The sequence below is a fragment of the Kitasatospora sp. NBC_01246 genome (assembly GCF_036226505.1).
Taxonomy (GTDB): domain Bacteria; phylum Actinomycetota; class Actinomycetes; order Streptomycetales; family Streptomycetaceae; genus Kitasatospora.
On sequence record NZ_CP108484.1, the window covers coordinates 8,323,788 to 8,554,473 of the forward strand.

At 73.4% G+C, this 230,686-nt stretch carries 190 protein-coding genes and 14 pseudogenes (2 of these 204 only partly in view); 111 read left to right on the plus strand and 93 right to left on the minus strand.

Annotation, left to right across the window (positions count from 1 at the left end; genetic code table 11):
* Positions 1-817, plus strand: the 3' portion of a protein-coding gene (locus tag OG618_RS34960; protein ID WP_329491648.1) for a vWA domain-containing protein. It extends 275 nt beyond the left edge of the window; only the last 817 of its 1,092 coding nucleotides appear in the window; its start codon lies off the left edge, out of view; it ends in the stop codon at positions 815-817.
* A 37-nt stretch (positions 818-854) separates the two neighbouring features.
* On the opposite strand, the gene OG618_RS34965 is transcribed toward OG618_RS34960, so the two are convergent.
* Both OG618_RS34965 and OG618_RS34970 read right to left on the minus strand, forming a co-directional pair.
* The gene (locus OG618_RS34965) at positions 855-1,241 is read right to left on the minus strand and encodes a hypothetical protein (RefSeq protein ID WP_329491649.1); all 387 of its coding nucleotides are present in this window, start codon (positions 1,239-1,241) and stop codon (positions 855-857) included.
* 51 nt (positions 1,242-1,292) lie between these two features.
* Positions 1,293-1,646 carry a hypothetical protein gene (locus OG618_RS34970; protein WP_329491650.1) on the minus strand — a complete coding sequence of 118 codons (354 nt, stop codon included), beginning with the start codon at positions 1,644-1,646 and terminating at the stop codon, positions 1,293-1,295.
* 462 nt (positions 1,647-2,108) lie between these two features.
* Between OG618_RS34970 and OG618_RS34975 the strand changes: the two genes are divergently transcribed.
* From OG618_RS34975 to OG618_RS34985, 3 genes are all read left to right on the plus strand, one after another.
* Positions 2,109-3,425 carry a M23 family metallopeptidase gene (locus OG618_RS34975; RefSeq protein ID WP_329491651.1) on the plus strand — a complete coding sequence of 439 codons (1,317 nt, stop codon included), beginning with the start codon at positions 2,109-2,111 and terminating at the stop codon, positions 3,423-3,425.
* Between the two features lie 483 nt (positions 3,426-3,908).
* Positions 3,909-4,220, plus strand: a complete 312-nt coding sequence (locus tag OG618_RS34980) for a hypothetical protein (protein WP_329491652.1) — start codon at positions 3,909-3,911, stop codon at positions 4,218-4,220.
* Positions 4,217-4,807 carry a cytochrome P450 gene (locus OG618_RS34985; protein WP_329491653.1) on the plus strand — a complete coding sequence of 197 codons (591 nt, stop codon included), beginning with the start codon at positions 4,217-4,219 and terminating at the stop codon, positions 4,805-4,807. Before OG618_RS34980 ends, OG618_RS34985 begins: the two co-directional genes overlap by 4 nt.
* A 120-nt stretch (positions 4,808-4,927) precedes the next feature.
* Here OG618_RS34985 and OG618_RS34990 read toward each other — a convergent pair whose 3' ends face one another.
* Complete coding sequence (locus OG618_RS34990; RefSeq protein ID WP_329491654.1) at positions 4,928-5,227, minus strand: DUF4193 domain-containing protein; 300 nt, start codon at positions 5,225-5,227, stop codon at positions 4,928-4,930.
* A 605-nt stretch (positions 5,228-5,832) separates the two neighbouring features.
* Here OG618_RS34990 and OG618_RS34995 point away from each other — a divergent pair.
* The 5 genes from OG618_RS34995 (at position 5,833) to OG618_RS35015 (ending at position 11,922) form a co-directional block, all read left to right on the plus strand.
* Positions 5,833-6,585, plus strand: coding sequence for a (5-formylfuran-3-yl)methyl phosphate synthase (locus OG618_RS34995; protein WP_329491655.1), 753 nt, complete (start codon positions 5,833-5,835; stop codon positions 6,583-6,585).
* Positions 6,586-6,596: 11 nt separating this feature from the next.
* Positions 6,597-8,000 carry an aldehyde dehydrogenase family protein gene (locus tag OG618_RS35000; protein WP_442906970.1) on the plus strand — a complete coding sequence of 468 codons (1,404 nt, stop codon included), beginning with the start codon at positions 6,597-6,599 and terminating at the stop codon, positions 7,998-8,000.
* A complete protein-coding gene (locus OG618_RS35005) occupies positions 7,997-9,091 on the plus strand; it encodes an NAD(P)-dependent alcohol dehydrogenase (protein WP_329491657.1) in 1,095 nt (364 codons plus the stop codon). Before OG618_RS35000 ends, OG618_RS35005 begins: the two co-directional genes overlap by 4 nt.
* Positions 9,092-9,338: 247 nt before the next feature.
* A complete protein-coding gene (locus tag OG618_RS35010; protein ID WP_329491658.1) occupies positions 9,339-10,904 on the plus strand; it encodes a hypothetical protein in 1,566 nt (521 codons plus the stop codon).
* A 259-nt stretch (positions 10,905-11,163) separates the two neighbouring features.
* Positions 11,164-11,922: a DUF4232 domain-containing protein gene (locus OG618_RS35015; protein WP_329491659.1), complete on the plus strand. Its 759-nt coding sequence runs from the start codon at positions 11,164-11,166 to the stop codon at positions 11,920-11,922.
* 140 nt (positions 11,923-12,062) lie between these two features.
* On the opposite strand, the gene OG618_RS35020 is transcribed toward OG618_RS35015, so the two are convergent.
* Positions 12,063-12,917 (minus strand): PRC and DUF2382 domain-containing protein, encoded by an 855-nt coding sequence (locus OG618_RS35020; protein ID WP_329491660.1) that lies wholly within the window; start codon positions 12,915-12,917, stop codon positions 12,063-12,065.
* A gap of 660 nt (positions 12,918-13,577) precedes the next feature.
* Here OG618_RS35020 and OG618_RS35025 point away from each other — a divergent pair.
* On the plus strand, positions 13,578-14,357 hold the full coding sequence (locus tag OG618_RS35025) for an SDR family NAD(P)-dependent oxidoreductase (protein ID WP_329491661.1): 780 nt from the start codon (positions 13,578-13,580) through the stop codon (positions 14,355-14,357).
* A 188-nt stretch (positions 14,358-14,545) separates the two neighbouring features.
* Here the strand turns inward: OG618_RS35025 and gap are convergent, their stop codons facing one another.
* Positions 14,546-15,544: a type I glyceraldehyde-3-phosphate dehydrogenase gene (gap, locus tag OG618_RS35030; RefSeq protein WP_329491662.1), complete on the minus strand. Its 999-nt coding sequence runs from the start codon at positions 15,542-15,544 to the stop codon at positions 14,546-14,548.
* 161 nt (positions 15,545-15,705) lie between these two features.
* Between gap and OG618_RS35035 the strand changes: the two genes are divergently transcribed.
* Entirely contained in the window at positions 15,706-15,957 is a 252-nt protein-coding gene (locus tag OG618_RS35035) for a hypothetical protein (RefSeq protein WP_442906909.1), read from the plus strand.
* A gap of 37 nt (positions 15,958-15,994) precedes the next feature.
* On the opposite strand, the gene OG618_RS35040 is transcribed toward OG618_RS35035, so the two are convergent.
* Together OG618_RS35040 and OG618_RS35045 are read right to left on the minus strand one after the other, a co-directional pair.
* Positions 15,995-16,954, minus strand: coding sequence for a GlxA family transcriptional regulator (locus OG618_RS35040; RefSeq protein WP_329491663.1), 960 nt, complete (start codon positions 16,952-16,954; stop codon positions 15,995-15,997).
* 89 nt (positions 16,955-17,043) lie between these two features.
* Positions 17,044-17,205 (minus strand): annotated as a pseudogene (locus OG618_RS35045) (DUF4232 domain-containing protein); the annotation flags it as partial.
* Positions 17,206-17,267: 62 nt separating this feature from the next.
* On the opposite strand from OG618_RS35045, the gene thpR reads away from it, so the two are divergent.
* On the plus strand, positions 17,268-17,882 hold the full coding sequence (gene thpR, locus OG618_RS35050; protein ID WP_329491664.1) for an RNA 2',3'-cyclic phosphodiesterase: 615 nt from the start codon (positions 17,268-17,270) through the stop codon (positions 17,880-17,882).
* A gap of 242 nt (positions 17,883-18,124) precedes the next feature.
* A complete protein-coding gene (locus tag OG618_RS35055) occupies positions 18,125-19,075 on the plus strand; it encodes an SDR family NAD(P)-dependent oxidoreductase (protein ID WP_329491665.1) in 951 nt (316 codons plus the stop codon).
* A 94-nt stretch (positions 19,076-19,169) separates the two neighbouring features.
* Here OG618_RS35055 and OG618_RS35060 read toward each other — a convergent pair whose 3' ends face one another.
* Entirely contained in the window at positions 19,170-19,790 is a 621-nt protein-coding gene (locus tag OG618_RS35060; RefSeq protein ID WP_329491666.1) for a YbhB/YbcL family Raf kinase inhibitor-like protein, read from the minus strand.
* A 150-nt stretch (positions 19,791-19,940) separates the two neighbouring features.
* On the opposite strand from OG618_RS35060, the gene OG618_RS35065 reads away from it, so the two are divergent.
* Positions 19,941-20,825, plus strand: a complete 885-nt coding sequence (locus tag OG618_RS35065; protein ID WP_329491667.1) for a helix-turn-helix domain-containing protein — start codon at positions 19,941-19,943, stop codon at positions 20,823-20,825.
* A gap of 73 nt (positions 20,826-20,898) precedes the next feature.
* Here OG618_RS35065 and OG618_RS35070 read toward each other — a convergent pair whose 3' ends face one another.
* From OG618_RS35070 to OG618_RS35080, 3 genes are all read right to left on the minus strand, one after another.
* Complete coding sequence (locus OG618_RS35070; protein WP_329491668.1) at positions 20,899-21,339, minus strand: hypothetical protein; 441 nt, start codon at positions 21,337-21,339, stop codon at positions 20,899-20,901.
* Positions 21,340-21,540: 201 nt separating this feature from the next.
* The gene (locus OG618_RS35075; RefSeq protein WP_329491669.1) at positions 21,541-22,278 is read right to left on the minus strand and encodes a VOC family protein; all 738 of its coding nucleotides are present in this window, start codon (positions 22,276-22,278) and stop codon (positions 21,541-21,543) included.
* 70 nt (positions 22,279-22,348) lie between these two features.
* Positions 22,349-22,537, minus strand: a complete 189-nt coding sequence (locus OG618_RS35080) for a hypothetical protein (protein WP_329491671.1) — start codon at positions 22,535-22,537, stop codon at positions 22,349-22,351.
* 204 nt (positions 22,538-22,741) lie between these two features.
* Here OG618_RS35080 and OG618_RS35085 point away from each other — a divergent pair, with 204 nt between their 5' ends.
* From OG618_RS35085 to OG618_RS35095, 3 genes are all read left to right on the plus strand, one after another.
* The gene (locus OG618_RS35085) at positions 22,742-23,347 is read left to right on the plus strand and encodes a DUF6461 domain-containing protein (protein ID WP_329491672.1); all 606 of its coding nucleotides are present in this window, start codon (positions 22,742-22,744) and stop codon (positions 23,345-23,347) included.
* Between the two features lie 108 nt (positions 23,348-23,455).
* Positions 23,456-24,349, plus strand: a complete 894-nt coding sequence (locus tag OG618_RS35090; RefSeq protein WP_329491673.1) for an RNA polymerase sigma-70 factor — start codon at positions 23,456-23,458, stop codon at positions 24,347-24,349.
* A 48-nt stretch (positions 24,350-24,397) separates the two neighbouring features.
* Positions 24,398-25,201: an SDR family oxidoreductase gene (locus tag OG618_RS35095; RefSeq protein ID WP_329491674.1), complete on the plus strand. Its 804-nt coding sequence runs from the start codon at positions 24,398-24,400 to the stop codon at positions 25,199-25,201.
* Between the two features lie 489 nt (positions 25,202-25,690).
* Here OG618_RS35095 and OG618_RS35100 read toward each other — a convergent pair whose 3' ends face one another.
* Entirely contained in the window at positions 25,691-26,530 is an 840-nt protein-coding gene (locus OG618_RS35100) for an SDR family oxidoreductase (protein ID WP_329491675.1), read from the minus strand.
* Positions 26,531-26,622: 92 nt separating this feature from the next.
* On the opposite strand from OG618_RS35100, the gene OG618_RS35105 reads away from it, so the two are divergent.
* On the plus strand, positions 26,623-26,994 hold the full coding sequence (locus OG618_RS35105) for a winged helix-turn-helix transcriptional regulator (RefSeq protein ID WP_329491676.1): 372 nt from the start codon (positions 26,623-26,625) through the stop codon (positions 26,992-26,994).
* A gap of 162 nt (positions 26,995-27,156) precedes the next feature.
* Positions 27,157-27,429: a hypothetical protein gene (locus OG618_RS35110; RefSeq protein WP_329491677.1), complete on the plus strand. Its 273-nt coding sequence runs from the start codon at positions 27,157-27,159 to the stop codon at positions 27,427-27,429.
* Between the two features lie 158 nt (positions 27,430-27,587).
* On the opposite strand, the gene OG618_RS35115 is transcribed toward OG618_RS35110, so the two are convergent.
* Positions 27,588-28,553, minus strand: a complete 966-nt coding sequence (locus OG618_RS35115; RefSeq protein ID WP_329491678.1) for a sensor histidine kinase — start codon at positions 28,551-28,553, stop codon at positions 27,588-27,590.
* Positions 28,550-29,332: an MEDS domain-containing protein gene (locus OG618_RS35120; RefSeq protein WP_329491679.1), complete on the minus strand. Its 783-nt coding sequence runs from the start codon at positions 29,330-29,332 to the stop codon at positions 28,550-28,552. The genes OG618_RS35115 and OG618_RS35120 overlap by 4 nt, the downstream gene beginning before the upstream one ends.
* A 389-nt stretch (positions 29,333-29,721) precedes the next feature.
* On the opposite strand from OG618_RS35120, the gene OG618_RS35125 reads away from it, so the two are divergent.
* Positions 29,722-30,459 carry an alpha/beta hydrolase gene (locus OG618_RS35125; RefSeq protein WP_329491680.1) on the plus strand — a complete coding sequence of 246 codons (738 nt, stop codon included), beginning with the start codon at positions 29,722-29,724 and terminating at the stop codon, positions 30,457-30,459.
* A 153-nt stretch (positions 30,460-30,612) separates the two neighbouring features.
* Here OG618_RS35125 and OG618_RS35130 read toward each other — a convergent pair whose 3' ends face one another.
* From OG618_RS35130 to OG618_RS35160, 7 genes are all read right to left on the minus strand, one after another.
* On the minus strand, positions 30,613-31,656 hold the full coding sequence (locus OG618_RS35130; protein WP_329491681.1) for an alpha/beta fold hydrolase: 1,044 nt from the start codon (positions 31,654-31,656) through the stop codon (positions 30,613-30,615).
* 439 nt (positions 31,657-32,095) lie between these two features.
* A complete protein-coding gene (locus OG618_RS35135) occupies positions 32,096-32,404 on the minus strand; it encodes a hypothetical protein (protein WP_329491682.1) in 309 nt (102 codons plus the stop codon).
* Between the two features lie 532 nt (positions 32,405-32,936).
* Positions 32,937-33,545, minus strand: a complete 609-nt coding sequence (locus OG618_RS35140) for a hypothetical protein (protein ID WP_329491683.1) — start codon at positions 33,543-33,545, stop codon at positions 32,937-32,939.
* Positions 33,546-33,761: 216 nt separating this feature from the next.
* Positions 33,762-34,004 carry a hypothetical protein gene (locus OG618_RS35145; protein WP_329491684.1) on the minus strand — a complete coding sequence of 81 codons (243 nt, stop codon included), beginning with the start codon at positions 34,002-34,004 and terminating at the stop codon, positions 33,762-33,764.
* A 376-nt stretch (positions 34,005-34,380) separates the two neighbouring features.
* On the minus strand, positions 34,381-35,127 hold the full coding sequence (locus tag OG618_RS35150) for an FAD:protein FMN transferase (protein ID WP_329491685.1): 747 nt from the start codon (positions 35,125-35,127) through the stop codon (positions 34,381-34,383).
* Positions 35,127-35,630: an FMN-binding protein gene (locus OG618_RS35155; protein ID WP_329491686.1), complete on the minus strand. Its 504-nt coding sequence runs from the start codon at positions 35,628-35,630 to the stop codon at positions 35,127-35,129. Before OG618_RS35155 ends, OG618_RS35150 begins: the two co-directional genes overlap by 1 nt.
* Before the next feature lie 11 nt (positions 35,631-35,641).
* Entirely contained in the window at positions 35,642-37,036 is a 1,395-nt protein-coding gene (locus tag OG618_RS35160; protein ID WP_329491687.1) for a ferredoxin reductase family protein, read from the minus strand.
* Between the two features lie 275 nt (positions 37,037-37,311).
* Between OG618_RS35160 and OG618_RS35165 the strand changes: the two genes are divergently transcribed.
* Both OG618_RS35165 and OG618_RS35170 read left to right on the plus strand, forming a co-directional pair.
* Positions 37,312-38,022 (plus strand): response regulator transcription factor, encoded by a 711-nt coding sequence (locus OG618_RS35165; protein ID WP_442906910.1) that lies wholly within the window; start codon positions 37,312-37,314, stop codon positions 38,020-38,022.
* Positions 38,023-38,093: 71 nt separating this feature from the next.
* Positions 38,094-39,599: a sensor histidine kinase gene (locus OG618_RS35170; RefSeq protein WP_442906971.1), complete on the plus strand. Its 1,506-nt coding sequence runs from the start codon at positions 38,094-38,096 to the stop codon at positions 39,597-39,599.
* 73 nt (positions 39,600-39,672) lie between these two features.
* On the opposite strand, the gene OG618_RS35175 is transcribed toward OG618_RS35170, so the two are convergent.
* The 5 genes and pseudogenes from OG618_RS35175 to OG618_RS35195 all read right to left on the minus strand — a co-directional run bounded on the left by OG618_RS35175 (position 39,673) and on the right by OG618_RS35195 (position 42,809).
* Positions 39,673-40,938: an APC family permease gene (locus tag OG618_RS35175; RefSeq protein WP_329492394.1), complete on the minus strand. Its 1,266-nt coding sequence runs from the start codon at positions 40,936-40,938 to the stop codon at positions 39,673-39,675.
* A 210-nt stretch (positions 40,939-41,148) separates the two neighbouring features.
* A pseudogene (locus OG618_RS35180) lies at positions 41,149-41,295 on the minus strand (hypothetical protein); the annotation flags it as partial.
* 62 nt (positions 41,296-41,357) lie between these two features.
* Positions 41,358-41,435: pseudogene (locus OG618_RS35185) on the minus strand (hypothetical protein); the annotation flags it as partial.
* A complete protein-coding gene (locus OG618_RS35190) occupies positions 41,419-41,952 on the minus strand; it encodes a flavodoxin family protein (RefSeq protein WP_329491690.1) in 534 nt (177 codons plus the stop codon). The pseudogene OG618_RS35185 and the gene OG618_RS35190, both read right to left, overlap by 17 nt.
* 95 nt (positions 41,953-42,047) lie before the next feature.
* Positions 42,048-42,809, minus strand: coding sequence for a universal stress protein (locus tag OG618_RS35195; protein WP_329491691.1), 762 nt, complete (start codon positions 42,807-42,809; stop codon positions 42,048-42,050).
* A 34-nt stretch (positions 42,810-42,843) separates the two neighbouring features.
* Between OG618_RS35195 and OG618_RS38090 the strand changes: the two are divergent.
* The 4 genes and pseudogenes from OG618_RS38090 to OG618_RS38095 form a co-directional block, all read left to right on the plus strand.
* Positions 42,844-43,307, plus strand: a pseudogene (locus OG618_RS38090) (ABC transporter ATP-binding protein); the annotation flags it as partial.
* A gap of 157 nt (positions 43,308-43,464) precedes the next feature.
* Positions 43,465-43,602, plus strand: coding sequence for a hypothetical protein (locus OG618_RS35205; RefSeq protein ID WP_329491694.1), 138 nt, complete (start codon positions 43,465-43,467; stop codon positions 43,600-43,602).
* Positions 43,599-44,432, plus strand: coding sequence for an ABC transporter permease subunit (locus OG618_RS35210; protein ID WP_329491695.1), 834 nt, complete (start codon positions 43,599-43,601; stop codon positions 44,430-44,432). Before OG618_RS35205 ends, OG618_RS35210 begins: the two co-directional genes overlap by 4 nt.
* A gap of 82 nt (positions 44,433-44,514) precedes the next feature.
* Positions 44,515-44,670 (plus strand): annotated as a pseudogene (locus tag OG618_RS38095) (hypothetical protein); the annotation flags it as partial.
* A gap of 357 nt (positions 44,671-45,027) precedes the next feature.
* Here the strand turns inward: OG618_RS38095 and OG618_RS35220 are convergent.
* Positions 45,028-46,017, minus strand: a complete 990-nt coding sequence (locus OG618_RS35220; RefSeq protein WP_329491696.1) for a LacI family DNA-binding transcriptional regulator — start codon at positions 46,015-46,017, stop codon at positions 45,028-45,030.
* A 124-nt stretch (positions 46,018-46,141) separates the two neighbouring features.
* On the opposite strand from OG618_RS35220, the gene OG618_RS35225 reads away from it, so the two are divergent.
* The 4 genes from OG618_RS35225 (at position 46,142) to OG618_RS35240 (ending at position 49,569) form a co-directional block, all read left to right on the plus strand.
* Positions 46,142-47,023 carry a ribokinase gene (locus tag OG618_RS35225; RefSeq protein ID WP_329492395.1) on the plus strand — a complete coding sequence of 294 codons (882 nt, stop codon included), beginning with the start codon at positions 46,142-46,144 and terminating at the stop codon, positions 47,021-47,023.
* A 38-nt stretch (positions 47,024-47,061) separates the two neighbouring features.
* Positions 47,062-48,015 (plus strand): nucleoside hydrolase, encoded by a 954-nt coding sequence (locus OG618_RS35230; RefSeq protein ID WP_329491697.1) that lies wholly within the window; start codon positions 47,062-47,064, stop codon positions 48,013-48,015.
* A gap of 83 nt (positions 48,016-48,098) precedes the next feature.
* A complete protein-coding gene (gene add, locus OG618_RS35235; protein WP_329491698.1) occupies positions 48,099-49,055 on the plus strand; it encodes an adenosine deaminase in 957 nt (318 codons plus the stop codon).
* 67 nt (positions 49,056-49,122) lie between these two features.
* Entirely contained in the window at positions 49,123-49,569 is a 447-nt protein-coding gene (locus tag OG618_RS35240; RefSeq protein WP_329491699.1) for a YkvA family protein, read from the plus strand.
* 623 nt (positions 49,570-50,192) lie between these two features.
* Here the strand turns inward: OG618_RS35240 and OG618_RS35245 are convergent.
* The 3 genes from OG618_RS35245 to OG618_RS35255 form a co-directional block, all read right to left on the minus strand.
* On the minus strand, positions 50,193-51,884 hold the full coding sequence (locus OG618_RS35245; protein ID WP_329491700.1) for an RICIN domain-containing protein: 1,692 nt from the start codon (positions 51,882-51,884) through the stop codon (positions 50,193-50,195).
* A gap of 323 nt (positions 51,885-52,207) precedes the next feature.
* On the minus strand, positions 52,208-53,023 hold the full coding sequence (locus OG618_RS35250) for a class I SAM-dependent methyltransferase (RefSeq protein ID WP_329492396.1): 816 nt from the start codon (positions 53,021-53,023) through the stop codon (positions 52,208-52,210).
* A gap of 122 nt (positions 53,024-53,145) precedes the next feature.
* On the minus strand, positions 53,146-54,051 hold the full coding sequence (locus OG618_RS35255; RefSeq protein ID WP_329491701.1) for a LysR family transcriptional regulator: 906 nt from the start codon (positions 54,049-54,051) through the stop codon (positions 53,146-53,148).
* A gap of 139 nt (positions 54,052-54,190) precedes the next feature.
* Here OG618_RS35255 and OG618_RS35260 point away from each other — a divergent pair, with 139 nt between their 5' ends.
* The 5 genes from OG618_RS35260 (at position 54,191) to OG618_RS35280 (ending at position 58,877) form a co-directional block, all read left to right on the plus strand.
* Positions 54,191-55,012, plus strand: coding sequence for an inositol monophosphatase family protein (locus tag OG618_RS35260; RefSeq protein WP_329491702.1), 822 nt, complete (start codon positions 54,191-54,193; stop codon positions 55,010-55,012).
* Between the two features lie 102 nt (positions 55,013-55,114).
* Complete coding sequence (locus OG618_RS35265; RefSeq protein ID WP_329491703.1) at positions 55,115-55,711, plus strand: NADPH-dependent F420 reductase; 597 nt, start codon at positions 55,115-55,117, stop codon at positions 55,709-55,711.
* 231 nt (positions 55,712-55,942) lie between these two features.
* Positions 55,943-56,485: a hypothetical protein gene (locus tag OG618_RS35270; RefSeq protein WP_329491704.1), complete on the plus strand. Its 543-nt coding sequence runs from the start codon at positions 55,943-55,945 to the stop codon at positions 56,483-56,485.
* 569 nt (positions 56,486-57,054) lie between these two features.
* A complete protein-coding gene (locus OG618_RS35275) occupies positions 57,055-57,594 on the plus strand; it encodes an ArsR/SmtB family transcription factor (RefSeq protein WP_329491705.1) in 540 nt (179 codons plus the stop codon).
* Positions 57,591-58,877: an MFS transporter gene (locus OG618_RS35280; protein WP_329491706.1), complete on the plus strand. Its 1,287-nt coding sequence runs from the start codon at positions 57,591-57,593 to the stop codon at positions 58,875-58,877. Before OG618_RS35275 ends, OG618_RS35280 begins: the two co-directional genes overlap by 4 nt.
* A gap of 86 nt (positions 58,878-58,963) precedes the next feature.
* Here OG618_RS35280 and OG618_RS35285 read toward each other — a convergent pair whose 3' ends face one another.
* From OG618_RS35285 to OG618_RS35300, 4 genes are all read right to left on the minus strand, one after another.
* The gene (locus tag OG618_RS35285; RefSeq protein WP_329491707.1) at positions 58,964-60,142 is read right to left on the minus strand and encodes an ARPP-2 domain-containing protein; all 1,179 of its coding nucleotides are present in this window, start codon (positions 60,140-60,142) and stop codon (positions 58,964-58,966) included.
* Positions 60,139-61,617: a hypothetical protein gene (locus tag OG618_RS35290; protein ID WP_329491708.1), complete on the minus strand. Its 1,479-nt coding sequence runs from the start codon at positions 61,615-61,617 to the stop codon at positions 60,139-60,141. The genes OG618_RS35285 and OG618_RS35290 overlap by 4 nt, the downstream gene beginning before the upstream one ends.
* Before the next feature lie 383 nt (positions 61,618-62,000).
* Complete coding sequence (locus OG618_RS35295; protein ID WP_329491709.1) at positions 62,001-62,558, minus strand: hypothetical protein; 558 nt, start codon at positions 62,556-62,558, stop codon at positions 62,001-62,003.
* 272 nt (positions 62,559-62,830) lie between these two features.
* Positions 62,831-63,538 (minus strand): TetR/AcrR family transcriptional regulator, encoded by a 708-nt coding sequence (locus tag OG618_RS35300; protein WP_442906911.1) that lies wholly within the window; start codon positions 63,536-63,538, stop codon positions 62,831-62,833.
* A gap of 78 nt (positions 63,539-63,616) precedes the next feature.
* On the opposite strand from OG618_RS35300, the gene OG618_RS35305 reads away from it, so the two are divergent.
* The 4 genes from OG618_RS35305 (at position 63,617) to OG618_RS35320 (ending at position 66,553) form a co-directional block, all read left to right on the plus strand.
* Entirely contained in the window at positions 63,617-64,534 is a 918-nt protein-coding gene (locus OG618_RS35305) for an alpha/beta fold hydrolase (RefSeq protein ID WP_329491711.1), read from the plus strand.
* 84 nt (positions 64,535-64,618) lie between these two features.
* Positions 64,619-64,837, plus strand: coding sequence for a MazG-like family protein (locus OG618_RS35310; RefSeq protein ID WP_329491712.1), 219 nt, complete (start codon positions 64,619-64,621; stop codon positions 64,835-64,837).
* A gap of 37 nt (positions 64,838-64,874) precedes the next feature.
* Entirely contained in the window at positions 64,875-65,405 is a 531-nt protein-coding gene (locus OG618_RS35315; RefSeq protein ID WP_329491713.1) for an HAD domain-containing protein, read from the plus strand.
* Positions 65,406-65,617: 212 nt separating this feature from the next.
* Positions 65,618-66,553, plus strand: a complete 936-nt coding sequence (locus OG618_RS35320; protein WP_329491714.1) for an ADP-ribosylglycohydrolase family protein — start codon at positions 65,618-65,620, stop codon at positions 66,551-66,553.
* Between the two features lie 243 nt (positions 66,554-66,796).
* On the opposite strand, the gene OG618_RS35325 is transcribed toward OG618_RS35320, so the two are convergent.
* Both OG618_RS35325 and OG618_RS35330 read right to left on the minus strand, forming a co-directional pair.
* Positions 66,797-68,242, minus strand: a complete 1,446-nt coding sequence (locus OG618_RS35325; RefSeq protein WP_329491715.1) for an RICIN domain-containing protein — start codon at positions 68,240-68,242, stop codon at positions 66,797-66,799.
* Positions 68,243-69,248: 1,006 nt separating this feature from the next.
* Positions 69,249-70,367, minus strand: a complete 1,119-nt coding sequence (locus OG618_RS35330) for an ROK family protein (RefSeq protein WP_329491716.1) — start codon at positions 70,365-70,367, stop codon at positions 69,249-69,251.
* Between the two features lie 68 nt (positions 70,368-70,435).
* Here OG618_RS35330 and OG618_RS35335 point away from each other — a divergent pair, with 68 nt between their 5' ends.
* Both OG618_RS35335 and OG618_RS35340 read left to right on the plus strand, forming a co-directional pair.
* Complete coding sequence (locus OG618_RS35335; protein ID WP_329491717.1) at positions 70,436-71,551, plus strand: Gfo/Idh/MocA family protein; 1,116 nt, start codon at positions 70,436-70,438, stop codon at positions 71,549-71,551.
* Complete coding sequence (locus tag OG618_RS35340) at positions 71,551-72,042, plus strand: heme-degrading domain-containing protein (protein ID WP_329491718.1); 492 nt, start codon at positions 71,551-71,553, stop codon at positions 72,040-72,042. Before OG618_RS35335 ends, OG618_RS35340 begins: the two co-directional genes overlap by 1 nt.
* 216 nt (positions 72,043-72,258) lie before the next feature.
* Here OG618_RS35340 and OG618_RS35345 read toward each other — a convergent pair whose 3' ends face one another.
* Together OG618_RS35345 and OG618_RS35350 are read right to left on the minus strand one after the other, a co-directional pair.
* A complete protein-coding gene (locus tag OG618_RS35345) occupies positions 72,259-72,720 on the minus strand; it encodes a hypothetical protein (protein WP_329491719.1) in 462 nt (153 codons plus the stop codon).
* Between the two features lie 119 nt (positions 72,721-72,839).
* Positions 72,840-80,891 carry a DNRLRE domain-containing protein gene (locus OG618_RS35350; protein WP_329491720.1) on the minus strand — a complete coding sequence of 2,684 codons (8,052 nt, stop codon included), beginning with the start codon at positions 80,889-80,891 and terminating at the stop codon, positions 72,840-72,842.
* A gap of 398 nt (positions 80,892-81,289) precedes the next feature.
* On the opposite strand from OG618_RS35350, the gene OG618_RS35355 reads away from it, so the two are divergent.
* The gene (locus tag OG618_RS35355) at positions 81,290-81,910 is read left to right on the plus strand and encodes a hypothetical protein (protein WP_329491721.1); all 621 of its coding nucleotides are present in this window, start codon (positions 81,290-81,292) and stop codon (positions 81,908-81,910) included.
* A 202-nt stretch (positions 81,911-82,112) separates the two neighbouring features.
* Entirely contained in the window at positions 82,113-83,273 is a 1,161-nt protein-coding gene (locus OG618_RS35360; RefSeq protein ID WP_329492397.1) for a GDSL-type esterase/lipase family protein, read from the plus strand.
* Between the two features lie 150 nt (positions 83,274-83,423).
* On the opposite strand, the gene OG618_RS35365 is transcribed toward OG618_RS35360, so the two are convergent.
* The 4 genes from OG618_RS35365 to OG618_RS35380 all read right to left on the minus strand — a co-directional run bounded on the left by OG618_RS35365 (position 83,424) and on the right by OG618_RS35380 (position 86,900).
* Positions 83,424-84,335: an alpha/beta fold hydrolase gene (locus tag OG618_RS35365; protein WP_329491722.1), complete on the minus strand. Its 912-nt coding sequence runs from the start codon at positions 84,333-84,335 to the stop codon at positions 83,424-83,426.
* Positions 84,336-84,339: 4 nt separating this feature from the next.
* Positions 84,340-84,981 (minus strand): dihydrofolate reductase family protein, encoded by a 642-nt coding sequence (locus tag OG618_RS35370; protein ID WP_329491723.1) that lies wholly within the window; start codon positions 84,979-84,981, stop codon positions 84,340-84,342.
* Positions 84,982-85,428: 447 nt separating this feature from the next.
* Positions 85,429-85,839, minus strand: a complete 411-nt coding sequence (locus OG618_RS35375) for a (R)-mandelonitrile lyase (protein WP_329491724.1) — start codon at positions 85,837-85,839, stop codon at positions 85,429-85,431.
* A gap of 44 nt (positions 85,840-85,883) precedes the next feature.
* Positions 85,884-86,900, minus strand: a complete 1,017-nt coding sequence (locus tag OG618_RS35380; protein WP_329491725.1) for a zinc-dependent alcohol dehydrogenase family protein — start codon at positions 86,898-86,900, stop codon at positions 85,884-85,886.
* A gap of 252 nt (positions 86,901-87,152) precedes the next feature.
* Between OG618_RS35380 and OG618_RS35385 the strand changes: the two genes are divergently transcribed.
* The 3 genes from OG618_RS35385 to OG618_RS35395 all read left to right on the plus strand — a co-directional run bounded on the left by OG618_RS35385 (position 87,153) and on the right by OG618_RS35395 (position 89,932).
* On the plus strand, positions 87,153-88,112 hold the full coding sequence (locus OG618_RS35385; RefSeq protein WP_329491726.1) for a helix-turn-helix transcriptional regulator: 960 nt from the start codon (positions 87,153-87,155) through the stop codon (positions 88,110-88,112).
* Positions 88,113-88,142: 30 nt separating this feature from the next.
* Complete coding sequence (locus tag OG618_RS35390) at positions 88,143-89,111, plus strand: LLM class F420-dependent oxidoreductase (protein WP_329491727.1); 969 nt, start codon at positions 88,143-88,145, stop codon at positions 89,109-89,111.
* 401 nt (positions 89,112-89,512) lie between these two features.
* Complete coding sequence (locus OG618_RS35395) at positions 89,513-89,932, plus strand: hypothetical protein (protein ID WP_329491728.1); 420 nt, start codon at positions 89,513-89,515, stop codon at positions 89,930-89,932.
* Here the strand turns inward: OG618_RS35395 and OG618_RS38100 are convergent.
* The 3 genes and pseudogenes from OG618_RS38100 to OG618_RS35405 all read right to left on the minus strand — a co-directional run.
* Positions 89,893-90,020 (minus strand): annotated as a pseudogene (locus OG618_RS38100) (DUF2267 domain-containing protein); the annotation flags it as partial. The gene OG618_RS35395 and the pseudogene OG618_RS38100 sit on opposite strands and share 40 nt — an antisense overlap.
* A 76-nt stretch (positions 90,021-90,096) precedes the next feature.
* Complete coding sequence (locus tag OG618_RS35400; protein ID WP_329491729.1) at positions 90,097-90,390, minus strand: STAS domain-containing protein; 294 nt, start codon at positions 90,388-90,390, stop codon at positions 90,097-90,099.
* Between the two features lie 125 nt (positions 90,391-90,515).
* A complete protein-coding gene (locus tag OG618_RS35405) occupies positions 90,516-90,950 on the minus strand; it encodes an Hsp20/alpha crystallin family protein (protein ID WP_329491730.1) in 435 nt (144 codons plus the stop codon).
* Positions 90,951-91,059: 109 nt separating this feature from the next.
* Between OG618_RS35405 and OG618_RS35410 the strand changes: the two genes are divergently transcribed.
* From OG618_RS35410 to OG618_RS35420, 3 genes are all read left to right on the plus strand, one after another.
* The gene (locus OG618_RS35410; protein ID WP_329491731.1) at positions 91,060-91,749 is read left to right on the plus strand and encodes a type III effector protein; all 690 of its coding nucleotides are present in this window, start codon (positions 91,060-91,062) and stop codon (positions 91,747-91,749) included.
* Positions 91,724-91,969 (plus strand): hypothetical protein, encoded by a 246-nt coding sequence (locus OG618_RS35415; RefSeq protein WP_329491732.1) that lies wholly within the window; start codon positions 91,724-91,726, stop codon positions 91,967-91,969. The genes OG618_RS35410 and OG618_RS35415 overlap by 26 nt, the downstream gene beginning before the upstream one ends.
* A gap of 113 nt (positions 91,970-92,082) precedes the next feature.
* Positions 92,083-93,354: an IS256 family transposase gene (locus OG618_RS35420; protein ID WP_329491733.1), complete on the plus strand. Its 1,272-nt coding sequence runs from the start codon at positions 92,083-92,085 to the stop codon at positions 93,352-93,354.
* Between the two features lie 128 nt (positions 93,355-93,482).
* On the opposite strand, the gene OG618_RS35425 is transcribed toward OG618_RS35420, so the two are convergent.
* Positions 93,483-93,737 (minus strand): hypothetical protein, encoded by a 255-nt coding sequence (locus OG618_RS35425; RefSeq protein ID WP_329491734.1) that lies wholly within the window; start codon positions 93,735-93,737, stop codon positions 93,483-93,485.
* A gap of 478 nt (positions 93,738-94,215) precedes the next feature.
* Positions 94,216-94,776 (minus strand): hemerythrin domain-containing protein, encoded by a 561-nt coding sequence (locus tag OG618_RS35430; RefSeq protein ID WP_329491735.1) that lies wholly within the window; start codon positions 94,774-94,776, stop codon positions 94,216-94,218.
* Positions 94,777-95,076: 300 nt separating this feature from the next.
* Here OG618_RS35430 and OG618_RS35435 point away from each other — a divergent pair, with 300 nt between their 5' ends.
* From OG618_RS35435 to OG618_RS35465, 7 genes and pseudogenes are all read left to right on the plus strand, one after another.
* Positions 95,077-95,400, plus strand: a complete 324-nt coding sequence (locus OG618_RS35435; RefSeq protein ID WP_329491736.1) for a plasmid stabilization protein — start codon at positions 95,077-95,079, stop codon at positions 95,398-95,400.
* 280 nt (positions 95,401-95,680) lie between these two features.
* Positions 95,681-96,712: pseudogene (locus tag OG618_RS35440) on the plus strand (molybdopterin oxidoreductase family protein); the annotation flags it as partial.
* Between the two features lie 335 nt (positions 96,713-97,047).
* On the plus strand, positions 97,048-99,324 hold the full coding sequence (locus OG618_RS35445) for a catalase (protein WP_329491738.1): 2,277 nt from the start codon (positions 97,048-97,050) through the stop codon (positions 99,322-99,324).
* A gap of 213 nt (positions 99,325-99,537) precedes the next feature.
* Positions 99,538-99,717, plus strand: a complete 180-nt coding sequence (locus OG618_RS35450; protein ID WP_329491739.1) for a hypothetical protein — start codon at positions 99,538-99,540, stop codon at positions 99,715-99,717.
* Positions 99,718-99,887: 170 nt separating this feature from the next.
* Positions 99,888-100,817: an ABC transporter substrate-binding protein gene (locus tag OG618_RS35455; RefSeq protein WP_329491740.1), complete on the plus strand. Its 930-nt coding sequence runs from the start codon at positions 99,888-99,890 to the stop codon at positions 100,815-100,817.
* A gap of 70 nt (positions 100,818-100,887) precedes the next feature.
* Positions 100,888-101,370, plus strand: a pseudogene (locus OG618_RS35460) (LysR substrate-binding domain-containing protein); the annotation flags it as partial.
* A 74-nt stretch (positions 101,371-101,444) separates the two neighbouring features.
* Positions 101,445-101,624: a hypothetical protein gene (locus OG618_RS35465; protein ID WP_329492416.1), complete on the plus strand. Its 180-nt coding sequence runs from the start codon at positions 101,445-101,447 to the stop codon at positions 101,622-101,624.
* Between the two features lie 1,496 nt (positions 101,625-103,120).
* On the opposite strand, the gene OG618_RS35475 is transcribed toward OG618_RS35465, so the two are convergent.
* Complete coding sequence (locus tag OG618_RS35475) at positions 103,121-104,095, minus strand: polysaccharide lyase (RefSeq protein ID WP_329491741.1); 975 nt, start codon at positions 104,093-104,095, stop codon at positions 103,121-103,123.
* Between the two features lie 691 nt (positions 104,096-104,786).
* Between OG618_RS35475 and OG618_RS35480 the strand changes: the two genes are divergently transcribed.
* The gene (locus tag OG618_RS35480) at positions 104,787-105,014 is read left to right on the plus strand and encodes a hypothetical protein (protein ID WP_329491742.1); all 228 of its coding nucleotides are present in this window, start codon (positions 104,787-104,789) and stop codon (positions 105,012-105,014) included.
* 229 nt (positions 105,015-105,243) lie between these two features.
* Here OG618_RS35480 and OG618_RS35485 read toward each other — a convergent pair whose 3' ends face one another.
* Positions 105,244-105,399, minus strand: a complete 156-nt coding sequence (locus OG618_RS35485; RefSeq protein ID WP_329491743.1) for a DUF6131 family protein — start codon at positions 105,397-105,399, stop codon at positions 105,244-105,246.
* A 169-nt stretch (positions 105,400-105,568) separates the two neighbouring features.
* Here OG618_RS35485 and OG618_RS35490 point away from each other — a divergent pair, with 169 nt between their 5' ends.
* From OG618_RS35490 to OG618_RS35505, 4 genes are all read left to right on the plus strand, one after another.
* Positions 105,569-105,913 (plus strand): DUF6286 domain-containing protein, encoded by a 345-nt coding sequence (locus OG618_RS35490; protein WP_329491744.1) that lies wholly within the window; start codon positions 105,569-105,571, stop codon positions 105,911-105,913.
* Between the two features lie 54 nt (positions 105,914-105,967).
* Positions 105,968-106,567 (plus strand): alkaline shock response membrane anchor protein AmaP, encoded by a 600-nt coding sequence (locus tag OG618_RS35495; protein ID WP_329491745.1) that lies wholly within the window; start codon positions 105,968-105,970, stop codon positions 106,565-106,567.
* A 275-nt stretch (positions 106,568-106,842) separates the two neighbouring features.
* A complete protein-coding gene (locus OG618_RS35500) occupies positions 106,843-107,133 on the plus strand; it encodes a UBP-type zinc finger domain-containing protein (RefSeq protein ID WP_442906972.1) in 291 nt (96 codons plus the stop codon).
* A gap of 653 nt (positions 107,134-107,786) precedes the next feature.
* Positions 107,787-108,002, plus strand: a complete 216-nt coding sequence (locus OG618_RS35505; protein ID WP_329491746.1) for a hypothetical protein — start codon at positions 107,787-107,789, stop codon at positions 108,000-108,002.
* Positions 108,003-108,638: 636 nt separating this feature from the next.
* Here the strand turns inward: OG618_RS35505 and OG618_RS35510 are convergent.
* Both OG618_RS35510 and OG618_RS35515 read right to left on the minus strand, forming a co-directional pair.
* On the minus strand, positions 108,639-108,839 hold the full coding sequence (locus tag OG618_RS35510; protein WP_329491747.1) for a hypothetical protein: 201 nt from the start codon (positions 108,837-108,839) through the stop codon (positions 108,639-108,641).
* 127 nt (positions 108,840-108,966) lie between these two features.
* Positions 108,967-109,158: a hypothetical protein gene (locus tag OG618_RS35515; protein ID WP_329491748.1), complete on the minus strand. Its 192-nt coding sequence runs from the start codon at positions 109,156-109,158 to the stop codon at positions 108,967-108,969.
* A gap of 194 nt (positions 109,159-109,352) precedes the next feature.
* Between OG618_RS35515 and OG618_RS35520 the strand changes: the two genes are divergently transcribed.
* Entirely contained in the window at positions 109,353-109,748 is a 396-nt protein-coding gene (locus OG618_RS35520; protein ID WP_329491749.1) for a hypothetical protein, read from the plus strand.
* A 377-nt stretch (positions 109,749-110,125) separates the two neighbouring features.
* On the opposite strand, the pseudogene OG618_RS35525 reads toward OG618_RS35520, so the two are convergent.
* Together OG618_RS35525 and OG618_RS35530 are read right to left on the minus strand one after the other, a co-directional pair.
* Positions 110,126-110,524: pseudogene (locus tag OG618_RS35525) on the minus strand (DUF2267 domain-containing protein); the annotation flags it as partial.
* A gap of 492 nt (positions 110,525-111,016) precedes the next feature.
* On the minus strand, positions 111,017-111,454 hold the full coding sequence (locus OG618_RS35530; RefSeq protein WP_329491750.1) for an Hsp20/alpha crystallin family protein: 438 nt from the start codon (positions 111,452-111,454) through the stop codon (positions 111,017-111,019).
* A gap of 1,084 nt (positions 111,455-112,538) precedes the next feature.
* On the opposite strand from OG618_RS35530, the gene OG618_RS35535 reads away from it, so the two are divergent.
* Together OG618_RS35535 and OG618_RS35540 are read left to right on the plus strand one after the other, a co-directional pair.
* Positions 112,539-112,820, plus strand: coding sequence for a helix-turn-helix domain-containing protein (locus OG618_RS35535; protein WP_329492399.1), 282 nt, complete (start codon positions 112,539-112,541; stop codon positions 112,818-112,820).
* Positions 112,821-113,305: 485 nt separating this feature from the next.
* The gene (locus tag OG618_RS35540) at positions 113,306-113,695 is read left to right on the plus strand and encodes an STAS domain-containing protein (RefSeq protein WP_329491751.1); all 390 of its coding nucleotides are present in this window, start codon (positions 113,306-113,308) and stop codon (positions 113,693-113,695) included.
* Positions 113,696-114,106: 411 nt separating this feature from the next.
* Here OG618_RS35540 and OG618_RS35545 read toward each other — a convergent pair whose 3' ends face one another.
* Together OG618_RS35545 and OG618_RS35550 are read right to left on the minus strand one after the other, a co-directional pair.
* Positions 114,107-115,645 carry a DEAD/DEAH box helicase gene (locus OG618_RS35545; protein WP_329491752.1) on the minus strand — a complete coding sequence of 513 codons (1,539 nt, stop codon included), beginning with the start codon at positions 115,643-115,645 and terminating at the stop codon, positions 114,107-114,109.
* Between the two features lie 369 nt (positions 115,646-116,014).
* The gene (locus OG618_RS35550) at positions 116,015-116,218 is read right to left on the minus strand and encodes a cold-shock protein (protein ID WP_030918248.1); all 204 of its coding nucleotides are present in this window, start codon (positions 116,216-116,218) and stop codon (positions 116,015-116,017) included.
* Positions 116,219-117,049: 831 nt separating this feature from the next.
* Here OG618_RS35550 and OG618_RS35555 point away from each other — a divergent pair.
* Together OG618_RS35555 and OG618_RS35560 are read left to right on the plus strand one after the other, a co-directional pair.
* Positions 117,050-117,724, plus strand: a complete 675-nt coding sequence (locus tag OG618_RS35555; RefSeq protein ID WP_329491753.1) for a hypothetical protein — start codon at positions 117,050-117,052, stop codon at positions 117,722-117,724.
* A 335-nt stretch (positions 117,725-118,059) separates the two neighbouring features.
* A complete protein-coding gene (locus OG618_RS35560) occupies positions 118,060-118,557 on the plus strand; it encodes a hypothetical protein (protein ID WP_329491754.1) in 498 nt (165 codons plus the stop codon).
* Positions 118,558-118,798: 241 nt separating this feature from the next.
* On the opposite strand, the gene OG618_RS35565 is transcribed toward OG618_RS35560, so the two are convergent.
* Complete coding sequence (locus tag OG618_RS35565) at positions 118,799-119,338, minus strand: CinA family protein (RefSeq protein ID WP_329491755.1); 540 nt, start codon at positions 119,336-119,338, stop codon at positions 118,799-118,801.
* Positions 119,339-119,358: 20 nt separating this feature from the next.
* Positions 119,359-119,563, minus strand: a pseudogene (locus OG618_RS35570) (ornithine decarboxylase); the annotation flags it as partial.
* 493 nt (positions 119,564-120,056) lie between these two features.
* Between OG618_RS35570 and OG618_RS35575 the strand changes: the two are divergent.
* Positions 120,057-120,389: a hypothetical protein gene (locus OG618_RS35575; RefSeq protein WP_329491756.1), complete on the plus strand. Its 333-nt coding sequence runs from the start codon at positions 120,057-120,059 to the stop codon at positions 120,387-120,389.
* Between the two features lie 73 nt (positions 120,390-120,462).
* On the opposite strand, the gene OG618_RS35580 is transcribed toward OG618_RS35575, so the two are convergent.
* A complete protein-coding gene (locus tag OG618_RS35580) occupies positions 120,463-120,633 on the minus strand; it encodes a hydrophobic protein (protein WP_329485246.1) in 171 nt (56 codons plus the stop codon).
* 209 nt (positions 120,634-120,842) lie between these two features.
* Here OG618_RS35580 and OG618_RS35585 point away from each other — a divergent pair, with 209 nt between their 5' ends.
* From OG618_RS35585 to OG618_RS35595, 3 genes and pseudogenes are all read left to right on the plus strand, one after another.
* On the plus strand, positions 120,843-121,082 hold the full coding sequence (locus OG618_RS35585; protein WP_329491757.1) for a hypothetical protein: 240 nt from the start codon (positions 120,843-120,845) through the stop codon (positions 121,080-121,082).
* Between the two features lie 58 nt (positions 121,083-121,140).
* Positions 121,141-121,260, plus strand: a pseudogene (locus OG618_RS35590) (glutathione-dependent formaldehyde dehydrogenase); the annotation flags it as partial.
* Between the two features lie 114 nt (positions 121,261-121,374).
* Positions 121,375-121,848 carry an MSMEG_6728 family protein gene (locus OG618_RS35595; RefSeq protein ID WP_329491758.1) on the plus strand — a complete coding sequence of 158 codons (474 nt, stop codon included), beginning with the start codon at positions 121,375-121,377 and terminating at the stop codon, positions 121,846-121,848.
* A gap of 175 nt (positions 121,849-122,023) precedes the next feature.
* Here the strand turns inward: OG618_RS35595 and OG618_RS35600 are convergent, their stop codons facing one another.
* Complete coding sequence (locus tag OG618_RS35600; protein WP_329491759.1) at positions 122,024-122,584, minus strand: TetR/AcrR family transcriptional regulator; 561 nt, start codon at positions 122,582-122,584, stop codon at positions 122,024-122,026.
* Between the two features lie 116 nt (positions 122,585-122,700).
* Between OG618_RS35600 and OG618_RS35605 the strand changes: the two genes are divergently transcribed.
* Complete coding sequence (locus tag OG618_RS35605; protein ID WP_329491760.1) at positions 122,701-123,387, plus strand: SDR family oxidoreductase; 687 nt, start codon at positions 122,701-122,703, stop codon at positions 123,385-123,387.
* Positions 123,388-123,847: 460 nt separating this feature from the next.
* Here OG618_RS35605 and OG618_RS35610 read toward each other — a convergent pair whose 3' ends face one another.
* Positions 123,848-124,174 carry a nuclear transport factor 2 family protein gene (locus OG618_RS35610; protein ID WP_329491761.1) on the minus strand — a complete coding sequence of 109 codons (327 nt, stop codon included), beginning with the start codon at positions 124,172-124,174 and terminating at the stop codon, positions 123,848-123,850.
* Between the two features lie 31 nt (positions 124,175-124,205).
* A complete protein-coding gene (locus OG618_RS35615; protein ID WP_329491762.1) occupies positions 124,206-125,390 on the minus strand; it encodes a M20 metallopeptidase family protein in 1,185 nt (394 codons plus the stop codon).
* 179 nt (positions 125,391-125,569) lie between these two features.
* On the opposite strand from OG618_RS35615, the gene OG618_RS35620 reads away from it, so the two are divergent.
* Positions 125,570-126,586, plus strand: coding sequence for an Lrp/AsnC family transcriptional regulator (locus OG618_RS35620; protein WP_329491763.1), 1,017 nt, complete (start codon positions 125,570-125,572; stop codon positions 126,584-126,586).
* A 293-nt stretch (positions 126,587-126,879) separates the two neighbouring features.
* Here OG618_RS35620 and OG618_RS35625 read toward each other — a convergent pair whose 3' ends face one another.
* Positions 126,880-127,257, minus strand: a complete 378-nt coding sequence (locus OG618_RS35625) for a hypothetical protein (RefSeq protein WP_329491764.1) — start codon at positions 127,255-127,257, stop codon at positions 126,880-126,882.
* A gap of 280 nt (positions 127,258-127,537) precedes the next feature.
* On the opposite strand from OG618_RS35625, the gene OG618_RS35630 reads away from it, so the two are divergent.
* From OG618_RS35630 to OG618_RS35645, 4 genes are all read left to right on the plus strand, one after another.
* Positions 127,538-128,539: a helix-turn-helix domain-containing protein gene (locus tag OG618_RS35630; RefSeq protein ID WP_329491765.1), complete on the plus strand. Its 1,002-nt coding sequence runs from the start codon at positions 127,538-127,540 to the stop codon at positions 128,537-128,539.
* A 16-nt stretch (positions 128,540-128,555) separates the two neighbouring features.
* Positions 128,556-128,711 (plus strand): hypothetical protein, encoded by a 156-nt coding sequence (locus OG618_RS35635; protein WP_329491766.1) that lies wholly within the window; start codon positions 128,556-128,558, stop codon positions 128,709-128,711.
* Positions 128,712-129,136: 425 nt separating this feature from the next.
* Entirely contained in the window at positions 129,137-129,991 is an 855-nt protein-coding gene (locus OG618_RS35640) for a methyltransferase domain-containing protein (RefSeq protein ID WP_329492400.1), read from the plus strand.
* 380 nt (positions 129,992-130,371) lie between these two features.
* Positions 130,372-130,593 (plus strand): hypothetical protein, encoded by a 222-nt coding sequence (locus OG618_RS35645; RefSeq protein ID WP_329491767.1) that lies wholly within the window; start codon positions 130,372-130,374, stop codon positions 130,591-130,593.
* Between the two features lie 420 nt (positions 130,594-131,013).
* On the opposite strand, the gene OG618_RS35650 is transcribed toward OG618_RS35645, so the two are convergent.
* Positions 131,014-132,033 (minus strand): LysR family transcriptional regulator, encoded by a 1,020-nt coding sequence (locus tag OG618_RS35650; RefSeq protein ID WP_329491768.1) that lies wholly within the window; start codon positions 132,031-132,033, stop codon positions 131,014-131,016.
* Positions 132,034-132,482: 449 nt separating this feature from the next.
* On the opposite strand from OG618_RS35650, the gene nadC reads away from it, so the two are divergent.
* From nadC to OG618_RS35670, 4 genes are all read left to right on the plus strand, one after another.
* Positions 132,483-133,376, plus strand: a complete 894-nt coding sequence (gene nadC / locus OG618_RS35655) for a carboxylating nicotinate-nucleotide diphosphorylase (RefSeq protein ID WP_329491769.1) — start codon at positions 132,483-132,485, stop codon at positions 133,374-133,376.
* Positions 133,364-134,236 (plus strand): PhzF family phenazine biosynthesis protein, encoded by an 873-nt coding sequence (locus OG618_RS35660; protein WP_329491770.1) that lies wholly within the window; start codon positions 133,364-133,366, stop codon positions 134,234-134,236. Before nadC ends, OG618_RS35660 begins: the two co-directional genes overlap by 13 nt.
* Before the next feature lie 106 nt (positions 134,237-134,342).
* Positions 134,343-134,636, plus strand: a complete 294-nt coding sequence (locus tag OG618_RS35665) for a DUF1330 domain-containing protein (protein WP_329491771.1) — start codon at positions 134,343-134,345, stop codon at positions 134,634-134,636.
* Positions 134,637-135,029: 393 nt separating this feature from the next.
* Positions 135,030-136,412, plus strand: a complete 1,383-nt coding sequence (locus OG618_RS35670; protein ID WP_329491772.1) for a hypothetical protein — start codon at positions 135,030-135,032, stop codon at positions 136,410-136,412.
* 448 nt (positions 136,413-136,860) lie between these two features.
* On the opposite strand, the gene OG618_RS35675 is transcribed toward OG618_RS35670, so the two are convergent.
* The gene (locus tag OG618_RS35675) at positions 136,861-137,385 is read right to left on the minus strand and encodes a GNAT family N-acetyltransferase (protein WP_329491773.1); all 525 of its coding nucleotides are present in this window, start codon (positions 137,383-137,385) and stop codon (positions 136,861-136,863) included.
* 756 nt (positions 137,386-138,141) lie between these two features.
* Here OG618_RS35675 and OG618_RS35680 point away from each other — a divergent pair.
* Complete coding sequence (locus OG618_RS35680) at positions 138,142-138,591, plus strand: SRPBCC family protein (protein WP_329491774.1); 450 nt, start codon at positions 138,142-138,144, stop codon at positions 138,589-138,591.
* Positions 138,592-138,741: 150 nt separating this feature from the next.
* Here the strand turns inward: OG618_RS35680 and OG618_RS35685 are convergent, their stop codons facing one another.
* A complete protein-coding gene (locus OG618_RS35685; protein WP_329491775.1) occupies positions 138,742-139,500 on the minus strand; it encodes a DeoR/GlpR family DNA-binding transcription regulator in 759 nt (252 codons plus the stop codon).
* A 49-nt stretch (positions 139,501-139,549) separates the two neighbouring features.
* Here OG618_RS35685 and OG618_RS35690 point away from each other — a divergent pair, with 49 nt between their 5' ends.
* From OG618_RS35690 to OG618_RS35700, 3 genes are all read left to right on the plus strand, one after another.
* Positions 139,550-139,933 carry a DUF4406 domain-containing protein gene (locus OG618_RS35690; protein ID WP_329491776.1) on the plus strand — a complete coding sequence of 128 codons (384 nt, stop codon included), beginning with the start codon at positions 139,550-139,552 and terminating at the stop codon, positions 139,931-139,933.
* Entirely contained in the window at positions 139,930-140,607 is a 678-nt protein-coding gene (locus tag OG618_RS35695; RefSeq protein ID WP_329491777.1) for an NUDIX domain-containing protein, read from the plus strand. The genes OG618_RS35690 and OG618_RS35695 overlap by 4 nt, the downstream gene beginning before the upstream one ends.
* Before the next feature lie 570 nt (positions 140,608-141,177).
* Positions 141,178-142,893, plus strand: coding sequence for a sensor histidine kinase (locus tag OG618_RS35700; protein WP_329491778.1), 1,716 nt, complete (start codon positions 141,178-141,180; stop codon positions 142,891-142,893).
* A 46-nt stretch (positions 142,894-142,939) separates the two neighbouring features.
* On the opposite strand, the gene OG618_RS35705 is transcribed toward OG618_RS35700, so the two are convergent.
* The 4 genes from OG618_RS35705 to OG618_RS35720 form a co-directional block, all read right to left on the minus strand.
* On the minus strand, positions 142,940-143,353 hold the full coding sequence (locus tag OG618_RS35705; protein WP_329491779.1) for a pyridoxamine 5'-phosphate oxidase family protein: 414 nt from the start codon (positions 143,351-143,353) through the stop codon (positions 142,940-142,942).
* A 112-nt stretch (positions 143,354-143,465) separates the two neighbouring features.
* A complete protein-coding gene (locus tag OG618_RS35710; RefSeq protein ID WP_329491780.1) occupies positions 143,466-144,164 on the minus strand; it encodes a response regulator transcription factor in 699 nt (232 codons plus the stop codon).
* Positions 144,165-144,605: 441 nt separating this feature from the next.
* A complete protein-coding gene (locus tag OG618_RS35715; protein ID WP_329491781.1) occupies positions 144,606-144,893 on the minus strand; it encodes a hypothetical protein in 288 nt (95 codons plus the stop codon).
* Between the two features lie 80 nt (positions 144,894-144,973).
* Positions 144,974-145,420, minus strand: coding sequence for a MarR family winged helix-turn-helix transcriptional regulator (locus OG618_RS35720; RefSeq protein ID WP_329491782.1), 447 nt, complete (start codon positions 145,418-145,420; stop codon positions 144,974-144,976).
* Positions 145,421-145,548: 128 nt separating this feature from the next.
* On the opposite strand from OG618_RS35720, the gene OG618_RS35725 reads away from it, so the two are divergent.
* On the plus strand, positions 145,549-146,799 hold the full coding sequence (locus OG618_RS35725; protein ID WP_329491783.1) for an alpha/beta hydrolase: 1,251 nt from the start codon (positions 145,549-145,551) through the stop codon (positions 146,797-146,799).
* Positions 146,800-147,093: 294 nt separating this feature from the next.
* Here the strand turns inward: OG618_RS35725 and OG618_RS35730 are convergent, their stop codons facing one another.
* The 3 genes from OG618_RS35730 to OG618_RS35740 form a co-directional block, all read right to left on the minus strand.
* Positions 147,094-147,570 (minus strand): universal stress protein, encoded by a 477-nt coding sequence (locus OG618_RS35730; protein WP_329491784.1) that lies wholly within the window; start codon positions 147,568-147,570, stop codon positions 147,094-147,096.
* On the minus strand, positions 147,501-147,968 hold the full coding sequence (locus OG618_RS35735; RefSeq protein WP_329491785.1) for a universal stress protein: 468 nt from the start codon (positions 147,966-147,968) through the stop codon (positions 147,501-147,503). Before OG618_RS35735 ends, OG618_RS35730 begins: the two co-directional genes overlap by 70 nt.
* Before the next feature lie 136 nt (positions 147,969-148,104).
* Positions 148,105-148,266 carry a hypothetical protein gene (locus OG618_RS35740; RefSeq protein ID WP_329491786.1) on the minus strand — a complete coding sequence of 54 codons (162 nt, stop codon included), beginning with the start codon at positions 148,264-148,266 and terminating at the stop codon, positions 148,105-148,107.
* Between the two features lie 130 nt (positions 148,267-148,396).
* Here OG618_RS35740 and OG618_RS35745 point away from each other — a divergent pair.
* Positions 148,397-148,815 (plus strand): annotated as a pseudogene (locus tag OG618_RS35745) (phosphoketolase); the annotation flags it as partial.
* Here the strand turns inward: OG618_RS35745 and OG618_RS35750 are convergent.
* Positions 148,798-149,316, minus strand: a complete 519-nt coding sequence (locus tag OG618_RS35750; protein ID WP_329491787.1) for a DUF4383 domain-containing protein — start codon at positions 149,314-149,316, stop codon at positions 148,798-148,800. The pseudogene OG618_RS35745 and the gene OG618_RS35750 overlap by 18 nt on opposite strands.
* A 488-nt stretch (positions 149,317-149,804) precedes the next feature.
* Between OG618_RS35750 and OG618_RS38105 the strand changes: the two are divergent.
* Positions 149,805-149,933, plus strand: a pseudogene (locus OG618_RS38105) (transposase); the annotation flags it as partial.
* A gap of 109 nt (positions 149,934-150,042) precedes the next feature.
* Here OG618_RS38105 and OG618_RS35755 read toward each other — a convergent pair.
* The 4 genes from OG618_RS35755 to OG618_RS35770 all read right to left on the minus strand — a co-directional run bounded on the left by OG618_RS35755 (position 150,043) and on the right by OG618_RS35770 (position 154,040).
* On the minus strand, positions 150,043-150,399 hold the full coding sequence (locus OG618_RS35755; RefSeq protein ID WP_329491788.1) for a restriction endonuclease: 357 nt from the start codon (positions 150,397-150,399) through the stop codon (positions 150,043-150,045).
* A 104-nt stretch (positions 150,400-150,503) separates the two neighbouring features.
* Positions 150,504-152,291, minus strand: coding sequence for an Ig-like domain-containing protein (locus OG618_RS35760; protein ID WP_329491789.1), 1,788 nt, complete (start codon positions 152,289-152,291; stop codon positions 150,504-150,506).
* 58 nt (positions 152,292-152,349) lie between these two features.
* On the minus strand, positions 152,350-153,429 hold the full coding sequence (locus tag OG618_RS35765) for a hypothetical protein (RefSeq protein WP_329491790.1): 1,080 nt from the start codon (positions 153,427-153,429) through the stop codon (positions 152,350-152,352).
* Between the two features lie 146 nt (positions 153,430-153,575).
* A complete protein-coding gene (locus tag OG618_RS35770) occupies positions 153,576-154,040 on the minus strand; it encodes a molybdopterin-dependent oxidoreductase (protein ID WP_329491791.1) in 465 nt (154 codons plus the stop codon).
* Positions 154,041-154,292: 252 nt separating this feature from the next.
* On the opposite strand from OG618_RS35770, the gene OG618_RS35775 reads away from it, so the two are divergent.
* The 3 genes from OG618_RS35775 to OG618_RS35785 all read left to right on the plus strand — a co-directional run bounded on the left by OG618_RS35775 (position 154,293) and on the right by OG618_RS35785 (position 159,859).
* The gene (locus OG618_RS35775; RefSeq protein WP_329491792.1) at positions 154,293-155,117 is read left to right on the plus strand and encodes an FAD binding domain-containing protein; all 825 of its coding nucleotides are present in this window, start codon (positions 154,293-154,295) and stop codon (positions 155,115-155,117) included.
* Positions 155,114-157,879: a molybdopterin-dependent oxidoreductase gene (locus tag OG618_RS35780; protein ID WP_329491793.1), complete on the plus strand. Its 2,766-nt coding sequence runs from the start codon at positions 155,114-155,116 to the stop codon at positions 157,877-157,879. Before OG618_RS35775 ends, OG618_RS35780 begins: the two co-directional genes overlap by 4 nt.
* 477 nt (positions 157,880-158,356) lie before the next feature.
* Entirely contained in the window at positions 158,357-159,859 is a 1,503-nt protein-coding gene (locus tag OG618_RS35785) for a PucR family transcriptional regulator (protein WP_329491794.1), read from the plus strand.
* A gap of 299 nt (positions 159,860-160,158) precedes the next feature.
* Here OG618_RS35785 and OG618_RS35790 read toward each other — a convergent pair whose 3' ends face one another.
* On the minus strand, positions 160,159-160,731 hold the full coding sequence (locus OG618_RS35790) for a hypothetical protein (protein ID WP_329491795.1): 573 nt from the start codon (positions 160,729-160,731) through the stop codon (positions 160,159-160,161).
* A gap of 155 nt (positions 160,732-160,886) precedes the next feature.
* Here OG618_RS35790 and OG618_RS35795 point away from each other — a divergent pair, with 155 nt between their 5' ends.
* The 3 genes from OG618_RS35795 to OG618_RS35805 all read left to right on the plus strand — a co-directional run bounded on the left by OG618_RS35795 (position 160,887) and on the right by OG618_RS35805 (position 163,007).
* Positions 160,887-161,129: an antitoxin gene (locus tag OG618_RS35795; RefSeq protein ID WP_329491796.1), complete on the plus strand. Its 243-nt coding sequence runs from the start codon at positions 160,887-160,889 to the stop codon at positions 161,127-161,129.
* A gap of 288 nt (positions 161,130-161,417) precedes the next feature.
* Positions 161,418-161,813 carry an ML domain-containing protein gene (locus OG618_RS35800; RefSeq protein ID WP_329491797.1) on the plus strand — a complete coding sequence of 132 codons (396 nt, stop codon included), beginning with the start codon at positions 161,418-161,420 and terminating at the stop codon, positions 161,811-161,813.
* 309 nt (positions 161,814-162,122) lie between these two features.
* Positions 162,123-163,007: a terpene synthase family protein gene (locus OG618_RS35805; protein ID WP_329491798.1), complete on the plus strand. Its 885-nt coding sequence runs from the start codon at positions 162,123-162,125 to the stop codon at positions 163,005-163,007.
* Here OG618_RS35805 and OG618_RS35810 read toward each other — a convergent pair.
* The 3 genes from OG618_RS35810 to OG618_RS35820 all read right to left on the minus strand — a co-directional run bounded on the left by OG618_RS35810 (position 162,949) and on the right by OG618_RS35820 (position 166,270).
* The gene (locus tag OG618_RS35810) at positions 162,949-163,629 is read right to left on the minus strand and encodes a hypothetical protein (RefSeq protein ID WP_329491799.1); all 681 of its coding nucleotides are present in this window, start codon (positions 163,627-163,629) and stop codon (positions 162,949-162,951) included. The two genes, OG618_RS35805 and OG618_RS35810, sit on opposite strands and share 59 nt — an antisense overlap.
* A 220-nt stretch (positions 163,630-163,849) precedes the next feature.
* Positions 163,850-164,500: a fasciclin domain-containing protein gene (locus OG618_RS35815; RefSeq protein ID WP_329491800.1), complete on the minus strand. Its 651-nt coding sequence runs from the start codon at positions 164,498-164,500 to the stop codon at positions 163,850-163,852.
* A gap of 129 nt (positions 164,501-164,629) precedes the next feature.
* Positions 164,630-166,270: a molybdopterin-dependent oxidoreductase gene (locus OG618_RS35820; RefSeq protein WP_329491801.1), complete on the minus strand. Its 1,641-nt coding sequence runs from the start codon at positions 166,268-166,270 to the stop codon at positions 164,630-164,632.
* Between the two features lie 304 nt (positions 166,271-166,574).
* On the opposite strand from OG618_RS35820, the gene OG618_RS35825 reads away from it, so the two are divergent.
* From OG618_RS35825 to OG618_RS35840, 4 genes are all read left to right on the plus strand, one after another.
* Positions 166,575-167,159: a sigma-70 family RNA polymerase sigma factor gene (locus tag OG618_RS35825; RefSeq protein WP_329491802.1), complete on the plus strand. Its 585-nt coding sequence runs from the start codon at positions 166,575-166,577 to the stop codon at positions 167,157-167,159.
* Positions 167,156-167,902 carry an anti-sigma factor gene (locus OG618_RS35830; RefSeq protein ID WP_329491803.1) on the plus strand — a complete coding sequence of 249 codons (747 nt, stop codon included), beginning with the start codon at positions 167,156-167,158 and terminating at the stop codon, positions 167,900-167,902. Before OG618_RS35825 ends, OG618_RS35830 begins: the two co-directional genes overlap by 4 nt.
* 72 nt (positions 167,903-167,974) lie before the next feature.
* Positions 167,975-168,604 (plus strand): PAS domain-containing protein, encoded by a 630-nt coding sequence (locus OG618_RS35835; RefSeq protein WP_329491804.1) that lies wholly within the window; start codon positions 167,975-167,977, stop codon positions 168,602-168,604.
* Positions 168,605-168,698: 94 nt separating this feature from the next.
* Complete coding sequence (locus tag OG618_RS35840; protein WP_329492401.1) at positions 168,699-169,049, plus strand: PRC-barrel domain containing protein; 351 nt, start codon at positions 168,699-168,701, stop codon at positions 169,047-169,049.
* Positions 169,050-169,964: 915 nt separating this feature from the next.
* Here the strand turns inward: OG618_RS35840 and OG618_RS35845 are convergent.
* Genes OG618_RS35845 through OG618_RS35855 form a run of 3 tightly spaced genes read right to left on the minus strand, consistent with a single transcriptional unit; the run spans position 169,965 to position 172,570 of the window.
* Positions 169,965-170,978, minus strand: coding sequence for an NAD(P)/FAD-dependent oxidoreductase (locus OG618_RS35845; protein WP_329491805.1), 1,014 nt, complete (start codon positions 170,976-170,978; stop codon positions 169,965-169,967).
* The gene (locus OG618_RS35850; RefSeq protein ID WP_329491806.1) at positions 170,975-171,496 is read right to left on the minus strand and encodes an isoprenylcysteine carboxyl methyltransferase family protein; all 522 of its coding nucleotides are present in this window, start codon (positions 171,494-171,496) and stop codon (positions 170,975-170,977) included. The genes OG618_RS35845 and OG618_RS35850 overlap by 4 nt, the downstream gene beginning before the upstream one ends.
* A gap of 6 nt (positions 171,497-171,502) precedes the next feature.
* Positions 171,503-172,570: a type III polyketide synthase gene (locus tag OG618_RS35855; protein WP_329491807.1), complete on the minus strand. Its 1,068-nt coding sequence runs from the start codon at positions 172,568-172,570 to the stop codon at positions 171,503-171,505.
* Positions 172,571-172,649: 79 nt separating this feature from the next.
* On the opposite strand from OG618_RS35855, the gene OG618_RS35860 reads away from it, so the two are divergent.
* A complete protein-coding gene (locus OG618_RS35860) occupies positions 172,650-173,534 on the plus strand; it encodes a UbiA family prenyltransferase (RefSeq protein ID WP_329491808.1) in 885 nt (294 codons plus the stop codon).
* Positions 173,535-174,613: 1,079 nt separating this feature from the next.
* Here OG618_RS35860 and OG618_RS35865 read toward each other — a convergent pair.
* On the minus strand, positions 174,614-175,327 hold the full coding sequence (locus tag OG618_RS35865; RefSeq protein ID WP_329491809.1) for a hypothetical protein: 714 nt from the start codon (positions 175,325-175,327) through the stop codon (positions 174,614-174,616).
* Positions 175,328-175,717: 390 nt separating this feature from the next.
* Between OG618_RS35865 and OG618_RS35870 the strand changes: the two genes are divergently transcribed.
* A complete protein-coding gene (locus OG618_RS35870; protein WP_329491810.1) occupies positions 175,718-176,107 on the plus strand; it encodes a hypothetical protein in 390 nt (129 codons plus the stop codon).
* 490 nt (positions 176,108-176,597) lie between these two features.
* Here OG618_RS35870 and OG618_RS35875 read toward each other — a convergent pair whose 3' ends face one another.
* A complete protein-coding gene (locus OG618_RS35875) occupies positions 176,598-178,583 on the minus strand; it encodes an amino acid transporter (RefSeq protein WP_329491811.1) in 1,986 nt (661 codons plus the stop codon).
* Between the two features lie 451 nt (positions 178,584-179,034).
* Here OG618_RS35875 and OG618_RS35880 point away from each other — a divergent pair, with 451 nt between their 5' ends.
* On the plus strand, positions 179,035-179,295 hold the full coding sequence (locus OG618_RS35880; RefSeq protein ID WP_329491812.1) for a GlsB/YeaQ/YmgE family stress response membrane protein: 261 nt from the start codon (positions 179,035-179,037) through the stop codon (positions 179,293-179,295).
* A 326-nt stretch (positions 179,296-179,621) separates the two neighbouring features.
* On the opposite strand, the gene OG618_RS35885 is transcribed toward OG618_RS35880, so the two are convergent.
* Together OG618_RS35885 and OG618_RS35890 are read right to left on the minus strand one after the other, a co-directional pair.
* Positions 179,622-180,170, minus strand: coding sequence for an NIPSNAP family protein (locus OG618_RS35885; RefSeq protein WP_329491813.1), 549 nt, complete (start codon positions 180,168-180,170; stop codon positions 179,622-179,624).
* Complete coding sequence (locus OG618_RS35890; RefSeq protein WP_329491814.1) at positions 180,167-180,643, minus strand: hypothetical protein; 477 nt, start codon at positions 180,641-180,643, stop codon at positions 180,167-180,169. The genes OG618_RS35885 and OG618_RS35890 overlap by 4 nt, the downstream gene beginning before the upstream one ends.
* Before the next feature lie 56 nt (positions 180,644-180,699).
* Between OG618_RS35890 and OG618_RS35895 the strand changes: the two genes are divergently transcribed.
* Positions 180,700-181,629: a helix-turn-helix transcriptional regulator gene (locus tag OG618_RS35895; protein WP_329491815.1), complete on the plus strand. Its 930-nt coding sequence runs from the start codon at positions 180,700-180,702 to the stop codon at positions 181,627-181,629.
* 21 nt (positions 181,630-181,650) lie between these two features.
* A pseudogene (locus OG618_RS38110) lies at positions 181,651-181,859 on the plus strand (ZIP family zinc transporter); the annotation flags it as partial.
* A 43-nt stretch (positions 181,860-181,902) separates the two neighbouring features.
* On the opposite strand, the gene OG618_RS35900 reads toward OG618_RS38110, so the two are convergent.
* Positions 181,903-182,598, minus strand: a complete 696-nt coding sequence (locus OG618_RS35900; RefSeq protein WP_329491816.1) for a hypothetical protein — start codon at positions 182,596-182,598, stop codon at positions 181,903-181,905.
* A 1,506-nt stretch (positions 182,599-184,104) separates the two neighbouring features.
* Here OG618_RS35900 and OG618_RS35905 point away from each other — a divergent pair.
* The 6 genes from OG618_RS35905 (at position 184,105) to OG618_RS35930 (ending at position 225,053) form a co-directional block, all read left to right on the plus strand.
* Complete coding sequence (locus tag OG618_RS35905; RefSeq protein ID WP_329491817.1) at positions 184,105-185,313, plus strand: cytochrome P450; 1,209 nt, start codon at positions 184,105-184,107, stop codon at positions 185,311-185,313.
* A gap of 104 nt (positions 185,314-185,417) precedes the next feature.
* A complete protein-coding gene (locus tag OG618_RS35910) occupies positions 185,418-186,764 on the plus strand; it encodes a serine hydrolase domain-containing protein (protein ID WP_329491818.1) in 1,347 nt (448 codons plus the stop codon).
* A 148-nt stretch (positions 186,765-186,912) separates the two neighbouring features.
* Positions 186,913-204,108 carry a non-ribosomal peptide synthetase gene (locus OG618_RS35915; RefSeq protein WP_329491820.1) on the plus strand — a complete coding sequence of 5,732 codons (17,196 nt, stop codon included), beginning with the start codon at positions 186,913-186,915 and terminating at the stop codon, positions 204,106-204,108.
* Positions 204,109-204,121: 13 nt separating this feature from the next.
* A complete protein-coding gene (locus OG618_RS35920) occupies positions 204,122-224,131 on the plus strand; it encodes a non-ribosomal peptide synthase/polyketide synthase (RefSeq protein WP_329491821.1) in 20,010 nt (6,669 codons plus the stop codon).
* Between the two features lie 92 nt (positions 224,132-224,223).
* Positions 224,224-224,427, plus strand: coding sequence for an MbtH family protein (locus tag OG618_RS35925; protein WP_329491822.1), 204 nt, complete (start codon positions 224,224-224,226; stop codon positions 224,425-224,427).
* Between the two features lie 113 nt (positions 224,428-224,540).
* The gene (locus OG618_RS35930) at positions 224,541-225,053 is read left to right on the plus strand and encodes a GNAT family N-acetyltransferase (protein ID WP_329491823.1); all 513 of its coding nucleotides are present in this window, start codon (positions 224,541-224,543) and stop codon (positions 225,051-225,053) included.
* 125 nt (positions 225,054-225,178) lie between these two features.
* Here the strand turns inward: OG618_RS35930 and OG618_RS35935 are convergent, their stop codons facing one another.
* Genes OG618_RS35935 through OG618_RS35950 form a run of 4 tightly spaced genes read right to left on the minus strand, consistent with a single transcriptional unit; the run spans position 225,179 to position 227,270 of the window.
* On the minus strand, positions 225,179-225,679 hold the full coding sequence (locus OG618_RS35935; RefSeq protein WP_329491824.1) for a GNAT family N-acetyltransferase: 501 nt from the start codon (positions 225,677-225,679) through the stop codon (positions 225,179-225,181).
* On the minus strand, positions 225,676-226,095 hold the full coding sequence (locus OG618_RS35940) for an arsenate reductase ArsC (protein WP_329491825.1): 420 nt from the start codon (positions 226,093-226,095) through the stop codon (positions 225,676-225,678). Before OG618_RS35940 ends, OG618_RS35935 begins: the two co-directional genes overlap by 4 nt.
* Positions 226,096-226,131: 36 nt before the next feature.
* Positions 226,132-226,881, minus strand: coding sequence for an MIP/aquaporin family protein (locus tag OG618_RS35945; protein WP_329491826.1), 750 nt, complete (start codon positions 226,879-226,881; stop codon positions 226,132-226,134).
* Positions 226,878-227,270, minus strand: a complete 393-nt coding sequence (locus tag OG618_RS35950) for an ArsR/SmtB family transcription factor (protein ID WP_329491827.1) — start codon at positions 227,268-227,270, stop codon at positions 226,878-226,880. The genes OG618_RS35945 and OG618_RS35950 overlap by 4 nt, the downstream gene beginning before the upstream one ends.
* 87 nt (positions 227,271-227,357) lie before the next feature.
* Between OG618_RS35950 and OG618_RS35955 the strand changes: the two genes are divergently transcribed.
* The 3 genes from OG618_RS35955 to OG618_RS35965 form a co-directional block, all read left to right on the plus strand.
* Entirely contained in the window at positions 227,358-227,852 is a 495-nt protein-coding gene (locus OG618_RS35955) for an ArsI/CadI family heavy metal resistance metalloenzyme (RefSeq protein ID WP_329491828.1), read from the plus strand.
* A gap of 1,413 nt (positions 227,853-229,265) precedes the next feature.
* Positions 229,266-230,222, plus strand: coding sequence for a TauD/TfdA dioxygenase family protein (locus tag OG618_RS35960; RefSeq protein ID WP_329491829.1), 957 nt, complete (start codon positions 229,266-229,268; stop codon positions 230,220-230,222).
* A gap of 100 nt (positions 230,223-230,322) precedes the next feature.
* Positions 230,323-230,686, plus strand: partial view of an ROK family transcriptional regulator gene (locus OG618_RS35965; RefSeq protein WP_329491830.1) — the 5' end (the start) only. Its footprint extends 911 nt past the window's final position; the window shows 364 of its 1,275 coding nt (coding positions 1-364); its start codon is at positions 230,323-230,325; its stop codon lies off the right edge, out of view.

The following is a 230,686-nucleotide window of genomic DNA, read 5'->3' on the forward strand; positions in this document are numbered from 1 at the left end:
CGAGGCGGCCGTGAAGTCCGTCGACGACCTGAAGAACATCTGGGAGGGGTACGGGGAGCACTCCTTCCTCCAGGTCGTCGTCACCGACGGTGAGGAGAACGCCTCCGGGTTCTCGCAGAACGGCCGGATGCACACCCAGATGAACGGCGGCCGGGGCAGCACGGTGCTGAGCACGTGGCTGAGCCGCATCCAGAAGGCCATGGACGACCTCCCCGACCACTGGACGTCGGCGATCCTGGTCCCGAACTCGCTGGCCAAGCGCACCGCTCAGGAGTACGGCTTCCCCGCGGGCAACATCGCGATCTGGGACGCGGACTCCAGCAAGGGTGTCGAGGAGGCGATCGGCACCGTCAAGTCGGCCGCCACGAGCTTCCTGCGGGGCCGCGAGCAGGGTGTGCGCGGCACCAGGAACCTGTTCGCGATGGGCCAGGACTTGAGCACCGCCGACGTGACGGCCAATCTCGACGCCCTGGACGCCGGCAAGTACATCCTGGTCCCGGTCGACGAGGCGATGCCGATCCGCGACTTCGTCACCGGCGCCGGGCACCCCTACAAGACGGGCTGCGCCTACTACGAGTTGTCCAAGCGGGAGAAGATCCAGGGCTCGAAGCAGCTCGCGGTGGCCGAGAAGGACCCGGCCACCGGCCGGATGACGGGCAGGGTGTTCTCCGGTCCGGCGGCCCGCCGGCTCCTGGGCCTGCCGTCGGCGGAGGCCACGGTGAAGCCGGGTGACAACCCGTCGTACACCGTGTTCGTCCAGTCGACCTCGGTGAACCGCAAGTTGGTGACGGGCACCAAGCTGCTCGTCATGCTGTGACGGGCACCCGCGGTCCGGCCGGCCCCCTCCGCCACGGTCAGCGCGACGGCGAGGGCGGCAGCGGCTCGAGGGGGAGGACGCGGTCCGCTCGCCCGGCCGCACGGGCCCCGCGGCTCGGGTAGACGCACAAGGTGTCGCCGTCCCGGCCCAGTTCGGGATCGGTCCACGCCTCGGTGGCTCCGGGCACGAGGATCCGCGTGGTGGCCAGCTCGGCGTCGTGGACGACCAGGGACAGGACGGTGCAGCCGAGGTGTCCCATCGTGTGGCCCTGCTCGGGGTGGTCCTGCGGGCCCTCGGCCTGGACCACGTAGTACCGTCCGTCCACCCAGTAGCCCGAGCTGTCCAGCGTGATCCCGTCCGCCACCCGGACGCCGTCCACCCAGACGTCCGTCCTGGAGTGGTCCGACGGGTCCTGGAGGTGCACGGCGCGGTGCCGGTCGTCGGCGGTGAACTCGACGTCGATCCCGTACGCGCTTCAGCAGTCCTTGAACCCGCTGCAGGCGCCCGGAACCGGACCCGTGCGGTGCCGGGGTGCGGCGGTCGGGTCGTCGTCGGCCCGGTCCTGGCCGCACGTCCCCGGATCGCGGCACGGCCGGTCGATGCGGCGGGTGCACCCGATCCCCAGGGCCGCCACGTCCCGCGGTGAGGCGCGGGACAGCAGCTCGGCCAGCCGCTGGAGGTAGCGCTGCGGCCCGACGAGGGCGAGCAGGTCGCCCCCCTCGTCCCGCCACCACACCAGCAGGTCGACCCCGACGGGGGAGCGGCGCAGCCAGTCCTGCCACTGCTCGGCCCAGGGCCCCCAGCGATGGCTCCACTGATGTGCCGCCACCGCCGCGGGACGCTCCTCGGGGAGCGGGACGGCCTCGGCCGTCGCCACGGGCTCGGGGCCCGTGCCGGTCCTCGTGCGCCGTCGCCACCTCACCAAGGCACCCCCGTTCTGCCTCGACCACGGTCCGGCGGCCCCGGACCCATGGCGTACCGGCCGGCGGACCCGACGATCGTAGAGGGTGCTCCCGGGCAGGCGCGCGCGGATTCCTCCGCGCGCGCCTGCCGTCCTCAGGCCATGGCGGTCGCACCGTCGCACCGTGGCCGCTCCCGCGAGCGGCAGGCGGCGACCCGGAACCGGCCCCTCGGCTCCGGGTCGACCGGACGGGTGGTCTTCGCCAGGGGTCGGCACCGGCGTCGGGCGGAGCCGGACCGGCATCGCCTTACATGGGCATGCGCCCCAGCCGATGGGGCGCGCCGCCGTCCGTCTCGGACGGACCGGCTCCGACGACGAACCGGGAACACCATGACCGACCCGGACCCAGCAGCCGGCGGCCGCATCGGCGGCCGTCCCCTCCTGCGCCGCCTCGCCGCCGTCCTGGGAGCCGTCGTGCTGGCCGCGGCGGGCACGCCCGGCCACGCGGCCGGACGGCCCGCCCTCGCACCGGGCACGCAGTTCACCCCCTTGACCGCGGCGGTGATGACCGAGCCCGCGCCGTTCGACGCCTCGGACGGGAAGGTCCACCTCTCCTACGAACTGCTCACCACCAACGCGCTGTCCACCAGCCTCGCGGTGCGGCTGGACCGCGTGGACGTCCAGGACGCCGCCACCAAGCGCGTCGTCGGCTCGCTGAGGGGGTCGGCGCTGGGTGCGGCGGCCAATCCCGTCGGTGACCCGCTGCCGGGCGCGGTCGTCGACCGCCCGCGCGACCCGGCGGCCGACGGCGGCCGCGGTGCCGCGCCGCCGCCCGAGCCACCGGCGGAGACGGTGATCCCGGGCTCGCAGCAGTGGGTGCTCTGGATCGACCTGGCGCTCGCCCCGGGCGAGCCGGTCCCCGAGGTGGTGGAGCACCACCTGGTGGGGGCCGTCCTGTCCGCGTCGGGCTCCTCGCCCTTCGAGGAGACGGTGCAGCCCACCCGGACCGCCCGTACGGCGCTGCCGGACCTGCTGCCGCCGGTCCGCCCGGGCAGCTGGTACGCCAGCGAGTCGTGCTGTGACAACACCCACCACCGGCGCGGACTCGCCCCGATCAACGGCGCGTTCTACGTTCCGCAGCGCTTCGCGATCGACTGGTACCGGGTCGGCGGCGACGGGCAGACCTGGGAGGGCGATCCGGGGCAGCTCACCAGCTATCTGACCTATCGTCAGCCGGTCCTCGCCGCTGCCGGCGGCCGGGTGGTGGAGGTCCAGGACGGCGTCCCGGACAACCCGCCGCCGTACCCGCCCGCGGTACCGCCGATCGAGGACACCGTGGGCAACCACATCACCCTGGAGGTCGCCCCCGGCCGGTACCTGCTCTACGCACACCTCCAGCCGGGATCGCTCCGGGTCCGGGCGGGCGACTGCGTCGAACCCGGGCAGGTCCTCGGGCTGATCGGCAACAGCGGCAACTCCACCACCCCGCACCTGCACTTCCAGGTGATGACCACGGCGGAGTTCTTCCCGACCGACAGCCCGCCGTTCACCTTCCGGGAGTTCCGGGTGCTCGGCCATGTCGCGCCCCGGCTCTGGGACGACAACCTGGGGCTGCAGCCGACCGGCGTGCTGCCGATCGACCCTTCGCCCTACGACGGCCCGCACCGCTCCGCGTACCCGCTCGACCGCCAGGTGCTCGACTTCTGACCGCCGGCCCGTGGCCCGCCACCCCGTACCCGGGGTGGCGGGCCACGGCGGCGTCCGGAGCGCCGCGGCGAAGGGGTGGGGCGACGTCCGCGGGCCGGTGCCCGGTAGGCCTCGCGCGGGGTACGGACGGGACCGTCCGCCGGGCGAACGGGGCCGGCTCCGTGCGGACGTCCAGGGCAGGTCATGCCGCTGCGGCGGGCGGCCCGCTCCCGGGCACCCGGGCCACGGGAACCCGGGAGCGGCCGGGGCCGGGGGCGGACCGGCGCGCCCCGGGAGGAAGGCCCAGGTGGACCCGGGCGGCGCGGGCCGACCGGGCCGCCCGGCCTGGTCGGAGCCGCCGCGACCCCCGGAGAGCGGGCGGCGAAGGCCGTTGACGGCCGTGCGCCCCCGCCCTACAACGAACACGTGGGCCCTCGGCGCGGCAGGCCGGGGCCGGTGACGCCGCCCCGCCCGGGCGCCGCACGAACCCCGAGGAGCAGGCCCGTGACTCCCGAAGACAGTGGCTGCCCCGTACTCGACATGGCCGCCCGGGCCCCGCACGCGCAGAACGCGCTGCTCCGCTCCGCCGGGCCCGCGGTGCGGGTCGAACTCCCCGGCGGCGTCATCGCCTGGTCCGTCACCCGGAGCGAGGTGATCCGCGCACTGGCCGGCGACCCCCGGGTCTCCCGGGACCCGCGCAAGCACTGGCCGGGGCTGGCCGACGTGCCCGAGGGGTGGCCACTGGCACCGCTGGCCCTGCAACAGACCTTCCCAACCTCTACGGGGGCGAACACCGCGCGGCACGGCGGCGGATGACCCCCTCGTTCGCCGGCGGAGACGACCGACCGACCGAGGAACAGTCCCGCGACACCCTCTTCCTGATGATCGGCGCCGGCTACGAGACCGCCGTCAACCTGATCACCAGCGCCGTCCACGCCCTGCTGACCCACCGCCGGTTCCTCGCCCTGGTCCACGAGGGAACCCTCGGATGGGAGGACGTCATCGAGGAGACGCTGCGTCACGAGGGCCCGGTGATGCACCTTCCGCTGCGGTACGCGCTGGAGGACATCGACCTCGGCGAGGGCGTCGTCGTCCGACGGGGTGAGCCGATCCTGCTGGCCTTCGGCGCGGCCGGCCGCGACCCGGAGGTCCACCTGGACCGGCCGGACGACTTCGACCCGACCCGCCCGGCCAAGGACCACCTGGCCTTCGGCCACGGCCCGCACTTCTGCCTCGGCGCCCCGCTGGCACGCCTGGAGGCCGAAGTGGCCCTGTCCGGGTTCTTCGGCTCCTACCCGGACGCCGTCCTGGCTCCGGAGGGCCCGCCGCCCGTGCGCCTGCGGTCCGCCGTGGTCAACGGCCCGGCCGAGCTCTGGATCGTGCCGGCCCCGGTACCCGCGTGACGGCCGGTCCGGCAGTCGCCTGCCGGAGCCGGACCGGGGCGGCGGTACCGCGGCCCCGGTCCCCGGTCGCCGTCGTCGGCCGGTCGCGGTCGTCGTTCAGCCGCGGTCGCGGGCCGGCGGTCAGTCGCAGTCGACGCAGAGGGGGCGGCCGTTCTTCATGCGCGAGAGACGGCTGCGGTGGTGCACCAGGAAGCAGTTCACGCAGGTGAACTCGTCGGACAGCATCGGCTGCACGGTGACGGTGAGTTCCTCGCCCGAGAGGTCCGCGCCGGGCAGCTGGACACCGTCCGTCGATTCGAGCTGGTCGACGGCGTCGATGGCGCCGGAGGAGGTGTCGGTGCGGCGGGTCTTCAGCTCCTCGATGCTGTCGTGCGACCCGTCGTCGTCGGTCTTGCGGGGGGCGTCGTAGTCGGTTGCCACAGATGGTCCCTTGTCGTCGTGGTTGAAGTTTACGCCGTGTGCGACGTGCCTGGTGGCGGCCGCGGTGGTCCGCTGGGCAGGGCTGGCGGCCCGGCCCTCGGGTGGTCGGAGGCCTGGTGGGGGCGGCGGTGCGTGCGGCCGGTCGGGGCGGTCGGGGGCGGGGCGGGGATGGCAGGCGTTCACTCGCGTCCGACGCGGGTGTTGATCATGCCATGAAGTCCGCCGGGATCCGCCGTCCGCACCCCCGACCGCGATCGCGTGCCACCAGGACGGTGACGAAGCTGCGGGTCGTCCCGGTACTGTACGGCGGCCGCGCCCCCGACCACGACCGCCGGGCCCGCGCCGCCCCGGCCGGCGCACCCCGGCGGCCCGGCCGGACGGCCTGGCCCGTTCACGCGGTACGGCCGGCTCGCGTCGGCGCGGAGGGCGCGGAGGGCGCGGACGGCGCACGGTGCGCCGGGCGCGCCGTCCCCACGACCCGTTCGCACTCCGTGCGCTCTACCGACGTCCGCGGGCCGCCGCGATGATGAGCGGACCGCACGTGATCCGGGCGACTCCGCCCACCTGCCCCCGGGCAGGCGGACCTGCGGCGGAAGGGGCCCACCGTGTTGCTTCTCATCTCCCCGGACAGCGTCGAGGAGGCCCTCGACTGCGCGAAGGCCGCGGAGCACCTCGACATCGTCGACGTCAAGAAGCCTGACGAGGGCTCGCTCGGCGCGAACTTCCCGTGGGTGATCCGGGAGATCCGCGACGCCGTCCCGGCGGACAAGCCGGTCTCCGCCACCGTCGGCGACGTCCCGTACAAGCCGGGGACGGTCGCGCAGGCGGCGCTCGGAGCGGCGGTCTCCGGAGCCACGTACATCAAGGTCGGCCTCTACGGGTGCACGACCCCGGACCAGGCCGTCGAGGTCATGAGCGGTGTGGTCCGGGCGGTGAAGGACTACCGGCCGGACGCCTTCGTCGTCGCCTCGGGCTACGCGGACGCCCACCGGATCGGTTGCGTCAACCCGCTCGCCCTGCCCGACATCGCCCTCCGCTCCGGCTCCGACGCGGCCATGCTCGACACCGCGATCAAGGACGGGAGCCGGCTGTTCGACCACGTCCCGCCGGACGCGTGCGCGGAGTTCGTCCGCCTCGCCCACGGGGCCGGGCTGCTCGCGGCCCTCGCGGGCAGCGTCCGACTCGGCGACCTCGGCGAGCTGACCCGGATCGGGACCGACATCGTCGGGGTGCGCGGGGCGGTCTGCGAGGGCGGCGACCGCACGGTGGGCAGGATCCGGCCGCACCTGGTGGCCGCCTTCCGGGCCGAGATGGACCGGCACGCCCGCGAGCACGCGGCCGCCGTCGCGCAGAGCTGACTGCCGGCATGCTGCCGACACCCGTGCCCCGGCGCTCGCCGGGCCCACGCGGCGAGCACTTCGCCGTCCTCGACCCGGCGACGGGCGAGGCCTTCGACGAGGCTCCCGACCAGCGGCCCGAGGAACTCGACACCGTCGTCGGCCGGGCCCACCAGGCCTGGCGCGGCTGGCGGGCCGACCCGGCCGCCCGCACCCGCGCGCTGCTCGCGGCGGCCGACGCGGTGGAGGCGGCCGGCGCCGAGCTGGCCCCGCTGCTCACCCGTGAACAGGGCAAACCCCTCGCCGAGTCGTCCGCCGAGGTCGCCCGCACGGCGGCCCGACTGCGCTACTTCGCCGGGCTCGCCCCCGTGCCCCGGCCGATCGACGACGGCCGGCCGGTCCGCAGCGAGGTCCGCTGGCGGTCGCTCGGGCCGGTGGCGGCGATCGTGCCGTGGAACTTCCCCCTCCAGCTCGCGGCGGCGAAGTTCGCGCCCGCGCTCGCGGCGGGCAACACGGTGGTCCTCAAGCCCTCCCCGTTCACTCCCCTCGCCACCCGGCTGCTGGGGTCCGTCCTCGCCGGCGCGCTCCCCGAGGGCGTCCTGACGATCGTCACCGGGCTCGAACCGCTCGGTGCCCGGCTCGTCTCCCACCCGGGGATCCGGCACGTGAGCTTCACCGGGTCGATCCCGACCGGCCGGGCCGTCGCGGCGGGCGCGGCGCCCTCGCTGGCCCGGATCACCCTGGAGCTGGGCGGCAACGACGCCGCGATCCTGCTGGAGGACGTGGATGTCGAGCGGATCGCGGACCGGCTGTTCTGGGCGGCGTTCCGCAACTGCGGGCAGGTGTGCATGGCGGTCAAGCGCGTCTACGCCCCGGCCCGGCTCCGCGACCAGGTGGTCGAGGCCCTCGCGCAGCGCGCCAGGGCCGCCGTCGTCGGCCCCGGGCTCGACCCGGGCACCCAGCTGGGGCCGCTCAACAACGCCCCCCAACTGGCCCGCGTCGAGAGCTACACGGCCCGGGCCCTGGCGGACGGCGCCCGGGCCGCCGCCGGCGGCCACCGGCTGGACCGGCCGGGCCACTTCTTCGCCCCGACGGTCCTCGCCGATGTCCCGCCGGACAGCCCGGTGGTGACGCAGGAGCAGTTCGGGCCGGTCCTGCCGGTGCTGGCCTACCGGAGCGTCGACGAGGCCGTCGCGGCGGCCAACGACACCGGCTTCGGTCTGGGCGGTTCGGTCTGGGGGACGGACCTCGACCGCGCCGAGGCGGTGGCCGACCGGCTGGAGTGCGGGACGGCCTGGATCAACCACCACGCCGAGCTCTCCCTCGCCCAGCCCTTCGCGGGCATCAAGGAGAGCGGGGTCGGCGTCGCGGGCGGGCCGTGGGGGCTCTACGGGAACCTCAGGCCGTTCGTCGTGCACCGCCCGGAGGAGGGGTGAGGTTCCGCGCGGCGGTCCTGCGCTCCCACCAGGGGCCGTTCACGGTCGAGGAGGTGGCCCTGGGGACGGGGCCGGCCGACGGCGAGGTCCTGGTGAGGATCGCGGGCTGCGGGATGTGCCGGACGGACCTCGCCGTCCGGCGTTCGGCGGGCCGCTCACCGCTGCCGGCCGTCCTCGGCCACGAGGGGGCGGGAGTCGTGGTGGAGACGGCCGGCCCGGACACCGGCCTGCACGTCGGGGACCACGTCGTGCTGAGCTTCGACTCCTGCGGCCACTGCCGGAGCTGCCGGGGCGCGGCCCCCGCCTACTGCGACTCCTTCGCCGCGCTCAACCTCTTCGGCGGGCGCACGGAGCACGCCGCGCGGTTCACCGACGCGGCCGGGGGAGGACTGGCCCCCCGGTGGTTCGGCCAGTCCTCGTTCGCCGAGTACGCGGTGGTCCTGGCCCGCAACGCCGTCCGGGTCGACCCCGCACTGCCGGTCGAACTGCTCGGACCGCTCGGCTGCGGCTTCCTCACCGGCGCCGGAGCGGTCCTGAACACCTTCGCGGCCGGTCCGGGCGACACCGTCGCGGTCTTCGGCGCCGGAGCGGTGGGCCTGGCCGCGGTGATGGCGGCCACCGCCGCCGGCGCCGTCACCGTGGCCGTCGACCGGTACACCGAACGGCTCGCCCTCGCCGAACGGTTCGGCGCCGTCCCGCTGCCCGCCACCTCGGCCGACCTGCCCGGCCGCATCCGGCGCCTGACCGACGGCGGCGCCCGGTACGCGCTGGACACCACCGGCTCCGTCCGGCTGATCAACGACGCGCTCCTGGCGCTGCGCCCGACCGGACACCTCGGACTGGTGGCCCGGCTGAGCGGCGCGCTGGCGATCGAACCGGGGGCACTGGACCGGGGCCGGCGGATCTCCCACCTCTGCGAAGGTGACGCGGTGCCGGGGCTGCTGGTGCCGAGGCTGACCGCACTGTGGCAGGCCGGGCGGTTCCCCTTCGACCAGCTGATCCGGACGTATCCGCTCGCCGCGGTCAACGAGGCCGAGCGCGACTGTGACGAGGGGCGCGTGGTCAAGCCCGTGCTGATCCCGGCCGGGTGAGCCGCCGAGCGGGTGCCTCCGCACCGGCTCGCCGCCCCGCGGGGGATGCGAGCCCGCGCGGGGGAGAGGTGCCGCCGCGCGGAGTACGTACCGCTTCGCGCCCCCGCGCGGGATACGTTCGTTGGCGTATCTTCCGCCGGGATCCCCCGGGACCGTTGACCGCCGTGCCTCCCGACGATTGGCTCGTCGGGAGCCCGCTGCCGGGAGGGAGCCCGGCCGGGCGATCACCAGGGGAAGGGACAGACCCATGGCACGCACCACCCGCACCACCAGCAACCGGTGGCTGGCCGGCGGCGGCAGCGTCCTCGCGGCGGCTGCCGTACTCGCCGTGACCGTCGTGCCCGCCCAGGCCCGTCCGGCGGCGCGCGGCACCGTCCAGGTCAGCGTCGGGGTGAACGGCGCCAGGCCGGACGACCAGTCCTGGAACCGGCAGATCAGTGCCGACGGCCGCTACGCGCTCTTCACCTCGTGGGCGACCAACCTGGTCTCCCAGCCCGCGAAGAGCGGACGCGACGCCTACGTCCGCGACCTGGCGACCGGCCGCACCGAGCGGGTCAACCTGTCCGACGACGACAACGCGCTGGACGGCTTCACGGACTACGCCGCGATCAACGCCGACGGCCGCTACGTCGCCTTCGAGAGCGACGCGGTGAACGTGGTCCCCGGCCTGCCGGTCCCGGGACGCACCGAGGTGTACGTCCGGGACCGCCGCACCGGCCGCACCGAACTGGTCAGCGGCGGACCGGTCAGCACCGACACCGACCGGTTCCACGCCTCGTACGCGCCCTCCGTCAGCGCGAACGGCCGCTACGTGGCGTTCGTCTCCAGCCGGACCGACCTCGTCCCGGCCCCCCAGGGCGACGGCGCCTCGCTGGCCAGGCCCTACACCTGGGACTACAACATCTACGTCACCGACCGCTGGACGGGGAAGACCCGCCTGGTGACCCGCGGCGTGGACGGCAAGCCGGGCGACAGCATGTCCCTCAACCCGACGATCAGCGCGGACGGCCGCACCGTCGGCTTCACCTCGCTGGCAGGCAACCTGCTGCCCGCCGACCAGACCCCCGCCGACCGAACCCCCGCGCCCGCGGCCGGCGCCGCCGGTCCCGCCGCCGACGTGGAACTCGCCCCGGGTAGCGGCGCGGACCTCCCCCGCAGCGCCCGGCCCGGTCTGGCCCGGCCGACGACCGGCGTCTACTACACGTACGACGTGGCGTCCGGCCGGATCTCCGCCGCCAGCCTCGCCCCCGACGGCACGCTCGGCTACGCGAGCTTCGACGCGACGATCAGCCCCGACGGGCGGCGCGCGATCTACGCCCTGCCCGAGCCCGGCGGGTCGACCAACGGCCACCGGTACCACACCGTGCTGTACGTCCGGGACCTCGGGGAGGGCACCGTCACGAAGATCAGCGGGGGCCTGCCCGGCACCGCCTCGGTCGGCTCCTCCGACCACGGCCGGATCACCGCCGACAACCGCTGGGTGTACTACTCCTCCGCCGCCGACAACCTGGTGGCGGGCCCGCAGCACGCGGCCTGGGACGTCTACCGCCACGACCTGCGCACCGGCCGCACCGAGCGGGTCTCCACCGCACCGGACGGCTCGCTCGGCAACGGATCGTCGGTCGACCCGGCCGTGGACGCCCGCGGCGACACGGTGGTGTTCGGCTCGACCAGCGGCAATCTGCTGACCGGCCCCGGCGGCCCGGAACACACCGACTACCAGGTCTACGCCCGCATCACCGGGCACCACGGCGACGGCGACGACCAGGGACAGGGCCGGGGACAGGGGCAGGGGCAGGGCCGGGAGGACTGACCGGCGCCACCGCTCGGACCTCGGAGCGCGGACGGCGGTGGGCCGTGCGGTGGGGGCGGGCCGATCCGCCCCCACCGGAAGGATGGGTTACCGAGAGGTGGCGCCCTGTCAACTGCGTTGTACCCGACCGAATGTCACGGTTCCGTCGCCGTCCTGTCCTCATGATTGTGACGCTGTGCATGCCACCATTCGCGGTCGGCCGGTCGTCCTGTGGTGTGTCCGAACACAGTTCAGTACGCGCCACCATCGGGGAGCCACCATGTTCGTCCGCCGCCGCCGTCCGCTGCTCGTCTCCGTCGTGCTCGTCGCCGGGGCGGGTCTCGCGTTGACCGCCTGCGGGCCCGACAACACCGACGCGGCCGGCGGCTCGACGGCGCCCGCGACCACCGCGGTGGCCGTGACGCCCTCCGCGACGGGCGCGCCGGCCACCGGTGCCCCCTCGGCGCCGGCCGGTGCCACCGGTGCGCCCAGGACGAGCGCGCCGGCCACCGGAGCGGCGTCGCACACGCCGTCCGGGGTGAGCCCGTCGAGCGGCACCCGGCCCGACGGCGGGAGTGCCGGCGCCGCCGCCCGCCCGTGCGCCATCGACAGCCTGGCGATCCACGCGACGGCCCGGGCGGGGGCCCCGACCCAGTGGGTGATCGAGGTACGCAACAGCGGTACGGCCGCCTGCAGCCTGAGCTCCACCCCGGGGGTCGACCTGGGCAACTCCACCGCCGCCGACCGGAGCAAGAACATCAAGCCGGTGCTCGCGAGTGGCACAGCGCGGTTCGCCGTCCCGGCGGGCCAGAGCGCCTACGCGGTGATCGACCTCGACCCGAGCGGTGCCACCACGGGTACCGTCCCCGGCATCAACGAGCTCAACGTGCTGGTCGACGACGACGACACCAACATGCCGCTCGCCAACACCCGGAACTTCCCGCTCGGCAGCGGCGCACGGGTCCTGAACCCGCAGATGGGCATCTACCGGTCCAGCGTGGCGGAGGCGGTCACCTCGATGGCCGCCGCCCCCAACTAGCCGACCCGCCCGGCTCGGCCCGGCCCGGGGGAGGGCCGGCGGGCACGGCCGGGGTCCTGGCGACCCCGGCCGTGCCCGCCCGCGCGTTCTGCTCCCGTGCCCGTCCGGACATCGGTACCGCGCTCGGCGGCGCCGGTGGCTCAGCGGCGCCGGTCCTTGCCCGTCGCGGGCGGGTCCTCGGGCAGCTCCGCCTCGATCCGCTCCTTGCGGACCGTGCCGGTCACGGTCTCCTGCTCGACGAGCTCCTCGGTGGTCAGCCGCACCCGTTCCACCGGCACGGCCTCGGTCCGGACCACCGGCCGTTCCTCGTGCAGCACGACCTCGTGCTCGGCCTCGCCGATGGGCTCACCGGCGAGTGCGGCGTCCCGGTCGGCCTCGGTGATCGGCTCGCGTTCGACGCGGACCTCCTCGTGGCGCACCGGTACGGTCCGCTGCTGCTCCTCCTCCACGACGTACTTGCGCAGGCGGGCGCGGCCGGCCTCGTGGCGTTCGGTCCCGACGGTCATCCGTTCCTCGGAGCGGGTCATCGCGTCGTCCTGGTCGGCCGCGGTACCCGCCCGGGCGCCCGTACCCGCGGTGGCGGCGGCAGCGCCTGCCGCGCCGGTGGCCGCGGTCCGGTCCCCGGAGTGGGCCCACCCGCCGTCGCCGGGCTGGTTGGCCTCGTGCCAGGCGTTGTCCCAGGCGATGCCGTAGTGGTCGTACAGACGGTGCTCCTCCTGGGCGGAGAGGTGGTTGCCGCCGTCGACGTCGACGTTGGGCGCGTCCTTGACGGTGGCCTTCGGGTAGGGCACTTCGAGGTGGTCGTCGACGATCCGGGCATCGCGGATCGGGACGAACGACTCGCTCGTCCCGAACCATCCGGTCTTGACGCTCACCCACTCCGGCTTGCCCGTCATGTCGTCGAGGAACAGGTGGTCGGCCTTGCCGATGCGGTGGCCGTCGGCATCGTGGACCGGGTGGTCGAGGACGGTACGGATCTGCTGTTCGGTGATCATCAGTTACGCCTCCTCCATGGGTCTGAGGAGCGCCTTGCCATCGGGGCCGGGCCGAAACGGCCTCCCGCATGACGTTCGCTCAGCGTCACCGGTGTCGTGAACCCGCTTGCGCCACCGCCTGGATGGGGCTGCGGCCGGGGTGGCGACGGAGCGTTGCCGGTCTCGGCGAGCGGAGCCCGTCAACGGGGGGTACTCGCGGTGGCGGCGACACGGTGGGTGGCAGCTGGTCGGCGGCGGGAGAGCCTGCGGTTCACCCGTTCGGCCCACCGTCGGGGTCGGTACCGGTCACCCTCCGGAGCCGGTGGGGAGGACCTGGTCGTGGATTCGGGACCGGCCGCCCGAAGGTCTCCGGCCTGCGGCTTCGGCCCGTGACTCCGGCCCGTGACTCCGGCCCGTGACTGCGGCCGACCCGTGGGGCACCATCACCGGTGCGTCCGGAGCCACCGCTGCGGACAGCCCGCCCCCGCCGCCGGGTGGCCCGGCCTCCGCGTTTCCCGGACTTCGTCCTCGAACCTCCCGTACAGTGCGGTCCAGAGGGTGGGCCCATCGGTCGGCACGAGCCGATCCCGGACATCTTCGCCCCTTCGACGGGGGCGGAACTCCGGACCTTGCTACGAGACCGGCCCCGGTTCCGGCCGGGACGCCGACGGGGGAGACGACGTGGGGGAACTGGACGGCAAGGCCGCCCTGGTGACGGGCGGCTCGCGCGGGATCGGGCGCGCCGTCGCCCGACGGCTCGCCGCCGAGGGGGCGTTGGTCGCGGTCCACTACGGTGCGAACCGAGCGGCCGCCGCCGAGACGGTGGCGCTCATCGCCGAGGCCGGCGGTGTGGCGTTCGCGGTGCGGGCCGGGTTCGGCGAAAGCGGCGCGGTGGACCGGCTGTTCGAGGAACTGACCGCGGGGCTGGCCGAGCACGGCGCCGACGGTCTGGACATCCTGGTCAACAACGCGGGTGTCCACTCGGCCAGTTCGATCGGGCAGCTCACCGAGGAGGAGCTGGAACGGCTGCTCGCGGTCAACGTGCGCACGCCGATCTTCGTGATCCAGCGGGCGCTGCCCCTGCTGCGGGACGGCGGCCGGATCGTCAACGTGGGCTCCGCGGCCACCCGGATCGCGAGCCCCCTCCAGATCGGCTACACCGTGACCAAGGCGGCGCTGGCCGCTCTCGGCCCGTCGCTCGCCAACGAGTTCGGCCGGCGCGGGATCACCGTGAACACGGTCGAACCCGGGGTGGTACTGACCGACATGACCGCCGGGTGGACGGGCGCTCCCGAGGCGGTGGCCGGACTGGAGTCGATCACCGCGCTCGGACGGATCGGCGAACCGGAGGACGTCGCCGATGTGGTGGGCTTCCTGGCGGGGCCGCGGGGCCGCTGGGTGACCGGCCAGACCCTCGACGTCTCCGGCGGCACCTACCTCGGCCCGATCCCTGCGGGGTGAGCCGCAACCCCCGACGACCACCGACGGGTTGACACCGTACCGGCCGGGCGGAACGTCCACTGGGCACTCGACCCACTTCACCTACTGAGCGGGGCCCGGCCGGTTCGTCCGCTGCTTGTCGGGTGCGCGCGTGCGGAACGCTCGACCGGGAGATCCCGGTCGAGCGTTCCGCAGGAGATGACTTCCCGTCAGTTGGCGGCGAGGAGCTGGAGCGTATCGATCACGCGGTTGGAGAAGCCCCACTCGTTGTCGTACCAGGCGACCACCTTGACGTGTCGGCCGTCGACGCGGGTCAGGGCCGAGTCGAAGATGGACGAGGCCGGATTGCCCGTGATGTCGGAGGACACGAGCGGGTCGTCCGAGTACTCGAGGATGCCGGCGAGCGGCCCCTGCGCCGCGGCGCGGTACGCGGCGAGGACCTCGTCGCGCGTCACGTCGCGGGTGACGGTGGTGTTGAGTTCGACGATCGAGCCCACCGGCACCGGCACGCGGATCGAGTCGCCCGACAGCTTGCCGTCGAGGTTCGGCAGCACGAGGCCGATCGCCTTGGCGGCGCCGGTCGTGGTCGGCACGATGTTGACGGCGGCGGCACGGGCCCGGCGGGCGTCGCGGTGCGGGCCGTCCTGCAGGTTCTGCTCCTGCGTGTAGGCGTGCACCGTCGTCATGAAGCCGTGCTCGATGCCGGCGAGGTCGTCGAGCACCGCGGCCAGTGGCGCGAGGGCGTTGGTCGTGCAGGAGGCGTTCGAGACGATCGTGTGCGCGGCCGGGTCGTAGGCGTCGGTGTTGACCCCGTACGCCAGCGTCACGTCGGCACCGTCCGACGGTGCGCTGACCAGGACCTTCTTCGCGCCGGCGGCGAGGTGGGCGCGGGCGGCCCCGGCCGAGGTGAAGCGACCGGTCGCCTCCAGCACGATGTCCACGCCGAGTTCGGCCCACGGCAGCTGCGCGGGTTCACGCTCGGCGAGCACCGTGATGCGACGGCCGTCGACGACGAGGGCGTTTCCGTCGACGGTCACCGGGCGGCCGAGCCGGCCGGCCGTCGTGTCGTAGGCGAGCAGCCGCGCGAGGATGGCGGGCTCCGTGAGGTCGTTGACCGCGATGATTTCCAGGTCGCTGTCACGTTCCAGCAGCGCACGCAGCACATTGCGTCCGATGCGGCCGAATCCGTTGATGGCGATGCGCGTCATGAGTGGTGTCCCTTCGGTTCACCACCAAATCTCGCGTACGGCGCCCGCTCACGACAGCGGCGTGATTGCCACGGTTCAAAAGGATCACGCCAGCTCACCCGTCCTCGAAGGTGATCCGAGCGGGCCCCGGCCGTCGTCCAGGAAGGCGAGGAGGCGAGGTCGTGCTCGGCCTCCCCGCCCCCACCGTCGCCGGCTTCGCCCGGAACGGGATCGTCGAAGCGCTCGGCCCCGACCGCTGCCGACTCGTCCTCGGATCCTGGTCCTGGACCGGCCTGGCCGCCGCCCCGGGCAGCTTCGACGCCGACATCGAGGTCGTCGGCCCGCCCGAACTCGGGAGCGCGTTCGCGCACCTCGCCACGCGTTGCGCCAAGGCCGTCGGAGCCTCCGGCCCGCCCCCGGCCGGGACGCCGTAGACCCGGAACACCCCGCGTGGAACGGCCCGGGCTGCTCCTAGGACTGCTGGGCCGTGAAGGTGCGCCGGTACTCGCTCGGCGTCGTGCCGAGGATGCGACGGAAGTGCAGCCGCAGATTGGCACCGGTGCCCAGACCGACGTCGGCGGCGATCTGCTCGATGTGCCGCTCGGAGCGTTCCAGCAGCTCACGGGCCCGGTCCAGGCGGGCCCGCATGACCCACTCCATCGGCGTGTACCCCGTGTCGTCGACGAAGCGCCGCGAGAAGGTGCGCGGCGACACCGCGGCGTGCCGGGCGAGCAGTTCGAGGGTGAGGGGCTCGCCGAGCCGGTGCAGCGCCCACTCGCGGGTGGCGGCGAACCGCTCGCCGAGTGGCTCGGGCACACTGCGCGGCACGTACTGCGCCTGGCCGCCGCTGCGGTAGGGGGCGGCGACCAGGCGACGGGCGGCGTGGTTCGACGCGGCCACCCCGAGGTCGCCGCGCAGGATGTGCAGGCACAGGTCGATGCCCGAGGCCGCGCCGGCGGACGTCAGGACGCTGCCCTCGTCGACGAACAGGACGTTCTCGTCGACCTGGACGAGCGGGTGCTTCGCCGCGAGCGCCCGCGCGTAGTGCCAGTGCGTCGTGGCGCGCTTGCCGTCGAGCAGGCCCGTGGCGGCGAGCGCGAAGGCGCCCGTCGAGATGGCGGCGAGCCGCGCGCCCCGGTGGTGGGCGGCGATCAGCGCGTCCACGACGGCCCGCGGCGGGTCGTCGCGGCCCGGGAACCGGTACCCGGGGACGAAGACGATGTCGGCCCACGCCAGCGCGTCGAGGCCGTGGGCGACGAGGTACGACAGGCCGTCGCCGCCGGTCACCGGACCTGGCGCGGCCCCGCACACCCGCACCTCGTACGGCATGCTCGCGCGGGTCGTGAAGACCTGGGCGGGAATGCCGACATCGAGCGGTTTCGCGCCCTCCAGGACGAGGACGGCGACGCGAAGCAGGCGGGAGTCGGGCACAGGAAGAGGTTACGTGGAGCCGTGACCCCGGTCGGCCCCGGACGCGGGCCGGCCGGACGGCCTTCGGCGGTGCGCCCGGTGGGTGCGTTGCCCTGGCCGGCGCTTCCGATCGGGCCGACCTTCACCGGGGAGCCGCCGCCGTCCGTGACGGGCAGGGCGCCGGTGCCCGGCCAGGTGAGGTGGACCGGCTTCGTCTCGTCCGGCGGGGTCACGACCAGCCCGGTGACGCGAACGCCCGAGCCGCGCCCGTCCCGCCACGCACCCTCGCCCCCGGCGCGCGCGGGCGGACCGGCCTCGGCTAGCCTGCCCCCTCGTGGACGATCGACCCGAGCCCTCGACCCTGCGCGTCTTCGTGGCGCTAGCCCCGCCCGACGATGCCAAGGACGAACTGGCCCGGGCCCTGCGACCCGCCTATGCCGGGTACCCGCGGCTGCGGTGGAACCGGATCGAGGACTGGCACATCACCCTCGCCTTCCTCGGCGAACTGCCTGCCACGGCGGTGCCGCTGCTGCGGTCGGCGCTGGCCGGCCAGGCCGCGTCGCGCCCGGCTCTGCGCCTGGGCCTGCGGGGCGGCGGCCACTTCGACCAGCGCCTGCTGTGGAGCGGGATCGACGGCGACCTGGACGGACTGCACCTGCTCGCCACCGACGTCCGGAGCGTGATCAGGTCCTGCGGGATCGCGTTCACGGATCGCCCCCTGCGCCCCCATCTGACGCTGGCACGGTCCCGGCGCGACGACCCCACCAGCGTGCCGCAGGCCGCGGCCGGACTCGCCGGGTTCGTGGGCCGGTCCTGGCGGACCGAACGCCTCCACCTCGTCGGCAGCAACATCGGCCGCGGCCCCGGGCCGATCCGCTACCGCGACATCGAGGCATGGCGATTCGCCGCCGCCCGCACCGGCGGCGAGGACGTTCCCAGCGAGCCGTGACCGAGGCCTTGCGGCCTTGCGGCCTCGCGGCCGCAGTGGGGGGCGGCCGGGGGATCAGCCGCCTCCGAGCGGTGCTCGACCGCCGGCCGAGGCGCCGTGCCCGGCGGTGCGTTCGGGGAGGTGACGGGGGGCTGTCGGTGATGACGGCGATCTATCAGTGATCGGTGAGTCGGCCGCTGTGTGATGGGTCAGGTCGGCGCCGCCGTCCTGCACACCTCCCCCAGTCGAAGGAGCCACTCGTCATGACCCCCGCACCCCTGAGCCCGCCGTGGGACGTCCACCGGTTGCCGTCCGCCGCCGGCAAGTCCTTCCTGGTCACCGGAGGCAACGCCGGGATCGGCTACTTCGTCGCGGAGCAGCTCGCCGCGACCGGGGCCGTCGTGGTGCTCGGCTGCCGGGACCGGGGGAGGGCGGGTGCCGCCATGGCGGCGATCCGGTCGCGTGTTCCCGCCGCCCGGCTGCGCCACCTTCCGCTGGACCTCGCCGACCTGGCATCCGTGCGCGGCGTGGCGGACGGCCTCGGGCTCGACCGCCTCGACGCGGTGGTCCACAACGCGGGCGTCGCGCTCGACGACCCGCCGCGGCGGACGACGGAGGACGGTCACGAGCTGATGTTCGGGGTCAACCACCTCGGCCACGTCGCGCTGACCCGGGCACTGGCGCCCCTGCTGTCCGCGGCGCCGGCCGCCCGGATCGTCACGGTGGGGAGCTTCGCGGCGCGCTCCGAACGGCTGGACCCGGACGACCTCCAGTCGCTTCGGGACTACCGCCCCAGTCGTACCTACGGCCGGTCGAAGCTGGCGCAGATGTCCTTCGCCTTCGAGCTGGACCGCCGCCTGCGCGCCCGGGGCAGCACCCTGCTCAGCGTGGTGGCCCACCCCGGCGGCGCCCTGGACTCCCTGACCCCGCCCCGCCCGGGGGTGCACGCGGCGTCCCGGGGCACCCGGCTGCGCGCGCTGCCCGCCGGGCTGCTGCTCCAGGGCAAGGACGCCGGGGCGTGGCCGATCGTCCGGGCGGTCCTGGACCCGCGGGTGCGGGGAGGGCAGCTGTGGGGGCCCAGGGCCTTCGGCCTGCGCGGCGCGCCGCGGCTGGAGCCCGCGCGGGCCCACATGACCGATCCGGCCGTCGCCGGGCACCTGTGGGACGCCAGCTGCGACGGGGCCGGCGTCGAGGCCCACCTGGGCCTCCTCTAGACGCGGCTCCCGGTGTAGAAGCGGCTCCCGGTGCTCCGTGCCACCGTCGTGGTCGGCGCCGCCCCGGGAGCCGGGACGGTCAGCGGCGGGCAGGTCAGCGCCGGGCGGTGGCGGTCAGCTCCGCGGTGGCGAGGATGTGTCCGCTCATCGCCATCGAGAAGGAGGCCACGGCGGGGGTGCTGGTCGCGGCCAGGCCCAGGCCGGGCACGTCCAGCGCCACCACCCGGAGCACGTAGTGGTGCGCGCGGTCGCCGGCCGGCGGGCAGGGGCCCAGGTAGCCGGTGGCGCCGGTGTCGTTGGGCCCCGCGACCGCGCCGGCCGGTGTGGCGCCGGTGAGGGTCGTGACGGTGGCCGGGATGTCCCAGGTCATCGCGTGCCAGAAGCCGCTGCCGGTCGGCGCGTCCGGGTCGAAGAGCGAGACGGCGTAGCTGCGGGTGCCGGCGGGGGCGCCGGACCAGTGGACGGTCGGTGCCTGGTTGGCGCCGGAGCAGCCGAAGGCGTTCGCGTAGCCGGCCGCCGGGACCGTCCCGTTCCGCCAGTCGGGGCTGGTCACGGTGAACCGGGGCGTGTGCCGGGGGACGCCCGCGCGCACCTCGGTGTGCCCGAAGCGGTCCGATTGGGTGGCGGAGTGGGCCGCCGTCGAGGCGGCGCCGGCGAGGGCGACGGTGGCGGCCGTGGTGGCGGCGAGGGCGGTCACGCGGGTCGAGCGCTTCATGGGTGGTTCCGTTCCGGGTCGCACGGTGGTGTTCGGTCGGGACCAGCCTTCCGGCGCCCGGCGCCCCGGGGGAGGCCGCGCGCATCCTGGTACGCGGCGTGCCACCCTCCGGCGTGGACCGCGCGGCGCCCGACCGGCGACGATGTCGCTGTGAACGATCGACAGAACGGGCCCCGCGCCGAACTGGGCGCGTTCCTGCGGGCGACGCGCGAGCGGACCCTGCCGGGCGACGTCGGCCTGCGGGCGGGCGCGCGCCGCCGCACCCCGGGCCTGCGCCGCCAGGAGGTGGCCGAGCTCGCGGCGGTGAGCGTCGACTGGTACATCCGGCTGGAGCAGGGCCGCGCCGGGACCCCCGGCTCGGCGGTGCTGGAGGGGATCGCCGACGCGCTGCGGCTGACCCCCGCGGAGCGCGAGTACGTGCACCTCACCGCGCGCGGCGAGGTGCCCCCGCGCCGGCACGTCGCCACCGCGCCGGCGGCGTCCCTGCGGGCGGTACTGGACGGCATGCCGCTGCTGCCCGCCTACGTCATCGACCACCGCCTCGACGTCCTGGCGTGGAACAGCGCGGCCCGCGCGCTGTTCGGCGACGGGTTCGGCACCGGTACGGCCGCCAACACGGCGTGCCTGACCTTCCTGGACCCGGAGAACCGCCGGACCCAGCCGTCCTGGGAGCAGTTCGCGCGGGAGACGGTCGGTGCGCTGCGCTCGGCCTCCGCACGGCATCGAGGCGACCCGCGGCTGCACGCGGTCGTGGCGCAACTCCTGGACGGCAGCCCGGAGTTCGCCCTCTGGTGGGAGGACAGGACGGTGCGCGAGCGGTCCCACGGCAGCAAGCGGATGCGACACCCGGTGGGCGGGGAGCTGGCCCTCTGCTACGACCAGCTCGCCGCCACGGACGGCTCCGACCAGCGGCTGATGGTGCTCACCCCGGCGGACGGGGCGACCGAGCGGGCGCTGCGCCTGTTGATCGCCGGCTACTCGCAGGGCGCCGTGGGCACGTCGGCCCAGGTGCTCAAGGCGGCCCGGACGGCCTGAGTCGCCGGACCGTCCGGGCGGGTCCCGCCCGGGTGCTGGTTCGGCCTGTGACGCTCGTGCCGGTGATCCCCGGTCAGCGGCGGCCGGTGGCCAGGGTGACGAGGAACTGGCCGCCGCCCGGCTCGATGTGGGCGGTCACCGGCAGGTCCGGTACCAGCCGGGAGAACCGGTCCACCAGCCAGTCCGCGGCTTCCTGGGCGTCCTGCCTGGTCGGGCAGCGGCCCACCATCTCGCGGCCGCCCTTGCGCTCCAGCCTCGCGGCCACGGCGATCAGCGGCGCGGGCTCGACCACGTACAGGCGGTCCGGCCAGGCGATGACCACCTTGACCGCGCCCTTGCGGGAGTTGCACCCGCGGTGCGCGAGCCGCTCGGCGACCTTGGCCTTCCGGTCGGCGGTCCGGCTGTCAACGCTGGGCCCGCGCGGGTCGTTCACCGACTTGTCGGGGTCGACCGGTTCGTCGCACACCCAGCATCGCCAGCTGTCGTGCTCGGCCACATCATCGAGGAGACTCACCCGGGTAACCTAGCCTGCCCCGCCGCCGCCCCGTGCAGCAGGGCCTCGGCGATCGGGTGGAGCGGCGCCCGCCCCTCGCGCGGGCGAGGTCGCGCCGGCCCGGCGCCGGCCGGTCCCCGGTCCTACCGGCGTCCGCCACCCGGGTGCGGCGGACGCCCGCGCTCTCCGGGCCGGTCGGAGCCGGTCGGGCCTCGGCCGGAGTCAGCCGGGGCTGAGGAGACAGAACTCGTTGCCTTCCGGGTCGACCAGGATCGTCCAGTGGATCTCGGACTGGTCGACACCGGGGTCGGTGGCGCCCAGGGCGCGCAGCCGGTCCGCCTCCGCCGCGTGGTCGTCACCGCGGTAGGGGCGGAGGTCGAGGTGGACGCGGTTCCACCCGCTCTTGGTGTCGGGGGTGCGGATGAACTCCAGGTAGGGGCCGACGCCTGCGGCGGAGCGCATGGTCGCGTAGTCGTCGGTGACCTCGTGCAGCGTCCAGTCCATCGCCTCGCCCCAGAACCGGGCCATCGCCCGTGGGTCGGCGCAGTCGACCACCACCGCGGCGATCGGCCCGGTGTCCCGGTAGACCGGGCGGGGCTCCAGGACGCAGAACTCGTTGCCCTCCGGGTCGGCCATGACGGTCCAGGGGACGTCGCCCTGACCGACGTCGGCGAGCGTCGCGCCGAGGCCCCGCAGCCGTGCGACCAGCTCCGTCTGATGGGCCGTCGAGGTGGTGGCCAGGTCGAGGTGCACCCGATTCTTGACCGTTTTGGGTTCCGGCCGGGCAATGAGATCGATGCAGACGGCCGTGGGATCGGGGTAGCTGAAGCCGACGGGTTCGAGGTTGGTCACGCCAGGCCCCTCGCTGTCGAGGCCCCAACCGAGCGCCTCCGCCCAGAACCGGCCGAGCGCGGAGTCGTCGCGGGCCTTCATGTTGATCTGCACAAGTCGGGTTGCCATGCCGAAGATCATAGAAGCTGTCGCGGGCCCGCACCCGAGTGCGCGCGGAAGACCCGTCTCCCCGGCAACCTCACCGGCCCGCGGCGTGGAGCCCGGCGGTGGCGACGACCGGCCGGACCTTGGTGAGCATCAGGTGCAGGAACTGGTCGGGGTGGCGGAAGGACGCGAAGTGGCCGGCGTCCCTGATCAGGGCGAACTCCTTGACCGGCGCCTGCACGTCGTCGAGGAAGCACCGGGCCCGGTCGGTCGGGTTGAGCACGTCCTGGTCGCCCTGGAAGACGTGGGTGCCGCTGTCCGTTGTCCGTTGTCCGTGGGAGGGCCGACGAGAGTGGGAACGAAGGGGGCCGGGCGGTACCCGGACGACACGGCGTGCGGCCCGTGCCCCGACCCGGCAGGGGCCGGACTGTCGTACCCGCCGTCTAGCCTCGCGGGGAGAGCCGACCGCTGCACGGAGGGACTACGGATGAGTGGCCTGAGCTGGATGTACGGGACGGACCTGCCGCTGCTGAGCGTCACCTTCGCCCGTGATCTCACTGCGCGCGGGCTCCTGGAGCGGATGGGCGCGGACCCCGACACGCTGGCCGAGCGCACCCAGGAGGAGTTCAGGGACGAGTTCGACGACCTCCTCTACGAGGACGACGCCTATGTGGTGACCGCCGGCCGGTACGGGGCGTGGGCGTGGGTCTGGGAGCACGGCAGTTGGCTGTGCGTCGAGGACGAGGAACTGCTCGGTGAGCTCTCGACGGGGACGGCGGCGCTGTCCCTGCACGCCAACGAGAAGCCCCTGGTGGACTTCCGCTACGCCGAGGACGGGCAGCTGGTCACCGGTCTGCACACCCTCCTCGGCATCGAGCCCCGGCACCGCACCGGCCGGGACCCCCACCGCTTCGACGCCGAACTGCGGGCGCTGGGCGCCTGCCCGGACACCGGGGAGACCGGACCGCTGGGCATGCGCGGCCTCTTCTACCGTCTCGCCGAGGGGCTCGGCGCGGGTGTCGACCCCGCCGATCTCTCCGGTGGGGCTGTTCTCAGCGCCCAGCTCCGGCCGCGTCCCGACCGGGTCGGGTGATCCGCCCGGTCCGGTCGCCCGGCACGCGCTTCTCCGCCGCTCCCGGCGCGCGGGCGATCCGCCGCCGAGGTACCGGTTCCCGAGAGTGATCATTTAGCGTGTGCTCCCATGGAGAAGGCTCAGGAGTTCGAGGCGCACCGGCCTCGCTTGTTCTCGTTGGCGTACCGGATGCTCGGATCGGCGGCGGAGGCCGAGGACGCCGTGCAGGACGCCTACCTGAGGTGGCACGGGGCCGAGCGGGAGCGGATCGCCGCGCCGGGGCCGTGGCTGGCCAAGGTGACCACCAACCTGTGCCTGAACCGGCTGACGTCGGCGCGGGCCCGACGCGAGGAGTACGTCGGACCGTGGCTGCCGGAGCCGGTCCGGACCGACGGCGGGGCGCTCGGGCCGATGGAGACGGCGGAGCAGCGGGACGCGGTGTCGCTGGCCGTCCTGGTGATGATGGAGCGGTTGACCCCGCCCGAGCGGGCGGCGATGGTGCTCCGCGACGCCTTCGACTACAGCCACCGGGACGTCGCAGACGTGCTCGACTGCTCGGAGGCGAACGCACGGCAGCTGTACCGCAGGGCCAAGCAGCATCTGGGCGACGAGCGGCCGAGGTTCGTCTCCTCCCAGGGGGAGAGCCGCGAGTTGGTGCTGCGGTTCCTGGAGGCCGCGGCGCACGGCGAGCTGGCGCAGCTGGAGGAACTGCTCGCCGGACAGGTGGTCGCCTGGTCGGACGGCGGCGGCAAGGTGGGCGCGGCGCGTCGGCCGGTCGTCGGCCGGGAGAACGTGGCCCGGTTCCTGGCGGGTCTGTTCGCCCGGCGGGCGAACGGGGTGCGGATCGAGGTCGTCGAGGCGAACGGCACCGCGATGGTGTTGGGCTGGGAGGGTGGCGCACTGACGTCCTGCGGTGCGCTGGAGCTCGGTGGTGCCGGAATCACCGGCGTGCGGCTCATCAGGAACCCGGACAAACTGGCCTTCCTGGCGCATCAGTGCTCCGGGTTGTCACAGAACACGTGAGTCGTCGGTTCCTCATCGGTGACGGCAGAACGAGAAGGGCTGTGGCTGATGAAGAACGACGCGATCATGGTGACCGGCGCAACGGGCGTGCTCGGCCGGGAGGTACTGGACCGGGCGCGCCGCACCGGGCTGCCGGTGCGGGCCCTCACCCGCAGGTCAGTGCTCCCGGACGACCCGGGGGTGGCCTGGTTCACCGGTGACCTGGCCACCGGCGCCGGGCTGGACGAGGCGTTCGCCGGGGTCCGCACGGTCATCCACTGCGCGACCGACATCCGGCACTTCAAGAACGACATTCCGGCCTTCGAGCACCTGCTGGAGGCCGCGGCGCGCGCCGGAGTCGAGCACATCGTCAACATCTCGATCATCGGTGTCGACCGGATCCCGTACCCCTACTACCGGATCAAGCGGGAGGGCGAGCGGTTGCTCGCGGCCTCCGGGATCGGCTGGACCAATCTGCGCGCCAGTCAGTTCCCCGAGCTGCTGAACACGGCCTTCCGGTTCCTGTCCAGGCTGCCGGTGGTCGTCGTGCCGTCCGGCACCCGCTGCCAGCCCGTCGACCAGGGCGAGGTGGCGGACCGCCTGGTCGAGCTGGCCCTGGGTGATCCGGCCACCGGTGCGCCCCCGGCCGAGGGCTGGGGACGGGTGCCGGACCTGGCCGGCCCCACCGTGTACCCGGCCGACCGCCTGGCCAGGGACTGGCTGCGAGCGGCGGGCAAGCGCCGTCCCGTCCTGCCGGTCTTCATCCCGGGGAGGATCGGCGCCGCCTTCCGCTCCGGCGCCCTGACCGCGCCCGACCGACCGGCGGGCAGGCGGACCTGGGAGGCGTACCTGGCCGAGAAGGTCGCCCGCTGACTCCGGCGCGACCGTACGCGGCGACGCCGGTCGGGGCGGGCCGGCCGTGCGGACGGCCCGCCCCGTCGGTGCGCGCTGCGGTCGTCGTGGGCGCGTGGGACGTGGGCGCCTGCCGACCACCCGCTACGCGGACGATCCGGCCGGCGCCCCGGACCTCGCGGCACTGGTCACCGTGCTGGTCCGCGCCACCCGGTGTCGGGCGACCGTGCGGCGGGAGACGTCGTCGCTTCTCCGGGCGGGTGAACGTCCGGTAGTGGGCGGCCGAGGGCTGTGCGGCCCGGCGTGATCGCCGTCGTCGGACCCGGCCGTCCGGCTCGTCCCGGTCTCTCCGTCGTCGGAGCGGGGTCCGGGTGGCCGGTGTGCGGCTTCCTCAGGTGAGCCGTCGGCGGTGGCGCTGTGGCGGTGACCTGCGGAAGTGGCCGGCGGAGGCGAGCGCCTCGTGCGGTCGCTGCCGCGCGAGGCGCCCGGGTGGTGCGGGTGGGTCGTGCCTCAGCGGAACGCGGCGATGTTGCGGGTGACCCACTCGGTGAAGGGGTGCGGGGCGCGGCCGAGGACTCGTTCCACGTCCGGGCTGATCCGCAGTTCGGCCGGGTTCGGGGCGGAGATGATGTCCAGGGTGTCGTCGGCGAGTTCCACCGGCACGAACCGGGTCATCGTGGCCCTGGCCTCCTCGCGGGTGAGTTCGTGGAACCGCAGGGGGGAGCCGAGCACGGCGGCGAGCGCCTCCGCCTGCCGTCGGGGCGTGATCACCTCCGGTCCGGTCAGCTCGTACACCCGGCCGGTGTGCCGGTCGTCCAGCAGGCAGGCCGCCGCGACCCCGGCGATGTCCACCGGGTCGACGACCGGCACCCCCACATCGCCGAAGGGCGCGGCGACCGTCCCCTCCGTGCGGACGGACTGCGCCCAGGCCAGGGCGTTCGAGGCGAAGCCGCCCGGACGCAGGACGGCCCAGTCCAGGCCGGACTCCCGCAAGGCGTCCTCCACCGCGCGCATCGCCACCCGTGACGGATCGAGCGGCCTGGTCGCCACGCCCTGCGAGGAGAGCAGGACGACCCGGCGGACCCCGGCGGCCGCGGCCAGGCCGATGAGGTCGGCCGGCCTGGCCCCGGCGGCGTGCAGGTCGCCGGACAGCAGGAGGAAGAGCGCCTTCGCCCCGTCCAGCACGGGTACGAGGCTCGTCGGCTCGGCCAGGTCGGCCACCACGTGCCGGACACCGTCCGGCACCGCCGCCGCACGCCGCGACACCGCCGTCACCTGCTCGCCCACCTCGGCCAGCGCCTGCGTCAGAGGACGGCCCACGTTCCCGGTAGCCCCGGTCACCACGATCATGTTCAGCTCCTGGTTCGTTGTGTACTGCGGCAACTGACGTTAGGAGAGGGGCTTACTTCTCGTAAGGACGTACCCGGAGGTAAGCTCCGGACATGAGGGAAGGTGCGCAGCTGAGGCAAGCCGGGGCGGGCCGTCGGTATGAGGTGTTTCACACCGACTGCCCCGCGCGAGACGTGGTCGACCACGTGACCAGCCGGTGGGGCGTCTGGGTGCTGATCTCCCTGCGGAGCAATGACCTTCGGTTCTACGAGCTGCGCGACAGCATCCAGGGCATCAGCGAGAAGATGCTCGCCCAGACCCTGCGCGCCCTGGTCCAGGACGGCCTGGTCTGGCGGGAGGTGGAGCCGACGACGCCGCCTCAGGTCACCTACGGGCTCACCGAGTTCGGCCGGGACGTCAGCGAGCCGCTGACGGACCTGTTCGACCGGATCACCGAACGGCTGCCGCCGCGCGGCGCGCAATAGCGCCCGGCCCCGCGTCACCTGCCCTACCCCGTCGCCGCGCTGCGGTGACCGTTGCCGTGGACGGGTGACCGTTGCCGTGGACGGGTGACCGTCTCGTCGCGCCTGACGGTTCGTGGGGCCACCGTCCGGCCCGGTGTCGGTGCCGGCTGGGATGCTGGCGGCATGGACGACGAGGCACTGCTGCGCGGCCGCGTGTACGGGGCCGACCACGACGACCCGGACCCCGGGCCGCGCCCCGGGCACGAGTACCGGGAACTGGTCGGCGGCCCGCTCGACGGCCTGCTCCTGGACGTCACCGGCTGGGACGCCGAGCGGCTCGACCACGGCGCGGCGCTGGCCACCGAGCTCGGCGCGTTCGGTGCCGGCGGCCGCGCCCACTACCGACAGCGACCCTCGGACCGGCGCCGCTGGGACTGGCAGGGCGACAGCCCCTGACGGCGCCGGACCGGTGCGTCCGCCGGGCTGTCCGCCGTCCTTTGAATTCCGGCGAGAACCATTCCGGACAGCGGCGGAAGGGCCCGGTCAGCGCTTGCCGGGCGGTGGCGTCGGCGAAGCGGCGCCCCTCACGCCGCCCGCAGGACTCCGGCGGTCCACTACTGCTGCCGGGGCGCGTCCATGTGCAGGCGGATGGTGGTTCCCCCGGCGCGGCTGGAGCGGATCTCGACGAGGTCGCAGAGCTGGTGGGCGAGCCACAGGCCGCGGCCGCCGATCTGATCCGCGGTGGGGCGGCTGCGGCCGGCCATCACGTCGGAGATGTAGCCGGAGTCACGGAACTCGCAGAGGAACGTCGCGTCCTGGGCCCAGGTGCGCAGGGTGCCGTGGCCGCCCCCGTGGCGGATGCTGTTCGTCGCGATCTCCGTGACGGCGACGGCCAGTTTCGGCAACCGGTCCCGCAGGACACCCGCGTCGGTCGCGCACTGCGTCACCTTCGCGCGGATCGCGGCCATATCACCCTCTGTGTAGCTCAGTTCCTGGAAGGGATCGCACGGGCCGGCCAGCTCCTCGAAGGGGTACTCCTCGGCGCTCAGATACTCCTCGTTGGCCGCATCCCGGTCGGCCCGGCGGATCAGCGGATGGCAGCGCGACAGCGATCGCAGGGCGTCCTCGTCGTCGTCGGCGGCGTCGTAGGGGCACAGCATCGACCAGGTGGCGCTGCGCGCGAAGGCCCGGTTCAGCAGCCACTCGTGGTACCGCAGCTCCGAGAGGTGCGCTGTACTGCGCGCATGGCGCCAGGCGGTCTCACCGATGGCCCGTACCGGCCTGCCGCCTTCACCCCGCTCGGTCATCCAGGCCGACCAGGCCGCGATGTGCCGACCGGGATTGGGCCCGGCCGTCGTCGTGTCGACGAAGGTGACGGCGGGCTCGTCGACGAGTTCGCCGCGCAGCAGCGAGGTCTTGTCCGAGGGGACCGCGACGACCACCGCCTCGTCGGCCTCCAGGGCCTCGTGGATGAATCCCAGGGTCCCGGACAGGAACTGCGCGTCCCCGCGATAGGGGTACAGCTCGTGGCGGAACGGGCTCTCGCCCCGGTCGGACGTCGGGGGTACGGTCGCGGTCATGTCGCCATCACCACCGGCAGGTCGGCGGCCGCGTAACCCGCCAGCTCCCAGCAGAGGAGCACGGTCTCGTTGGCGCCCTCCACGACGACCCGGTGGCCCGGCAGGTGGCGGGCCGCGTCGACCAGAGCCTGCATGCCGGCAGCGTCGATGAGCTCAAGATCGTGGAACCCCAGCTTCACCATCGACGACTTCCTGACCGCGGCGCGGACGACGGCGTTGAACGCGGCCGCGCCCTCAAAGTCGACCACTCCGTCCACGCTCCACCTGTTGGCGCCCGTGCTGAACATCCGAAAGGACGGACGCGCAGCACGTGTGCCCACCTCGTGAGGATGCATGCACGCCACACCGTCCAGGGTAGTCCGGTCCCACCGCGACGGCCGGAACGCGCACACCACCATGGCGCCGCTCTCCGAAGCGAACTCGTCGAGTTTGAGCTCCCCGGCCAGCAGCTCCTCGGCCTCGGAGGCTGCCGTCGGGGGCATCCGCTCGGTGAGGACCCGTACGGACCGGAAGCCCTCCCGGGTCGCGGTGTGGACTTCCCTGCGCACCGCAGCAAGCATCATGTCCATGTCCAGTGCGTCCGGCAGATCGAGGACCACCGAGGTGGAGGGATGTCCGTCGCGTTCGATCTCGGCGGTGCCGAGGGAACCGATGACCACGACCTTGTCCCCGTACAGGGCTCCGTCCGCCAGAAAGGCCCGCGCATCGGCGAACGTGGCAGCGGGGCCCATCCGCCAGCAGACGTGGTCACCGAGACCGACCTCGTCCAGGGTCGCCAAAGCCCGCGCCGCTCTCACCCCGCCCCCTTCCCAGGTCACCCCCGCCAGCAGTGATAGGAGAATAACGGTTCCGGCAGATGCCCGGCTGTTTCGGGCGGCCGGAGTGCGGTCTACGCCTGCCCACCATGGGGAACGCCAACCCTCCCACGTCGGGGCCCGGCGTGAACGAGGCCGCTGCTCGGCCCGGAGAAGCTGTTCGCGGGGGCCGTGGGAAAACCCGTTTGGTGGACGAGGGGTGCGCTGCTACATTCCCGGTGACCGTGCGAGAGATCGAGGAGGTGGTACCCGTGGACGCAGTATCGACATGGGTGCTCCCCTCCGGGGTCACGGTCGGGCGATAGGCAGGTCGTCCGGGAGCGCCGTTCAGTGCACTCCCGAAAGGCACGACCATGCGCTTCACCTCCGAGCGGCGCCTCGACGAAGGCGTCCTCGAACGCGAATTCACCCTCGGTGAGATTCCGGGCATCCTGTGGACGCCCGCAGCCGTATCCTCACCGCTGCCGCTGATCCTGCTGGGCCACCCGCCCCTCGGACTGCGGAAGATGTACCCCCGGCTGGTGGACCGGGCCCGGCACTCCGCCGCAGAGGGCTTCGCCACGGCCACGATCGAACTCCCCGGAAGCGGTGACCGGCCCCGTTGGGCCGCCGTCGATCAGGCCCGCGCAGACCTGCGCCGGGCGATGGAGGCGGGCGAGCCGGTCAGCGACGAGATCGTCGACGCCCTCGTCCTCCCGCTGGTCGAAAAGGCGGTCCCGGAGTGGCAGGCCGCCCTGGACGCCCTCCTCGCGCTGCCCGGGATCGGCGGCCCGGTCGGGTACTCGGGGGGTGTGATCTCGATCGGCATCCGGCTCGCTGTGGTCGAGCCGCGCATCGTGGCCGCCGGGCTCTTCGCCGGGAGTCTCGTGCCTCGCGCCATGTTCGAGGAGGCCCGGCAGGTCACCATCCCGCTGCACGTCCTGCTGCAGTGGGACGACGAAGGGAACGACCGGCAGGCTGCTCTGGACCTCTTCGACGCCTTCGGCTCCCAGGAGAAGTCCCTGCACGCCAACATGGGCGGACACACCGGCGTCCCGCGGTTCGCGGGAGACGTCGCGGCCCAGTTCTTCGCCCGTCACCTGAGGAAGTGAGGTCGGCACCGGGCCGGTGACAGGCGGTCGCTGAGGTCGGCCGGTGTGCCGCTCGGACCGAGGCCGGCCCTCCACGGCGGTCCAGACCGTGGGCCCCTGCTGAACTCCGGCAGGGGCCCACGGCGGCGCCACGCCTCCTCGATCTCCTCGTCATCACAGCGGGCTGCCCCAGGCGCCGGTGACGGCGATGACGTCTCGGGCCAACGCCACGGGTCGCTCCCGGGCGATGAGGTGTCCGGCGCCGTGGACGGAACGGACGGTGGTGTGCGGGGCCAGGCGCAGCAACTGGTCGATGTCCTCGGCGGTGACGGATGAACCGGTGTCGCCGTGGACGAGCAGGAGGGGAAGGTCGAGTGCGCCGGTGATCTGCCGTAGCCGGGGGACCTGGGCGAGGATGTCCTCGACGAGCTCGGTGTGGGTGCCGGCCAGGCCGCCGGCGGCGAGGAAGCGGCGGACTCGGGCAGGTTCGAGGCAGGGGACGACGTCGACCAGTACCAGCCCTGCCACCCTTGCCCGCGCCGCCGGATCGCCGAGGGCGGCGACGGCGGCGAGCCCGCCCAGTGAGGCACCGACGACCACGCACCCCGGCGGCTCGGCGAACAGCATCGCGGCGACGTCCGCCGCGCACGCGGACAGCGTCCGAGCACGGCCGTCGCTGTCGCCGTGGCCCCGCTGGTCGAAGGCCACGCAGCGGAACCCGGCTTCGACGAGCAACTCGCTGACCGGTGCCCACACCTGACGGCGTTCGCCACCGGCATGCAACAGGAGACAGGTCGGTCCGGCACCGATTTCCTCCCCCCGCAGGATCGCATCGGGGCGAGTGATCCGCCGCGCCCGCGGAACGGTCGGGTCGATCATGTGACTCACGTCTTCCCCTCTCCCACGCGCGCCCGCGGAGGTCGGCTCGTCGGTGGACCGGTCGGTCCCCGAGCCGAACGCGATGCCTCCCACCGCCCGAAGGGGCGCTCCGGGAACCGAAGCTACACCGACCCGGATGCCGCCGGGAGGTACGACCGTCCTGTCACATCGCGCTCCGCAGGCCGGCGGCAGCGGGTTCCTGGGTACGGAGTCGGGCCGCCGGGCGGCGTCGGCCGGACAGCTGGTCGCCGCGACGTTCGCCACCATGCCCGGCGACGCTGCGGGGATCTGGCGGCATGCTGTCGACCTGCGGGATGCGGGCCGCATCGAGCCGGCCATGAACGGCGAGCGCTTCGTCGGTGGGAGCAGGCACCACCAACCGATGGGGGCATGCCGTGTTTCCTGACCGTCATGACGTCGTCGAGGGCACCTCGGCCGAGGAGCGGGCGTACCGGCGGTAGGCGGCAAGGCTGCACGATCCCCTTCCTCCGCGGGTGGGACGGGCCGGTCTGCCCGAGTTCGGTGCGAGGATGCGGCGGCGCTCTCAGGGCTGACCGATGCCGGTCACGCGACCGCCGGCGTGGTGGGAGACAGTGCTCCGGGGCGGGCTCGCCCTTGGCGGGCGCACTCTCGGCTCCCCCGGGTGATCCTGGATCGGATCACCGTCCGGCGCCGCCACCACCGCGCGGGCAGGGTGGTCGTGACCTCCCGCGCCGCTGTGCTCCGGTCCGTCGATGTGGTCGGGGACTCCCGAGCGGTGCTCGGGCCCGTCGGCCCGTCAACCGGTGGGTGTGCCGCTCCGGTCGCCTTCAACGACGGAACGCAGGTCCGCGAGAGCCTGCGCGGCGGCCGGGGGCGGGGACGCCCTGAGCGCGTCCGGGATCAGCTCGGCCAACCGTTCCGGCCGGTGGGGTGCGGCCCACAGGCGCCGGGCGGCGGCGACCTCCGAGCGCCGGACGGCCGGTCTCCGGCTGCGCGTCCAGGAGCCCCACCAGTCGGGGGCGAGCGGCAGGGCGGCGCGGGCGGTCGGCTGGTCCGGGTGCAGACCCAGCGGGCGTAGCGCACCGGCTCGGACCGACACGGTCACGAAGCCCCGCCATCGGCCCGACTCGCGGTCGGGCCCGCAGGTCAGGTCGCGGCGGATGTCCTGCTCGTCGACCGGCGACCAGTCGATGCCGTGGTCGCGCAGTCACACCGCGAGGGCCAGCCCGGGCTGCGGCATGCCGGTCGCGTTCTCGACGGTGAAGATCCTCACCCAGTCCTCGTCAGCCATCCGTTCAGACTGTCACACGGGCTGCCGCGCCGTCGCCTCGGTTTCGCGGCGCCGGCCCGCAGGTACCGTCGCCCGGATCGCCGCGCCGGCCGGGTCGTGCTCTGCGGAAGGACGTAGGACACCGCGCTGAGATCGCCTGGGGAACGTCTGTCGGGAGACGAATCACTGGGCAAGCGACGGTCCTCACCCGTCAATCGGCGGGGGCGGCGCTGCCGCTGTGCTGGATGCGCCGAGCACGACGACGACGCTTTGGGGCGTCTGCGCTGAGGCTGAACTCAGGTCGTCGGCCGGGGACGTGCCGGACCGGCCGGTCGGTGTTGCGACCGACCGGCCGGTCCGGAGGGGGTCAGCCCATCGTGCAGGCGAGCTGGGCCTTCACAGCGTCGCGGAGGTTCTCCTGGGCGCTGCAGTCGGCGCTGAAGACGTCCTGCCACTGGGGGCTGATGAAGTGGACGTTCACGATCTCGGTGACGATGTCGACGTTCTGGGCCTTGATGGTGTTCTTGGCGATCAGCACCTGCGGTGTCGGAGCCGTCTGGGCGCCGATGACGCCGCCTTCACCGTAGAACAGGTTGGTGATCTTGGTGTAGACGGTGACCCTCTTCCCCTTGATGTCGTTGCCGACGATGGCGACCGTCCAGTCCTTGTAGTTGCGCTGCCAGCCGAAGCTGGTCGCCCGGTTCAGGGCGGACACGGTGCCGTACTGGGCCTTGATGATCCAGTGGTGCCTGAGCAGCGGGCGACCGCTCGGGTGGTCCCGGGGGTGCGCCGGTTCCCCCGCCTGCACGGCGTCGCGCAGGTCCTGGTTCCCGGCGACCGGACCGTCCGCCGCCGAAGCCGCTGGGAGCGTCGCCGCGCCGGCCGGTGCGGCGACGCCGCCGGCGACGGCGAGGGCCGCTGCCCCGGTGACCACGACCGTCCTCCACCGTGCGCCGGACCGCTGACTGGTTGCCATCCTGGTACTCCTCGTTCACGTGCGTCGACGGGCCTCGCGGCACGCCCGCGCGCCCGCCACCGGGAAGTACCCGGTGCCCTCGACCCTGGCGGACCCGAGCGCGGTGCACATCAGTCGTTTGACTGACGGAGCAGAAGACCCGTCAGTGACCGACGACGGCGGTCACTGGGGAGGCCGCTCGGAGGGCAGCGGGTGGCGGAGCGCCGGACGCCCCGCTCAGTGCCAGCCGGAGTTCCAGTCCTGGTTCGCCGGTCCGGCGTCACCGCCCAAGGAGGAGAGGAGGCCGACCAAGAAGAGGACCACCACGATCAGCCCGAGCAGTACCAACCAGAAGGTGTCCTCAAATCCGGCCTGGTACGGGCCTTTTGGTCGATCCGGTCGATCCGGCTGGTCACCGCCGCCCTCGTCGCTCCGGCCCTCGTCGCTTCGGCCCTCGGCATCGCTGCCCTCGTCGGCCACCGTGTGCCCCCTCCGTCGGGACTCATGGCACCGCGTCGCACGGTCGGCGTCAAGTCTTTCGGCGGTGGCGCAGCCGGGTGGGCCCGCTCAGCTCCCGGCCTTGCGGGGGCCACACCAGCCAGTGGTGGCCACCATCGCCCAGGCGCGCGCCATCGGACGGCGACGTCCCCGGTACGCGAGCCGATGGCGTCGGCCCCGTAGAGCGCCCACGCCATCGGGACGGCGGTGATCGCCGCAACGGTGAGTTGCGTCCGGTCCGTGGGAACAGAGCTCCCGGGTCGGCGGAGTTCACGGCGCCCGGCCGCGCGCACCGGAGGCACCCGCGTGACGAACACCCGACGCCGAAGGGCCGGGTCGGTGCGGCCGTGGTCCCGGGTCAGGGCGCGGCGAGGAGGGCGGTCAGGCCGGAGGTGCCCCGGCGGGTGCCGTCGGACAGGATCACGAGGGCCTCGATGCCGCTGCGTCGCTCGGCCCAGTGCAGGGCGGCGGCTGGCCCCATGGCGAAGGCGGCCGTCGCCAACGCGTCGGTGAGCGCGATGTCCTGGCCGATCAGGGTGACCGATAGCGCGCCGTGCGGCGGGCGCCCGGTGTGTGGATCCAGGATGTGCTGGCCGCGTTCGGCCGTACCGGATCCGGCGACCGCGAGGCGGTCGCGCGCCTCGACGACGGCGGCCAGCCGGCCGGGGGCCGCCGGGTCGGCGATGCCGACGCGCCACGAGCGGCCGGGCGCCGGGGCTCCGGCCGTCTGGACGTCTCCGCCACCGGTCAGGCTGTGGTGCGGGAACCCGGCAGCCGTGAGCAGGTGGGAGGCGCGTTCGATCGCCCAGCCCTTGACCCAGCCCGACGGGTCGAGGGAGCCGCCGGCCCGTACGGAGAAGTAGCCGGCGGTCTCCCGTGCCACGGCGGCGCAGTGGTCGAGGGCCTCGGTCACCAGCGGATCGCACTGGGCGAGGGTCAGTTCGCCGCGGGCGAGACGGCTGATCTGACTCAGTGGACGGTAGGTGGAGAAGAGCCGGTCGAGCCGGTGGAGTTCGGCGAGGGCCGGGGCGAGGTCGGCGGGCGCGGCGTCGCGGACGGCGAAGGAGAAGACCGTCCCCATGGCGTGCTCGGTGTGTCCGAGCATCAGACGCCTGCCTGGTCGAGGGCGCTCTGCAACGACCGCCGGTAGCCCTCGCTGGTGTAGGTGGCGCCGGCGACGGCGTCGACGCGCGCGCTCTGCGCGGAGACGGCCTCCTGGTTGAGCCGGGGCAGCGCGAACTGGTTGATCTCCAGGTCGCGCCTGCTCTCCGACGGGTACCGCACCACCTCGGCCTTGGTGATCCGGCCGCCGCTGAGGGTGATCCGCACCTGGACCGGTCCGTAGCGGGTGTCGACGGCGTTGCCGGTGACGACCCGGGCGCCGGAAGCGTTACCCGCTCCTGCGGCGGCCGAGAGCGACGAATCCCCGGACGACGGCTCCCCGGACGACGACCCCCCGGGCGTCGCCGGGGCGGCGGACGCGGTGCCGCCCGGATCGGAACCGATGACGGGGGCGGCCCCGGGGGAGGCGGAGCCGTGCGGCTTGAGGGAGAGCAGCAGGACGACGCCGGCTGCGGTGACGGTGCTGGCCAGAACGGCGCGGCGCATGGCGGGCTCCTTCAGAGGTCGAACGACTCGTGGTGGATGCGGTGGGCGGGGACGCCGGCGGCACGCAGCTCGTGCGTGACCGCCCCGGTCATGGCCGCCGGCCCGCACAGGAACACGTCGTGCTGCGCCAGGCCCGGCACCAGCCGGCCGAGCGCGGCGGCGGAGAGCGGGTCGCCCGTCTCGTCGCGACGGCCGACGAGGTAGGACAGACGGGCCGAGCGCGTCCCGGCGATCCGCTCCAGTTCCCGCCGGAACAGCAGGTCCTCGCCGTCCCGGGCCCGGTAGAGCAGGGTCAGCTCACCGGGCCCGGCCGGCAGGGTCTCGAACAGGGTCCGCAGCGGGGTGATGCCGACGCCGCCGGCGATCAGGAGGACGCGCCGCTGGGTCCGCCGGCGGGCGGTGAAGGCCCCGTACGGGCCCTCGGCGCGCACCCGGGTCCCCGGGTGGAGGCCGGCGAGGGCGGCGCTGTGGCCGCCGAGTCCCTTGACGGTGAAGCGCAGGAACCGGTCGGTGGGCGGTGCGGAGAGCGAGTACGGGTTGGCGGCCCACCGCAACCCGGGGGCGAGGAACTGGAGCCGGAAGAACTGGCCCGGTTCGGCGCGCAGTTCGCCCAGCCGCTCACCGGACAGGAAGACGGACACCACCCCGGGGCCCTCGGGACGGACCTCCGCGACGTGCAGCCGGTGGCGGCGGTCGCGGAGGAACGGGACGGCGAGCCGGTACCAGCCCAGCACGGCGAAGGTGCCGAGGTAGAGCACGTACCAGCCGGCGCGGGCGGGCCCCCGGCCGAGGTCGGCGCCGTTGGTGAGCTGGTGGGCGAAGCCGAGGGCGACCGCGAGATAGGTCGCCAGGTGCAGGTAGTACCAGGTCTCGTAACCCAGCCTGCGGCGGGCCACCCGGGCCGAGACGGCGCCGGTGCCGAGGAGGAGCAGCGTGGCCGCGGTGGCCTTGAGCATGTCCGGGTCGTGGAGCACCATCCGCACGGTTTCGCGGAGGACGGCCCGGTGCGCGGTGAGCGCGGACCCCCAGACGACGGTGAGGACGTGGACGGTGACCAGACCGACCAGGTAGCGCCCGCCGATCGCGTGCCAGCGCGCCAGCCGGTCCGCGCCGACGTCCCGCTCCAGGGCGGGTATCCGGGCCATCAGCAGGAGCAGCACCGGCGCGGCGTACCCGGCGAGCAGGCCGGTGATCCGGCCCGCGCCGGTGAGCCACTGGTCGGCACCGGTCACCGCGTAGGTGTCCTGCCACCACAGGGCGAGCACGGTGCCCGCTCCGGTGGCCACGGCCGGCGGGACGAGCCGGGCGAGCAGCCACGGCGGGAGCACCGGCCGCTGCGAGGTGCGCTGGTGCCGACGGTGGCCGGCAGGCGCGGCGCGACGCGGTCGCTGGACTGCGGTACCCATGGTCCTGTTCCTCTCTGCGCGGCTCCGACGTCCTGCGCGCGGCCCGGGCAGGGTGCGCGGACGACCGTGATCCGGAGACCGGCCACCGTGTCAGCCGTACCTCTCAGTTCCCTCTGAGTTCCGCCGCCACCGACCCTCCTGCAGAGAGTTCTGCCAGCTCAGGGCCATGATCGACGGTTTGCGGTCTCAGCGGATTCTCACCCTGGCACGGCACAATGGCGCGGAGAGCTACCGCACGCCCCCTGCGACCGGGAGCGCCGACCGGATTGGATGCCATGCCCGTGCCCACCCCGCGTGTCCTGGTCGTCGACGACGAACCCGACCTGGTCGAGGTTCTGTGCGCCGCCCTGCGCCACGAGGGCTGGGAGTCGCGCGGGGCGGCCTCGGGGGAGGAGGCGGTGCTGGAGTGCCGCGGCTGGGAGCCCGACGCCGTCGTGCTGGACATGATGCTCCCCGGCCTGGACGGCATGGCGGTGCTGGCACGCATCCACGCCGAGCAGCCCCAGGTACGGGTGCTGTTCCTGACCGCCCGGGACGCCGTCGAGGACCGGATCGCCGGGATCGAAGCCGGCGGCGACGACTACGTCACCAAGCCCTTCAGCCTGCAGGAGGTCGTGGTCAGGCTGCGGCGGCTGCTGCGGCGGGCCCAGGCGGCGGACACCTCCGCGGCCGCAGTGCCGGCGGGCGCCCTCGTGCTGGGTGACCTCGTCCTGGTGGAGCAGTCCAGGGAGGTGCTCCGGGGCGGCACCCCGGTCGAGCTGTCCCCGACCGAGTTCCAGCTGCTCCGCTACCTGATGCAGCACCCGCGCCAGGTGCTGAGCAAGGCCCAGATCCTGGATGCCGTCTGGTCCTACGACTTCGGCGGGCAGGCCCACGTCGTGGAGCTCTACATCAGCTACCTGCGCAAGAAGGTCGACGCGGGCCGGCCGGCGATGATCCACACCGTCCGGGGCGCCGGCTACCTGATCAAAGCACCCGTCGCGTGAAGGGCCGCTCGGTGAAGGGCCGGCTGGTGGACAGCCGCTCCGTGAAGGCCCGCTCGGTGAAGGGCCGCTCGGTGAAGAGCCGGCTGGTGGACAGCCGCCTCGTGCCGCGCACCATCAGCAGCAGGCTGGTCGCAGGCCTGCTGGCCCTGCTGGCCGTCACCTTCGCCGGTGTCGGCCTCGCCGTCACCACCGCGCTCGACCACTACCTGGTGAACCAGCTCGACCAGCGCCTCGCCGACGCGGGCGGACGGTACGCCGCCAGCCTGGAACACGGCGGCGCCGGCCCGGGACCACGCGGCGACACCCGCGCCCAGAGCCCCGGCACCTTCGGCGCCCGCCTGGTGAACGGCCAGGTCACCAACGCGGGCGTGGTCGACGGCGACGCCGACGACGACGGGGTCGCCGAGGGCACCCTCCCGGCCGACACCGACGACACCGTCGCCCTCACCCAGCGGGACCGGCAGAACCTCGCCCGGCTCCCGGTGGGCGGAACACCCGGCTCGGTGCGCCTCTCCGGCCTGGGCCCCTACCGCCTCCGCGCCGTCGCCGGGCGCGACGGCGACATCCTGATCACCGGCCTCCCCCTGCACCAGGTCCACGAGACCGAGAACCGCGTCGTCGCACTGGAGCTGGTCTCCTTCGCGATCGCCCTCGGCATCACCGGCGTGGCCGGCGCCCTCTGGGTGAGGCTCTCGCTGCGCCCGATGAACCGCATCGCCGACACCGCGGAACGGATCGGCGCCCTCCCGCTCGCGGAGGGCGAGGTCGTCCTCGACGACCGGGTACCGGGGGCGGACCCGAGGACCGAGACCGGCCGGGTCGCCCTCGCCTTCAACCGGATGCTGGGCCACGTCGAGCACTCCCTCGCCCAGCGCCACGCGTCCGAGAACCGGCTGCGCGCTTTCGCCGCCGACGCGGGCCACGAACTGCGGACGCCGCTCGCCACCATCCGGGGCCACGCCGAACTCGCCCTCGGTCACCCGGGAGGCACCCCGGCCGAGGTGACGCACTCCCTGCGCCGCATCGATGCCGAGTCCGTCCGGATGGGAGCCATCGTCGAGGACCTGCTGCTGCTCGCCCGGCTCGACGCGGGGCGGCCGCTCGCCCGCGAGGAGGTCGACCTCACCCGCATCGCCCTCGACTGCACCCAGGACGCGCGGGTCGCGGCGCCCGGCCACCACTGGCGGCTCGAACTGCCGCCCGAGCCGGTCGTCGTGACGGGGGACGAGCACCGGCTGCGCCAGGTCGTCACGAACCTGCTCTCGAACGCCCACCGCCACACCCCCGACGGCACGACCGTCGTCCTGCGGGTCGAAGCCCGCCGCGTGATGGTCTCCGACGACGGCCCGGGGATCCCTCCCGAGCTCGCCCCGCACGTCTTCGAACGGTTCGTCCGGGGCGACAGCTCGCGCTCGCGCACGAGCGGCGGCACCGGGCTCGGCCTCGCGATCGTCGAGGCAGTCGCCACCGCCCACGGCGGCACGGTGACCCTGGCCCCGCGCCCGGGCGGCGGCACCGACGTCACGGTGACTCTCGGCTGCCCCGATGCCCGGGCGGCGGCACCGTCGTCACCATGACTCCCGGCCGGCCGGCGCCCGGCCGGCCCGCGCGTCACGGCCGTCGGTGCAGCAGTCGGCCACCGAGGCGTGCTCAGCCCCGGCGAAGCAGCCTGCGCGCGCCGTAGACGGTGGCGCCCAGCGCGAGCACGGCGGCGCCCCACAGCACCGAGGCGGCCGGCAGGGCGGCGGCCAGGACGAGGCAGCCCGCCGCGCCGACCACCGGCACGACCCGGGGTGGGCGTCCCTCCGCGGGCGTGAGGGTCCAGGCGCAGGCGTTGGCGACGGCGTAGTAGGCGAGTACGCCGAAGGAGGAGAAGCCGATCGCGCCGCGCACGTCCGCGGTGGCCGCCAGGACGGCGACCACCGCGCCGACGGCCAGCTCCGCGCGGTGCGGCACGCCGAAACGCGGGTGGACGGCGGACAGCCGGTGCGGCAGGTGGTGGTCGCGGGCCATCGCCAGGGTGGTGCGCGAGACCCCGAGGATCAGTGCGAGCAGCGAGCCGAGCGCCGCCACGGCCGCACCCGCGCGCACCACCGGGGCCAGGCCCGGGGCGCCGGCGGCCCGGACGGCGTCGACCAGCGGCGCCGCCGAGTGGGCCAGAGCGGCCGGGCCGAGTACGGCGAGGACGGCGAGCGCGACGAGGGCGTACACCACCAGGGTGATGCCGAGGGCGAGCGAGACCGCCCGGGGGATGGTCCGTCGCGGATCGCGCACCTCCTCCCCGAGCGTGGCGATCCTCGCGTACCCGGCGAACGCGAAGAACAGCAGGCCGCCCGCCTGCAGGACGCCGTGGAAGCCGGCGTCCGCGCCGACCGCCCAATGGCCGGCGTCGGCCGTCGAGCCGGTCAGGCAGGCGGTGACCACCGCGGCCAGCACGGCCAGGACGGCGGCGACGATTCCGCGTGTCAGCCAGGCGGCTTTCTGGACCCCGACGTAGTTGACGGCGGTCAGCACCACCACTGCCGCGACCGCGACGGCGTGCGCCTGGGCGGGCCACACGTAGGAGCCCACGGTGAGTGCCATCGCCGCGCACGAGGCCGTCTTGCCGACCACGAAGCCCCATCCGGCCAGGTAGCCCCAGAAGTCGCCGAGGCGCTCGCGGCCGTAGACGTAGGTGCCCCCGGACCTCGGGTAGCGCGCGGCCAGCCGGGCCGACGAGGTGGCGTTGCAGTACGCCACCACGGCCGCCAGGGCCAGCCCGACCAGCAGCCCGGAGCCGGCTGCCGAAGCGGCGGGCGCGAGCGCCGCGAAGACTCCCGCGCCGATCATCGACCCGAGCCCGATCACCACGGCGTCGAACAGGCCCAGATGCCGTCCCAACGCCCCCGGAGCGGCTGGTGACGCCGACGTGTTCATGGACTGCCCTTCGCGGATTCCGATGTCGGCGCACGATACGCGAACGAGGTGGCGGGTACCTGAACGGGCCCGCCGGCCGGCTGCGGCGGTCCTCGGTAGTCTCGGCCGGATCCTTCGGGAGCCGGGGCCGCGCCGGTCCGGGTGTCCGGCGCGGCGGCGGTCTACGGCACAGCGGGCAGCGTGACACCGGCCGCTGACCACCGTCACGTCCGGTCCCCAGGCGGCGCCCAGCACCATCACCCCGGGGAAACCGGTGTCGGTATCGGGGGCGAACGCCATCCCGGCTCCCGCGAGGTCGGGGCGGACCGTCGGCTGGGCGCCGGCCGACAGTGCCAGGAAGGGGCGGTCGACGCCCATCCGCTCGCGCGGAAGTCGATCGCCTGGTCCGTGAACAGCGACGCGAGGCAGCGCCGGCAGGCGTCGATCACCGCGTCCGCGCCCCGCACATCGAGAGACGTCTCCCGCTGGCCCGCAGCCGACTCAGACCAGCCCGGCACCCCAGACCCGTGCCCGCTCGATCCCGCCCTGCCGCAGGGGACCGTCGGTCTCCTCGACGACGAAGCCCTCGGGGTCGGTGACGACGTCGTAGCGGTGGCGGGCGAGCCGTTGGGCGATGCCGTCCGCGGCTCCGCCGCTCATCCGCGTGTCGGCGCGGGTGTCGAAGGCCGCGGCGTGAGTGCCGGGTTCGGTCTTGGGGAGCGAGTGGAACCAGGAGCGCAGACCCGGACCCCCGGCGGTCTCGTGCGCCTCGTGGGCGGCGTCCTCGTGGCCCTCCTTCTTCGCCTCGGCCATGGCGGCCATCCGGCGGCTGACGCCGGAGGACATCCCGTGCATGTGGGTGGGGCCGCCGACGACCAGCAGGTCCGCCGTGCGGGTCACCTCGGCGTCGGCCCGCGACACCGGGAGGCAGTCGACGGATGCCTCCGGGTCGGCCCGGTGAACGCCCTCGGTGATGGCTTCGGCGATCTCGCGGGTGTTGCCGTACATGCTCTCGTACACGACGACCGTGCGCATCGTTCTCACCTCTCGGCACCAGCCTGCGTCGTCACCCGGGCTGTCAGCGGGGGCCGTTCGGCCCCGATGGGCGAGCCGGACGGCCTTCCGCGGGTTCAGCCGTAGGAGACGACCGCGACCGGGCAGTGGACGTGGTGGATCGCGGCGTGCGCCACCGGCCCGAGGTGCGCACCGAGCGTCGCGCGCCTGACCCGGCGGCCGACCACGAGGAGCCCGGCATCCGCGGCGGCCTCGACGAGGCCGACCGCCGCGTGGCCGCGGACCAGGTCCGTCGCGACGGTCACCGTGGGGAAGCGGGAACGCCAGGGACCCAGCACGTCCGAGAGCTGCTGCCGCTCGGAGGCCGACAGTTCCGCGTCCATGGCACCGATGGCGGCGAACGCCATGTACTCGCTGCCGGCGGGAGGGTCCCAGGTGTGGACGACCCGAAGCGGCACGGAACGCAGCCGGGCCGCTTCGAAGGCGAAGGCGATCACGTCGTCGCAGGGCCGGCGGAGATCCAGGCCCAGGAGGACCTCGCCGTCCGCCGCCGCGTCGTCGGCGGCGTCTTGCGCCTGAGCCGGCTTCCCGTCGGCTTCCTCCGCCCGGACCAGGACCACCGGGCAGGCCGCCCTGCGCAGGACCTCCTGGCTCACCGAACCGACGAGGAAGCCCCGCAGGGTGCTCAGGCCCCGTGAGCCGAGCACCAGCATGGTGGCGCCCCGGCCGGCCGCCTCCAGGGCCTCCGCCGGGTCCTCGGGGACGTGGGCCGAGGTGACCTCGGCGCCGGAGGCGAGGACGGCCCGGAGCTCCGCCTCCTTGGCGGCCAGCCGCTGTCGGCTACAGGCGATCGCCTGGTCGGTGCGGACCGTCGGCATCGACGGGCTGGACATCGAGGTCGGAACGGGCGAGGTGTTCGGGCTGCTCGGTCCGAACGGCGCGGGGAAGACCACGACGCTGCGCTGCCTGGTCGGGCTGCTGCGGCCGACCACCAGGGAGGTCCGGGTGCTCGGTCTTGACCCCGTCGCCGACCACCGCTCCTGGCGCCCGCGATCGGTTACCTCCCCGGCGAACTCCGGCTCTACCCCGAACTGACCGGGCGCCAGACCCTCGACCTGCTGGCCGCCCTCCAGGGGACCCCGGTGCCACGGCAGGCCGAACTCTGTGCCCGGCTGAACCTGTCGATGGGTGACCTCCATCGGGCGGTGGGGGAGTACTCGCGAGGAATGAAGCAGAAGCTCGGTCTGGTCCAGGCGTTCCAGCACCGCCCCGCCCTCACGGTGTTGGACGAACCGACCGAGGGGCTGGACCCGCTGGTCCAGGAGGCCTTCTTCGAGATCCTCGCCGAGGAGACGGCGGCCGGCCGGACCGTACTGCTCTCCAGCCATGTGCTGCCCGAGGTGCAGCGGGCCTGCGGGCGGGTCGCGATCGTCCGCGGCGGCCGGGTGGTCACCGTCGAGTCGGTGGCGGGCCTGCGCCGGGCCCGGGCCCGACGGATCACGTTGCTCCTCACCGACGCCTCCGGACGAGGTGGTGACAGCCGTTCGCGGGCTGCTCGCCGACCTGCCGGTGGGCGACCTCACAGTCGAGGAGGCGGGCCTGGACGAGGCGTTCCTCGACCTCTACCGCGCATCCGGGCAGACCGCCGACGGCACGGGGGAGGGGGTATGAACCGCGGTACCGTCAGCCGTCGACTGCCGCTGGTCTGGCTTGCCCTGCACCGTCGCCGCCGGATGCTGGCGGCGCTCCTGCTCGGCATGGTCGTCTTCGAGGCTCTGATCGTGGTGATCACCAGTACCGTTCCGCCCTCCGATCTGTTCGGCGGTGGCCGGACCCCGCCCGGTGCCTTCAAGGCGTTCAGCGGCTCGAACGGGGACGTGTCCCTCGCCAGCTACGCCGGGCTGCTCGGCGCGGGCCTGACCCATCCGTTCTGGATCGCCCTCCAGCTCACCGCCATCGGCTCGCTGGGCGCGGCCGCGGTCGCCGCCGACGTCGAATCCGGCACCATCGAGCTCCTGATGACCCGGCCGCTCGCCCGCCGCCGGCTGCTCGCCGAGCGTACGGCCGCCCTGGCCGCCGTCTCGTTCCTGCTCAACGCGGCCGCCACCGCCACCATCGCGGCGGGGGTCGCCCTCTCACCGGACCTGCGCGACGCCGTCCCCGTCGGCGGGGTCTTCGCCGCCGGCCTTCTGGGCTGCGCCTTCACGCTCTGCCTGACCGGCCCGGTGCTCGCCGTCTCGGCGGTCAGCCGACGCCGGGCGCACGTGGTCGGCGCGACCGTGGCGTTCGGCGCGGTCGGCTTCGCACTGAACTTCGTCGCCCTGGCCTGGTCCCCGGCCGCCCCCCTGCGCTACCTCAGTCCCTTCCACTACTACACACCCGGCGACGCCCTCGCCCACGGCACCGTTCCCTGGACCTCGCTGGCGGTCCTGTCCGCCGTAGGCCTGGCCGGCCTGACAGCGGCCTTCCGGCTGCTGAACCGCCGGGACCTCGCGATCTGACGGGCTGGCGGCCACGGCCGCAGGCCGGAGCAGTTGTCGAGCGCGGAGCAGTGGGTGTGGCGAGCTGATTCGTCGTCCTGAGGTGCTGAGGCTGGACGACCTCGCGGCGCATCCGGCCTCCTACGGCTGCCCGGCGCATCACCCAGTGATGCGGACCTTCCTCGGAGTTCCGGTTCGGGTGCGGGAAGAGGCGTTCGGCAACCTCTACCCGACCGACAAGAGGAACGGGGATCAGTTCGACGCCGACGACGAGTCGGTGATCGCGACCCTGGCGGTCGCTGCCGGGGTGGCGATCGACAACGCCCGGCTCTACGAGGAAGCACAGAGTCAGCAGCGTTGGTTGAGCACGAGCGCGGAGATCACCCGGGGCCTGCTGTCGGGCGCCGCACGCGGCGAGGTGACGCAGCTGAGCGCGGCGGGCGCTGGAGATCACCGGAGCCGAGCTGGTCGACCTGTCCGTGCGCGAGGGCGAGGGCGGGGGCCTGCGGGTCGAACTCGCCCTGGGAGGCGATCCGTCCTCGCGACTCGGGGTCCACTGGCCACCGCCGGCCCCAGGCCGGCGAAGCGGCGAGGGCCGCCGGTCAGCACCATGGCCCTACCGTCCGGCCGGGCAGCCGCAGCTGCCGCGCACGACGAGGTCGGCGCCCGGGGTGTGCGGGTGCGCGGCGTTGCCGAGCAGGAGGGCGACGGCGCGTTCGGCCATGGCCTTGAGGGGCTGGCTGGTGACGGTGAGGGACGGGGCGGTGTAGGCGCTCTCGGGCGCGCCGTCGAGGCTGATGACGGCGAGGTCCTCGGGTACGCGCACCCCGGCGGTGAAGGCCGCGGCCAGGACGCCGATAGCCTGTTCGTCCGTCGCCGCGACGAGTGCGCGCGGCAGGCTACCCTCCGCCGCCAGGCCGGCGATCAGGTCGGCGGCCGCGGCGCGGGCGTAGTCGCAGCGCAGCAGCAGCGGTTCGCCGTCGAGGTCGGCCATGCTGCGGCGCCAGGCCTCCTGGCGCAGGCCCACCGGCCCGGCGTCCCGGGGGCCGGCGAGGAAGGCGATCTCCCGCAGCCCGTGGGTGTCGCGCAGGTGGGCGACGGCCGCGCGGACGGCGTCGTCGTTGTCGGCGGCCACGGCGGGGGTCCGCGCTCCGGCGGGGGCGTTGTGCACGTATACGGACGGGACGCCGGCGGCGGAGGCCTCGGCGGCGACATCGCTCCCGCCGTCGCCGGAGACGATGATCAGGCCGTCGACCTGTGCGGCGAGGAATCGTTCGACCAGGTGCTCCTGGCGGTCGGCCGCGTAGCCCGCGTTGCCGGTCAGGGTGAGCTTGTCGTGCTCCTCCAGCACCCGTTCGACATGGCGGGCGAGGGCGCCGAAGTAGGGGTTGGAGGCGTCGGCGAGAACGAGGCCGACCACCCCGCTGGTGCGCGAGCGCAGGGCCCGGGCGATGCGGTTGGGCCGGTAGCCGAGTTCGGCCGCGGCCTTGAGGACCCTCTCGCGGGTGGCCGGGGCCACCGGCCGGGGGCCGTTGTTCATCACGTAGCTGACCACCGCCGTCGAGGTTCCGGACCTGCGGGCGACGTCCGCCAGTGTGACTGCCATGCGTGTGCTCCCTGGGTGTCGGCCCGGGCGCCGTCCTCGTGTGCCCCGGGATCGCTTGCATTCTCTCATCTAAACGATTAGACATGTCGTATGAGCATGTTTCCCTCCCCCCCGCGTACTGGTCATCGGGTCGGTGAACATCGACCGCGTCCTGCGCTGCCCCGTCCTCCCCGCCCCGGGGGAGACGGTGCTCGCCACCGCCGCGACCACCGGATTCGGCGGCAAGGGCGCCAACCAGGCGGTCGCCGCGGCGACCATCGGTGCCGTCACCCACCTCGTCGCCAGGATCGGCGGTGACGCCGAGGGCCTGCGGGCCCTGGCCGATCTGCGCAATAACCGGGTGATGACCGACACCGCCATCACCGACCTGTCCGCCCCCACCGGCCAGGCCGTCGTCCTCGTCGACACGGACGGTGAGAACAGCATCGTCGTGGCGCCGGGAGCCAACGCCCTGCTGTCCGCCGACGACGTCACCGACGCCCTCACCGTCCTGCGCCCCCGCGCCGGCGACCTGATCCTCACCAGCGGCGAGGTCCCCCAGCCCGCCGTCACCGCCGCCGCGTCCTTCCTGACGGCCGGAGCCCGGTGGATCCACAACATCGCACCCGCCACCACCCTGCCGCCCCACCCGGACGGCGCCCACCCCCTGCTGGTCGCCAACGCCGTCGAAGCCCGCCAGATCACCGGACTGCGCCGGCTCACCGAAGCCGCCGCGGCCCTCGCCGCCCGGGGCAGCGCCGCCGTCGTCACCCTCGGCGCGGACGGCGCCCTGATCGCCGACGACCAGGGCGTCACCTGCCTCCCCGCACCCGCGGTCACCGCCGTGGACACCACCGGCGCCGGCGACGTGTTCTGCGGAACCCTCGCCGCCGAGATCGTCCGCGGCAGGCCCCTGCCGCAGGCCGTGGCCACCGCCGTCGCCGCCGGCGCGTTCGCCGTCACCGGCCGCGGCGCCCGCGGCGCCCTGCCCCGGCCCAGCGACCTCAAGCGCCTCACTCGCCACTGAGTCCCCACCCCCCCTGCCCTCCGAGAGGCCCGCCCGTCATGACCCCGCTGCCCCTGATCATCGACACCGACACCGGCTCCGACGACGCCGTCGCCCTCCTGCTGGCCGCCGCCAGCGGCCTCGGCGACATCCGCGCCGTCACCACCGTCGCCGGCAACGTTCCGGTCGCCACCGCCACCCGCAACGCCCTCATCTCCCTCGAAGTCGCCGGCGCCACCCACGTCCCCGTGCACCCCGGCTGCGAGCGCCCGATGACGCGTGACCTGTCCAGCGCCCAGCACGTCCACGGCGAGGACGGCATGGGCGACACCGGCCTGCCCGACCCCGTGCGCGGCCCCGAACCCGGCCACGCCGTCGACGCGCTCCTCGACTGGCCCCGCCGCCACCCCGGCGAGCTCACCCTGGTGACCCTCGCCCCGCTCACCAACATCGCCGCCGCCCTCCTGCGCGACCGCGACCTCTTCACCCGCTACCGCCACGTCTACTGCATGGCCGGTGCCGCCGACACCCGCGGCAACATCTCCGCCACCGCCGAGTTCAACGTCTGGGCCGACCCCGAGGCCGCCCGCATCGTCCTGCAGGCCGCCACCCCCGACAAGGTCACCTGGATCGGCTGGGACGTCTCCCGCCAGGACGCCGTCATGACCCCCGCGGACCAGCGGCACCTCGAGCAGCTCGGCACCCCCATGGCCCACTTCGCCCACACCATCAACCGCACCGTCTCCGACTGGGTCCGCGACGTCACCGGCCTGGCCGGCTACGACCTGCCCGACCCCGTAGCGATGGCCGTCGCCCTCGACCCCGCCCTGATCACCGAACAGGAACAGGCCCACGTCGACATCGCCATCGGCGACGAAGCACGCGGCCAGATGCTCATCGACCGGCGCGTCAACGCCCCCGCCTCCAACGTCACCCTGGTCCGCCGCGCCAGCGAGACCGGCTTCAAGAAGCTCCTGTTCGACACCTGCGCCACCACCCCGAAGCCCGCCTGAACCATCCCCCACCCCAGCCGTCCGCCCCGGGCCACCTCCCGCTTCCGCCCGGGGCGGACACCCCCGACCCGCAAGGACACCCCGTGACCGCCCCCGCCGCCCGCCCGCCCCGCTACGAACTCCACTGCCACCTCGACGGCTCCGTCCGCCCGGCCACCATCGCCGACCTCGCCCGCCGGCAGGGACTCACCCTCACGGCCCCCGTCGAACACCTGACCGTCGCACCCCCCGACTGCGGCAGCCTCACCCGCTACCTCACCTACATCGACCTGCCCCTCCAGGTCCTCCAGCACCCCGACGCCCTCACCCGCGCCGCCCGCGAACTCGTCGAGGACTGGCACCGCGACGGCGTCGTCCACGGCGAGGTCCGGTTCGCCCCGCAACTGCACACCCGCCACGGCATGACCACCGACGACGCCGTACGCGCCGTCGCCACCGGCCTCGCCCAAGGCCGGGCCGCCACCGCGGTGCGCACTGCCCTACTGCTGTGCTGCCTGCGCCACCAGAACCCCGACGAGAGCCTCGCCGTCGCCGAAACCGCCCTGCGCCACCGGGACCTCGTCGCAGGACTCGACCTCGCCGGCGACGAACGCCTCCACCCCGGCAGCCCCCACCGCCCTGCCTTCGACCTCGCCCACAGCGCCGACCTGCCCTGCACCGTCCACGCCGGCGAAGCCGCCGGACCCGACAGCATGTGGGAGGCCATCGACGTCCTCGGCGCCCGCCGCATCGGCCACGGCGTCCGCTGCACCACCGACCCCGCGCTCCTGCACCGGCTGCGACAGGACCGCATCGCCCTGGAGATGTGCCCCACCAGCAACGTCCAGACCGCCGCCGTCCCCACCCTCACCGACCACCCCGCCACGCGCCTGCTCACCGCCGGCCTGCCCGTCACCATCAGCACCGACACCCGCACCACCTCCGACACCACCCTCGAACACGAATTCACCCGACTCCGCCACAGCGCAGGGTGGACCGACGACATGGAGGTACAGGCCCAGCGCAACGCCGCCGACGCCGCCTTCCACACGCAGTCCTGAACCGCACCGTCCAGGCACACCGGCGGACCCGCGCGCCCCACCGCGCACCCGGCACAAGGACACTCCCATGACATGGCTGCTCTGGCCGCTCGCCATCAGCGCCGTCGGCGCGATCACCACCCGCCTGATCGGACACAGGATCACCGCGATCCTGCCCGAACGGCTCGCCCCCGCCGCCCGACGACTGCTCCTGGCCGCAGCCGTCGGCCCCCGACTCCTCCGGGACCGACGCGTACCCCGCGACGCCCGCGCGGCGATCGCCCTCGCCCTCGCCTACTCCCTGTCCCCGATCCAGCTCGTCCCCGCGTTCATCCCGGTCCTGGGCCAGGCCGACGACCTCCTCGTCCTGGCCCTGTGCACCCGTTACGCCGTCAAACGCATCCCACCCCACGTCCTGAACGAACACCTCGCCGCCCACCACGCCGGCAGCCGCCACGAGGACGATGCCCCGGCCCCGTCTGACAGGCCACGCCCTCGAAGCACGAGACGCACGAGACGCACAGCTCCCCGCTGAGCTCACGCTCCGAACCCGCTCCGAACCCGCTCCGGAGACGGCGTCGGAGCCCTCGATCGGGGCCGGCCTGGCTGACGCGCACGCTGACGCCGCCGACCGGGCGAGTGCCCGTCTCCGCCGGAGGCGGAGGTCCGGCAGGCCGCGACGGCGCCGGACCCTGGGTGGCTGGTGCCGCGGCAGGCAGCGTTTCGCCCTGGTGTGACATGACGCGTCGCCCGAGTGCGACCCGGGCCGGCCGGGAGAGCCGGCCGTTCGGCCCCGGTCCCAGCGCGCATCGACATCCGGCAGTCCACTCGCGACCGTGGGCGCCTCGCCGCTCCGGCCCCGCAGCTCGGACAAGCACCGCCGGGATCGCGCCCCGGCCGCGCCGGGGTCCGTTCGGCGTACCGGCGGTTCGGTTCGCGAAGTCCCCTTCGGCCAGCTGTGGCTGAAGGGGACTTCGACGGGTCGACCCGTGGCGGCGGGTCGACCTGGCACGCGGTACGCCGCACTACTCGGGCGGCTGCGCCTCCACGGCGGCGGGCGACACAGGTCGTCTCCGAGAGCCGCCCGGTGTCGGCCCGCCCGCCGCTCGCCGACTCGATCGGTCGGTGGGTGGCACCCGCGTGCGGTGTGCGTGCGGATCAGCCCGGGTCGGTACCGCAGACGTAGTACGCCTTGCCCAGCCCGGTGACGGTGCCGGTCAGCATCCCCAGGGCGGCGCCCGCCGCCGCTCCCTCGGGGCCGGCGGCGGCGCCGAGCTGGCCGCCTCGCAGGGCACCCAGCAGGGCGGCCTTGGCTGCGCCTTCCACCATGCTCTTGCCCAGCTCCTTGGCCATGCACTTGTTCCACTCGTCCGAGTTCTTCGGGTGCTCGCGGTCGGGAATCGGCCAGAACGCGGGGTTCACGGTCGACTTCGCGGAGGTGGTCGTGAGCGCGGCGGTCGTGGCACCGCCGGTCGCGAGGCCGCCGGTCTTGGCAGCCGGAGCGGTGGTGGTGGTGTTGTAGCTGACGGACGGCATGGTCATGGAGCCGTCGATGGTGTCGCCGGGAGCGTTCTCGATGGTCTGCGTGATGACGTTGCCGGAGACCGTCAGACTGACCGGGTGAGTGGTCCCTTTGGTGTCCACGACGGCACTCGGCTTGATCGTGCCGATCCTGGCCCCGGTGGCGGTGTCGACGAGCTTCACCGTGTTCGGGCCGTCCTGCGACGCCGTGGTGCCGTCGGGGAGGTCCGGGGTGAAGGACGCCTTGGCGGCCATGGTCAGCGTCGGCGCGTCAGCGCTCGTCACGCTCGTGGTGCCCGGCTGGTCCGGGCTGGTGTGGGCGACGTACATCGTGGAGCCGGCCGTGGAGTTGATGACCGGGACGGTCACGGTCGCGTCGGTCGTCCACGGCTGGTTGTCGGTGTCGAAGGTCCACGTTCCCGTGACCTTCTTGCCCACGGCCGCGAAGTCGACCCATCCGTAGTTCTTGGCGGGGACGGTCACCGCGATGCCGTTGATGGTCGACTGGTCGGACTCGTAGGTCGTGGTCGTCTGGAGCTGGGTGGAGACCATGGCCTGGACCGGGACGGACACGCCGACCGAGGAGGACAGACCCACACCGAACGACTGCGACCAGCCCGAGTGGTAGATGGTGGTGAAGACCTGCGTCACCTTGTCGGCGGTGTCGTTGTACCAGACCGACGAGGCGGGCTGGCGGGGCAGGACCTCGGGCTGCCCCTCGGACTTCTCCGTCCACGAGCAGGTGGCGGTCTTCCTGGCACACAGGTCGGCGTAGTAGTCCAGCGCCAGGCTCCTGGCTTCGGCCGCCTTCGCCGCGGGGACCTTCCACTCCTGGGCCGCGCTGCCGTTGCAGACGTTGGGCTGCGCCAGGATCCCCCACAGGTGCAGGCCGCCCCGGTTGTCCATGCACCACTCGGCGCCGCTGGCGTCGTCGCGGCGGACGATCCCGAAGGAGGTGGGCTTGCCGTCCACCGGGCGGAAGTGCCACTGTTCGCCGTCCTGGCCGCAGGACTTCTGGGTGGCCGGCTGGGTGGCGTAGACGCACTTCCCGGACGACGTACTGGCGATGTTGAACTGGCCGGGGGTCCCCAGCTTGATGAGGCGGAAGTTCTGGTAGTTGGTGCCGTCCGGCGTGACGGAGATCTGGTTCCCGTCGTTGTTGCCCGTGGCGTTGAGGGTGCCGTCGCCGTTGGTGAACGTGTAGGCGTCCGTCGCGGTGGCTGTCGCCGCGGCCGGGGTCGCGGCGAGGGCGAGGGCCGGGCCCAGCAGGGCGGTGACGGTGAACGGGACGGACAGGAGTCGTCCGACGCGCCTGAAAGAGAGCTTCATCTCGGCCTTCCTATGAGGTGTCCATGCCATGCTCACTCACCGGGCGCGCCGGGCCAGGCGGAATGTGACCTTCCCTCATGTGATCCGCGTCTCGTACACGTTCAAGACTTATCCATGAACGGTTCTCCGTGCCCGTACTTCGCGCACCGCGAGTCGCGAACCCCCGCTGAGCATTGACGCATCAGGACGTGAGCGGCGCACATCCGGTGACGCTCTCGCCGGATGTGCGCCTCATCGGCATCCGCCGGGCCTGTCGCCCGGCAAGCCGAAGCACTCGTTCGACCGCAGCAGCGATTCGGCGGCGATGAAGGACCCGAGGCGCCCTACCGGCGGACCGCCGAGATCAGTCCGCCGGGTCGTTCCTCGCGCCGCGGCGGGGTGCTGATCGGGCGGCCGTAGGCGGTACCGCACTCGCGCAGCGTGTGGCAGTCGGCCTCCCAGCCGTGCCCGGCCAGCCAGCGCACCGGGTCGTCGGGCATCTCCGAAACCCACAGGGACGCCGCCGACCCCGGCACGGCGTCCGCGCCGAAGCGCCCGATCACGCCACGCGAGCCCGAGGTCAGCCCCATCCGGCTGCCCGCCGCCGACCGTGCGCCGATCCGGGCCAGCAACAGCTCCACCGCGCCCTCGGGCAGGTAGATCAGCAGTCCTTCGGCGATCCACACCGTCGGCGCGGCCGGGTCGTGCCCTGCGGCGGCCAACGCGCCCGGCCAGTCCTCGCGCAGATCCACCGCGACGGTGATCCGATCGCAGCGTGCGACGGCCCGCTCCTGGCGCAGCACCGAAGCCTTGAAGTCCAGTGGCGCGGCGGTGTCGACCTCGAACAGCCGGGTGCCCTCGGGCCAGTCCATCCGGAAGGCCCGGCTGTCCATGCCGGCACCGAGCAGCACGACCTGCCGGATCCCGGACGCGCAGGCCTGCCGCAGCAGGTCGTCGAGGAACTTCGTCCTGATGACGATGGAGTACGACACGGCCAGCCGGCGGCGCCGCGCGGCCTCGTCGTCGGGCAGCGGCGGCGAGGGGGGCCACAGGCCGCCGGCGGCGGCGAAGGCCTGGGCCAGTGGGTCGCGGAACAGCGCGTTCTCCCGCGCGGTCTCCAGCGCTCGCACCCTGGCCACCCCCACCGCCGTGGCCCGCACTCCCGACGGCTGCGCCCGCCCCCGCTCATCGGTCACCGCGCCAGCCTAGATGACCGGCTCCAAGGGGCCGGGTGGAGGGAACCACGTAGCTCACGCGGGTGGAGCGGCCCGGACGGTGCCGGCTACGGCGCTGCGCAGGCGGCCAGCGCGGTCCGTGCCAGCCCGCGCAGCCAGGCGTGGGCGTGGTCGTTGTCGTGGCGCTGATGCCACGACAGGTAGACCGGTGCCGACGGCAGTTCGAGCGGCAGGGGTAGGGCGACCAGGCCGAGGTCGGTGACCGCGGTGCGTGTGGTGGCTTCCGGGACGCTGACCAGGACGTCGGAGCCGCGGGCGAACTCCAGCGCGGCCGCTTCCGTCGGCGCGCTCGCCACGACGCGGCGGCTGAGGCCGAGCCGGGCGAGGGCGTCGTCGAGGGTGTTGGCGAGGTTTCCGCGTCGCGAGACGGTGATGTGTTCGGCGGCGGCGTAGTGCTGCGCGGTGACGGCTACGACGCGGGTGAGGGGGTGTCCGTGCCGCACGATGATGACGAGGGGGGTCTCGCCCACGTTCTCGGCACGGATGTCCGGTGCGGCCGGGCGGTTGGCGTTCGCCTCCAGGTCGACCTCGCCGCGTCGCAGCCCGGGGGTGTCGCCGCTCGATTCGGCGAGGAAGCGCAGGCGCACGCCCGGCGCCTGCGCGCGGACGGCGGCGAGCAGGGCGGGGCCGCTCGCGGCGACCAGGGAGTCGTGCCAGCGGAGGGTGAAGGTGCGCTCCAGTGTCGTGAGGTCGAGTTCACGGCTCGGCGCCAGCACCCCCTGGACTTGGTGCAACAGCTCGTGCACCTGTTCCCGGACGGCGATCGCGTACGGGGTCGGGGTCATCGTGCGGCCGGTGCGTACCAGGATCTGGTCCCCGGTCGTACGGCGGATCCGGCCCAGACTGCGGCTCATCGCGGGGGCGGTGACGTGCAGGCGCGCGGCCGCCCCGGCCACGCTGCCCTCCTCCAGCAGCGCGTCGAGCGCGGCGAGCAGATTCAGATCCAGTTGCATGGGAGTAATCCTAGCCGTGCTTGACATGCAGTTGTGGTTAATGGCCGGGCTGTCTACCTTCGAGATGTGAGCGCGGGACGCAACGGACCGCTCGGCCCGACCGGCCCTCATCACCTCTGCTGGGAAAGGAAGTTCCGCCATGTCCGCGATGCTTCAGGACACCACCGCCGTCGCCGCCTCCGACGCCGACCTGCTCGCCCAGGTCGCGATCGCCGTGCGCGAGGCCGGCTCCGCGCTGCTCCCACGCTTCGGTGACGTGGTCCACTACCGGACCCGCGAGGAGCTGATGCACGCGCTCGCCGCCAACGACGACACGGCCCTCGACGTCCTGCGCCCCCGCCTCACGCAGCTGCGCCCGGAGGCCGGGTGGGTGGAGGACGAGCTGGACGGCGGAGCGCTGCCGCCCGGCGAGTGGTGGGTCGTCGACCCGGCCGAGGGCAACGTCAACCACCTGCACGCCCTGCCGGATTGGGCGGTGACCGCCACCCTGGTACGCGATAACCGGCCGGTGCTCACCGTGGTCCACCTGCCGTTGACCGGCGAGACCTACACCGCGCTCGCCGGCGCCGGCGCCCACCTCGACGGCCGGCCGCTGCACGTGTCCCCGACCGCGGACCTCGGCCTGGGCATCGTGGCCACCAGCCAGGCCCGGCCGGACGAGAACGAGGAGGTCGTGCGGCGCGTCGGCTCCTCCATCACCGCGATGCTCTTCGACGCGCTGGTCGTCCGCACCGCCGTGCCCGCGACCCTGCACCTGGTGAACGTGGCCGCCGGCCGGATCGACGCCTTCTGGCAGTTCGCCGGCGCCCGGGCGGACCTGCTGCCCGGGGCGCTGCTCGTCACCGAGGCCGGCGGCCGGATCTCCGACGCCCAGGGGCGCCCCTGGACCCCGCTGAGCGAGAGCTTCCTGGCCGCCGCGCCCGGCGTCCACGCCCAGGCCGTCGCCACGCTCTCGCGCTGAGCGCGCCCCCGCACCACGAGCAACCGCGCCACGACCACCCGCGACACGACCACCCGCACCTCGACCACCACGATCCCGTACGAACGGAAGGACCCCCTCCCCATGACCACGATCGCAGTTCTCGGCAACGGCCGCGTCGGCGGCAACCTGGCCGCCGCCCTCACCCGGGCCGGACACGAGGTGACCGTGGCGGACCGCACGCCGGGCGCCGCCGCCGACGCGGCCCGCACGGCCCGGATCGTCATCAACGCCACCCCGGGCGACGGCTCGTTGGAGCGGCTCACCGCCCTGCGCGAGGAACTCCGGGGCAAGATCCTCGTCGACGTCTCCAACGCCACCGCGGACGGACCGGACGGACTGCCGGGCGAACTGCTCCACCCGGGGTCGAGCCTCGCCGAGCAACTCCAGGAAGCGCTCCCCGGAACGCATGTCGTCAAGACCCTCAACACCATGCTCTTCCCGGTGATGACCGCACCGGCCATGCTCACCCGGGCACCCGACGCCTTCCTCTCCGGCGAGGACCCGCAAGCCAAGCAGACCGTCCGCGAACTGCTCAACGACCTCGGCTGGCACGACGAGTGGATCACCGATCTCGGCGGGATCCGGACCGCCCGCGCCACGGAGGCCGCGATCCTGTTCGTACCGCACGTGATCCGCGCCAACGGCTTCTCGCCCTTCGCGATCTCGATAGCCCGCTGAGCCGGGCACAGCGCACCGCCCAAGCACGGCATACCGCACCGCGCCACACCGCACCGTGTCCCGGTGCGGTGCTGGCCGACCCGCTCGGTCGGCGTCCCCGCGCTCCGTGTCCTGGACGTCGTGATTCGCCCGGTCCGGCCCCGCAGTGGGTTGGGCTTGCGGTGGCGGGGGAAGCGTCTGTTGCACGGCGGGGATGTCCTCGCGGTGCGGTACGGGGGACGGGGGAGAGCAGTGAGCGAGGAGTTGCGCGCCGAGGAGAGACTGCAGCTCGCCCAGTGGCACCTGACGCGGGCGGACGGACTGCGTCTCGGTCTGGTGAATCGGGCCGGCACGCTCCTGAGCGCGGACGCGCTCGTGATCACGGGTGTGGTGTTCGCCTCCGGCGCGACGTCGTCGGACGTGTCGCCGGTGATCGGGGCTGCCGCGCTCCTCGCGCTGGTGGTGAGCGCGGGTTCGGCGGCGCTGGCGGCCTCGGTGCTCACCGGGTTCCGTAGGCTCCCGGGCATGTCGCGGCCGGCCGGCTTCCCGGTTCCGATCGCCTTCGGCTACGGCGACACCGTAGGTGCGTTCGGCTCACCGGAGGAGTTCCGGTCCGGCTTCTCCGCTCAGAGCGTGGAGGCGGCGGCCGACTCCGCGGTCCTGGAGCTGTGGCGCTGCATCAGCGTCCACCAGCTCAGGGCGAGAAGGATGCAGCGCGCGACACAGTGCCTGCTGGCCGGCGCGGCCCTCCTGGTCGTCATGGCCGCGGCGCGACTGGTCACCGCCCTGGCCTGAGGCCCCGCGGCGACCGCTCGGCAACCTGGTCAGGGCGCGAAGTACCAGCAGCACAGGTCGAGATGCCGGTCCGCACGACTGCCGGCCAGGGCTGACACGCGTTCAAGGAAGGCCACCGCGCTGTCCGGCGAGGTCTCGTCGTCCGGCGGCCTGGCTTCGGTGAGGGCATCGAGCCGGCGGTCGAGCTTCTGTCTGCCGGTGAGGACACTCGCGCGTTCCGACGCGGATCGCGTTCCGCATCGGCGGATCGGCGACCTGGAGTCCGAACGTTTTGAGGTCAAGTTCCCTTCTCGCAACCGGAGTTGTGACAGAGGGGGATGATCGGGGGTTCGTTGAACCACCCAGGTTGTTGAAGGTGCACGTGAAGGCCACCGAGGCCTTTTCGATCTGGGGCCGACGGTCGTCGACGGCGAGGGCTGGTTGAGCGCTCGCGACGGGGCCGAAGGAGCCCGAGCGCCGCGGCGGCGAGGGGAGGGCGGGAGCGAAGGCCCCGCGTGCTGAACGGCCGATCCCGGGCGCCCGTGCGAAATCCCTTGACCAATGGTCAAGAAACGTTGACCATTGGACCCATGCCTACCGATGATCTTCCCGAGACGTTCCACGTCACCACGGACGAGCAGCTACGCGCCGTCTCCAACCTCACGCGCCACCGGATCATGGCCGTGCTCCGCTTCGAGCCCGCGACGATCACGCAGATCGCCGAGCGGGTGGGCCTTGCGAAGGGGAGCTCCAGCTACCACGTGCGGCTGCTGGAGCGGGCCGGCCTGGTGAAGGTGGTACGGACGCGGAAGGTCCGGGGGGTCACCGAGCGGTACTACGCCATGGCCGCGCGGTCGATCGTGCTGCCAGACCCGGGAGAGGGAGGGCCGGACCTGCTGATGCGGCATGCGGTGGCGGACCTGGAGGCGGCGCCGGTCGATGGCGAGCGGCACGTGCGGATGGCGCACCTTCGGCTCACCGAGGAGCAGTTCACGGAGCTGGGGGCGCGGCTGCAAGCGCTGGCGGACGAGTACCGGGAGCTGTCCGATCCGTCCCTGCCGGACGCGTCGCTCGTCTTCGCGCTGTTCCACCCGGCAACCCGTGTGCAGGCCGAAGGAGACGCCAAGTGACCTCAGATCTTCGGAAGTTGCCGGCCGGGTTCGGACGACTGTGGACCGCGCAGACGGTGTCCTCGCTCGGTGACGGCGTGACGCATGCCGCGTTGCCACTGCTCGCGTTGACGCTGACGCGGGATCCGATGGCGCTCGCCGTCGTCACTGCCGCCGGAACGCTGCCGTGGCTGCTGTTCGGGGTGCTCGGCGGTGCGCTGGTGGACCGCTGGGACCGTCGGCGCACGATGTGGGTGACGGACGCGGGGCGTGCGGTGCTCCTTACGATACCGGCGGCGGCGGCCGCGCTCGACCTGCTGAGCGTTCCCCTGCTCGCGGCGGTCGCCTTCCTGCTCGGCCTCGGCGGACTCTTCTTCGACACGGCCGCCACCGCCTATCTGCCGGATCTGCTCGGCCGCGACCCCGCGCTCCTGGAGCGCGCCAACTCCCGCCTGCGCGGCGCCCAGACCGCCGCGTCCGGCTTCGCGGGACCGCCCGCGGGCAGCGCCCTGCTCGCGCTCGGACGGGCGGTCCCGCTGCTCGCCGACGCGGTGTCGTTCGCGTTCTCCGCACTGCTCGTACGCTCGCTGCCCGCCGCGCCGCGGCCCCTGCCACAGGCCCGCGAGTCGCTGCTGCGGCAGGCACGGGACGGCGCCTCGTACGTCTTCCGGAACCAGCTGCTGCTCGGGCTCGCGCTGCGTCCGGCGGTCGGGAACATCGCCTTCCTCGCCGTGGAGACCGTGCTCGCCCTCTTCGCGCACGACCGCCTCGGCATCGGCGCCTTCGGCTTCGGCCTGCTCCTCACCGCGGAGGCCACCGGCGGTCTGCTCGGCGCGGGCATCGCCTCCTTCCTCGGCCGACGGCTCGGCACCGGCACTGCGCTGACCTGCACGGCCGCCCTCGAAGGGCTTGCCGTCCTGGTCCTCGCCGCCGCCCCGAACCCGTACGTCGCCGGTCTCGCGCTCGCCGTCTGCGGTGCGGGCATGGGCGCCACGATGGTGCTCGCTCCCTCCCTCCGACAGACGATCGTCCCCGCCCACCTGATGGGCCGGGTCGCCTCGACCTCCCGCATGCTCTCCATGTGCGCCGCCCCGTTCGGCGCCTTCCTCGGCGGCTGGCTGGCCACCACCTACGACGTACGCACCCCGCTCTACACCGCCGCCGGTCTCCTCCTCACCATGACCGCCGTCACCGCGACCATGACCAGCAACCGCCAGGTCGAGGCGGCACTGCGCGCCGCCGCCCCGGCCGAGGATCCGGCCCACCCGGGATCCCGGCAGCTCGTTCACGAGGGTGCCGTGTAGGACTCCCCGGAGGCCGTCGAGCCGGTCGGGCGCACGACGGCGACAGCGACCGCGACCACGGCGCCCGGCCGGCCCCGCAGACCGCGCTACCGGCGGGCCGCGCGGCGGTAGTGGTCGAGGATGTCCTGGCGCAGCAGCCCGGCGAAGCCCGCGCCCTCGATGCGCAGGCCGAGCTGGGGCTCGGTGAGGCCGAGGGAGGCGGCGGCGCTCGGCAGGTGCCACTCGTGGGCGGCCAGCCGGTCCAGCAGGTGGCCGCGCCGGACCTGGGACTCGGACAGGCGGAAGGTCTTGAGGTAGGCGAGCCGGCCGTCCTCGTCGGTGATCGCCTCGCCGATGTGGTTCTCCTGCTTGGGACGGAACTCCGGTAGGAACCGGGCGAGCCTGAAGCGGCCCAGCCGACGCACCTCCCGGGCCCGGTAGTCGGGGTCGAGCAGGCCGCCCGCCATCGTGTCGTCGTGGAAGTCCGCCCAGGCGCGCTCCTGCCCGGCGACGGCCGTGCGCAGCTCGGCCACCGAGTTGACCGGGCCGGCCGTGCGCAGGTCGGCGCGGAATTCCGGGACGGCGGCGGACAGGAGGGCGTAGTGGTGGATCAGCTCGCCGTAGAGGTCGAGGAGCAGCGTCCGGTGCAGCGCCCGGTAGTCGTCCGGGTGCGGGACGACGAACGCCGCGGCGAGGGCGTCGGCGACGTACACGAGCAGCCCGCACTGGCCGGGGTGGATCTCGAAGACCCGCAGCGCGTCGGCGAGGCCGCGGACCCGGTCGCCCGCGTACGCCTCCTCGGCGCGCGGCGACAGCCCGTGCCGCACGGCGCGGTCGGACCATTCCTCCCAGGTGATGGTCGGGCCGCCGAAGTGCAGCGCGAGGTAGCCCTCCAGGGCAAGGTGCAACGGCAGGAAACGCAGCCGGGTCCGGCTCTCTCGCTTGGCGAGCCGGCGCGGCGCCCGCACCCGGATGCGCTCGGGCGGGGCGGTCGCGCCGATGGCGGAGGGCGCGTCGAGCCGGGTGCCGTAGGCGGCCGCCGGGGTGCCGTCCCGGGTCCAGTCGGCGACGAAGCCGTGCGGGACGTAGGCGAGGTAGTCGGTGCGCCGGCCGGCCGGGACGGCGGCGTACTCCGGCTCGTACAGCTCCTGGTGGAGGCGGAGGTCCTCGATCGGCTCGGCGCGGACCAGCGGGACGAGGCGCACGCCGCCCCACACTTGGGCGGGCCGGGTGGCGAGACCGGCGAGGTCGATCCGGAAGGCCGGCCCGGACGGGGTCGTGGTCATCGGACGGTCTCCTCGGCGGTGGGGCGGCGCCCGGTCGCGCCGGCCGTCAGGAAGCTCTCGGTGCGGGCCGCCAGGTGCGCCGTCAGCTCCGCGAGGTCGGTGCGGCCCTCGGCGAAGCGCGCGAACTCGACCAGCGCCGGAAGGTCCTCGGCGTCGCGCAGCCCGGCCGTCGGCACCGTCGGGGCGAGCCGCCGGACGTCGAAACCCTCCGCGTCGTACACCGGATTGAGGTGCACGACGCTGGTCCGGTGCTCCGGGTCCAGGCGGGTGCGCCACACCCGCAGCACCTCCGCGGCCAGGCCCGGCGGGGCGTTGTCCCAGCCGTCGGAGACGATCACCAGCCGCTGCGGCGCGGTGTCCAGGGCGTCCAGGATGCGGCGCCCGAGCGGGGTCGGGCCGGACGGGCGGGCGAGCAGGGCGTCGGTGCGCCCCGAGGTCCAGAGCGCCGTGTACTCGCCCGCCAGCGCCGCCAGCAGGAAGTGGCAGGCGAGCGCGGCGGCGAGCGGCCGACGGCGCTTCACGCCCGAGCCGTACGCGGACCAACTGTCGTCGAGGACGGCCGCGACCCGGCCCCAGCCACCCTCCTCGGCGCCGGCCGCGCGCACCGCCCTGCGCGCCGCGCCGCGCAGGGCGCCGGTCAGCTCCGCGCGGCGGGCGACCCGGTCGGCGGGCGGCAGGCCCAGCACGTACGAGGCGAGCCGGGTGAGCGGCATCCGGGCGAGCGCCGCGCCGTCGGCGGTGACGGCGGTGGCGCCGGCGGCGCGCGCGGACTCCTGGAGGCGCAGCCGCTCCAGGCCGGTCAGCCGGGGTTCGATGCGCTCCAGGAACGCGGCCCGGGGGATGCCGTGGCGCCGGGCGAAGCCCTCCGCGACGGTGTACGGCAGCTCGTAGAGGGCGGATTGCTGGTGGTGGGCGCGGCGCCAGGCGTCCAGCAGCGGTGCCTGGTACGCGCTGCGGCGTCGCGGGGCGTACAGGAAGTCGCCGGTCTCCGCGGCGGCGGGCCGCAGGTGGGTGTGGCGCAGCGCGCGCTTGAGTCCGGCGCGGTACTTGACGGCGTCGAGGGTCTGGTCGGGACGGGCGGCGAGCCAGTCGCGCACGATCGCACGGGTCCGACGGTTGTTGACCTTGGCACGGCGCAGCTCGCCGATCAGCCGGTAGACCCGCTGCGGCGGGAGCAGCTCCAGCCGGCGGGCGATCAGCCGCCCCTCGGTGTGCCGCTGCTCCGCGGTGGCGTCGCGGGAGGACTCCAGCAGCCGTCGGACGATCAGGGCGGCGTTGTGGTCGTTGATGTCGAGGGCGAGCGCGGCGGCGTACGGGCCGCGGTAGTTGACGAGCATGTACTCGTGCAGGAACTCCAGCGAGAGCTGCTGCTCGGCGGCTCCGCCGTGGAACTCGCGCTGGCCGGTGCCGGTGATCGCGGCGTTGACGAACAGCAGCACGTCCTCGGCGGCGACGAGGTCGCCGTACGACTCCACTGCGCGCCCCCGGTGGTCGTGTGGGAAAGGCCGGCCGGGGAATGGGGGCACGAGCTGCGAATCATTGCGGTAAAGGCACATTCCGGAAGTCGCACCGGAGTCCCGCGGCCGGCCGGTCGACCCTAACACCGGGCGGCGGCGGGGGCCCAGCCGTTATCCGCCCGCCGACCCGCGGACGCAGCGCTGCCGGCCGGGCCGACGACGCGGCGTCGCACCGCGCGACCCCCACGGCCGCCGGGGCCGGCCCGACCAGCGGTCCGGACCCGGCCGCCGACGCGGCGGGCACGAGCTGCGTCGGCGGCCGAGCCCGGTCACCGCGGGGTCGAGCAGGACCGGATGCAGACCCGGCGTTCTGCCGGCCCTGGCGGCGGGTTGGTCCCCGGTCAGCCGAGCGTCGTGCCGCGCTCGTGGGCCAGCGCCTCCAGGCCGTACCGTGCCACGTGCTCGGCGTTGCCCAGGTCGATCGTCCGGGTGCCCTCGGCGACCAGCCGCGCGTTGATCTCGTCCAGGTGCTGCTGGACGAGCTGCTTCTCGGCGTCGGTGGTGCGGCCCTTGTGCGGCCTACCGGCGTGCTCCAGGCTGGCGTAGTTGACCCGCTCCCTGGCGCCCGTCGGCACCGCGGCCTGGCTCGGGACGGTCCGGGCCACCCGCTTGGCACCGCGCAGCACGTCGGCCATCGGAGCGGCCGAGGCAAGCCGGTCGAACGCTTCGGCCTCCAGGACCACCGTCTCCGGCTCCTCGGCGTCCGGGAAGTGCAGCTCGATCGTCACCAGGTCGAGCGCCAGCTCTTCCACCGGGGCCAGCTCTTCCGCCAGCGCCTCGATCTCGACCGGTCCGCCCTCCAGGTCGGGGTGCTGGCGCACCACGACGCGCACCAGGTCGCCGTCGTTCTCGACGTGCTTGCCGGTCAGGTCCGAGAACCGAATGATCTTCTGGCCCATGTCCACCTCTCGTGACTGCTGTGATCATCGGAGAGCCTACGCCGGGACCGATCCGTGGCGTCGCCGAACGTTCGGAAGCGCGGGGCAGGCGGGGCGACGGCTCTGCAAGCGGCCCGTGCGCTCGAACGCCGTGGCTTCATGGGCTCCTGGCTGCCCGAAGGGGTCCCCAAGCGGACCGAGCCCGCCGCGGAGTGCCCCACGGGTCAGGCCTCGGTGTCTACCGCTGGGTCGTTGAGCGCGTGGAAGGTAGGACAAGCTCAGGAGTCGGCCCCCTACGTGATGAGGCCGGTGAGTACCCGCCGCATGATGCGCTCGAACCGCAGTTGCCCGTCCTCCGCCGGGTCCGCTTCCGACTGCTGAGCCAGGGCCGCTGCGAGGTGCGGGTGCCCGCCGCGGGCCGCCGTCTCGCCGATGTACGCGGCCTGCGCCCCCTGGCGGCATGTGAGTCCGCGGTCGGTCTGCAACTCGGCGCGGGAGAACTGCTCGGTCAGGGCGTTCAGTACGGCGACGATCTCCATACTGGTCCGGCCGGGCAGCCCGGCGGGGGCGAGCGCCTGGAGCGCGTACTCCAGGAAGTCCATCCCGTTCGGGCCGATCCGGAGTGGCTCCGGGGGGACGTCGACGAGCCAGGGGTGCCGCAGCCGCGCGTCCTTCGCCCGGACCGCGAGGGCGACCAGGTCCTCGACCGGGTCACCGGTCAGCGGGACGTCCAGGCCGATCTCGCCCGCGACCGCGTCCGTCATCAGGTCGAGGAGGTCGTCGCGGGAGCCGACGTAGCGGTACAGCGACGCCTGGCCGGTGCCCAGTTCCGCGCCGACCTGGCGCATGGACACGGCCGCGAGGCCGCCGCGGTCCGCCAGTCGGACGGCAACCTCGGCCAACTCCGCACGGGTGTGCACGGCGGCGGGCCCGCGTGTGCCGCGCTCCGGCCGGGTCCAGACGATGACGGGCTCCTGGGCCACTCGTGCACCTGCTCTCATCCGTTGTCGTGCTGCTGCCTGCGAGCGCCCCCTATACTAAAACTGCGAACATCGATCGCACTTTATTGGGAGGCCGCCATGTCCGAGTCCACCGCGCACCCGTGGACCCCGGTCCGCTTCGCCGAGAACGGGCCGGTCAAGCTCGCGTACGACCGGCTCACCGAGGGGACCGGCGGGGAGCCGCTGCTGCTGATGACCGGTCTCGGCGTCAACCGGCTCTGGATCCCGGACGGCCTGTGCCACCTGCTCGCCGACGCGGGCTTCGCCGTCGCCCGCTACGACCAGCGCGACGGCGGCGAATCCACCCACCTGCCGCCCGCCGCCACCAGGAACCCCGTCTCCGCGCTGTTCCGCAAGCGCGGCGAGGCCTATACGGCCGAGGACATGGCGGACGACGCGATCGCCGTCATGGACGCGCTGGGCTGGGAATCCGCGCATCTGCTGGGCGTCTCCCTCGGGGGTGCCATCGCCCAGCGCGTGGCCCTGCGGCACCCGGACCGGGTGCGGACCGTGACGACCATGTCCGCGGTTCCCGGCGATGTCGCGGGCCTGAAGACCATGCGGTTCATCCGGATGGGCACCCTCGCGAAGTTCGCCAAGCTGAAGTTCCCCGCTACCCGGGAGGGCGCGATCGCCGCCAGTGTCGAGGTCTCCCGGCTGCTCGCTTCGCCGGCCCGCCCCTTCGACGAGCACGCCGCGAGGGAAGCCGCCGAGCGCACCGCCGACGCGGGCGTCCACGACCAGCAGGCGCAGAGCCGCCAGGTCGGCGCCCAGTGGCACGGCGGGCCGATCAGTGGCATTCGGCGGCCGACACTGGTCGTGCACGGCGCGGACGACCCCCTGATCAAGCCCGCCGCCGCGACGGCGATCGCGTCCCGGATCCCGAACGCTCGCAAGCTGCTGCTGCTGGAGGTCGGTCACGAACTGCCCGAATCGGTCTGGCGCACCATCGCCGGCGAGATCCGCGCCCTGGCCAACCGGGCGGCGCGCAGCTGAGGGGGGCTTCGACGAAGGTCCGGCCATCGGCCTTCGCCGAAGGCCTCGAACAGTCGGCCCGTCGGGTCGCCGCCTGCTGAGCCGGTGCCGGGGGAGGTCGCCGAGGCCGTGATCGGCGCGCTCGGTGCCGACCCCCGCAAGAGCTTCTCGCACGACTGGGACGACGTACGCAGGGAGGCGTGCGACGTGGCGCTCACCGCCTTGGTGACGCTCGCCCCTATGGGCGGCGACCCCCGCCGCTTCTTCGACGAGCACCTGCGCCGGGTCGCCGCCCGCGACACCACCGGGGGCGCCCCGGACTGACCACCGGGTCGCTGCGCCACAGGGCTACCGTGCAGCGATGACCAGTTCTGCACAGCGTCCGCTGCTCTTCCTCGACGTCGACGGACCGCTGATCCCGTTCGGGGCCACCGCGCAGGAGCTTCCGGACGGTTATCCGACGTTTCGGACGGCTACCGGACTGCGGGTGGCCGACGCGAATCCGCTCCTGGCCAGGATCGATCCCGCGCATGGGCGCCGCTTGGCGGCGCTGCCGTGCGAACTGGTGTGGGCCACGACCTGGATGGCCGAGGCGAACGAGTACGTCGCACCGCTGATCGGCCTGCCGGAACTGCCGGTGGTGACCTGGCCCGAGCCGACAGGCCAGGACGAGCAGGACGAGCTGGACGGCCTGCACTGGAAGACCCGCGCCCTGCTCGACTGGGCGGCCGGCCGCCCCTTCGCCTGGGTCGACGACGAGATCACGGACATCGATCGGGCCTGGATGTCGGCGCACCACGGCGACCGGGCCCTCCTCCATCGCGTCGACCCCCGTTGGGGCCTGGCCGACGCGGACTACGCCGCGCTCGACCACTGGCTGCGCGAGGTCTGAGGCGGCTGCTGGGCTACGGGCGGTGAGGTGGCCGGTCCCGTCGACCGCCAGGAGGCGGGACCGGCGTGATCGGCGAGGCTCAGCCCGGGGCGGTCGCGTATCGGGCCGGCTCCGTCCGCCGGCAGGGTGCGACCAAGTGGCCTGACCGGCCAGTGGCGCCACGGCTCGGAAACCGGCTGCGGCAGGACCGAAGGGGCTGTCAGGATGCCGGGATGACGACCATCTCCGCTGCTCGCGACTCGTTGGAAGGTTTGGCTCTGGGGGACGGATTCGGGGAGCGCTGGTTCCCCCTCTTCCGCTCGCCCAAGGAGGCGTTCGAACAGATCCGGGCCCGGCGCACCCCGGAGGAAGGGCCCTGGCACTGGACCGACGACACCGCGATGGCGCTGTCGGTCTACGGGATCCTGACCGCCTTCGACGCGGTCCACCAGGAGCGGCTCGCCCAGGCCTTCGCGGCCACCTACCGGGCGGACCAGGGGCGCGGTTACGGGTACGGTATGCACCTGCTGCTGCCCGAACTCGGCGCGGACCCGGCGAGTTGGCGCACCGCCGCACGGGCGCTGTTCGACGGCCAGGGCAGCCTCGGCAACGGCGCGGCGATGCGGGTGGCTCCGCTGGGCGCCTGGTTCTGCGCCGACCTGGACGAGGCGGCCGAGCAGGCGGCGCTGTCCGCCGAGGTCACCCACGCGCATCCGGAGGGCGTGGCCGGCGCGGTGGCCGTGGCCCTGGGAGCGGCCCTCGCCACGCGCGGGCGCTCCGGGCCGGCGCTGGCCGGCGCGGACCTGCTGGCCGAGGTCGCGGACCGCACCCCGGCCGGTGCCGTCCGCGACGGGCTGCGCCGGGCCGCAGAGCTGCCCGCCGCCACCGAGCCCTGGCGCGCTGCCGACCTGCTCGGCAACGGGCAGCGGGTCCGGGCGAGCGACACCGTCCCGTTCGCCCTGTGGTCCGCCGCGCATCACCTGGACAGCCTGGCCGACGCCCTCTGGACCACGGCAGAGGGCCTGGGCGACGTGGACACCACCTGCGCCATCACCGGCGGCGTCGTCGCCGCCCGCACCGGTCTGGCGGACGTGCCGCAGGCCTGGCTGGCCTGCCGCGAGCCGCTGCCCGCCTGGGTCGCCGAGTCGGAGGCGGAGGAACCGGCCTGACACTCCGTTGCCCCGGAGGGCCGGAGGGCGAGTAGCACCGTCGTCGAACCCGTCGAACGTCGGTACCGCCTCGCGCCCGGGGTGATGTCGTCCGGAGGGTCCTGGTGCCTTCGCGCACCAGGACCCTCCGGCCTCCGGGCGGCGGCGCCCGCCGAACCAGGTCGACGGGCGGCCCGCCGGATCGCGTTGTCGCGTCCGCCGGTCACGGTGTGTCCGGCGGGCGGCGCCGACCGGGGCAGGCGGTCAGACGGTGGTGCGCTGCCACTGCTGGTTGTAGCCGGTGTTGCAGGTCCACTGCTCCAGCGAAGTACCGTCCGCCGTCGACTGGTTGGTCACGTCGAGGCACTTGCCGCTGTGCCGTGCGACCAGCTTCACCGACGTGGTGCCGGTGACCTTCTGGGTCTTCCACTGCTGCGAGGTCGCGGCGCTGCAGGTGTTCTGGACGATGGCCGCACCGTCGGCGGTCGACGCTCCGGCGACGTCGAGGCACTTGCCGCTGTGCCGCGCGATGATCTGGGAGTAGCCGGTGCCGAGGTCCTTGAACCAGAAGTTCTGGTTGGCTCCGGCGCCGCACGACCACTGGATGACCGGCGACGACTGGGAGAAGTCGTAGTTCGCGACATCGGCGCACTTGCCGCTGTTGCGGGCGGCGAGCCGCTCCCACGGGCCGCCCACGCTCGCGACCGTGCCGGCGGCGGCGTCGATCGAGACCTGCGGGGAGTAGTCCATGGCCATGGTGGTCGTGGTCGGGAACCGGAGGGACGCCCACACGTACTGCGAGTCGTTCACCGTTCCGCCCATGGAGTTGCCCCACCGGTCGCCCATGTACAGGTAGTTGGTCCCCTGAGTGCCCTGCACCGGCAGCACGAACGCGGTCTGGCTGCGGTACGTGGTCGGGTCGCCGACGTCCTGGAGGCCGCTCCACGAGCCCGTGAGGCTGGTCGTCGTCTGGTACCGCTGCTGGTTGGGGGACCAGCCGGTGGCGCTGGAGGTGAGCAGGAAGTACACGCCGTCGCGCTTGAACAGGGCGGGGGCCTCGCGCCACTGCCCGGGGGAGGGGTTGGCGACCAGGGCCTCCGCCGTGAGGTAGTCGGCGCTCAGGCGGTAGATGTGCAGGTCGGCGTTGCCGCTGGAGGACGAGATCAGGTAGGCCGTGCCGTCGTCGTCCTTGTACAGCGTCATGTCGCGCGAGTCGTAGCCGAGCGGGCGGAAGCTGCCCTGGTAGCTGTAGTCGCCGTCCACGGTGCCGGACGTCGCGACCGCCACCTCGCCCTCGCTGTAGTCGGTGCTGCTCCCCTCCTTGTGCATCCACATCACGAACTGGTTCGTGCTGCTGTTGAAGATCACCTTGGGCCGCTCGATGCTGGCGCCGTTGGCGAGTTCGGTCCCGCTGGCCTGGGTCAGGACGTGGTTGCGGAACTCCCAGGTCTTGAGGTCGGTCGAGCGGTACGCGGAGACGTAGTGGAAGGTGTTGTCCGGGTTTCGGTCCTCGCCGAACCAGTAGTAGTACTGGCCGACCTTGATGACGCCACCGCCGTGGGCCTGCACGGGGTTGCCGGCGGTGTCGGCGAACTGGGTCCCGCTGGTAACGGTCACCGGCGCCGCGTGGGCGGTGCCGGCGGCCGCGAAGAGGCTGAGGGGGAGGGTGGCAACGGCGGCGAGGAGGACGGACGATCTCTTGCGCGACATGGTCGGCTACCTTCGCTTCTTCGTGCCGGTCGGAGGGCTGAGCGACCTGGCGGCGTCACCGCGCCAGGCGGGGTGGCGGAGCCTCGGACCGAGTGTGTCCCGATCGACATCGCCGACGGTCGGCGGTGGGTGGCCGCCGGGCCGGGGGGCGATCGGTCGTTCACGTGCACGTGGGGGTGGGGGGTGGGGGCCTGCTCACCTGGGCGGCACACCGGCTTCGCCCTGCTGGGGCTGGGGCGGCGCTCACGCACTCGGGTGGCGAGGGCGTGAGGGCGCGGCGGTGGGGTCTGTCCGCCCGGGGCCGCCTTCTCCTTCCCGTGGAGTCGGCGGGCCCGGTGGTTCTTGCGCACCTTCGGCGATGAGCAATGTTGGCGCAAACAAGCGGCTGGGTCAGATTCTGGGAGCGCGGTCCCGGGCTTGTCAAGGACTTCGCCGGGTCGCCGTGCCCGGGCTCGCAGTGGGCATGGCGAGGCCTCCGGCCTGGGCGGTTCCTCCGTTGGGGCCGTGCGTCCGGTGTTGCGCGTTCGGTGGTACGCGTCCGGCGCCCTGTGTACTTGGCCTGTGCTCGGGGCCCGCGTTCGGCCGGACGCACAGGCCCTGCGTCCCGGGGGCGGCCTCGGTGGCGCGGGAGCCGGGTTCAGTCGGCCGGGGAGCCGGATCGGCTCCCGATGACGACGATCTCGGCGGCGGAGCTCCACGGTCCGCCGCCGCCCGCCTCCTTCAGGGCCCGCAGCCGGACGTACCGGCCGTTGAGCGGGGGAAGGACACGACCTTGGGCGTGTGCGCGGTGGTCGTTTAGGCTGTTTGCGCAAACATGTCATTCGTACCCGGGTGATCAGCAGCCTGTTTCCTGCCGCCCCCGGCCGGGCTCCATCAGCCTTCCGTCGCAGCGGCCGACCTCCCGCCAATCCGGCCGCAGGGTTGCATCTTCGGGGCTGGGTGAGTCAACACGCAGCGGAAGCGGGCCGTCACACCACTGCGCTGCCGGGTTTGCGGGACCCTGCGGTCAGGTCCGGCGGCCGAAGAGCGGGCCGAGGACGAGTTCGGCGGCGCCGGCGGCGACGGCCAGCCGGCCGGCGGCGCTGACGGAGACCGGGACGGGCTGCCAGTCGGGGTCCGGGATCCGGGCCTCGATCTGTGCGGCGACGCCGGCGAGGTAGACGTCGGGGGCGGACAGGACGGCCCGCCCGCCGAGCACCACCCGGTCGATGTCGAGCAGCCGGACGAGGTTGGCGACGCCGACGCCGAGCAGCCGGGCCGCGGCGGCGTGGTCGCCGCGGCGCAGCTCGGCGAGGCAGAGCACCTCCAGGCAGCCGTGGTTGCCGCAGTCGCAGGGCGGTCCGTCGAGCTGGACGGTCTGGTGGCCGAACTCGCCGGCGTTGGTCCGGGTGCCGCGGTGCAGGGCCCCGTCGAGGAGCAGGCCCGCGCCGAGGCCGGCGGCGAGGTGGACGTAGGCGAGGCCGCCACCGGGTCGCGGGGTGGTCGGGGCCTCGGCCAGCGCGGCGGTGTTGGTGTCCTTGTCGACGACGACGGGCAGGCCGTCCAGCCGGGCGGCGAGTTCGTCGCGCAGCGGGTAGCGGTCCCAGCCCGGTGAGTCCCGGGCGTCGAGCGGGGTGAACCAGTGCAGGACGCCGGCGGCGTGGTCGAGCGGTCCGCGGCAGCCGATGCCGGCCCCGAGCAGGCGGGCGCCGGGTGGCAGGTCGGCGGCGGCCCGGTTGATCCGCGTGGTGACGAGGCGGACGGCGTCGACGGGGGCGAGACCGCGCTCGACGGGTTCGGTGCGGACGTGGTGGTGGCGGCCCGCGAGGTCGACCAGCAGGACGGTGAGCTCGTCGCGCTCCAGGTGGACGCCGACGGCGCAGGCGGCTTCGGCGCGCAGCCGGAGCAGGGTGCGGGGCTTGCCGCCGGTGGAGGCCGCCTGGCCGGCTTCGACGATCATGCCTTCGGCGAGCAGCCTGGCGGTGATCTTGCCGATGGCCTGCGGGGTGAGTCCGGTCCCGGCGGCGAGCTCGACGCGGCTGCTGCCCTGGGGTGCGGCCCGGAGCAGGCCGAGGACGAGGGCGGCGTTGTGGTCTCGCAGTCCGGCCAGGTTGGTGCCGGACGAGCCGGGGTGCGACGTCGTCATGGGGTCATTGTGCCTGGAGCCGACGTCCGGGCTTGCACTTAAGAAACACTGTTGCTTAACTATCGGGCATGACTTCCGAGAGCACCCCCGACACCGGTCGCCCCGTCCGCGTCGCAGTGGTGGGCTACGGCCTCGCCGGAGCGGCCTTCCACGCCCCCCTCATCGCCACCACCCCGGGCATGCGCCTGGACGCCGTGGTCACCACCGACCCCGGGCGGCGCGAGCAGCTCCGCAAGGACCACCCGCAGGCCCGCGCCGTCGACACCACCGAGCAGCTGCTCACCGCCCCGGACGCACTCGACCTGCTGGTCATCGCCTCCCCCAACCGCACCCATGTGCCGCTCGCCCGCGCCGCACTGGAGGCCGGAGTGTCCGTCGTGGTGGACAAGCCGGTGGCCGGCTCCGCCGCCGAGGCGGCCGCGCTGGTCGAGCTGGCCGAGGCCCGCGGCCTGATGCTGACGGTCTTCCAGAACCGCCGCTGGGACGCCGACTTCCTCACCGTCCGGCGCCTGATCGCCGACGGCACGCTCGGCCGGGTGCACCGCTTCGAGTCCCGCTTCGAGCGCTGGTGGCCGGAGCTCTTCGGGGTCTGGCAGGAGTCCGCCGACCCGGTCGAGGTCGGCGGCATCCTCCCCGACCTGGGCAGCCACCTGGTCGACCAGGCGCTCACCCTGTTCGGCCCGGCCGTCCAGGTGTACGCCGAGCTGGACACCCGCCGCGACGGCGCCGTCATCGACGACGACGTCTTCCTCGCGCTCACCCACGTCGGCGGCGTCCGCTCGCACCTGTGGATGAGCGCCCTCTCCGGCCAGTTCGGGCCGCGCATGCGCGTCCTGGGCGACCGCTCCGCGTACACCGTGCACGGCCTGGACCCGCAGGAGCACGCGCTGCGCGCCGGGCGGCGCCCGGGCCCCGGCTGGGGCGAGGTCCCCGAGGCGGACCGCGGCCTGCTCGGCACCGGGGACGGTGCCGCCGCGCACCCCTCGGTCCCCGGCGACTACCCCTCCTTCTACGCCGGGGTGGTCCGCGCCCTGAACGAGAGTGCGCCCGCGCCGGTCGACCCGCGCGACGCCGTCGCCGCGCTGGTCGTCATGGAGGCAGCCCGCCGCTCGGCCGCCGAGGGCCGCACCATCACCCTGGCCGACGACGGCCGCACCGGCACCCTGACCGAGGCGACCCCCTGATGACCCCCGACGAGGCCGCGGCCCTGATCCAGCGGGTCGAGGACGAGGAACGCCGTCTGCGCCTGCCGCACTTCGACAACGACGACGCCTGGCTGCTCGGCACCCTGCTGGTCGGCCTGGCGCGCGCCGAGGAGGCGCCCGTGGTGGTGGACATCCGGCGCAACGGCCAGCAGCTCTTCCACTACGCGCTGCCGGGCAGTTCGGCCGACAACGACGCCTGGATCCTGCGCAAGGCCCGCACGGTGGACCGCTACGGCTGCTCCTCCTACCTGGTCGGCCTGCGCTTCGCGGCCAAGGGCCGGACCTTCGAGGAGGACTCCCGGCTCGACGCGGACACCTACGCCGCCCACGGCGGCGCCTTCCCGATCCACGTGGAGGGCGTCGGGGTGGTCGGCACGGTGGCCGTCTCCGGCCTCCCCCAGGCCGAGGACCACCGCCTGGTCGTCGCCGCCCTCGAACGGCACCTGGACCGGCGCCTCGAAACCGTCTGACCCGCCGTCGGCCCCCGCCGCCCCGGCGAGGCGGCGGGCGGCGGGGGCCTGGACCTGGAGGGGGTCCGGCCCCCGCCGGCCTGCTCACCCGGCGACCGAGTCCGAGGCCTGAGGCCGTTGATCGTGGCGCCGCGCGGGGAGGACCCGCCGTCCCGGTGGCGGTTGCCGGCGATCGTCGCGGCACCACGGCCCGTAAGGCCCCCGGCCGACGTCCCGTCACCCGCCGGCGGCGGCCTCCCGGAGGCGGCGGATCTCGGGGTTGCGGCGCAGGTCGGGGAAGCGGTCGCAGAGGCCGCGCACCACCTCGCCGAGGAAGGCCCGGGTGGCGGACTCGAACTCGGCGTACTCCGCGCTGCCCTTGCCGTCGCGCTCCCGGTGGATCCGGACGGTCTCCTTGCCGCCCCGGCGTTCGAAGCGGTACTCACCGGCGCCCCCGGCGGCCGAGTAGCGGGCGCGCCCGGCGCCCGCCAGCTCCCCGGCCGCGGTGAACAGGCCGAGCGCGAGGTCCAGGACCGGCCCGGTACCGCTGAAGTCGGCGCCCTCGACCCGGAACGTGTAGGGGCCCCAAAACGCCTCGCAGGTGAGGTCGTAGAGGTCCGTAGACGCGAAGTCCATGGTGCCGCGGGGCCCGCGGTCGGCGCCGCCGGTGTCGGCGGCGGAGAAGGACAGTTCGATCATGATGCTCGCATTCTCGCATTCTCGCAGGTGGGCGGGACGGCGGATCGCCGGGGGCTGATGCTCCAGCCCCCGGCGATCCGGGTCTCACGGTCGGGACCGTTCGGTCGGTGCGACCCCGGTCAGTACGGGTGCGCCGTCCTGGCCGTCCTCCGTCCCTTGTGCTGCTTCACGACGACGCGCAGCCGCGTGGTGTGCCGGCCGTTGCCGTCCCGGCCGATGATCCGGCCGAAGTCGTGCTCGTAGATCCGGCCGTCGCGGCCACCGGTGTTGGCCCGGCTCTTGCCCTTCTTGATCGTGGTGTGGATCAGGTACTTGACCTCGCGGACGTTGCGCGAGCGGAACCGGCTCTTGCCCGCCACGCGGGACTTCGCGCCGTGCCCGCCGAGGATGTGCGGCAGGTCGATGTGGCACGCGTTCTTGTTGTGCGCGACGACCCAGTCGTCACCGACCCGCACGCTGTAGGTGTGCTGGTCGCCGATGGTGAGGTTGACGACCAGCTGGTCGGCGATCTCGCCCCGGTCGGTGACCCGGGTGACCGGGACCGGGGTGCCGGCCGGCGTCACCAGGGAGTCGCCGACCCGCACCTGCGCGGCGTCGGTCCAGCCCTTGCCGCTCACCCAGACCGGGTGCTCGGCGGTGACCCGCAGCGCGGCCGCGGTGTCCGGGTCCCCGGTCGCGCTCGCCGTCGCGGTCGCCGTCGCCGGATCCGCCGTCGCGGTCTCGATGTCGACCAGGTGCTTGGTGCCGTACCCGTAGATCACCGACAGCACCGGCTCCGGCCGGGTCTGACCGGTCGCCGGGTCGGTGGAGAGCACCAGGTCGCCGACCTGGACCTCACCGATCGGCAGCTGCCCGCCGTCGCCCATCAGCACCGGGGTGCCCGGGTCGAAGGAGTTGCAGCCGGTCCGCCGGAACACCGAGCGGACCCGGGAGGAGACGCGCCGTACGCGCGCCGCGCCCCGCGAGTAGCGGGCGGCCGCGAAGCCGGCCCGGACCGCCGTGTTGCCGCCGACCAGGCCGGCCGCCGCGGTGATGCTCATCTCGGCGGCCTTGCGCCAGTTGCCGGTCGCCGCGTACGAGACGGCGGAGACGGCGGCCGCGGCGGAGCCGATCGGGCCCGGGATGTACGACGCGACCTCGGCGACCTTGGCCACCACGTGCACGGTCTTCTTCAGCCACTTGGGCATGCCCCAGTGGCCGTCGAGGTCCGTGCAGTTGACCGGGTCGCCGGTGCAGTAGTCGTACGCGCCGGCGTTGCCGCCGGGCTCCGGGTCGACCTGGAGGAAGCGGCCGAGCGCCGGGCTGTAGAGGCGGGCACCCATGAGGATGTCGCCGTCCTGGGCCTCGGCGGAGCGCTGCTTGCCGCCCAGCCAGCCGTACCGCGCGGCGGCCTGGCCGTCCTGCGGGATGCCGAACTCGTCGAAGTCCAGCACGACCGGCTTGGTGAGCGCCGGGTCGGTCGTCAGCACGACGGAGCCGAACAGGTCGGTCAGCTGGAGCTGGACGTCACCGGTCCGGCTCGTGGTGGCCACCAGGTCGGTGTCCGGGCCCGAGACGTTGCGGGTCACGGTGCCCTGGGTGGTGTCCTCGACGACCCAGCGGACCTCGTCGGAGTCGTCGCCGTAGTGGTTGAGCTTCGACGTGGCGTTGGCCCACGAGCCGTCGGTCTGCTTCTTGGCCGTGGTGAACGCGGTGAGGCGGTGGGCGGCGTCCTGGGCCCACTGCTGCCTGGTGTCCCCCTTCTCCTGGGCGGCGACCTTGTCGTTGGCCCAGTAGGTGTTGGTCGCGCCGGTCGCGGTCCGCACCGTCCGCCCGAAGGCGTCGTAGCCGAAGCCGGGGTCGGTGAGCCGGTCGGCGGAGTCGTAGCCGTGGTTCTCGACGGTGGCCCCGGTCGTGCCGCAGGTGCCGTCGAGGGCCGAGGGCAGGGTGGTCTTCGACAGCCGGTTGGAGTGGGCGTCGAAGGCGTACTGCCGGGTCACGCAGCCGGTCGTGGTGGTCGACTGCTGGGCCTTCACCAGTCGGCCGAGCCGGTCGTAGCGGTAGGTGCGGGTGGCGGTGGAGCTGGTGTCCCTGGCCACCTGGCCCTGGGTGGAGACGTCGCTGGTCTGGGCCCAGACCACGGCGTTGTCGGAGGTGCGGGTGTAGGTGCGGCCGGTGGCCTCGCCGACCGCGTTGAAGGTGTCCCTGCGGACGATCCCGCCGGGGTAGGTCTGCTCGACCAGCTGGCCGTCCGGACCGTAGGCGGCGGTGAACTCGCCGGCCGTGCTGTCGTTGACCGAGGTGACCAGGCCGCGCGGCTCCTTCGCGCGGTCGTAGGTGTAGGTGGTGGACCCGGTCGGGTCGGCGACCTTCACCGGCTTGCCGAAGGCGTCGAACTCCGTGGTGGTGGTGCCGCCGTCGGCGTCCGTGTAGGAGACCAGTCGGCCCAGCTGGTCCATGACCCGGGTCAGCGACTTGCCGTCGGCCGTGGTCCGCACCGCGTCACCCGTGGCCGGGTCGTACTCGGTGGTGACCTTCGGCATCGCCACGCCCTCGTCCGAGGTGATCTCGGTCGAGGTGATCCGGTCGGCGCCGTCGTAACCGACGACCGTCCTGCGCGACTTGCCCGCGTTGGTCTCGGTGGTCTCCTCGGGCTCGCCGAACGGCGAGTACCGGGTGACCCGCTTGACGGGCAGGGTGGTCGGCATCCGGGTGCCGTCGGCATCGGTGACCGCGCCGCCGGGCAGCGTGGCGCACGGGCTGCCCGCCCACTCGGGGCGGTTGGCGCAGGCGGGGTCCTCCGGGTTGGCCCCGGCGGTGTAGAACACCGACCTGACCGTCCCGGCGTCGCCGCCCGTCGAACCCGGCTTGCGCGACTCCACGGCTCGGCCGGCGGCGTCGTACCGGATGGTCGCCGTCAGCTTGGCGCCGAGCGCGTCGGTGGTCACCGAGGTGGCCGCCTTCAGCGTCCAGCCGGCGGTGCCGCCGATCGGGGCGTCGTAGCCCGTCCTGGTGACCCGCAGCTCGACGTCGTCGGCGTAGCCGTCGATCCGGGCACCGTCGGTGCTGGTGGTGACCAGGTGGTAGGCCTTGCCGTCGGGCTTGCCCTCGTCGTAGGTGTTGGTGTTGTGGTCCCGCGCCACGACCGGCGTGCCGGCGGCGAGCGTGGGGTTGAGCGTGGTCTTGGTCAGGGTGACCCGGTCCAGACCCGCCTGGTAGGAGGGCGCGACGGCCGCCGGGTTCTTCCCGGTGACGGTGAGCCGCAGCTCGTGGTCGCCGCGGGCGAGTCGGCCGGTCGGGCCGGCGGCGAACGGGGTGGTGGTGACCGCCGCGCTGTAGCCGTCGAAGGGGGCACCGACGTTCTGGCCGTCGACCGACAGCTGGACGATGCCGTAGTCGGCCGCCTTGGTCAGCAGCGCGCCGAGCTGGTACGTGCCCTCCTCGGGGACCGAGATCCGGAAGGAGGCGTTGTCCCCGACCGCGTCGGCGGCGAGGAACACCTGGCCGCCGCCGGACCAGCCGGCCCCGGCGCAGCAGGTGGCCAGGGTCTGGACGCGCACCGGGTCGGTGGCGCCCAGCTGGACCAGGCTCTCGCCCTCGGCCGTGACGGTGACGGGTACGGTCTGGCCGTCGACCTGCTCGGCGAGCGAAGCGCGGTAGACCGGTCCGAGCGTCTCGGTGACGTCGAGGCCGTCCGGCGTGTAGAGGGTCCGGGAGTCCAGCAGACGGGCCCGGGACGCGGAGTCGGCGGGCAGGTTCAGTTCGGCCGCGAGGCGTTCGGTGTCCGGGTGGGTGCCGAGCGCGATGGCGCGGTTGGTGGCCTCCAGGGTGCGGACGGCGTGACCGTAGCGGTCGTACTCGGTGGTGTCGATGTCGCCGCCGGGGGTGGTCGACGGCGTCGCCGTGTTGACCTCGTTGCCGGAGGCGTTCAGGTAGTGGACGACGGCCGGCCGGTAGCCGTCCGGTCCGGGCCTGGCCGCGGTGGCGGTGCCGGTGCCCGGGTCGTCCTCGGGGCCGTAGACGGCGGTGGCGTCGGTCGGCGCGTCGGTCTGGGCCCAGGCGGCCACGTCCGGGCCGCCCAGGTCGTACGGACCGCCCGTGGCGCGCGTCAGCGGCACGTCGTAGACGACCTTGCTCGCGGTCTCACCGCTGACCTGGTCCTTGCTGCCCCTGGCCAGGGCCGCGCGACGGACCTTCAGCAGGCGTCCCGGGTCCTGGTCCGCGGCGGCCCTGCCGTAGTCGAGGTTCCACGGCAGCTCGCCCGCGGGGGTGATCCGGGTGACCCGCCCCGCGTCGTCGTAGTCGTAGGCGGTCTTCAGCGGCTGGGCCAGGCGCGGGTCCCAGACCTGGGCCAGGCGGCCGCGCTCGTCGTAGACGTAGTGCGCGACCTCGACCGCCTCCTGCTTGGCGGTCACCGGGTTCCAGGACCAGACCTTCACGGACCGGATCCGGTCGGTGAAGTCGCCCGGGGCCGCGGCCGTCGCGGTGGTGGCGGACGCGTAGTCGTAGTCGGTGACCTCGCAGCCGCGCGGCAGCGGGTCGACGGTGCAGCCGTTCGCGTCGTCGACACCGGGCTCGACCGGGGCGATCACCCGCTTGACGAGCGAGCGCCGGTCGGTGGAGTCGTAGACGTAGCGGGCGGTGGACCCGGCGTCCGGCCCGGTGGAGGACTGGACGCTGTACACGTCCGAGCCGGCCTGGCGGGCGAACACCGTGGCGGACCCGTCCAGTTCGGACAGCGTGTAGGTGTCGCCGGTCGCCTTCAGGACGAGGTGCTCGGCGCCCGGCTCGGGGAAGAGCGTGCCGTCCTGCGCCCGCGCGAAGGTGAGCGAGGTGTCGTCGACGCCCTTGAGGACGGCGGCGTCCGCGCTCGGGAAGGCCAGCGACACGTAGTCGGCGGACTCGCCGTGCGCCCCGCCGGCCCACTGCGGGCCGAACGGCGCGACCAGTTCGCGCACCGACATGCCGTCGAAGTAGACCGGCTTGTCGGCGTTGTCCGAGTGCCCGTTGTAGAGCCGGATCTGCGCCTCGGTGGCGTCCGCGGCGAGCGTGACGTCGGTGGTCAGCTCGGCCCAGGCGTCGGTGTACGGCGCCTTGCGGGACACGGTCGTGGTCAGCGCGCCGGCCTTGCCGTGGACGGCCACGATCCGCATGCCGCGGTCGTCGAGGCCCGCGGTCAGCCCGGTCGAGGAGGGCACGTACACCCAGGCCTTGACCCGGTAGGTGTGGCCGGGCTTCATGCCCAGCTGGAGGCCGCCCGAGCCGCCGAGCAGCGCGTAGGTGTCACCGCTGCGGTTGGCGTCCGGCAGGACCTTCAGCGAGTCGGTCGAGCCGCCCTGGCCCCGGTCGGTGACCCGCAGGGCGGTGCCCGGGGTGGCCAGGAAGCCGGTGGTGTCGGTGGAGACCTGCTGCTGGTTGGCGGTCAGCCGCTCGCCCTGTTCCTGCCAGCCGCGGGTTGCGCCGCGGGAGGAGGAGGAACGCGTGGTGGTCATGCCGAACTCGTCGGTGTCGGTGACGTCCACCGAGTAGTCACCGGTGAGCAGGTTGACCGAGCCGGGGCCGACCTCGACGCCGGTGGCGCCGTCGGCGTTGGCGTCGGCGGTGAAGGTGGACCAGGCCGTCGGGTAGGCCGGGTCGCTGTCCTTGTCCGTGTAGAGCAGCGCGCGGACCTGAACGACGCCGCCGATCTGCCCCAGCGACTCCAGCACCGACCAGTTGGCGTGACCGCCGAGTTCGGCGAGCCGCGGCCGGGTGCCGGAGGTGGGGGTGTTGTCGGCCTTGGTGAGGTGGGCCGCCGGGATGTCGTACTCGGTGGCGCCGGGGCCGCGGCGGTACTGCCAGGTGACCCGGGTGTACTGGGTCTGGGCGTCGACCGCGAGCTTGACGCGCTTGGCGGTCTCGGAGCCGTCGACCGGGGAGCTGACCCCGGCCCGGCCGACCCGGAAGGTGTGGACGGCCGGGTCGGAGAGGTTGTCCGCCCGGTCCTTGGTCTGCACCTTGAGGGTGTGCGTGCCGTCGGTGGGCGGGGTGATCGACGCGGTGGTCGCACCGGTCGCGTCGACCGTCACCGGTGCCTTGCCGTCCAGGGTGTAGACGTAGCCGACCACGTCGTCGGTGCCGGCCGGCGGGGTGAGGGTGAACCGTCCGGTCTGGCCGGCGCCGCCGTGCCACACCTCGTCGGCGGGGTAGTCGGCGGAGGTGACGAACGGCGCGCCCGGCCGGGTGGTGTCGGCGACGACGACCACGTCCTGCGGGGCCCACGGCGAGTTGTCGGTGCCGTCCCAGAGTCGGGCGCCCATCGAGTACTGCACGCCCTCGTCGAGCTTGGCGAGGCCGAAGTCGGCCGGCTTCACCTGGGCGTAGCTGCCGTTCGGGACCTCCTTGTAGACGCGCTTGACGAGGACGCCGGCGCGGTAGAGGTCGAAGTCGGCGCCGACCTTGCCGCCGCTGTCCGGGTCACTGGCCAGGACCTGGAAGGTCGGGGTGGCCGAGGAGGTGAAGCGGGGGTTGCCCTGGCGGGCCGGGAACACGTCGACCGCCGGCGGCGCCGCGGGGACGGTGTTGTAGGTCACCGACAGGAACGGCGGGTGGCCGCCCTGGGAGGAGTCGAAGCGCTTCCACGAGTACGGGCTGGTCTCGGTGGAGGCGCGCAGGCCGAGGGCGTTGTTGGCGTAGCCGTTGTCGGACCAGGCGGTGACCAGCGAGGTGACGTCCTGGGCGACCCAGGCGTCGCCGCAGCCGGCGTTCTCGTTGCCCTTGGTGGCGTTGCTGACCGCCCACTGCTTGTTCCAGTTGGGCTGGTTGGTCCACCGGGAGCCGGTGGAGGCGAGGCCGGTGTCCCAGACCTCCCAGGACCAGGGCTCGCAGGACCACGAGTGGGTGTTGTACAGGTTCAGCTTCGCCGAGAGGATGTGCTTGCCGTGGTACGGCCCCTCGGGGAAGTGCAGGAAGGAGCGGGCGACCTGGCCGCTGCCGTTGTTGCCGAGCTTCAGCTCGGTGGCGGACGACTGGTCGGTGGTCCAGCCCTGCTGGACGAAGGTGTCGAAGGAGGCGCCGACGGTGAGCGCCGGGTCGATCGTCACCGGGTAGCTGGTCGCCGGGTCGCCGAGGAAGCCGGCGTCCGGGGTGAAGACCAGCTCGGCCTTCGCGCCGGCACCGCGCAGCTCCATCGCGACGGGCGCGCGGCGGTTGTGCTCCAGCGACTGCGGGTCGACCGCCGCGTCCCACATCACGGGGGCGGGGATCTTCGCCTGCACCTTGCCGGACGGACGCTCGGTCAGCTCGATCGAGCCGTCGTCCTTGCGGTCGACGTCCAGGCCGCTGGTGTCGATCGGCAGCACGACGGTGCCGGCCTGGGAGACGGCCGAGCGGTCCTTGACGATCAGGTACTGCTCGAAGCCGGTCCGGGTGGCCTCCAGGACGAGGTCCACTCCGGGGCGGGCGTCGACGTAGGTGGCCCGGCTGCCGTCGAGCCTGGGCTTGGGCAGGCGGCCGAGCCAGCCGAGCTGCACCTGCTGCTCGCCGGCGCCGATCTTGACCAGCTCGCGCTCGGCGGGCTTCTCGGCGGCGGGGTCGGGTGCGGCGGCGGCAGCGGCGGGGGCCGAGTCGGCGGGCTTGGCGAAGGCGGAGCCCGAGCCGGAGCCGGGTGTGGTGGGCAGCTGCGGCCGGGCCTCGTCGCGGCCGGCCCGGGCGTCGGCCGCGTGCGCGGGGGCTTCGACGGCGGGGGTGCCGGTGGCGGGTATACCGGTCCCGGCCGGGGCGGCGGGCGGGGCGACGGCGTCACCGGTGCGCACGCCGGGGTCGCCACCGGTGAAGGTCAGGCCCTCCGGGTGGACCTTCGGCGCGACCTTGCCGTCCGGGGTCTCCACCAGCGTGGTGTCGACCGGGACCCAGGCGTCGCCGACCTTGACCCGGACCGGTCCGGTCGCGGTGTCCTGGGTCAGCGTCCCCGCGGGGTCGGCCCAGAGCGTGGTGGTGGCGGTCCGGGCGCCGGTCACCTCGACCCGGTGACCGTTCAGCCGGGCGGCGAGCAGGGCGGAGGCCGCGTCGGGGGCCTCGTTGACGGGTGCGGTGGCGGTGGCCTTGGGGTCGGTCGGGGGTGCGGCGTAGGCGGAGTCGGCGGTCAGCGCATCGAGCGCGACCCCCGTCTCCACCAGTAGCGCGAGCGCCGCCAGAACGGCTGTCCGCCGCATCCGGCGCGTAGTGAAGGCCCCGCCCCCAAAAACGGGCGGGGCCTGCTTCCTCGATGGCAAGAGAGTTTTCTCCACGAATAGTGCTGGCAAAGAAGTCGTGCCACACCAAGATCGCAGAGCGGCTGACCGGGAATCCCCGGATCCGGATATCGAATCGGCAAAGATTGGCCGACCGGTGCCCACTTTGCCCCGATATTACGTGAAATGCTGACTGTATGTCAGTTGGCCGGGAAAGGAGACGCTTTGCTCGCCGACGCCCGACCCGCACCCCCGCAGATCGGCGGGGGTCGGCGATCATGATTTGACGGCAGACGATCATGTTGTGGATAGTCGTTTCCGGGCCGACCGGGGGTGATGCCGACTCCCGCTCGGACGCGACGAGCACGGGGGTGGGATGCGTGTCCGAAGGCCCTGGGGATGGCGCCTTCGGCGGCACCGCGGTCGTCCCGGCGACGGCCACCTGCGCCGAAGGCGGGCAGACCGCGGCCGGCGGGACGTCCTTCCCGCAGGTCGTCGCGCACCGGGTCGCGTTGCGGGGCGGCGACGTCCTCTCGCCCCCGCGTCCGTTCGATCCGGCCGACACCGTGGACCACCTCGGCGGCGCACGATTCGCCGGGAAACCCGCGTCCGGTTATCACGGGTCGGCCGGGAGCGGTCGGGTCATGCTCCGGAATCATCGCGACTACGACATCCGGATTGATCCACCGAATATCCCGCCCGCTACGGCGGCGGAGAAACGCACGGCATTCCTCGACGACCCCGGATCGAATCGCCGGGCGGCCGGCTGGTCAATTCCGGCGGGTACGATCCGCAACCGGATCCGGACGAGTTCAACTTCCTTTCTTCTCCGCGGAGCTTCCGGTCCGGCAGTCCCGCGCCGGTCGAACGGCACGCCTTGGACGGCCCAGGACGGCACCGGCACGCCGAACGCCTTCCCGGTGCTGGAACACTCCGGGCTGCCCTCCGCGGCGAGCGTCTCCCGCCCGCCCTCGGCGTGGCACGGGACGCCGCCGGGCTGATCCCCCGTCGCAGCCCCGCCCCGTCCTCGGCGCCGATTCAGGTACGCACCCCCTCGGGATCCGACCGGCGGACCGGCACGACCCGCACCCGGCCGACACCACATCACCGTCGCGGTGACTAGGTTCGTGGTGGGGCCCGATGCCTCCGGCCGGGCACCCGCCCGGCCGGACGGGCCGGAGTCGAGGAGCGGTGACAGTGACGATGCGGGAGTATCCGCTGGTGGGCGGTCCGGTCGAGGTACGGGGGGCGCTGGATCTGGAACGGACGCCGGCCGGGGTGATGCCGCGCCGGCTGCCAGCGTGGACCAAGGAGCAGTACCAGAACCCGACGGTCTACGGGGGAACGGTGATGCCCTCGGGTGTGCGGCTGGTGTTCCGCACCGAGGCGCGGGTGCTCGAGTTCGAGGTGCTCACGTCCACGGGACAGCTCGACGGCGACCCGGAGCCCCGGCCGACCGGGATGCTGGACCTGACGGTGGACGGCGTCCTGGTCGGGCGGCAGCGGGCGCCCTTGGGCAACGTCATGCGGATGGCGGGCCCCGGGGCCGAGCAGCGGCTGATACCGGGGAAGCCGGGGACGGCGCGCTTCGCCGGACTGCCGGCCGGGATGAAGGACGTCGAGCTGTGGCTGCCGCAGCAGACCCCCACGGAACTGGTGGCGCTCCGCGCCGACGGCGAGGTCCTGGCACCCCTTCCCGACGGCCGGCCCCGGTGGGTGCACCACGGCAGTTCCATCAGCCACTGCCTCGAAGCCGACGGTCCCACCGGCACCTGGCCCGTGGTCGCGGCGTCCATCGGGGGCGTGGAGGTGACCAACCTCAGCGAGCCGGGCAACGCCATGCTGGACCCCTACGTCGCCCGGACGATCCGTGACCTGCCCGCCGACCTGATCAGCCTCAAGACAGGCGTCAACATCGTGGGCCTGGCCACCTTCCGCCTGCGGACCTTCGGCCCGGCGGTGCACGGATTCCTGGACACCATCCGGGACGGCCATCCCGACACCCCGCTGCTGGTGATCTCCCCGGTGAGCTGCCCCGCGCTGGAGGATCGTCCCGGCCCGACCACGGTGGGCCCGGACGGAAGGATCACCGCGCTCGGGGACCCGGCCGACCTGGCCCAGGGAGCGTTGTCGCTGCAGGTGGTCCGTGACGAGCTGGCGAGGATCGTCGCGGCCCGGCAGGCCCACGACCCTCACCTGCACCACCTCGACGGACGCGACCTCCTCGGCCCGGCCGACGTGGACGACCTCCCCGACGGGCTGCACCCGTCCGCCGCCGCCTACCGCCGCATGGGCGAACGCTTCGCCGCCCACGCCTTCGCCGCCGCCGGCCCGTTCCGCGCCCGCCCCCGGCCGACGGAGTGAGGCGGCCGGGGGTGCGGCGCCCGAGGAGCCGTTCCCGTGGAGCCCGCGGCCGTCCGAGACGTTCCCGGGCAGCGGGCAGCCGCCGACCCCGGTGGCGCCGGGGCCGCCGAGGCTGGCGGGTGCGCGGTGGACCGGTGGCGGGTGGGGCGTTCACCGTGGACGGCCGCCGCGCGGCGCGGACCCGTCCGGAGGCGGGAGCCGCGCAGCACCCGCCGTCCACGGTCCGAGCGCGAGCATCGCCTCGCTGACCTCGCCGAGGGCCGCGTCCGGCATCGCGGTGGCGGCGTCTTCGAGAACGAGCAGTCGTGCCCGGGGGATCGCGCGCGCGATCGCCTCGCCGTTGCCGACGGGGAAGAACGGGTCGCGGCGGCCGTGGACGACGAGGGTGGGGATCCTGATCTCGGGCAGGCGCTCGCGCCAGCGGGGCCGGCAGTCGAGCTTGGAGAACGTCATCCGCAGCTGGTTGGCCGTCTGGACCGGGGGCGCGGTGCCGGGGGTGCGGTCCCAGATGCGCGCGGCGGTCGCGCGGGCGGCGGCGGGGTCGTCGCCGAGGATCTCGGCGCCGGTGGCGGCGAACTCGGCGACGGCCCGGCGGTCGGTCCAGTCGGGCATCGGGCGTGCGAACAGCCGGCGCATGGTCGCGGGGTCGTGGTCGGGGAGGTCGTCGTCGGGCGGGCCGGGGGCGACGGGGCGGGTGCCGACGAGCGTGAGCGCCGAGAAGCTGTCCGGGTGGTCGAGCACGGCGACCTGGGCGACCATGCCGCTGACGCCGATGCCCGCGAGGTGGGCGGGGCCCCCGCCGAGCGTCTCGGCGAGGGCCGCCGCGTCGGCGGCGAGGTCGCGCAGGGTGTAGCCGGGTGCCTGCGGATCCGCGGTCGTCGACTCCCCGCTGTCGCGCAGGTCGTAGCGCACCACGCGGCGTCCGCCGGCGGCGAGGCGTTCGCACAGGGCGTCGGGCCAGGAGAGCATCGTCGTTCCGCCCGCGAGCAGGACGAGTGGCGCGTCCTCGCGACCGAACGACTCGATGCCCAGGGCGATCCCGTTGGTATGGACGATGGTCATCGGGTCACCGGGACTCGTCGCGGCCGAGACCGCGGTCGGGCGCGCTCATGTCGCCCGTCGCGGGCGTGCCGTCGGCGAGCCCGTAGCGCAGGTAGACGGTGCCCTCCGGACCGGCGACCGGCGGTTCGAGGAGGGTGAGGTTCGTGGGCACCGCGCCGCCGTCGAACACCTTCTTCCCGACGCCGAGCGTGATCGGGTGCACCCAGAGGTCGAGACGGTCGAAGAGCTTCTCCCGCAGGAGGGTCTGCACCAGGTCCAGGCTCCCGACGACCTTCACGTGCTCGTGCCGCTCGCGGATCTCGCGCACCGCGCCGGCCAGGTCCGGGCCGAGCCGGGTGGACCCGGCCCACGGGAGGTCGGGCGTGCCCCGGGAGGCCACGTACTTCGGGACGCGGTTGAAGAGCTCGGCGATCTCGCCGTCCTTCTGGTGCGGCCAGTAGGCGGCGAAGATGTCGTACGTGCGCCGGCCGAGCAGGAGGGCGTCGGTGCCCTCGTACGCGGCGACGATCTGCGCGCCGGTGGCCTCGTTCAGCAGGGGCGCCTGCCAGCCGCCGAACGGGAACCCCACCGGGTCCTCGTCGGGTCCGCCGGGCGCCTGCGCGACGAGGTCGAGGGTCGCGAACAGCTCGATGTGGATGAGTCCCATGTCTGTACTCCCGATGAGTCGGTGATCCCGGTCGAGATATAGACCTGCCGGGGCCGGAAAACTCATCGCCGCGCCGGAACCCGGTTTCCGTATCCGCCGGTCCGCCGGTCCGCCGTCCGGGCCGTCCGTGGTGCCGGCCGCGCTGGGGGAGTCGCTGTCGGCGCCGTCCTGGATCGAGTCGCTGCTGTCGAAGCTCCGTATGGCGACCATGATCGTACTGGCCGGTCACTACCGTGTCGTCTCCCCGGGTGATCGCGACCTGGCGACGAGTCGGTCGGGGAAGCGGGCAGGGAGCGGTGGTTTGCCGGACGGCCGCTCCCGGGGCCGCGGTGCGCGACGAGTCGGTCGGGGGCGATCGGGACGCGAGGGTGGAACGCGGCGGTCAGTCCCGAGACGGTGAAGTCGACGACGTCGCCGCCGCAACCGGTGACCGCGATGACGCCCGCGTCAGTGGGTGGCCGGAGCCGCGGTGTACTCCTCGTCGGTGACGGGGCTCAGCCACTGCACGACGTCGTGGTCGTCGTCGCCCTCGTTGATCGCGAGGTGGACCATGAGCCGGTTCGACGCCGCGCCGTGCCAGTGCTCCTCGTCGGCTTCGAACAGGACGCGGTCGCCGGGCCGGATGACCTCGACGGGTCCGCCGCGGCGCTGGCACAGGCCGATGCCCTCCGTGACGAAGACGGTCTGGCCCAGCGGGTGGCGGTGCCAGTGGGTGCGGGCGCCGGGCATGAAGTGCACCAGGTTGGCGGTGACCCGGGAGGGCGTGGGCGCGGCGGCGACGGCATCGATGTAGACGTCGCCGGTGAACCAGTCCGCTGGGCCCTTGGCGGTGTCGATCGAGCTTCGGGTGATCTGCACGAGTGCTCCTTGTACGGGGGTGGCGGGGGTGGGGGCGGGGGCTGTCAGGGCGTGAGGAGGGTCTTGATCGCGCGGCGCTCGTCCATCGCCTTGTAGCCCTCGGCGACCTGGTCGAGGGGCAGGGTGAGGTCGAAGACCTTGCCGGGGTCAATGCGGCGAGACAGGACGCGTTCGATCAGGTCGGGCAGGTAGCGGCGCACCGGGGCGGGGCCGCCGCGCAGGCCGACGTGGGAGAAGAACAGTTCCTGCCCGTCGAGGGCGACCTCGTGCGGGACGCCGACGAAGCCGACGTTTCCGCCGGGGCGGGCGGAGTGCAGGGCCTGCTGCATGGACTGGGCGGTGCCGACGCACTCCAGGACGCTGTCGGCGCCGATGCCGCCGGTCAGTTCCTTGATCCGGGCGATGCCGTCCTCGCCGCGTTCGGTGACGATGTCGGTGGCGCCGAAGGCGCGGGCGAGGTTCTGCCGGGAGGCGTGGCGGGACATGGCGATGATCCGCTCCGCACCGAGCTCCTTCGCGGCGATCACCGCGCACAGGCCGACCGCGCCGTCACCGACCACCACCGCCGTGGAGCCGGGGCGGACGTGGGCGGCGTCGGCGGCCCACCAGCCGGTGCCCATCACGTCCGAGTTCGCCAGCAGACCCGGCCAGAACTCCTCGCCGGGGACCTCGTCCAGGGCGACCAGGGTCCCGGCGGCGTTCGGGATGCGCACGTACTCGGCCTGGCAGGTGGACATGAACTCCCGGTGCAGGCAGTTCGACTGGAAGCCGTTCACGCAGTTCGGACAGGTGTTGTCGGAGGTCGCGAACGAGCCCACCACGAACTGGCCCGGCCGCAGAACGGTCACCTCGGAGCCGACCTCCTCCACGAAGCCGACGTACTCGTGGCCCATCGGGTGCGGATCGCCGATCGGCTCCGCGCCCCGGTAGGGCCACAGGTCGGAGCCGCACACGCAGGTGACGGCCGTGCGGATGACCGCGTCGGTGGGGTGGAGGATCTTCGGGTCGTCCAGCGTCTCGAAGCGGACGTCACCGGGGGCGTGGATCACTGCGCCGCGCATGGGGATCTTCCTTCGCGTTCCGGGGCGCGGCGGCCGGGCGAGCCGGCCGCCGCCGAGTACGGGTCGGGCGCACACTCCGCTCGGTCCTGTCGGTCCTGTCGGTCCTGTCGGTCCTGTCGGTCCTGTCGGCCCCGAGGCGGAGAGCGCCACGTGATCCAGGAAACCCGGTGCCGGCGGGCGCAGCGAGTCACCGTCGAGGGGTGTACCGGCAGTACACCCCTCGACCGCCCGGATCGCCGTACCGTCGAAGGCGTGGACAACAGCCAGGAGGTCCGCGAGTTCCTCACCTCGCGGCGCGCGAAGATCACCCCCGAACGGGCGGGCATGCCCGCGGGCTCCCGCCGCCGGGTGCCCGGCCTGCGGCGCAGCGAGGTCGCCGCCCTCGCCGACCTGAGCGTCGAGTACTACGCCAAGCTGGAACGCGGCAGCCTCGCCGGTGCCTCGCCCGCCGTCCTGGAGGCCGTCGCCCGCGCCCTGCAGCTCGACGACGCCGAGCGCGCCCACCTGCTGCGCCTCGCCCAGGCCGCCGACGGCTCCGACGCTCTCGCCCGCCCCCGCCGTCGCACCGGCGGCCGCCCGTGGACGCCGCGCCCCAGCCTGCAGTGGATGCTCGACGCCGTCACCGCCGGGCCGGCGTTCGTTCGCAACGGCCGCATGGATCTGCTCGCCGCCAACCAGTTGGCCCGCGCGTTCTACGCCGAGGTCTACGACACATCCGGCAACCGGAACAACCTGGCCCGGTTCAACTTCCTCGACCCCGCCTCCCGCCGCTTCTACCCCGACTGGGACCAGGCCGCCGACATCGCCGTCGCCCTCCTGCGCACCGAGGCCGGCCGCGACCCCCACGACAAGGAGCTCCACGACCTGGTCGGTGAGCTCTCCACCCGTAGCGACGAGTTCCGGACCCGCTGGGGCGCCCACGACGTCCGCCACCACGGCACCGGCACCAAACGCTTCCACCACCACGCGGTCGGCGACCTCACCCTCGCGTACGAAGGCCTGGAGCTGGCCGCCGAACCCGGCCTCACCCTCACCGTCTACTCCGCCGAACCCGGCTCCGCCTCCGACGAGGGCCTGCGTCTGCTCGCCTCCTGGGCCGCCACCCGCGAAGCCGGGAGTGGCTTCCGGCAGACCGAACAGTCGGCATCGACTGCGGTCGCTGCTGCTGCCGGCATCCGTGGGCCCCGGACCGGACGGGGTCGCTCGGTGTGAGGGCCGCGGTGATCGGGCAGGCGCGGGGCCATGGTGAGAATCGGATACACGATGATGACCGAGCAGCGCGGCCCGCGTGACCTGGTCGCGGACGTGGTGCGCGCCGAGCAGTGCGGGTTCGACTTCTCGGTGATCTCGGACCACTCCTTCCCCTGGCTGGACGAGCAGGGTCACGCCCCGTACGCGTGGGCGGTGCTCGGTGCCGCCGCGCAGGCCACCTCCCGGATCCCGCTCATGACCTACGTGACGTGCCCGACGTTCCGCTACCACCCCGTGGTGGTGGCGCAGAAGGCCGCCACGCTGCAGTTGCTGTCCGAGGGCCGCTTCCGGCTCGGGCTGGGCAGCGGCGAGAACCTCAACGAGCACGTGATCGGCCGGGGCTGGCCGGCGGTGCCGGTGCGCCAGGCGATGCTCGACGAGGCGGTGCAGATCATCCGGGCGCTGTTCGACGGCGGTTACGTCACCCGGCGAGGCCGGTACTTCGACGTCGAGGGCGCCAGGCTGTGGGATCTGCCCGACCGGCCGCCGCCGATCGGGGTGGCGGTATCAGGGCCGGACTCCTGCGAGCTTGCCGGCCGGTTGGCCGATCTGGTGATCGCCGTGGAGCCGGACCAGGCGCTGATCACCGGGTTCGCCGAGCACGGCGGGGCCGGAAAGCCGGCCGTGGGTCAGCTTCCGGTGTGCTGGGACGCCGACCGGGACACCGCTGTCCGGCGGGCCCACGAGCAGTTCCGCTGGTTCGGCGGCGGTTGGAAGGTCAACGCCGAGCTGCCCGGGACGGCGGGGTTCGCCGCCGCGAGCCGCTTCGTCCGCCCCGAGGACGTGGCCGAATCCATTCCGTGCGGTGACCGGGTCGACGACTTCGTCGAGGCGGTGCGGCCGTTCGTCGACGCCGGGTTCGACGAGGTGGCCCTCGTACAGGTCGGCGGCGACAGCCAGCCCGCGTTCCTCGACTGGGCCGAGGGCACCCTGCTGCCGGCCTTGCGCGAGGCGTTCTGAAACCTGGTCGGCTCGGCCACGCCGGGGCTCCGCCGGGTACAGGACGGTCGGGGCGTGCTCGACGACGCCCTCGGGAAGGCAGTCGCGGACCGCCTTCCCAGGCTGATCGTCGATCCGACGGGCGTGACCTGCTCAGGGGGAGGAGGCGGCCACGGACGCCCCTTCGCGCCATGCGGTGATCCTGCCGGGCGTGCCCGGCAGGATCACCGCTACGGCCCGCCGGAGGTCGTCGTCGTCCGCGCCACCGGCCCGGTTACCGCCGACGGGGTGCCGGTGCACACGGACACGGCCGACGCTCGCAGCACCGGACGGACCAGGCCGGCACCGCTGCCCGCCCGCCCAGCCCGGCCCCGCTGACACCGCCGACCGGCGCGCTGGGCCCAGCCGATAGACTGCCCGTCATGAGCATGGTCACGGCGGTCGAGAGCGTCATCCACGAGGCGGAACTCCAGCTCACCGACGGGACGTGGGAACTCACCGCGACCGACTCCGCTCTGGCCCGCGAGACCGCCGCAGCCCTCGATGCCGCGATCGGCCCCGCCGACACCCACCAGGCGCTGTCGAGGATCGAGCGGCTCGCCGCACTGCGCGAAGCTCTCGCGGCCCTGGCAGTGACCATCGCCCGCACTCATGGCCACCTCGCCTGGTTCCTCGCCGACGCCAGCAGCCACCTCGCACCGGTCCTTCACTGGCGCGCCCTGGACGCCCCCGGCAACCGCACCTTCGGCGCCGTCCTCCCCACCGGCGACGAACTCGCCGACGCCGAGGCCGCCACCCGCCTCCTCGCCGCCATGCTCAGCCGCGGCAGCCGTACGACCTGACCGGCCAGGTGGGCGCCGAGCAGGGTCAGGACGATCCGGGCGGCCCGCTCGGCCTCCTGGGGATGTCGTAGTCACCGCGTTCCCGGATCCCGCCAGGAACGCCAGGAACGCCTCCTAGGGAAGAGTCACCGCGATTCTCCTCCACCCCAAAAGCCGGTGCGCGGTCAGGGAAGCACGGCCAGGCGCCGGTGCAGACCGGTGAGCTTCAGCAGGCGGATGACGCAGCGCCCGGCTCCGCGCACGATCAGGCGCCTGCCGTTGCGGTCGGCCTGGTTGCAAGCCTGGACGAGGGCACCCAGGCCCGCGCAGTCCATGAACGTCACCTCGGACAGGTCGAGGACCACCTCCCGGTGCGACTCGAGCGCGGTGGCCAGGGCATGGCGCAGGGCCGGGGCGGTGTCGAGGTCGATCTCGCCGTTCGCCCGCACGATGAAGGGTTCGCTGCTCTGGCTGTTCATGGCGTTTCCGCGTCGCTGCGGGCGGGCCGGTCCGGGCGGGGCCGGCCCGCGGGCGGGGGTGTTCCGGCCGCCCCTTCGATCGAGGGGGGAGAGATCGGGGGCGGCCGGAACGGCATCGGGGCGGGTCAGGCCTGGATCTGCGTGCGGCTTCCGCTGTGGCTGATCGCAACCTTGCGGGGCTTGACCCTCTCGGCGACCGGGATCTTCAGGGTCAGCACGCCGGCGTCGTAGTCGGCGGTGATCCCGGCGGGGTCGAGGGTGTCGGACAGCATGACCTGGCGGGAGAACACCCCGAGCGGGCGCTCGGACAGCTCCCACTTCACGCCCTCGCTCTCTCGGCGGGGGCGACGCTCGGCCTTGACGGTCACCATGTTCCGTTCGACGTCGATGTCGATGGCTTCCGGGTCCACCCCGGGCAGGTCGAAGCAGATCACGTACTCGTCCCCGGCCCGGTAGGCGTCCAACGGCATCGATGCCGGCCGCGACCAGGTACCCGTGTTGCCCAGGAACTGCTGGGTCAGCCGGTCCAGCTCGCGAAACGGATCAGTGCGCAGCAGCATCGCGAAACACCTCCACTGATCGAACGGGTGCCAGTGCGCTTCGTCTGAGACCGTTGTAGCGCGTCATCCATCCGATGACAAGTCACCGCGTCGCCTATAGAGTGACCTCATGAACGATAAGCCCCGCAGACCCGCCCCCGACGGCCCCCGGCCGGTCGAACCCGCCTCGTTCCTGGCGGCCGCGGCGGCGCTGGCCGCCATCGACGACGCCGTCCGCACCGCCCGCGACCCCGGTACGCAGCCCCCGGGCGCCCTTGACGCGCAGCACGGCCCCGAGCCCGCTCTGGCCGCACTCGTCCTGCTGCGGGAGCTGCGTACCGAGCTCGCCGGCTGGGAGGCCGGGCTGGTGCGGACCGCCCGGGAGGCCGGTGCCACCTGGGCCGACCTCGCCCACCCCATGGGCGTCGCCAGCCGCCAGGCGGCCGAGAACCGCTACCTGCGCCTCAAGCCCGCCGCGGGCCGCACGACGCGGGCCGGTACCGGCGCGGAACGCGTCAAGGCCGTCCGTGACCGCCGAGCCGCCGACCGCACCGTCACCGCCTGGGCCCGCGACAACGCCGCCGAGCTGCGGGTCCTCGCCGCCCAGATCACCACGACCGCACTCGCCCCCGGCGCTCGCCCCGCCCAGGCCGCCCTGACCGCCGCCCTCGGCGCCACCGACCCCGCCGACCTCATCGAGCCCCTCGCCGCCGTCCGCCCCCACCTCGGCGCCGGCCAGGACGACCTCGCCACCCGCCTCGACGCCCTCACCCACCACACCACCCAGCTCCGCGATGACAGCGACCAACGCCGCGCCTGATCCCGTCACCGCCGAGGAGCGCTGGCAGGAGCTCCTGGACCGGATTCACGACCTCGAAGCACGAGTGGCCGCCACCACGGTCGCCGTCACCACCGCCCTCGACTCCCACCTGGCCCGGCTCGACACCCTGCGCCACCAGCTCGCCCGACCCGACTGGTCACTGCCCGCCCCCGATGCAGGCGGCCCCCGAGCCACGCCGGCGGACCACCAGCACGCCTGACCCGGCCGGCCAGCAGGCCTGACGGGGCGTGTCAGAAAGTTCGTGTAAGTCCGTGATCTGGGAGGCTGGCCGGGGCCCGGCTGAGGGCTCTGGCCGGCCGGAACGGACAGGACATGGGCGAGAAGGAAGGGCCGGTCGTCGAGCCGGTCGATGAGCGGTTGGTGGACGAGGTCGTCGAGCGGTTGATGGACCGCGCGGACGCCTCAGGGGCGGCTCTGCTGGGCGAGGGCGGGCTGCTGACCCAGGTCACCCGGGTGGTGCTGGAGCGGGCCCTGGACGCGGAGATGACCGAGCACCTGGGCTACGAGAAGCACGATCCGGCGGGCCGGGGCTCGGGCAACAGCCGCAACGGGACCTCGTCGAAGACCGTGCTGACCGATGTCGGGGCGGTGACGGTCGCGGTGCCCAGGGATCGCAACGGTGACTTCGAGCCGCGGCTGATCCCGAAGAACGCGCGGCGCCTGGCGGGATTCAACGAGCGGATCCTGTCGCTGTACGCACGCGGCATGTCGGTGCGCGACATCCGCTCCCACCTCGCACAGATCTACGGTGTCGAGGTCAGCGCCGACCTGATCAGCAAGGTCACCGACGCCGTCACCGACGAGCTGGCCGCCTGGCAGAACCGGCCGCTGGACGCGGTGTGGCCGATCATCTACATCGACGCCCTGTGGGTGAAGATCCGCTCAGGATCGGTGAGTTCGAAGCCGGTCTACCTCGCGGTCGGGGTGGACATGGACGGCCGCAAGGACGTGCTGGGCCTGTGGGTCGGCGCTGAGGGCGAGGGCGCCACCACCTGGATGGCGGTGCTGTCCGAACTGCGCAACCGCGGCGTCGAGGACGTGTGCATCGTCTGCTGCGACGGGTTGAAAGGCCTGCCGGAGGCGGTGACCGCCACCTGGCCCCGCGCGACCGTGCAGACGTGCGTGATCCACCTGATCCGGGCCTCGCTGCGGCTGTCCTCCGGCAAGGACCGCTCCACGCTGGTGCCGGCCCTGCGGGCGATCTACAGTGCGCCGACCGAGCAGGCCGCCGAACTGGCTCTGGACGAGCTGGCCGCCTCCGAGCTGGGCGAACGCTACCCGGCCGTGGTCCGCACCTGGCGGGCGGCCTGGAGCGAGTTCACGCCCTACCTCGCGTTCCCGCCCGCGATAAGGACGGTCGTCTACTCGACGAACATGGTCGAGTCGATCAACTCCCGCTTGCGCAAGGCCACCCGCAACCGTGGCCACTTCCCCTCCGAACAGGCCGCGTTGAAGGTGCTCTACCTCGCGGTGCGGGAGCAGATCGCCCCCAGGGCACACGACATCAACCACGTCGCCGCACACTGGAAGGAGGCGCTGAACCAGTTCTCACTATTCTTCGAGGACCGGCTCAGCATCCGATAACCACAAAGGACTTACACAAGATCGCTTACACGCCCCGGCGCGCCCCGGCGGTGGTCAGCGCCAGTGGCCTCCAGCGGTCTACCAGCTCCAGGTGGCCCCGATGTCGGACGCTCGGCCGGCCGGCGGCATCACGCCGTCGGGGCGCCCTCGACGTTCAGCCGCTCCCCGAGCCGGCTCCGGTGCAGGGCGGCGACGGGCTCCAGGAGGTCGGGGTGGCGCAGCAGGACGGCCGCCTCGGTGTCGCGGATGCCGGGCTCGGTGAGGCGTCGCAGGGCTCCCGCCCCGGTGTGGTGCTCGGTCGTGGCGAGGCTCTGGTGGGCGTGCGAGGCGAGGGCGGGGTCGGCGAGGAAGCAGGCGGCCCAGCTGACCACGGTCTCGTCCACCCAGGTCCGCCACGCGGCGTCGTCCGGACGGGGGTCGTGGCCGGCGAGCCGGTCGAGCCGGTCGGCGCCGCCGGGGCCGACAGGTCCAGGAGCTGGACGTCCATCGGGGTGGGGTAGCACAGGGCGGCTGCCAGGGCGGTCGCCTGCCGGGCCTGGCTCTCGGCGAGCGCGCGGCTGAAGGCGCCGGCCGGGGGAGGGTAGGCGTTCAGGAGCCAGCGGGTGCAGGAGGCTATGACGGGTGACAGGTCGGGCACGGGGATCGGTCCCTCGGGGAGGTGCTCGCCTGGTCCGGTGCCGGTGGTGCGAGCCATCCGGTGCGGAGCCGCGCTGCCCCGCTCGTGGCCGCCCAGTGTAGGCCGCTTCCTTGAGGGGGCGGCGTGACGGGCATCACGCCGGCCCGATCCCGGCGTCGGGGCGGTGCGGGCCGTGCGACGGCCCCGCCCCGACGCCAGGACCGTCGGCCGGTCGCGGGGGTGGATCAGGACTTGCCGCGGCCGGTGACGAAGTCGCGGGCCCGGTCGACCAGGCCGACACCGGGAGCGAGCAGCTTGCTGGCCGCGGGGCTGTCGGGTGCGGCGGGGTGGGGGCGGGTCGGCGCCATGGACTTGGCCCGGCGGATCTTGTCACCGAGGTCGTTCAGCTGCTCCGGCGTACACGCTTGGCGCAGCATGGGGAAGAGGTTGTGCTCCTCGTCCTGGACGTGTGCCGCGACCTCGTCCATGAGCCGCCGGAGCAGGGGGCTCATCTGCGGGTCGTCCGTCTTCGTGTTCTCCAGCTTCTTGAGGAGTTCCTCGACCCGGCCGTGGTCGGCGATCTCCTTGTCCGCGAGCCGGTCGCCGCCCTGGACGTGCTCGCGCACCGCCGGGTAGAGGTACTGCTCCTCGGCGACGGAGTGCCGCACCAGCTCGATGGTGACCTCGTCGACCACGTCCCGCAGCTGCTGGCCGCCGCCCGTCATCGCCTGGATCCGGGCGAACATCTCCTCCACCTCCCGGTGGTCGGCCATCAGTTCGTCGATCACGTTTCCGCCGTGTCCCATGAAACGCCTGCCTCTCGTTCGTTCCGTCCGAGCCGGGCTGGTCCCGGCCACCGGGCAGTCGTTCCCCGGCGGGCGCGTGCGGTGGGCGACGGCGACGCCACCTCACCCGAACGGAGGCCGACCGCAGCCAGGTCCCCGGTCCCGGCCCGCGAGGCCGGAGACGGGCCCCGGCACGTGGCCGGGCCCGGCGCGGGGGCAGTGCGGCACGGCGCACCGCCGGGACGGGCACGGGCGGGCCCGCGAGTCGGCCCTTACGTTCGGGGTAGACGCCGCTGCGGAGCACCGTCAGAAGGAGGAGTCATGCCTGCCGGATCGAGCAAGAAGCGTGAACGCCAGTACGAGCACATCAAGGACAGTGCCCTGGACCGCGGGGAGAGCAAGAAGCGGGCCGAGGAGATCGCGGCCCGGACCGTGAACAAGGAACGGGCCCGGCACGGCGAGTCGAAGACGGCCAGCCGCTCCTCCACCCACGACACCTCCTCCTCCCGGCGCGGCGGCCAGCGTTCGCACTCCGGCTCCCAGGGGCCGACGAAGGAACAGCTGTACAACGAGGCCAAGCAGCGCAACATCCACGGCCGCTCGACGATGACCAAGAAGGAACTCGCCAGCGCTCTAGGCCACTGACCGACCGCCGCCCGCGCCCCCTGAGGGCCCCCGGCGCCACCGCGCAGAAGTTGCCTCCCGACCGCCGGGGTCGGTGATGGAAGGAGCACGACCGCGGACCGGACCGCCGATCCCTGGGGGCCCCGCACCCCGTACGCCCCCGGCACGCCGTGGCCCGCCCGGGTCGACCTCCACCTGGGCCCCGGGCTCAGCGAGGCCGACGTGCAGCGCTGGGTGCCTTCCGCGTCGCTTCTGCACTCCAACGGCGACGCCATGGACATCGCGGTCCGTGACGGGAGGATCGTCGGTGTCCGCGGCGGTGTCCCTGCCCGACCTCGCCAGGATCCGCCGGATCCTCGCCCGGCCCGACCTGTTCGTCGTCGTGCAGGACATCTTCCCCACCGAGACCGGCGAGTTCGCCGACGTGGTCCTGCCGGCCGCGACCTGGGGCGAGAAGACCGGCACCTTCACCAACGCCGACCGCACCGTCCACCTCTCGGAGAAGGCCGTCGACCCACCGGGCCTCGCCAGGTCCGACCTCGACATCTTCCTCGGCTTCGCCCACCGAATGGACCTGCGCACCCGCACCGGCCGTCCACTGATCACCTGGCAGGACGCCCCGTCGGCGTTCGCCGCATGGCAGCAGTGCAGCAAGGGCCGCCCCTGCGACTACACCGGGCTCAGCTACCAACTGCTGCGCGAACACGGCGGCACCCAGTGGCCCGCGACACCCGCTCTCCCCTTCGGCACGCCGAGGCTCTACGCCGAGGGCCGCTTCTGGGCCCATCCGGAGACCTGTGAGACCTACGGCCGCGACCTCGACACCGGCGAGCCCGCGACCGAGGCCGAGTACCAGGCCCTGAACCCGCACGGCAAAGCACTCCTCCGGGCTGCCGACTACGAGCCGCCCCCGGGACCGCCCGACGACGCCTACCCGCTGTGGCTGACCACCGGCCGCACCATCTACCACTTCCACACCCGCACCAAGACCGGCCATGTTCCCGAACTCCAGCGCGCCGCACCCGAGGTATGGGTCGATTGCTCCCGGGCCGACGCCTGCCGACACGGCCTCACCGACGGGGACAGGGCCGTCCTGACCACCGCCCGTGGCTCCGTCACCGCCCGGGTCCGGATCACCGGGATCCGCGAGGGGCTGCTCTTCCTGCCGTTCCACTACGGCTACTGGGACCACGGCCCCGACCACGCCGACAGTCCGCCGCGCCGCGACCGCGCCGCGAACGAGCTCATCGCCACCCGCCTCGACCCCTCGTCGAAGCAGCCGGTCTTCAAGACGGCCACCGCCCGCCTTGCCCGCTCCGAACACCACCGCTGACCCTGCACCCCGAACGCCCCCGGGCTCCGGGAAGTCAGGGTGACGGGCGCCTACCGGAAGGCCGAGAGCCCGGCGCATCTCCAGGACGAGGTCGACGGGAGGAAACGAGCGCCGGCCGCACAGCCCGCTACCGCCCGGGAGACCGCTGACCGGCGTGAGGAGGAGCGACAGGGGAGGCGGCGGGGTGGCCGTTCCTCGGGGGAGCGGGTGTGTCGTGCCGGGCGGGTCGCCGCCGATCGGGATAGTCGTTCGTACAGCACTCGTGGGCGTGGCGCCGGTCCGGCGATCGTGCCCGCGGGTGCCGGACCTGACCCGACCCGATGCCGGAGGACATGATGGACGACAAGCCGGGGCCCGTGAAGAGGATCGTCGACGCCGTAGCCGAGGCCGTGCGCGAGGACGGCCGGCCGCCGGGCGGTGTGCCCGGAGCGCCGGGCAGCACACCGCCTCAGCTGGCGGAGCCGCTCGAACCGAGGGCTCCGCTGCCCGCGAAGCGGGACCAGCAGGGACCCCTGCCGGTGTCGCCCACCGGCCGCGACACCGGCCTGCCGGCAGGCGCCCTGTCGCAGAACGGCGGGTACCTGACGACCGCGCAGGGGGTGCGACTGCCGGACGGCGACCATTCGCTGAAGGCCGGGCCGCGCGGCCCGGTGCTGCTGCAGGACCATCACCTGCGCGAGAAGATCATGCACTTCGACCACGAGCGGATCCCCGAGCGGGTGGTGCACGCCCGCGGCGCCGCAGCCCACGGCACCTTCCGGGGCTACGGGACAGCGGCCGCGGTCACCAGGGCCGCGTTCCTGGCGGAAGGCGTGGAGACGCCGGTGTTCGTACGGTTCTCCACCGTGCTGGGCTCGCGCGGGTCGGCGGACACCGTGCGCGACACCCGCGGCTTCGCGACCAAGTTCTACACCGGCCAGGGCGTCTTCGACCTGGTCGGCAACAACATCCCCGTCTTCTTCATCCAGGACGCCATCAAGTTCCCGGACGTGGTGCACGCCGCCAAGCCGCACCCGGACCGGGAGATCCCGCAGGCACAGAGCGCCCACGACACGTTCTGGGACTTCGTCTCGCTGCACACCGAGGCCACCCACCACACCATCTGGAACATGTCCGACCGCGGCATCCCGCGCTCCTACCGGACGATGGAGGGCTTCGGAGTCCACACCTTCCGCCTCGTCAACGCCGAGGGCGCCAGCACCCTGGTGAAGTTCCACTGGAAGCCCATGGCCGGCGTGCACTCCCTGGTCTGGGAGGAGGCCCAGCTGATCGGCGGCATGGACCCGGACTTCCACCGCCGCGACCTCGCCGACGCCATCGAGTCCGGCAACCACCCGCAGTGGGAGCTCGGCATCCAGACCTTCCCCGACACCCCCGAGCAGACGTTCGCCGGCATCGACCTGCTCGACCCCACCAAGATCGTCCCGGAGGAACTCGCCCCGGTGCAGGCGATCGGGCTGCTCACCCTCAACGCGAACCCGACGAACTTCTTCGCCGAGACCGAGCAGGTCGCCTTCCACCCCGGGCACCTGGTGCCCGGCATCGACCTCACCGACGATGCGCTGCTCGCCGGCCGCCTCTTCTCCTACCTCGACACGCAGATCACCCGCCTCGGCGGACCGAACTTCGCGCAGATCCCGGTCAACCGCACCCACGCCCCGGTCAACGACATGCTGCGCGACGGCTTCCACCAGGACGCGGTGCACAGCGGCGTCGCACCGTACAAGCCGAACTCGCTCGACGGCGGCTGCCCGTTCTTCGCCGGCGCGGGCGAGCACGCGTTCGTCGAGTACCCGACCCCGATCGCCGCCGCGGCCAAGGTGCGTGAGGCGCCCGCGTCGTTCGCCGACCACTTCAGCCAGCCCCGGCTGTTCTGGCTCAGCCTGAGCCCGGTGGAGCGCGAGCACGTGATCGCGGCCTACACCTTCGAACTGTCGAAGGTGTACGAGCAGGCGATCAAGGAACGGGTCCTGACCGTCCTGGCACGGATCGACGAGCAGCTCTGCCGGGAGGTGGCCGCCGGCCTCGGCCTGCCCGTGCCGCCGACCGCCGGTACGGCCCACGACGAGATCGCCCCCAGCCCGGCCCTGTCCCAGCTGGGGCGGCGCTGGCCGGCGACCGGCCGCGTGCTCGGGATCGTCACCGGCTCCGGCAGTGACCCCGGCGTGGTGCGGCGGCTCAGGGACGACACGATCGCCGCGGGACTGCTGCCGCTGGTCATCGCCCCGACCGGAGCGCCACTGGCCGACGACCTCCCCGTGCAGCGGACCTTCGGCGCCGCCCGGTCCGTCGAGTTCGACGCGCTCCTGATCGCGGACGCACCCCCGCCCGGCGCCGACGACCGCGGGGCACGTGACGCCAAGTCCGGCGCCGTGGCGGGCGGGCAGCCGGCGATCGACTCCCGCATCGTCCTGCTGGTCAACGAGGCCTACCGGCACGCCAAGCCGATCGCCGGCCTCGCGGACGCGCGCGCCCTGTGGGCGGCGGCGGGCATCGACCCGCAGGCGCCGGGCGTGTTCAGCGAGACCGACGCCGGGCAGGCGGTCTCGGCCCTGGCGGAGCAACTCGAAACGCACCGGGTCTGGGAACGCTTCCCGGCCTCCGCCCACTGAGCCAGCCCCGCACGTGGCCCCCGGCCGCGGTCGGCCGGAGCGATCACTCCGGCCGACCGCGGCCTGTGGACTTCGGGGGCGCCGTTCCCGCGCCCCGCCACGAGGAGCGACCGCGTCCGTTCCGCGAACAGGGAGGCGGACGAGCGCCGAAGAGGTTGGCACCGGTGCGTCCCCCGAAACTCGACGTGATCTTCTGGCGAGAGGAGCGAGGACATGACGGATCCGACGACGGGGGCGGCCGGGCCGGCAACCGTGAAGGCCGGGATCTTCGACCTGCGCCTGATCCTCGCGCTGCTGTTCGGCGTCTACGGCACCGTCACCAGCTTCCCGGGCCTCGCCGTACGGCCCTGGGCCGGGAAACTCCGGCGCGGGCCTGCCCCTGGGCGAGGTTAGTGGCTTAGTGGCTGGGCCTGGAGGGACCGCAAGGTGGAACTCCGGGACACGGTTCAACCCGATAGCAGATCGTGACACACCTGCCGCCCATCACATCAGGGCCGGATGCGAGGATTCCGTTCCTTCACGGATGCCGGTCGCACCACCTCACCCCACAGAGGAGCGCCACCTTGCGCCATCTCTCCTGCCTGCCTCCCTGCCGCCGGGCCCTGCCGGCCGCGGCCCTCACCACCGCCTCGGCCCTGCTGCTCACCGCCTGCGGCGGCTCGGACGCCCCGAAGAGCGCTGCAGACGCGATCAAGGCAGCCGTCCCCAAGGCGCAGCGCGCCGCCGGGGTGCTGCGGGTCGGCTCCGACCTGAACTACGCGCCGGTGGATTTCCGCGGCGCGGACGGCGACCCGGACGGCCTGGACCCGGATCTGGCCAACGCGCTGGGGAAGGTCCTCGGTCTGCGGATCGAGATCGTTGACACGACGTTCGACAAGCTGATACCGGGCCTCAACAGCGGGCAGTTCGACGTGGCGATGTCGGCGATCAGCGACACGGCCCAGCGCCGTGACGCGCTCGGCGAGGACGGCAGGCCCACCGGTCAGCCGGGCGTGGACTTCGTGGACTACTTCATCGCCGGAACCGCGATCATCGTGCAGAAGGGCAACCCGAAGGGGATCCGGACGCTGGACGACATCTGCGGTCGCACGGTCGCGGTGCAGCGTGGCAGCACCCAGGACGAGATCATCGGCCGTCAGGTCGCCGCCTGTGGACGGCAGGGCAAGCCGCTTGAGGTACACCGCTTCGACAATGACAGCCAGGCCCTCGCCGAGGTGGCGGCCGGCAGGGCGGTGGCCGATTTCAACGACTTCCCTGTGGCGGCGTACGCGGCCAGGACCACCGACGGCGGGAACCGCTTCGAGGTGACGGGCGCGCAGTCGCAGTCCAGCCCGTACGGGATCGCGGTGAACAAGAGCGCCACGGCCCTGCGCGACGCCGTGGCGAAGGGGCTGGACCAGCTGATCCGCAGCGGAGAGTACGACAAGATCCTCGCGAAGTGGAACGTGAGCGCGGGGGCCGCCCAGGCGGCGGCGATCAACGGCGGGCTGTGACCCGGGGGCATTGTCAGGTTGAGCATCAGACAACACGTGCCGTGGGCCGACGTGACGCAGGCGGATCCCGATGACCAGGGCCTCGTCGTATGCGCGAGCGGCGTTGGCGGCTGCGGACGCGGTGCGGCACGCGGTGGACGAGCACGCCGGACTGCTGCGCGGCCGGGTCACGCTCGGACTGGTCCCCGGCGCCACCGAGCACGCCTTCGGCGTCGCCTCGTTCCTCGCGGCCTTCCACGACGCCCATCCTGGCCTGGAGATCGCGCTGACCGAGGACACCTCGGAGCGGATGCAGACCGCGCTTCTGGCGGGTGAGATCGACATCGCTCTCCTCGGCCCTCCTGGCGAAGAACCTCCGCCCGGCCTGTCCTACCGGACGGTCATCGACGCTCCGCTCGGCGTCGCCGTCGCAGCCGGCGATCCGCTCCTCGCCGACGCCGACCGTACCGATGTCCCCCTGACGGATCTACGGGACCGTCCGCTGATCTGCCTGCCGCAGGGCACCGGAGCCCGGGCAGCACTCGAACGCGCTTGCGCGCAGGCCGGGTTCGGGCCCCGGATCGCCTTCGAGGCGGCGGCCCCCCACGTGCTCGCCCAGCTCGCCGTCCGGGGCTGGGTGTCGCCGTCATGCCCATCGACGAGGAGACGCCGGGCATGGCCGCCCCCCTGCGCACCCTGCCGATCGTCCGGTCCCGGATCCGTGCCCGTATCGTCCTCGCCTGGCCGGCAGCCGGGCCCGCAAGCCCGGCGGCCCGGGCGCTCCTCGACCGGCTGCACGACGCCCTGCCGAAGGCACCCGCGCCGTAGGGCAGGACGTCTCTTCCGGATCCTGCCTGCCTCGTACGTCCGGCAGAATCCGAATGAGACGACCTTCCCCGACACGCCGGAGGGGCGCTCCGAGAGGACGGTATGTCCATTCTGGATGACCTGGTGGCGCCCGTTCGTGGTAACGGAGTCGTTTGAACTGACTCCAGTGTCGTGTGGGTGAGGAGCTCGGGGTGTGGAACGGATGCCGTACTCGACGGACTTGTCCGACGGGCAGTGGGCTTTGACCGAGCCGCTGGTCACCGCCTGGAAGTAGGGGCGGGTGCCGCGGTCGGCGGCCGGGGACCCGGGCTCCTGCGACCTGCGCGAGGTGCTGAACGCGCTGCTGTACCAGAAACGGACGGCCCGTCAGCGGCGGCTTCTGCCGCATCACCTACCGAACCGCCCGGGTTCGGTAGAGATCTCAGGGTGTAGTTGTGACCTGGGGTTTTGCGGCTGTGAGGTAGTAGGCGGTCTCGAATTCGGCAGGTGGGACGTGGCCTATCCCACCGTGGAGGCGCCGGTGGCAGTACCAGTCGGCCCACCCGGCTGTGGCGAGCTCGACCTGGGAGAGGGTCTTCCAGGGCCCGTGGCACGGCGGCGCGCGTCCAGGAGCGCGGTCGGGCATCGGCTTGTGCACAGTTGGAGCAGCCGACCACAGCCCGGTCCCGAGGCTTCGTCGGACCGTGACCGTGCAAGCCGTCCATCTGGCGATGGGTCGCCCGTTGCAAGCACACGGGCGCCGCACGCCGCAAACCCTGCGCACGCGGCAAGTACCTTCCTGCCGTCGACACCGCCGGCACGAGTGAGCTCTGGACGGCCCTCGCCGTCGTAGCTGCTCAGAAAGGCACCTCCGCTCTTCCGATCACGATCGGGGCGCGACCTCGGACGAACCGATCCGGTCAGGGCGCCTTCCGGTGAGCCCGGCGGGTGACGGCCCTCGCGCGACTGCGGAAGCAGAGGAGGAGAAGTCCGATGGCGAGCAGGGCGCTACCGGTGGCAAGAATGAGCGGTGTGCGGCTGGGCGCGCCGGTCTCGGCCAGGGGGCGGCCGTTGTTGTCCGTGTCCGTGTCCGTATCCGGCAGGATGTCCTCCACGGGTCCGGACGTGGATCCGGGCGCCGCCTGCCCGGTCGCGGTGGCCGGGGCGGAGGCCTTCGCTGAGGCCGACTCATGCGCCGTCTCCAAGGCGGAGGGCCGAGCTGACGGGGATGATGTCGCGGGCCTCGGGGATGTTGCGGAGGTCGACACCGCAGGGGCCGGCACTACAGAGGTCGGCGCGGCCGTTGGGCCTCCGGGGGCGGTGGAGGCAGGCGTGATGGAGATATCGACGTAGTAGATGACCACGGACGGAGTCCCGGCGTTCACGTATCCCTTCGAAGTCTTCCAGTTCGGTCGGTACACCGCCGCCCCACCTGCGGGTGCACCTGACCCGGTTGCCACACGCGAGTTCTACCAGCCGCACCCGGCATGCCGCGCAACTTCAACTTCAAACAGTTCCTAGGGGCGGTTGGGTGCGACGTCCTGGTAGGTCGCGGGTCCCTGGACGATGCGTACCGCGTCGTCGTAGACAGTGATGGGTCCGGTGGTGAGGGTGTCCTGGGCGTACTGGGTGGCGTTCTTCGTCTTCCACCCGGGGCGGTAGATACCGATCTTGAAGTAGGGGCCCTGCTTGTTGTTGTACTCCGTCGGCCCGGTGTAGTTGACCGCCTGCTGGTCGTCCTGCCACAGCTGGATCAGCCCGTTGCCGGTCGGTGACCAGGTGGCATGCGGCACGAAATCGCACCAGGCGCCCGTCCGGATCGCCCCGAGTGTGTATGCATGTGTGCCGGATCCGGGCCCGGTCGCGGTGGCGCCCTGGCTGTTCCAATGGAGCTCGAGTATCCAGTGGTCGCCCTTGACACTCACCGCGACGGGCGGATTGTTCTTGACGTCGTCGTCCTGGTTCTTGGCGTCCTCACCAATCTGTGCGTGCCATTGGGCAAGGATGGTGCTCTGCTGGTCAACCTGCCAGGTCTGCGGCAAGTAGATGCTGAAGCCGTACCAGTTCTCGGAGCCCATCGGCACGGGCGGGCGGGCGACCTCGGAGCGGAAGCTGCCTAGCGCGTGCGGCACTGTGGCCTGCAGTGCGTGTTGGCCGTCCCGCACCGGTGAGGTGGCCTGCCGCAGCGCACTGCCGGGCCTCTGGGACAGCTGCGACAGGGGCTGCTGGCGGTCCCCGTCGGAGAGGTCGTTGACGCCGACCTTCCAACCGTTGTCGGCGACCTGCTCGAACCCGTCGTAGAACACGCCCGCCGCCGGGGCCGAGGCGGCCGACGAAGAGCCTTCGGGAGCGGGTGACGCGACGGGGGGCCCTGCGGGCGTCGCGGCTTCATGATCACGGTGTCCCTTGCCCTGGCACGCCGAGACGGTCGGCCCCACCCCCAACGCCAGCGCCAGCGCCGCCGAACAGACCCGATTCCTCGCCAAGCCCATCGCCCGGCCCCTCCCTCTCTCGGAACACCCAGTGACATCCCTGCCTCGCATGCCCACCGTCACCCCGATCGGACGGCGACGGCAGCTTGAGGCCTAGCCAACCCCAACCGAGCACCGGTCGAACACGGATGACCGACGGTCGCCACTGAGCCGGTTGCCAGTGAAGAAGCGCCGTACCGCTTCCCCGTCCTGCGTCGTTATCAATGTGTTATCGATGATCTTCGAGGGGCCCATCGGTTGCGAGGCGGGAGCCGGTGGCCTTCAGCCCCCATGCGTACCTGACCGTGAACCGCCCCGGACGTGGAAGACGCAGCCGGAGTGGAATCCCATCAGTACCGTCATGCTCGCGCTGCGCGATCTGTGGGACAACGCGCCGGCTGGCCGGGGCCGGCCCGTGGCGCTGGGATGCCCATGAGCATCCCGCGCCGGTAAGGACACCGCGGGCATGGAGACGCTCTCCTGCCGGCCGGACGGGCCGGACTCCTCCTGGTACCCGCAGAACCTGTCGCGGTGGGTGTGCCGGGCCTGCGACACCGCGCTGCGCACGGGCTGACCAGCGCTGGCCGTTGCTCACCGGTCCAGTCCAACCCGGCCGGCGGTCCGCAAGCGCGTTCCCAGCCTTGAGCAGGACACCCTGGAGTCCTACGAGGAGCACCACGTCGCCGACCTCCTGTGCGCCGAGCTCGACGCGATGACGCCCGACGACGAGCGGTTCGACGCGAAAACCACCGTGCTCATCGAGACCGTCGGTCACCACGTCCAGGAGGAGGAGACCGACTGGTTCCCCAAGGTGCGCGACGCCCTGGGCCGCAAGGAACTCCAGGAGATCGGGGCCCGAATGCGGGACGTCCGCGCGACGGCACCCCACCGGCCCGAGCACCCGGGCTCGCTCAGGGCCGCCGACGCGCTCCTGGGGTGACGCACAGGCGGGCCGCCCCGCTCTGCTGCCCGTCATATTCGCCGTTGGCGGCGACCGCCCACGGTGGGTGGCTGCCGACGGTGGGACGGGGGGCGCTGCCGCACTCCGAACCGCTGCCCTGCCACGCCGGTCCGGAGAGATCGGAACTGAGCGCCCGGGCGGCACGGTCGGAACCCGCTGGGCGGACTCGCGACCGTGCCGCCGGGTCCGGGACGGCCTTGGGTGCGTCTCAGTAGTAGTGGCGGCGGCCGCCGACCTGGTGGCCGACGGCGCCCATGATCCAGAGGATCAGGAGGATGACGACCAGGGCGATACCGATGGTCCACAGGATGGAAATGCTGGTGAGGAATCCGATGACGAGGAGGATGACTCCCAGGATGATCACGATGACCTCCGTTGTGCGTTCCCACCTGCCGATGTGGGTTCTCCGCCGGTGCGGAGGTGATGCTTCGCCTTTCCTGTGGTCCGGCGCTTTCGTAGGCGGCCAGGGCGGTGACGAAATCGATTCGAGGACCGGACCGATCAACGACCCGTGGGTCATCACCGGCGCGGCAGTGGCCGCCGCCCTCGGCCTGTGGCTGGTCATCCTGGCGCTCACCCCTGGCCGCCGACACCTCCTGCCCATGGCCGCCACCGACAACCCGGACGCACCACAGGCCGCCCTCGACCGAGACGGCGCCGCACGACTGCTGCGCGACACGGCCCTGCGCGTGCCGGGCGTCTCCCACGCCGACGTGCGAGTACGCCGACGCCGGATCAACGCCCGCGTCCAGGTCGCCTTCCGCGACCTGGACACCGTGCGCACCGAGGTCACCGAAGCATTGACGGCGCAGCTCGACGCCCTCGCCCTGGCCCGGGTCCCCCGGCTCACGGTCCGGGCCCGCCGGCGCGGCCCGTGACCGCGCCGCGGCAGCGACACAACCGCCGGCCCCATCGCCACGGGAGACGAGACGATGAACTCTCACTCCGTCCTCAACCGGACCCTGCTGGCCGTCGCGGGCCTGGTCATGCTCGGCGGCGGCCTGCGCGTGCTGGTCGGCGCGCTGGACCTCTACCGGCGCTGGAGCCTCGGCCCGCCCGCCGACTGGCCACTCACCGGCCCGCACGACACCCTCGTGCCGGCTGCAGACCGCACCCGCTGGACCGGCGAGGACTGGTGGTGGCCGACGGTCATCGCCGCCCTGGCCGTCATCGTCGCCCTCGCCCTGTGGTGGTTCCTGGCACAGCTGCGCCACCGGCACCCCGGACGCCTGCCGGTCGGCAACCCGCCCTGCGACGGCGTCGAACTGCACGACGGCGCCCTCGCCGACGCCATGGCCGCCGACGCCGCCCGACTCCCCGGCGTCCACAGAGCGCACGTGAACCTGACCGGTCACCCTGACCACCCCCACGCGACCTTCGACCTCACCCTCGATCCGGACGCCCACCCCCGCGACGTTCTCCACGCCCTGGAAGGCACCCTGCACCGCGCCCGCCGCAGCACCGGATGGGGCCAACTCCCCGCCCGGGCCACGCTGCGCGTCGCCTCGCACCGGCCCCACCGCGCCGAATGATCCACGATGACCAGGTCACGGCAACACCGAGCGGACCAGAGCGAGAGCGTCCCGTCGAAGTTCGTCACGACCCCAGACCCCCCGATACCCGCCCACCCACCGGCACAACGGCACTACGGAGTTCCCGGCGCCTGCCTGTTTGCCGCCGCGGCCGAACGCCCGGCCGCTTCCTCCGGGAGACGCACGGTCCGATGCCGAGACGCTTCGGGCCGCGCCGCCGCGGCCGGCCTCGTACCCTGGGCGCTGTGAACGATCGGCATGAATGGCGCGTCGCGCTGGACCCGGGCCTTGTCGTCCAACCGCGCTGCGGCCACTTGGACGCGCTCCGGGAGGTGCCCGCGAATCCGACCCCAGGCTGCGAGGACTGCCTGCGGGCCGGCAGCACCTGGGTCCACCTGCGGGCCTGCCTGAGCTGCGGACACGTCGGCTGCTGCGACAGCTCGCCCAAACAGCACGCCTTCCGGCACGCCCGCGTCAACCCCGGACACCACATCGCCCGTTCGCTGGAGCCCGGCGAGGGCTGGGCCTGGTGCTACACGGACGAGGTCTTCCTGCGCCCCGCCTGAGCGGGGGACCGAAGCGGCGGTCGGCGACGGGGCCGGGGATCGCCCGCCCGCCCGCCGTTCGCCCGCCGTTCGCCCGCCGTTCGCCGGCCATCACTGACCGTGCTGGTGGTGGGTGCCGTTCGCCCGGCCTGAGCCCGGGCGGTGGCCGTGGTCCTCCCAGGAGACCTCTCACCGCCCGGACGAGTCGTCATCGACGCACCGTCGGCGATGGCTCGTCCCCACCACCGTCGCGCCTCGGCACGGCCGACGCACCTCGCAGCTACGGGCCCGCCTTCTGTGTGAGCGGTCCACGAGGCAGCCCCCGCACTGGGCGACGCCCGCCCTGCGCAGATGTAGCCTCCATGGGCCGCCCGCTGTCTTCTGCCTCCGCCCAGGTCGTCTCCGTACGTTGTGGTCCGGCCCGGGAGGGCCGCGTGTGGCTCAGGTCGCCTTGGCCTCGGTGGCTCGGGAGGAGTGAACGCCCGGCTCTTCGAGACGCCCTGGCTGCTGATTGAGATGTGCACGCTTCGTGTGGTCGCTGATTACGGAGCTGACAGCGGGGTGTTCCTCGGGTCGGCGGATGCTCTGCCGGCTGAGGAGGACCGAAGTGAGCGAACGACGGGGCCAGGCGTGGGCCGGGATCGACGCTGGCAAGGGACACCACTGGGCAAACGGTGGCCGACGCGACCGGTGAGACGCTGGGGTCGAAGAAGATCGACAACGACGGTGAGTTCGACGTCGTCGAGGCTGCTCAGGAAGCCCGGCGTGGTAACCGGGATTTCCGCGGCGTAGCCCATTGTGGGGGTCGGGTAGTCGTCGTCGAGCTCGGCCTCGGCGCTCCTGTGGTCCGCCGTGTTCCGGTCGGTGGCGAGGGCGGCCTGTTCGACTAGCCCTTGCCTTCTCGGAAACGGGTTGAGGGCCCCGGCGCTGTGTGCGCCGGGGCCCAGGGACGTGTGGATTCACTGCTCCATCTACTGCACTACTGCTGCCGACTGTCGGGCCGGCTTGCGGTGTCCGCGTTGCCCGGGGGAGGGGCAGTGCGCGGGGATCGCGTATGCGTGACCGAAGACCACCTCTTCCATGACGTTCCATGACGAGGGCTACTGCGGTGACCGCCTGGCTCCGATTGCGTGCCGTGGCGGGCGATCCGACGGGGTGAACCCTTCCCTTCTCCTCTGGTGTACATCGTGCGTACTGCCGGTACTGCGAACTGCTGGATGTTGCGTCCTGCGCGTGCGCGACCGCCACCGCCGCGGGCCCCACGCACAACCGGGCCCGTGACGCCTGGCAGGTCACCCGCCTTCCGCCGCGAACCCCTTGTGTCATGACCGGGTCCCGCGTACTGACGACCTGCACGCCTCCTGCATCACCGCTTGTACTGCTGGTACTGCGAACTGCGGTACTGCCCGGGCAGTTCGTGTCTGCCCGTTCTGCTGTCCTGCTCTCCTAACGCCAGGAACACTACACAGACTGCCGTGCAATGTCTACTCTCATCAGCGCAGGTTTCCGTGTCTGGATGGCGGACCTTATTGCGGCCGCGTCCGGCCGGGGACGGGGTCGTCGGAGCTCGGGTCGAGGGCGTCTCGCAGGGCGTAGAGGTCGGCGGCGGTCGCCTGCTCGGCCAGGCGCGCCAGCAGTCGGCGCAGGACCCGGTCGTCGCCGTCGCGGACCGCCTCCACGATTCCGCTCAGGACGGAACCGTCCACGGTCGGTGCGGGCTGCTGCATTTCCACCCTCCTTCGCGCCCCTCAGGGGCGTAGGCCCTCGCCGGGGCCTGGGACATCTCGGACAGGGCGGGAGGCTACCGGCCGCACGGCGGCCCGGAGCTGCGGGGTACCGGGTTGAGCGGCTTGTTCAGCCGGCGGGCGCGAGTGCGGTGAGCGCGGCGGCCAGGGCGCCGTGTACGGCGGGCGCGGCCGAGCTGGAGGCGAGCAGGAACCCGAAGGCGACGGCGACGCACGCCGCGGCCGGGGTCGCGCGGCGCTGACGGATCAGCACGGCGAGGACCGCGCCGAAGAACACGACGGCCGACAAGTTGAGGATCATGCTTCTCCCTCCGTAGTCCGGCGGAGGCGCCAGGCCGCCGCCGATATCTGCCCTGGCTGCACCACATTTTTCCACGCTTCGATCACAGGCAGTGGAATCTCCCTGCACCCGGCGCGCCCGGTGGAGGTGCCGGCGGACGACGGGCCGGGGGTGCCCGCGCGGCCGCGCTGCGGCGGGCACTATCCTCTGGTGGCATGTCGAACCCTGATGGGCTGCTCGTCGACATCGCCGCGATGGTGGAGTCCGAGCACAGCAACCAAATGCCCCTGACCGTCGTCGTGCCCGGGGCGGTCATCACCGGCCGGCTCGCGCCGCAGAGCCTGTGGAACGAGCGAGTGGCGGAAGTCCTCGCCGGCTCGGAGCACCTCAAGCCATTCGCCGCACTCTTCGCGGCGCCCGCGGCCGGCGCTGGTGACGCGGCCGGCGAAGGCACGGCGGTGCCGGCGGTGCGGCCGACGCATCTGCACCTGCACGTCGCCCGCATCCTGCAGGGCAGCTACGGGCTGCCGCACACCGGCGGCATGTACCGCATCGCCATCGCCGACATCAGCAGTTGGACGGTGGGAGACCTCAGCTACTCCGACCAGTGACACCAGGGCCGGCCATGGCCGTGCCCCGGGCCCGCGAGCCCGGGGCACGGCCATGGCCGGTGTTGGATGGTCGGCTTCGGCGCGGCGCGGTGATGGTGCGGGGCGTCAGGCCGCGGTGGCCGGTCGCGCGTTGCCGAACAGGAGCGCTGACGACGACAAGGGCCACCAGCGGCCGGGGGAGGGGGAGCCCGCCGGTCGTCGCGGTGCAGGCCTCGACGGGGAGGGCGTCGGCGAGGTCGCACCGCTCCTCGCCGACGAGTCGTGCGCCGAGGACGCCCTGGCCGTGGTCAGGGCGCGTTCGGCCCTCGGGCTGTTCTGGGGGCGGCCGAGGATGCGGTCGCGGTCGGGGCGGGTGTGGCGGGTCGTGGCCGGGGTGGCCCTGCTGCGGGGTCGGGGCGGCCGAAGAGGAGGTCGTAACCCGGGGGGAGTTGGAGCAGGAGGCGGTGGGTGAGGTCGTCGCCTGCGGCGTCGGCGACGACGCTGAGGACGGCGCTGACGTCCCAGGCGGCGGTCGCCTCGCTCGCGCCGGGGATCCAGGCGGCGGTGGCCCGTACGAACCGTTCCGCGTCCAGGGGCTGGGCGGCCTGCAGGGGGTTGAGGAGGACCAGGGCGAAGGTCTCCGGGAGCCGGGCCGCCAGCTCGGCCCGGTCGCGGCCGGCGACGTGGGCACCGAGCAGGGCCAGGACCACGCGGGCGGCCTGATCGGCCTCGCGGGGTGTGGGGTACTCGCCGCGTTCTCGGACCTGGGCCAGGAACGCCTCGGGTCGAAGAGTCATCGTGGTTGCCTCTCCGGATGCGTGGGTGGGCGGTTGGGCCTGGGCGCGGGTTGCTGCCGTTCGCGGGCCCGGCGGCGGTGAGGTCGGGGTCCGCCGGTCAGGCGCCGTCCCAGGCCGGTGGGCCGCAGGATCCGGGTGACCGGGTACTGCGGCCGCGTAGCGCCGGGTGGTGGCCGGTGGTGTCGGCACGGTTGCGGGCGGCGACGTGGGCGGCGAGCCCCGAGCAGTTCCTGAACGTCACTCGGGACACGTCGGCGACGACCCGGGGCCGGCCCTGCACGACGGTGAGGAGCCTGCGTCGACGGGGTGCGGCGCTCGCGAGGTTCGACGTCACCGCTGGCCGTCACCACGAGGGGGTGCCCGCAGCGCCGGCGGCGGCGTTGCTTCCTCGGCACCGGTCGAGCCTTCCCCGCTGACGCCCGGGCGGGCGCCGGAGGGGTGCCGCCCTGCGCGGCCCGGGGGTGCAGGGCGCAGGGCGGCAGGCTCAGGAGGTCAGGCGCGGATCTGCCTGGGGGCCGGCCCCTGGGCGGTGACGGAGATCTTGCGGGGCTTGGCCTTCTCCGCGACCGGGATGCGCAGGGTCAGCACGCCCGCGTCGTAGTCGGCGCTGATGCCCTCCGGGTCGAGGGTGTCGGAGAGCATCACCTGGCGGGAGAACACGCCCAGCGGCCGCTCCGAGAGCTCCATGCGCGCGCCCTCGACCTCCGGGCGCGGGCGCCGCTCCGCCTTGACGGTCAGCATGTTCCGCTCCACGTCGATGTCGATCGCCGCCGGGTCCACCCCGGGAAGGTCGAACGCGATCACGTACTCGTCGTCGGCCCGGTAGGCGTCCAGCGGCATCGGGGCGGGCCTGCTCCAGGTCCCGCTCTGGGTGACGAGCTGCTGGGTCAGACGGTCCAGCTCGCGGAAGGGGTCGGTGCGCATCAACATCGCGAAACACCTCCAGTGGTCCAGGCAACCAAGTGCCAATGCGCTTCACCTGACACCGTTGTAGCATGTCATCCATCCGATGACAATGGCTGATGTCTCCGAAAGAGTGACGTCAGGAGAGATCGGTCGCGCCCGGTGCCGGGCCGCCACCGACCCCGGCCGGCGTGGGCTCCGGGTGTGGGCAGCCGAGCCCGTCCCTCGCGCAGGGAGAAGACTGCCTCCTCGGTACGCACCGGAAAATCTATGCCCGCTGAAGTAGACATTGCCTGGCGGCGTGGTTACTGTTTCTCTCGTAGACGCGGTCAAGCAGTACCCGCCAGACACGAACTGGCGGGCAGCAGTACGCAAGTTCGCAGGTCGGCGCGGTTGCAGGGTCCTGAAGCCAGGGATGTGCAGTAAGGCGACAGGACCGGTGGCCGCTCCGGGCGGCCCGCAGGTATCAGGGGCCGCCACCCGGCGTTACCGCAGTTCATCACGTGCATGGCCCAGCAAGTGCATGACCCGAAGGTGAAGTTGAGTCGGGCAGTACCAGCAGTCGTAGGACGCGGTATCCCAGTAAAGGCGCCAGGACTGCGGGCGCGCGTGCTGGGAGGTCCGGGCAGTGGGGTTCCAAGCCGAGCAGGTGAGCACGACGGGCGACGGGGCTGGCTGCCGGACCGGGCGGACCATCAGGACCGCCGCAGCAGTAGTTGGCAGTACAGCAGTAACCGCAGTTCGCAGGGACAGAACCCGGGTAGTGCAGAGGATGAACGGAGGGACGTAGCGCCATCAGGATCGCCCGGCCCGTGAGGCAATGCACCGGGCGGAATCCGAGGACCCCGAGGCAAGGACGGTGGTTTCCGGTCACGCATACGCGATCCCCGCACGCCCCCTCACCCGGGGCGAGGCGGACTCAAGGAACCCGGTCATAGGGCCGGAAGATGGTGTAAAACCCTTCGGGGCCCCGGGAGCCGCAACGGCCCCGGGGCCCCTCAGCGCGTCCCCGGACACAACAAGAAGAGGTGCAGTGACCACGGCAACCATCCGACCGCACACCCCCGACACCCCCGACCGTCTCGACGACGACGACTACCCCGCCTACACGATGGGCCGCGCCGCCGAGATGACCGGTACCACACCCGGCTTCCTACGCTCCCTCGGCGACCAGGGCCTCATCACCCCCCTGCGCTCCGAAGGCGGCCACCGGCGCTACTCCCGCTACCAGCTGCGCATCGCGATGCGCGCGCGTGACCTCGTCGACCAGGGCACCGCCATCGACGCAGCCTGCCGCATCGTCATCCTGGAAGACCAGCTCGAAGAGGCCCTGCGCATCAATGACGAGCTCCGCCGCTCCCAGCAGGGCCAGGCCCCCGACGCCGATACCTGACCGTCTGCCCCGCCCGGCCGACGAGACCGGCCCGCGGTGGGCGACAAGCGCTCACCGCAGGCCGCCCGGCCGCCCGTCCGAGGGCAACGCCGCCGGCCGCCGAGCCTGGATCGTGGAGCGTCCTCTCCTGGGCGGGCGGGCCGCAGACCCCGCCTCACCAGCGCGAGCTGTCCGTGACCACCGGGTACGACGGCTTCGTCGTCACTCCCGAGCCCACGCCCCGACACGCTCATCCATCACCGTCGCGCCAGGGTCAGGACGCCTGCCCGGCGGCGATGGCCGGCCGACTTCCGCCGACCGGACCGCGCCTGCCTCCCGGCCGGCTCTGCCCGGGACCCGCCAGTAGGCGGTTCGCCCACGCGGGTGGTCCGCCGGGCCCCCGGCCACTACGGTGTGGTGTGCCCCCGCACGCGGGCCGTCAGGTCAGATTCCCGCTTCGCGGGCGCACCCCGGGCCGCCGAGATCGGGGCCGCAAGGAGTGAACGGTGACCGTCTCCGAGGAGAGTCGACCTCCTGCCCTCGATGTCTCCCTGAGGCCGGGCGCGGGCGACGTGGTGCTCGACGCGGCGGGCGACCTCGACCAGACCACCGGTCCACTGCTGAGCGCCGCCGTGGAGAGTGTCCTGGACACGCCGGCCGTTCCCGGGAAGCTGGTGGTCGACATGTCCCGGGTCGCGTTCTGCGACTCCGGTGGCCTCAATGCCCTCATCCGCGCCCACCTGCGCGCCCGCGAAGCGGGGTCGGAGCTTCACCTGCTGCGTCCGACCGCACCCGTCGCGGCTCTGCTGCGCCGTACCGGCGTGGACCAGGTCCTGCTCGTGGGCCCGGACCCTGCGGCGGCCTTCACCCAGGAGGGCATGCCCGGGTTCGCGTGAGGTCGCACCGCCGCGGAGCAGCGCCCCGCGGGGAGAAGCTCGCCGGTGGCCGGGGTGCCACGGGCGGCCTGGAGGCCCCTGAGCCCCGTGGGACTTCGTGTCGGCGGGCATGTCCGGCGTGGCGAACGGGGCGCGGTCGAGAACGATGTCGCGTACGGGGGGAGTGCTCGGTGTACCAGGACCGGGCCGGAACGGCGCCAGGTGCAGGCCGGTCGGCGGACCGGCGCAGCGGCCGTCCTCACCGTCTTTCGCCCGGCGGGTCCGGCGGGCGATCGTGGGACGGGCCGGCGGGTCCGCCGGGGCGGGGTGCTGCCGGCGGCCCGCGCGTGCGGGGCGTCGCGGGAAGCCGGTATTGCCGAGGCGGCGAACCGCGCGGGCCCGGTGCGCTGTGAGCACCGGGCCCGGCGGGTGCTACGCGGCGAGGGCCACGCGCGCGGGCGCGCGGCGGCGGCCGGAGGTGCCCCGGTTGTCGCGGCCGGCGGCAGACCGGGTGTCGCCGGAGCCGCTTGCAGGGCGGCCACGGCGGCCACGGCTGGTGGACGCGCTGCGGCGGGGGCGTTCGGCGACGGGGTCGGCGATCACGGTGGGGATGCCGGTGGGCACGCGGGCGCCGGTGATGCGGGACAGTTCCTCGTCGCCGGCGGTGACCCGGGTGGTGACGGGGGTGATGGCGGCGGTGGTCATCATCCGGGTCATCTCGCGGCGCTGGTTGGGCAGCACCAGCGTGACGACGGTGCCGGACTCGCCGGCGCGGGCGGTGCGCCCGCCCCGGTGGAGGTAGTCCTTGTGGTCGTTCGGCGGGTCCAGGTTGACGACCAGGTCCAGGCCGTCGACGTGGATGCCCCGGGCGGCCACGTTGGTCGCGATCAGGGCGGTGACCTGGCCGGTGCGGAACTGCTCCAGGGTGCGGGTGCGCTGGGGCTGGGACTTGCCGCCGTGCAGGGCCGCGGCCTTCACGCCGTTGGCGAGCAGCTCGTCGACCAGGCGGTCCGCGCCGTGCTTGGTGTCGATGAACATGATCACCCCGCCGTCGCGCGACGCGATGTGGGCGATCGTGGCGTTCTTGTCGAAGCTCTGGACGTGCAGCACGTGGTGCTCCATGGTGCTGACCGCTCCGGCGGACGGGTCCACCGAGTGGGTGACCGGGTCCTTGAGGAAGCGCCGCACCAGCCGGTCGACGTTGCGGTCCAGGGTGGCGGAGAAGAGCATCGTCTGGCAGCCCTCGGCGACCTGCTCAAGGAGCTCGGTGACCTGCGGCAGGAAGCCCATGTCGGCCATCTGGTCGGCCTCGTCGAGCACCGTGATGCCGACGCCGTCGAGCTGGCAGTCGCCGCGCTGGATCAGGTCCTTGAGCCGCCCGGGGGTGGCTACCACGACCTCGGCACCGCGGTTCAGTGTCTGGGCCTGGCGGCCGATCGACATCCCGCCGACCACGGTCGCCATCCGCAGGCGCACCGCGTGGGCGTAGGGGGTGAGGGCATCGGTGACCTGCTGGGCGAGTTCGCGGGTGGGGACCAGGACCAGGGCCAGCGGGCGGCGCGGCTCGGCTTTGCGTCCGGCGGTGCGGGCCAGGACGGCGAGGCCGAAGGCGATGGTCTTGCCGGAGCCGGTGCGGCCTCGTCCGAGGACGTCGCGGCCGGCCAGCGAGTTCGGGAGCGTCGCGGCCTGGATCGGGAACGGCGCGGTGACGCCCTGGCGGGTGAGCACCGACAGCAGCGCCTTCGGCATGTCCAGCTCGTCGAACGCTTCGACGGCCGGCAGGGCCGGGGTGGTGCTGACCGGCATCGCGAACTCGCCCTGCGGGGACGAGCCCTGACGGGAGCCCCGGCTGCCGGAGGAGTACCGGCCGCCGGCGGGCCGGTCGCCGTAGAAGGAGCTGCCGCCGGAGCGGGAGCCCGTGGAGGAGCGGGAGTTGGCGTTCTGGTACGACGAGTGACTGGAGCGGTTCATGTGGGACCTTCCTCAGGGCGGCACGTCACGAGGAAGGCTCCGTGGCGCGGAGGCGCCGGCGGAGACCGCAAGGGAACGGGCCGAAAGAGTGACGGGCGGAGCGTGGACGGTGGAACCGTGCGGCACGTCACCTACGGTCGGCGCTCACCGCGAAGGGGCGGGAGCGAAGAACCTCGAACCGTGAGCTGTCACGGCAGGGCGCCGATCCGGACGCGGCGCTGGGCGTCTCGCGTGGGGATGGCCGCCGGTGGCGGAGCCAGGGGCCTGAACGGCCGGGGATGCGCGTGTGGCGCAATGCCGAGGGGCCCGCACCGGGCATCAAATACGCGGTGCGGGCCCCTCGCTACCAGGCGGGTGCCGTGGCAGAAACTACAGCGGACGAATGTTCTCGGCCTGCGGGCCCTTCTGGCCCTGCGTGACGTCGAACTCGACCTTCTGGCCCTCGAGCAGCTCGCGGAAGCCGTTGGCGTTGATGTTCGAGTAGTGGGCGAAGACGTCGGGGCCGCCACCCTCCTGCTCGATGAAGCCGAAGCCCTTTTCCGCGTTGAACCACTTCACAGTGCCATTAGCCATAAAGAAATCTCCTTCAAGGGGCTGTCCGAAGCACGCACCGTGCGTGCTTCGAGTCGCCGCGATGAGCACCCACCCGGGGAAGAGCCGGGAAACAAAAAATGCGCCTGCGATACATCAGCAGGCGCACACAAAGTTCATGGGAACCACTACTGCAACTAAGAGCCACTCTAGCAGGCCACGGCCTCTCGTGGTGGATTTCTTCACCTCCGGTTGTGCGGCAGCCCTCCTCGGGGCCCGCCGGACCCGAGCCGACCCGATCACCAGCGCCCCTCTATGGAAGGCCAGTTGACAGAGAATCCGCACCCCCGTCGGCACCGGTGTCTCCCCGGGAGAATGTGTCCCGCCACCGGGGGCACCCTGGCTCCTCCGGCAGTGCCGTAAACGTGACGTACCACGCCCACCTTGCAATCCAAGGCGCCGGGCGGCGTACACGGCATTCCGTCCCCCGAAATCGAATGAGCCGGAAAAGCCTCGTGCCCGCGCTTTCCGGCGCGCACCGCTGAACGCGGACCCCTCCGGTGCGCTCGCCACCGGAGGGGCGGCTGGTCGACGCCGCACGGCGTCCACGGCGTCCACGGCTTCGACTGCGACGAGCCGACGGAGGAATTCCTGCGGGGCCGTTGAGCGGGCGGGGGCGTGACCGGGCATCGGGGGGCTGAGGTCGCCGGGGCCTCTCCCGGCGCGTTGCACCGTGCCGATCGGCACGGTGCAACGCGCCGGGAGAGGCCCCGTTCATGCCGATCGGCACATGTGCGGGAGGGGGTGGGGAGGCGAGGGTTAGGGGCATCAGGACGGCGGCCGACGGGGCCGCCTGGAGGAGGGAAGCCCACCATGTTCCGTATTCGCAGCCGTGCCCGCGTCAGCGCCCGTGTCGTCCGGGGTGCCGCTGCTGCCGGGCTGGCCCTTGCCGGGCTCGCGGGGATCGCTCCGGCGTCGGCCACCGGTACCGCCGGCCCCGCTGCGGGCCCGTCCGTGCCGCAGGACGGGCGGCCCGGTCGTCCTGCGAGCGTCATTGGTACGGCCCGTATCTGGTACGCGATCACTCCGGACGACGAGATCCGGTTCACCCTCGACGCCTGGGCGGAGCCGTACACCCGCCCCTTGCCGGGTACCCAGGCGTCCGAGGGGCTGCCCACCGACGCCCGGGGCACCATCCGCTACTCGCACCGGAAGGCCGCCACCGGGGAGGTCTACAGCGCCGAGGCGGAGGTGGACTGCCTGAGCACCGGCGGCCCGGTCGCCACGCTGACGGCTGTCGTCACCAGGTCGGACGTGGGCAACACCGGCGAGCGGATAGGCCTGAGCGTCTACCAGGGCACCGGGCACGGCGACGGTCGGCTCGGGTTCTCCTGGGGCGTGGCGAACATGGACATGGGGGCCGACGGGAAGCCGTACCAGCCGGTGGTCGGCACCTGTATGGCGCCGGCGCCGTTCGCCCCGGTCCTGCGGGGTGGCTTCACCGTCCACCACACCGAGTTGGAGGCACCGAAGACGGCCGGACGGTAGCCGGGCGGCCCGCCCGGGAGATGGTCAGGCGGACCAGACGAGGAGCCCGTGCCGGTAGCGGGCGGGGGCGGTGATCGGGGCACGGGATCCAGGCCGAGCGTCCCAGACAGGGCGTAGCGGGCGCCGCGTGTCCCGTGATCGAGTGCGTCGGCGGGAGACGCGCCAGGGCCACCGTGACCTCGCGGGCGGTAGGGGTGCCGAGCGGCGCCTCGGGTGGGCAAGGAGGCCTGCTCGGGCGAGACGGCGCCGCGGCCCCTTCGACGTCCGGGGCGCGGCTCACCTGGACGGGTGCGCTGGGCTGGCCACGGCGTGTGACTCGGCAGCAGCCTGCGGTTATGGAGTACGCAACGGCACAGCGAACCGATTCCCCCGGCCGCCCAGACGGCGGGGAGCCCGGGAAGGGGCGGCGGCGAGCGGCCCTACGGGTCGACGAAGGCCTCCTGGTCCTGGCGGCGGCCGTCCTCGACCACGGGGTGGCGCTCTTCGATCGGCGGTCCGGCGATGCGGCCGCGGAGGTGGCGCGTCGTCTGCGGTCCGCAGTCGGCCGGCCGTCGCAGACGCCGGACCGCCAGCACCTGGCCGTGGCTGTCGAGAACGCGCTGCGCGACCGGTCCGGCAGGGCGCGGTGTGTCGTGGAGGCGGCGACGGTGGAGGATGCGGTCGCGTATCTGCGGCGTGTGGAATCAGCGCTGGCGGGCGAGGCGCTCGGTCGGGCCTGCCGACGTCTGTGGGAGGCCCTGTACCTGTGCATTCCCTTGACGACGATCCTCTCCCGGCCCGCGTGGCCGCCCGCCGCGGGCTTCTCGCTGGCTGACGCGCCTCCGCTCGGGTGAGACACGCCCGCCGGCCCGAGCACGGTCCGGGCACGGCGGGAAGCGCTCCACGGGCAGAGGGTGAGCGGCCGGTCCGTCCCCCCGGCCGAGGGGGAAGACAGCCCTCGCCGACGCGGAGATCGAGGACCGCTCCCCAGAGGAGAAGCTCGTCAAGCAGCTGGAGAGGGCGCACAACGGCCATCCGCGGATGACTCTTCCCCGACTGCGCCACGCCTGCACTCCCGAACTGTGTCCGTGCTGATCAGTCGGGTCGCAGCAGGTCGTGGAGGAGCTGCAGGGCGGCGAGGACTGCGTCGTTCTGGATGTCGTTGCGGTGCCCGGAGCGCGGCTCGGGCTGGGTGGCGATCGTGGCGTGCGGGGCGGCGACGGCCACGAAGACCGTGCCCACCGGTTGGCCGTCCTGCGGGGCGGGGCCGGCGACGCCGGTGGTGGCCAGGCCGTAGGTGGCCTGGGTGAGGGCGCGCACGCCCTGGGCCATCTGGGCGGCCACCTCGGGGTGGACGGCTCCGACCTCGCCGACCAGGGCGGCATCGACGTGCAGCAGCCCGGTCTTGAGGTCGGTGGCGTAGGCGACGACTCCGCCGAGGAACGTCGCGCCGGAGCCGGGCGCGTCCGACAGCGCCACGGCGAGGCGGCCGCCGGTGAGGGATTCGGCCGCCGCGACGCTGTGGCCGGCGGCGGCCAGCGCGGAGGTGATCTGCCGGACCAGGACGCCGGCCGGGTCGAGCCCGCGGGAGCCGTCCTGGCCGCCGTGTCCAGTGCGGCCTGTGTCGGGGGGCATGGGGGTCTCTCAGGCAAGGATCAGGTCTCGACCACGACGCGCAGGGACGCGAGTTCGGGGTCGGCGCTGTCGGGGACGAGCATGCCCGCGTCGACGCCGCTGCGCAGGTAGTCGGTCACGTCGTCGTTGAGGCGTTCGCCCGGGAGGGCGGCGGGGATGCCCGGCGGGTAGGGGGGTGAGCATCTCGGCGGTGATTCGGCCGGACGCCTTCTCGATGGGCACCTGTATGCCGCGAGGGCTTCGAGTACCGGTGCCTGGGACTGGTCCATGCCGCGCGTCTTCCCACCGGTCGGGGCAGGAAACGGGGCGGTGCCGGCTCGGAGCCGCCCCGCCCCGAGGCTGCTCTGAGCTGCCGGGGCTGACGCGGCCGCGCCCGACGTGCCGACCTGGGTGCCGGGTCGCGAAGGGATCGGGGTTCAGCCGGTGGGCTGGGGTGGCAGGGGGGTGAGCGGGCCGGGTGGCCGACGGTGTTGGCGCCCGGCACGGTGACCGCGGTCGGCCGGTACGAGGTGGTGGGGGAGTGGGTGGGGCCGGCGCGTCTGCCGCGCTGGGTGGCGCCGGAGCCGGCGCAGGTCCACGGGACGGACGCGGGCCGGGCGGCGTCCGCACCCGGGTGCCGGAGGCGCGCGCACCCTCCGCTCCCCCCACCGGGCGACGGAGCTGGTCCGGATGCCACCGTGGGGGTGCGACGGACCGTTCCTGCGGCCAGGTTGAGGAGATGGACATCGTCACCGTGCTGGAGCCGGACACCCCGACCAACATTCGGCTCCTGGAAGCGGACTTCGCCCCGGCCGATCCGCAGGGCCCGGTGCGCCGCGCACACGCCGCCCCGGCGGAGGCCTCGGGCGTCTGCGGCCCCCTCACCCTGTGCGGCCTGGACACCGGCGAGATGACCCTCGCCCCGCACCGACCCACCGACCCCGACCAGCCCTGGCGCCAGGCGCGCTGGAACACCTGCTACACGTGCCGGACAGCCGAGCAGAACGCAGGGCCGGCCGCTCAGGACCGCCGGGACGACGGCTCCCGTCCGGCGGGAACGACGGCCGGCTGACGGGGCCGCACGCACGGCGGCGGGGCGCCCGCTTCACGCGTGCGCCCCGCCGAGCCTGATCTGCGGATGTGACCTACCAGCGGTACCAGCGGTGGCGCCGGCCCGAGGAGTGCGTGCCACGGGCCACGAAACCCACCAGCCACAGCACGAGTACGGCAATCGCCACCCACCAGAGAATCTTGAGTGCGAACCCGGCGCCGAAGAGCAGCAGGGCCAGCAGCAGAACGAGAAGAAGGGGAACCATCGGAACCTCCGCAGTCGGTGTCGAGCAACCGGTTGCCCCGGGGGCGCACGCATATTCGCCCGAATCCTTCCGGCAACCCGGGGTAGAGGGGCCCGTTTGGCGCAGGGGCCCCCACCGCTTCGGCGCATCCCGGGCCCGGCGGGCTGCCGCGGTGCCCGTTTGGCGCAGGACCGCCCGGGCAGGCGCGCGGTACCGGAAGAGGAGGAGCCATGGACGACATTCCCCAGGGCGGCTCCGGCGGAGTGCCCGGTCACCACCACGACGACCCCGGCCACCCCGGGACTCCCGACAGCCCCGCGACCCCGGACGGTCCGTCGGACGGCCGCGGCCGGGAGGCGAAGACCGTCCGCGCCGGACAGCCGGTCGCCGAACAGCGGACCGACCGGATGGCCGATCGGCAGGAGAGCGGCGGTCGGGAGCAGTCCACGAGCGACCGACCCGACGAGTGAATGCACCCCTGGCAAGGGGAACGGTGAAGGCTGTCAGCCGGCGCACGGCCAGCGGGACATGAGGACCGAAGAGGTACCCGATCGCGTGAGCAAGGACCCGACCGACGTCATCGTCAGGGTCACCACCAGCGGACTGTGCGGATCCGACCTGCACCCGTACGAGGTGCTCAGGCCATTTTCCGGCGACCGGGCCGCCCGGCGCTTCGGCGGGCCCGAACCGGGCCACTGACCCGGCCGGTCGGCCCGGCCGCCGTGCCGCGCGCGCCCCGGAGGGGCCCGGCACGATGGAGGGGTGCAGACCTTCCTGCCCTACCCGGACTTCGCTGAGTCCGCCGCGGTGCTGGACCCGAGGCGGCTCGGCAAGCAACGGGTGGAGGCCCTCCAGGTGCTTCGCGGGCTGACCGTCCCCGGGTACGGCTGGCGCCACCATCCGGCCGTAGGGATGTGGGCCGGCTACGAGGAGGCGCTCGTCCGGTACGGACTGGAGATGTGCCGGGCCTGGACCGCCGAGGGGCGCCGGGACACCTGCGCGGACAGCCTCCGGGACGGCCTGCCGGAGCGCGCCGGGGCGCCCGCCGTGCGCTCCCAGGCGGAGCTGGCGGGTGCGGGAGAACTCCCTCCGTGGCTGGGAGCCGCGGAGTTCCACGCCAGCCACCGGTCCGCGCTGCTCCGCAAGGACCCGGCCTTCTACCGGTCCCGTTTCCCGGACGAACCGGACGACCTGTCCTACGTGTGGCCCGCATCCGACCGAGCGCGCCGGGTATGAGGCGGGGCCACGGCCCGTCGCGCGGCGGCCGGCCGGGCGTTTCGCGCCGAGACATGGCCGCGTCGGCGTCGCGTCACGAGCTGGTGCCGTCCGTTCGGGGTGGTTCTCGGTCGCGTCGCCTGGGCCGCGAGTGCTGCGTTTTCGAGCACCGCGCCGACCGGCCTGGCTGTGCGGATCAGCTGGTTGCCGTCAGGGCTGCGCGCGCGGTGGTGAGGATCTGCTCGGAGAGCGGGGAGCCCTTGGTGGCGCGGGCCAGGACGAGTGCGCCGACCATCGTGCAGAGCTGGGCGATGCCGTCCTGGTCCTCGGTGGCGAGCCACTCGGCGAAGTCGCTCACTCCTTCGGTGTAGGCGCGGTGGGCGTCGCGGGCGCCGGGTTCGCGCGCCATGTCGGCGGCCAGTGCGGCGGTGGGGCAGCCCTCTGCCACGTCGTCGCGGTGCTCCGTGGAGAGGTAGATGTCGACGAGGGCTCGCCGGGCGGCCTCACGTTGCCCGGCGTGCTGCTCGAGTCCGGCATCGCGGCGCCGGGTGATCGCCTCGAACGCGTGGGTGGTGGCTTCGTCGATGAGGGCCTCCTTGGAGGCGAACTGCTTGTAGAAGGCGCCATGGGTCAATCCGGCCGCCTTCATGAGGTCGGCGACGCTGACGTGCGTGCCCTGCTCGCGGAAGAGCCGTGAGGCGGTCTCCACGACCCGCTTGCGGTTCTCCTGCGCCTGCGCCTGCGATACGCGGCCCATCGGGCACCTCCATTGGATGTCGACTGGCATCTATCCTAGTCCGCAGGTTAGATTGGATGCGTAATCTAATTGGGGGTGGCCCGAACGGTCGGGCCGCCGCGACGCTGGGAGCGCACATGGAACTGAAGGACGCGGTTGCCGTGGTCACCGGAGCCAATCGGGGGCTGGGCCGCCATCTGGCCGCGCAGCTCGTGGAGCGCGGAGCGAAGGTGTACGCGGCGGCCCGCCGCCCCGAGACGGTGGACCTGCCGGGTGTCATCCCGCTGCGGCTGGACGTGACGGACGAGGAGTCGATCCGGGCCGCTGCCCGCGTCGCGTCCGACGCGACGCTGCTGGTGAACAACGCGGGCATCTCCACCGCCACGCCGCTGATCGCGGGCGGCCTGGACGCGGTGCGTCTGGAGATGGAGACGAACTACTTCGGCCCGCTCGCGGTGACACGGGCTTTCGCCCCGGTCATCGAGGCCAACGGCGGCGGCGCCGTGCTCAACGTCCTGTCCGTGCTGTCGTGGCTGCATCCGGCGGCCCTGGGGTCCTACGCGGCGGCGAAGGCCGCGGCATGGGCACTGACCGGCGCGGCACGGGAGGAACTGGCCCCGCACGGCATCACCGTCTCCGCGCTGCACGTCGGATACATGGACACCGACATGGCCGCAGGGATTCCCGCCGACCAGAAGGCCGACCCCGCCGACGTCGCCGCCCAGGCCCTGCACGGCATCGAGACGGGCCTGCCCGAGATCCTCGCCGACGAGAGCACCCGGTACGTCAAGCAGGGCCTGGCCGCCTCGCCGAACGCGGCGTGAAGCGCAGCCGCCGGACCCTCCCTTCCTCCCCGGTGACCTGCTGACACGCCTGCCGCCACCGCGCTTCGAGAAGCGGATCGTGCCGGCTGCCTCCTTCATCGCGGCCCTGTCGCCGGGCCGTCGGGCAGGTCTGCCGCGCCTCCACGCTGCGGGCGCCTTCCACGCCCGGAGCCCGGGGTACCCCCTGTCCAGGGTTCCGGCCGCTGTCGGGCGGAGCCGTCCGCTGGCAGGACGGCGGGTGCTTCGACGAAGCCGTCCGGGCCTGGCTGCCAGCTGGTGAAGGGAGCCGGCCCGCCCCGGCTCCGCCGTGACCGCCGACCGTGGGCCGCCGTCACCGAACAGGTAGCGGCCTTCCTTTCGGCGGCGCCACCGGGCTCCTGGTCCGTTCGGCCAACCCGGCCGCTCAGCGGGGCTCAGGGGAAGTCAAGCGACGTCGCACATCACCGCACGCCCAGGCGGCTCAGCCGAGGAACTCGACGCGGTCGATGAGGCCTTCGCGGACCCGGTAGGCCACCAGGACGCGGACCGGTTCGTCGGACAGGCCGTGGGCGACTTCGTGGTCGACCACCCAGTCGCCCTCGGTGAGCCGCCCCACGATCTCCGCCCGGCAGCGGCCCGCGGCGAACTGCCGGGTGTAGGTGTCGCGCAGGGCCTGACGGCCCTCCAGCCGGCTGCCGTCCCGCCGGAGAACGAGGACGTCCTCGGCGTAGGTAACGACGAAGGCGTCGATGTCGTGGTTGTTGTAGGCGGTGAGCTGCTGCTCGACCACGTCGCGCGGTTCGGTCATGTGCTTGATCGTTTCTTCCTTGGGCAGGGGTTCAGGCCGCGAGACGGCGGGTGGCGAGTTCGGCGTAGAGCGCCGCTCCGTCGGGGAGCACCGCGTCGTCGAACTCGGCGTAGGGAGAGTGGTTGAGCGGCAGGGTGTCGGGATCGCTCCCCTTCGGGGCGGCGCCGAGCCACGCGAACGATCCCGGAACGGCGTCGAGTACCCGGGAGAAGTCTTCCGACCCGGTCATCGGGTTGGCCATCGTCCGGAAGCGTTCCTCGCCGAAGGCCTCCCGGACGGTGTCCATGAGGAAATCGGTCTCGGCCCCGTCGTTCACCGTCACCGGGTACCCGGGAAGGTACTCGATCTCGGCCCGCAGGCCGTGGGCGGCCGCGACGGCCCGCACCAGCTCCACCACGGTGTCGGTGACCTTGGCCCGCGTCTCGGCGGAGAAGGTGCGCACGGTCGCCTCGAAGTAGGCGGTCTCGGGGATGATGTTGCGCTGGGTACCGGCCCGGAGGAGTCCGACGGTGATCACCACCGGATCGAACACGTCGAAGCGGCGGGTCACCATGGTCTGCAGGGCGGTGACCGTCTCGCAGGCCGCCGGGACGGGGTCCTTGGCCCGGTGAGGTACCGAGCCGTGCCCGCCCGCACCGTGGAGGGTGACGTTCAGCGCATCGGAGGCGGCAAGGATCGGCCCGCGCCGGGAGCTGAACTCCCCGTGCGGCATGGTCGACGCCACGTGCAGGGCGTATGCGGCGACCGGGCGCGTGCCCGCCGCGTCCAGAACGCCCTCGGCCAGCATGGCTCCGGCGCCGTCCCAGCCCTCCTCGCCGGGCTGGAACATGAAGACCACGTCGCCGTGGAGCCGCTCCCGCCGTGCGGCGAGCAGGTGTGCGGCGCCCGTGAGCATGGCGGTGTGCAGATCGTGTCCGCAGGCGTGCATGGCACCGTTGTCGGACGCGAACGGCAGCGGGGCCTTCTCGATGACCGGCAGTCCGTCCATGTCGGCGCGCAGGAGCACCGCCGGCCCCGGTAGCCCGCCGCGCAGCACCGCGGTGACCGAACTCAGCGCGGAGCCCTGACGTACTTCCAGCGGCAGCCCCTCGAGAGCCCGCAGCACCCGCTCCTGGGTGCGCGGGAGATCAAGGCCCAGCTCGGGGACCCGGTGGAGGTCATGGCGGAGCCGGACCAGGTCGGGAGCCAGAGCCAGGGCGTCGTCGTGTATGGACACAGGTACCTCCATCGGGCCCGCGGGGGCGGGAACTTGTGCGGAGCGATCTTGTTCCGCGATTCTGGAGCCCGCAGCGGGGGATTCCCGCGATTTCGCAGGATCACGCCACGAAGAGGCCCTTCGATGAACGAACCAACCGGCAGTCGACGGTGACCGGCCCCGATGTGACAGTGGACGAGTTGGATCTCGCTCTGGTGAACGCGATGCAGCTGCGGCCCCGGGCACCCTGGTCGCTGCTCGGCCAGACTCTCGGGATCAGCCCGGTCACCGCCGCGCGCCGCTGGCGACGGCTCTCGGAGGCCGGGATCGCCTGGGTGACCGCCTACGGCCTGCCCCACCCCGAGGACCCTGGCTGCGTCGCGTACCTCGACGTCGACTGCGCTCCCGACCGGATTCGGCAGATCGCCGACGAGCTGGCCGAGGACCCGCACGTGATGAGCGTCGAACACCTCTCCCAGGGCTGCGACCTCGTCATCGCCGCGGCCTTCACCGACCTGGCGACGGTCTCCCGGTACACCGCCGAACGGTTGGGCAGGCTCCCGGGGATCACCGCCGTCCGCACCCACCTGGCGACCGGCTTCTACGCCGAGGGGATCCGCTGGCGACTGGACTCACTGGACCCCGCCCAGCGCCTGGAACTCCACGACGACCACCCGACGGGCTACGGGACGTCCTCCCCAGTACGGGCCGAAATCCGCCACGAAGACCGGGAGTTGCTCATCAGGCTGGGCACCGACGGCCGGCTCGGCCAAGCCGAGCTGGCCGCCGCCACCGGACTCAGCCCGTCCACGCTGCGCCGCCGCCTCGACCGGCTGGCCGCCTCCGACGCGATCCGCTTCCGCTGCGAGATCGCCGCCGGAGACGCCGGCCGACCGGTCCTGGCGACCTTCCGGGCCGACATCCCTCCGGACCGGCTCGACGAGGTCGGCCCCCAACTCGCCAGGCTCCCCGAGATCCGGCTGTGCGTAGCCGTCACCGGCCGGCACAACCTCATCCTCTCCGTCTGGCAGCGCTCCCTCGCCGACGTCCAGCGACTGGAGGCCGCACTCGCCCGCAGGTTCCCCGACCTGCGAGTGGCCGAGCGCCGCGTGTCACTGCGCACCGTGAAGAGGATGGGACGGATCCTGGGCTCGGACGGCCGCGCGGTCCGCGCCGTCCCGATGGACATCTGGCGAGACCCGATCCCGGTCTCCTAGCGGTGGTCCACCCGGAGGTGCCGACCCCGCGAGACGGTCGCGGAGGCCTCGCCGCCACCGGCTGGCCGACCCGCCTGCGGGTCCCGCGGTACGCAGTCGGGTGGGAGACCAACAGAGGTGTTCGCCCGACGTACCCGCCGGACGGAAGGGTTCCACTGCGGCCAAGCAGGGGCCCGGCTGGCGCGGGCGGCCGACCGGCAGCCGATCCACGCCCGGGAGGGCGCCCGCGGGCGCGTGACCGGCCCCGCACCTCCGGTGCCCCCGCCCGGGCCGGCTGCTGCGTTCGGTCTGGGTCAGCAGCGAACGGTGGAGCCGCCGTTGCTCAGGTTGGCGTCGTAGATCCAGCCGCTGCCGGCCGGGCCCCGGACGTAGGTCCAGGTGTTTCCGTAGTCGTTGACGGAGTAGCAGTCGTAGTCCACCCGGACGCCCTGGGAGTACGAGCCGACCAGGGTGCACGCTCCGTACGGGCCGGTCCGCACCGGAGCACTGCTCGCCGAGATCGTGCCCGAACCCGGGTCCAGGTTGCTGTGCGGCCAGTTCGCGTTGCCGCAGGTGACGGCGGCGAGGTCGGACGACGACGGCGCCGCGGCCGCCGACACGGCCGGGAACGAGAGCGAGGCCACGGCCGTCAGCCCGACGGCGAGCGCGGTCTTTCGGAGACGGGATGTCATGAAGCGAACTCCTCGTGAGCGGGTCGCCGAGCCGACCGGCCCGGCGAGCCCTCACCCTTGCCGCCGCGGTCACGGCCGGGCAAGGTTCCCGAGGTGTCCGGGACTGTCCTGGACAGTCCCGGACGGTCCGGGGAACGGTCGGACACGCCGGACTCGGTCTGACCAGCCGAACCTTCCGGACTGCTGGACAACGGCGCCGGCCGCACCGCTGCCCTCGTCCTGGCCAACAACGTCTTGAATCAACGTGGTTGGCCGCGGACTGCTCCGCCAGGATCGGGGCATGAGTTCCCAACCCTTGCCACCGAATCCCTCCCTGGCGCGGGATACGGCCGAGTTCGTCGCGTATCTTCGACAGCTTCGGCAACGGTCCGGGCTGACCTACAGGGCGCTGGAACGCCGCGCTGCCGAGGTCGGGGCCGTGCTCCCGCGCAGCACGATCGCCGAGGCGCTCCGCCACGACCTGCTGCCGCGACCGGAACTGCTCGACGCCTTCGTCCGGGCGTGCGGAGTCGGCGAGGACCCGGCCGTGTGGCTCGCGGCACGCGAGCGGCTGGCCCACGAGGCCACCCACCCGGGGCCCGGCGTCCCCGCCGAGGCCGGCCCACCCGCCCCGCAGACGCTGCCCGGCGCCCCGCGGACCGCACCGCCCGCGCCCTCCCGCCGGCGGCTGCGCAGCGCTACTCCGATCGTGGTGGTCCTGGCGCTGGCGGCCGCCGTGGCGGGCGGGGCGGCCTTCCTCCACGACCGTGCGCACCGCCCCGCCGCGCCCGCTCCCCCCTCCGGCGCCCAGGAACGGGCACTGGTCGCGGCGGGCGCGTATCTGATCCGGCCGGTGGGCTCCGGACTCTGCCTGGGGGAGTCGACCACGCACGAAAGCGGTGGGGAGGTAGGGCAGTTCGCGTGCCCGGGCAACGTGCCCACCTACGTCTTCGAGCCGGCCGGCGGCGGCCAGTACACGATCCGCTCCCTCCATCCGGTGATGGGTCACGGCTGCCTGGGAGTGGAGGCCGCACTCCTCGCCGACGGCGCCCGTCTGATGAACGACTACTGCGGCCGGCGGGGTACCGCGGAACGGTTCCGGCTGAGAGCGTCGCCGGGAGGCGCCGGTACCTACCTCATCCAGCTGGTCCACAGCAACGCCTGCGTGACCATCCCGGGCGATATCGGCACCCCGGGCGTCCTCGCACGCCAGCTCCCCTGCGCAGACCCTCCCGCCGGGCAGAGCTTCACCCTGGAGCCCGTGCCGGCCCCGACCGCCATCCCGGACATCAGAACCAACTGATCACTCGCGTCGGCCGGTGCAGCCGGCCTGGTCCGCCGCCTTCGGTGATCGCGGCCGGCCCCGCACCCACCGCGAATGGGGCGAGGCACTCGACGCCCTCCGCAGCGCCCGCGCCGTGGCGCCGGTGACCGCCGAGCGGATGTCCGATGCCGCCCGGCCGGCGGCGCACTGAAAGGCGCGCCTGTCCGAGACATCCCCTTTGCCGCTTCTACGCCGACATCACCTGGGGTGGGCGGCGGCTGCGGGTTTCGGCGTTGTGCGAGGAGCGGTGATGTTCAGCGACTGCGGGTTCCACCACCAGAGGTCGTCATGGGTGAACACCGGCAAACTGGCGATCATCGTGAACGGCTACGGCGGTGGCGGGTAGTGGAGTCTGCTGTGGACGGAGCCACCCGCCTCGGTGTCGGCGAGCCCGCGGGGCGGGGTCACGGCACGGCGGTTCTTGGCGCACGGTGGACCATCGGACGGCACCGAGCGCGTGTTTCCGCCCTGCTCGGACTGCGGCATCACGGGATGTCCAGGAAATCGGAGGCGGCGCTGCCCACGAGTCCCATAGCATCGGCCCGCACCGACCCGTCGAGTATCACCAAGGACTTTGTGAATCACTCCGATCTCCGCGCCAAGGCCCCCTCGCTCGCGGCCGGCATGGCCGCGGCCGATCACAGCCCGGACATCCAGCTGTCCCAGACTCGCCACCGCGCCGCGCTCGTGGCGAGCTGGCAGATCGCGCCCGGCTCGACGGTCCTCGAACTGGGCTGCGGCCAGGGCGACATGACCGTCGTCCTCGCGGAGGCGGTGGGGCCCGAGGGGCGCGTGACAGCCCTCGACGTGGCCGACCCCTCCTACGGGGCGCCGGTCACGCTCGGAGAATCGGCGGCCCGGATCGCGGCGGGTCCTCTCGGGCCGCGCATCGACTTCCGCTTCGGCACGGACGTCCTCGACCCGTCGGTCGACTTCCCCGGAAGTACCTTCGACTTCGTGGTGCTCGCGCATTGCTCCTGGTACTTCGCATCGCTCGGACAGTTGCGGGACACACTGGCCCGGGTGCGGCCGTGGGCGCGGCGACTGTGTTTCGCCGAGTGGGACTTGACGCCTGCGTCCGGCGACCAGCTGGCGCACCTCCTCGCCGTGCTGATCCAGGGGCAGACCGAGGCCGCGGGGTCGCATGGCCAGGGCAACGTTCGCACGCCGTTCTCCCGTGAGGCGCTGCTGAGGCTCCTGCACGAGGCCGGCTGGACGGCCGACGGCAGCGGCCCGGTCGATACCGGAGAGCTTCAGGACGGCGACTGGGAGATAGCCGCCTGCCTCGACCTGGCCGCAACGGAGGAGCGTCTGGTCGCGCTGCCCGAGCCGGTGCGCCAGCTCGTCCTGAGTCAGGCCGACGTTCTCCGGGCCATCGCCAAGCCGCGCGGGAACCGCGCGCTCGCCGCGTACTCAGTCACCGCGCGCTGACCTACGACCCCGGCAACCGGCCGGTCAGCGGTCGGTGAGATCGCTCAACTGCCGCCCTTCTTCGCTTCCAGGCCCGGGGATGCGGAGGATGTCTGCCGAGCCCTCGGAGGGGCCGAGTTGTCCTGGACCTTCGCCGTGATGGCCGCCGGCTCGCCCGCCACGGTCCGCCAGGACGTCGCGGCCCAGGTCAACGAAGTCGCGCGGGTGCTCCACGCGAACCTCCACCCGGTGAAGGAACGCGGCGTGCGACCCCTGCGGCCACGCCCTACCCTCGCGCGGGTGACGGCTACGAGACGTGGCATGCTGCCTCCCGTGATCGACACCGCCGATAGCCTCGCCTCGGGCGGGACCTGGTCGTTCGCCACCGCGCGCGGATCGCGATGTGGATCACCGGCCCGGCGAAGGATCTCACCCGATTCCATTCACGGATCGACCGGATGACGCAGGAGGCCGGCCCGGCCGCCGAGGCACTCGCGGCGGCGGGCACCTCCATCACCCTGGCCCGTGTCGAGGACGCCGACCACCAGTATCTCGTGGTCCTGCCGCCCGGTGGCCGCGCTCGCATCGCGCGCGGGAAGGCGGCTGCCTCTCCCGAGGCCTGACCCTCCCTGGCCCCACCGGCTCCTCGCCACACCGCTTCTTCGCCCGGCACACGCGGCCACCGCCGCGCTGCGCCCGTGCTGGACGTGCCTGGGATCGATCAGAGGGATGCCGGGGTCACCGCTGGAGCTGACGGAGAAGGCCGGCCGAGGCTGGCTGGAGTGCCCACAGTGCGTCAGCGACCGGGATGAGGAGCAGCTCGGCCCCGTGACGCTGCCCGTTCCGACCAGGTGGGAGCGTCGGCGGACTCGTTCCTGGGGGCACCGCGGACGGACCGGAACTGAGTGCTCGTGATGCGGAGCCCCAGAAGCCGGTGGAGGGCAGCGAGGGCATCTGGGCGGCAAGATCAATCGGTGCTGCCTTCCGGCCGACCCCGGGTGGGAGGCCGATCGTTCGAAGCCGGGCGCCGAGGCGGCAAGCGGTCAGCGGTCGTGCCGGCCGCCGGCTCGGGAGAGGCCAGGGCGCGCCGTATTCGTTGCCGGCGACCGGACGGGCCCGGCACTGGTCGACGGGGTGGCGATCGGGGAGTTCGTCGCGTGCCGGCCGGCTCCGCCGGTGCCGTCGTCGGGTGGCCGGCTGTCCGAGCGTGCCAGCAGGTCCGCCCAGGGGCTGTCGTCGGGGGTGGCCAGGAGGAAGCGTTCGCGTGGCGGGTCGGACGCGAAGGGGCGCCAGGTGATCCCGGTGTCCTTCGTGACGGCGGTCCGGGTTCGTAGGGTGATCAGGTTCTGGTTGTTGCGCAGGTGGTGGCGGTACAGGGCCCGGCTGTGCGCGTCGACGGTACGTAGTCGTGGTGACCAGCCGTGGCCGGCGAGGTGGGCCAGGACGTCCTCGGTGAAGTGCGGGTTGCGTTCGGCGGGGAACCAGAGCAGGTCCTGGCCCGCGAGGTCGGCCCAGGACAGGGCCGTGTGGTGGGCCAGCGGGTGGTCGGGGCGCAGGAGCACGCCGAGTGGTTCGTCGGCCAGGGTGAGCGTGGCCAGGTCGTCGATGTCGTGGAAGGCGCGCATCACCCCGAGGGCGAGGGTGCCGGTCCGTAGCAGGTCGAGTTGCTTCGGGGAGTCGGTCTCGGTGAACTCGACGTCCGGGGATCCGTCTTCGGCCAGGACCTGCTCGACCCGTGCCAGCAGGTGGTCCGGGACGGTGCCGCAGACCCCTACGCGTACCGGAGAGCGGGCGTCGCGTGCCTGCGCCAGCGACGACTCGATCTCGGCCAGGGTGAGTGTGGCGCTCGTGTACAGGATCCGGCCGCCCTCGGTGAGCTCCATCCCTTTGGGTCTGCGGTGGAACAGTTTGGCCCCGACCCGGCGTTCCAGGGCGCTGATCTGCTGGCTGAGGCTGGGCTGGGCGATCCGCAGCACCCGTGCGGCCTCCGTCATCGTGCCTTCCTCGGCGACGGTGACGAAGTAGCGGAGATGACGAAGTTCGACGCCTTGGTGGTCGTGCATGTCCGCTCCTTGCTCCCGGGATAGGTCCGAGCCTATGGGGTGGCCTCGTGGGGCTATTGGCGGGAAGCGGATCGCGGGGGTTCTGATGGGGGCGAACCATCGATCCGGCGGTCCTGTTGAACGGAGCAACACGTCATGCGCGATGACTTTCCCCGCGCCGGCGTCGGGTTCGCCGCCGCCGCTGCTCACGGTGGCGTCGTCGTCCTCGGTGCTGGTCCCGGCCACTGCGCCGCAGCCATCCGCGCGGCGCGGCCGGGGCCGCGCACCGCGGTGGTCGGGGCCGAGTACGGGGGCGGCGGGTGTATCGGCGCCGGTGGTGTTCCGTCCGGATGCGGGATCTCACTCGCCAGGCACATCCATGCCCACCCGACGCCCGGGAAAGCCGTCGAGGAAGCCGTCCAGGGCCTCGTCGGTCCGATGATCGATCTCCGAGAGGCGAGGAACCACCTATGAGGATCGCGGATTTCCCCGTGTCGGCGGCGCGGGCCAGTGTGGCCGCCGCCTTGACGGAGGACAGGGCCGACGACGACGTCACCACCTTGTGGAGCGTCCCGGCCGATCTGGTCGCCACCGCCGAGATCAGCACCCGCCGGCCCGGCGTCGTCGCCGGAATGCCCGTGGTCCGCGAAGTCTTCGCCCAGAGCGCCCCGGAGGTCGGGGTCGAGGCTCTGGTCGCGGACGGCGAACGGGTGCGGGCCGGGGACGTCCTGGTGCGGCTGACCGGGTCGGCCCGCAGCCTGATCACCGCCGAGCGCACGGTGCTGAACTTCCTGCAGCGCCTGTGCGGCATCGCCACTGGCACCGACGCCTTCGTCCAGGCCGTGGCCGGAACTCCGGCGCGGATCCTGGACACCCGCAAGACCGCCCCGGGGCTGCGGGCGCTGGACAAGTACGCCGTCACCGCCGGCGGCGGCGGCAATCACCGGCTCACCCTGGCGGCGATGGTCCTGCTGAAGGAGAACCACATCACCGCGGCGGGCGGGGTGACCGCGGCGATCGACGCGGTCCGAAAGGGTATGGCCGAATGCGGGAGGAGCCTGCCGATCGACGTCGAAGTGCAGACCGTCGCGCAGGCCCGCGAGGCCATGGAAGCGGGAGCGGGCTGGCTCATGCTCGACAACATGGAAATGGCCGACATCGAAGAAGTGACGCGGATGAGGTCCCGCCGCCGCGGCGGTTCGAAGATCCTCCTGGAGGACTCCGGCAACGTCGCCCTGGACCGGGTTCGCGCCATCGCCGAAGCCGGCGTCGACCTCATCTCGATCGGCGCCCTGACGCACAGCGCGCCCGCGCTCGACCTGACGATGCTGATCACGACGGACGCGGCGCCGTGCCCGAGGTGACGATCGTCGACGCGTGCCGGCGACAGGGCCGGGGCGGCAGCGCGACCGCCGTGCTCGACGACGCGCCCTTCACCGATGCCGAGCGACGGCGCGTCCCCGCCGCGACAGGCACCTCGCACGCGGTCTTCATCACCGCGCTGGACGGCGAGGACCGGGCCCGAGCGTCGTATCGGCTCCGATTCTTCACCGGCGAAGGCGAGTTGCCCGCCTGCGGTCACGGCACGGTCGCCGCACTGGCGCTGCTCGCGCTGCGCCATGGCGGCGACGCCGACTACCGGGCCACGCTGCACACCACGACCCGCGTATTCGAAGGCCGGGCGACGCGGGAACACGACGACCTGACGGCCACGTTCGACCCGGGCCCGCTCAGCCCGCGAGAGGCCGGGGGACCCGGACTCCGGGCGATCGCGACCGCCCTCGGCCTGAACGGCGAAACCCTTCCCGACGCTGCCCACGTGGCCTCACCCGGTCGGCCACGGCTCCTGTTGCCCGTACGATCGCGCACCGCGCTGGCCGAACTCCGCCCGGACTTCACGGCTCTGCGCGATGCCTGTGACCGCTACGGACTGCTGGGCTGCTACGCCTACTCGGTCCCCGACGCGGACGGCCGGGGGGCGGCCCGGATGTTCGCCCCGTCGATCGGCGTCCCCGAGGACGTCGCCAACGCCAACAGCACCGCGTGTCTGGTCGCATATCTCGCGGATCAGGGCGTCACCGCCATCGCGGTCGACATGGGCGATCACCTCGGCCATCCGTCCACGATCATCGCCGACGCGCGGCGCGGCGCGTCCGGCACCCTGATCCGTGTGGGCGGCGCCGCGCAGATCGCGCGCGCCGTCCGCCTTCCCCGGCTCGGCTGACACGAAAGCGACTCGCGGTGGCCGGCAGGCCGACCGGGCCGGCCGCCGACGCTCGTCCGAGACCAACCCGTCCATCGAATGCACTCATCCCCACACTGGAGGTTCCATGCCCAAGGGCTACTGGGTCAGCGTCTACCGCACCATTTCGGACCCTGCGAAGCTGGCTGCCTACAACGAGCTGGCCGGTCCGGCCGTACGGGCCGGGGGCGGACGGGTCCTCGCCCGTGACGGTCGGGTCGTGGCACACGAGGCCGGACTCGCCGCGCGCACCATCCTGATCGAGTTCGACAGCTTCGAGCAGGCCGTCGCGGCCCGCGAGAGCGCGGCCTACCAGGAGGCGCTGGCCGCCCTCGGCGACGGCGTCGAGCGCGACTTCCGCATCGTCGAAGGCATCGACTGACCGACCGTGGTCCGGTCGGATCCTCACCGGTACAGCGGGTTTCCGGGGTATACCGGCCCGTTCCCGTGAACGGTGTCACCAGCTGGTTCCGACACGGCCCTTGCCGCCTGGCCGGGACCGGCGGCAAGGGCGTGGCGGCGCGGGATGTCACGGTCGGCGCGGGGGTTCCAGCGACTCCCGCTCGCCACTGGCCTTCTCCGGCGACGCGGGCAAGCCGGGACACGACAGTCGGAACCAGGGTGGTGTGTTGACCTGGCGGTTCTGACCTGGTGGGACACGCTTGTCCGTCGCGCCGCGTCGCATCCGCGTCGACGCCCCACGAGTGTCGGAGCCGGCTGGAACAATGCGGCCGTGATCGACAGAACAGCCGCCAGCTCTTCCAGCGTTCCCGCAGTGTCCCTGCCGTCACCCGCCTCGGCCAAGCTCACGGGCACCGCGTGGGGTGAGCTGCCACACTTCTGCAGCGGGCTGCACAACGTGCCCGACACACCGGACATCCTCATCGGGCTGCTCAACGACGACCACACCTGCCGGGCGCGGGCGGTCTGGAACCTGTACCGGCTGCTCCTCAACCAGGAGCGGGTGTTCCCGGCGACCGCCCCGGCGGCTCTGGTCGTCGCCGCCCTCCTCGGCGATCCGCGCATGCTCGCCGGGGGCCGGTGGGAGCGGAGAGCCGGCAGGCGACCGGTGCGCGTGGATCTGCTGAACTGGCTGGCCTCGTTCGCCGATGTCGCTCGCCTGGGCGCCGAGGACGGGGCCGGCGCACCGCAGGATCTCGCCGCCGCCCGCGCCGCGAGGCCCACGCTCCACACCCACGTCGCAGCCTTTTGCGAGGACGACGATCCGCAGGTGAGGGAGGCCGCCGTCGCGGCCACCGCCCTTCTGCTGGCAGATCCCGCCCTCGCCTCGTCGACCCCGCGCTACGTGCCCGTCGTTCGCGAGGTGCTGGCCCGGAGTGCGGACTCGTACTACCGGTGGATCGCGCGGGAGCGGCTGGAGAGCTGGGGCGAGGACACCACAGTCCTCATCACCGCGGAAGGGAAGTACCGCGCGGCCGTGGACCGGGCGCACGCGCTGGCGGGGGACCCGTTCGACGAGAGCCAGGGGCAGGCGATCCGATGGCTGGCCGAGCAGCCGGAGGACACCGCCGCCCTGGACCCTCCGGGCCGATGGCACCCGGACTGGGCGGCACCGCAGCGTGCGGCCCCCCACGAGCCGGCACCCGAACCGCCCACGGCTGTCCCGGCAAGCGCGCCGGGGTATCGGGGCCCGTGGCTGATCGCCGGAGGCGAGGGACGCGATGAGTGGACGTTCACTCCGTACGTCGGGGTGGGACCGCTGCACTTCGGAATGACCCTGGAGGAGATCACCGCCGCTCTCGGCGAAGAGGGGTCTGTCTCGTCCTCCTACGCCCCTGGCAGCGACGAACGCCGGCTCGACTACGCCGACTTCCGCACCGCCGGAGTCAGGGCCCTCTTCCGGACGGACCGTCTGGAGTGCGTGGCCGTGGACGCGCTCACCGGTCCTCAGGTGCGGCTGGGCGGCGTTCCGCTGACCGGCTGCGTACCGTCCCGGCTGGAGGACCGGCTCCTTCACCGCGCAGCACACGGCCGCCTGATGTACAGCCCTGCCGCCGACCCGCTCTTCCCCGACCTCGGCCTCGCCATCCGTTCCCAACGCGCGGGCGACGTCAATCTGACCCGACCGCTCTTCCTGCTGCACGACTGGCTCGACCTCTGGCACTCACTGCCGAGCGAGGAGTGGAACTCCCGGTAGAAGTCGCCCAGGTGCGACCTCGCGACACCGGCCGACGCTGCTCGCCCGGTAGGCGGTCCTCTCCGGGCCGCTGCACCCCTGACGGACCCTGAGAGGGTCTGGTCTTCCCCCCGTGACGGCCGGGGGGTGGCTCCATGTCCCGGCGCAGCGGCCAAGCGGCAGGATTCCCGGGCACCACCTCGCCGGCGAGCCTGGCCGGCGGAACCTCGCCCCCCGGGGGAGGCGGCAGGTCGGGCAGGAGGGGTGCCGGCCGCTGCGGCGGCCGCGCCACGCATCGGGCCGTGACCCGTCGCGCCTACGGCTGCGCCGGGGCGCCGCCGCTGTATCCGGTGGGCCTGTCGCCGTACAGGCCCACCGGAGGTCGGGATGGGGGGACGAGCCAGTTCGCGGGGTGAGCGGAGGGGGCCGACGCGGGGCGCTTCGCCGGCCCGTCCGGCTGAAGGTTTGGCTACCGGGGGTCGCTGCGGAAGCCCGGGTAGCCCAGGATGAGGACCTTCTCGCTCGGGTTTCGGACGTAGGGGATCACCTTTCCGGTGTCCTCGAAGCCGAGTCGTCGGTAGAAGGCCAGGGCGCGTGCGTTGCTCTCGTTGACGCCGAGGGTCAGCCACCGTGCGTCGGTGTGGCCCTGTGCGTGGCGGATGGTGGCCCGCACGAGATCGGCGGCGGGGCCGGTGGCGCCGCGGTGGGCCGGGGTGACGTAGACGGAGCGGACGCACACGGTGTCCGGGACGTCGGGGACGGGCTCGATGCCGGCCGTTCCCACCCAGTTCCCGCTCGCGTCACGGGCCGTGAGGGTGGCACGTTGCCCGGCAGCCTCCGCGGCGGCCTGTTGCTGCCAGTAGGCGTCGGGGTGGGCGGCGGTGTCGGCGTAGGAGAGGTTGAAGGCGCCGGGGGAGTCCCGCAGCGCCTCCAGTGTGATCTCGCGGAGCTCCCGCCATTCCTCGACGGCTATCCGGTGTACGACGTAGTGCATGCGGTGAGCCTGGCACGGCCGCGGCGTAGCGGGATCACACGCGAGGATGATCTTCGTCCGGCGGCTCCCCCGCAGGGGGACCTCCGGGGAGAGGGAGGCCGGCCGCAGCCGGCGGAACCGAGCCTTCGGGGCGCTTGTGTCAGGTGGGTGGGGGGAGCACCGCCGAGATATCGGGAGGCTCGTGACGGCCGAGATCGTGGGAACGCCGGCGCCACGCGAGCTACGACCGCTGTCCGGGCGAGCCTGCCGTCGGGACCGTCGCGAGCTGGACCTCGACCAGATCCCCCGACTGGACGCAGCCCTCCGCAACACCCTCGCGATGCGGCCGGCGCCTCGCCGGCGAGGGGGAGCATCGTCATCCGTGCCAACAGGTCGAGCAAGAGTCGGACGATCTCCAGCCAGGTCGGGTGGTGCGCGGCGCTGCGACCTTCATGAACCCCGCCGGCTCGACGCCCTGCCCCGGTGCCTGGATCGAAGCCGGATGCCGGGGCGTCGTGGTGCACCTCGCCCGGCCCTCGGCCCGGGTCGCCCGCGTCGTGGAGGTCACCGGCGCCGACCAGGTCTTCCTCGGTCGATCCGCGTGCGCCGGGTGGTGGGCGGAGAGCGGTGGCCTGGGGGGATCGGTCCTCGAATGGGTGGTGGCTGTTGCCGGTTCGTCCGGAGTGCGGCGGAATCGGTAGGGGCCGGGCATACCGGCCGGCGGTCGGGGCAGGCGCTTGTCCGACCGCGAAGCGATGCGAAGGCGAGTGAGCAGCGATGAGCAAGGTGCAGGAGCAGATCGACGTCGATGTGCCGGTCAGCACGGCGTACAACCAGTGGACGCAGTTCGAGCAGTTCCCGATGTTCATGGAGGGCGTCGAGGAGATCACCCAGCTCGACGAGCGGCACAACCACTGGAAGACGAAGATCGCCGGTGTGTCCCGGGAGTTCGACACCGAGATCGTCGACCAGGTCCCGGACGACCACGTGGCGTGGCGTACCACCAGTGGTGACGTGCGGCAGACGGGCATGGTGCGCTTCGAGCCGATCGACGCGACCCATACCCGGGTGATGATGGAGATGGACTTCCAGCCCGGCGGTATGGCGGAGAAGGCCGCCGACATGACCGGCATGCTCGACCGGCAGGTCAAGGGCGACCTCAAGCGGTTCAAGCACTTCATCGAGAAGCGCGGCACCGCCTCCGGCGGCTACCGCGACACGCTCTGACCCACCACGGCGCTGCTCCTCCCGCCGCTCTCGCGGCGGGAGGAGCAGCGCCGTGTACCGGCGGAGCGGCTGGACAGCTCCCCGTCACCTCGGCCGGCCCGTCCGCCCCCGGGTGCTTGCTCCCGTGTGGTACCGCGTTCGCTGTTGCTGTCAGCCGGCTGCCAGGATCTCCACGCCGTGCGCCGCGAGTTGTTCGAGGACCGGGTGGCTGGGGTCGGCGTCGGTGATCAGTCCGCTGACGGCCTCCCAAGGAAGGACGCGGAACCGGGAGGCCGTGCCGATCTTCTCGGCGGAGGCCAGGATGTAGGTGTCCGCGCCTCGTGCGGCCAGGGCGCGCTTCATCGCCGCCTCCTCCGCATCACCCGTGGTCAGTCCGGCTTCGGGGTGGACGCCGGTGACGCCGAGAAGGCACAGCTCGGCGGAGACGTTCTGGGCGGCCTCGACCGCCGCGGCGCCGCAGGTGACCGCCGAGTGCTTGAAGAGGCGGCCGCCGAGGAGGAACACGTCGGCCTGGGGGTGGTCGAGCAGTGCGGCCGCGATGGTCGGGCTGTGGGTGATCACAGTGCAGGCCAGGTCCGGTGGGAGGGCGTGGGCGACGGCGAGGGCGGTGGTACCGCCGTCCAGGATCAGGGCGCTGCCAGGCTGCACGAGTGCGGCGGCGACTGCGGCGATCTGCCGCTTCCCATCGGGGGAGAGGGTCCGGCGGACGGCGTAGTCCGCGACGGCGGGGGAGACGGGCAGAGCCCCGCCGTAGACGCGCTGGCACAGTCCTTCGGCGGCGAGGTCCCTCAGATCGCGGCGGACGCTGTCCTCGGAGATGCCCAAACCGGCGGCGACCTCCTTGGCGACGATCTTGCCGTCGCGGGCGAGCAGGTCCAACAGGTGATCGCGTCTCTCGGCAGCCAGCATCCGTATTCTCTCCTGTTCTTGCACGTTTCTGCGTGTATCGTACCGTGCCATGACCGAAAAGCCGATGCTCATCCTCATCGCCGGTCCGTACCGCTCCGGAACGGACGGCGGCCCCCAGGCCATGGCGGCGAACCTCGCCCGCCTCGAAGAGGCGGCGTGGCCGGTCTTCGCCGCCGGCCACGTCCCGGTGATCGGGGAATGGATCGCCCTGCCCGTGCTGCGCTCCGCGGGTGCGGGCCTCACCGATCCCCTCGCCGACCAGGTCCTCTACCCGACCGCCGAGCGCCTGCTCACCCACTGCGACGCCGTACTCCGCCTCCCCGGCGACTCCACCGGAGCCGACCAGGACGTCGCCGTCGCCCGCCGCCGCGGCCTGCCCGTCTACCACCACGTGGACGAGATCCCGCACCGCACCCCGCGGGAGACCGCGTGACCCCCGGCCCCGGGACCGACACTCCCGACCACCGCGGCCGCACCGGCCTGGACCGCGCCGGCCGGGACCTGGACCGCAATCCCGACGTCGTGGTCCGCGACGTAGAGCTCACCTCCCAGGGCTGGCACGTCCTGCGCCGCACCACCTTCGACTACCGGCGCCGCGACGGCCGCTGGAGCACCCAGCAGCGGGAGACCTACGACCGCGGCAACGGCGCGGTCGTCCTGCCCTACGACGCCGGCCGCGGCCGGGTGCTGCTCACCCGCCAGTTCCGCTACCCGGCCTACGTCAACGACCATCCGGACGGCATGCTCGTCGAGGCCGCGGCCGGGCTGCTCGATGGCGACGACCCGCTCGCCGCCATCCGGCGCGAGAGCGCGGAGGAGCTCGGCATCACGCTCGGACCGATCACCCACATCCTCGACGCCTACATGAGCCCCGGCTCCGTCACCGAGCGCCTGCACTTCTTCGTCGCCCCCTACACCCCTGCCGACCGCACGACGGAAGGCGGTGGACTCGAGGAGGACGGCGAGGACATCGAAGTGCTCGAACTGCCTTTCACCGAAGCCCTCGCCATGGTCCGCGACGGGCGCATCACCGATGGCAAGACCATCCTGCTCCTGCAGTGGGCCGCCCTGGACGGGCCCTTCGCCGCCACGGTGGCCGTCCGCTGAGATGCCGACCTCGATCCCGAGCGCCCGCCGAGACCCCACGGCGAGAGGCGTTCCGGCTCGGGCCCGAGGGCGACGCCACCGAAGTCACGGCCGCCCGGCCGGGGGAGGTCATCGGGCGCCTGACCGAAGCCGGCACCGGGCCACCGGTGCCCCGGGCATCCTGCTCGTCAGGACGCCGCCGACGGTGTCACCCGGCCGGGACCTCGCGCCCAGGGGGCTGCGAGGCTCCGTGGTCACGGGTGAGCGCCCTTGAGCGGGCCAGGTCCCGTCTGTAGGTCGTGGTGGGCGCGGCCGAGGTCTTCGAAGGCGGGCAGCCGGCCTTCCGGCGGCCACCAGCCTCAGCGGTGCTGGAACCCCGGCGTTGCGCAGGACTCTGTCGAGGTGCTGCACTCGTCGGTCGACGCGCCCTCCGACGAGAAAGGCGGGCAGGTGCCGGCAGGCGTCGGCTCGATGATCGAGTGTGGTCCCGTTGCGAGCCGTCCTCGTGGGCCTCACCGTCCTTCGTCGCGGCTGCGAGAATCGCTCGCGGGTACCGCTGCCGGGCGCGTACCGGGACCAGAGGAGGCCGGCGTGGGCGGGGACGATGTGGCGCGCTCGCGGATTCCGCAGCTGCGGCTCGATGAACTGCTGGAGGAGCTGCAGGCGCGGATCGATGCGGCCCGGGGGACGCGGGACCGGGTGCACAGCCTTCTGGAAGCCGTGCTGTCGGTCGGGCGGGAACTGGATCTGACGCAGGTGCTGCGGCGGATCGTGGAGGCTGCCGCCGTGCTGGTGGATGCCCGTTACGCGGCGTTGGGGGTGATCGGTCCGGATGGGGAGTCGCTGTCGCAGTTTCTGACGGTCGGGATGGCGGAGGAGGAAATCGCCGGGATCGGTCCCTACCCGACCGGCAAGGGCCTGCTGGGCGAGCTGATCAGCCACCCTGAGGCGCTGCGGCTTGGCGACCTCTCGCAGCACGCCGCGTCGTACGGGTTCCCGGCCAACCATCCGCCGATGCGGACATTCCTAGGGGTGCCGGTGCGGGTGCGTGAGGAGGTGTTCGGGAATCTGTACCTGACTGACAAGCACGGTGGTGAGGATTTCGACGCCGACGACGAGTCGGTGATCGCGACGCTGGCGGTGGCGGCCGGGGTAGCGATCGACAACGCACGGCTGTACGAGGAGGCGCAGCGTCAGCAGCGGTGGTTGAGTGCGAGTGCGGAGGTCACCCGCAGCCTCCTGTCGGGCAGTTCGCATTCCCAGGTGGTGGAGTTGATCGCGCAGAGGGCGCGGGAGATCACGGGCGCCGAGCTGGCGGACATCGTCGTGCCGCTGGCCGGCGGTGAGACGCTGAGGGTGGAGTTCGCGTGTGGGGGCAGCGCGCCCAAGCGGATGGGCCTGGTGGTGCCGCGGGAGGGCACACTCTCCGGGGCGGCCTGGACGGAGGGTGCCCGGGTCAGCACTGCGGATCTGGCCACCGATCCGCGTCTGGCGGGTGATCCGCGGCGGTCTGAGGGACTGGGGCCGGCGGTGGCGGTGCCGCTGGGGCGGGCCGAGGGCCACATCGACGCGGTCCTGCTGCTGGCTCGTGGGGTGGGGGAGGCCGTGTTCACCGAGCGGGAGGTCGGTCCGCTGCTCGGGTTCGCCGACCAGGCCGCGCTGGGCCTGGAGCTGGCGAACCGGCGCCGTGACGCTGAGCAGCTGGCGATGCTGGAGGACCGGGACCGGATCGCCCGGGACCTGCACGACCTGGCGATCCAGCGGCTGTTCGCGACCGGGATGACGTTGCAGAGCGCGGCCCGCTTCATCGAGCACCCCGGGGCCTCGGACCGGGTGCTGCGTGCGGTGGGAGACCTGGACGAGACGATCAAGATCATCCGGTCGACGATCTTCGGACTACGGGCCCGGGACGAGGCGTCGGGCAACGGCTTGCGGGCCAGGGTGGTGAAGGCGGTGGAGGAGGCGCAGGCGGCGCTGGGCTTCGCGCCGAGGCTGAGCATGGAGGGCCTGTTGGACACCGACGTCCCCGCCGCGGTGGCCGACCACGTGGTCGCGGTGCTGGGCGAGGCGTTGAGCAACGCAGCCCGGCACGCACAGGCGGGACGGGTCGAGGTGCTGCTGCAGGCGACGGGGGTCAAGGTCGTTCTGACGGTGCAGGACGACGGCGTGGGCATCCCGGAGCAGGGGCGGCGCAGCGGCCTGCGCAACCTCGCGGAGCGAGCCGATGGCCTCGGGGGTGAGCTGGAGCTGGCGAGCCCGCCGGACGGCGGGACGCGGCTGGTCTGGTCGGCACCGCTCGGGCCCTGAGTACGATCGCCCGTCGGCGCGGATCGTGTCGGCGTGGCACCGGTGGTCAGATCCGGCCGGTCGGGGCGGCTGGCAGCACGCGGCCGGTGACGAGCTCCGGGCGGATCCGGATGGACACCTGGCCGGGTCCTCTGAGCCAGGTGTCGTGCTGCCGCGGAACCGCTGCGACCTCTGCCTGGCCCAGGACAGTGACACTCCAGCCACTGCCGTCCGACCCGCTGACCTCGCCTGCCTCGAAGGCCACCAGCGCGCCGGACACGGCGCGCACCAGTTCGGACTTCGCGGCGGCGCGCAGCAGCACGCTTCCGTCCTCGCCGAGGTGGTAGCGGGCCGGCATCACGGCGGGCAGCGCGCGCACGGTGTAGACGATGCGGCCGACCGGCACTGTGGCCAGCAGCTTCATGCACTGCTGCTCGTCCAGTGCCGTGTGATCGGTCGGTGGGATCTGATCTGGCTTCATGGGATTGATGGTCGCCTTGGATCCGTGCCCGGGTGAGGGGTCGAACGTCCCTGAAGGCCGTCAGGTGGTCCCGGAGCGGGGCGGTCATCGCGCCCACCGCGGGCCCTGGGGCTCACCGCCCGGGACGGCCGGGTGCGTGGTCGTGGGCGGCCAGGGCCTGGGTGGCGATGACGGCTGCCTGCACGCGCCGCTCGACACCGAGCTTGGCCAGCAGTCGGGAGATGTGGTTCTTCACGGTCTTCTCCGCGAGATAGAGCCGTTCGCCGATCTGGCGGTTGGTCAGGCCCTCGCCGATCAGGGCGAGGATCTCCCTTTCACGGTCGGTGAGTTCGGGAAAGGCCGGAGCGTGCGGACTCGCGTCGCCGCGCAGCCGTGCCATCAACCGGGTGGCGGCGCCCGGGTCGAGCATGGACTGCCCGGAGGCGACCGTGCGCACGGCGGAGACCAGGTCGGTGCCGCTGATCTGCTTGAGGACGTATCCGGCGGCACCGGCCATGATGGAGTCGAGCAGGGCTTCCTCGTCGTCGAAGGACGTGAGCATCAGGCAGGCCAGGTCGGGCATCCGCGAGCGCAGTTCCCGGCAGACGCTCACACCGTCGCCGTCGGGCAGCCGCATGTCCAGGATCGCGACGTCCGGACGAAGCGCCGGAACACGGGCAATCGCCTGCTCGGCGGTCGCGGCCTCGCCGACCACGGTCAGGTCGGGCTCGGCGTCCAGGAGGTCGTGGACGCCCCGGCGGACCACCTCGTGGTCGTCAAGGAGGAACACCTTCACCGGGCTGCTCACACCGGTCACCGAGCTGTCCGCCATCACCGCTCCGTATCCAAGGGCCCGCCCTGCGGCGGTCGGGTCGAACCTGAGCGCAGTTTGCCAGCTGCCTTGGGGGCGGCATAGGGCCGAACGGCCCCTTGCCATCCCCCGGACGGGATTGTCGGGCCGGTGGAGCCGGTTGAAGTCGGCGGAGCCAGGCGTGGTCGCGGAGGTCAGCGTCGGCGCATGGTCTGCAGGGCCTGGGCCAGGACGTACGGGTCGTGGTGGCCCGGGTGCACGGTGGGAGGCTGGTGTCCTGGTTGTAGCGGGTGCGGTGGATGAAGAGGTTGGGGCAGCGGCGGAACTCGACCGCGCTGTGCCAGGCCTCGACGTCCTCCGAAGTTCGCCGGGTGAGCCGACGGTGGCAGGTCGGACGCACCTGCGCCTGGCAGAACGCGTTTCAGCGTGTCGCCCGTTGACGTCGCTCACCGACCGGTGGGGTCAGACATGTTCCTGTTCGCTCGTCTCCTCGACGGCTGCGGCTCGGGCGCGGCGGCGGCCCAGCAAGGCGCAGCCCACGGTCACCAGGCCGATGGCGATGACCCTGGCGGCCTGGTAGTAGCCGGATGCCAGTTCCTCCGGGGTGCCGGGCAGCCTGAAAGAGACCCATGCTGCCGCGACACCTCCGAAGGCGATCAGTGCGATGGCCCCCCACGTCCCGAGCCCCGCCCCCCGGGGCTCCGGGACGTGGCGCCGCTCGTTGGTCCGCTCGACGTCCTCGTCGGCCATGGTTCGTTCTCCTGCGGTGTGGTGGGGTCGAGAGGGAGGACGCGGGCCCGGACGGAAGGTCCACCGGACCAGGCGCCCGCTCAGAGCTGGTCGTAGATGGCGACGAGTTGCCGCAGGACGTCGGTCGCGGTGTCCAGGGCGGTGGTTTCGTGGCGTGCGAGTGCGGCGTCGAGTGCCTGGGCCAGGGCGGTCTGGCGTTCGTGGTGGCGGCGTCGGCCGGTGTCGGTGAGGGTGACCAGGACGGACCTCTTGTCGTCCGCGGGGCGTTCACGGGTGACGTAGCCAGCCGCGGCGAGGCCGTTGACCAGTTGGGTGGTGGCCGCGCCGGTGGTCTCGGTGGCGGCGGCCAGCCGGCCGATCGGCAGCGGGCCGGTGTCGGCCAGGACGCGTAGCGCTCGCGCGTGGGTGAGGGAGAGGGCGCCCGGGGTGCGGGTGGCGCGTCCGCGCAGGCGGGAGTCGGCGGCGCTGAGGCTGTAGGCGGCGCGGGCGAGCCGGTCGAGGGCCGCCTCGCGGGTTGGATCGGGCATCGGAGGGTCTCCGGGTCGCTGATCGGTGGGCGGGTTGACATCCAGCTTAGCCTAAGTACTTATTGATTAAGTACTTAGGTGTTGCCGAACGGAACACCTGGCACCCCCTTCACGTGAGGACGTCTGTCATGACCGTACGATCCACCGGCCAGAGCTGGGCCCTGGACATCGCCCTCGCCCAGGGCGGCTTCGACGCCCTGCACCCCCAGGCGAAGGGCACCCTGGAGCAGCTCGGCCACGACCACACCGACTTCGACAAGGTCTTCGACTTGGTGCGGAGCGGCGTGATGCTCCCCAAGGCCTGGGCCACCATCGCTGGGCAGGCCGAGGAGCGCGCCGCCCACCACGAGCGCGGCGGCTTCGCCCAGACCGCCGCCGACCTCTACGTGCGCGCCGCGGTGATGTGGGGCCGCGCCCAGTACTCGATCTTCGACGCCAACGACCCGCGCAAGCTCGCCTTCCGCGAGCACGCCAACCACTGCGTCGAGCACTTGGGCGCACTGCGTGACAATCGGGTACGACGCGTCGTCCTCGACTTCGAGGGCAAGCAGATCTTCGCCCTCCTCCACCTGCCGGCCGGAGACGTCAGGAACGCCCCCGCGGTGATCCTCGGCCCGGGGATGGACATGATCAAGGAGGACTACATCTACGCGGCGGAGCGGTACTACACCTCTCGCGGCATCGTGGCACTGTCCATCGAGGGCCCCGGCCAGGGCGAGAGCCGGGCCAACGGGCTGACCGTCGACCTCACCAACTACGAGCGCGCCATCAGCCGCTACATCGACCACCTGGCCTCGCTGCCGGAGGTCGACGCGGCCCGGATCGGCATGTTCGGCATCTCGATGAGCGGCTACTGGGGCTCCCGCGCCGCCGCCACCGACCACCGCCTCGCCGCGCTGGCCGCCTTCGAAGCCGTCACCGGCGACTTCACCACCATCTTCGAGCGTGCCCAGCCCACCTTCAAGAACAACTACATGTTCATGGCCGGCTACACCGACGAGGACGCCTTCGACAGCGAGTTGGTCGCCCGGATGCCGCTGGGCGACCTGGTCCGGGAGATTACCTGCCCGGTCGTGTACGGCATCGGCGAGTTCGACGAACTCACCGTGCTGGAGCAGGCGCTGGCCAACTACGAGCGGGTCCGTGCCCCCAAGGAGATGCGCGTCTACGAGAACGAGTTCCACCCGCTGGGCGGCATCGCCGCCGAGGTCTTCCGGTTCGGCGCCGAATGGGTCGAGCGCGCCCTGAACGGCGAGTACGCCGAGCCGGGCCGCGACGTGCGGCACTACGTCCACAGTGACGGCCGCACCACCGACGGCACCGCCAACCCCACCTGGTGGCTCGGTGCCACCCCGGCAGTGATCGCCGACGCCCGCTAGTACTCCAGCAGGCAGCTCAGCCGGTGTCCGCCGGACGCCGGCACGGAAGGCGACAGTTCGATCGGGTGGCGCGGCAGCCGTCCTACCGGACGACGGACCACCTGTCCGGAGTCCCAGCCGCAGTGAGCGCCGATGCCGGGTGTCCGCCCACGATCGGCGCCGATCCGGGCAGCTCGCGCCAGGCGCCGGGTCCGGCGAACTCGGCCGGAGGTTCGACGCGTGAGCCGGGGTGCGCGAAGAGGGTGGTGGACGCCGGGCGTGCCGGGGTCCACCACCCTCGACGCGGTGGGTGGGTCAGTCGTGCGGGACGACGGCGACCGGTGCCTGTGCGTGGTGGAGGACGGCGTGGGCGGTCGGCCCGAGCCGCAGGCCGGCGTGGTGGTGCGGGCGGCGTCGGCGGCCCACCACGACGAGGTCCGCGCCAGCGCCGACGTCGACGAGCGCCGCGGCGCCGCTGCCGGTCCGACTGTCCTGGATCACCGTGACACCGGGGTACTTCTCCTGCCAGCCGGTCATCGCCAGCGTGAGGAGTTCGTCCTCGATCGCCCGGAACTGCTCGGCCTCGGGCTGTGGAGCCGCCCAGCCGGCATAGCCCCAGACCGGCGGCGGCGTCCAGCCGTGCACAGCGCGCAGCACCGCCCCGCGCCGCGCGGCCGCACGGAACGCGAAGTCGATGACGTCTGCGGCGGCCTCGCGGGTGTCTACGCCGAGGACGACCTCGGGTCCGTCGGGCCCTGGGCGGCAGTCGGTCCCGCCGGAGCGGACCAGCACGGTCGGGACCTCGCTGCGGGCGGTGACGGCCAGGCCGATGGAGCCGACCATGAGTCCGCCGAAGCCGCCGAGCCCCGGGAACCGAGGGCCAGCATGCGGGCGCCGGAGGCCGCGTCGACCAGCACCTCGACGGGCTCGCCGCCCCCGATCGACTCGGCGCGGATCTCCAGGCCAGGATGCGTGTCCTCCACCGCTCGCTTGGCGTCGGCGAGCATGCGCGTGGTGAGGGCGCGGACGTCGGTGGGCTGGCCCGAGTCGGCGTGGAGGCCGTCGAGCCAGGTCTGGGCGTGGACCAGGCGCAGCGGCAGGCCGTAGCGGGTGGCTTCGTCGGCTGCCCAGCGGGCGGCGGCGATGCCTTCCACCGAGCCGTCGACGGCGGCGAGCAGGTGATCGGCCATGAGATGTCCTCTCCGGGATGAGCCGGGGTTCGGTGATCGTGTCGGGCAAGTCTTCGCGGGCCCGGGTTTCCCGGCCGACCGCCGCCCGGTGAACGGCCCGAAGGTCCCGCACCGGGCGCCGGCTGTGCCCTGGCCTTCAGCCGAAGGCGGTTCGCAGGGCCCGCAGGGCTGTGGCGGGTTCGGCAAGGGCGTGGTGGACCGGGCGGGACGGGCAGGTCGAGGCCGAGCCGCTGTAGACGGCGTGCATGGCGCCGCGTACGGAGTACTCGACGGTAAGGACGACGTCCTCCTGAGTCACGGGTCCCGGTGCCGTGCAGCGCGGTGTGGTCCGATCGGCCCTGTACCCGGACGGCTGCGAAGCGTGACTATGGGCACAGCCTGCCACCAGCGGCTGGACCAGCCGACCGATCCCCGAGGAGACCGCAGTCATGTCCGTGACCGCCGCTTCGACGCCCGTAGATCTGTCCGAGGACGAGCTGGGGGCACTCGATGCCCACTGGCGTGCCGCCAACTACCTGGCGGCCGGTCAGATCTACTTGATGGGAAACCCGCTGCTGCGCGAGCCGCTGCGTTCCGAGCACAGCAAGCCGCGCCTGCTCGGCCACTGGGGCACTTCGCCCGGGCTGAACCTTGTGCACACCCATCTGAACCGGGTGATCCGGCAGCGCGACCTGGAGGCCGTTTGTGTCTGGGGTCCGGGCCACGGCGGCCCGGCGGTGCTGGCCAACTCCTGGCTGGAGGGCAGCTACACCGAGACCTACCCGGACATCACCCGGACGCCGAAGGCATGGCGAAGCTGTTCCGGCAGGGGCGCTCCCGGCCAGGTCGGTCACCGTGCGAACTGTCCCGGCTTCTCGGGGAGGGCCGCATTCCCGTCGCCGGCGGCCGGCCGCTGATGGCGGTGGCGCCAGTAGGGGTTGTCGAGCGGCAGTTTGCCGCTCACCCGCCCGTACATGCCGAACGTGGCGATCAGCAGACCCATGACGAAGCTGAAGAGCACGTTCGGGAGTCGAAAGGCCAGAATATTGGCCGACGACTCGAGCAGTGCCAGATTGGCGAAGCCGCTGAGGACGAACAGCGTGCCTACGGTGATGTTGACCGTGGAGGCGATGTTGCCGCCGATCAGCGCTCCGACGACGAGCACGACGGCCGTCATGACCGACACGAGGCTGAGCAGCCCGTTGCTGGACAAGCCGGCGATCGTCTCCCCGGCAGTACTGAAGAAGGACAGCCCGTCCGCGAGGCCGAGGCAGCCGAACACGAACAGGGCCGCGCCGCACAGACCGGCGCCGGCGCGGTAGACCTGGGAGAGCCGGTGGTCGACCGGCAGTTCATCGTGCAGTTTCATGGTCCGCTCCGCTTCTCGAGGATCGGGTGCGCGCGCAGAGTGCGGGCTCTTCCGCAGGTTCGGCCGGTGCGGTCGGCGGGCCCAGTCGCAGCGGTGCCGCATCGTTTTCGGTCCGGCTCTCCTCCGGGAAGCGCCGGCTGTCGGCCGACAGCCGGCGCGTGCGGGGCCTCGCGGTGCCGAAGGGAGCTGGGCGGAGCTTTCGCGGCTGCGCCGCTGGTGCGCCTCGGCCTTCTTCGTCGTCCCAGCTCTCGGGCGTGGCCGAGGTCTTCGTCGGTGTCGAGGTCGTCGTGCTCGCTGTAGAGGAGCCGGCAGCCGTGGGCGCCGTTGTGACGCCAGTCAGGCAGCTCGGCGACGGCCGCCGTGCGTTTGTCGCGGATCGTGTGCGCGGCGTGGGTCAGGTCGGCCCGGGGCCTTGACCCCGGATGTTGGACACCAGAGACACTCGGACCTTGATGGTCTGGGTGGACAGGAGTCCTGCACCGATGGTGATGAAGGACTACCCGCCGGAGTTCAAGGCGGACGCGGTCGCGCTGTGCGAGTCGCAGCAGGGCTCGATGATCAAGTCGGTCGCCGACGACCTCGGGATCAACCCGGAGACCCTGCGGAACTGGATCCGGGCGGCCGGCAGGCCGACACCCCGGGCCACCCCGTCGGCTGCCGCCCCCGTGGCCGCGTCATCGCCGGAGGGGGGAACGAGGCCCTGCGCCGCAGGGTCCACGTTCGCGGTCAGCGGGGCCGGGGGGTCCGCCAGGTCTCGTACCCCATGGCCTCGAACAGCTCACGCACGAGCCGTTCGAACGCGTACGGGTCCATCGTCAGCAGGTCCGTCCGGCTGTCCAGACCGGCCACCGCGCCCACGTCCTTGGCGAGCTTGAAACGCTGCGGGTCGAACTCGACGATCGGCGGGACCGGCTCCAGGTCGTGCGGGTGCTGGGAGACCACCGCCCCCAGGGCACGCAGGCACAACTGCGGATCCAACGTCGGCTCGTCCAGCACCAGTTCGGCGAAGTCCTCACGCCGCGCCACCACGCTCACCACGCACGGCCGCACCGCCCGCCCGGTGGACCGATCGGTCGTCGCCACGAAACACGCGTGGAGACTCTGGCGCCAGTGTGTCGGCGGCCCGTGACGTTGTGCGCTGTCGATGCGCCGACGTGGCCCGCGCTCGCGCGGGCCACGCGTGCGGCCTATCGGCACTGGCCGTAGCGCGGTGCGTTCACGGTGTTGTCGGCCTGGCGCAGTTCCGGTTCGTTGCCTTCGCACCGGAGTGGGCCGGTGATCGTGTTGGCTTCGAGAGCGGGGACGGCGTTGTCGGCGAGCAGGCCGCTGCCGCTGTTGTCGGTGATCCTCACGGGCGCCGTGACCGTGTTGCCGAAGACTCCGAGGCCTCCGGTGTTGACGGTCAGCGTCAGGGGGCCGTGGATCTCGTTGCCGGCGCAGCTGCCGGTGTGGGCAGGGTCCGATCCTAGGCGGACGTAGCCGCTGGTTCCGTGAACCGTGACGGCTCCCTGGAGCATGGAGCGGCAGATGGTGAGGGCGAGAGCGCCGTCGGCAGTCAGGGGGCCGTGGATGGCCGAGTCGAGGACGGCCAGCGCCCCGCCGGGGTCGACGGCGACGGGTCCGTCCTGGGTGCCGCCGGACGCGACGCACAGCGAGCGGTCGGCCTTGACGGTCAGGGGGCCGTGGTGGGCGGTGGTGATGCACGGTTCGCTGAAGCCGACCGTGGCGTCGGTTGCATGGGCTGTGGTGCTCGGGGTGAGGCTCGGGTCGCCGCTGTAGGTGGCGGTGATCGAGTGGGTGCCGGGCTGGAACTTGCCAGTGGTGAAGCTGGCCTGATTGCCGTTCATCCGTACGGTGGCCAGGGGTGTCGTGCCGTCGGAGAAGGTGACCGTTCCGGTGGGGCCGGGGGCTACAGGATTGGCCGGGTCGACCGTCGCGGTGAGGGTGACGGGGTGCCCGAAGAGCGGTGTCTGCGTGTCGGCGGTGAGCGTGGTGGTAGTCCCGTAGCGGAAGGAGACGATGGCGCGGCCGTTGCCGTGGTTGACGCCCGGGAGGAGCTGGCTGGCTGTGGCTTCGGGTGTTGCGTAGCTGCTGCCGCCGCCTCCGCCGGCGCCGTAGAGGTTGCCCGGGTTGCCGCCGCCGGAGCCGCCTGCGCCTCCGACGAAGCCGCCTCCGCCGCCGCCTCCGCCGTTGCCGCCGCGCGCGCCGTTACCGCCGGTGCCGCCGCTGCCCGGGTTGTACAGGCCGGTCCACATGTCGAACTCCCCGCCGGAGGCGCCAGGGCCGCCGAGGGCGGAGTTGGGGCTGCCGGTGCCGGGGGCGGTCTGGGTACCTCCGCCGCCGGCCACGCCGGAGCCGGCCGGCCCCCCGCCCTGGCCACCAGCCTCCCCAACCGGGCCGCCGCCTGCGCCGCCGTGCAGCAGGGGACCGCCGTTGCCCGCCCCGCCACCGCCGCCCGCGTCCAGCACCCGGTCGGCCGCGCCGAAGGCGCCGATGCGCACGTCGGAGCCACCGCCGCCGGAGCCGCCGCCACCGTGCGCGCCGCCGCCACCCGTTCCGTGACCGTATCCGCCCGGGCGGGCGAACTCGCCGTGCCGGGAGCTACCAGGGATGCCAGCCGCCCCCAGGGTGATCTGCAAGGTCTGGCCGGGATTGACGGGCAGCGTCGCCCGAGACTCGCCGCCGAGGCCCCCGGGTGCACCTGTGTTGGGCGGGTTGGGGGCGACGTAGCCGGCTGCGCTGCCGCCCTCGGCTCCGAACAGGTCGATGCTGACGGTGGTGACGCCGTCCGGGACGGTGAAGGTGTCCGTGCCGGGGGCGGTGTAGGTGCAGGCGGGTGTGGCGGTGGTGAGGACTCCTCCGGCGCCGCAGGGTGAGGTGTCGGCGGCCGAGGCGGGGGACGCGGTGGCGGGCACCAGGGCGGCGGCGAGCAGGCCGGCGGTGCCGGCGAGTGCCGTCAGAGTGGATCTGTTCATGGGGCTGTTGCTGCCTCTCCGGGCCGGCCGGTTCCGGCCCGTGCGGTATGGCGGTGGGTCAGATGCCGTCGTTGGCGCACAGCGCCCAGGCGTCGGAGTAGTTGCCGGTGGAGCCTGCGCCGCCGGTGTGGGCGTAGGCGGTCCAGTACGACGCGGTGGTGCTGCCGTCGGCGATCGGGTTGCCGCCCGAGTCGCTGGGGTAGCTGCCGTTGAGGTGGTCGCCGCCGGAACCCGGGCCGGTGAAGTCGGTGCCGGTCAGATTGCCGCTGCTGATGGCCGCGCCGCCGCTGATCAGCTTGCCGTCGTTGCCGCCGCAGCCGACCGTCGTCTTCTGCCCGGTGGTCGCCGTGTTCGGTCCGCTCGCCTCGGTGTTGCGGACCGTGACGGTTGCCCCCGTGACGTTGATGTTGTTGCCGCTGCAGATGGCGTAGGCGTAGGTCTCGTTGGTGCTGCCGCCGCCACCGCCGTTCCAGCCGACCGCGGCCCAGGAGTCGGGGTTGGTCTCGCCGTTGGCCGCGGCCTTCTGGCCGTAGTCGTGGGCGGAGTTGTTGAAGGTCGGATAGCTCGCGATCGGCTTGAGGCTGCCGACGTCGGCCGGGGTGGTGCGGGCGCCGCCGCCGAGCAGCCGGGTGCCGGACGGGCAGGTCGCCACGGTCAGGGCCACGGTTGAGGCCGTGCTGGGACCTGCGACCTTGTTCATCACCACCTGGGTGTGGTTGATCAGGTTGCTGGTGAAGCAGACCGCGTACGGAGTGGTGGAGAACGAGGTGTTGACGGCGCCGCCGCTGCCGCCGATGGCCAGCCAGTGCGTCACGTCGGTGCCGACCACGCCGGTGGAGCCGAGGTACTCGGTGGAGCCGTCGGAGCTGGGTTCGGTGCCGTTGACATGGTTGCCGTTGGACGAAGTCCCGGTGCCGATCGCCTGGTTGATCCCGCCGCCGGAGATCAGGCCGCTCGCACAGTCCGCGTGGGTGGAGATCTCGGCGAACGTCGAGGCGGGGCCCGCGGTGGCGCCGGGGGTCTTCACCGTGACGCTCACGGTGTTGGCGTAGGCGCTGCCCGGCACCGCAAGCGCCACGACGGCGCCGATCACGAGCGCCTTCCCCAGGGTGACGCGGCGCAGAAAGCCCTTGGACATCGAGCAGTCCTTTCTCGTGCCGACGCTGCAAGGACGGCGTCAGCGGTCTGGGGGACGGGGAGGAGAGGAGCGCTGAAAGCCTGGCGGACGACCCGCAGGTAGACCATTGGTGATCCACACGGTGTGCTGCCGCTCCGCCCGGGTGATCACCCATGCGGGGGCTCACCGTCGGACGGGGCCCCCCACACCTCGGTGATCCCGCTGATGTACCGGGCCCCGCAGTAGTCCGCGGGCACCACGAGTTGCGGCCCAGCGGTGTCGAGCGGTGCTCCGTCGATGCTCGTGGCCAGGAGGATCTGCTGACCGCCGAAGTCAGGGTCGATCTCCGCCCAGGACACGACCGCGCAGTGTCCGTCCGCACCGGTGACGGTCAACAGGAACCGCAGCCGCTCCCTGCGCCCTTGGAGATCCACCCGGGGGCGAGCCGCACGCACGACATCCCACAGCCGGGGACCGTCGAAGCCGTGCCGCTGGTCTCCGTTTCCGAGGCAGTTGAACCGCGCCTCGACATGGTGGGAGGGCAGGTCTCGCAACTGGGCGACGGTCAGCTCGGCCGGCTCGTCCAGCAGCCCGTGGAGACGGATGGAGACGGGTGCTTCGGGTCTGCTCACTGGTTACTCCCTGCGGCCGGTTTCCAGGTCGCCGTAGTGTTACCCACAGCCTGCGCAGATACCCGGCTAACTGGGGTCAGAGAGTCGCAGATGCCGGGTTAGCCGATAGCTATAGCTAGCAGGTGCGGCAAGCCACTGTGTTGGTCGATCACCCAGCCCCGGCGGCCGGGGCTGGTGCGCCCGCCCACTCGTTTCGGCTGGTGAGGCGCTGCTTCAATCGCCGTGTCGATCTGTCGAGGATGGTGGTTGCACGTGGATCTGAACACGGTGGTGGAGCTGCGTGACGCGCGCAGTCGCGGGACCTGGCGGCCCGGCGACGCCTGGCTGGGTGGCGGGACCTATCTGTTCTCGGAGCCGCAGCCGCACATCCGCCGCCTGATCGATCTCAGCCGGATGGGCTGGGAGCCGGTCCGAATGACGTCCGACGGTGACCTGGAGATCGCCGCGACCTGCACCATCGCCCAGCTCTCCCGCTTCGCCCAGGGCGCGGACTGGCCGGTGGCACCGCTGGTGGAGCAGTGTTGCCGGGCCTTCCTGGCCTCGTGGAAGGTCTGGAACATGGCCACCGTCGGCGGCAACCTGTGCAACGGGCTGCCTGCCGGGCCGATGATCTCGCTGACCGCGGCGCTGGACGGAGTGTGCACTCTGCTCTCCCAGACGGGTGAGGTGCGCGAGGTGCCGGTGAAGGACTTTGTGATCGGCGCCGGAGTGAAGATCCTGCGACCCGGCGAGCTGCTGCGCTCAATCACCGTTCCCGCCCGGGCGCTGGCGAGCCGTACGGCCTTCCGGCAGGCGTCGCTCTACGGGCTCGGCAGATCCGGCGCCTTGCTGATCGGCGCCCGTGACCCGATCGACGGCGAGCTGGCCCTGACCGTCACCGCCTCGACCGTGCGGCCGATCCAGCTGCGCTTCGCCGTGCCGCCGAACACTGAGGCGGTACGCGAGGCACTGGACCAGGGGATCCGTCCGGAGGAGTACTTCGACGACATTCACGGATTCCCCGCCTGGCGGCGCCACATGACCTACCGCTTCGCCGAGGAGATCCGCCGCGAACTGATCCAGGAGGCCGGACGATGAGCTTCACCATCCGCGTCAACGGCGAGGACACCGACGTCGAACCGCGCGCCGGCCAGTGCCTGCGTACCTATCTGCGCGAGCGGGGCTGGTTCGGCGTCAAGAAGGGCTGCGATGCCGGCGACTGTGGCGCCTGCACGGTCCAGGTCGACGGCGAGGCGGTGCACAGTTGCATCTACCCCGCCTTGCGCGCCGAGGGCCGGACGGTCACCACCGTCGAGGGCCTGGCGGTGAAGGGCGGCGAACTCCATCCGATGCAGCGAAAGTTCCTGGATGCGCAGGGCTTCCAGTGCGGCTTCTGTACGGCCGGCATGCTGATGACCACCTCCGCCGAGGCCTTCGATGAGGAGAAGCTCGCCGACCTGCCGAGGGCGCTGAAGGGAAGCCTGTGCCGCTGCACCGGCTACCGGGCGATCGAGGACGCCATCCGCGGCGTCAAGCACACCGAGGAACCGTGCGCCGGCCAAGCCGTCGGCCGCAGCCTCGGCGCGCCCGCCGGACCTCACGTGGTCACCGGCACCGCCCGCTACACCTTCGACCTCCACATCGACGGTCTCCTGCACATGAAGTTGCTGCGCTCCCCGCACCCGCACGCCCGGATCGTGTCCATCGACACCGCGGCGGCCCTACGGGTGCCCGGCGTGGTCGCCGTGTTCACCCATGAGGACGCCCCGCAGAAGCTGTACTCCTCGGCCCGGCATGAGCACCCCACCGAGGACCCGGACGACACCCGGGTCCTGGACGACGTGGTCCGCTTCGTCGGCCAGCGGGTCGCCGCCGTGGTGGCGGAGAGCGAGGGCGCGGCGGAGGAGGGCTGCCGGAGGATCGTCGTCGAGTACGAGGAACTGCCGTACGTCATCGACCCTGAGCTCGCCATGCTGCCGGGCGCGCCGGTGATCCATCGCAAGGGGGTGGAGTCGCGGATCGCCCGCCCGGAGAACAACGTCTGCGGCGAGGCGCACAGCGAGGTGGGCGACGTCGAACTGGGCTTCGGTGAGGCCGACCTGGTCTACGAGGAGACGTTCCGGACCCAGCGGGTGCAGCACGCCAGCCTGGAGACGCACGGCTGCGTCGTGTACTTCGAGGAGTCCGAGGAAGCGGGCGGGGAGCGGATCGTGGTCCGCTCCTCCACCCAGGTGCCGTTCCTCACCCGGCGTGCCCTGTGCTACCTGTACGACCTGCCGATGGAGCAGGTCCGGGTGGTCGCGGGTCGGGTCGGCGGCGGGTTCGGCGGCAAGCAGGAGATGCTCACCGAGGACATCGCGGTGCTCGCGGCGCTGCGGCTGCGCCGGCCGGTGAAGCTGGAGTTCACTCGTGCCGAGCAGTTCTACGGCGCCACCACCCGGCACCCGTTCACGGTCAGGGTGAAGCTCGGCGCGCGACGGGACGGCACCCTGACGGCCATCCAGTTCCGGGTGGTCGCCAACACCGGCGCGTACGGCAACCACGGTCCGGCGGTGATGTTCCACAGCATCGGCGAGTCGATGGGCATCTACCGGGCGCCCCACAAGAAGGTCGACGCCTACTCCGTCTACACCAACTGCGTCCCCGCGGGCGCCTTCCGCGGCTACGGCCTCGGCCAGGTCACCTTCGCGGTGGAATCCGCGATGGACGAACTCGCCCGGCGGTTTGGGATCGACCCGCTGGCGCTGCGCGAGAAGAACATCATCGGCCCTGGCGAGCACATGGAGGGCCCGCTCGGCGAGGAGGAGGACCTGCACATCGCCAGCTACGGTCTCGACCAGTGCCTGCAGGTGGTCCGCGACGCCCTCGACAACGACACCAGCGCCGAACTCGCCCCCGCGGGCTGGCTGGTGGGCCAGGGCTTCGCCATGTCGGCCATCGCCTGCGGGCCACCCGGCGGCCACATCGCCGACGCCACGGTCAAGCTGCTGGAGGACGGCACCTACGACATCGCCGTCGGCACCGCCGAGTTCGGCAACGGCACCACCACCGTGCACAAACAGATCGCCGCCGGGGCGCTCGGCACCACTGTCGACCGGATCGTCATCCGGCAGTCCGACACCGACCTGGTACGCCACGACACCGGCGCCTTCGGCTCGGCCGGCACGGTCGTCGCCGGCAAAGCGGTGATGAAGGCCGCCAACGCGCTCGCCGAGCAGATTCTCTCCTTCACCGCCGAGTACGCCCGTACCCCGCGCAGTCTGCTGCGGCTCACCGCGGAGGCAGTGGAGTGCGACGGGCGGGTGGTGCCGCTCAAGGAGCTCTTCGAAGCAGCACGCGGGCAGGGCGTCGAACTCACGGCCGACGGCCACTTCGGCGGCTCCCCGCGCTCGGTCGCCTTCAACTCCCAGTGGTTCCGCATCGCCATCGACCCCGACAGCGGCGAGATACGCATCCTGCGCAGCGTCCACGGCGCCGACGCCGGCAAGGTGATGAACCCGCTACAGTGCCGAGGCCAGGTCGAGGGCGGCGTCGCCCAGGCCCTCGGCGCCACCCTCTTCGAACAGGTCCTGGTGGACGACCGCGGAGAGGTCACCACGGCCGCCTTCCGCCGCTACCGGCTGCCCGCGTACGCGGACGTGCCCCGCACCGAGGTGCACTTCACCGAGACCTCCGACGCGATCGGCCCGCTCGGCGCCAAGTCGATGTCCGAGAGCCCCTTCAACCCCGTGCCGCCCGCCTTCGCCAACGCGCTGCGCGATGCCACCGGCATCCGCTTCACCGAGGCACCGTTCCTGCGGGACAAGGTCTGGCGGGCGATCGACGAGCACCGCAGGCGCGGCCACCGTCGCGCGGACTGAGCACCGACGGCGCAGGTGCGAGTACGCAGAGCCACCGCGGACCCGCACCGTCACGGGCAGGAGCGGGCGACGCCCCAGGCTCCCGCCGGCGAAAGCCCCGGGCCCAGGGGCGCAAACGCGTCGGCGTCGGCGTGCACCGTCCGGGGGCGCGGGAGACGGTGTCGCCCGCTTGAGGAGATCCGGGCGTCCTGAGCTTCCCGCGTCCCTGGGCCGTGCACGCCGACGCCGGGAAGCGGTGGCGGACCGGATCGGCCGACGTCGGTCGCGTCCGGACGGGTCCCTTCGGTCCTGCCGCACCCGATTCAACCGGAGCGCCAGTGTCGGGACCACTGGACAACGACCCCACCCGCGCACCTGGCCATCGGGTGATCGAACAAGAGGGAAGACCTGGCGGCGGCATCGCATCTACGATGCCTGCTCAGCGTTGAATCTCGCATCTGCGAGGTGGAGCCGCGTGTGGAGTACGAGGAGCACACCATGATCGTCGGAGACCTGCTGGAGCTGGACGACCTGCATATCGAGGTCGCCTGGGCGGCCCCGCACATGCTCGGCCGCGAGGTGAGCGGAGTGACCTCCACCGACCTGCAGGATCCGGCGCGCTACCTCCAGCCGGGGGAACTCGTCCTCACCGGGCTCGTCTGGTGGCGGCCCGATGACGGCCAGGCCGCCATGCGCTTCGCCAACTCGCTGCGCACCGCCGAAGTCGCCGCGCTCCTGGCCGGCGAGGGCACCCACGGCGCCGTTCCGCCGGAGCTGGTCGACGCCTGCCGCCGCCACGGCGTACCCCTGCTGTCGATACCGGCCGGAACCAGCTTCCGTGCCGTCACCGATCGCATCTACCTGCGCCTGTGGGGCGACCTCCAGTCGCACTCCGAGGGCAAGGCGGCACTGCCGGCCGCAGCACGCCGCACCCTCACGCAGATGACCCGCGCACAGGCGCCGCTGGCCGACCTCCTGCAGCGGGCCGTGACCGACCTCGGACTGCCCGGGTGCTCCCTGACCACCGGCGCCGGCCGACTGCTGGCCGCCTCCGCCACCCCGCCCAGGACCGCCTCCGCCTTCGAGACCCCGATACCGGTCCCGGTCGGCCCACCCGGCGACTCGCCCTTCGACGGGTGGCTGCTCCAACCCCAGACCGAACCCGGCCCCACCGCCACCACCATGCTGCACGGCCTGGCCGAACTGCTCGCACCTCTCGCCACTCGCGCCCGGGCCACCGCCTCCGCCCAGCGGCAGACCGGCACCCGACTGGTCGAACTGCTCGATTCCGGCGCCGAAGCCGACATCGAGGCCGAACGCGCGCTCGCGCTCTCCGGACTGCCGGCCCAGCGGCGGCTCACCCCGGTCGCCGCGCGGATCGACAGCACCTCCGAGACCTGGACGGCAGCCGCCCTCGCCGAGGCACTCTACGAACTGCCGGACCCCTTCATCGCCGCCCCCGACGGCCGGGGCGGCGCGGTCGCACTGTCCACGGCATCTGAGGAGGCGATCGCCACGACGCTGCACACCCTCCTGCCACGCCTGGAGTCCCGACTGACCAGCCGCCGACGCCTGCGCCTGGGCATCGGCCCCACCGTCGAACCGCTCGCCGCCGAACTCAGAACGGCGCTCGTCCAGGCCCGCTACGCGCTCCACGTCCAACCACCCGGCTCCATCGGCCGCTGGTCACAGATCACCACCCTTGAGACACTGCTCCGGGGCGTGCCCCCCGAAATCACCGCCGGCTTCCGCCGACGGCTCCTCGCACCACTGATCGAACACGACCGCACGAACTCCGTGTCCCTGCTGGACACGCTCGACGCCTTCCTCCGGCACAACGCCTCCTGGGCGAAGACCGCCGAAGCCCTCCACATCCACGTCAACACGGTGCACTACCGGATCAAGCGCATCGAGGAACTCACCGGCCGCAGCCTGCTGCACCTCGACGACCGGATCGACCTGTGGGCAGCCCTGCGGTGTACCTCCGAGCGTGTCTCGTGACCACACTCGACGAGCAACTGTGCAAACAACGCCGTGCCGGCGTCCGAGGATGCCAGTCCCCGGCTCGGTCCTGCTGTTGCTCTCGGCGGTGCGCCACAGGTTCGTCGGCCAGCCGTCGCCGAGCGGCGCCGCACGACCGGCCACAGGATCGGCCCCTTCCAGACGTGACGGGACTGTCGCGCGGCAGCACCATCCTGCACGGACGGCCCCAACCGGCCCCGACCCCGAGCCGGACTGCACGGACTGCCGTCGGCCCCACCGTCGCCGAACTCCTCGCCACCCTCCTGCACTGACCACACTCACACGCACCCGCCTCCGGGCCATCGCCGTCCGCGCGCGCAATTCCAGGGAGCGAGGAGCGGCGGGCGGAGGAGCGGGTCGGGGCAGCCGGCCCGTCGGCCATGACGCCGGCCTTCGCAAGGGCCGCCACACCGCCGAACGCCGATCAACAACTTAAGGCCTGGGCGCGACATGATCAGCGCCGGACGGGAATCCGCCGCCCGGGTGGCGAGGGTGGCGATGACGTCGTCGGCTTCGGTGTCGTCCACCTCGATCCACCGGATCCCGTGCGCGTCCAGCCCGTCCTTGACCGGGGTGAGGAACTGCAGCGGCTTGAGTGCTTCCGGCGTCGCCTCCCGGTTCGCCTTGTACTCCTGGTCGGTGGCAGCTCGTTCGGCGGAGCCGTGCTCGCCGTCGAAGACCACCAGGACCTCGGGTTCCGTGACGTCGAGGTCGTCACGGATCGCGGCGCGCAGCAGGGGGAAGAACGCGAACAGCCCAGTCAGCTCGCGGGTTTTGTCGCGGGAATGGATCGGCGCGGGGAAGCCGAAGGTGCCGGCCCACAGGAGGTTGAATCCGTCGACGAGCAGCAACGGAGCAGGGGTAGCTGTGGTTTCGGGCATCACGACACCGCCTCCAGAAAGAAGTCAGCGATTCGGCGGGGCTCGAACGGGGCCGCCCGCCGATACACGGTCTGTGTAGTCGCGGCGTACAGTATGTCATCTTCCAGAAGGGTTTGTGCCGCCTTGTGGAGGGCGACCGACCCCTCGTCGTGGTCGACGAGCAGGTGGTCGCCGTGGCCCGTCGGGCCGATCAGGGCCGGCATGCTGAAGGCCACGAGGACCAGTCCGCCAAGTCCATCGACAAGGCTGGCGACCTCGTCGACCCCGAGACCGGGGCGACGTACGAAGCTGAGACCGACGCCGCCCAGGACAAGCTGAAGGCCGAGCTCGACGACGACGCGGACACGGACACCCCGCCCAAGGGGTAGGGCGCAGCGAAGGCACACCTTTCGCACGTCGCCGAGTGGAACCTGCGCAGGGACGGCTGCCTTCAGCCCAACCGGCGGTCACGGCCGCGAGCGTGCCAACGCCCGCTGGTGGCTGCGGGCTTACGGCATCGACCGGCCCGGGGAATCCGGTTCCAAACGCTCCAGGGGAGAGAGCGCCCGATCGGATGAAGCGGCCGACGTGGAGCCGACCGCCCGGGGCTCAGCCGACCATCATGGTCACCAGACCCGCCACCGGTTCGCGGTGGCCTCACCCATGGGATGTGCAGCATGGCCGACTGGAGCTACGAAGACCGCGGAACTCCGGAGGATGTCCTCCTGATCAGCAGCATCGATGTGACCCCCGATCCGCCGGCGCCGGGCAAGGACCTGGCCGTCAACGTCGCGGGCCATCTCCAGAAGTTGCTCGACGACGAGGCGTACGTCGAGACCACGGTGAAGCTCGGGCTGATCAAGCTCCTCCAGAAGCGGCAGACCTTGAAAGAGTTCTTCGCCGAGTGGGGTGGGTCGGTGCCGTCGGCAACGGGTCCGTTCACCGTCGAACTCTCCAAGGCGCTGCCGAGAGAGATTCCGCGGGCCAAGTTCACGATTCGGCTCGACGCCTACACCGGAGCCGAGGAAGAAGCCTTCTGCCTGGAACTGAAGGTCAACTTCATGGCCTCCTGACCCGCAAGGGCAGCCATCCGGGTGCGCGGGAAGGCAGCTCCCCGTACGGCCCTTCCCGTAGCCCGGACATGACGGATACATCGAGCCCAGCGCCATCAGCGAGGCCGGGCAGGCGGTCGGCCGTGGCCGGACCCGACCTACCGACGTCAGCCAGAGCTGGAACGGCGCCCGCCTGCTCACCCCTCTTCGTGAAGATCTTTGGATCTTGCCTTGTCGCGCGAGCGGTGGGGCCAGGCTGGGGGTTGATACTGGTGGGCTCGCGTAATCAACTGTCGCGTATTCACTGCCGCAGGAAGCCCGCGCGGCGGGGTGCAGCGGCCGCTGTCCGACGCCGTCCGGAACAGCGGCACCGTGCGGTCCCTGGAGCGGACGGCGGCGGACCACGCCGGCCTGGTCAACGACCTCTTCTCGTTCCAGCGGGAGGTCGAGTTCGAGGGGGACTTCCACAACGCCCCGCTCGTGGTGCGGCACTTCTTCGACTGCGGCTACCCGGGAGCGGCCCGGGTCGTCGCCGACCTCGCCACCGCACGCCTCGACGAGTTCGAGCATCTGGACACCGCCGAACTGCCCTTCCTCTGCGACGACTTGGACCTCGACGGCACAAAACGGCAGACCGTCGCCGACCACGTCGAGCGGTTCAGGACCGTCATGACCGGCAACCTGCACTGGCACGCCGTCAGCGGCCGCTACCGCGAGGCCGACCTGCGTCAGCACGACGGTCGCACCCTCTCCAGCCCCGCCGGCCTCGGCACCGCCGCCGCCCGCCTCCCCCGCCGGCCGCACCGGACAGCCCCGGCACCAGCCGCGTGTAGCGATGCCTGCGGGCCCGGCCCCCGTGGCGGGTCATCCCGGAGCGGCGCTACGGCGAGCCGTGGACATGCGGACGATCATCGAGAGTCCGGCCGAGGAAGGAAGCCGAGCGGCAGCAGCACGACAGGACGTGGGACCCGACCGACACCGACCGCGCCGGACGACCCGGCCGCCCTCGCCGTCGTCGGCGAGGCGGTGGTGCGCACCCTGACGGGCGACCTCACCGTGGACAACACGGACCGGTTGCAGCACGCCCACGACCAGGTCGTCGGCGAGGCCGAGGGCCTGGTGGCCGTCGACCTGGCCGACTTCACCCTGAGCGGTGTCAGTGCAGTGGGCCGCACAGGGCCGGGGCGGTGGCTTCCTGGGGCAGGGCGGGGTTGAGTTCGCTGGCGCCCAGGACGTTGTCGTAGCGGCCGTTGCCGTTGTAGTCGATGCCGTGGACGACGACGACGGCATTGTCGTTCCGGACCTGCTGCGCTACGTCGGAGGTCAGCTGGATGGTGCGGCTGTAGTGGAAGGTCCCGGAGGACGGGAAGCGGTCGACGGCCAGGGCGCTGCCGGGGCTGGTGTCGCCGGTGGTGGTCAGGGAGGTGCCGATCGGGCCGTAGGCCGGCAGGCCGTCGGTGGTGCTGATGGCCTGGTGTCCGTTGTGGTCGCCGGCGGCGTCGGCGGTGGGGCATTCGCCGTTGCCCTTTTCGTGGATGTGCATGGCGTGCGGGGCGCCGTTGAGGAGCCCGGTGGCGTTGACGGCGATGCGGGCGGTGTTGTCGCTGTTGAGCTGCACGGTGGCGGTGCCGACGCTGTGGACGTGGTTGGTGGGGACGGGCAGCAGGATGGCCAGGGTGAAGGACGACTGGTGGGGGGCGAGGAAAGCCGAGGTGCGGAAGGGGGTCGTGGTGCGGCCTTCGTCGATGCCGGTGCCCTCGTGGGCGAAGGCGGGTGCGCCGGCCGCGCCGAGCAGGACGGCGGCCAGGAGGGGTGCTGCGAGGTGTCGTAGGTTCACGGCGGATGCTCTCCGGTGAGGGGGTCCGCGCGGTCCGCGGCGCCCGCTTCGCGGATGGGCGGGACTGCTGCCGGCTGAACTGCGCGCTTCCTACTGAGGGTTCGCAGGCACCGGGGCGACGGCTTGGTGGGCGGGCGAAGTAACTTCGTGGCCGATCGGTGCCGACGGCTGGAACGCGGCCGGCCGCCGACCCCCGGCGTGGTCGGCGGCCGTGCAAGGCTCAGGACGTGGGCATCAGGACGGTGTCGACGATGTAGACGGTGGCGTTGGCGGTCTGAACGTTGCCGCACAGCACCTTGGAGTCCTTGTTGACGGTGAACTCCTGGCCCGAGCCGGTGACGGTCAGCTCGCTGCCCTCGAGCGTCTTGTGGGTGCCGGGCAGCGCGGCGGGGGCGAGGCGGTTGGGGGTGACGTGGTAGGTGAGGATCTTGGTGAGCTTGTCCTTGTCGGCGAGGACCGCGTCCAGCTGTGCCTTGGGGATCTTGGCGAACGCGTCGTTGGTCGGGGCGAACACGGTGATGTTCTGGGCGGAGTTGAGGGTGTCGACCAGGCCGGCCTGCTTGACCGCGGTGACCAGCGTGGACAGCAGCGGGTTATTCGAGGCCGCGGTGGCGACGGGGTCCTTGGCCATGCCGGTGAACGATCCGGCGCCGTCCTTCGGCACGGCGGCACAGGCGGCGCCGAAGGGCTGGTCCATCACCTGCACGGGCGTGGCCGTGGCCGGCACGGCGGAGGAGGCGGCTGCGGACGCGGACGGGGTGTCCATGGCGGTTCCGCTGCCACTGCTGCTGCAGGCACTCAAGGTGAGGGCGAGCGCGCCGGCCGCCAGGACGGTGGCCAGGGAGGAGCGGCGGATGGGGGACAGCGACATGAGGTTTCTCCTGATCTGGATGGGTTCATGAGGTAGTGGCGTACTGATTCGGGCTGGCGGAAGGTCGGCCCGAAGCCTTGGTGGTTGCTGCTGACTCGGCCACGGGCCGGGCCCGGGCGGTCGGGCGGGTCAGGTGACGGTGACGACGGTGCTGTGCCAGCCGGTCGCGCCGGCCGGGAACGGCGCGGCGCGCTGCTCGGTCTGGACGGCCCCCGAGGCGTCCGTGGCCCGCACCTCGATGCGATGGGTGCCGGGCCGCGCCGCGGACCAGGTGTGGGTCCACTGCCGCCACAGGTCCGGTCCGCCGTCGGCGGCGAGCTGGGCGGTCTGCCAGGGGCCGCCGTCGATGCGCACCTCCACGGCGGCGATGCCCCGGTGGGTGGCCCAGGCGGTTCCCGCGAGCGTGACGTCCCCGGCGGGGACGCGGGCGAAGGGGGCGGGGACCTCGATGCGGGAGGCGGTGCGTACCTCGCCCCGGCGGTCCCAGCCGCGTCGGACCCAGTACGGGTCGTACGCGGCGAAGGTGGTGACGTCCAGGTCGACCAGCCACTTGGTGGCGGAGGTGTAGCCGTAGAAGCCCGGTACGACGCTGCGGCAGGGGAAGCCGCGGGCCACCGGAAGGGCCTCGCCGTTCATCGCGACCGCGAGCAGTGCCGGGCGGCCGTCGAGCACGGACTCCAGCGGCGTGCCGATGGTCATGCCGTCCTGGGAGCGGCCCACCAGCTGGTCCGCGCCCGGTCGTACCCCTGCCCGGCGCAGCAGGGCGGGCAGTGAGGCGCCGAGCCAGCGGGTGGTGCCGACGTACGGGCCGCCGACCTCGTTGGAGACGCAGGACAGGGTGTGGTCCAGCTCCTGGAGCGGCAGGCGCAGCAGGTCGTCGAACGTGAGCAGGATCGGGTGGTCGACCATGCCGTGGATGCGCAGTGACCAGTGCCGGGGGTCGATCCGGGGCAGGGTGAGGGCGGTGTCGACGCGGTAGAAGTCCGCGTTGGGGGTGGTGAACGGGGACAGGCCGGGCACCGCGGGGTGGAGGGAGCCGGGTAGCGGCGGCAGGCGTTCGGCGGGTGCGGGGAGACGGACCGCGGCCCGGGCGGCGGCGATGTCGTAGCGGTTGTCAGAGAGCGCTCGTCCGCCGAAGCCGGTGAGGGCGCCGAACGCGACGGTGCCGCCCGTGACGGCCAGGACGGTGCGGCGGCTGGGGCCGTGCGGAGGCACGTCGACAGCCGGCCGCTCGGTGACGGCGAGGGGTTCGGGGAGCCGCGCGCCGGTCCCGTCGGGGGATGCGGTGGCCGCGGCCCCGCGCAGAAGTCGGGCGAGGAGGAGCATCGCGGCGAATCCGACGATGCCTGCGGTGACGGCGGGCAGTGCGCCGGTGGTGGTGGCGCCCGGTCGTGAGAGGGCGGCCCAGATGCCGACGCCGCCGAAGAGCGCGAACACCGTGGCGCCGGCGAGCGGCCGTCGTCGGGCGAGGATTCCGGCGAGGGCGGCGAGCAGGGCCATGCTGAGGTAGATGCCGGTGAGCAGGACGGGCTTGTCGTTGGTGCCGAAGGTGCGGACCGCGTATTCCTTGAGCGGAGTCGGCGTGAGGTCGATCGCCGCCGACCCCACCGCGTACACGGGTGCGGTGTCGGGTCCGGTGAACGCGGCGACCAGCTCGCCCGCGCCGACGGCCGCAGCGGCGGCGGCCAGACCGGTGGCGGCCGCCGCGGCGGACCGCAGGATCCGGTCGCGCACGTCTCGGGAGGGGCTCTTGATGCTCACGTCGGCCATTCGGCGCATCCAGGTCGGCGGATGGGTGCCGCTTCTCGGGGCCACCCGCGCAAGTGAACGGAAGGCGAATGCCCACCGCCCGCGCGTGAGGCGTGATAAGGAGGCGCGGTTCGAAGAACGCAGGTTCAATCGCCGGCCCGGCAATCCGCGGAGGCCGCGGCATCGAAGAACCGGTGTCACTTCTCGTTCGTCGGCTCTGGCGGGACCGCTCCCGCCGGGTCATGGAGGTTCCCTTGATCCCCTTCGTCCCGCCTTCGGCCCTTTCGGCCCTTTCGGCCGGGCCCTTGTTCGTGCAGGTCCCGCAGTGAGCGCGGTGCTGCGCCTGTCCGGTCCCGGCCGACCGGGTCCAGACCTGAAGGAACTCGTCGGGAAGGTCGCCCTGGGCGATCAGGATGCCTTCAGCAGCCTCTACGACGCCGTGGCCGGGCCAGTGCTCGGGCTGGTGCGCCGGGTGGTGCGCGATCCGGCGCAGTCGGAGGAGGTCGCGCAGGAGGTGCTGCTGGAGGTGTGGCGCAAGGCCGCCCAGTACCGGCCCGATCGGGGCGAGGTGATGGCATGGGTCCTGACCATCGCGCACCGGCGCGCGGTGGACCGGGTGCGCGCCGCGCAGGCGACCGCCGACCGTGAGCACCGGATCGCCGCCGCCTCGCACACCCCGCCCTTCGACGAGGTCGCCGAGCAGGTCGAGGGCCGGCTGGAGCGGGAGCAGGTCCGGCGCTGCCTCAAGGGCCTCACCGAGCTGCAGCGCGAGGCGCTGACCCTGGCCTACTTCAGCGGTTTCACCTATCCGCAGGTGGCGGAATTGCTCGGGGCTCCGCTGGGAACCATCAAGACACGGATGCGCGACGGCCTGATCCGGCTCCGCGACTGCCTGGGGGTGACCGTATGAGTACCGCAGACCTGCACACCCTCACCGGCGCGTACGCCGCGCACGCCCTCGACCTCGACGAACGCGAGGAGTTCGAACGCCACCTGGCCCATTGCCCGGCGTGCGCTCTGGAGGTCGCCGAGTTCTCGGCCACGCTCGCGCGTCTGGGCTCTGCCCAGGCCGTGTCGGTGCCGCGCGACTTCAAGCAGCGGGTCATGGCGTCCCTGGACACGACCCGTCAGGAACCTCCGCGATCGAGGCAGCAGCCCGTGGGCAGGCGCGGCGGACAGCGACGCCGGGCCGTCTACCGGCTCGCGCTGGCGGCGTGCCTGGCGGCGGCGCTCGGTGCGGGCGGAATCGCGGTGCAGCAGTACCATCAGGCCGACCAGGCCCGGGCCCGGGCGGCGGTGCTCCAGCAGCAGCAGGACCGGATCGGCGGCCTGCTCACGGCACCGGACGCCCGCACCGCCAGCGGCCCGGTCACCGGCGGCAGCGGCGTGGCGACCGTGGTGTGGTCCAGGAACCAGGACACCGCCGGGCTGCTCGTCTCCGGGTTGCCCGAGCTCAAGACCGGCACCACCTACGAGTTGTGGTTCAACGACGGCGGCACGATGCGCCCCGCCGGCCTGATGCAGTCCGCCAGTGGGGCAACGCTGTTGACCGGGCCCGTGAACGGCGCGACCGGCATCGGGGTGACCGTCGAGCCGGCCGGCGGCTCGGCGCAGCCCACAGGAGCGCCGGTGGTGCTGCTCCCGTTCGCCTGACCCTTCACGGCCGGTTCCGCTGCCCGTCGGGCAGCGGAACCGGTGCATCTCTTGCCCTCGCCGCGAAACGGTGTGATCCGCCTGGTCAACGCCCAGACGGAAACGCTGTTCGGCTACCCGCGGGATGAACTCCTCGGCCGCCCCGTGGAGATCCTGGTGGCACAGCGGTTCCGAGAGCAGCACCCCGGCCACCGAGTGGGCTACTCCGTCAACCAGCAGGTCCGTCCGATGGGCGCCAATCTGGAACTGTACGGACTGCGCCGCGACGGGGCCGAGTTCCCCGTCGAGATCAGTCTCAGTCCCTCGCAGACGCCCGACGGACTCCTGATCTCCGCCGCGGTGCGCGATGTCTCCGAACGCAAAGCCGCCGAGGCCCGCTTCCGGGCCCTGCTGGAAGCCGCCCCGGACGCCATCGTCATCGTGGACGACTGCGGGACCATCCAGCTCGTCAACGCCCAGACCGAAGCCCTGTTCGGCTACCGACGCGAAGAACTGCTCGGGCACCGGGTCGAAGTCCTCGTTCCGCAGCGTTCCACCATCACCACCCCTCCCGACGATGACGTCGGTGGCCCACACCACAGGGAACATGCCCGTCCCGTCGCCCCCGGTGACCGCTACCCACTTCAAGGCCCCGAGGGGATCCTCGCGCTGAACAGGACCCGGACCCGCGGGCGCGGAGCGGATGCGGGCGCTGCGAGATGAACTCGACGGATCGTGGATGACGACGTGTGCGGGGTGCTCGGCGCGGGCAGGCGGCGGTTCACACACCGACACCGAGGAGGCAGTTGTGAGCGGCATGTGGGACTACCAGAAGGCGACCGGTTACACCCCGGGCACCGACCTGACCGGTTTCCGGGTGGAAGCCGCGGACGGCCACATCGGCAAGATCGACAAGCACACGGAGGACGTCGACTCGGCGCACGTCGTCGTCGACACCGGCCCGTGGATCTTCGGCAAGCACGTCCTGCTGCCCGCGGGCACCGTCGTGCGGGTGGACTCCGACGAGAAGACGGTGTGGATCAACCGCACCAAGGACGAGATCAAGAACGCGCCGGAGTTCGACCCCGACAAGCACAGCGACGACGCCGGCTACCACACACAGGTCGGCGGCTACTACGGCGACCCCACGGCGGACCCCCGCCTCTGAGAACCGCACCGGCATCCGGCCCGGACCCCCGCCCCGGGGGTCCGGGCCGCCGCTGTCCACGGTGCGGGTCCGTCTCGGCCCCCCGGCAAGTACAGGCGGGAGTACGAACGGGGCGGTGACCGTGCCCCTCCCGGTGGTTCGACGGACGATGCCGGCACACACCGTGCCGGCCGTCGCCGAACTCGTCGCCGCCGAGCGCGCCGGCGGGCACCTGGCCGCACGCTGATCCGGCGAGATCCGAAAGAGAAGGCCCAGAGGGCCACCCGGGAACGGCCGAGGGCCGCATCCGCCGATCGGAGGGTGTGGCCCGCGGAATCGCTCGGGCGAGCCGGGAGCGGCCCGCGGAGGTGCTCAGGCGACGTCGATGTAGAACTTCTCGTCACCGCCGCCGTTGGCGTTGAACTGGCAGTTCACCGTGCCGCCGGGGCCGGTCGCGGCGGTCACGCCGCTGCCGACCACCAGGCGTTCGGTGCGCCGAATTCCGGAATCGGAATGTCGATCGACGCCGACCCGGACAGCATGGTGAATCGCCGAACGGGACGGCTTTCCCGCTGCCGACGATGAATGTGCCGCCCCCGATTAAGCTTCCTGCTGACGCAGGCCCCGCACTGACTGTAATCGGGCCGGTGCGGCTGTCCAGAGTCCCATTTCCGCTTAGCCGGACGGATCATGGGATGTGCCCGCGAAATGCCCGCTGACCTGGGAACGGCGGTTTGTCGGGGACGGATATCCCGTGCGGATCGACGGGGCGGCGGATCAGAACCACCCCGGCGGGGTGTTGGCGGCCGTCCGGTCCAGCGTGTCGAGATCCGAAAGGAACGGCCTGGCCCCGGATGGTGCCCGTGCGCGGCGCGTTCAGGGCACGAGGTTCATGGAACCGATTCGCCGGCACCATCACCACGGACGTCATCACCGTCAGGTGAGGCGGTTGACCAGGGCGGTGAAGAGCGCGGGGGCGCGGGTGGCCAGGGGGACGATCCGTGGGCCCAGGAGCGGGTTGACGCGGGCTCGTACCAGTGCTCCGGTGAGCAGGCGGTGGTCGCGGGTGGCGCGGCGCCAGGCCCGCTCGTAGTCCAGCGGCCGGCCGGCGCGTACGCAGCGCACCAGGTGGGCCGCGCCGGTGAGGGCGAGCGAGATGCCCTCGCCGGTGAGCGCGTCGATGTAGCCGGCGGCGTCCCCGACCAGCAGGACGCGTCCCGCCACCCTGGCCCGTACCCGCCGGCGCATCGGTCCGGCGCCGCGTACGGCCGAGCCACTGTGGGCGGTGAGGCGGTGAAGGAGTGCGGGGAACGCGGGCAGCAGTGCGTCGAACGGCAGTCGCTCGCCGGTCAGGACGGCGACGCCGATCCGGTCCGGGCCGAGCGGGGTGACGTAGGCCTCGCCGAGTGCGGACCAGTGGACCTCCACGCAGTCGGTCCAGGGCGCCACCGCGAAGTGCCGTCGCAGTCCGTAGCGCGCGGGTCGCGGGTCGGGGCGTTCCAGGCCCAACTGCCGGCGCAGGGGCGAGTGCAGGCCGTCCGCGGCGGCCAGGTAGCGGGCGGTGAGTCCGGCGGCGGTGATGCTGTCGCGGTCCTGGTGGACGGAGGTGACCTTCCCCGCCAGCACCGGCACGCCGAGTTCGGCCGCCCGGCGGGACAGTGCGGCGTGCAGGACGGTGCGCCGCACGCCCATCCCCGCCTCGTGGCGGAACCTGCCCTCGGCGCGGTGGCGGTCGTCCAGGTAGCGGATGCCGCGGATCGGGTGGCCGACCACCGGCACGTCCAGGGCGGCCAGGGCGCGGACGGCCCCGGGCATCAGTCCCTCGCCGCACGCCTTGTCGATCGGGGCGGGACGTGGTTCGAGGACCACCGTGTCGAGCCCGGCCAGGGCGGCGTGGATCGCGGTGGCGAGGCCGGCGGGGCCGCCGCCGGCGACGAGGAGGTCGATCACGTCGACGCCGTGGCGCAGTCGGCCAGGGCGGCGTTCTCGCAGCGCAGCCGGGTGGCGAGCAGGGGGAGATTGAGCAGGGTGAAGGCGGTCGCGGTGAGCCAGGCGCCGTGGACGAGGGGCAGGGCGGCGCCCTCGGCGACGACGGCGAGGTAGTTCGGGTGGCTGAACAGCCGGTAGGGGCCGGTGCTGACCAGCGGCAGGTGGGGCACCACGATGACCCGGGTGTTCCAGCGCGGCCCCAGGGAGTGGATGCACCACCAGCGCAGGGCCTGGGCGGCGAGTACGAGGATCAGCATGGGCAGGCCCAGGGCCGGCAGGAAGGGACGGTGCGCGAGGTGGACCTCGGCCAGACAGCCGGCCAGCAGTGCGGTGTGGAGCAGGACCATGACGGGGTAGTGGCCGGAGCCGTGTTCGACACCGCCGCGTGCCCGGCTCCAGGCGGCGTTGCGGCGCGCGACGGCGAGTTCGGCCAGGCGCTCGACGGCGACCAGGAGGACCAGCAGCGTGTACAGGGGCATCCGGGCCTACCAGCGCAGGAGGACGAGTTCGGAGCAGAAGCCCGGTCCCATGGCGAGGAGCAGACCGGGGCCGCCGGGGGGTGGTGGCGGGTCGTGGGCGAGGGTGTCGCGCAGGATGTGCAGGACGGAGGCGGAGGAGAGGTTGCCGACCTCGGCCAGTGAACGCCGCGTCAGTTCCAGCGCGCGGGCGTCGAGCCCGAGGCTCTCCTGCAAGGCGTCCAGGACCTTGGGTCCGCCCGGGTGGGCGACCCAGCCGGTGACGTCCGGCGGCTTCAGGTCGTGTTCGGCGAGGAAGGACCGGACGTCCTCGCCGACGTGCAGGCGCACCAGTTCGGGCAGTTCGGCGCCGAGGACGATGGTGAAGCCGCTGTCTCCGATGTCCCAGCCCAGCGCGCGCTCGGTGCCCGGGTACAGGCGGCTGCGGGTCGCCGCCACCCGCGGCCCCGCGAAGTCCCCGGACCGCGGGTGGTGGCGTCCGACGGCCACCAGGGCGGCGGCGCCGTCACCGAACAGGGCACCGGCCACCATGTTCGGCACGGAGGTGTCGGCGCGCTGCAAGGTGAGGGAGCACAGCTCGACCGAGAGCAGGACCGCGACGTGCCCGGGATGGCCCTGGAGGTAGTCGTGCAACCGGGCCAGGCCCGCGGCGCCGCCCACGCAGCCCAGGCCGAAGATCGGCACCCGCTTCACGTCCGGCCGCAGGCCCACCCGCCCGGCCAGCCGGGCCTCCAACGAGGGCGCGGCGATACCCGTCACCGAGGTGGAGACCACCAGGTCCACCTCCTCGGGCGCCAGACCGGCCGCCGCCAGGGCGCCGCTCAGGGCTTCCTCCGCCAGCCGCAGCCCCACGTCGATGAACAGGTCGTTGGCCCGACCGAACCCGCCCGACTCGCGGTAGCGCTCCAGCGGCAGAGCCAGGTGGCGGGTGCTGACCGCGGCGGTGGCGTGCAGCCGTTGGAGGACGCCGCGCTGGGCGTCGGACGCCGCGCACATCGCCGTCAGGGCCTCGGTGATCTCACCCTGCTCGTACCGGTGCGGCGCGAGCACGCCGTGGACAGCCGCGATTGTGGTCACCGGCTCACCCTAGACGTGATCTGATACTTCATCATGAAATGACCGCCAGTCGGCGATTTGCCCGATCTAGCATGAGGACGTGCACACCACCGGAGTCCGGCCCGCGACAACCCCGACCGTTCAACCGCAGTCCAGGAGGGGCGCAGCGGCACGGGGGCTGCTGGCCGCCTCCCACGCCGCGCCCGCGCTCGCCGTCACCGCCGTCGTCACCGCTCTCGCCGTGGCCTGGGGGCGGGGCACGGCGGGAAGCGCGCTGGTGGCCTCGGCGGTCCTGACCGGGCAGCTGTCGGTGGGCTGGTGCAACGACCGGATCGATCTTCACCGCGATCTCGCCACCGGCCGCACCGACAAGCCGCTGGTGGCCGGCGTCGTTCGCCCGCGGAGCGTGGCCGCCGCCGCCGGGGGCGCACTCGCGCTGTGCGTCCCGCTCTCGCTGGCGGGCGGACTGGCGGCGGGCGCCGCCCACCTCGTCGGGGTCGCGGCGGCCTGGTCCTACAACCTGGGCGTCAAGCGCACGGCGCTGTCCTGGCTGCCCTACGCCGGGGCCTTCGCGCTCCTGCCCGCCTTCGTCACCCTCGCGCTGCCCGGCCACCCGTGGCCCCCGGCGTGGGTGACGGCGGCCGGCGCCCTGCTCGGTACGGGTGCTCACCTCACCAACGCGCTTCCCGACATCCCCGGCGACCTGGCCACCGGGGTGCGTGGTCTGCCCCACCGCCTCGGCCCGCACCTCACCCGCGCCCTGGCCGCGACCCTGCTGCTGGCCGGGGCGGCCGCCCTCGTCCTGGGACCGCCCGGGCCCCTCACCACCACCGACCGGGCCTGCCTCGCCGCCACCGGCACGCTCGCACTCACGGTCGCCCTCCCCACCCGCGACCCGCGCAGCCGCCTGCCCTTCCTCGCCAGCCTCGCGCTGGCCGCCCTGGACATCGCCCTGCTCCTGCTGCGCGGCACCGCTCTCACCTGACAGCGGCACGCGCGGCCTCGTCACACCGCACCGCCTCGCTCACCGTCCGATCCGCCGGGAGTATCGCGGCGCCGGGGCGGTGACCGGTGCGCGGGCCGGGAAGGACGGATTGGGCCATTCGGGCCGTGTCGGGGCCCTGGGCCGTCGCGCAGGTCGCCACAGGTAGCCGGGAGCGGGACGGGCGAGCGGGCCGGGTCCGCGAGTTGCCGCCGCCCACGGCCGCCTTCACGAGCACAGGACACCGGCGCGGGTGGACCCGCTCTCCGCGATCGTCCGAGGAGGCCCCGCCGCCACGTCACCGCCGACTCCGCGCTCCGGCGGACGGTCCGCAGTAGTCGCCTGCCGTCGTCGCCATCGATCTCACGGACCCGCGCGCGTTCGGCGGCGTGATCATTCTGACGGCCCCGTGCCGCTCAGCGGCTCCCAGGAGTCACCGGGTCCTGGCCACCTGAGCAGGGCCTACGGGGGCTGGATGGTGCGGCCCGGCGCATCGTCGGCGGGTGATCGGCACTCATTTCACAGCGCCTGGCCTGCACGGCGGAGATGCTGAGTATGGCGCCGGGTGAGCCGACGTCGGGCGGTGGCCGCTTGCGACAGACCGCTCCTGCCGCGCGCGGGCCGCAATCCGGCGATGACGAAGATCGCGGCGAGAAGCAGAGGCGCTGACAGAAGGACGAGGACGGGCATCATCGGACTCCTCACACAAGTGGTCGAGCACGTATCCGGGTCTGTGCACGAGAGTGGTGTGGAGATCACTTGCCCGCTGAGAGGTCGCCCAATCCCGGTCGTGAGACGCGGCGTTCGGCGCGCCGTGGCCGGCTCCCGGGGCAGACGGACCCCGCGCACGCACCCGCACGCACAACCGGGCCGGCCGCGACTCGGCACGACGAGGCCGGTGGGCCGCTCCCACAGACGTCCGCTCGCTCCGCGCGGCAGTACGAAGGCCGGGGAAGTAGGTGACCTTCGCACCACTGCGGCCGGACGCGCGGGGCGCGTCCCGGGGCCGGTCGGAACGAATCCGACCGGCCCCGGAAGGTCCACTACCCCAGCGGCGTTCGCCACCCGGCAGGTGCGCGGGGTCAGCTCGTCGGCAGTGCCTCGAACAGGCCGCGGCCCGCACGCTGTGCCCGGCCGGCCTTGACGAGCCGTTCCAGGGTCGTGCGGACGTTGTCGTCCGTGCTGCCGGGGCCGAGGGTCGCGGAGACCTCGCCCGCCCGCACCGGCTTGCCGGCCGCGGCGAGGGCGTTCAGGACATCGTCGGCGATCCCACGGGATCGCTTCGGCGCCGTCAGGGCTGCCGGAGCCGGCGAGGCCGACTTCTTCGCCGGGGTCTTCTTCGCGATCCGTGCCTTGGGCTTGCTCTCGGCCGGGCCGGCGCCGGCTTCGGCGGCCGCAGGGGTGGTCCCGCGGGGCTTGCGTGCGGTCCGCTTGGCGGGCGCTGCCTTGGTGGCGGGCGCCCGACGTCGGGTTGCCTTCTTCGGTTCCGGTTCGTCGGCTGCGGGGAGCGGCCCCGCGGCGGCCCCGGCCGGCTCCGGCTCCGCTGCCGCCGGAGCTTCTTCGGCGGACACGGGTGGGGGAGTGGCGGGCTCGGCTGTCGTGCCGACGGAGGGCCGCAGGGCCGCGTCGGCTGCGAGCAGGCCGTCGAGGGCGACCCGCAGCGAGGTGACGTACGCGGCGACTCGCCCCAACTCGCTTTCGAGCGCGGCTTTCTGCTCCTCGAGCCGGGAGAGCTGGCCCTCGACGAGCGTGATGGCGGCTGCGACGCCGGAGTTCGTGTCGACGGAAGGTGCCAAGGGGTGACCTCACTCACATGTGGGAACGGCGACCGCCGTACGGATGATCGCCTTCATGACGCGCCTGCCCGCTCTGCACCCGGGCAACCCTGCAGGGAGCCGGGGACAGCAGCGAACCTCACGGGCTGTTCGAACATCCGCCCAAGGTGGCACTCGCGTGTCTGGTCGGATCCCGAAGGGCCCTCGAAGAGTTCGGCCGTCACGACACCGCGCTCCTCGACCCACCGCGGCTGCGCCATGCCCGGGACCATCCACCGGCCCCACCGACCCGGTGTCCTCCACCCTCCACCTGGACGGTGATCGTGCCCGGCCCGGCTCCCGCCTCGGATACCGTTCTCCTACACGGGGTGCCATAACGGATGTGGCGCCCCCTACGGAGGTAGCCAGCGTATGAGTTCCAAGCGCAGCCAGAATCCAGCCCTGCCCGTCCTCGACGACGCCTACCGGCTCGCGTCGGTCAAGGACACTGAAGAGTCCACCCGCGACCTGGCCGCACGGCTGGCCACCACCGAGCTGCGCCGCGCCTCCCACCCCGGCCGGGTCACCTGGGATCCCACCGATCAGGCCGAGCCCGTACCGGCCCCGCCGACTGTGGTCGACGGCGACGGGGACCTGTGGCTGAGGGACCGGGGAACCGGCACCTGGACCATGCCCGAATTCGACCCGAAGACGTTCCCGGCCCGCTGTGGCGAGGTCCTGACGTGGAGCGAGCTCTCCTGTGAGTACGGCCCACTGACCGCACTGGCCGACGACCGCCACGTCGGCGGCCGCCGCCGCTGACCGTGCGGCCCACTGGGTCGACCGCGCCCCGGAAGGACACCGACCCGGCCCTGACCGTGGCCCTTCTCCTCGATCCGGAGCGGATCTGGCCACACGGTCCGCCGGGTTGTCCAGGCGGTGTGCTCGCGCTTCGAGGTGCTGCGTGAGCCTGTGGGCAAGCGAACCACCGCCCCGGGACGCCTGACCGGTGATGCCCTGGGAGCAGCCGCACAGCAGTGGTCGAGGCGGAGCCCACCTGCTGGTGACTCCACCCGCGCTTGCGCGGAATACGACACGTCGGGAACACCCCTCTCCGTCGGTAGAGCGGACAGCGAAGGGCCGCCACCGATTCGGTGGCGGCCCTTCGCCGGTGTGACGGTGAGGGCTTGTTCGGGCGAATGGAGAACCCGTGCGGACTCGGCACTCCGGCTGGGCCGGTGGCCGCCGCCGCCGGAGCAGCCGGGGAACGCCTGGGAGGTGTCGGCTCGGGGCGGGTGACCGGGCTTCGGGGTCAGCCGCCGACGTGGATGCCGGGTCGCCGGGCGGGGTCGGGTTCGTGCTTGCGGATGATCTCCCGGGTGACGGGGGCCGTGTCGCCGCGGCCGAGGAGGAAGTAGCGGAACATGTGCTTGAGGGGGCTGCCTTCGGCCCAGGCGAAGTAACAGTGCGGTTGGACGCCGGTGGAATCGCGCAGAGCGAGCAGGATCGCGGCGATGGCGTTGGGCGCGGCGGGGGCTTCGGTGCGCAGGACGCGGTAACCGTCGACCTCCACGCCGTGGACGGTGAGGGTTTCGCTGAAGTCGGAGGGGTCGACGACCTCGATCTCCAGGAACAGCACGTCGGCGGGGCCGGGCACCGGGTTGATGCCGCGCTGCTCGCGTTCCTTGTCCTCGTACTCCGCGCGGTCGCCGGCCTGGCGGCGGTTGGCGATGATGTTGATGGCCTGGTCGTGGGCGAGGGTGTCGGTGACGAACCGGCGGGCCGCCGGGTCGAGGACGATGCGGTCCGCGCGCAGCTCGGTGGTGCGCGAGACGCGCGAGATCAGCGACACGGTGATGATGCCGAGGATGAACAGGCCGGAGATGGCGATGCCGTCGGGCTTGTCGACGATGTTGGACGCCAGGGCGTAGAACAGCACCGCGGTGAGGAGGGCGAAGCCCGCGGTGGCGGCACGGCGGCGCCGGCGCAGGGCGGAGACGGTGACGGCGAACGCGCCGGAGACCATCATGGCGAGGATGCCGGTGGCGTAGGCGCCGGCCTGCGCGTTGACGTCCGCGTCGAAGGCGATCGTGATGAGGATGCACAGCGCCGTGTAGACGAGGACGACCGGGCGTACCGCGCGTCCCCACTCGGGAGCCATCCCGTAGTCGGGCAGGTAACGGGGGACGATGTTGACCAGGCCCGCCATGGCGGAGGCACCGGCGAACCACAGGATCAGGATGGTGCTGACGTCGTAGACGGTGCCGAACGCCTCGCCGACCTTCTCGTGGGCCAGCCATGCCAGCGCGCGTCCGCCGGCCGCGCCGCCGGCCTCGAACTCCTTGTGGGGGATGAGGACCGTGGTGACGAAACTCGCGGCCAGCAGGTAGACGCTCATGACGACCGCGGCGGTGGTCAGCAACTTGCGGGCGTTGTGGATGCGCGCTTCAAGCCGCTCGGCCGCGTTCGCGCCCTCGGCGGCCACCAGGGGCATCATGCTCACGCCCGTCTCGAAACCGGACAGGCCCAGCACCAGCAGCGGGAACGCCAGCAGCGCCGGTTCGGCCAGGCCGCTGAAACCGCCGCCGCCTTCGGCCAGCGCGTCCGTCCACGCCGACCAGGCCCCCGGCGTGGTGAACACGTCCACCAGGCCGACGGTGACGGTCACCGCGTTGAGGACGAGGAAGACCGCGACGAGGGGGATGGCGACGGTGACCGCCTCACTGAACCCGAGCAGGAAGACCCCGCCCAGCAGGAGCAGCAACCCGATGGTGAGGGCGACCTCGTGGCCGTGCAGGGCACCGGACAGGTAGGGGTTCTCCACCAGGTGCACGGAGGCATCCGCCGACGACAGCGTGATGGTGATGATCCACGACGTGGCGACGAAACCGAGCAGCACCAGAACGAACAGTTTGCCCCGCCAGAACGGCAGCAGGTCCTCCAGCATCGCCACCGACCCCGCTCCGTTGGGGCTCTCCCGCGCGACCCGCCGGTACATCGGTAGCATCCCCACCAGCGTCAGCAGCACGATCAGCAACGTCGCCAGCGGCGAGACCGCTCCAGCGGCCAGCGCGGCGATGGCCGGCACGTAGGCGAGGCTGGAGAAGTAGTCCACCCCGGTCAGGCACATCACCTTCCACCACGCCTGCGGCTCGGCGTGCTCCTCGGCGGCCGCCGGACCCACCGGCTGCACCCGGTGGCGCAGCAGCCACCGCCCGACGCCTCCGGTCGGCTGCGCCCGCGGAGCAGCGCTCTCCACCACTTCCGGAACGGCCAGATCGGCCGGACCCTCCTTCATTCCCCCATCACCCTTCGATGCTCAGCACACCGCGGCAGTCGCCGTGGCCAGGTGAGTATGCGCTACCCGGCAACCGTCCCGAACGGGGGGCAGGCCGGGACGCGCCGCACCGGGAGCCTCCTTCCCCGCCGCTGCCGGCGCATCCCCGCGAGAAACGAGCCTCCTGCCCGGTCCACACCCGCGAGAAACGAGCCTCCTGCCGACCCGCACCGCCTGGACGGGGCCCCGCGTCGGTCACGGACCGGGCAGAGAGGGCCGCGATGGAGGAAGGGAAGGCCGGTGCCGACCGCCGGCGGGTCGGCCGGCGACCCCGCGCGGCGGGACACCTCGGCCGCCCAGGCCGGGTGGACGGGGGTGGGAGACCCGTCAGGAACGGGTGTGCGGCGGCCCTGACGGGGAAGGCGGGGCGCATCACCGGACGGTCATGCCGTACGCGCACAAGGAGAAGATCATGTCGTTCATCTGGGCCGTTGTCGCGGGTCTCATCATCGGCGTCCTGGCCAAGCTGGTCATCCCCGGCCGCCAGCCGATTCCCCTGTGGCTCACCGTCATCCTGGGTGTGGTGGGCGGTCTCATCGGCAACGCGCTCGCCGGCGCCTTCGGTGTCGCGGACACCGGCGGCATCGACTGGATCCGTCACATCTTCCAGATCGCGGCCGCCGCCGTCCTCATCATGGTCGTCACACCCCTGTGGGGCCGCCGACACGCCTGACCGGCGCCCGCCGCTCACGGTGCCCCGTCGCCCTGTTGGTCGGCGGGGCACTCGCATGCGCTGGAGTCGGGTGATCGGTCGGGCAGGCCCCTCCCGGGCCGGTCCACCCGACAGGCCGCCCGGCGCGGCGACCGAAGTGACCGAGCGGCACTGCACGACGGGGCGGCCGCTGCCTGACGGTGGTGCCGGCACCCGACGCCGGTTGGCCGGTGCGGGCGGCTGCCGCTCCGGGACAGCCGATGGGCGTGACCCGGACCCTGCGGCCGGTGCTCAGGTCACCGCGGTAGTCCTGGCCGGGCGGCTCCCCGCCTCGTGGCAGCACGAGGTCAACTCGTCACGGGCTCCAGCCGCAGCCGCCGGATCGGCCAAGGTGGTGGCTCGGCCGGGCCGAACCAGACCCGCACGTCCACCCCGGTGCGGACAGGCAGGAGGGGGAAGTCGTTCTCGGCGTGCTCGGTGCGGTGCAGCGCATGGCGCGGGTCCAGGTGCCGGGCGGCGTACGCGTCGAAGGCCGCCGCGTCCGACGGCCGGCAGAGCGTCGCGACCACCTCGCGGGTGGACGGCTCAGGTGCGAACCCCGGACCGCGCAGCAGCAGGACGTCGTCGCTGTCGACCATGGTGGCGTTGGCCGCGTCGCGGTGCTCGCGCCAGATCGTGCCGGTGTAGAACGCCTCCAGCGCGTGCCGGCGGCGCGTCATGTCGGGGAACGCGCGCAACCAGACGAAGCGGTCCGGGTCGTCAAGGTCGCGGAACCGGCCCCCCATCGTGATGCCGGCCGCCTGCTGGCCGGTCACGAACTCGCGCTCGAACAGTTCGATCAGCGTCTCCCGGGTGCCGGGACGCAGGGTGTACTGCCGGAGTTCGACGATGCTCATACGCCGGCCGGTCCGGTGCGGGCGAAATCCATGATCCAGTTGAGCTCCCAGGTGAGGCCGCCGTCGCCGGAGAACTCCTGCTCCCAGCGGGCGGCGTCCGGGCCGAGGCGGTACCAGGTGAAGTGCACCCGGATCGGGCGGCCGTCGTAGGTGTCCTCGCCGTGGAAGTCTCCGCGGTCGCCCGTGAACGCGCCGACCACCGGGGGATCCAACCGGCCCGTCCGGCTGTCGGACCAGTGGATCGACCACAGTTTCGTCCCGTGGTCGAACAGCCGCAGGGTCACGCCTTGGCGGCCGAGGGTGGGGAAGGTGATCTCGTCGATGTTCCCGGCGCCCCCGAACAACGGCTGGATCACCGAGTGGCCCGGGAACTCCTCCCAGGTGCCGGCGCCCGTGCCCGCGCCGCCGAGCGGGGTGGTGAGGCGCCGGTTGGCCACGTGCCAGGAGCCGTGCAAGAAGTCGAAGTCGTTCATGCGCCGCAGGTTAGGGGCACTCCACTGACATCCGCTGTCAGTGGATAATGGGGAGCATGCGTGCGAGCCGGCTGGTCACCCTTCTCCTGCTGCTCCAGAACCGGGGCCGGATGACGGCCCAGCAGCTGGCCGCGGAACTGGAGGTCTCCGTCCGTACGGTCTACCGCGACGTCGAGGCACTCGGGGCCGCCGGTATACCCCTGTACGGCGACGCCGGGCACGCGGGCGGCTACCGGCTGGTCGAGGGCTACCGGACCCGCCTCACCGGGCTGACCGCGGACGAGGCGCAGGCCGCCTTCCTCGCCGCACTCCCCGGCACCGCCGCCGAGCTCGGCCTCGGCGAGGCGCTCACCAGCGCCCAGCTCAAGCTGCGGGCCGCCCTTCCCGCCGAGCTGCGCGAGCACGCCGGGCGGATCCAGGAACGCTTCCTGCTCGACGCCCCGGGCTGGTACGGCGACGCCGACCGCACCCCTCACCTGGCCGCGATCGCCGCCGCGGTGTGGGCCCGGCGGGCGGTAGTCCTGCGGTACCGGCGCTGGCGGGCACCGCAGGAGATCGAGCGGCGAGTCCAGCCGTACGGACTCGTACTCAAGGCCGGCCGCTGGTACCTGGTCGCAAGCGGGCCGGCCGGAATCCGCACCTACCGGGTCGACCAGATCGTTCGACTCCGCCCCCTGGAGGAGGAGTTCGTCGTCCCGGACGGGTTCGACCTGGCCGTGCACTGGAACACCTACCTCGCCGACTTCCGAGCCCGGCTGCACACCGGGGAGGCTCTGGTACGGCTCACCCCGGCGGGAGCCCGCCGGCTCGGCGTGACACCAGCAGGTGACGGATGGACGGAAGCCCGGCTGCCCATCGAGTCCATCGACCACGCCCACGGAGAGTTCCTCCGGCTGGGCACCGACATCGAGGTCATGGCACCGGCCGAACTCCGCGACCGCATCGCCGAGACGGTACGGACCCTGGCCACCCGCTACGGGGGATGACTCCGGGCAGAGGGATCCCCGGGGGTACTGCTGTCGGCGGTGTCGTGCGAGCTGCTGGGTGAGGCGTACGAGGAGGGCGGACCGGGCCCGGCCGCCGTGGGGGCGCTGGGGGAGCGGCGGCGTACACGGTGGGCGACGTGGTGCCGGCGCGGCGGGGAGCCCGGCATCGCGAGCGCTCCGGGCACGGCCCGTCGCAGCCCTCGGAGAGCGAGCGGCAGGGTGGGCGGGGGAGGGGCCCGGCCGAAGTGATCGGCCGGGCCCCTCCCCCGCGCGTCAGGCCTTTCTGCGCGCCGTCTTGTAGAGCTCGGCGGTCAAGGCGGCCACCTCCTCCTGCGAGACGCCCTTGCCACCATTCATCGCCTGCGCCAACTCGACGACGTTGGCGCCTCCCAGCGTGGAGTAATCGGACCAGGCGCAGACCGGGAACTGGAACTCCGCAGGACCGCCCTTCGGGGTGTCGGCGTTCTTGTCAGAGGTGACTTTCACGTCCTGGCACTTCATGAGCGCGCCCTCGAAACCGTCGGGCTTCACGGCCCTGGGTTCTCCGAGGCGCTCCAGCTTGAGACCACGCGCTTTGCCGTCACCCTTCAAGCCTTTCTTGGTGATGTTGGCGAAATAGTTGTCCAGCGCCGTGGCGGGGTCGGGGATGTCGCCGTAGAGGCCATCGAAGATCAGGCGCTTGCCTCCCACCTTCGCCGGATCGCCGGGGTCAGTGCTTGCCGCGTTGTAGATCCCCGACACCGCCTGCGCGTTGTTCACACCGACGCCCGCCGCCTCATTCTTCTGCTCGGCGTTCAACTCTCCGGGCGCACTGGCCGGGCCCGATTTCTTATAGGCGTCGACCGACTCCGGAGCCACGAGCGTGTAGCCCTTGCTGTCCGCGGTGACGTCACCGTGGCCCGCGCCCCCGCCGTCGTCGCCGACCACGACGTACGCGCCTCCCGCGATCACCGCGAGCGCGACGACCACTCCGGCGATGATCAGGCCCGTCCTCTTCCCCGCGGCCGGCTTCGGGGGCGGGTAGCCACCCGGTGCGCCGCCGTACGGGAACTGCTGTACGACGGGGTGCGGTTGCTGGGGCGGGCCCCAGCCCTGCTGGCCGAGCGGCGGCGGCCCGGAGGCCGCCGCCGGTCCGAACCCTCCGGGCGGGTGGTGTGGCTGGGGGCCGAACCCTCCGGGCGGGTGGTGTGGCTGGGGGCCGTACGGGCCGGGTTGGCCGGGTGGCTGGGGGCCGTACGGGCCGGGCTGGTCGTCACTCATGTGCACCGTCCCCGGTGGGTAGGGGTCCACGGCCGCCGAGCAACCTGCCGAGCGGCGGTGTTCGACCCGGAGGCGGCGCAGAAGCTGTTCCAGGCGCGTGGGGCGTGGGCCGTGCCGGCCGGCTTGTCCTTGCCGGACGCCAGTCCCCGGACCTTGGACCAGGGGAGTTCTTGATGGCTCCCCTTCACCTTCTGTGCGGATCCGTCGATGGCGAGGCGGAGACCGATATCGGACGTCACGCTGAACTCACCCTCCTTCTTCGATATGTCCACCATGTAGTGCAACTGCGTTTGCGCGATTGCTCACTGGGCCTGCTGCAGAGATCCTGATGTCCGGATGCCCTCCGCCGAGCCGGGACGGAGAGGTGAACGCTGCCGCGAGCCGGACGCCCTGATGGTGGTGGGCCGAACCGCCCGGGCAACAGGCCAAGCCACCGGCCATTGGTGACCGGCGGTCGAACGGCCCCCTGACCGTGCCGTTCCGACGGCCGCCGGCTCCCATCCGGCGGGGCACCCCTCAGCGAGGCTCCGTTCTCCCGCTCGTGCGGCCGGGTGCTACGCCGGGGGACCCCGGCGCCGGTCCGGCGGACGCGGATGGGGGTGTGCTTGTGGAGGCGGGGGCCGAGGGCGCGAGTCCGATCGACGACTACCCGCACCGCCGGTCGAGCCGTCCGCGCGGGAGGCAGAGCCGAAGACGGTGCAGACCTGGTTGAGGGCGCGCTGACGGGGCAGACGGGGGTGACGAACGGCGGATCGGTGTCCTGCCCGAGACGCACCTGAGAATTCCTTCCGGTTCGACCTCGGGGGGTTGCCATGGTGTGACTCACCGTGAAGACTATGGCGGGTTCGCCGTGGGGGGCCGATCGGCTCGGGGCGTGCTGGTGCTGTGCAGCCGTTGCACAGAGGAGAAGGGTGAGGGGAATGCGATGTCAGGCTGGTTCGCCGTGCGGGTCGGGGCGCGCGATGACAGCCGACCGCTGAGGCGCGCCGGGCTGCGACGGGCGTCTCGGTCGCCCCGCTTCGCCCGGAGGCCGGGACCCCGGTAGGGGGTCAGCCAGATCCCGCCGTCCGGGCCGTTCCCAGCGGCGTGCCCGGGGAGAGCTGTGCCCCGCCGGGCGCCGCGGTGCGGCCCGATGGCGCATGTCCGCTGGGCCCGACCCGGCGTATCCCGTTCCAGACCCTGTGATGCTCGCGAGTCCCGACCCAAGGAGAACTGGTGACCGCTCGTCAGTTAGGCAGCCCGGAATTACTGTTGGAGGAGATATCCAACCGCTGGTCGGACGATCGCGAGGCCGGAGTGGTTCGGTACGAGGAGAGTCAGGGCCTGTGGCAGGTCCTGGACTACGCGACGGTGGCCGCGGTGCTCGCCGATCCGCTGACCTACTCCTCGGATCTCTCCTCCCTCGCCCCCACTCAGGAGGACTTCGAGGTCTTCCGGCAGGGCAACTTCGTCGGCATGGACCCGCCGCACCACCGAAGACTGCGCGCGCTGGTGAGCCAGGCGTTCACCCCGCGGGTCGTCCAGGGGCTGGCGCCGCGGATCGAGGCGCTGTGCGCGCGACTGCTGGACGCCGTCGCGGACCAGGACCGGTTCGACCTGGTCGACGCGTTGGCGTATCCGCTGCCCATCATCGTCATCGCGGAACTGCTCGGTGTGCCGGCCGACGAGCACCGGCTCTTCCAGGACTGGGCGAGCGTCCTGTTCAGCGGAGACCAGCTCGGCGAAGCACCCGACATGGCGGACCTGTCACGGGCGTTGGAGGCCATCGCCCCCACCGTCCGTGAGATGAACGGGTACATGCTGGAGCACATCCGTGCCCGCCGTGCGCGCCCGGGGGACGACCTCACCAGCAGGCTGATCGCCGCCGAGGTGGACGGCGTCCGCCTGGAGGACCAGCAGATGGTCGGGTTCGTCGCCCTGCTGCTGGTCGCCGGGCATGTCACCACGACCGCGCTGCTGGGCAACGCCGTGCTGACCTTCGACCGGCACCCCGGCACGGACGCCGCGCTGCGCGCCGACCCCGGACTGCTCCCGTCGGCCATCGAGGAAGTGCTGCGCTGGCTGCCCCCGTTCGCCGAGTTGGGTCGCCGCGTGGCCCGGCCCGTGGTGCTCGGCGGTCACGAACTTCCGGCCGGGTCCATGCTGATCGCCCATCTGGGTGCCGCCAACCGCGACCCGGCCCGCTTCCACGCCCCCGACGTCTTCGATGTGACCCGCCACCCCAATCCTCACCTGACCTTCGGCCACGGCATCCACTTCTGTTTCGGTGCGCCGCTGGCCCGGTTGGAGGCGGTGATCGCTCTGCGCCTGCTGCAGGAACGATTCCGCTCCGTGGCGGTCCCCTCCTACGAGGACATCGTGTACCAGAACCCGGCCGTGATCCTCGGCGTGCGGCACCTGCCCGTCGAGGTCGTCAGGCCGTAGGCCGGACCCGCCCGCACCCTCGCCCGTACCCCGGTCGGCCCGCGCTCACCCGCGGCCGACTGTTCGGACCTGCACATGAGAGCCATCAACGGGAGTCCCTTCTCATGGTGTACAACACTGCCCCGACCCGCAGACGCGCGCCGTTCCCGGAGCGACGGGAGCTGCAGCACCGACTCGACACCCTCGCCCGCCTGCACCGGGTGCCCGGTGCCCAACTGGTGCTGGACAACGGCTCGGAGGTCGTCTCCGTGCACACCGGTACGGCCGACGCCGGCACCGGCGCCCCCTTCGCCGAGGACACCGCCGTCCCGCTGGGGTCTCTCACCAAGCCCTACACGGCCGCGCTCGTGCTGCTCCTCGCCGAGGACGGCGACCTCGACCCGGACGACCCGGTCGCCGAGTACCTCCCCGAACTCCGCGAGCTGCCGCAAGTGACGGTCCGTCACCTGCTCAGCCACACCGGCGGTCTGCCCACCGGTCCCGACTCCGACGCGGCGGCGCGGACCACCGCGGCGCACTACCTGTCGTCGGTGTGCACCGCCCAGGGCGCGCTGTTCGCGCCCGGGACCGACTTCTCCTACTCCAACGCCGGGTACGTCGCCGCCGGGCGGCTGGTGGAGACGGTGACCGGCATGCCGTGGAACGAGGCGATGGACGCCCTGCTCCTCGAACCCCTGGGCACCGTGCCCGCGTTCCTGGGTCCGTCCGCCCCCGCCCGCCCCGTCGCGGCCGGTCACGCCCTCAACACCGCGACGGGCCAGGTCCGCCCCGTCCGGCAGAACCTGGCTCCGCTGGAGGCGCCGGCCGGCGCCCTGCTGGCGAGCGCCGAAGACCTCGCCGCGCTCGGCGGCGCCCTGGTCGGCCGGACCGCGGCGCTGCCGCCGGTGGTCGCCAAGGAGTTGCGCCACGCGGAACTCGCCGCCGACCCGGGGGCGCTCGCCGACGGCTGGGGGCTGGGACTGGCCCTGTTCCGGCAGGGCGAGAAGCTGTGGTGCGGCCACGACGGCAACGCCCAGGGCACCTCGTGCCACCTGCGGGTCGAACCGGACACCGGCACGGTGGTCGCCTTCACGGGCAACGCCGGTGCGGCGACGGCGCTCTGGCGGGACCTCGCCGAGGACCTGGAGCGAATCGCGGGCGTGCGGGTGCCCACCGTGGTCGAGCCCGTCGCAGCGGGCGAGCCGGTGGCGCTGCCCGAGTGCGCGGGCGCCTACGCCAACGGCGGCACCCGGTACCGCGTCGCGCCGGGGCCCGGTGGCTCGCCGGTGCTGTCGGTGGACGGCGACGTGCCGATACCGCTGCGTTGCCACCCCGACCTGTCGTTCGACCTGGTCGACCCGGGGTCCGGCCGTCGGGAGGCCGGGGGGCGGTTCCACCGCGACCCGTGCACCGGTGCGATCGACCGCGTGCAGATAGCGGGGCGCACCGCGCGTCGCACCGGCCACGCCTGAGCCCGCAGCTCCTCAGCTCGTCCGCCTGTCAGCTCGTCAGCCCGTTCAGCCCTTGGTGCCGGAGTACGCGTCGGGCGTGCCCGGCCGCACTCCGCTGCCCGCAAACCGCTCGCGCCGCCTCCTCCCCGCCCGGAAGGACCTCATCTCCATGGCCGACCAGCCCGACCACCTCGTCCCCGCGCCCACCTCGCAGCAGGCCGGTGAAGCCTTCGGGGTGCCCGAGCACGAGGCGTCCCCGGTGGACGGGGGTGCGACGCTCGGCGAGCTGTTCGCCACCTGGGTGGCCCGCACGCCCGACGCGCCCGCGGTGACCGACGGCCGGCGCACCTGGAGCTACCGGGAGCTGGCGGCACGGGTCGACCTGCTGGCCGGGTACCTCGTGCGGCGCGGGGCCGGGCCGGAGCGGACGGTGGCACTGGTCCTGCCGCGCTCGATGGAGCTGATCGCGGCGGAGCTGGCCACCGCGAGGGCGGGCGCCGCCTTCCTGCCGGTCGATCCCGACTACCCCGCCGAGCGGCGCGCTCTCATGCTCGCCGACGCGGCGCCCGCGGTGACCCTGGACGACCCGGGCTTCGTGCGCGCCGTGCTGGACGCGGCGGACGGGGGAGGGGGCGGCCTTCCCCGGCCGGCGGTCGGCGCCGACCACGTCGCGTACGTGATCTACACCTCGGGCTCCACCGGGACACCGAAGGGCGTGGCGGTCACCCATCGCGGCATCGGCGGGTTCACCGCGGCCGCCATCGAGCGGTACGCGGTGCGGGCCGGTGACCGGGTGCTGCAGTTCTCCTCGCCCAGCTTCGACGCCTCCGTCCTGGAGCTCTTCATCTCGGTGCTGTCCGGGGCCACGCTCGTGGTGCCCCCGGGCGGCCCCTGGCTGGGCGACGAACTCGCCGCCGTGCTGGACGAGCACGGCATCACGCACGCCCTGATCCCGCCGGCCGCGCTGGCGACGCTGCCCGCCCCCGCTGCGGGCACCGCCCACCGGCTGCGCACGCTGATCGTCGGGGCCGAGGCCTGCCCGCCCGCGCTCGTCGACCGCTGGGCGCCGGGCCGACGCATGATCAACTCCTATGGTCCGACCGAGGCCACCATCGTCGCCACCTGGACCGGGCCGCTCTCGGCCGGTGCCGGCACACCGACGATCGGCGGGGCCCTGCCGCACACCCGGGTGTACGTGCTGGACGCGGCGATGCGTCCGCAACCGGGTTCCTTGGAAGGCGAGTTGTACATCGGTGGCGAAGCGGTGGCGCGCGGCTACCTGAACCGCGCCGGGCTGACCGCCGCCCGCTTCGTCGCCGACCCGTTCGGCGAACCGGGCGCCCGGCTCTACCGCACCGGCGACCGGGCGCGCTGGAACGCCGACGGAGAACTGGAGTTCCTCGGCCGGCTCGACCGGCAGGTGAAGCTCCGAGGCTTCCGGATCGAACCGGGCGAGATCGAGGCCGCCCTGCGGCGGGACACCGCCGTCGGCGAGGCCGTCGTCATGGTCCGCGAGGACGAGCCGGGCCGCGAACGCCTGGTCGGCTACGTCACCCCGGCCGACCCGGCGCGGGCGCCCGACCCGGCGGAGCTGCGCACGAACCTGGCCGCCGCGCTGCCGGCCCAGCTGGTGCCGTCCGTCGTCGTCGTGCTGGCGGCGATGCCGCTCACCTCGCAGAACAAGATCGACCGGCGAGCGCTGCCCGCGCCCGTCCGCCCGGCGTCCGCCGACCGGGCGGCACCGCTCACCGCGCCGGAGCGCACCCTGGCCGCCATCTGGGCGGACGTGCTGGGCGCCGACACGGTCGGGGCGACGGACGACTTCTTCGAGCTGGGCGGCGACTCGATCCTCGCCGCCCGCACCCTGGCCCGGATCAGGGACGAACTGGGCGTCCGGCTCACCCTGCGGGACGTCTTCACCGCACGCTCCGTGGCGGCCCTGGCCCCGCTGCTGGGCGGGCACCGCGCCGCCGCGCCGCCCGAGCCGATCCCGGCCGCCCCGCGCGGGGTGCCGCTGCCGCTGTCCAACGCCCAGCGACGGCTCTGGTTCCTCGACGACCTCACGGCCGGCGGGACGGAGTACAACACCGGCGTGGCCCTGCGGCTGCACGGCGCACCGGACCCCGAGGCGCTGAGCCGGGCCCTGCGGCGCCTGGTCGCCCGGCACGCCTCGCTGCGCACCACGTTCGACACGGTCGACGGGCAGGGCGTGCAGCGGATCGCGGAGCAGGCCGCCCTGCCGCTGCGCACGGCTGACCTCGGCGAGCTGCCCGTGGTGCGGCGCGCCGAGGCCGCCGAGCGGCTGCTGACCGACGAGCTGAGCCGCCCCTACGACCTGACGGGCGGCCCGCTGGCCCGGGCGCTGCTGGTGCGCCTGGCCCCCGACGAGCACCTGCTGCTGCTGGGGCAGCACCACGTCATCACCGACGGGTGGTCGGTGGGCGTCCTGGTCCGCGAGCTGGCCGCGCTCTACCACGCGGAGGTCTCCGGCGAACCGGACGCGCTGCCCGTGCCGGCTCTCCAGTACCCCGACTTCGCCGTCTGGGAGCAGCGGCGTCAAGGCTCGAACGCGCAGGTCGCGGAGGACGCCGGGAGCCTCGGGTACTGGAAGCGCCACCTGTCCGGGCTGCAGCACCTGCACCTGCCCACCGACCGGCCGCGGCCCGCGGTGCGCACCACCTCCGGCGCCGCACACCGCCACCACCTGCCCGCGGACCTGGTGGCCAGGCTTCGGCACCTCGCCACCGGACGCGGCACGACGGTGTTCACCCTGTTCGCGGGGGCGTCCGCGCTGCTGTTCTCCCGCTACTCGGGACAGCGGGACGTGGCCTTCGGCACCGTCACCAACGGGCGGGAGCGCCGCGAGCTGGAGGATGTGACGGGCTTCTTCGCGAACACGGTCGTGCTGCGCGGTGACGTGGACGAGACGGTCACCGTCGACCGGTTCGTCGAGAACATGCGCACGACCGTGCTGGACGCCTTCGTCCACGCCGGGGTGCCCTTCGACCGGGTGGTCGAGGAGCTGGCCCCGCCCCGGGACCCCAGCCGCACCCCGCTGGTGCAGGTGCTCGTCGTCCAGCAGGCCCCCCTCGACCTGCCGAGCGCCGGCGGCCTGCGCCTCGAAGAACACCCGCTGCCGCGGCCCGCCGCGCGCTTCGACCTGGTCCTGGAGTTCTCCCCGGACGCCGAGGGCGGCTGCGTCCTGACCGTCGAGTACAACACGGACCTCTTCGAGGCCCCGACCGTGGCCCGGATGTCCCGCCACCTGCACCGACTGCTGGCGGCGATGGCGGACGGCCCGCAGCTGCGGCTGGCCGAACTGCCGATGCTCTCGGAGCGGGAGCGGCGCACCCTGATCGACTCGTGGAACCCGCCCGCGCGCACCGGGCCCACCGCCGCGGAGGTCGCCCTGCCCGAGCTGTTCGAGGCGCAGGCGGCCCGCACCCCCGAGCGGACCGCCGTGGTCTGCGACGCGGTGCGACGGGACTACGCCCAGGTGAACCGGCGTGCCAACCGCCTCGCCCGGCTGCTGGTCTCCCGGGGCGCGGGCCCGGAGAAGCTGGTCGCGCTCTGCCTGCCCCGCTCCGCCGAGCTGCCCTCGGCGCTCTGGGCGGTGCTGAAGTCGGGCGCGGGGTACCTTCCGCTGGACCCGGGCTATCCGGCCGAGCGCATCCGGCTGATGCTCGACGACGCCGAGCCGGTGCTCGTCGTCGCCACCCGGCAGACGGCCGCCGCGCTGCCGAAGGGGTGCGAGCCCCTGATCCTCGACGAGTTCGCCGACGCCCCGGGCACGGACGAAGCCGATCTGACGGATGCCGACCGGCTCGGGCCGCTGGCGCCGGACCACCCGGCCTACGTCATCTACACCTCGGGGTCCACCGGCCGCCCCAAGGGTGTGGTGGTCACCCACCGCACGGTCGTCGCGCTCGCCGGCTGGGCGGGGGAGCGGTTCGGTCCGGGCGGCTTGGACCACGTGATCGCCGCCACCTCGCTCAACTTCGACGTGTCGGTCTTCGAACTGCTCTGCCCCCTGCTGGCGGGCGGGAGCGTCGAGGTGGTCGCCGACCTGCCCGCCCTCGCCGACACGCCCGGCCGGCGGCAGGTCGGGCTGGTCAGCGGCGTGCCCTCGGTGATCTCCCGCCTGCTCGCCGGCGGCGGGGCCCCGGTGGAGGCGCGGACCGTCGTGCTGGCCGGTGAGGCCCTCCCGGCCCAGGTGGTGCGCGACCTGCGGGAGGTCATGCCCGGGTGCGAGATCGCCAATCTCTACGGCCCCACCGAGGCCACCGTGTACGCCACCGCCTGGTTCGCGGGCGACGGGCTGCCGGAGCAGGCACCGCCGATCGGCAGGCCGCTCGCGCTGACCCGCGGCTACGTCCTCGACGGCGCGCTGCGCCCGCAGCCTCCGGGCGTGGTCGGCGAGTTGTACCTCGGTGGCGGCGGCCTGGCGCGCGGCTACCTCGGCCGCCCGGGCCTGACCGCCGCCCGGTTCGTGGCCGACCCGTACGGCGCGCCGGGGCAGCGGATGTACCGCACCGGGGACCTGGCCCGCTGGAGCCCCGAGGGTGAGCTGGAGTACGTCGGCCGGATCGACCAGCAGGTCAAGGTCCGCGGCTTCCGGATCGAACTGGGGGAGGTGGAGGAAGCGCTGCGCGGCTGCGAGGGCGTGGCGCAGGCAGCCGCCACCGTCCGCGAGAGCGAGGGCACCCGGCGCCTGGTCGGCTACGTCGTCCCCGTCCCGGGAGGCCGCACGGAGCCCGAAGCCGTACGCCGGGAGCTCGCTCTCACGCTGCCCGACTACCTCGTCCCCTCGGCGGTCCTGGTGCTGGCGACCCTCCCGCTCAACCCCAACGGCAAGCTCGACCGCGGTCGGCTGCCCGCTCCGGGACCGGCCCCGCGCGCGGTGGGCCACGTCGAGCCCCGCTCTCCCAGCGAGCGGGCCTTCGCCGCCATCTGGGCGGACGTCCTCCAGGTGGAGCGGGTCGGCGCGGAGGACAACTTCTTCCAGCTCGGCGGCGACTCCATCCTGAGCATCCAGGTGGTCGCCCGCGCCCGGCAGTCCGGCCTGCCGGTGACCTCCCGGGACGTCTACCAGCACCAGACGGTCGCCGCGCTCGCCCGCTGCGCGGACGCCGCCGACCGGTCACGGCCGACCGGCGCCGCCGTGGTCGCCGCCACCGGCGAGAGCCCCCTGACGCCCATCCAGCACTGGTGGTTCCACGCGGGCGCCGAACGCGTCGGCCATTTCGCCCAGGCGCTGTCCGTCCGGCTGCCCGAGGACCTGGACCCGGCGGCGCTGGAGGACGCGCTGAACGACCTGGTCGCTCACCACGACGCCCTGCGCTCATCGTTCGGGGCCGCCGACGGCGCGGACCCGCGCTGGCGGATCGACGAGCAGACCCGCCGGGTCGCCCTGGCCCGCCACAGCGGCCCGGACACCGACACCCCGCACTTCGGCCCCTTCGACCTGCGCCACGGGCCGCAGCTGCGCGCCGTGCTGCACGAGCGCGGGGCCGGCCGCCCGCCCGTCCTGCACCTGGCCGTGCACCACCTGGTGGTGGACGGCGTCTCCTGGCGGGTGCTGCTGGAGGACCTCGACCGGGCCTACCGGGCCCGCCGCGACGGCGGCGACGGAGCGGCGGCGCTGCCCGCCAAGTCCTCGCCGCTGCGGCAGTGGGCCCAGCGGCTGCACGCGCACGCCGCCGACGGCGGCTTCGACGACGAGCGGGGCTACTGGGCGCGGGCCCTCCCGGACCGCGCGGACCCGCTCCCGGCCGACCTGGCGGGCGCCGACACCTACGCCTCGGCCCGCTCGGTGACCGTGCGCCTGAGCGCCGCCGACACCGCCGTCCTGCTGCGCACCCTGCCCGAGACCTACCGCACCCAGGTCAACGACGTGCTGCTGAGCGCTCTCGGCCGGGTCCTGTGCGGGTGGAGCGGGCAGGACCGGGTGGTGGTCGACGTCGAGGGGCACGGGCGGGAGGAACTCTTCTCCGACCTCGACATCAGCCGTACCGTCGGCTGGTTCACCACCCGGCACCCCGTCGCCCTCGCCGTTCCGGCGCAGGCGGACTGGGACGCGGTCCTCAAGCAGGTCAAGGAGCAGCTGCGGGCCGTTCCCCGGCACGGCCTGGGCCACGACGTGCTTGACCGGCTGGGCCGGATCGGGGCGGCGCAGGGCAGGACGGCGCAGGTCAGCTTCAACTACCTGGGGCGCATCGCGTTCCCGGACGGCCCGGACGGCCTGTACCGGGGCACCTTCCGCCCGCTGGAGCTGGACGCCGACCCCCTGGTCGAGCGCCCGCACGCCCTGGAGGTGGTCGGACGCCTCGACCGTGACGCGCTGGAGTTCAGCTGGTTCTACTCCGACCAGCGGTACCTGCCCTCCACCGTCGAGGCGCTGGCCGGACGGTTCGCCGACACGCTGGCCGACCTCGCCCGGCACGCGGCCCGGCCGGGCGCTGGCGGCCGCACGCCGTCCGACTTCCCGCTCGTCCGGCTCGACCAGGCCGCCGTGGACCGCGTCGTGGGAGCCGAGCCGGGCGCCGTGGAGGACGTCCTGCCGCTGACACCGACCCAGACCGGCATGCTCTTCCACGCCCTCTCCCAGGCCGACAGCGCCGCCTACTTCCAGCAGCTGACCTTCGTCCTGGAGGGCGTACCCGACCCGGACCGGCTGGCCGCGGCCTGGCAGCGGGTGACCGGGCGGAGCGCGGTGCTGCGCGGCCGCGTCCGGTGGCACGACGTGCCCGAGCCGTTGCTGGTGGTCGAACGCCGCGCCCCCGTCCCGGTCACCGGCCTGGACTGGCGCGAGCTGACCGAGGAGGAGCGCCGCGAGCGGCTGGCCGACCTGCTGGACCGCGACCGCGCGACCGGCATCGACCTTGCCCAGGCGCCGCTCCAGCGTCTGGTGCTCGCGCGGGTCTCGGAGACCGGGGTGCGCGTGGTCTGGTCCTTTCACCACCTGATCCTGGACGGCTGGAGCCTGTTCCAGGTGCTGTCGGACGTCTTCGCCTGCCACGCGGCGCTCTGCGCGGCGGGGCCGGACGCTCCGGACGTCCTCGACGGCCTCGACATCCTCGACGTCCCGGACGGGACGGCGCAGCGCCCTCCCTACCGCGACTACCTGGCCTGGCTGCGCGAGCGCGACTGGGACCAGGCCGAGCAGCACTGGCGGGAGCGCCTCGGCGGCCTGACCGAGGCGACGCCGCTGCCCTGGGACCGCGAGCCGCGCGAGAGCCACCACGCGGAGTCCGGCCAGGCCGTGCGGGTGAGCGTGCCCGCGTCCGCCACCCGGGCCCTGGAAGGCTTCGCGAAGACCACCGGCCTCACCCTGAACACCCTGGTCCAGGGCGCCTGGGCGCTGCTGCTGGGGCGTCAGTCAGGCCGTGACGAGGTGGTGTTCGGCACCACGGTGTCCGGCCGGCCGGCCGAGCTGCCCGGCGCCGAGGCGATGACCGGCCTCTTCATCGCGACGCTGCCCACCCGCGCCGCGGTGCCGGCCGTCGGCACGCTGGTCGACTGGCTGCGCCGGCTCCAGTGGGAGCAGAACGAGGACCGGCGCTTCGACTTCGTGCCACTGACCCAAATGCGGACGTTCACCGGCCTTCCCGAGCGGACCGCCCTGTTCGACAGCATCGTCGTCTTCGAGAACTACCCGGTGGACGACGAACTCGCCGCCGCCCACGGCCTGCGCCTGAGCGGCCTGGAGGGTGTCGAGACCACCAACTACCCCTTGAGCCTGGTGGCCTACCCGGGCCCTGAGCTGGCGCTGCGGCTCTGCTACGACCCGGAGCTGTTCGACGCCGCCACGGCTCGGCGGATGGCCGAGTACCTCACCGTCCTGCTGGCGGGTATGCCCGACGGCGCCCAGCGCCCGCCCGCCCGGCTGCCGCTGCTGAGCGCGGAGCGCCGCGCCCAGGTGCTCCACGCCTGGAACGACACCGCCACCGACCTGCCCGAGCGCAGCGTCGCCGAGCTGTTCGCCGAACAGGTGCGCCGCACGCCCGACGCCGTCGCGCTGGAAGCCGGCGACGAGCGACTCAGCTACCGGGAGCTCGACGCCCGCGCCGCCGCCCTGGCGCGCCGGCTGACCGCGCTCGGCGTCCGGGTCGAACGCCCGGTCGGCGTGCTGATGAACCGTTCGGTGTGGCTGATCATCGCCCAACTGGCACTGGTCCGCACCGGCGGGGTGTACGTGCCGCTGGACGGGCGGGCGCCGCGCGAGCGGCTGCGCCGGACGCTGGCCGAGGCCGGCGCCGGGCTGGTGCTCACCGACGCCGACTGGGAGCCGACGGCGCGCGACCTGTGCCCCGGCGACGGCGTCCTGCGCCCGGACGAGCCGACGCACGACGCGGCCGCCGAGGGCCGGCCCGATCAGGACGGTCCGGCGGTCCACCCCGACAACCTCCAGTACCTGATGTTCACCTCCGGCTCGACGGGCACGCCCAAGGGCGTCGCGGTGCGCCAGCGCGATGTCGCCGCGCTCGCCCTGGGCCGTGCCTTCACCGGCCACGACCGGGTGCTCGTGCACTCCCCGCACGCGTTCGACGCCTCCACCTACGAGGTGTGGGTGCCCCTGCTGCGCGGCGGCACGGCCGTGCTGGCCCCTCCGGTGGAACTGGACGCGGCCGTGGTCCGGCGCGCCGTCACCGAGCAGGGCGTGCGCCACCTCTGGCTGACCGCCGGCCTCTTCCGCCTCCTCGCCCAGGAGGACCCCGGCTGCCTGCGCGGCGCCCGGGAAGTGTGGACCGGTGGCGAGGCCGTGCCGGGCGCGGTGGTCCGCCGGGTCCTGGAGGCGTGCCCCGACCTCACCGTGGTCGACGGCTACGGTCCGACCGAGACGACCACCTTCGCCACCTGCCGGGTCTTCCGCGCCGGTGAGCCGCTGTCCGCGGTGCTGCCCATCGGACGCCCGCTGGACAACACCCGCGTCTACCTGCTCGACGACGCGCTCCAGCCGCAACCGCCCGGCATCGTGGGAGAGCTGTACATCGCCGGCGCCGGGCTCGCCCGGGGCTACGCCGGCCGGCCCGGCGAGACCGCCACCCGTTACCTGGCCGACCCGTTCGGGCCGCCGGGGGAGCGGATGTACCGCACCGGTGACACCGCGCGCTGGAGCGACGACGGCGAACTGCACTTCGTGGGGCGGGCGGACGACCAGATCAAGGTCCGCGGGTTCCGCATCGAACCCGCCGAGATCGAGGCGCGACTCACCGACCACCCGGACGTCGCCGAGGCGGTCGTCTCGCTCCACCAGGACGGCGGCCGCAAGCGGCTGGCCGCCCACCTGGTGCCGGCCGAAGGCGCCGCGGCGCCGTCCGCGACCGCCCTGCGCAGCCACCTGGCGGCCGACCTGCCCGACTACATGCTGCCCGCCGCGTTCGTCACGGTGCCCGAGCTGCCCCTGACGGCCAACGGCAAGGTCGACCGGCGCCGGCTGCCCGCCCCCGACTGGGCGGCGTCCGGAGACAGTGCCTACCGGGCACCGGCCACCGGGACCGAACAGGTGCTCGCCGCGATCTGGGCGGAGCTGCTCGGCGTGGACCGGGTCGGCGTCGACGACGACTTCTTCATGCTGGGCGGCGACTCGATCCTGAGCATCCAGGTCGTCTCGCGGGCCCGGGCAGCGGGGCTCGCGCTGACCCCCCGCGACCTGTTCCGGTTCCCCACCATCGCCGCACTGGCCGTCATCACCGGCACGGCGGGCTCCGTCGCCGGCACCGAGCCGGTGAGCGGCGAGGTCGCCCTCGCGCCGATCCAGCACTGGTACCTCGACCCCCGCCCGCCGCAGGCCGGCTTCTTCAACCAGAGCGTGGTCGTGGAGACCCCCGGCCAGGTCGACCCGGACGTGCTGCGCCGCGCCCTGACGGCTCTGTGGGCGCACCACGACGCGCTGCGGTCACGCTTCACCGCCGAGCCGGACGGCGGCGTCCGCCAGCACTGCGCCCCGGCGGACGCCCCAGCGCCCGAGCTGCTCGAAGTCTGCGACCTGGCCGGCCTGGAACCGGGCGCGGCCGAGCGGGCCGAGGCCCTGGCCACCGCGGCGGCGCACGAAGGGTTCCGGCTGGAGACCGGCCCGCTGCTCACCGCCCGCCTGTTCACCACCGGCGGCACCGGGCCCGCCCGGCTGCTGCTGGCCGTGCACCACCTGGTGGTCGACGGGGTCTCCTGGCGGGTGCTGCTGGAGGACCTGGAGACCGCCTACCGGCAGGCCGCGGCCGGTCGGCCGCTGCGCCTGCCCGCCCGGACGAGCTCGTTCCAGGAATGGACGCGCCGGTTGCGCGAGCACACGGCGAGCGGCGGGTTCGCCGGCCGGCGTGCCCACTGGACGGCGGTCGCCCGGCACAGCGCGGCGCCGCTGCCGGTGGACAGCGAGGGCGGCAACACCGCGGCCGACGTGCGCGCGGTGACGGTCCGGCTGGACCGGGAACGCACCGACGAACTGCTGCGCAAGGTCCCCGCGGTCTACCGGACCCGGATCGACGACGTCCTGCTCACCGCGCTCGGCCGGGTCGTCGCCCGATGGACCGGGCGGGACACCGTCGCCGTCGGGCTGGAGGGGCACGGGCGCGAGGACCAGTTCTTCGAGGACATCGATCTGTCCCGCACGGTCGGCTGGTTCACCACGCTCTTCCCCGTCGCCCTCCGGGTGCCCGAGGGGGACTGGGGCACCGCGCTCAAGTCCGTGAAGGAGCAGCTGCGCGCGGTGCCCGACCGGGGCCTGGGCTACGGCGCGCTGCGCCACCTCGCCCAGGACGCCCAGCTGGTCGGTGCGGCGACTCCCGGCATCAGCTTCAACTACCTGGGCCGGTTCGACTGGTCGGACGAGGGCGCCGCCCTGGTGCGCGCGGTCCCCGGCGGGCTCGACGGCGCGCAGGCGCCCGGCGCGGCGCGCCCGCACCTGCTCGACGTAGTGGCCCGCGTCCAGGACGACCACCTGGAGATCAGCTGGTACTACAGCGCCGGCCGCCACCACGAGCGGACCGTGGCCTCGCTGGCGGACGGCATGGTGAGCGCGCTGGAAGGCATCGTCGCCCACTGCGCCGACCCGGACGCCGGCGGCCGCACCCCCGCGGACTTCCCGCTGGCCCGCCTGGACCAGGCGGCCGTCGACCGGATCGTGGGGGACGGGCGCGACGTGGCGGACGTCTACCCGCTGACGCCGATGCAGGCCGGCATGCTCTTCCACAGCCTGCTCGAACCGGACGGCCGCACCTACCTCAACCAGGTGCAGCTGGTGCTGTCCGGGGTCACCGACCCGCACGCCCTGGCCGAGGCGTGGCAGCGGACCGCGGACGCCAACCCGGTCCTGCGCACCCGGCTGACCTGGGAGGAGAGCGCCGAGCCGCACCAGGTCGTCCAGCAGTGGGCCGCCGTGCCGGTGGCCCACCACGACTGGTCGCAGTGGCCGGCCGACCGGATCGAGCGCGAGACGGCCCGTCTGGTCGCCGAGGACCGGCAGGCCGGCCTCGACCTGCGCACGGCGCCGCTGATGCGGCTCGCCCTGATCCGGCTGTCACCGACCCGGGTGCGGATGGTGTGGACCTTCCACCACGTCCTGCTGGACGGGTGGAGCGCGGCTCAGGTCTTCGACGAGGTGTGCGAGCGGTACGACGCCCTCACCACCGGGCGGCCGCCGGCGGCGCCCGAGCGGGCTCCCTTCGGCCACTACCTGGGCTGGCTGGCCGGGCAGGACCCCGCCCGGGCCGAGCGGCACTGGCGCGAGGCCCTCGCCGGATTCCCGGCCGCCACCCCGCTGCCCCGGGACCGGTGGCCCGTCGAGGCCCACCGCGCCTCCTCCGGCGCGTCGGTGCGCGTGGCGCTCGACGACGACCTGTCGCCGCGGCTGCGCGAGACGGCGCAACAGGCGGGGCTGACCGTCAACACCGTGCTGCAGGGTGCCTGGGCGCTGCTGCTCGCGCGCTGCGGCGGCGGCGACGACGTGGTGTTCGGCACCATCGTCTCCGGTCGGCCTGCCGAACTCCCCGGCGTGACCTCGATGGTGGGGCTGTTCATCAACACGCTGCCCACCCGGGTGCGGATCGAGGGACAGCGCCCGCTGCGGGAGTGGCTGCGTGCTCTGCAGGCCGCCCAGTCGGAGGACCGGCGCCACGGCTTCGTCTCGCTGGCGCAGCTGCAGACCTGGAGCGAGGTGCCCGGCGGGACCAGCCTGTTCGACAGCATCGTGGTCTTCGAGAACTACCCGTTCGACGAGGACGCGGTGAACCGTTACGGCCTGGCCGTCGAGGCCGAACGCGACGTGGAGCCCACCAACTACCCGCTGTGCGTGGTGGTGGTGCCCGGCGAGGCGCTGTCGGTCAGCCTCGAGTACGACCCGGCCGCCTTCGACGCGGCGACCGTCGAGGCGCTCGGGGCGGGCCTGGCGACGCTGCTCGCGGCGATCGCGGCGGACCTCGAACAGTCGCCGGCCGACGTGCCGTTGCCGGACCCGCCGCGCGGACGCGCGGCCCTCGAACGGCTCGCGGCGGCGGTGGCCCCGGCGCCGGGGGGCACCCTGTCCGAGCCGCCGCGGGCCACCCCGGCCGCGGCCGGCGACCGGCCCTCGCGCACCGGCACCGAGCGGCTGCTCGCCGCGATCTGGTCCGAGGTCCTCGGAGTGCCCGACGTGGGCCCGGACGACAACTACTTCGCGCTCGGCGGCGACTCGATCCTGGGGATCCAGATCGTCTCGGCCGCCCGCCGGGCCGGGCTCGCGCTGACCCCCCGGCACCTGTTCTCGCACCAGACACTGGCCGAACTCGCCCTGGCCGCCGAGGAGGCGCCGGTCGCGGCGGTCGTCGCCGAGCAGGGCGCGGTGGTGGGCGAGGTTCCGCTCACCCCCGTCCAGCACTGGCTGTTCGACACCCTGGGCGGTGACGCCCGCTTCACCCAGGGGGTCTCCTACCAGCTCGCGGCGGACGCCGACGAGACCCTGTTGCGCGCGGCCCTGACCGCCGTGCTGGCCCACCACGACGCGCTGAGCCTCCGGTTCGAGCCGACCGGCCCCGGTCAGTGGCGCCAGTACGGAGCCGCCCCCGGCGGCGCGCCGGTCAGCCTGCGGGTGCACGACCTGCCCGGCGGTGAGCCGCGGGTCCTCGCGGCGGCGCTGCGCGAGGCCGCCGCCGACCTGGCGGACGGCTTCGACCTGGGCAGCGGGCCACTGCTGCGCGCCGCGCTGTGCCGCTTTGACGGCGCGGCGCACCCGGTCCTGCTGCTGGCCGCGCACCACCTGGTGGTGGACGCCGTCTCCTGGCGGCTGATCCTGGAGGACCTGGAGCGCGCCTATCGCGCCCTGGGCGAAGGTCGCACGCCCGACCTCGGGGCCAAGAGCACCTCGTTCCAGGCCTGGGCCCGCCGGCTCGCCGCGCACACCGCGGCCGGCGGCTTCGACGACGAACTCGTCCACTGGCAGGGCCTCGACGACGGGGACGGCGCGATCGTGCTGCCGAGGGACCTCGACGGCGCCAACACGGCGGCCGTCGAGGAGGCGCTGACCGTCGGCCTGGACGCCGAGGAGACCCGCCGGCTGCTCCAGGACGTGCCGGAGGTCTACCGGACCCGGGTCAACGACGTCCTGCTCTGCGCCCTGGGCCGCGTGCTGTCCCGCTGGACCGGCCGGGACCGGGTGGTGGTGACCCTGGAGGGCCACGGCCGGGAGGAGCTGTTCGACGACGTCGACCTCGCCCGGACCGTCGGCTGGTTCACCACGATGTACCCCGTCGCCCTGGAGGTGCCCCGGGACGCGGACACCGGTGGCGCGCTGAAGGCGGTCAAGGAGAGCCTGCGCGCGGTGCCGCGCGGCGGACTCGGCTACGGCGCGCTTCGCCACCTGCGACCCGCCGGGGGACCGCCGCTGCCGGAGCTGCCGCGGATCGGCTTCAACTACCTGGGGCGCCAGGACCGGAACCACCCACCGGGCGGTCTGCTGCACGCGCCGTCCGGCCCGCTCGGCGGCGGTATGGACCCCTCGGCCGAGCGGCCGCACCTCCTCGACGTCCTCGGGCAGGTGAGCGAGGGGCGGCTGGAGTTCACCTGGTCGTACTCCCGGGAGGTGCACCGGCGGGAGACCGTCGCCCGGCTGGCGGCCGAACTGGCCGACGAGCTGCGGGCGATCATCCGCCACTGCGCCGAGCCCGGCGCCGGGGGCCGCACGCCCTCCGACTTCCCGCTCGCTCCGCTGGACCAGCCGGCCGTCGACCGGCTGGCGGGCACCGGGCGGGAGGTGGTGGAGATCTACCCGCTCACGCCGACCCAGACCGGCATGGTCGTGCACGGCCTCGACGAGGCGGGGAACGGCCTCTACGTCGAGCAGCTCACCTTCGTGCTGGACGGCGCCCGCGACCCGCGACTGCTGGCCGCCGCCTGGCAGCACGTGGTCGACCGCACACCGGTGCTGCGCACCTCCGTGGTGCTGCACGACGTGCCCGTACCCCTTCAGGTGGTGCACCGGCAGGCGACCCTGCCCGTCACCGAGCACGACTGGAGCGCCGTGGCGCCCGAGCGGCTCGGGACGGAGCTGGAACTGTTCCTCGCCGAGCTGCGGGGCCGCCCGCTGGGCCTGGACCGGGCCCCGCTGCTGCGGCTCGACCTGGTCCGGCTCGGCCCGGACGCGGTGCGCGTGGTGTGGACCTTCCACCACGTCCTGCTGGACGGGTGGAGCGTCTTCCAGGTCCTGTCGGATGTGCTGGCCGCCCACGCGGCGCTCGCCCGCGGCGAGCGGCCGAGCCTGCCCGAGCGTCGGCCCTTCGCGGACTACGCGGGCTGGCTGGCCGGCCGCGACACCGGCCGGGCGGCGGACCACTGGCGGGGCGCCCTGGTGGACCTCGCCACGCCCACCGCGCTGCCCTACGACCGCAGGCCCGGTCGGGACGCGACGGCCTGCTCCGGGGTCTGGCTGTCGCAGCGGCTCGGCGCGGCCGAGACCCACCGCCTCCAGGAGTTCGCCCGTCGCCACCGCCTCACCCTGAACACCCTGGTCCAGGGGGCCTGGGCGTTGCTGCTCTCGCGCTGGAGCGGCCAGTCGCAGGTGTGCTTCGGCACCACCGTCTCCGGGCGGCCGGCCGACCTGGTCGGCGCGGACACCATCATCGGCCTCTTCATCACCACGCTGCCCGCCCGCGTCACCGTCGACGGCGGCGCGAGCTGCGACGGGTGGCTGCGCGCGGTGCAGGAGGCCCGGGCGGAGGACCGCCGGTTCGACCACCTGCCGCTGAGCGAGATCCAGGCCCTGAGCGAACTGCCGCCCGGCACAGCGATGTTCGACAGTCTGATTGTCTTCGAGAACTACCCGGTGGGCGAGGCGACGGCCGGCGCGCACGGACTGCTGATCCGCGACCTGGAGGCCCGGGAGGCCACCAACTACCCGCTCACCGTGGTGGTTTCACCCGGTGACCGGCTCAGTGTGGAACTCGGCTACGACCCGCGGTACTTCGATCCCGGCACGGCCGGCTCGCTGGCCGCCCAGCTGCTGCACACGCTGTCCGCGCTGGCCGCCTCGGACGGCGCCGGCCGGCTGGACGACATCGACGTGCTGCCGCCCGGGGAGCGGACCCGGCTGCTGCACGGGCCGGTGCGACCGCCGCTCGACCCGGCGCCCCGGGCCACGCTGCCCGCCCTGGTGGAGGCCGCCGTGGACCGCCGGCCGGACGCACCGGCGCTGGCCACCCCGGGCCTGGAGCTGTCCTTCGCCGAGGTCGAGGCGCACGCCAACCGGCTGGCGCACCGGCTCATCGCGCGCGGCGCCGGTCCCGGCGAGCTGGTGGCGCTGCTGCTGCCGCGCTCGGCGGACATGGTGCTGGCCCAGCTGGCGGTGGCGAAGACCGGCGCCGCGTTCCTGCCGGTCGACCCCACCTATCCGGACGAACGGGTCGAGCTGATGCTGCGCGACGCGGCTCCCGCGCTCACCCTCGATGCCAAGGAGGTGGCCGGCCTGCTGGCCGGGCCGGCGGACGGCACGCCCGACCGCCGGCCCACCGACGCCGACCGCAGCCGCCCGCTGGACCTGGACGACCCGGCCTACGTGATCTACACCTCCGGCTCCACCGGTACCCCCAAGGGCGTCGTCCTCACCCACCGCGGGCTCGCGGTGTTCGCCGCGGCCGAGGCCGAGCACTACCAAGTGGCCCCGGGTGACCGGGTGCTGGCCTTCGCCACCCCCAGCTTCGACGCCTCCGTGCTCGAACTGTGCATGTCCCTCCCGCACGGAGCCCGGCTGGTGGTCCCCGCTCCCGGTCCGCTGCTCGGCGCCCCGCTGGCCCAGGTGCTCCGGGAGGAGCGGATCACCCATACCCTGCTGCCCCCGGCCGCCCTGGCCACCCTGCCGCCCGGCACCCCCGGCACGCTGCCGGACCTCAAGACGCTGGTGGTCGGCGCCGACGCGTGCAGCGCCGACCTGGTGGCCCGGTGGGCCCCGCGGCACCGCATGGTCAACTCCTACGGGCCCACCGAGGCCACCGTCGTCGCCACCTGGTCCGCGCCGCTGGAGCCGGACGGCGCCGCGCCGCCCATCGGCCGCCCGCTGCCCGCCACCGGGGCCTACGTCCTGGACGCGCGGCTGCGGCCGGTGGCCGACGGCGTGCCGGGCGAACTGTGGCTGAGCGGACCGGCCCTGGCCCGCGGCTACCTGGGCCGGCCGGGGCTGACCGCGGCGCGGTTCACGGCCGACCCGTTCGGTCCGCCCGGCACCCGGATGTACCGCACCGGCGACCGGGTGCGCCGCGACTCCCGAGGCGAGCTGCACTACCTGGGCCGCACGGACCACCAGCTCAAGCTGCGCGGACACCGGATCGAGGCGGGTGAGGTCGAGGCGGTCCTGGTGCGCCACCCGTCCGTCCTGGACGCCGTGGTGAGCGTGCGGGAGGACGAGCCGGGGCAGCCTCGCCTGGTCGCCCACCTGCTCGCGGGCCCCGGCGGCGACGCGCCGTCCGGCGCCGAGCTGCGCGCGCTGGCCGCCCGCTCCCTGCCGGGCCACATGGTCCCCTCGGCGTTCGCCGTCCTGGACGCCTTCCCGCTCACCGAGAGCGGCAAGACCGACCGGACGGCCCTGCCCGTGCCCGCCCCCGTCGAGTGGGGGCAGGCCGGCCACGTGCCGCCCCGCACGCCCACCGAGGAGGCGGTGGCGGCCATCTGGGAGGAGAGCCTGCGGACGGCCGTGGGCGTGGAGGACGACTTCTTCCTGCTGGGCGGCGACTCGATGCGCGCCCTGCTGATCGCCTCCCGCGCCAACGACGCCTTCGGCGTCACGCTCACCCCCCGCGACGTCCTGGTCTCCCGCACCGTGGCCGCCCTGGCGGAGCTGGTGGAGGAGCAGGTGCTGAGCGAGCTCGAAGACGCCGCGTACGGCGGCCCCGACGACGACGAACGGTGAGGACCCGACGACCATGACGCCTTCGAAGCGAGACCGCGCCGCCGCCCTGCCCGCGGACCTGCGGGAAGCGCTGCGCCGCAGGCTGGCCGGACAGGCCGGCGGCGAGGGGCCCGGCGCCGGGCGGACCGTCCCGCGCGCCGACCGCGGCCGCCCGCTGCCCCTCTCCTTCGTCCAGCAGCGACTGTGGTTCCTGGACCGGCTGCGGCCCGGCGACCACCGCTACAACAGCGCCCTCGCCGTGCGCTTCACCGGGCCGCTGGAGCGCGAGGCGCTGGCCCGGGCGCTGGCCGCCGTGGTGGCACGCCACGAGGGACTGCGGACCACCTTCGAGGAGACCGACGGCCAACTGGCGCAGACCGTGCGGCCGGCCGAGCCGGTGCCGCTGCCGGTTCGCGAGCCGACCCCGACGGAGACCCTCGACGCGATCCTGCTGGCGGAGTACTCCCGCCCGTTCGACCTGCGCCAGGGCCCACCGCTGCGGGCGCTGCTGGTGCGCGAGTCGGATGCCGCGCACGTCCTGCTGCTGACCGCGCACCACATCGTCACCGACGGCTGGTCCATGGGCGTGGTCCTGGACGAGCTGTGCACCGCCTACGCCGCCCTGGTCCGGGGCGCGGCCCCCCAGCTGCCCCCGGTGGCCACGCAGTACCCCGACTTCGCGGTGTGGCAGCGCGAGCAGCTCTCCGGCACCCGACTCGAGAAGCACCTCGCCTACTGGAAGGGGCAGCTGGCCGGCGCGGTGGCCCCCGAGCTGCCGCTGGACCGGCCCCGGCGCGGCGAGGAGGCCGGCGCGGGCGCGATCCACACCTTCCCCGTCTCCGCGCGGCTGACGGCCCGGCTGCGCGACCTGGTGACCGAGCAGCACAGCACGCTCTACACCGCCCTGGTCGCCGCCACCCAGGCGCTGCTGGCCCGCTGGTCCGGCCAGGACGACATCACCGTGGGCTCCCTGACCTCCGGGCGCTCCCGCACCGACCTGGAGCGGGCCGTCGGCTGCTTCGTCAACACGGTGGTGCTGCGCACCCCGGTGGAGCGGTCCTGGTCCTTCCGCGACCTGCTGTCGGCCGCCACCACCACCGTCAACGACTCCTTCGTGCACGGTGACACGCCCTTCGAGCGCCTGGTGGAGACGGTCGGCGCCCCCCGCGAGGCGGGCCGCAACCCGCTCTTCGACGTGATGGTCCTGCTGCACCCCGCCCCGCCCGCGCCCGCCGCCGCGCACGGGCTGGACGTCTCCCTGGTCGACGTGCCCCGGCAGGCGGCCACCTTCGACCTCAGCGTGGAGTTCGTCCCGGACGGGGAGGGGCTGACCGGCCTGCTGGAGTACCGCAGCGACCTGTTCGACGAGTCCACCGCGCGGCGGATGGCCGACCAGCTGCTGCGGCTCCTGGAGGGCGTCGCCGCCGAACCGGACCGGCCGCTGGGCACCCTGCCGCTGCTCTCCGCCGAGGAGGTCCGCCGGGTGACCCGGGAGTGGAACGGTGCCCGGCTGCCCGTCGACGACGCCTGCTACCCCGAACTCCTGGAGCGCCGGGCCGCCCTGACCCCGGCGGCCCTCGCCCTGGTCGCCGGGGGCGAGCGGCTGGACTACGGGACGCTCAACCGCCGGGCCAACCGGCTCGCGCACCACCTGATATCCCTCGGAGCGGGCCCCGAACGGCTGGTCGCGCTGACGCTGCCGCGCACCGCCGACATGATCGTGGCGATCCTCGCCGTCTGGAAGGCCGGCGCCGGCTACCTGCCGATCGACCCCGCCCTGCCCGCGGAGCGCGTGCGCTACCTGCTGGAGGACGCCCGGCCGGCGTTGGTCCTGGACGAGGACGCGTTGCGGGCCGCCCCGGCCACCGGCCGGGACACCGACCCCGTCGACGCCGACCGGCTCGCCCCGCTGCGCCCGGCGAACACCGCCTACGTCATCTACACCTCGGGCTCCACCGGCCGCCCCAAGGGCGTCGTGGTGGCGCACCGCGCGGTGACGCACCTGCTCGCCGCCCACCGGGCGGGCTTCGTCGCCGACGCGGGCGGCGGCCCGCTGCGGGTGGCGCTCACCGCCTCGTTCTCCTTCGACACCTCCTTGGAGGGCGTGCTGCTGATGGCCGACGGCCACCCGCTGCACGTGGTCGACGAGGTGACCCGGATGGATCCGGCGGCGCTGGTCGAGTACGTGGTCCGGCACCGCGTCGACTTCCTCGACGTGACCCCCTCCTACCTCGGTCAGCTGCTGCCCGCCGGGCTGCTCACCGATCCGCGGCACCGCCCTCGGGTGCTGATGCTCGGCGGCGAGGCGGTCGGCGCCGCCCTCTGGCGCGAGCTGGCCGCGCACCCCGGGGTGGCCGCCTACAACTTCTACGGCCCGACGGAGTGCACGGTCGACGCACTGGCCTGCCGGATCACGGACGGCGACCGGGCGCTGGTGGGCCGCCCGCTGCCGAACGTGCGGGCGTACGTGCTGGACGACCGGCGCCGGCCGGTGCCGCCCGGCGTCGGCGGCGAGCTGTACCTGGCGGGCGAGCAGCTCGCCCGAGGCTACGCCGACCGCCCCGGGCTGACCGCGGCGCGGTTCACGGCCGACCCGTTCGGGCCGCCCGGTGCCCGGATGTACCGCACCGGAGACCTGGCCCGCTGGACCGCCGACGGGCGCCTGGACTACCTCGGGCGGGCCGACGACCAGGTCAAGGTGCGCGGCCACCGCGTCGAACCGGGCGAGGTCGAGGCGGCGCTGCTGGAGCTGCCCGCCGTCGGCGCGGCCGCGGTGGTGGCCGCGCCCGACGCACACGGCCGCGCCCGGCTGGCGGCCTATCTGGTGCCCGCCACCGGATACGCCGTGCCGCCCGCCGCCGACCTGCGGGCGGCGCTGCGGCAGGTGCTGCCCGACCACCTGGTGCCGTCCTCCTTCACCGCGCTCGACGCGCTGCCGCTCACCACCAGCGGCAAGCTCGACCGCCGGGCCCTGCCCGCCCCCGACCTCGAAGTGGACCGGCAGCAGAAGGAGTTCGTCGCCCCGCGGACCCCGGACGAGGAGGTGCTGGCCGGCATCTGGGCCGAGGTGCTCGGCGTCGCCAGGGTGGGCGTCACGGACAACTTCTTCGAGCTGGGCGGCGATTCGATCCTCAGCATCCAGGCCGTCTCCCGGGCCCGAGCCGCGGGCCTGCGGCTCGGTTCGAGCGACGTCTTCCGCCACCAGAGCGTCGCCGACCTCGCCGCCGCGGCGGCCCGCCGCCGGCTCGCCCCGGCGGCGACGGCGCGGCGACCGCGGGACGACGGACCCGCGCCGCTGACCCCGGTGCAGGAGTGGTTCTTCGCCACCCACGGCCCGCTGCGTCACTTCAGCATGTCGATGCTGCTCGACCTGCCGCGCGACCTGGACGAACGGGCGCTGGAGCTGGCGCTCGAAGCGGTGGCGGCCGCGCACCCGGCGCTGCGCACCCGGTTCACCCGCACCGGCGACGGCTGGCACCAGAGCCCCGGAGCCGGTCCGGTCGGCGGGTTGCTGACCTGCCACGACCCGGCCGCCCTCGCCGCCGACGCCGAGGCCGAGGACGCCGCCCGGCGCCGCGCGGCCGACGCGGCCCGCGCGGCCCTCGACCCGGCCAGCGGCGCGCTGCTGCGCGCGGCCCTGCTGCGGGCCGCCGACGGCGCCCGGCCCCAGCTGTTCGTGACGGCCCACCACCTGGCCGTGGACAGCGTCTCCTGGCGGGTGCTGCTGGCCGACCTCGCCCTGGCCTACCGGCAGGCGGCCGCCGGCGAGCCGGTTCGACTGGACCCCGAGCAGACCCCGTTCACCGACTGGGCGCACCACGTCGCCGAGCGCGTTCGGGCCGGGGACCTCGACGGTGACCTGCCGTACTGGCTGGACGAGGTCTCGGCCGCGCCGGCCCCGCTGCCCGTCGACCTTCCCGGCAGCCCGCTGGCCGGCTCGGTCCGCACCGTTCGGACCAGGGTGGACCGGGCCACCACCGAGGCGCTGCTGCGCCAGGTCCCCGCGGTCTACCGCACCCAGGTCAACGACGTGCTGCTCAGCGCGCTGGGCCGGGTGCTCGCCGACTGGACGGGCGCCGGGCGGGTGGCCGTCGCCCTGGAGGGGCACGGCCGCGAGGAACTCGGCGGGCCGGCCGGCCACGAGCCCGACCTCTCCCGCACGGTCGGCTGGTTCACCACCCAGTACCCCGTCACCCTCACCCCGGTCGGAACGGCCGGCGCCCCGGACTGGGCCGCCACCCTGAAGGCGGTCAAGGAGCGGCTGCGGGCCGTCCCCCGGCGGGGCCTGAGCTACGAGGCGCTGGCCCGCCTCGGCTCGCCCGACCCGGCCGCGGCCGCCCTGCGGGCGGTGCCGCTGCCCCAGGTGTCCTTCAACTACCACGGCCAGTGGGCGGCCGCCGAGGGCGGCGACTTCGCCCCGGCCGGCGAGGCTCCCGGCCGGGACATCGCCCCCGACGCGCCGCTGGACCACCTGCTCGACATCTCCGCCGTGGTGGCCGACGGCGAGCTGGAGATCACCTGGCACTACAGCGACCAGGTGCACGAGGCGGCCACCGTCCAGCACCTGGCGGCGGCGCTGACCGCCGCGCTGACCGCCGTCGCCGCGCACTGCGCCCGCCCCGGCGCCGGCGGCCGCACCCCGTCCGACTTCCCGTTCGCCCGGTTGGACCAGGCCGGCGTGGACCGGCTGGTCGGCGACGGCCGGGCGGTGGAGGACCTGCTGCCCCTCACCCCGCTCCAGGAGGGCATGCTCTTCCACCGCCTGGTCGGCGGGCCCGACGACGTGTACGTCGACCAGGCCGCGCTGCTCCTGGACGGCGTGAGCGACCCCGACACCTTCGCCGCCGCCTGGCAGCGGGTGGCCGACCGCACGCCCGCCCTGCGCACCTCGGTGGTGTGGGAGGGCGTCCCCGTCCCGCTCCAGGTCGTGCACCGCCGCGCCCGGATACCGGTCACCCAGCTGGACCTGCGCGCGGCGGGCCCGCAGGAGCGGGCCGAGCGGGTGGCCGCCGTGCGCGCGGAGGACCTCGCGCGCGGCGTGGACATCGCCGCGGCGCCGCTGATGCGGCTCACCCTGATCCGGCTGCCCGACGCGCGCCTGCACCTGCTCTGGACCTCCCACCACCTGATCCTGGACGGCTGGAGCCTGGCCCAGGTGCTCACCGACGTGTTCGAGGAGTACGCGGCGCTCAGCACCGGCGCCGAGCCGCGACCGGCCGCACGCCGGCCCTTCGGCGACTACGTGCGCTGGCTGGCCGGGCAGGACGCCGAGGCCGCCAGGGCCCACTGGCGGGGCGTCCTGGAGGGGTTCGCCACCCCGACCCCGCTGCCCGTCGACCGGGTCCGGCGAGGGCTCCACCAGGCCCGGTCGGCGGGGGTGCACCCGGCCGGGCTGTCCGAGGAGGTGTCTCAGCGGCTGGCCCGGACCGCCCGGCAGGCCGGGCTGACCATGGGCACCGTGGTCCAGGGCGCCTGGGCGCTGCTGCTGTCGCGCTACAGCGCCGAGCGGGACGTGCTGTTCGGGACCACCGTCTCCGGACGCCCCGACGACCTGCCCGGTGTCGAGTCGATGATCGGGATGTTCATCAACACCCTGCCCACCCGGGTCCGGGTGGACGGCGGGCGCACCGCCGCGGCGTGGCTCCGGGACCTCCAGGAGGCGCAGGCCGAGGCCCGGCGCTTCGCCGCGGTCTCGCTGGCCGAGCTGACCGGCATGAGTGAGGTGCCCTCCGGCAGCCCGCTCTTCGACAGCATGGTCGCCTTCGAGAACTATCCCTTCGACGAGGCGCGCTCGGCGGGCTCCGGCGTGCGACTGGCCGACGTCTCCTCCCGGGACGCCACCAACTTCCCGCTGGTGCTGCGGGCCTACCAGGGCGAGCGGTTCGGTTTCGACCTCGCCTACGACCCGGAGCTGTTCGACGCCCGGACCGCGCGCACCCTGGCCGACCGCCTCTGCCTGCTGCTCACCGAGCTGGCCGGCGGCCTGGACCGCCCGCTGCGCGCCCTGGCCTGGACCACCGCCGAGGAGCGGCGGCGGATGCTGGTCGACTGGAACGGCGCCGCGCAGGGCCGGCCGGACCGGACCCTGGTGGACCTCTTCGAGGCGCAGGCCGCCCGGACCCCGCACGCCGAAGCCGTGAGCTACGGCGACGAGCGCCTCGACTACGCCACGCTTGACGCGCGGGCCGACCGGCTCGCCCACCGACTGGCCGAACTCCACGCCTCGACCGAGCAGTTCGTGGCCCTCGCGCTGCCCCGCTCGACCGACCTGGTGGTGGCGGTCCTCGCCGTCCTCAAGACCGGCGCGGCCTACCTGCCGCTCGACCCGGCGCTGCCGCCCGAGCGCCTGGCCCAGCTGCTGCGCGACGTCCGGCCGGTGGCGCTGGTGACGCTCACCGGGGACGCCGCCGCGCCGGGGCCCACCGACGTGCCCGTGCTGGCGCTGGGCGACGCCGACGTGCGCGCCGACCTCGCGCGGCGCCCGGCCGGCAAGCTCGCCCCGCGCCGCCGCCCGCTGCCCGAGAGCCCGGCCTACGCCATCTTCACGTCGGGATCCACCGGGCGCCCGAAGGGAGTCGTGATCCCGCACGCCAACGTGGTGCGGCTCTTCGACCGCACCGCCGAGTGGTTCGGCTTCGGCGCCGAGGACGTCTGGACGCTCTTCCACTCCTACACCTTCGACTTCTCGGTGTGGGAGCTCTGGGGCCCGCTGCTGCACGGCGGCCGGCTCGTCGTGGTTCCCGAGGACACCGCCCGCTCCCCGGAGGACTTCCTGCGCCTGCTGGCCGACGAGCGGGTCACCGTCCTCAACCAGACCCCGTCCGCGTTCTACCCGTTGATCCGCGCCGACGCCGAGAACCCGGCCCTGGCGGACCGGTTGGCGCTGCGCACGGTGGTCTTCGGCGGCGAGGCGCTGGACGTGACGAGGCTGGCCGACTGGTACGACCGCCACCCGGACGGCGCGCCGCGCCTGGTCAACATGTACGGCATCACCGAGACGACCGTGCACGTCACCCATGCCCCGCTGGACCGCGCCACGGCCCGCGCCGGCGGCCCCGGACCGATCGGCACCGGCATCCCCGACCTGCGGGTGTACGTGCTGGACGCCGACCTGGCGCCGGTCCCCCCCGGTGCGGTGGGCGAGTTGTTCGTCGCGGGGGAGGGCCTCGCCCGCGGCTACCTGAACCGCCCGGGCCTGACCGCCGCCCGCTTCGTCGCCGACCCGTTCGGGCGTCCCGGCTCCCGGATGTACCGCACCGGCGACCGGGCCCGCCGGCGGGCCGACGCCACCCTGGAGTACCTGGGCCGCGCCGACCAGCAGGTGAAGATCCGCGGCTACCGGATCGAGCCCGGCGAGATCGAGGCCGCCCTGCACGCCCATCCGGGTGTGGGCGCCGCCGCCGTGGGCGTGTACGAGGACACCGCCGGCACCCGCCGCCTGGTGGCCCACGTGGTCGGCGGCGGTGAGCGCGCCGAAGCCCCGCCGTCCGCCGCCGAGCTGCGCGCGCACCTGGAGCGGCTGCTGCCCCCCTACATGGTGCCCGCCGCCTACGTCCCGGTGGCGGCCCTGCCGCTCACCGTCAACGGCAAGCTCGACCGGCGGGCGCTGCCCGCGCCGGGCCCGGACGGTTTCGCGGCCGGCCACGACCGCACCGCCCCCCGCACCCGGGCCGAACGGCTGGTCGCCGAGGCCTGGGCGGACGTCCTGGACGCCGACGAGGTCGGCGTGGACGACGACTTCTTCGCCCTCGGCGGCGACTCCATCCTCGCGATCCGGGTCACCTCCCGGCTGCGCGCGGCGTTCGGCACGGACGTCTCGCCCCGGCTGCTGTTCAGCCACGGCAGACTGGCCGACCTGGCCGCCGCCCTCGGCGAGCCGGCCGCCGGGGGGAGCCCGTCGGCCGACGCGATCCCCGCCGCCGACCCGGCCGTCGAGCCGCCGCTGTCCTACGCCCAGCAGCGGCTCTGGTTCCTCGACCGCTTCGAGCCGGACGGCACCGAGTACACCACCCTGTCCGTGCTGCGCCTGCGCGGAGCGCTCGACGAGAGCGCCCTGCGCACCGCGCTGGACGCCCTGGTGGCCCGGCACGAGGCGCTGCGCACCACGTTCACCGAACAGGACGGGCGCGCCCGGCAGAGCGTGCGCCCGGCGCAGCCGGTCGAGCTGCCGGTGGACGACCTCCGCGGGCAGCCCCCGGCGCTCCTGGAGGCACTGCTGGAACGCGTCGCCGCCACCCCGTTCGACCTGGCCGCCGGGCCGTTGCTGCGGGCCCGGCTGGTGCGGACGGCCGAGGACGAGCACGTGCTCGTGCTGGCCGTGCACCACATCGCCACCGACGGCTGGTCGGTGGCCGTCCTCGGCCGCGACCTCGGCGAGCTGTACGCGGCCGCCCTCGAACGGCGCCGCCCCGAGCTGCCCGAGCTGCCCGTGCGGTACACCGACTACGCCGTCTGGCAGCGCGCCCGCACCGACCGCGCCGAGGCGGACCTCGCCCACTGGCGCCAGGCCCTGGACGGCCTGGAGCCGCTGGACCTGCCCACCGACCGCCCGCGCCCCGCCGTCCGCACCCGGGACGGCGCCCTGCTGACCTTCACCCTGCCCGCCGCGCTGACCGGACGGCTGCGCGAGCGCGGGCGGGAGGCCGACGCCACCCTCTACATGACCCTGCTGACGGCGTGCCAGGTGTTGCTCGCCCGCTGGGCCGGCCAGCAGGACGTCGCCGTGGGCACCGTCGCCTCGGGCCGGGAGCGGCCCGAACTCCACGACGTGGTGGGCATCTTCGTCAACACCCTGGTGCTGCGCGCCCAGGTGCGCCCGGAGCTGTCGTTCCACGAGCTGCTGGGCCGGTCACGGGACACCGTCCTGGCGGCGTTCGCCCACCAGGAGGTGCCGTTCGAGCGGCTGGTGGACACCCTCCAGCCGGAGCGCGACACCAGCCGCACGCCGCTGTTCCAGGTGATGGTGGCCCTGCACAACCTGGGCACCGAGGCACCCCGTCTGCCGGGCCTGGAGGTGGCACCGCTGGCACCGCCGGTCCGCAGCGCCACCTTCGACCTCGCCTTCGACTTCGTCGAGCGCGACGGCGGCCTGACCGGCTACCTGGAGTACAGCACCGGCCTGTTCGACGAGGCCACCGCCGAGCGGCTGGCCGGCTGGCTGCGGACCCTGCTGGAGGCGGTGGCCGAGGACCCGGGCAGCGCCGTCGCCACCCTGCCGTTGATGACCGCCGACGAACGCCGCCGGGTGCTCCGGACGGGGCAGGGCGAGCCGATGGCAGTGCCGGACACCACCTTTCCCGCCCTGTTCGAGGCGCAGGCCGCCCGTACCCCGCACGCCACCGCCCTGGTGGCCAGGGACGCCACCCTCGACTACGCCGCCCTCAACGGGCGGGCCAACCGGCTCGCCCGCCACCTCGTCTCCCGTGGCGCCGGCCCGGAGCAGGTGGTCGCGGTCCGGCTGCCGCGCACCTCGGACCTGCTGGTGGCCCTGCTCGCGGTGCTCAAGGCGGGTGCCACCCTCCTCTGCCTGGACCCCGAACTCCCCGAGGAGCGGGCCGCCTTCCTGCTCGCCGACGCCCGTCCGCGGACGCTGCTGACGGAGCGGGAGCTGCACGAGGTGCCGTGGGACCGGCTGCCCGCCCACGACCTCACCGACGCCGACCGCCGCCATCCGCTGCTGTCGCGGCACACGGCCTACCTCATCTACACCTCCGGCTCCACCGGCCGACCCAAGGGCGTCGCCGTGGAGCACCGCCAGCTGGTCAACCTGTGCCAGGACCACCGCGCGGGGCTGTTCGCGCCGCACCTGACGGACGGGCGTCCACTGCGGATGGCGCTCAGCGCCTCGTTCTCCTTCGACACCAGCTGGGAGGGCCCGCTGCTGCTCACGTTCGGCCAGGAGGTGCACCTCATCGACGAGGACGTCCGGCTCGACCCGGAGGCCTTCTGCGCCCAGATCGCCGAACGCCGCTTGGACGTGGTCAACGTCACCCCCTCCTACCTGCGTGAACTCTCGGCCGCCGGGCTGTTCGCGGCGGGCCGCCACCACCCGGGCCTGCTGCTGGTCGGCGGCGAGGCGATCTCGCCCGCCGCCTGGCAGGAGCTGTGCGCGGCGCAGCACGACCTCGGCGTCACCGCCTACAACGTCTACGGGCCCACCGAGTGCACCGTCGACGCCCTCTACGGCCGGTGCGCGGACCGCCCCGAGCGCCCGGTCGTCGGCCGCCCCGGCCGCAACCTGCGGGCCTACGTGCTCGACGAGGTCCTGCGGCCGGTGCCGCCGGGCATGGCGGGGGAGCTGTACCTGGCCGGGGCGCAGGTGGCCCGCGGCTACCTGAACCGCCCGGGCCTGACCGCCGCCCGCTTCGTGGCCGACCCGTTCGGCGCGCCGGGGGAGCGCATGTACCGCACCGGCGACCGGGCCCGCTGGGACGCCCAGGGTCTGCTGGAGTTCCTCGGCCGGGCCGACGAGCAGGTCAAGATCCGGGGGTTCCGGATCGAGCCCGGCGAGGTGGAGGCCGCCCTGCTCGACCACCCGGGCGTCGCCGAGGCGGTCGTCACCGCCCGCGAGCACGCCGGCCGGCGGATGCTCGTCGGCTACCTGGTGCCTGCCGGGGACCGGATCCCGCCCGCCGAGGAACTGCGGGTCCGGCTGCGGCGGACGCTGCCCGACCACATGGTGCCCGCCGCCTTCGTCCCGCTGGAGCGGATCCCGCGCAACTCCAGCGGCAAGACCGACCGCCGCGCCCTGCCCGCGCCGCCCGCGCAGCCCGACAGCGGCAACGCGTTCGTGGCGCCGCGGCCCGGCACCGAGGAGCGGCTGGCCGCGATCTGGGCCGAGGTGCTGGGTGTGGACCGGGTGGGCGCGCACGACAACTTCTTCGCGCTCGGCGGGGACTCCATCCTCAGCATCCAGATCGTCTCCCGGGCCCGGGCCGGCGGGCTCGCGCTGACCACCAAGGACGTCTTCCGGCACCAGAGCGTCGCCGAACTCGCACTGGTGGTCGGTGCGGCGGGCGCGCGCCCGGACACCGGGGGCGACCCCTCGCCCACCGAAGCACCGCTCACCCCGATCCAGCACTGGTACCTCGACGGCCGCCGCCCCGGCGACCCGATGCGCTTCACGATGACCCAGCGGGTGGAACTGGCCCCCGGCGCGGACCCGTCGGCCCTGGACCAGGCAGCCGCGGCCCTGGTGCGCTGCCATGCCGCCCTCCGCACCCGGCTGCGCCACACCGGCACCGGCTGGCGCCAGGAGGTGCTCGCCGAGGCGCCCCGGAGCGTCTTCACCCGGTACGAGGCGGCCGGCCTCGACCCCGCGGCCCTGGAAGCGGCGGTGCAGGACACCACGGCCTCGGCCCAGGCCGAACTGGACCCGACCGAGGGCCGGATGGTCCGCGTGCTCTTCTTCGACCGCGGCGCCCGGCAGCCGGGCCAGCTCGTCGTCACCGTGCACCACCTGGCCGTGGACGGCGTCTCCTGGCGCATCCTGTTGGCCGACCTCGAAGCGGCCTACCAGGCGGTCGGTGCCGGCCGCGGCGCCGAACTGCCCCCGGCGGGCACCTCCTACGGCCACTGGGCGACCCGGCTGGAGCAGCACACCCGCTCCGGCGCGCTGGCCGCCGACGCCGCGTACTGGGCGCGGACCGCCACGGCCCCGGCCGACCTGCCCGCCGGCCGGCCCGGTCCCAACACCCACGGCGGCGCCGCCACCGTCACCGTGACGCTGGACGCGGAGACGACCGAGGCCCTGCTGCGCCAGGTCCCCGAGGTCTACCGCACCCAGGTCAACGACGTGCTGCTCAGCGCCCTGGGGCGCACCCTGGCGCGCTGGTGCGGTCGCGAGAGCGTGCTGGTGGGCGTGGAGGGGCACGGCCGGGAGGACCTCTTCGACGACCTGGACCTGTCCCGGACGGTGGGCTGGTTCACCGCCGAGTTCCCGCTCGCCCTGAGCGTCGACCCCGACGCCGGATGGCACGAGACGCTGCGCTCGGTCAAGGAGCAGCTGCGCGCCGTCCCGCTGCGCGGGCTGAGCCACGGTGCGCTGCGCCACCTGCTGCCGGGCGGTGCGCCGGCGGGTACGCCGGCTCCGCGGATCGGCTTCAACTACCACGGCCGGTGGGACGCCGAGAGCGCCGGCGCCGACGGTCTCTACCGCGCGTCGCTGCCCCCGGCCGGCCGCGACACCGACCCGGACGAAGCCCGCCCCTACCTCCTGGACGTCACGGGGGTGGTCCAGCACGGGCGCCTGGAACTGGGCTGGACCTACCCGGCGGCCGTCTACGACGAGGCCGAGGTCCGCGCACTGGCCGAGGAGATGCGCACCGCCCTGCGCGAGATCGCGGCGCACTGCGCCCGCCCCGGGGCCGGCGGCCGCACCCCCTCCGACTTCCCGCTCGCCGGCCTGACCCAGGACCAGCTGGACCGGCTCGTCGGCGACGGGCGCCAGGTCGCCGACGTGCTGCCGCTGACGCCGCTCCAGTCCGGGATGCTCTTCCACGGGCTGGTCGACACCGAGGGTGCCTACTTCGACCGGATCGTGGTGCGGCTGGCCGGCGTGGCCGACCCGCGCGTGTTCGCCGAGGCCTGGCAGCTGCTGGCCGACCGCACGCCCGCGCTGCGCACCGGCGTGCACTGGCGGGGCCTGCCGCATCCCGTTCAACTGGTGCTCCAGCGAGCCGAGGTACCCGTCACCCTGCTGGACTGGCGGCAGCTGCCGGCGGACCGGCAGGAGGCGCAGACCGAGCGGCTGCTCGCCGCGGATCGCGCGGCGGGCATGGACCTCACCGCCGCGCCGCTCACCCGCCTCACGCTGGCCGCGCTCCCCGGTGACGAGGTGCTGCTGCTCTGGTCCACCCACCACCTGATCCTGGACGGCTGGAGCAGCGGGCAGTTGCTGACCGAGGTCTGCGACCAGTACGCCGCGCTGACCGGCGGCGCTGTGCGGGGGCCCCGCCCGTCGAGGCGTCCGTTCGCGGACTTCCTGCGCTGGCTGGCCGAGCAGGACGGGCAGGCGGCCGAGCACTACTGGGCCGACGCCCTGGCCGGCTTCACCGCGCGCAACCCGCTTCCGTACGACCGGGTGCCCGGCCAGGCGCACCGCGCCCGCTCCGCCGCCACCGTCCACCACGAGCTGGACCAGGACCTCTCCCAGCGGCTGCGGGAGCGGGCCGCGCACGCCGGACTGACCGTCAACACCGTGGTCGAGGGGGCCTGGGCCCTGCTGCTGGCGCGCTACGGCGGCAGCGACGACGTGGTCTTCGGCACCACCGTCTCGGGCCGGCCGGCGGAGCTGCCCGGCGTCGAGTCGATGATCGGCATGTTCATCAACACCGTGCCGACCCGGGTCCGGATACCCGCCACCGGCGGCGTGCTGCCCTGGCTGCGCGAGCTCCAGGCGCGCCAGAGCGACGGGCGCCCCTTCGACCACCTGGCCCTGACCCGGATCCAGGCGCTGAGCGAGGTACCGGCCGGCGAGGCGCTCTTCGACAGCATGGTGGTGTTCGAGAACTACCCCGTCGACGAGTCCGTCGCGGCCAGGACCGGTGTGCGGGTGACGGAGGTACGGGCCGACGACGCCACCACCTTCCCGTGGTGCCTGCGTGCCTACCTGACCGAGCGGCTCGGCCTCGACCTGGCCTACGACCCCGCGCTGTTCGACCGGTCCACGGTGGAGCGCGCGGCCCGGCGCCTGGCCGTGCTGCTCACCGCCCTCGCCGACGGTCTGGACGGTGAGGTGGGCGAGCTGGAGCCGCTGACCGCGGCCGACCGGGAGCTGCTGGCGTCCTGGCAGAGCACCGCCCGCCCGGCGGCGGCGCAGAGCCCGGTGGCGCTCTTCGCCGAGCAGGCCCGCCGCACACCCGAGGCGGTCGCGGTGCGGCACGGCGAGGACGACCTGACCTACCGCCGGCTCGACCGGTGGTCGGACCGGCTGGCCGCCCGGCTGCTGGCCGACGGCCTGGCCGTCGAGGGGCGGGTGGCGCTGGCGATGGACCGCTCGGTCGAGCTCGTCGTCGCCCAGCTCGCCGTCCTCAAGGCGGGCGGTGCCTACGTCCCGGTGGACGTCCGGGCGTCCGAGGAACGCCGCCGCGCGCTGCTCGCCCTGGCCGGCGCCACCGTCCAGCTCACCACCGACCAGGTCGCCGCCGTCCGTACCGAGGCGGCCGGGCAGCCCGTGCTGTCCGCGCCGCCGGCCGACCCCGACCGGCTGGCCTACGTGATGTTCACCTCCGGATCCACCGGCGAGCCCAAGGCGGTGGCGGTCCGGCACCGCGACGTGGCCTCGCTGGCCACCGACAGCCGCTTCACCGACGGTGGTTGCGAACAGGTGCTGCTGCACTCCCCGGTGGCCTTCGACGCGAGCACCTTCGAGGTCTGGGCACCGCTGCTCAACGGCGGGCGGGTGGTCGTCGCCCCCGACGGGCCGGTGGACGCGGCGCTGCTGCGGCGGCTGACGTCCGGCGGCCTGACGGCGCTGTGGCTCACCGCCGGGCTCTTCCGCCTGCTGGCCCAGGACGCGCCGGACTGCTTCACGGGCCTGCGCCGGCTGTGGACCGGCGGCGACGTGGTGCCCGCCGCCGCCGTGCGCCGGGTCCTCGCCGCCTGCCCCGGCCTGTGCGTGGTGGACGGCTACGGACCCACCGAGACCACCGTCTTCGCGACCTCCTTCGCCCTCGCGGACCCGGCGGCGGTGCCCGACACCGTGCCCGTCGGCCACCCCCTGGACGACAAGCGGGTGTACGTCCTCGACCGCCGCCTGCGGCCCGTGCCGCCCGGCTGCGCGGGCGAGCTGTTCGTCGCCGGTGAGGGCCTGGCGCGCGGCTACCTGGGCCGGCCCGGTGAGAGCGCGGCACGCTTCCTGGCCGACCCGTTCGGCGCGCCGGGGGAGCGGATGTACCGCACCGGCGACCTGGCCAGGCGGCGGCCGGACGGCGCCGTGGAGTTCCTGGGCCGCACCGACGACCAGGTGAAGATCCGCGGCTTCCGGGTCGAGCCCGGCGAGGTGGCGGCCGCGCTGGCCGCGCACCCGGGGGTCGCCGACACCGCCGTGGTCGTCCGCGAGGACCGCCCCGGCGCCCGACAGCTGGTGGCGTACGTCGTCGGCCCCGCGGGCGCCGACCTGGCGCAGCTGCGGGACTTCGCCGCCCGCCTGCTGCCCGACTACCTCGTCCCCACCGCCTTCGTCCCGCTCGCCGCCCTTCCGCTGAGCCGCAACGGCAAGCTCGACCGCGCGGCACTTCCGGCGCCGGACGCCGACCGCGACGCCGGGTCCCGTGAGCGCCTCGCGCCGCGCACCGAGGCCGAACGCCGCACGGCGGAGGTCTTCGGGGAGGTGCTGGGCACAGCGCCGCCCGGTGTGGAAGACGGCTTCTTCGAGCTGGGCGGGGACTCCATCCTCAGCATCCGGCTCGCCGCCCGGCTGGCCGAGGCGTTCGGCACCGACCTGACGCCCCGCGCGGTCTTCCTCCACCCCACCCCGGCCGGACTGGCCCGGCTGCTCACGCAGGAGCGGCAACCCTGCGGCGCGGACCCCGCCGTCGTCCCGGTCGCCCGCGAAGCGGCGCCGCCGATGTCCTACGCCCAGCAACGCCTCTGGTTCCTGGAGGAGTTCAAGCCCGGTGGCACCGAGTACGTCACCGCGCTCGCGCTTCGCCTGCACGGCGCCCTGGACCTCGGCGCCCTCGGCGCGGCCCTGGACGCGCTGGTGGCCCGCCACGAGTCGCTGCGCACCACCTTCGACAGCGTCGACGGGCGTGGCGTCCAGCTCGTCCATCAGCCGCGGGAGGTGCCGCTCGCGCTCCACGACCTGTCCGAACTGCCCGAGCAGGAAAGGCACTCGGCGCTGCGCGGGCTGCTCGCCGACGAGCGGGGCCGACCCTTCGACCTGCGTCGGGGTCCGCTGCTGCGGGTCGCCCTGGTCCGGCTGGCCGACGGTGACCACGTGCTGGCCCTCACCCTGCACCACATCGTCACCGACGGCTGGTCGACCTCCGTCCTGCTCACCGACCTGGCCCACCTCTACCGCGCCGAACTGGGCTCCGACGAAGCCCAGTTGCCGCCCCTGCCGGTGCAGTACGCCGACTACGCGCACTGGCAGCGCACGGCCGGCGCCGCCGCCGCCGACGATCAGCTCGACTACTGGAGGAAGCAGCTGGCGGACGCCGAGCCGCTCCACCTGCCCACCGACCGGCCGCGGCCCGCGGTGCGCACCAGCAACGGAGCCACCGCCCGCCTGGAGGTGCCCGCCCCGACCGCCCGCCGGCTGGCCCGGGTCGGCCGGGAGCAGGGCGCCACCCTGTTCACCACGCTGGTCGCCGCCACCCAGGCCTACCTCGCCCGGCTCACCGGGGACGCGGACATCGCGGTCGGCACCGTCACCTCCGGCCGCGACCGGGCCGAGACGCGGAACCTCGTCGGGTTCTTCGTCAACACCCTGGTCCTGCGCTCCCGGGTCGAGGCGGGGCAGCCCTTCACCGAGTTCCTCGGCGGCGTGCGGCACACGGTGCTGGACGCCTTCGCGCACCAGGAGGTGCCGTTCGAACGGGTGGTCGACGAGGTGCAGCCGGTCCGCGACACCAGCCGCAGCCCGCTCTTCCAGGTCATGGTCGTCCTGCAGAACACCCCGGCCGCCGACCTGGAACTTCCCGGCCTCGCCGTCACCGATGTCGAGACCGAGCTGGAACAGGCGCCGTTCGACCTCACCCTGGAGTTCGCCGAGACGGACTCCGGAGCGCTGCGCGCCCTGATCAGCTACAACACCGACCTGTTCGACGCGGTCACCGCCGAGCGCATCGCCGACCAGCTCGCCACCCTGCTCGCCGCCGTCGCGGAGGACCCCGAACGCCCCATCGGCGCCCTGCCGCTGGCCTCCGACGACGAGCTGAAGGCCCTGCTCGACCAGGCCCGGGGGACGTTCCGGCCGGTGCCCGAGGCGACCCTGCCCGAGCTGTTCGAACAGCAGGCGGCCCGCACTCCCCACGCGGTGGCGCTGCTGGACGGCGAACGTGAACTGACCTACGCGCAGCTGGACCGGGCGGCCAACCGGCTGTCCCACCGGCTGATCCGCCAGGGCGTGGGGCCGGAGCGGGTGGTGGCCCTGGCGCTGCCGCGCGCGGCCGAGACGGTGGTGGCGCAGCTCGCCGTGAGCAAGGCCGGCGGCGCCTTCCTCCCGGTCGACCCCGACTACCCGACCCGGCGAAAGGACTTCATGGTGCGCGACGCGGGCGCCTTCCTGGTGCTCGACGACCCCGCCGAGGTGTGGACCGCCGACGGAGCGCCGACACCGCCCACCGACGCCGACCGCACCACCGCGCTCAGCACCGGCCACCCCGCCTACGTCATCTACACCTCGGGATCGACCGGGACACCCAAGGGCGTGGTGGTCACCCACCGCGGACTGGCCGGCTTCGCCGCGGCCGCCGCCGAGCAGTACGCGGCCGGCCCCGGCGACCGGATCCTCCAGTTCGCCTCGCCCAGCTTCGACGCCTCGGTGCTGGAGCTGTGCGTCTCACTGCTCAGCGGGGCCACGCTGGTCACCGGCGAAGAGGGCCCGCTGGTCGGCGAGCGGCTGGCCGAGGTGCTCGCCGCCCGGCGGATCAGCCACGCGCTGATCCCGCCGGCGGCCCTGGCCACCGTGGACCCGGCCGCGGCCGGCGCGCTGCCCGCGCTGCGCACCCTCATCGTCGGGGCCGAGGCCTGCCCGGCCGACCTGGTCGACACCTGGGCCCCCGGACGGCGGATGGTCAACTCGTACGGCCCCACCGAGGCCACCGTGGTCGCCAGCTGGACCGGCCCGCTGGCGGCGGGCGCGGGCACCCCCCCGATCGGCCGCCCCGCCGGTCCCACCAGCGTCTACCTGCTGGACGCCGCCCTACGGCCGGTCCCGCCCGGTGTGACCGGGGAGCTGTACGTCGCCGGGCCCGCCCTGGCCCGCGGCTACCTGAACCGCCCGGGCCTGACCGCCGCCCGCTTCGTGGCCGACCCGTTCGGCGCGCCGGGGGACCGGATGTACCGCACCGGCGACCTCGCGCGCCGCCACGGCGACGGAGAGCTGCGCTTCGTGGGTCGGATGGACGACCAGGTCAAGCTGCGCGGCTTCCGGATCGAGCCCGGCGAGGTGGAGAGTGCGCTGCGCCGCAGCGCCCTGGTGAGGGACGCGGTCGTCACCGTGCGTACCGGCGAAGCCGGGGACGGCCCGGGAGCCGGGCCCGCCCGGCTGGTCGCCTACCTCGTCCTCGCCGACAGCTGCGCCGGTCCCCTGGCGGACCGGGTGCCCGTCGCCGAGCTGCGCGCGCACCTGGCCGAGCTGCTGCCCCCGCACATGGTCCCCTCCCTCTTCGTGCCACTGGAGCGGCTGCCGCTCACCCCGAGCGGCAAGACCGACCGCCGGGCGCTGCCCGACCCCGGACCCGCCCAGGCCGCCGCCGGGCCACGGGTCGCTCCGCGCACCGACACCGAACGCCGGATCGCCCGGATCTGGTCCGACGTACTGGGCATCGAGGAGATCGGCGCCGACGACAACTTCTTCGTCCTCGGCGGCGACTCCATCCTGAGCATGCAGGTGGTCTCGCGGCTGCGCCGGGACGGCCTGCACCTGGCGACCCGGGACCTGTTCAGCCACCAGACCGTCGCACAGCTGGCCACCGTCGTGCGCGACGCCCCGCAGCACGCCGACGACGCACCGGTGACCGGCGAGGTGCCGCTCACGCCCATCCAGGAATGGTTCCTCGGCACCCCGCGCGCCGCCCACCACCACTTCAACCAGTCGACGCTCCTCGAACTCGGCGCCGCCCCCGACCCGCGGGCGCTGCGCACGGCCCTGCACGCCCTGCTGGAGCACCACGACGCGCTGCGCATGCGCTTCACCCGGGACGAGGCGGGCTGGCACCAGTTCAACCCGCCGCCCGCCCCCGCCGACGACGTTCTGGAACACCACGACCTGACCGGGCAGACATCCGAACAGGCCGCCGCCGCCGTCGCACGGGCCGCCGACGACCTGCACGCCGGATTCGACCTGGCCCGCGGCCCGCTCCTGCGGGCGGCGCTGTTCACCGGTGACCCCGGCCAACCGGTCCTGCTGCTCCTGGTCGCCCACCACCTGGTCGTCGACGCCGTCTCCTGGCGCATCCTGGGTGACGACCTGGAGAGCGCCTACCGGCAGGCCGAGCAGGGCGAACCGGTCACCCTCGGCGAACGCGGCACGTCCTTCCGGGACTGGGCGCTCGGACTCGCCGCCCACGTCGCCGCGGGCGCCCTGGACGACGAACTGCCCCACTGGGAACAGGCGGTGTCCGCCGGCCCCGCCCGGGCGGCCCGCCCCGCCGACACCGACGCCGACACCGGGGCGGGCGAGCGGGCGACGGTGAGCGTGCAACTGGACGAGGCGGACACCGCAGCTCTGCTGCGGGCCGCGCCGACGGCCTACCGCACCCGGGTCAACGACGTCCTGCTGGCCGCACTCGCCCTGGCGCTGGCCCGCTGGACCGGAAGCGAACAGGTCCGGCTGGACCTGGAGGGACACGGCCGCGAGGACGTGCTCGACGGCGTCGACCTCTCCCGCACGGTCGGCTGGTTCACCACCGTCTACCCGGTCGCCTTCCAGGTGCCCGCACCCGGCGAGTTCGGACCCGACCGCGACTGGCGGTCCCTGGTGAAGTCGGTGCGCCGCCAACTGCGCGCGGTGCCGGGCAACGGGCTCGGCTACGGCGCGCTGCGCACCTTCGGCCCGCCCGAGGTCCGCGAGCGGCTCGCCGCCGGCGCCCGGGGCGAGGTGGTCTTCAACTACCTCGGCCAGTGGGACTCCCGCCCGGAGAACGCCGGCCGCGGCCTGGTGCGCGTCGAGCGCGGCTCGTTCGGGCAGGACCACGACCCCCGCGACGGCGGCTCCCACCCGCTGGAGGTGGTGGGCGCGGTCCAGGACGGCCGCCTCGCCTTCACCTGGCACCACCGCCCCGCCGTCCACGACACGGCCAGTGTGCGCGGGGTCGCCGAGGAGTTCGGCGAGGCCCTGCGCCACATCGCCCGGCACGCCCGAGGAAGCCGATGACCGCGCCGTACCCGCCGGCGGGCCGCGGCCCCCCGCGCGCCCGCCCGACCATCACCGCCGACCGCACCCCAGCTACCACCGAGGAACGTGACATGGACGAGAACACCCGCTACCAGGTGCTGTGCAACGACGAGGAGCAGTACTCGCTCTGGCCGGCCGACATCGAGGTACCCGCGGGCTGGCAGAGCGTCGGCAAGGAGGGCACCGAGGCCGAGTGCATGGCCTACGTCGACGAGGTCTGGACCGACATGCGCCCGCGCAGCCTGCGCGAGCGCATGGCGAACAGCGAGTCCTGACCCGCCACCCGACCGGGGGCGCCGGCCGCACAACGCCGGCCCGGCGCCCCCGCCCCCTCTTACCCCCCCGCTCCCTGCCACCGCCACGGCGCCCACCCCGATCGGAGCCCGCCATGACCCCCGCCCTGCGCACCGAGCGCCTCGACTTCATCCCCTACCGGCCCGAGGACGAGGACGCCTTCGTCGCACTGCTGCGCATCGAGGAGGTGTGCCACTGGATGGGCCAGGAACGCGCTCCCGAGTCGGAGCTGCGCGTGCTGTTCCGCGCGATCCGGACGGACGTGTACCCCAAGGACCTGTTCGACGTGTGGGGCCTGTGGCAGGACGGGAGATACGCGGGCCACGCGGAGCTGAAGAAGACCGGAAACGTCGACGGCCACGAACTGATCACCGCCCTCGCCCCCGAGTTCTGGGGCCGGGGACTGGGCAGCGAGGCCGTCCGCGGCCTGCTGCGCCACGCCGCGGACCACCTCGGACTCAAGGAGGCCTACGGGATGGTGGGCGCGGAGAACACCGCGAGTCTGGAGATGTGCCGCCGTCTGGGTTTCCGGCACCTGCGCGACGTCGTCGGCGAGGACGGCTCGGTGACGAAGCTCCTGGTCGTCTCCACGGAGGAACCGACGTGACGGGGCCGGTCATCCGGGACGCCGTCCACGCACCGGAGCCCGCCCGGCCGCCGGGCCCGCGGCGCCACCGCGCCCCCGAGCCGCTGCGGACACGGAGCGGCCCGGCGGAGCCGGGCGCAGGTGGATCAGGAGACGGCCGGGCTGCGGCGCTCAAGCAGGATGACGTCGCGCCAGCGTCCGTGGTGTCGGCCCAGCCGTTCGCGGGTGCCGATCACGCGGAAGCCAGCCTTGGTGTGCAGGGCGAGGCTGGCGGTGTTCTCCGGGAAGATGCCGCACTGGACGGTCCAGATGCCGGCGGCGTCGGTGGACGCGAGCAGGGCCCGGAGCAGGGCGAGGCCGAGGCCTTGGCCGCGGGCGGCAGAGTGGACGTAGACGGAGTGCTCGACCACGCCGGCGTAGGCGCATCGGTCGGAGACCGGCACGGCGGCTGCCCAGCCGAGCACCTGGCCGGTGGCATCGAGGGCGACCAGGCGGTGTTCGGTGAGCCGGGAGGCGTCGAACGCCTCCCAGCTGGGGGCGGTGGTCTCGAAGGTGGCGTCGCCGCCGTCGATCCCGTGCTGGTGGATCGTCAGCACCTGACCGGCGTGCTCGGGCAGCATCGCCGTGATGGTCACGGCGGCGTTCATGCTGCGGCCTCGATGCCGAGCTCGGCGAGCAGGCCGCGGATGCGCTGCTCGATCTGATCGCGGATCGGGCGCACGGCGTCGACGCCCCGGCCTGCCGGGTCATCCAGCTTCCAGTCCAGGTACCGCGTGCCGGGGAAGTACGGGCAGGCGTCGCCGCAGCCCATGGTGATCACCACGTCGGAGGCCTGCACCGCCTCGGCGGTCAGCACCTTCGGCACTTCGGCGGAGATGTCGATGCCGACCTCCGCCAGCGCCTCGACCACGGCCGGGTTCACCGTGTCGGCAGGGGCGGATCCGGCGGAGCGGACCTCGATGCGCTGGCCGCCGAGGCGGGTGAGGAACGCGGCGGCCATCTGCGAGCGGCCGGCGTTGTGGACGCAGACGAACAGTACGGACGGGACGGCAGGAGAGCTCACGGGTTCATCCTTCGGGCAGGAGCGGCGGGGCGGGGTTCAGCGTTCGGCGGCGGCCGGGTGGTGCACGCCGTACGGGACCACGACGTCCTCGGCGGCAGCCGCGACGGGGCGGCCGAACAGCACGGCGGCCAAGGCGACGCCGACCACCAGGCCGACGAGCTGGGCGGCGACGAACGGCAGCACCGAGGCCGGGGCGATCCCGGCGAAGGTCTCGGTGAACGCCCGGCCGACCGTGACGGCCGGGTTGGCGAACGACGTGCTGGAGGTGAACCAGTACGCGGCGCCGATGTAGGAGGCGACCGCGACCGGGGCGAAGTGCGCCCGGCCGGCCCGGGCCAGACCGAAGACCAGCAGGATGAGGCCGGCGGTCGCCACGACCTCGCCCAGCCACAGATGCGGGGCCCCGCGGGCGTGGGTGGACCAGCGCACCAACGGCTGCGCGAACATCGCGTCCGCCAGCACCGCCCCGCAGATCGCCCCGGCGATCTGCGCGGGCAGGTAGGCGGCGACCTCGCGCAGGCCCGGGCCCTCCCCGCCGCGGCGTCCGGTCCACCAGGCGGCCAGGGTGACAGCAGGGTTGAAGTGGGCCCCGGAGACGGGGCCGAGCAGGACGATCAGCACGCCGAGACCGAACACGGTGGCCAGCGAGTCGGCCAGCAGCCGCACGCCCACGTCCTGGGACAGCTGGGTGGCCTGGATGCCGGAGCCGACCACGACCGCGACCAGGGCGCCGGTGCCGACGAACTCGACCGCGGCCCGGCGCCCGAGCGGAGCTCCCTCGGTCATCTCGCGCCTCCTGCCGTCCGGGCGGCCGTGCCTGCCGGAGTCTGGAGCAGGGCGGACAGCTTGGCCAGCGCGGCGGGCAGCACCCAGTAGTAGACCCAGGTCCCACGCCGTTCGGAGCCGACCAGCCCGGCCTCGCGCAGCACCTTCAGGTGGTGGGAGATGGTGGGCTGGGAGACCTCGAAGGGGCCGGTCAGGTCGCAGACGCAGGCCTCTCCGCCCTCGTGCGAGGCGATCAGGGACAGCAGCCGCAGCCGCACCGGGTCCGACAGGGCCTTGAACATCTTCGCCAGGTCCATGGCGGCTTCCTCGCCCAAGGGCTCGCGGACCATCGGCGAGCAGCACGCCGCCGCGTCGTCCTGGCCGAGCACCGGCAGTTCCAGATTCGACATACGTCTATGTTGACAGCCATCTATCCGGAGAGGCAAGCTCACTTTATCGACAGGCGTCGAAACAAGACCTCGGAACGGGGAACCGTCATGTCCCGTGTTCAGCTCGCCCTGCGCGTCGCCGACCTCGAAGGCTCCATCGCCTTCTACTCCAGACTCTTCGGCACCGAGCCGGCCAAGCGCCGCCCCGGCTACGCGAACTTCGCCATCACCGAGCCCCCGCTCAAGCTCGTCCTCATCGAGGGTGAGGCCGGCGAGGACACCCGCCTGGACCACCTCGGCGTCGAGGTCGAGTCCACCGAGCAGGTGGCCGCGGCGACCAGCCGGCTCAAGGACGCGGGCCTGGCCACCTTCGAGGAGAACGACACCTCCTGCTGCTACGCGCTCCAGGACAAGACGTGGGTGCACGGCCCCGGCAAGGAGCCGTGGGAGGTCTACGTCGTGAAGGCCGACGCGGACACCCTTGGCAAGAGCGCCGACAGCGCGCCGGAGGCTTGCTGCGGCACCACCGCCTGCTGCACCCCCGTCGAACAGGCCATCGACCCCGCCCAGGGCCCGGCCGAGGCGAAGACCGCCGCAGGCTGAGCGTGCGGCGGCTGACCGGCCCCGCCCCGGCTGTTCGGTGATTGATCTGCTGCGGTCCTTGCGTCCGCCGACCAGGGGTCGGCGGACCCGCCGACATGCTCGCCAACCTTCGCCAGATCCTTGGACGGTGCGCAGGCCGCCTGCGGGCGGTTCACCGGCGTTCGCTTCGACCGGACCAACGCCACCCGCGCACTGGCGGGTTCCGACAGCGCCTGCCCCCCGATCGACCGAGCCGTCATCGACCGCTACCTCGCCTACTTCACCGGAACAGGACACCTGCCCCGCCCTCGCCGACCGCCGGCCACGCGTGAAGCCTCCACCGCGAACCGCCGACCAAACAGGGCGGGTCGCCATCGGTCCTGATTGGCGTGAGCTCGCGTATGCAGGTCTCGCGTAGGAGCTCGCGGCTCTCGCTCCTGCCTCGGCTGGGCCGTCCGGTCACTGCCCCGGTGGCCCGCGGCGATCTACGTCGCCCTCGACAGCCGCCGACGCTGCCTCCGGCGCGCCAGGGTCAGGAGAGCCACGCCACCCCTCACGTGCCGGGTCGAGCATCGGGCTTCTCCCCTCGGGAACGGGACCAGGGACAGGGACAGGGACGGAATCACGAGCACCGCGACGAAGACGAAGGCGCATGCGGACACGAACCCGATCGGGCCGACGCCGCCGCGCCCGCAGGCCTGCGCGGCGGCACCGAACAGCGCCCGCGAGCGGCCGCAGCGGGCCTGCGGAGACCGTCGGAGTTTCTTCCGCTCCGAGAGCTAATAACTCCGCCAGGCCCCCCGACAAGGCCGAATGCCCTCGTGACGCACGTCCGCCATCGCTCGGACACCGGCCGCAACGGGACGCAACACCGCCGCAACTCCGCTGACCAGCAGGCAGAACGGCGATTGACAGCAGGCCTCGGCGTTCAGCACGATGAGCGCCGAGCCCACTCGCAGCACGCCGGAAGGAGGGCCGATGACCGACGTACTCGGGGTCCCGTGCCCTGCCTGTCCCCGTCCCTGCCGTGGCCACGGCCGCAGCCGCTGTTGTCGCTGAACGCCCGCTCCCGCCCGGGGCCGTGCTGAGCCCGTACCGCTGATCCGGTAGAGCCCGGCGCCTACCCCCGGGCAAGGCGCCCACCGACCGTGCGCCCGTCGGACAGCCGTCCGCCACGGCCGCACACCCGGCGCCGCCCGCACTCCCTGCACGGCACCGCACGGCACCGCGCCGCGCCGGTGTGGGGCCGCGCCGCCCTGTGCCGTCCCTCCCTGCGCCGCGTTCCGTATCCGGTCCGCGCCACGCCGGCCGCTCCTGCCGCACGCCCGCCCTGCCCCACACCGGCGCGGCCGGCCGGCATCTCCTTGTCGGTTCGCTCCTTCGCCGTCCCGTCCCCCTCCCGTCCCCCCTCCCCGCGAAAGCCGAGGTTCCGCCATGACCACCGCCCTCACCGAGCTCCGCATCACCCCGGCCGCCGGCCGGATCGGCGCGATCGTGCACGACGTCCGGCTCGGCGGCGACCTGCCCGCCGAGACCGTCGCTGCCGTCGAGGCCGCGCTGTACGAGCACAAGGTGCTGTTCTTCCGCGGCCAGAACCACCTGGACGACGCCGAACACGAGGCGTTCGCCCGCCTGTTGGGCCAGCCGGTCGGCCACCCGACGGTGCCCAGCGCGGACGGCCGGTACATCTTCGAGCTGGACGCCACCAAGGGGGTGCGCGCCAACAACTGGCACACCGACGTCACCTTCGTCCCGTCCTACCCGAAGGCCTCGATCCTCCGCTCGCTGGAACTCCCGCCGGCCGGCGGCTCCACCGTCTGGGCCAACACCGTCGCCGCCTACCAGGACCTGCCGGAGCCGCTGAAGGTGCTGGCGGAGAGCCTGCGGGCGGTTCACACCAACGACTACGACTACGCGGCGAGCCTGGCCCTGCGGCCCGAGCTGGCCGACAACGCGGAGATCGCCAAGCTGTTCCGCCAGGTGTTCGTCTCGACCGCGTTCAAGACCGAGCACCCGCTGGTCCGCGTGCACCCGGTGACCGGCGAGAAGACGCTGCTGCTCGGCGCGTTCGCGCAGCGCATCGTGGGCGTGTCGGGGGCCGACAGCCGCGCCCTGCTCGACCTCTTCCAGCGGTACGTCGAGCGGCTGGAGAACACCGTGCGCTGGGAGTGGCAGGTCGGCGACGTGGCGGTCTGGGACAACCGCGCCACCCAGCACTACGCCGTCAACGACTACGGCGACGAGCCGCGCCTGGTCCGCCGGATCACCCTGGACGGCGACCTGCCGGTGGGCGTGGACGGCACCCCGAGCCGTCTGCTGGAGCCGACCGAGCCGCCCAAGGTGGCCGGTCTCGTCCCGGCCGAGGAGCTGGAGGCCTCCCTCCCGGCGTGAGCCGACCGGCCCGGGCCCGGGCCGTCCCCCGGGCCCGGGCCACCACCCGCAGGCCGGCGCCCCGCAACCCCGTAGCCCCGCAGCCCGAAAGGCACCCGCGATGTCCGACACGCTCCCGCACCCCGCCCTCCGCCCCGCGGACGAGCGGCGGACCGGCGACGACCGCCGCATCGGGGACGACCGGCGGGACGTCAACGCCGCCACCGTGCTGCGGACCGTGCTCGACCGCGGGCCGATCGCCCGCAGCCGGGTCGCCGCACTCACCGGGCTGAGCGCCTCCGCGGTGTCCCGGCAGGTGGTGGACCTCACTCGGATCGGACTGCTCTGCGAGCGGCCCGAGTTGACCGGCGGCGGGGCGGGCACGGTCGGGCGGCCGCAGCTGCCGGTGGACGTCGACACCGGCCGACTGGCGGTGGCGGGGCTGCACATCGGGGTGCCGTACACCACCTTCTCCCTGCTGGACC

Coding starts and splice junctions, on each gene's coding strand:
- OG618_RS34975 (WP_329491651.1), top strand. CDS start 2,109: ATGACCGACCCGGACCCAGCAGCCGGCGGCCGCATCGGCGGCCGTCCC.
- OG618_RS34985 (WP_329491653.1), top strand. CDS start 4,217: ATGACCCCCTCGTTCGCCGGCGGAGACGACCGACCGACCGAGGAACAG.
- OG618_RS35010 (WP_329491658.1), top strand. CDS start 9,339: ATGGCACGCACCACCCGCACCACCAGCAACCGGTGGCTGGCCGGCGGC.
- OG618_RS35015 (WP_329491659.1), top strand. CDS start 11,164: ATGTTCGTCCGCCGCCGCCGTCCGCTGCTCGTCTCCGTCGTGCTCGTC.
- OG618_RS35020 (WP_329491660.1), bottom strand. CDS start 12,917: ATGATCACCGAACAGCAGATCCGTACCGTCCTCGACCACCCGGTCCAC.
- gap (WP_329491662.1), bottom strand. CDS start 15,544: ATGACGCGCATCGCCATCAACGGATTCGGCCGCATCGGACGCAATGTG.
- OG618_RS35055 (WP_329491665.1), top strand. CDS start 18,125: ATGACCCCCGCACCCCTGAGCCCGCCGTGGGACGTCCACCGGTTGCCG.
- OG618_RS35060 (WP_329491666.1), bottom strand. CDS start 19,790: ATGAAGCGCTCGACCCGCGTGACCGCCCTCGCCGCCACCACGGCCGCC.
- OG618_RS35075 (WP_329491669.1), bottom strand. CDS start 22,278: ATGGCAACCCGACTTGTGCAGATCAACATGAAGGCCCGCGACGACTCC.
- OG618_RS35085 (WP_329491672.1), top strand. CDS start 22,742: ATGAGTGGCCTGAGCTGGATGTACGGGACGGACCTGCCGCTGCTGAGC.
- OG618_RS35090 (WP_329491673.1), top strand. CDS start 23,456: ATGGAGAAGGCTCAGGAGTTCGAGGCGCACCGGCCTCGCTTGTTCTCG.
- OG618_RS35095 (WP_329491674.1), top strand. CDS start 24,398: ATGAAGAACGACGCGATCATGGTGACCGGCGCAACGGGCGTGCTCGGC.
- OG618_RS35100 (WP_329491675.1), bottom strand. CDS start 26,530: ATGATCGTGGTGACCGGGGCTACCGGGAACGTGGGCCGTCCTCTGACG.
- OG618_RS35105 (WP_329491676.1), top strand. CDS start 26,623: ATGAGGGAAGGTGCGCAGCTGAGGCAAGCCGGGGCGGGCCGTCGGTAT.
- OG618_RS35110 (WP_329491677.1), top strand. CDS start 27,157: ATGGACGACGAGGCACTGCTGCGCGGCCGCGTGTACGGGGCCGACCAC.
- OG618_RS35115 (WP_329491678.1), bottom strand. CDS start 28,553: ATGACCGCGACCGTACCCCCGACGTCCGACCGGGGCGAGAGCCCGTTC.
- OG618_RS35125 (WP_329491680.1), top strand. CDS start 29,722: ATGCGCTTCACCTCCGAGCGGCGCCTCGACGAAGGCGTCCTCGAACGC.
- OG618_RS35130 (WP_329491681.1), bottom strand. CDS start 31,656: ATGGCCGGCTCGATGCGGCCCGCATCCCGCAGGTCGACAGCATGCCGC.
- OG618_RS35140 (WP_329491683.1), bottom strand. CDS start 33,545: ATGGCAACCAGTCAGCGGTCCGGCGCACGGTGGAGGACGGTCGTGGTC.
- OG618_RS35150 (WP_329491685.1), bottom strand. CDS start 35,127: ATGCTCGGACACACCGAGCACGCCATGGGGACGGTCTTCTCCTTCGCC.
- OG618_RS35155 (WP_329491686.1), bottom strand. CDS start 35,630: ATGCGCCGCGCCGTTCTGGCCAGCACCGTCACCGCAGCCGGCGTCGTC.
- OG618_RS35160 (WP_329491687.1), bottom strand. CDS start 37,036: ATGGGTACCGCAGTCCAGCGACCGCGTCGCGCCGCGCCTGCCGGCCAC.
- OG618_RS35165 (WP_442906910.1), top strand. CDS start 37,312: ATGCCCGTGCCCACCCCGCGTGTCCTGGTCGTCGACGACGAACCCGAC.
- OG618_RS35175 (WP_329492394.1), bottom strand. CDS start 40,938: ATGAACACGTCGGCGTCACCAGCCGCTCCGGGGGCGTTGGGACGGCAT.
- OG618_RS35190 (WP_329491690.1), bottom strand. CDS start 41,952: ATGCGCACGGTCGTCGTGTACGAGAGCATGTACGGCAACACCCGCGAG.
- OG618_RS35195 (WP_329491691.1), bottom strand. CDS start 42,809: ATGCCGACGGTCCGCACCGACCAGGCGATCGCCTGTAGCCGACAGCGG.
- OG618_RS35210 (WP_329491695.1), top strand. CDS start 43,599: ATGAACCGCGGTACCGTCAGCCGTCGACTGCCGCTGGTCTGGCTTGCC.
- OG618_RS35220 (WP_329491696.1), bottom strand. CDS start 46,017: ATGGCAGTCACACTGGCGGACGTCGCCCGCAGGTCCGGAACCTCGACG.
- OG618_RS35230 (WP_329491697.1), top strand. CDS start 47,062: ATGACCCCGCTGCCCCTGATCATCGACACCGACACCGGCTCCGACGAC.
- OG618_RS35240 (WP_329491699.1), top strand. CDS start 49,123: ATGACATGGCTGCTCTGGCCGCTCGCCATCAGCGCCGTCGGCGCGATC.
- OG618_RS35245 (WP_329491700.1), bottom strand. CDS start 51,884: ATGAAGCTCTCTTTCAGGCGCGTCGGACGACTCCTGTCCGTCCCGTTC.
- OG618_RS35255 (WP_329491701.1), bottom strand. CDS start 54,051: ATGCAACTGGATCTGAATCTGCTCGCCGCGCTCGACGCGCTGCTGGAG.
- OG618_RS35260 (WP_329491702.1), top strand. CDS start 54,191: ATGTCCGCGATGCTTCAGGACACCACCGCCGTCGCCGCCTCCGACGCC.
- OG618_RS35265 (WP_329491703.1), top strand. CDS start 55,115: ATGACCACGATCGCAGTTCTCGGCAACGGCCGCGTCGGCGGCAACCTG.
- OG618_RS35275 (WP_329491705.1), top strand. CDS start 57,055: ATGCCTACCGATGATCTTCCCGAGACGTTCCACGTCACCACGGACGAG.
- OG618_RS35285 (WP_329491707.1), bottom strand. CDS start 60,142: ATGACCACGACCCCGTCCGGGCCGGCCTTCCGGATCGACCTCGCCGGT.
- OG618_RS35295 (WP_329491709.1), bottom strand. CDS start 62,558: ATGGGCCAGAAGATCATTCGGTTCTCGGACCTGACCGGCAAGCACGTC.
- OG618_RS35300 (WP_442906911.1), bottom strand. CDS start 63,538: ATGAGAGCAGGTGCACGAGTGGCCCAGGAGCCCGTCATCGTCTGGACC.
- OG618_RS35305 (WP_329491711.1), top strand. CDS start 63,617: ATGTCCGAGTCCACCGCGCACCCGTGGACCCCGGTCCGCTTCGCCGAG.
- OG618_RS35315 (WP_329491713.1), top strand. CDS start 64,875: ATGACCAGTTCTGCACAGCGTCCGCTGCTCTTCCTCGACGTCGACGGA.
- OG618_RS35320 (WP_329491714.1), top strand. CDS start 65,618: ATGACGACCATCTCCGCTGCTCGCGACTCGTTGGAAGGTTTGGCTCTG.
- OG618_RS35325 (WP_329491715.1), bottom strand. CDS start 68,242: ATGTCGCGCAAGAGATCGTCCGTCCTCCTCGCCGCCGTTGCCACCCTC.
- OG618_RS35330 (WP_329491716.1), bottom strand. CDS start 70,367: ATGACGACGTCGCACCCCGGCTCGTCCGGCACCAACCTGGCCGGACTG.
- OG618_RS35335 (WP_329491717.1), top strand. CDS start 70,436: ATGACTTCCGAGAGCACCCCCGACACCGGTCGCCCCGTCCGCGTCGCA.
- OG618_RS35340 (WP_329491718.1), top strand. CDS start 71,551: ATGACCCCCGACGAGGCCGCGGCCCTGATCCAGCGGGTCGAGGACGAG.
- OG618_RS35345 (WP_329491719.1), bottom strand. CDS start 72,720: ATGATCGAACTGTCCTTCTCCGCCGCCGACACCGGCGGCGCCGACCGC.
- OG618_RS35350 (WP_329491720.1), bottom strand. CDS start 80,891: ATGCGGCGGACAGCCGTTCTGGCGGCGCTCGCGCTACTGGTGGAGACG.
- OG618_RS35360 (WP_329492397.1), top strand. CDS start 82,113: ATGCGGGAGTATCCGCTGGTGGGCGGTCCGGTCGAGGTACGGGGGGCG.
- OG618_RS35365 (WP_329491722.1), bottom strand. CDS start 84,335: ATGACCATCGTCCATACCAACGGGATCGCCCTGGGCATCGAGTCGTTC.
- OG618_RS35370 (WP_329491723.1), bottom strand. CDS start 84,981: ATGGGACTCATCCACATCGAGCTGTTCGCGACCCTCGACCTCGTCGCG.
- OG618_RS35380 (WP_329491725.1), bottom strand. CDS start 86,900: ATGCGCGGCGCAGTGATCCACGCCCCCGGTGACGTCCGCTTCGAGACG.
- OG618_RS35390 (WP_329491727.1), top strand. CDS start 88,143: ATGGTGAGAATCGGATACACGATGATGACCGAGCAGCGCGGCCCGCGT.
- OG618_RS35395 (WP_329491728.1), top strand. CDS start 89,513: ATGAGCATGGTCACGGCGGTCGAGAGCGTCATCCACGAGGCGGAACTC.
- OG618_RS35400 (WP_329491729.1), bottom strand. CDS start 90,390: ATGAACAGCCAGAGCAGCGAACCCTTCATCGTGCGGGCGAACGGCGAG.
- OG618_RS35405 (WP_329491730.1), bottom strand. CDS start 90,950: ATGCTGCTGCGCACTGATCCGTTTCGCGAGCTGGACCGGCTGACCCAG.
- OG618_RS35410 (WP_329491731.1), top strand. CDS start 91,060: ATGAACGATAAGCCCCGCAGACCCGCCCCCGACGGCCCCCGGCCGGTC.
- OG618_RS35415 (WP_329491732.1), top strand. CDS start 91,724: ATGACAGCGACCAACGCCGCGCCTGATCCCGTCACCGCCGAGGAGCGC.
- OG618_RS35420 (WP_329491733.1), top strand. CDS start 92,083: ATGGGCGAGAAGGAAGGGCCGGTCGTCGAGCCGGTCGATGAGCGGTTG.
- OG618_RS35430 (WP_329491735.1), bottom strand. CDS start 94,776: ATGGGACACGGCGGAAACGTGATCGACGAACTGATGGCCGACCACCGG.
- OG618_RS35435 (WP_329491736.1), top strand. CDS start 95,077: ATGCCTGCCGGATCGAGCAAGAAGCGTGAACGCCAGTACGAGCACATC.
- OG618_RS35445 (WP_329491738.1), top strand. CDS start 97,048: ATGGACGACAAGCCGGGGCCCGTGAAGAGGATCGTCGACGCCGTAGCC.
- OG618_RS35450 (WP_329491739.1), top strand. CDS start 99,538: ATGACGGATCCGACGACGGGGGCGGCCGGGCCGGCAACCGTGAAGGCC.
- OG618_RS35465 (WP_329492416.1), top strand. CDS start 101,445: ATGCCCATCGACGAGGAGACGCCGGGCATGGCCGCCCCCCTGCGCACC.
- OG618_RS35475 (WP_329491741.1), bottom strand. CDS start 104,095: ATGGGCTTGGCGAGGAATCGGGTCTGTTCGGCGGCGCTGGCGCTGGCG.
- OG618_RS35480 (WP_329491742.1), top strand. CDS start 104,787: ATGACGCCCGACGACGAGCGGTTCGACGCGAAAACCACCGTGCTCATC.
- OG618_RS35495 (WP_329491745.1), top strand. CDS start 105,968: ATGAACTCTCACTCCGTCCTCAACCGGACCCTGCTGGCCGTCGCGGGC.
- OG618_RS35510 (WP_329491747.1), bottom strand. CDS start 108,839: ATGCAGCAGCCCGCACCGACCGTGGACGGTTCCGTCCTGAGCGGAATC.
- OG618_RS35515 (WP_329491748.1), bottom strand. CDS start 109,158: ATGATCCTCAACTTGTCGGCCGTCGTGTTCTTCGGCGCGGTCCTCGCC.
- OG618_RS35520 (WP_329491749.1), top strand. CDS start 109,353: ATGTCGAACCCTGATGGGCTGCTCGTCGACATCGCCGCGATGGTGGAG.
- OG618_RS35530 (WP_329491750.1), bottom strand. CDS start 111,454: ATGTTGATGCGCACCGACCCCTTCCGCGAGCTGGACCGTCTGACCCAG.
- OG618_RS35535 (WP_329492399.1), top strand. CDS start 112,539: ATGGGCCGCGCCGCCGAGATGACCGGTACCACACCCGGCTTCCTACGC.
- OG618_RS35545 (WP_329491752.1), bottom strand. CDS start 115,645: ATGAACCGCTCCAGTCACTCGTCGTACCAGAACGCCAACTCCCGCTCC.
- OG618_RS35550 (WP_030918248.1), bottom strand. CDS start 116,218: ATGGCTAATGGCACTGTGAAGTGGTTCAACGCGGAAAAGGGCTTCGGC.
- OG618_RS35555 (WP_329491753.1), top strand. CDS start 117,050: ATGTTCCGTATTCGCAGCCGTGCCCGCGTCAGCGCCCGTGTCGTCCGG.
- OG618_RS35560 (WP_329491754.1), top strand. CDS start 118,060: ATGGAGTACGCAACGGCACAGCGAACCGATTCCCCCGGCCGCCCAGAC.
- OG618_RS35565 (WP_329491755.1), bottom strand. CDS start 119,338: ATGCCCCCCGACACAGGCCGCACTGGACACGGCGGCCAGGACGGCTCC.
- OG618_RS35575 (WP_329491756.1), top strand. CDS start 120,057: ATGGACATCGTCACCGTGCTGGAGCCGGACACCCCGACCAACATTCGG.
- OG618_RS35580 (WP_329485246.1), bottom strand. CDS start 120,633: ATGGTTCCCCTTCTTCTCGTTCTGCTGCTGGCCCTGCTGCTCTTCGGC.
- OG618_RS35585 (WP_329491757.1), top strand. CDS start 120,843: ATGGACGACATTCCCCAGGGCGGCTCCGGCGGAGTGCCCGGTCACCAC.
- OG618_RS35600 (WP_329491759.1), bottom strand. CDS start 122,584: ATGGGCCGCGTATCGCAGGCGCAGGCGCAGGAGAACCGCAAGCGGGTC.
- OG618_RS35605 (WP_329491760.1), top strand. CDS start 122,701: ATGGAACTGAAGGACGCGGTTGCCGTGGTCACCGGAGCCAATCGGGGG.
- OG618_RS35610 (WP_329491761.1), bottom strand. CDS start 124,174: ATGACCGAACCGCGCGACGTGGTCGAGCAGCAGCTCACCGCCTACAAC.
- OG618_RS35625 (WP_329491764.1), bottom strand. CDS start 127,257: ATGACATCCCGTCTCCGAAAGACCGCGCTCGCCGTCGGGCTGACGGCC.
- OG618_RS35630 (WP_329491765.1), top strand. CDS start 127,538: ATGAGTTCCCAACCCTTGCCACCGAATCCCTCCCTGGCGCGGGATACG.
- OG618_RS35645 (WP_329491767.1), top strand. CDS start 130,372: ATGTGGATCACCGGCCCGGCGAAGGATCTCACCCGATTCCATTCACGG.
- OG618_RS35650 (WP_329491768.1), bottom strand. CDS start 132,033: ATGCACGACCACCAAGGCGTCGAACTTCGTCATCTCCGCTACTTCGTC.
- nadC (WP_329491769.1), top strand. CDS start 132,483: ATGAGGATCGCGGATTTCCCCGTGTCGGCGGCGCGGGCCAGTGTGGCC.
- OG618_RS35665 (WP_329491771.1), top strand. CDS start 134,343: ATGCCCAAGGGCTACTGGGTCAGCGTCTACCGCACCATTTCGGACCCT.
- OG618_RS35675 (WP_329491773.1), bottom strand. CDS start 137,385: ATGCACTACGTCGTACACCGGATAGCCGTCGAGGAATGGCGGGAGCTC.
- OG618_RS35680 (WP_329491774.1), top strand. CDS start 138,142: ATGAGCAAGGTGCAGGAGCAGATCGACGTCGATGTGCCGGTCAGCACG.
- OG618_RS35685 (WP_329491775.1), bottom strand. CDS start 139,500: ATGCTGGCTGCCGAGAGACGCGATCACCTGTTGGACCTGCTCGCCCGC.
- OG618_RS35690 (WP_329491776.1), top strand. CDS start 139,550: ATGACCGAAAAGCCGATGCTCATCCTCATCGCCGGTCCGTACCGCTCC.
- OG618_RS35705 (WP_329491779.1), bottom strand. CDS start 143,353: ATGAAGCCAGATCAGATCCCACCGACCGATCACACGGCACTGGACGAG.
- OG618_RS35710 (WP_329491780.1), bottom strand. CDS start 144,164: ATGGCGGACAGCTCGGTGACCGGTGTGAGCAGCCCGGTGAAGGTGTTC.
- OG618_RS35715 (WP_329491781.1), bottom strand. CDS start 144,893: ATGGCCGACGAGGACGTCGAGCGGACCAACGAGCGGCGCCACGTCCCG.
- OG618_RS35720 (WP_329491782.1), bottom strand. CDS start 145,420: ATGCCCGATCCAACCCGCGAGGCGGCCCTCGACCGGCTCGCCCGCGCC.
- OG618_RS35725 (WP_329491783.1), top strand. CDS start 145,549: ATGACCGTACGATCCACCGGCCAGAGCTGGGCCCTGGACATCGCCCTC.
- OG618_RS35735 (WP_329491785.1), bottom strand. CDS start 147,968: ATGGCCGATCACCTGCTCGCCGCCGTCGACGGCTCGGTGGAAGGCATC.
- OG618_RS35750 (WP_329491787.1), bottom strand. CDS start 149,316: ATGAAACTGCACGATGAACTGCCGGTCGACCACCGGCTCTCCCAGGTC.
- OG618_RS35760 (WP_329491789.1), bottom strand. CDS start 152,291: ATGAACAGATCCACTCTGACGGCACTCGCCGGCACCGCCGGCCTGCTC.
- OG618_RS35765 (WP_329491790.1), bottom strand. CDS start 153,429: ATGTCCAAGGGCTTTCTGCGCCGCGTCACCCTGGGGAAGGCGCTCGTG.
- OG618_RS35780 (WP_329491793.1), top strand. CDS start 155,114: ATGAGCTTCACCATCCGCGTCAACGGCGAGGACACCGACGTCGAACCG.
- OG618_RS35785 (WP_329491794.1), top strand. CDS start 158,357: ATGATCGTCGGAGACCTGCTGGAGCTGGACGACCTGCATATCGAGGTC.
- OG618_RS35800 (WP_329491797.1), top strand. CDS start 161,418: ATGGCCGACTGGAGCTACGAAGACCGCGGAACTCCGGAGGATGTCCTC.
- OG618_RS35815 (WP_329491800.1), bottom strand. CDS start 164,500: ATGTCGCTGTCCCCCATCCGCCGCTCCTCCCTGGCCACCGTCCTGGCG.
- OG618_RS35820 (WP_329491801.1), bottom strand. CDS start 166,270: ATGGCCGACGTGAGCATCAAGAGCCCCTCCCGAGACGTGCGCGACCGG.
- OG618_RS35830 (WP_329491803.1), top strand. CDS start 167,156: ATGAGTACCGCAGACCTGCACACCCTCACCGGCGCGTACGCCGCGCAC.
- OG618_RS35840 (WP_329492401.1), top strand. CDS start 168,699: ATGTGGGACTACCAGAAGGCGACCGGTTACACCCCGGGCACCGACCTG.
- OG618_RS35850 (WP_329491806.1), bottom strand. CDS start 171,496: ATGCCCCTGTACACGCTGCTGGTCCTCCTGGTCGCCGTCGAGCGCCTG.
- OG618_RS35870 (WP_329491810.1), top strand. CDS start 175,718: ATGAGTTCCAAGCGCAGCCAGAATCCAGCCCTGCCCGTCCTCGACGAC.
- OG618_RS35875 (WP_329491811.1), bottom strand. CDS start 178,583: ATGAAGGAGGGTCCGGCCGATCTGGCCGTTCCGGAAGTGGTGGAGAGC.
- OG618_RS35880 (WP_329491812.1), top strand. CDS start 179,035: ATGTCGTTCATCTGGGCCGTTGTCGCGGGTCTCATCATCGGCGTCCTG.
- OG618_RS35885 (WP_329491813.1), bottom strand. CDS start 180,170: ATGAGCATCGTCGAACTCCGGCAGTACACCCTGCGTCCCGGCACCCGG.
- OG618_RS35890 (WP_329491814.1), bottom strand. CDS start 180,643: ATGAACGACTTCGACTTCTTGCACGGCTCCTGGCACGTGGCCAACCGG.
- OG618_RS35895 (WP_329491815.1), top strand. CDS start 180,700: ATGCGTGCGAGCCGGCTGGTCACCCTTCTCCTGCTGCTCCAGAACCGG.
- OG618_RS35910 (WP_329491818.1), top strand. CDS start 185,418: ATGGTGTACAACACTGCCCCGACCCGCAGACGCGCGCCGTTCCCGGAG.
- OG618_RS35915 (WP_329491820.1), top strand. CDS start 186,913: ATGGCCGACCAGCCCGACCACCTCGTCCCCGCGCCCACCTCGCAGCAG.
- OG618_RS35920 (WP_329491821.1), top strand. CDS start 204,122: ATGACGCCTTCGAAGCGAGACCGCGCCGCCGCCCTGCCCGCGGACCTG.
- OG618_RS35925 (WP_329491822.1), top strand. CDS start 224,224: ATGGACGAGAACACCCGCTACCAGGTGCTGTGCAACGACGAGGAGCAG.
- OG618_RS35930 (WP_329491823.1), top strand. CDS start 224,541: ATGACCCCCGCCCTGCGCACCGAGCGCCTCGACTTCATCCCCTACCGG.
- OG618_RS35935 (WP_329491824.1), bottom strand. CDS start 225,679: ATGAACGCCGCCGTGACCATCACGGCGATGCTGCCCGAGCACGCCGGT.
- OG618_RS35945 (WP_329491826.1), bottom strand. CDS start 226,881: ATGACCGAGGGAGCTCCGCTCGGGCGCCGGGCCGCGGTCGAGTTCGTC.
- OG618_RS35950 (WP_329491827.1), bottom strand. CDS start 227,270: ATGTCGAATCTGGAACTGCCGGTGCTCGGCCAGGACGACGCGGCGGCG.
- OG618_RS35955 (WP_329491828.1), top strand. CDS start 227,358: ATGTCCCGTGTTCAGCTCGCCCTGCGCGTCGCCGACCTCGAAGGCTCC.
- OG618_RS35960 (WP_329491829.1), top strand. CDS start 229,266: ATGACCACCGCCCTCACCGAGCTCCGCATCACCCCGGCCGCCGGCCGG.